The sequence below is a fragment of the Pseudoalteromonas translucida KMM 520 genome, assembly GCF_001465295.1.
GTDB classification, from domain to species: domain Bacteria; phylum Pseudomonadota; class Gammaproteobacteria; order Enterobacterales; family Alteromonadaceae; genus Pseudoalteromonas; species Pseudoalteromonas translucida.
Genome location: NZ_CP011034.1, coordinates 3169694 through 3390388, shown reverse-complemented (window position 1 = coordinate 3390388; position 220695 = coordinate 3169694). Strand labels below are relative to the sequence as shown.

Annotated in this window: 198 protein-coding genes, 4 tRNA genes, 3 rRNA genes and 3 pseudogenes (1 of these 208 running past the window's edge); 130 read left to right on the top strand and 78 right to left on the bottom strand. The window is 40.9% G+C overall.

The window, feature by feature from the left end; all coding sequences use genetic code 11:
• Nucleotides 1-358 precede the first annotated feature (358 nt).
• The 27 genes from rpmH (at nt 359) to cobU (ending at nt 28842) form a co-directional block, all read left to right on the top strand.
• Nucleotides 359-493 (top strand): 50S ribosomal protein L34, encoded by a 135-nt coding sequence (rpmH, locus tag PTRA_RS15645; protein WP_004335215.1) that lies wholly within the window; start codon nt 359-361, stop codon nt 491-493.
• Between the two features lie 7 nt (nt 494-500).
• A complete protein-coding gene (gene rnpA / locus PTRA_RS15640) occupies nt 501-923 on the top strand; it encodes a ribonuclease P protein component (protein ID WP_058374467.1) in 423 nt (140 codons plus the stop codon).
• A 128-nt stretch (nt 924-1051) separates the two neighbouring features.
• Nucleotides 1052-1327 carry a membrane protein insertion efficiency factor YidD gene (gene yidD, locus PTRA_RS15635; protein ID WP_058374466.1) on the top strand — a complete coding sequence of 92 codons (276 nt, stop codon included), beginning with the start codon at nt 1052-1054 and terminating at the stop codon, nt 1325-1327.
• Nucleotides 1328-1335: 8 nt separating this feature from the next.
• Nucleotides 1336-2970 (top strand): membrane protein insertase YidC, encoded by a 1635-nt coding sequence (gene yidC / locus PTRA_RS15630; RefSeq protein ID WP_058374465.1) that lies wholly within the window; start codon nt 1336-1338, stop codon nt 2968-2970.
• A 135-nt stretch (nt 2971-3105) separates the two neighbouring features.
• Complete coding sequence (gene mnmE / locus PTRA_RS15625) at nt 3106-4470, top strand: tRNA uridine-5-carboxymethylaminomethyl(34) synthesis GTPase MnmE (protein WP_058374464.1); 1365 nt, start codon at nt 3106-3108, stop codon at nt 4468-4470.
• Between the two features lie 1048 nt (nt 4471-5518).
• A complete protein-coding gene (gene mioC / locus PTRA_RS15620) occupies nt 5519-5968 on the top strand; it encodes an FMN-binding protein MioC (RefSeq protein WP_058374463.1) in 450 nt (149 codons plus the stop codon).
• A 426-nt stretch (nt 5969-6394) separates the two neighbouring features.
• The gene (mnmG, locus tag PTRA_RS15615; RefSeq protein ID WP_058374462.1) at nt 6395-8284 is read left to right on the top strand and encodes a tRNA uridine-5-carboxymethylaminomethyl(34) synthesis enzyme MnmG; all 1890 of its coding nucleotides are present in this window, start codon (nt 6395-6397) and stop codon (nt 8282-8284) included.
• 15 nt (nt 8285-8299) lie between these two features.
• Nucleotides 8300-8920, top strand: a complete 621-nt coding sequence (gene rsmG, locus PTRA_RS15610; RefSeq protein WP_058374461.1) for a 16S rRNA (guanine(527)-N(7))-methyltransferase RsmG — start codon at nt 8300-8302, stop codon at nt 8918-8920.
• 14 nt (nt 8921-8934) lie between these two features.
• Nucleotides 8935-9720, top strand: a complete 786-nt coding sequence (locus PTRA_RS15605) for a ParA family protein (protein ID WP_058374460.1) — start codon at nt 8935-8937, stop codon at nt 9718-9720.
• Between the two features lie 20 nt (nt 9721-9740).
• Nucleotides 9741-10667, top strand: coding sequence for a ParB/RepB/Spo0J family partition protein (locus PTRA_RS15600; RefSeq protein ID WP_058374459.1), 927 nt, complete (start codon nt 9741-9743; stop codon nt 10665-10667).
• 142 nt (nt 10668-10809) lie between these two features.
• Complete coding sequence (locus tag PTRA_RS15595; RefSeq protein WP_011329633.1) at nt 10810-11190, top strand: ATP synthase subunit I; 381 nt, start codon at nt 10810-10812, stop codon at nt 11188-11190.
• 14 nt (nt 11191-11204) lie between these two features.
• Nucleotides 11205-12062 (top strand): F0F1 ATP synthase subunit A, encoded by an 858-nt coding sequence (gene atpB, locus PTRA_RS15590; protein WP_011329632.1) that lies wholly within the window; start codon nt 11205-11207, stop codon nt 12060-12062.
• A 59-nt stretch (nt 12063-12121) separates the two neighbouring features.
• Complete coding sequence (atpE, locus tag PTRA_RS15585) at nt 12122-12355, top strand: F0F1 ATP synthase subunit C (RefSeq protein WP_011329631.1); 234 nt, start codon at nt 12122-12124, stop codon at nt 12353-12355.
• A gap of 41 nt (nt 12356-12396) precedes the next feature.
• Nucleotides 12397-12867 carry a F0F1 ATP synthase subunit B gene (gene atpF, locus PTRA_RS15580; RefSeq protein WP_011329630.1) on the top strand — a complete coding sequence of 157 codons (471 nt, stop codon included), beginning with the start codon at nt 12397-12399 and terminating at the stop codon, nt 12865-12867.
• Between the two features lie 16 nt (nt 12868-12883).
• A complete protein-coding gene (gene atpH / locus PTRA_RS15575) occupies nt 12884-13417 on the top strand; it encodes a F0F1 ATP synthase subunit delta (RefSeq protein ID WP_058374458.1) in 534 nt (177 codons plus the stop codon).
• 14 nt (nt 13418-13431) lie between these two features.
• Nucleotides 13432-14973 (top strand): F0F1 ATP synthase subunit alpha, encoded by a 1542-nt coding sequence (atpA, locus tag PTRA_RS15570; RefSeq protein WP_058374457.1) that lies wholly within the window; start codon nt 13432-13434, stop codon nt 14971-14973.
• Between the two features lie 60 nt (nt 14974-15033).
• Nucleotides 15034-15894, top strand: a complete 861-nt coding sequence (atpG, locus tag PTRA_RS15565) for a F0F1 ATP synthase subunit gamma (RefSeq protein WP_011329627.1) — start codon at nt 15034-15036, stop codon at nt 15892-15894.
• A gap of 33 nt (nt 15895-15927) precedes the next feature.
• Nucleotides 15928-17313 (top strand): F0F1 ATP synthase subunit beta, encoded by a 1386-nt coding sequence (atpD, locus tag PTRA_RS15560; RefSeq protein WP_011329626.1) that lies wholly within the window; start codon nt 15928-15930, stop codon nt 17311-17313.
• Nucleotides 17314-17327: 14 nt separating this feature from the next.
• The gene (locus PTRA_RS15555; protein WP_011329625.1) at nt 17328-17750 is read left to right on the top strand and encodes a F0F1 ATP synthase subunit epsilon; all 423 of its coding nucleotides are present in this window, start codon (nt 17328-17330) and stop codon (nt 17748-17750) included.
• Nucleotides 17751-18047: 297 nt separating this feature from the next.
• Nucleotides 18048-19406, top strand: coding sequence for a bifunctional UDP-N-acetylglucosamine diphosphorylase/glucosamine-1-phosphate N-acetyltransferase GlmU (glmU, locus tag PTRA_RS15550; protein ID WP_058374456.1), 1359 nt, complete (start codon nt 18048-18050; stop codon nt 19404-19406).
• A gap of 802 nt (nt 19407-20208) precedes the next feature.
• Nucleotides 20209-21744: ribosomal RNA gene (locus tag PTRA_RS15545) — 16S ribosomal RNA — on the top strand.
• Nucleotides 21745-22042: 298 nt separating this feature from the next.
• Nucleotides 22043-24931: ribosomal RNA gene (locus tag PTRA_RS15540) — 23S ribosomal RNA — on the top strand.
• Nucleotides 24932-25078: 147 nt separating this feature from the next.
• Nucleotides 25079-25193, top strand: a 5S ribosomal RNA gene (gene rrf / locus PTRA_RS15535).
• Together the 16S, 23S and 5S rRNA genes form the textbook arrangement of a ribosomal RNA operon.
• A gap of 524 nt (nt 25194-25717) precedes the next feature.
• Nucleotides 25718-26338, top strand: a complete 621-nt coding sequence (locus PTRA_RS15530; protein WP_237113464.1) for a histidine phosphatase family protein — start codon at nt 25718-25720, stop codon at nt 26336-26338.
• A gap of 92 nt (nt 26339-26430) precedes the next feature.
• Complete coding sequence (gene cobT, locus PTRA_RS15525; RefSeq protein ID WP_058374454.1) at nt 26431-27492, top strand: nicotinate-nucleotide--dimethylbenzimidazole phosphoribosyltransferase; 1062 nt, start codon at nt 26431-26433, stop codon at nt 27490-27492.
• 1 nt (nt 27493) lies between these two features.
• The gene (locus tag PTRA_RS15520) at nt 27494-28318 is read left to right on the top strand and encodes an adenosylcobinamide-GDP ribazoletransferase (protein ID WP_058374453.1); all 825 of its coding nucleotides are present in this window, start codon (nt 27494-27496) and stop codon (nt 28316-28318) included.
• Nucleotides 28315-28842, top strand: coding sequence for a bifunctional adenosylcobinamide kinase/adenosylcobinamide-phosphate guanylyltransferase (cobU, locus tag PTRA_RS15515; RefSeq protein ID WP_058374452.1), 528 nt, complete (start codon nt 28315-28317; stop codon nt 28840-28842). The genes PTRA_RS15520 and cobU overlap by 4 nt, the downstream gene beginning before the upstream one ends.
• 87 nt (nt 28843-28929) lie before the next feature.
• Here the strand turns inward: cobU and PTRA_RS15510 are convergent, their stop codons facing one another.
• On the bottom strand, nt 28930-29457 hold the full coding sequence (locus PTRA_RS15510) for a sugar O-acetyltransferase (RefSeq protein ID WP_058374451.1): 528 nt from the start codon (nt 29455-29457) through the stop codon (nt 28930-28932).
• Between the two features lie 158 nt (nt 29458-29615).
• On the opposite strand from PTRA_RS15510, the gene PTRA_RS15505 reads away from it, so the two are divergent.
• The 4 genes from PTRA_RS15505 (at nt 29616) to PTRA_RS15490 (ending at nt 35059) form a co-directional block, all read left to right on the top strand.
• Nucleotides 29616-30380, top strand: coding sequence for a DeoR/GlpR family DNA-binding transcription regulator (locus PTRA_RS15505; RefSeq protein WP_058374450.1), 765 nt, complete (start codon nt 29616-29618; stop codon nt 30378-30380).
• A 59-nt stretch (nt 30381-30439) separates the two neighbouring features.
• Entirely contained in the window at nt 30440-32260 is a 1821-nt protein-coding gene (gene glmS, locus PTRA_RS15500; protein ID WP_058374449.1) for a glutamine--fructose-6-phosphate transaminase (isomerizing), read from the top strand.
• Between the two features lie 188 nt (nt 32261-32448).
• Complete coding sequence (locus tag PTRA_RS15495) at nt 32449-33528, top strand: Fic family protein (protein ID WP_058374448.1); 1080 nt, start codon at nt 32449-32451, stop codon at nt 33526-33528.
• 226 nt (nt 33529-33754) lie between these two features.
• Nucleotides 33755-35059: a DEAD/DEAH box helicase gene (locus PTRA_RS15490; protein ID WP_058374447.1), complete on the top strand. Its 1305-nt coding sequence runs from the start codon at nt 33755-33757 to the stop codon at nt 35057-35059.
• An 83-nt stretch (nt 35060-35142) separates the two neighbouring features.
• Here the strand turns inward: PTRA_RS15490 and PTRA_RS15485 are convergent, their stop codons facing one another.
• The 4 genes from PTRA_RS15485 to PTRA_RS15470 all read right to left on the bottom strand — a co-directional run bounded on the left by PTRA_RS15485 (nt 35143) and on the right by PTRA_RS15470 (nt 38673).
• Nucleotides 35143-35388 (bottom strand): DUF3297 family protein, encoded by a 246-nt coding sequence (locus tag PTRA_RS15485; protein WP_172459242.1) that lies wholly within the window; start codon nt 35386-35388, stop codon nt 35143-35145.
• A 157-nt stretch (nt 35389-35545) separates the two neighbouring features.
• Nucleotides 35546-37795 carry a ribonuclease R gene (gene rnr / locus PTRA_RS15480; RefSeq protein ID WP_058374446.1) on the bottom strand — a complete coding sequence of 750 codons (2250 nt, stop codon included), beginning with the start codon at nt 37793-37795 and terminating at the stop codon, nt 35546-35548.
• Nucleotides 37796-38066: 271 nt separating this feature from the next.
• Nucleotides 38067-38276 (bottom strand): cold-shock protein, encoded by a 210-nt coding sequence (locus PTRA_RS15475; RefSeq protein ID WP_011329604.1) that lies wholly within the window; start codon nt 38274-38276, stop codon nt 38067-38069.
• Nucleotides 38277-38463: 187 nt separating this feature from the next.
• Nucleotides 38464-38673, bottom strand: coding sequence for a cold-shock protein (locus PTRA_RS15470; RefSeq protein ID WP_011329603.1), 210 nt, complete (start codon nt 38671-38673; stop codon nt 38464-38466).
• A 439-nt stretch (nt 38674-39112) separates the two neighbouring features.
• Here PTRA_RS15470 and PTRA_RS15465 point away from each other — a divergent pair, with 439 nt between their 5' ends.
• The 3 genes from PTRA_RS15465 to PTRA_RS15455 all read left to right on the top strand — a co-directional run bounded on the left by PTRA_RS15465 (nt 39113) and on the right by PTRA_RS15455 (nt 43353).
• Nucleotides 39113-40702 (top strand): alkaline phosphatase, encoded by a 1590-nt coding sequence (locus tag PTRA_RS15465; protein WP_058374445.1) that lies wholly within the window; start codon nt 39113-39115, stop codon nt 40700-40702.
• A gap of 11 nt (nt 40703-40713) precedes the next feature.
• The gene (locus tag PTRA_RS15460) at nt 40714-42507 is read left to right on the top strand and encodes an alkaline phosphatase (protein ID WP_058374624.1); all 1794 of its coding nucleotides are present in this window, start codon (nt 40714-40716) and stop codon (nt 42505-42507) included.
• Nucleotides 42508-42639: 132 nt separating this feature from the next.
• Complete coding sequence (locus tag PTRA_RS15455) at nt 42640-43353, top strand: hypothetical protein (RefSeq protein ID WP_058374444.1); 714 nt, start codon at nt 42640-42642, stop codon at nt 43351-43353.
• Here PTRA_RS15455 and PTRA_RS15450 read toward each other — a convergent pair.
• From PTRA_RS15450 to PTRA_RS15425, 6 genes are all read right to left on the bottom strand, one after another.
• The gene (locus PTRA_RS15450; protein WP_058374443.1) at nt 43328-45220 is read right to left on the bottom strand and encodes a monovalent cation:proton antiporter-2 (CPA2) family protein; all 1893 of its coding nucleotides are present in this window, start codon (nt 45218-45220) and stop codon (nt 43328-43330) included. The genes PTRA_RS15455 and PTRA_RS15450 overlap by 26 nt on opposite strands.
• 223 nt (nt 45221-45443) lie before the next feature.
• The gene (locus PTRA_RS15445) at nt 45444-47975 is read right to left on the bottom strand and encodes a TonB-dependent receptor plug domain-containing protein (RefSeq protein ID WP_058374442.1); all 2532 of its coding nucleotides are present in this window, start codon (nt 47973-47975) and stop codon (nt 45444-45446) included.
• Between the two features lie 340 nt (nt 47976-48315).
• Nucleotides 48316-48699 (bottom strand): hypothetical protein, encoded by a 384-nt coding sequence (locus tag PTRA_RS15440; protein WP_058374441.1) that lies wholly within the window; start codon nt 48697-48699, stop codon nt 48316-48318.
• 26 nt (nt 48700-48725) lie between these two features.
• Nucleotides 48726-49121: a YbaN family protein gene (locus tag PTRA_RS15435; protein ID WP_058374440.1), complete on the bottom strand. Its 396-nt coding sequence runs from the start codon at nt 49119-49121 to the stop codon at nt 48726-48728.
• Between the two features lie 185 nt (nt 49122-49306).
• Nucleotides 49307-50626: a porin gene (locus PTRA_RS15430; RefSeq protein WP_058374439.1), complete on the bottom strand. Its 1320-nt coding sequence runs from the start codon at nt 50624-50626 to the stop codon at nt 49307-49309.
• A 61-nt stretch (nt 50627-50687) separates the two neighbouring features.
• Complete coding sequence (locus tag PTRA_RS15425; protein WP_058374438.1) at nt 50688-51167, bottom strand: MarR family winged helix-turn-helix transcriptional regulator; 480 nt, start codon at nt 51165-51167, stop codon at nt 50688-50690.
• 451 nt (nt 51168-51618) lie between these two features.
• On the opposite strand from PTRA_RS15425, the gene PTRA_RS15420 reads away from it, so the two are divergent.
• The 4 genes from PTRA_RS15420 to PTRA_RS15405 all read left to right on the top strand — a co-directional run bounded on the left by PTRA_RS15420 (nt 51619) and on the right by PTRA_RS15405 (nt 57527).
• Nucleotides 51619-52473 (top strand): D-hexose-6-phosphate mutarotase, encoded by an 855-nt coding sequence (locus tag PTRA_RS15420; protein WP_058374437.1) that lies wholly within the window; start codon nt 51619-51621, stop codon nt 52471-52473.
• Between the two features lie 42 nt (nt 52474-52515).
• The gene (locus PTRA_RS15415; RefSeq protein ID WP_083497547.1) at nt 52516-53049 is read left to right on the top strand and encodes a PH domain-containing protein; all 534 of its coding nucleotides are present in this window, start codon (nt 52516-52518) and stop codon (nt 53047-53049) included.
• Nucleotides 53042-54577 carry a PH domain-containing protein gene (locus PTRA_RS15410; RefSeq protein WP_058374435.1) on the top strand — a complete coding sequence of 512 codons (1536 nt, stop codon included), beginning with the start codon at nt 53042-53044 and terminating at the stop codon, nt 54575-54577. The genes PTRA_RS15415 and PTRA_RS15410 overlap by 8 nt, the downstream gene beginning before the upstream one ends.
• A 118-nt stretch (nt 54578-54695) precedes the next feature.
• The gene (locus PTRA_RS15405; RefSeq protein WP_058374434.1) at nt 54696-57527 is read left to right on the top strand and encodes a TolB family protein; all 2832 of its coding nucleotides are present in this window, start codon (nt 54696-54698) and stop codon (nt 57525-57527) included.
• A 75-nt stretch (nt 57528-57602) separates the two neighbouring features.
• On the opposite strand, the gene PTRA_RS15400 is transcribed toward PTRA_RS15405, so the two are convergent.
• Entirely contained in the window at nt 57603-58778 is a 1176-nt protein-coding gene (locus PTRA_RS15400; protein ID WP_058374433.1) for a tetratricopeptide repeat protein, read from the bottom strand.
• A gap of 86 nt (nt 58779-58864) precedes the next feature.
• Nucleotides 58865-59998: a PepSY-associated TM helix domain-containing protein gene (locus PTRA_RS15395; protein ID WP_058374432.1), complete on the bottom strand. Its 1134-nt coding sequence runs from the start codon at nt 59996-59998 to the stop codon at nt 58865-58867.
• 282 nt (nt 59999-60280) lie between these two features.
• Between PTRA_RS15395 and PTRA_RS15390 the strand changes: the two genes are divergently transcribed.
• The 6 genes from PTRA_RS15390 to PTRA_RS15365 all read left to right on the top strand — a co-directional run bounded on the left by PTRA_RS15390 (nt 60281) and on the right by PTRA_RS15365 (nt 69528).
• Nucleotides 60281-60895: a PQ-loop domain-containing transporter gene (locus PTRA_RS15390; RefSeq protein ID WP_058374431.1), complete on the top strand. Its 615-nt coding sequence runs from the start codon at nt 60281-60283 to the stop codon at nt 60893-60895.
• 73 nt (nt 60896-60968) lie between these two features.
• On the top strand, nt 60969-61757 hold the full coding sequence (locus PTRA_RS15385; protein WP_058374430.1) for a PhzF family phenazine biosynthesis protein: 789 nt from the start codon (nt 60969-60971) through the stop codon (nt 61755-61757).
• A gap of 347 nt (nt 61758-62104) precedes the next feature.
• The gene (locus PTRA_RS15380; protein WP_058374429.1) at nt 62105-63289 is read left to right on the top strand and encodes an efflux RND transporter periplasmic adaptor subunit; all 1185 of its coding nucleotides are present in this window, start codon (nt 62105-62107) and stop codon (nt 63287-63289) included.
• Nucleotides 63290-63300: 11 nt separating this feature from the next.
• Nucleotides 63301-66426 carry an efflux RND transporter permease subunit gene (locus tag PTRA_RS15375; RefSeq protein ID WP_058374428.1) on the top strand — a complete coding sequence of 1042 codons (3126 nt, stop codon included), beginning with the start codon at nt 63301-63303 and terminating at the stop codon, nt 66424-66426.
• A gap of 265 nt (nt 66427-66691) precedes the next feature.
• Nucleotides 66692-67258, top strand: a complete 567-nt coding sequence (locus PTRA_RS15370; RefSeq protein WP_058374623.1) for a hypothetical protein — start codon at nt 66692-66694, stop codon at nt 67256-67258.
• Between the two features lie 191 nt (nt 67259-67449).
• Nucleotides 67450-69528, top strand: coding sequence for a S9 family peptidase (locus PTRA_RS15365; protein ID WP_058374427.1), 2079 nt, complete (start codon nt 67450-67452; stop codon nt 69526-69528).
• 105 nt (nt 69529-69633) lie between these two features.
• Here the strand turns inward: PTRA_RS15365 and PTRA_RS15360 are convergent, their stop codons facing one another.
• On the bottom strand, nt 69634-70107 hold the full coding sequence (locus tag PTRA_RS15360; protein WP_058374426.1) for a Dps family protein: 474 nt from the start codon (nt 70105-70107) through the stop codon (nt 69634-69636).
• A gap of 340 nt (nt 70108-70447) precedes the next feature.
• Between PTRA_RS15360 and PTRA_RS15355 the strand changes: the two genes are divergently transcribed.
• The gene (locus PTRA_RS15355; RefSeq protein WP_099046607.1) at nt 70448-70657 is read left to right on the top strand and encodes a hypothetical protein; all 210 of its coding nucleotides are present in this window, start codon (nt 70448-70450) and stop codon (nt 70655-70657) included.
• Here PTRA_RS15355 and PTRA_RS15350 read toward each other — a convergent pair.
• Both PTRA_RS15350 and PTRA_RS15345 read right to left on the bottom strand, forming a co-directional pair.
• A complete protein-coding gene (locus tag PTRA_RS15350; protein WP_058374424.1) occupies nt 70654-71259 on the bottom strand; it encodes a PGAP1-like alpha/beta domain-containing protein in 606 nt (201 codons plus the stop codon). The two genes, PTRA_RS15355 and PTRA_RS15350, sit on opposite strands and share 4 nt — an antisense overlap.
• A gap of 21 nt (nt 71260-71280) precedes the next feature.
• A complete protein-coding gene (locus PTRA_RS15345; protein ID WP_058374423.1) occupies nt 71281-71817 on the bottom strand; it encodes a YaeQ family protein in 537 nt (178 codons plus the stop codon).
• Nucleotides 71818-72306: 489 nt separating this feature from the next.
• On the opposite strand from PTRA_RS15345, the gene ylqF reads away from it, so the two are divergent.
• Nucleotides 72307-73260 carry a ribosome biogenesis GTPase YlqF gene (gene ylqF, locus PTRA_RS15340; protein ID WP_011329575.1) on the top strand — a complete coding sequence of 318 codons (954 nt, stop codon included), beginning with the start codon at nt 72307-72309 and terminating at the stop codon, nt 73258-73260.
• 537 nt (nt 73261-73797) lie between these two features.
• Nucleotides 73798-77253: a PAS domain-containing hybrid sensor histidine kinase/response regulator gene (locus PTRA_RS15335; RefSeq protein ID WP_058374422.1), complete on the top strand. Its 3456-nt coding sequence runs from the start codon at nt 73798-73800 to the stop codon at nt 77251-77253.
• 24 nt (nt 77254-77277) lie between these two features.
• On the opposite strand, the gene PTRA_RS15330 is transcribed toward PTRA_RS15335, so the two are convergent.
• Nucleotides 77278-77940, bottom strand: a complete 663-nt coding sequence (locus PTRA_RS15330; RefSeq protein WP_058374421.1) for a response regulator transcription factor — start codon at nt 77938-77940, stop codon at nt 77278-77280.
• Nucleotides 77941-78041: 101 nt separating this feature from the next.
• Nucleotides 78042-80333: a TonB-dependent receptor gene (locus PTRA_RS15325; RefSeq protein WP_058374420.1), complete on the bottom strand. Its 2292-nt coding sequence runs from the start codon at nt 80331-80333 to the stop codon at nt 78042-78044.
• Nucleotides 80334-80687: 354 nt separating this feature from the next.
• Here PTRA_RS15325 and PTRA_RS15320 point away from each other — a divergent pair.
• The 14 genes and pseudogenes from PTRA_RS15320 to fusA form a co-directional block, all read left to right on the top strand.
• Nucleotides 80688-81392, top strand: a pseudogene (locus tag PTRA_RS15320) (GntP family permease); the annotation flags it as partial.
• Between the two features lie 80 nt (nt 81393-81472).
• Nucleotides 81473-82804: an IS4 family transposase gene (locus tag PTRA_RS15315; RefSeq protein ID WP_058372694.1), complete on the top strand. Its 1332-nt coding sequence runs from the start codon at nt 81473-81475 to the stop codon at nt 82802-82804.
• A 1-nt stretch (nt 82805) separates the two neighbouring features.
• Nucleotides 82806-83426 (top strand): annotated as a pseudogene (locus PTRA_RS15310) (GntP family permease); the annotation flags it as partial.
• Between the two features lie 9 nt (nt 83427-83435).
• Complete coding sequence (locus tag PTRA_RS19045; protein ID WP_058374419.1) at nt 83436-84620, top strand: E22 family MetX-like putative esterase; 1185 nt, start codon at nt 83436-83438, stop codon at nt 84618-84620.
• A gap of 9 nt (nt 84621-84629) precedes the next feature.
• Nucleotides 84630-85391, top strand: coding sequence for a 3-hydroxybutyrate dehydrogenase (locus PTRA_RS19040; protein WP_058374418.1), 762 nt, complete (start codon nt 84630-84632; stop codon nt 85389-85391).
• Nucleotides 85392-85400: 9 nt separating this feature from the next.
• Nucleotides 85401-86108 (top strand): CoA transferase subunit A, encoded by a 708-nt coding sequence (locus PTRA_RS15295; RefSeq protein ID WP_011329568.1) that lies wholly within the window; start codon nt 85401-85403, stop codon nt 86106-86108.
• An 11-nt stretch (nt 86109-86119) separates the two neighbouring features.
• Nucleotides 86120-86776, top strand: coding sequence for a CoA transferase subunit B (locus PTRA_RS15290; RefSeq protein ID WP_058374417.1), 657 nt, complete (start codon nt 86120-86122; stop codon nt 86774-86776).
• 312 nt (nt 86777-87088) lie between these two features.
• Nucleotides 87089-88330, top strand: coding sequence for an OprO/OprP family phosphate-selective porin (locus PTRA_RS15285; protein WP_058374416.1), 1242 nt, complete (start codon nt 87089-87091; stop codon nt 88328-88330).
• 11 nt (nt 88331-88341) lie between these two features.
• On the top strand, nt 88342-89322 hold the full coding sequence (locus PTRA_RS15280; RefSeq protein ID WP_058374415.1) for a Bug family tripartite tricarboxylate transporter substrate binding protein: 981 nt from the start codon (nt 88342-88344) through the stop codon (nt 89320-89322).
• A 12-nt stretch (nt 89323-89334) separates the two neighbouring features.
• Nucleotides 89335-89802: a tripartite tricarboxylate transporter TctB family protein gene (locus PTRA_RS15275; RefSeq protein ID WP_058374414.1), complete on the top strand. Its 468-nt coding sequence runs from the start codon at nt 89335-89337 to the stop codon at nt 89800-89802.
• Nucleotides 89803-89805: 3 nt separating this feature from the next.
• Nucleotides 89806-91338, top strand: a complete 1533-nt coding sequence (locus PTRA_RS15270) for a tripartite tricarboxylate transporter permease (RefSeq protein ID WP_058374413.1) — start codon at nt 89806-89808, stop codon at nt 91336-91338.
• A 12-nt stretch (nt 91339-91350) separates the two neighbouring features.
• A complete protein-coding gene (locus tag PTRA_RS15265) occupies nt 91351-92973 on the top strand; it encodes an ATP-binding protein (protein WP_058374412.1) in 1623 nt (540 codons plus the stop codon).
• A gap of 15 nt (nt 92974-92988) precedes the next feature.
• Nucleotides 92989-93714: a response regulator gene (locus PTRA_RS15260; RefSeq protein WP_058374411.1), complete on the top strand. Its 726-nt coding sequence runs from the start codon at nt 92989-92991 to the stop codon at nt 93712-93714.
• Between the two features lie 199 nt (nt 93715-93913).
• The gene (gene fusA, locus PTRA_RS15255) at nt 93914-95998 is read left to right on the top strand and encodes an elongation factor G (protein ID WP_058374410.1); all 2085 of its coding nucleotides are present in this window, start codon (nt 93914-93916) and stop codon (nt 95996-95998) included.
• Nucleotides 95999-96375: 377 nt separating this feature from the next.
• Here the strand turns inward: fusA and mdoH are convergent, their stop codons facing one another.
• The 13 genes from mdoH to PTRA_RS15190 all read right to left on the bottom strand — a co-directional run bounded on the left by mdoH (nt 96376) and on the right by PTRA_RS15190 (nt 110054).
• The gene (gene mdoH / locus PTRA_RS15250; RefSeq protein ID WP_058374409.1) at nt 96376-98337 is read right to left on the bottom strand and encodes a glucans biosynthesis glucosyltransferase MdoH; all 1962 of its coding nucleotides are present in this window, start codon (nt 98335-98337) and stop codon (nt 96376-96378) included.
• On the bottom strand, nt 98309-99916 hold the full coding sequence (locus tag PTRA_RS15245; protein WP_058374408.1) for a glucan biosynthesis protein G: 1608 nt from the start codon (nt 99914-99916) through the stop codon (nt 98309-98311). The genes mdoH and PTRA_RS15245 overlap by 29 nt, the downstream gene beginning before the upstream one ends.
• A gap of 383 nt (nt 99917-100299) precedes the next feature.
• Entirely contained in the window at nt 100300-101310 is a 1011-nt protein-coding gene (gene hemB, locus PTRA_RS15240; RefSeq protein ID WP_058374407.1) for a porphobilinogen synthase, read from the bottom strand.
• A 2-nt stretch (nt 101311-101312) separates the two neighbouring features.
• Entirely contained in the window at nt 101313-103178 is a 1866-nt protein-coding gene (locus PTRA_RS15235; protein WP_058374406.1) for a sensor domain-containing diguanylate cyclase, read from the bottom strand.
• Nucleotides 103178-103963 carry a TatD family hydrolase gene (locus PTRA_RS15230; RefSeq protein WP_058374405.1) on the bottom strand — a complete coding sequence of 262 codons (786 nt, stop codon included), beginning with the start codon at nt 103961-103963 and terminating at the stop codon, nt 103178-103180. Before PTRA_RS15230 ends, PTRA_RS15235 begins: the two co-directional genes overlap by 1 nt.
• Nucleotides 103963-104460, bottom strand: coding sequence for a hypothetical protein (locus PTRA_RS15225; RefSeq protein WP_011329557.1), 498 nt, complete (start codon nt 104458-104460; stop codon nt 103963-103965). The genes PTRA_RS15230 and PTRA_RS15225 overlap by 1 nt, the downstream gene beginning before the upstream one ends.
• Before the next feature lies 1 nt (nt 104461).
• Nucleotides 104462-105202 (bottom strand): twin-arginine translocase subunit TatC, encoded by a 741-nt coding sequence (gene tatC / locus PTRA_RS15220; protein WP_011329556.1) that lies wholly within the window; start codon nt 105200-105202, stop codon nt 104462-104464.
• 48 nt (nt 105203-105250) lie between these two features.
• Nucleotides 105251-105583, bottom strand: a complete 333-nt coding sequence (tatB, locus tag PTRA_RS15215; RefSeq protein WP_058374404.1) for a Sec-independent protein translocase protein TatB — start codon at nt 105581-105583, stop codon at nt 105251-105253.
• A gap of 5 nt (nt 105584-105588) precedes the next feature.
• On the bottom strand, nt 105589-105852 hold the full coding sequence (gene tatA, locus PTRA_RS15210; RefSeq protein ID WP_058374403.1) for a Sec-independent protein translocase subunit TatA: 264 nt from the start codon (nt 105850-105852) through the stop codon (nt 105589-105591).
• An 80-nt stretch (nt 105853-105932) separates the two neighbouring features.
• The gene (ubiB, locus tag PTRA_RS15205; RefSeq protein WP_058374402.1) at nt 105933-107534 is read right to left on the bottom strand and encodes a ubiquinone biosynthesis regulatory protein kinase UbiB; all 1602 of its coding nucleotides are present in this window, start codon (nt 107532-107534) and stop codon (nt 105933-105935) included.
• A 9-nt stretch (nt 107535-107543) separates the two neighbouring features.
• Nucleotides 107544-108221 carry a ubiquinone biosynthesis accessory factor UbiJ gene (locus PTRA_RS15200; protein WP_058374401.1) on the bottom strand — a complete coding sequence of 226 codons (678 nt, stop codon included), beginning with the start codon at nt 108219-108221 and terminating at the stop codon, nt 107544-107546.
• An 11-nt stretch (nt 108222-108232) separates the two neighbouring features.
• Nucleotides 108233-108988, bottom strand: coding sequence for a bifunctional demethylmenaquinone methyltransferase/2-methoxy-6-polyprenyl-1,4-benzoquinol methylase UbiE (ubiE, locus tag PTRA_RS15195; RefSeq protein ID WP_011329553.1), 756 nt, complete (start codon nt 108986-108988; stop codon nt 108233-108235).
• 82 nt (nt 108989-109070) lie between these two features.
• The gene (locus PTRA_RS15190) at nt 109071-110054 is read right to left on the bottom strand and encodes a GGDEF domain-containing protein (protein WP_058374400.1); all 984 of its coding nucleotides are present in this window, start codon (nt 110052-110054) and stop codon (nt 109071-109073) included.
• 354 nt (nt 110055-110408) lie between these two features.
• On the opposite strand from PTRA_RS15190, the gene PTRA_RS15185 reads away from it, so the two are divergent.
• The gene (locus PTRA_RS15185; RefSeq protein ID WP_058374399.1) at nt 110409-112190 is read left to right on the top strand and encodes a DUF885 domain-containing protein; all 1782 of its coding nucleotides are present in this window, start codon (nt 110409-110411) and stop codon (nt 112188-112190) included.
• A 142-nt stretch (nt 112191-112332) separates the two neighbouring features.
• A complete protein-coding gene (locus tag PTRA_RS15180) occupies nt 112333-113814 on the top strand; it encodes an FMN-binding glutamate synthase family protein (protein ID WP_011329550.1) in 1482 nt (493 codons plus the stop codon).
• 132 nt (nt 113815-113946) lie between these two features.
• On the opposite strand, the gene PTRA_RS15175 is transcribed toward PTRA_RS15180, so the two are convergent.
• Nucleotides 113947-114579, bottom strand: a complete 633-nt coding sequence (locus PTRA_RS15175; protein ID WP_058374398.1) for a methylthioribulose 1-phosphate dehydratase — start codon at nt 114577-114579, stop codon at nt 113947-113949.
• A gap of 216 nt (nt 114580-114795) precedes the next feature.
• On the opposite strand from PTRA_RS15175, the gene PTRA_RS15170 reads away from it, so the two are divergent.
• Both PTRA_RS15170 and PTRA_RS15165 read left to right on the top strand, forming a co-directional pair.
• Nucleotides 114796-115569: an amidohydrolase gene (locus tag PTRA_RS15170; protein WP_058374397.1), complete on the top strand. Its 774-nt coding sequence runs from the start codon at nt 114796-114798 to the stop codon at nt 115567-115569.
• A 69-nt stretch (nt 115570-115638) separates the two neighbouring features.
• Entirely contained in the window at nt 115639-117066 is a 1428-nt protein-coding gene (locus tag PTRA_RS15165; protein WP_058374396.1) for a mannose-1-phosphate guanylyltransferase/mannose-6-phosphate isomerase, read from the top strand.
• Nucleotides 117067-117073: 7 nt separating this feature from the next.
• Here the strand turns inward: PTRA_RS15165 and PTRA_RS15160 are convergent, their stop codons facing one another.
• The 3 genes from PTRA_RS15160 to PTRA_RS15150 all read right to left on the bottom strand — a co-directional run bounded on the left by PTRA_RS15160 (nt 117074) and on the right by PTRA_RS15150 (nt 120683).
• Nucleotides 117074-119230: an ATP-binding protein gene (locus tag PTRA_RS15160; protein ID WP_058374395.1), complete on the bottom strand. Its 2157-nt coding sequence runs from the start codon at nt 119228-119230 to the stop codon at nt 117074-117076.
• A 211-nt stretch (nt 119231-119441) separates the two neighbouring features.
• Nucleotides 119442-120098: a helix-turn-helix transcriptional regulator gene (locus PTRA_RS15155; protein ID WP_058374394.1), complete on the bottom strand. Its 657-nt coding sequence runs from the start codon at nt 120096-120098 to the stop codon at nt 119442-119444.
• Nucleotides 120099-120311: 213 nt separating this feature from the next.
• A complete protein-coding gene (locus tag PTRA_RS15150) occupies nt 120312-120683 on the bottom strand; it encodes a histidine triad nucleotide-binding protein (protein WP_011329544.1) in 372 nt (123 codons plus the stop codon).
• Between the two features lie 93 nt (nt 120684-120776).
• Here PTRA_RS15150 and PTRA_RS15145 point away from each other — a divergent pair, with 93 nt between their 5' ends.
• Nucleotides 120777-121379 (top strand): DUF2057 family protein, encoded by a 603-nt coding sequence (locus tag PTRA_RS15145; protein WP_058374393.1) that lies wholly within the window; start codon nt 120777-120779, stop codon nt 121377-121379.
• Between the two features lie 86 nt (nt 121380-121465).
• Here the strand turns inward: PTRA_RS15145 and PTRA_RS15140 are convergent, their stop codons facing one another.
• Nucleotides 121466-123307 (bottom strand): M1 family metallopeptidase, encoded by a 1842-nt coding sequence (locus PTRA_RS15140; RefSeq protein ID WP_058374392.1) that lies wholly within the window; start codon nt 123305-123307, stop codon nt 121466-121468.
• 143 nt (nt 123308-123450) lie between these two features.
• Between PTRA_RS15140 and murB the strand changes: the two genes are divergently transcribed.
• The 8 genes from murB (at nt 123451) to tuf (ending at nt 128008) form a co-directional block, all read left to right on the top strand.
• A complete protein-coding gene (gene murB, locus PTRA_RS15135) occupies nt 123451-124461 on the top strand; it encodes a UDP-N-acetylmuramate dehydrogenase (protein ID WP_058374391.1) in 1011 nt (336 codons plus the stop codon).
• Nucleotides 124458-125450 (top strand): bifunctional biotin--[acetyl-CoA-carboxylase] ligase/biotin operon repressor BirA, encoded by a 993-nt coding sequence (gene birA / locus PTRA_RS15130; RefSeq protein ID WP_058374390.1) that lies wholly within the window; start codon nt 124458-124460, stop codon nt 125448-125450. Before murB ends, birA begins: the two co-directional genes overlap by 4 nt.
• Nucleotides 125447-126154 (top strand): pantothenate kinase, encoded by a 708-nt coding sequence (locus PTRA_RS15125; protein ID WP_058374389.1) that lies wholly within the window; start codon nt 125447-125449, stop codon nt 126152-126154. The genes birA and PTRA_RS15125 overlap by 4 nt, the downstream gene beginning before the upstream one ends.
• Before the next feature lie 117 nt (nt 126155-126271).
• Nucleotides 126272-126347, top strand: a tRNA-Thr gene (locus PTRA_RS15120).
• A 40-nt stretch (nt 126348-126387) separates the two neighbouring features.
• Nucleotides 126388-126473: transfer RNA gene (locus PTRA_RS15115), tRNA-Tyr, on the top strand.
• A 52-nt stretch (nt 126474-126525) separates the two neighbouring features.
• Nucleotides 126526-126600 (top strand) — tRNA-Gly (locus tag PTRA_RS15110).
• A gap of 12 nt (nt 126601-126612) precedes the next feature.
• Nucleotides 126613-126688: transfer RNA gene (locus PTRA_RS15105), tRNA-Thr, on the top strand.
• A 135-nt stretch (nt 126689-126823) separates the two neighbouring features.
• The gene (gene tuf, locus PTRA_RS15100; protein WP_058372367.1) at nt 126824-128008 is read left to right on the top strand and encodes an elongation factor Tu; all 1185 of its coding nucleotides are present in this window, start codon (nt 126824-126826) and stop codon (nt 128006-128008) included.
• A gap of 280 nt (nt 128009-128288) precedes the next feature.
• Here the strand turns inward: tuf and PTRA_RS15095 are convergent, their stop codons facing one another.
• The 5 genes from PTRA_RS15095 to PTRA_RS15075 form a co-directional block, all read right to left on the bottom strand.
• Nucleotides 128289-129485 carry a dipeptidase gene (locus PTRA_RS15095; protein WP_058374388.1) on the bottom strand — a complete coding sequence of 399 codons (1197 nt, stop codon included), beginning with the start codon at nt 129483-129485 and terminating at the stop codon, nt 128289-128291.
• A gap of 75 nt (nt 129486-129560) precedes the next feature.
• Nucleotides 129561-129815, bottom strand: a complete 255-nt coding sequence (locus tag PTRA_RS15090) for a YheU family protein (protein WP_011329536.1) — start codon at nt 129813-129815, stop codon at nt 129561-129563.
• Nucleotides 129812-130804 (bottom strand): hydrolase, encoded by a 993-nt coding sequence (locus tag PTRA_RS15085; protein ID WP_058374387.1) that lies wholly within the window; start codon nt 130802-130804, stop codon nt 129812-129814. The genes PTRA_RS15090 and PTRA_RS15085 overlap by 4 nt, the downstream gene beginning before the upstream one ends.
• A gap of 622 nt (nt 130805-131426) precedes the next feature.
• Nucleotides 131427-131852, bottom strand: coding sequence for a TIGR02444 family protein (locus PTRA_RS15080; protein ID WP_058374386.1), 426 nt, complete (start codon nt 131850-131852; stop codon nt 131427-131429).
• On the bottom strand, nt 131836-133758 hold the full coding sequence (locus PTRA_RS15075) for an ATP-binding cassette domain-containing protein (RefSeq protein WP_058374385.1): 1923 nt from the start codon (nt 133756-133758) through the stop codon (nt 131836-131838). Before PTRA_RS15075 ends, PTRA_RS15080 begins: the two co-directional genes overlap by 17 nt.
• 132 nt (nt 133759-133890) lie before the next feature.
• On the opposite strand from PTRA_RS15075, the gene PTRA_RS15070 reads away from it, so the two are divergent.
• A complete protein-coding gene (locus PTRA_RS15070) occupies nt 133891-134094 on the top strand; it encodes a YheV family putative zinc ribbon protein (RefSeq protein WP_041454614.1) in 204 nt (67 codons plus the stop codon).
• 23 nt (nt 134095-134117) lie between these two features.
• On the opposite strand, the gene PTRA_RS15065 is transcribed toward PTRA_RS15070, so the two are convergent.
• Both PTRA_RS15065 and PTRA_RS15060 read right to left on the bottom strand, forming a co-directional pair.
• A complete protein-coding gene (locus PTRA_RS15065) occupies nt 134118-134333 on the bottom strand; it encodes a SlyX family protein (RefSeq protein ID WP_011329530.1) in 216 nt (71 codons plus the stop codon).
• Nucleotides 134320-135318 carry a WD40 repeat domain-containing protein gene (locus PTRA_RS15060; protein WP_058374384.1) on the bottom strand — a complete coding sequence of 333 codons (999 nt, stop codon included), beginning with the start codon at nt 135316-135318 and terminating at the stop codon, nt 134320-134322. Before PTRA_RS15060 ends, PTRA_RS15065 begins: the two co-directional genes overlap by 14 nt.
• 214 nt (nt 135319-135532) lie before the next feature.
• Between PTRA_RS15060 and fkpA the strand changes: the two genes are divergently transcribed.
• Nucleotides 135533-136285: an FKBP-type peptidyl-prolyl cis-trans isomerase gene (gene fkpA / locus PTRA_RS15055; RefSeq protein ID WP_058374383.1), complete on the top strand. Its 753-nt coding sequence runs from the start codon at nt 135533-135535 to the stop codon at nt 136283-136285.
• Between the two features lie 75 nt (nt 136286-136360).
• Here the strand turns inward: fkpA and PTRA_RS15050 are convergent, their stop codons facing one another.
• On the bottom strand, nt 136361-136831 hold the full coding sequence (locus PTRA_RS15050) for an Rsd/AlgQ family anti-sigma factor (protein WP_058374382.1): 471 nt from the start codon (nt 136829-136831) through the stop codon (nt 136361-136363).
• A 527-nt stretch (nt 136832-137358) separates the two neighbouring features.
• On the opposite strand from PTRA_RS15050, the gene hemE reads away from it, so the two are divergent.
• Nucleotides 137359-138423: a uroporphyrinogen decarboxylase gene (hemE, locus tag PTRA_RS15045; RefSeq protein WP_058374381.1), complete on the top strand. Its 1065-nt coding sequence runs from the start codon at nt 137359-137361 to the stop codon at nt 138421-138423.
• A gap of 181 nt (nt 138424-138604) precedes the next feature.
• Here the strand turns inward: hemE and sthA are convergent, their stop codons facing one another.
• Nucleotides 138605-140035, bottom strand: a complete 1431-nt coding sequence (gene sthA, locus PTRA_RS15040; RefSeq protein WP_208855511.1) for a Si-specific NAD(P)(+) transhydrogenase — start codon at nt 140033-140035, stop codon at nt 138605-138607.
• A gap of 13 nt (nt 140036-140048) precedes the next feature.
• The gene (locus PTRA_RS15035; protein ID WP_058374380.1) at nt 140049-141182 is read right to left on the bottom strand and encodes an acyl-CoA desaturase; all 1134 of its coding nucleotides are present in this window, start codon (nt 141180-141182) and stop codon (nt 140049-140051) included.
• A gap of 126 nt (nt 141183-141308) precedes the next feature.
• Here PTRA_RS15035 and fabR point away from each other — a divergent pair, with 126 nt between their 5' ends.
• From fabR to leuD, 5 genes are all read left to right on the top strand, one after another.
• A complete protein-coding gene (gene fabR / locus PTRA_RS15030) occupies nt 141309-141929 on the top strand; it encodes an HTH-type transcriptional repressor FabR (protein WP_058374379.1) in 621 nt (206 codons plus the stop codon).
• Between the two features lie 395 nt (nt 141930-142324).
• The gene (leuA, locus tag PTRA_RS15025) at nt 142325-143878 is read left to right on the top strand and encodes a 2-isopropylmalate synthase (protein WP_011329522.1); all 1554 of its coding nucleotides are present in this window, start codon (nt 142325-142327) and stop codon (nt 143876-143878) included.
• Nucleotides 143875-144951, top strand: a complete 1077-nt coding sequence (gene leuB, locus PTRA_RS15020; protein ID WP_058374378.1) for a 3-isopropylmalate dehydrogenase — start codon at nt 143875-143877, stop codon at nt 144949-144951. The genes leuA and leuB overlap by 4 nt, the downstream gene beginning before the upstream one ends.
• 67 nt (nt 144952-145018) lie before the next feature.
• Nucleotides 145019-146419 (top strand): 3-isopropylmalate dehydratase large subunit, encoded by a 1401-nt coding sequence (gene leuC / locus PTRA_RS15015; RefSeq protein ID WP_058374377.1) that lies wholly within the window; start codon nt 145019-145021, stop codon nt 146417-146419.
• Entirely contained in the window at nt 146419-147018 is a 600-nt protein-coding gene (leuD, locus tag PTRA_RS15010; protein WP_011329519.1) for a 3-isopropylmalate dehydratase small subunit, read from the top strand. Before leuC ends, leuD begins: the two co-directional genes overlap by 1 nt.
• Before the next feature lie 160 nt (nt 147019-147178).
• Here leuD and PTRA_RS15005 read toward each other — a convergent pair whose 3' ends face one another.
• Nucleotides 147179-147409: a hypothetical protein gene (locus PTRA_RS15005; RefSeq protein ID WP_237113463.1), complete on the bottom strand. Its 231-nt coding sequence runs from the start codon at nt 147407-147409 to the stop codon at nt 147179-147181.
• A gap of 216 nt (nt 147410-147625) precedes the next feature.
• On the opposite strand from PTRA_RS15005, the gene PTRA_RS15000 reads away from it, so the two are divergent.
• A complete protein-coding gene (locus tag PTRA_RS15000; protein WP_058374376.1) occupies nt 147626-148219 on the top strand; it encodes a hypothetical protein in 594 nt (197 codons plus the stop codon).
• Nucleotides 148220-148221: 2 nt separating this feature from the next.
• Here PTRA_RS15000 and PTRA_RS14995 read toward each other — a convergent pair whose 3' ends face one another.
• Complete coding sequence (locus PTRA_RS14995; protein ID WP_058374375.1) at nt 148222-148578, bottom strand: hypothetical protein; 357 nt, start codon at nt 148576-148578, stop codon at nt 148222-148224.
• Nucleotides 148579-148678: 100 nt separating this feature from the next.
• Between PTRA_RS14995 and PTRA_RS14990 the strand changes: the two genes are divergently transcribed.
• A complete protein-coding gene (locus PTRA_RS14990) occupies nt 148679-149119 on the top strand; it encodes a tellurite resistance TerB family protein (protein ID WP_058374374.1) in 441 nt (146 codons plus the stop codon).
• A gap of 12 nt (nt 149120-149131) precedes the next feature.
• Here PTRA_RS14990 and PTRA_RS14985 read toward each other — a convergent pair whose 3' ends face one another.
• Entirely contained in the window at nt 149132-149698 is a 567-nt protein-coding gene (locus tag PTRA_RS14985; RefSeq protein ID WP_058374373.1) for an NADPH-dependent FMN reductase, read from the bottom strand.
• Between the two features lie 354 nt (nt 149699-150052).
• Between PTRA_RS14985 and PTRA_RS14980 the strand changes: the two genes are divergently transcribed.
• Together PTRA_RS14980 and PTRA_RS14975 are read left to right on the top strand one after the other, a co-directional pair.
• Entirely contained in the window at nt 150053-150949 is an 897-nt protein-coding gene (locus tag PTRA_RS14980; protein WP_058374372.1) for a LysR family transcriptional regulator, read from the top strand.
• On the top strand, nt 150949-151179 hold the full coding sequence (locus PTRA_RS14975; RefSeq protein WP_058374371.1) for a hypothetical protein: 231 nt from the start codon (nt 150949-150951) through the stop codon (nt 151177-151179). Before PTRA_RS14980 ends, PTRA_RS14975 begins: the two co-directional genes overlap by 1 nt.
• 5 nt (nt 151180-151184) lie before the next feature.
• Here the strand turns inward: PTRA_RS14975 and norR are convergent, their stop codons facing one another.
• Complete coding sequence (gene norR, locus PTRA_RS14970; RefSeq protein ID WP_058374370.1) at nt 151185-152771, bottom strand: nitric oxide reductase transcriptional regulator NorR; 1587 nt, start codon at nt 152769-152771, stop codon at nt 151185-151187.
• A 159-nt stretch (nt 152772-152930) separates the two neighbouring features.
• Here norR and PTRA_RS14965 point away from each other — a divergent pair, with 159 nt between their 5' ends.
• The 3 genes from PTRA_RS14965 to hmpA are packed head-to-tail and all read left to right on the top strand — an operon-like array spanning nt 152931 to nt 155664.
• Nucleotides 152931-153200, top strand: coding sequence for a hypothetical protein (locus tag PTRA_RS14965; RefSeq protein WP_058374369.1), 270 nt, complete (start codon nt 152931-152933; stop codon nt 153198-153200).
• Nucleotides 153200-154432: an NnrS family protein gene (locus PTRA_RS14960; protein ID WP_058374368.1), complete on the top strand. Its 1233-nt coding sequence runs from the start codon at nt 153200-153202 to the stop codon at nt 154430-154432. The genes PTRA_RS14965 and PTRA_RS14960 overlap by 1 nt, the downstream gene beginning before the upstream one ends.
• 50 nt (nt 154433-154482) lie before the next feature.
• Complete coding sequence (gene hmpA / locus PTRA_RS14955; protein WP_058374367.1) at nt 154483-155664, top strand: NO-inducible flavohemoprotein; 1182 nt, start codon at nt 154483-154485, stop codon at nt 155662-155664.
• 106 nt (nt 155665-155770) lie between these two features.
• Here hmpA and PTRA_RS14950 read toward each other — a convergent pair whose 3' ends face one another.
• Nucleotides 155771-156424 (bottom strand): endonuclease, encoded by a 654-nt coding sequence (locus PTRA_RS14950; protein WP_058374621.1) that lies wholly within the window; start codon nt 156422-156424, stop codon nt 155771-155773.
• 382 nt (nt 156425-156806) lie between these two features.
• Between PTRA_RS14950 and PTRA_RS14945 the strand changes: the two genes are divergently transcribed.
• The 3 genes from PTRA_RS14945 to PTRA_RS14935 all read left to right on the top strand — a co-directional run bounded on the left by PTRA_RS14945 (nt 156807) and on the right by PTRA_RS14935 (nt 158725).
• Nucleotides 156807-157772, top strand: coding sequence for a DnaJ C-terminal domain-containing protein (locus PTRA_RS14945; protein WP_058374366.1), 966 nt, complete (start codon nt 156807-156809; stop codon nt 157770-157772).
• Complete coding sequence (locus PTRA_RS14940) at nt 157772-158092, top strand: chaperone modulator CbpM (RefSeq protein ID WP_058374365.1); 321 nt, start codon at nt 157772-157774, stop codon at nt 158090-158092. Before PTRA_RS14945 ends, PTRA_RS14940 begins: the two co-directional genes overlap by 1 nt.
• A 252-nt stretch (nt 158093-158344) precedes the next feature.
• On the top strand, nt 158345-158725 hold the full coding sequence (locus tag PTRA_RS14935; protein ID WP_011329504.1) for a hypothetical protein: 381 nt from the start codon (nt 158345-158347) through the stop codon (nt 158723-158725).
• 2 nt (nt 158726-158727) lie between these two features.
• Here the strand turns inward: PTRA_RS14935 and PTRA_RS14930 are convergent, their stop codons facing one another.
• On the bottom strand, nt 158728-159171 hold the full coding sequence (locus tag PTRA_RS14930; protein ID WP_011329503.1) for a PaaI family thioesterase: 444 nt from the start codon (nt 159169-159171) through the stop codon (nt 158728-158730).
• A 98-nt stretch (nt 159172-159269) separates the two neighbouring features.
• Entirely contained in the window at nt 159270-159722 is a 453-nt protein-coding gene (locus PTRA_RS14925; RefSeq protein WP_058374364.1) for an SRPBCC family protein, read from the bottom strand.
• Between the two features lie 286 nt (nt 159723-160008).
• Here PTRA_RS14925 and lexA point away from each other — a divergent pair, with 286 nt between their 5' ends.
• From lexA to PTRA_RS14900, 5 genes are all read left to right on the top strand, one after another.
• Nucleotides 160009-160626, top strand: coding sequence for a transcriptional repressor LexA (gene lexA, locus PTRA_RS14920; RefSeq protein ID WP_058374363.1), 618 nt, complete (start codon nt 160009-160011; stop codon nt 160624-160626).
• A gap of 474 nt (nt 160627-161100) precedes the next feature.
• Nucleotides 161101-162243: a cytochrome c oxidase subunit II gene (coxB, locus tag PTRA_RS14915; RefSeq protein WP_058374362.1), complete on the top strand. Its 1143-nt coding sequence runs from the start codon at nt 161101-161103 to the stop codon at nt 162241-162243.
• The gene (gene ctaD / locus PTRA_RS14910; RefSeq protein WP_058374361.1) at nt 162243-163835 is read left to right on the top strand and encodes a cytochrome c oxidase subunit I; all 1593 of its coding nucleotides are present in this window, start codon (nt 162243-162245) and stop codon (nt 163833-163835) included. The genes coxB and ctaD overlap by 1 nt, the downstream gene beginning before the upstream one ends.
• Entirely contained in the window at nt 163835-164365 is a 531-nt protein-coding gene (locus tag PTRA_RS14905) for a cytochrome c oxidase assembly protein (protein WP_058374360.1), read from the top strand. Before ctaD ends, PTRA_RS14905 begins: the two co-directional genes overlap by 1 nt.
• 30 nt (nt 164366-164395) lie before the next feature.
• Nucleotides 164396-165271: a cytochrome c oxidase subunit 3 gene (locus tag PTRA_RS14900; RefSeq protein WP_058374359.1), complete on the top strand. Its 876-nt coding sequence runs from the start codon at nt 164396-164398 to the stop codon at nt 165269-165271.
• Here PTRA_RS14900 and PTRA_RS14895 read toward each other — a convergent pair.
• Nucleotides 165249-165479, bottom strand: a complete 231-nt coding sequence (locus PTRA_RS14895; protein WP_058374358.1) for a DUF2909 family protein — start codon at nt 165477-165479, stop codon at nt 165249-165251. The two genes, PTRA_RS14900 and PTRA_RS14895, sit on opposite strands and share 23 nt — an antisense overlap.
• A 17-nt stretch (nt 165480-165496) precedes the next feature.
• On the opposite strand from PTRA_RS14895, the gene PTRA_RS14890 reads away from it, so the two are divergent.
• Genes PTRA_RS14890 through PTRA_RS14870 form a run of 5 tightly spaced genes read left to right on the top strand, consistent with a single transcriptional unit; the run spans nt 165497 to nt 169308 of the window.
• Nucleotides 165497-166237 (top strand): SURF1 family protein, encoded by a 741-nt coding sequence (locus PTRA_RS14890; RefSeq protein ID WP_058374357.1) that lies wholly within the window; start codon nt 165497-165499, stop codon nt 166235-166237.
• Entirely contained in the window at nt 166227-166721 is a 495-nt protein-coding gene (locus PTRA_RS14885) for a hypothetical protein (RefSeq protein ID WP_058374356.1), read from the top strand. Before PTRA_RS14890 ends, PTRA_RS14885 begins: the two co-directional genes overlap by 11 nt.
• Before the next feature lie 13 nt (nt 166722-166734).
• Nucleotides 166735-167724, top strand: a complete 990-nt coding sequence (locus PTRA_RS14880; protein WP_058374355.1) for a COX15/CtaA family protein — start codon at nt 166735-166737, stop codon at nt 167722-167724.
• A gap of 40 nt (nt 167725-167764) precedes the next feature.
• Nucleotides 167765-168694, top strand: a complete 930-nt coding sequence (gene cyoE, locus PTRA_RS14875) for a heme o synthase (RefSeq protein WP_058374354.1) — start codon at nt 167765-167767, stop codon at nt 168692-168694.
• On the top strand, nt 168691-169308 hold the full coding sequence (locus tag PTRA_RS14870; protein ID WP_058374353.1) for an SCO family protein: 618 nt from the start codon (nt 168691-168693) through the stop codon (nt 169306-169308). Before cyoE ends, PTRA_RS14870 begins: the two co-directional genes overlap by 4 nt.
• Nucleotides 169309-169567: 259 nt before the next feature.
• On the opposite strand, the gene PTRA_RS14865 is transcribed toward PTRA_RS14870, so the two are convergent.
• Entirely contained in the window at nt 169568-170593 is a 1026-nt protein-coding gene (locus tag PTRA_RS14865; protein ID WP_058374352.1) for a polysaccharide deacetylase family protein, read from the bottom strand.
• Between the two features lie 42 nt (nt 170594-170635).
• Between PTRA_RS14865 and PTRA_RS14860 the strand changes: the two genes are divergently transcribed.
• Nucleotides 170636-171907, top strand: a complete 1272-nt coding sequence (locus PTRA_RS14860; protein WP_058374620.1) for an MATE family efflux transporter — start codon at nt 170636-170638, stop codon at nt 171905-171907.
• Nucleotides 171908-171921: 14 nt separating this feature from the next.
• Here PTRA_RS14860 and PTRA_RS14855 read toward each other — a convergent pair whose 3' ends face one another.
• Together PTRA_RS14855 and nfuA are read right to left on the bottom strand one after the other, a co-directional pair.
• Nucleotides 171922-172191, bottom strand: coding sequence for a hypothetical protein (locus PTRA_RS14855; RefSeq protein WP_011329489.1), 270 nt, complete (start codon nt 172189-172191; stop codon nt 171922-171924).
• Nucleotides 172192-172203: 12 nt separating this feature from the next.
• Nucleotides 172204-172779, bottom strand: a complete 576-nt coding sequence (gene nfuA / locus PTRA_RS14850) for a Fe-S biogenesis protein NfuA (RefSeq protein ID WP_011329488.1) — start codon at nt 172777-172779, stop codon at nt 172204-172206.
• Nucleotides 172780-172958: 179 nt separating this feature from the next.
• Between nfuA and PTRA_RS14845 the strand changes: the two genes are divergently transcribed.
• Entirely contained in the window at nt 172959-175490 is a 2532-nt protein-coding gene (locus PTRA_RS14845) for a M14 metallopeptidase family protein (protein WP_058374619.1), read from the top strand.
• Nucleotides 175491-175501: 11 nt separating this feature from the next.
• Here the strand turns inward: PTRA_RS14845 and PTRA_RS14840 are convergent, their stop codons facing one another.
• On the bottom strand, nt 175502-176179 hold the full coding sequence (locus PTRA_RS14840; protein ID WP_058374351.1) for a ComF family protein: 678 nt from the start codon (nt 176177-176179) through the stop codon (nt 175502-175504).
• Between the two features lie 74 nt (nt 176180-176253).
• On the opposite strand from PTRA_RS14840, the gene bioH reads away from it, so the two are divergent.
• The 3 genes from bioH to PTRA_RS14825 all read left to right on the top strand — a co-directional run bounded on the left by bioH (nt 176254) and on the right by PTRA_RS14825 (nt 178262).
• Nucleotides 176254-176991: a pimeloyl-ACP methyl ester esterase BioH gene (gene bioH / locus PTRA_RS14835; protein ID WP_058374350.1), complete on the top strand. Its 738-nt coding sequence runs from the start codon at nt 176254-176256 to the stop codon at nt 176989-176991.
• Nucleotides 176992-177081: 90 nt separating this feature from the next.
• Nucleotides 177082-177390 carry a hypothetical protein gene (locus tag PTRA_RS14830; protein ID WP_011329484.1) on the top strand — a complete coding sequence of 103 codons (309 nt, stop codon included), beginning with the start codon at nt 177082-177084 and terminating at the stop codon, nt 177388-177390.
• Between the two features lie 5 nt (nt 177391-177395).
• Nucleotides 177396-178262, top strand: a complete 867-nt coding sequence (locus PTRA_RS14825) for a putative metalloprotease CJM1_0395 family protein (RefSeq protein WP_058374349.1) — start codon at nt 177396-177398, stop codon at nt 178260-178262.
• Between the two features lie 336 nt (nt 178263-178598).
• On the opposite strand, the gene PTRA_RS14820 is transcribed toward PTRA_RS14825, so the two are convergent.
• From PTRA_RS14820 to greB, 4 genes are all read right to left on the bottom strand, one after another.
• Complete coding sequence (locus PTRA_RS14820) at nt 178599-180923, bottom strand: Tex family protein (RefSeq protein WP_058374348.1); 2325 nt, start codon at nt 180921-180923, stop codon at nt 178599-178601.
• Between the two features lie 169 nt (nt 180924-181092).
• Nucleotides 181093-181674 (bottom strand): CBS domain-containing protein, encoded by a 582-nt coding sequence (locus PTRA_RS14815; RefSeq protein WP_058374347.1) that lies wholly within the window; start codon nt 181672-181674, stop codon nt 181093-181095.
• Nucleotides 181675-181724: 50 nt separating this feature from the next.
• Nucleotides 181725-182036, bottom strand: a complete 312-nt coding sequence (locus PTRA_RS14810; RefSeq protein WP_011329480.1) for a hypothetical protein — start codon at nt 182034-182036, stop codon at nt 181725-181727.
• A gap of 118 nt (nt 182037-182154) precedes the next feature.
• Nucleotides 182155-182634, bottom strand: coding sequence for a transcription elongation factor GreB (greB, locus tag PTRA_RS14805; protein WP_058374618.1), 480 nt, complete (start codon nt 182632-182634; stop codon nt 182155-182157).
• A gap of 193 nt (nt 182635-182827) precedes the next feature.
• Here greB and ompR point away from each other — a divergent pair, with 193 nt between their 5' ends.
• A complete protein-coding gene (gene ompR / locus PTRA_RS14800) occupies nt 182828-183547 on the top strand; it encodes an osmolarity response regulator transcription factor OmpR (RefSeq protein WP_058374346.1) in 720 nt (239 codons plus the stop codon).
• A 5-nt stretch (nt 183548-183552) separates the two neighbouring features.
• A complete protein-coding gene (gene envZ / locus PTRA_RS14795; RefSeq protein WP_058374345.1) occupies nt 183553-184854 on the top strand; it encodes a two-component system sensor histidine kinase EnvZ in 1302 nt (433 codons plus the stop codon).
• 72 nt (nt 184855-184926) lie between these two features.
• Here the strand turns inward: envZ and PTRA_RS14790 are convergent, their stop codons facing one another.
• The 3 genes and pseudogenes from PTRA_RS14790 to speE all read right to left on the bottom strand — a co-directional run bounded on the left by PTRA_RS14790 (nt 184927) and on the right by speE (nt 189422).
• Nucleotides 184927-186969 (bottom strand): glycoside hydrolase family 97 protein, encoded by a 2043-nt coding sequence (locus PTRA_RS14790; protein WP_058374344.1) that lies wholly within the window; start codon nt 186967-186969, stop codon nt 184927-184929.
• Between the two features lie 159 nt (nt 186970-187128).
• Nucleotides 187129-188426 (bottom strand): annotated as a pseudogene (locus PTRA_RS14785) (IS4 family transposase).
• A 132-nt stretch (nt 188427-188558) separates the two neighbouring features.
• The gene (gene speE / locus PTRA_RS14780) at nt 188559-189422 is read right to left on the bottom strand and encodes a polyamine aminopropyltransferase (protein WP_058374343.1); all 864 of its coding nucleotides are present in this window, start codon (nt 189420-189422) and stop codon (nt 188559-188561) included.
• A 200-nt stretch (nt 189423-189622) separates the two neighbouring features.
• Between speE and speA the strand changes: the two genes are divergently transcribed.
• From speA to PTRA_RS14765, 3 genes are all read left to right on the top strand, one after another.
• Nucleotides 189623-191503: a biosynthetic arginine decarboxylase gene (gene speA / locus PTRA_RS14775; RefSeq protein ID WP_058374342.1), complete on the top strand. Its 1881-nt coding sequence runs from the start codon at nt 189623-189625 to the stop codon at nt 191501-191503.
• A gap of 73 nt (nt 191504-191576) precedes the next feature.
• Nucleotides 191577-192449: an acyltransferase gene (locus PTRA_RS14770; RefSeq protein WP_011329473.1), complete on the top strand. Its 873-nt coding sequence runs from the start codon at nt 191577-191579 to the stop codon at nt 192447-192449.
• A 224-nt stretch (nt 192450-192673) separates the two neighbouring features.
• Complete coding sequence (locus tag PTRA_RS14765; RefSeq protein ID WP_058374341.1) at nt 192674-193927, top strand: mechanosensitive ion channel family protein; 1254 nt, start codon at nt 192674-192676, stop codon at nt 193925-193927.
• Here the strand turns inward: PTRA_RS14765 and chrA are convergent.
• The gene (gene chrA / locus PTRA_RS14760; protein ID WP_058374340.1) at nt 193893-195044 is read right to left on the bottom strand and encodes a chromate efflux transporter; all 1152 of its coding nucleotides are present in this window, start codon (nt 195042-195044) and stop codon (nt 193893-193895) included. The genes PTRA_RS14765 and chrA overlap by 35 nt on opposite strands.
• Nucleotides 195045-195230: 186 nt before the next feature.
• Here chrA and PTRA_RS14755 point away from each other — a divergent pair, with 186 nt between their 5' ends.
• Nucleotides 195231-195860, top strand: a complete 630-nt coding sequence (locus PTRA_RS14755) for a YiaD family glycine zipper/OmpA-like lipoprotein (RefSeq protein ID WP_011329470.1) — start codon at nt 195231-195233, stop codon at nt 195858-195860.
• A 13-nt stretch (nt 195861-195873) separates the two neighbouring features.
• Here PTRA_RS14755 and PTRA_RS14750 read toward each other — a convergent pair whose 3' ends face one another.
• Nucleotides 195874-197649: an ABC transporter transmembrane domain-containing protein gene (locus PTRA_RS14750; RefSeq protein WP_058374339.1), complete on the bottom strand. Its 1776-nt coding sequence runs from the start codon at nt 197647-197649 to the stop codon at nt 195874-195876.
• A 114-nt stretch (nt 197650-197763) separates the two neighbouring features.
• Between PTRA_RS14750 and PTRA_RS14745 the strand changes: the two genes are divergently transcribed.
• Together PTRA_RS14745 and PTRA_RS14740 are read left to right on the top strand one after the other, a co-directional pair.
• A complete protein-coding gene (locus tag PTRA_RS14745; RefSeq protein WP_041454610.1) occupies nt 197764-197949 on the top strand; it encodes a DUF4177 domain-containing protein in 186 nt (61 codons plus the stop codon).
• 10 nt (nt 197950-197959) lie between these two features.
• A complete protein-coding gene (locus PTRA_RS14740; protein ID WP_058374338.1) occupies nt 197960-198577 on the top strand; it encodes a LysE family translocator in 618 nt (205 codons plus the stop codon).
• Nucleotides 198578-198685: 108 nt separating this feature from the next.
• Here PTRA_RS14740 and PTRA_RS14735 read toward each other — a convergent pair whose 3' ends face one another.
• The 3 genes from PTRA_RS14735 to PTRA_RS14725 all read right to left on the bottom strand — a co-directional run bounded on the left by PTRA_RS14735 (nt 198686) and on the right by PTRA_RS14725 (nt 200410).
• Nucleotides 198686-199423, bottom strand: a complete 738-nt coding sequence (locus PTRA_RS14735; RefSeq protein WP_237113462.1) for a MipA/OmpV family protein — start codon at nt 199421-199423, stop codon at nt 198686-198688.
• 450 nt (nt 199424-199873) lie between these two features.
• A complete protein-coding gene (locus PTRA_RS14730; RefSeq protein ID WP_011329465.1) occupies nt 199874-200218 on the bottom strand; it encodes a rhodanese-like domain-containing protein in 345 nt (114 codons plus the stop codon).
• Between the two features lie 3 nt (nt 200219-200221).
• Nucleotides 200222-200410: a YgaP family membrane protein gene (locus tag PTRA_RS14725; RefSeq protein ID WP_058374336.1), complete on the bottom strand. Its 189-nt coding sequence runs from the start codon at nt 200408-200410 to the stop codon at nt 200222-200224.
• A gap of 129 nt (nt 200411-200539) precedes the next feature.
• On the opposite strand from PTRA_RS14725, the gene PTRA_RS14720 reads away from it, so the two are divergent.
• From PTRA_RS14720 to PTRA_RS14710, 3 genes are read left to right on the top strand one after another with little or no spacing between them, the layout of a single operon-like run.
• Entirely contained in the window at nt 200540-200842 is a 303-nt protein-coding gene (locus PTRA_RS14720; RefSeq protein ID WP_011329463.1) for an ArsR/SmtB family transcription factor, read from the top strand.
• Nucleotides 200843-200846: 4 nt separating this feature from the next.
• Complete coding sequence (locus tag PTRA_RS14715; protein ID WP_058374335.1) at nt 200847-204131, top strand: efflux RND transporter permease subunit; 3285 nt, start codon at nt 200847-200849, stop codon at nt 204129-204131.
• Entirely contained in the window at nt 204121-205206 is a 1086-nt protein-coding gene (locus PTRA_RS14710; protein WP_058374334.1) for an efflux RND transporter periplasmic adaptor subunit, read from the top strand. The genes PTRA_RS14715 and PTRA_RS14710 overlap by 11 nt, the downstream gene beginning before the upstream one ends.
• 43 nt (nt 205207-205249) lie before the next feature.
• On the opposite strand, the gene PTRA_RS14705 is transcribed toward PTRA_RS14710, so the two are convergent.
• From PTRA_RS14705 to PTRA_RS14670, 8 genes are all read right to left on the bottom strand, one after another.
• On the bottom strand, nt 205250-205657 hold the full coding sequence (locus PTRA_RS14705; protein WP_237113461.1) for a YfeK family protein: 408 nt from the start codon (nt 205655-205657) through the stop codon (nt 205250-205252).
• A gap of 1 nt (nt 205658) precedes the next feature.
• Complete coding sequence (locus PTRA_RS14700; protein ID WP_058374333.1) at nt 205659-206513, bottom strand: endonuclease/exonuclease/phosphatase family protein; 855 nt, start codon at nt 206511-206513, stop codon at nt 205659-205661.
• Between the two features lie 202 nt (nt 206514-206715).
• A complete protein-coding gene (locus PTRA_RS14695) occupies nt 206716-207954 on the bottom strand; it encodes an ABC transporter permease (protein ID WP_011329457.1) in 1239 nt (412 codons plus the stop codon).
• Nucleotides 207947-208654, bottom strand: coding sequence for an ABC transporter ATP-binding protein (locus PTRA_RS14690; protein WP_058374332.1), 708 nt, complete (start codon nt 208652-208654; stop codon nt 207947-207949). The genes PTRA_RS14695 and PTRA_RS14690 overlap by 8 nt, the downstream gene beginning before the upstream one ends.
• Entirely contained in the window at nt 208654-209817 is a 1164-nt protein-coding gene (locus tag PTRA_RS14685) for an efflux RND transporter periplasmic adaptor subunit (protein WP_058374331.1), read from the bottom strand. Before PTRA_RS14685 ends, PTRA_RS14690 begins: the two co-directional genes overlap by 1 nt.
• Nucleotides 209818-209871: 54 nt before the next feature.
• On the bottom strand, nt 209872-210585 hold the full coding sequence (locus tag PTRA_RS14680) for a YIP1 family protein (protein ID WP_058374330.1): 714 nt from the start codon (nt 210583-210585) through the stop codon (nt 209872-209874).
• A gap of 187 nt (nt 210586-210772) precedes the next feature.
• Complete coding sequence (locus tag PTRA_RS14675) at nt 210773-211450, bottom strand: TorF family putative porin (protein WP_058374329.1); 678 nt, start codon at nt 211448-211450, stop codon at nt 210773-210775.
• 265 nt (nt 211451-211715) lie between these two features.
• Nucleotides 211716-212879 (bottom strand): hypothetical protein, encoded by a 1164-nt coding sequence (locus PTRA_RS14670; protein WP_058374328.1) that lies wholly within the window; start codon nt 212877-212879, stop codon nt 211716-211718.
• A 424-nt stretch (nt 212880-213303) separates the two neighbouring features.
• On the opposite strand from PTRA_RS14670, the gene PTRA_RS14665 reads away from it, so the two are divergent.
• From PTRA_RS14665 to secY, 12 genes are all read left to right on the top strand, one after another.
• A complete protein-coding gene (locus PTRA_RS14665) occupies nt 213304-215253 on the top strand; it encodes an AsmA family protein (RefSeq protein WP_058374327.1) in 1950 nt (649 codons plus the stop codon).
• Nucleotides 215254-215525: 272 nt separating this feature from the next.
• Nucleotides 215526-215894 (top strand): 50S ribosomal protein L14, encoded by a 369-nt coding sequence (gene rplN / locus PTRA_RS14660; RefSeq protein WP_011329449.1) that lies wholly within the window; start codon nt 215526-215528, stop codon nt 215892-215894.
• A gap of 10 nt (nt 215895-215904) precedes the next feature.
• On the top strand, nt 215905-216219 hold the full coding sequence (gene rplX, locus PTRA_RS14655; protein ID WP_011329448.1) for a 50S ribosomal protein L24: 315 nt from the start codon (nt 215905-215907) through the stop codon (nt 216217-216219).
• A gap of 16 nt (nt 216220-216235) precedes the next feature.
• Complete coding sequence (gene rplE / locus PTRA_RS14650) at nt 216236-216775, top strand: 50S ribosomal protein L5 (protein ID WP_011329447.1); 540 nt, start codon at nt 216236-216238, stop codon at nt 216773-216775.
• 10 nt (nt 216776-216785) lie between these two features.
• A complete protein-coding gene (gene rpsN / locus PTRA_RS14645; RefSeq protein ID WP_011329446.1) occupies nt 216786-217091 on the top strand; it encodes a 30S ribosomal protein S14 in 306 nt (101 codons plus the stop codon).
• A gap of 21 nt (nt 217092-217112) precedes the next feature.
• A complete protein-coding gene (gene rpsH / locus PTRA_RS14640) occupies nt 217113-217505 on the top strand; it encodes a 30S ribosomal protein S8 (RefSeq protein WP_011329445.1) in 393 nt (130 codons plus the stop codon).
• Between the two features lie 13 nt (nt 217506-217518).
• The gene (rplF, locus tag PTRA_RS14635) at nt 217519-218052 is read left to right on the top strand and encodes a 50S ribosomal protein L6 (protein WP_011329444.1); all 534 of its coding nucleotides are present in this window, start codon (nt 217519-217521) and stop codon (nt 218050-218052) included.
• 9 nt (nt 218053-218061) lie between these two features.
• Nucleotides 218062-218412 (top strand): 50S ribosomal protein L18, encoded by a 351-nt coding sequence (gene rplR, locus PTRA_RS14630; RefSeq protein ID WP_011329443.1) that lies wholly within the window; start codon nt 218062-218064, stop codon nt 218410-218412.
• Between the two features lie 9 nt (nt 218413-218421).
• Nucleotides 218422-218928 (top strand): 30S ribosomal protein S5, encoded by a 507-nt coding sequence (gene rpsE / locus PTRA_RS14625; protein WP_058374326.1) that lies wholly within the window; start codon nt 218422-218424, stop codon nt 218926-218928.
• A 2-nt stretch (nt 218929-218930) separates the two neighbouring features.
• Complete coding sequence (gene rpmD, locus PTRA_RS14620; RefSeq protein WP_011329441.1) at nt 218931-219113, top strand: 50S ribosomal protein L30; 183 nt, start codon at nt 218931-218933, stop codon at nt 219111-219113.
• A gap of 4 nt (nt 219114-219117) precedes the next feature.
• Nucleotides 219118-219552 (top strand): 50S ribosomal protein L15, encoded by a 435-nt coding sequence (rplO, locus tag PTRA_RS14615; protein ID WP_011329440.1) that lies wholly within the window; start codon nt 219118-219120, stop codon nt 219550-219552.
• A gap of 10 nt (nt 219553-219562) precedes the next feature.
• On the top strand, nt 219563-220695 hold the 5' portion of the coding sequence (secY, locus tag PTRA_RS14610) for a preprotein translocase subunit SecY (protein ID WP_058374325.1). 196 nt of this gene lie beyond the right edge of the window; only the first 1133 of its 1329 coding nucleotides appear in the window; the start codon lies at nt 219563-219565; its stop codon lies off the right edge, out of view.

Here is a 220695-nt window from a genome sequence, read left to right as displayed (position 1 = left end):
TATCACGGTATAAAACACTTAACACAATGATTTAATACAAGTTTAATTTTAAAGCCTGAGCATAGATCATAACAAAATTAGCTCTGGATCGCGAAACAAATCTGCGATCTAATTTAGTTTTCCCCTGCTTTTATTCACTTTTTATACAGGGGCTGTGGAAAACTTCTTATTAATGATGATCCTAATAGATCACTCTTTATGATCTACATTAAATAACTGGTATACTCCAAGGGTAGTGCGTAATTATGATTGACTTTAATACACTTCATCTATAATATCTCGCGCTCGCAATGGCACCTGTGCCAGGATCGCGACCTGCATAGGATGTTTTAACTTTAACCGATCGGAAGAGATTGTTATGAAAAGAACTTTTCAACCAAGCGTTTTAAAACGCAAACGTGCTCACGGTTTCCGTGCTCGCATGGCAACTGTAAATGGCCGTAAAGTATTAGCTCGTCGCCGCGCTAAAGGCCGTAAAGTTCTTTCTGCTTAATTTATAAGTGGAAGACTTTAACTTTGGCAGGGAGTTACGTCTGTTAACTCCCTCGCATTACTCTCGCATATTTAATGAACCCGCTCGGGCTGCAACTCCTTTCTTTACTCTTTTAGCTAAACCTAATGACCAAGATCAACCTCGGTTAGGACTTACTGTTGCTAAAAAACGAGTTAAAAAGGCATGCCAACGTAACCGTATTAAACGTTTAGCTCGCGAATGCTTTCGTTTAAATAAACACAGCATCGACAATATAGATATTGTGCTTATGGTTAAAAGTGGTATTGATGAGCAGTCTAATGAAGAATTAACCAAACAACTGACCAAGTTGTGGCGTAAAATTAATGAGCGCTGCAAACCGGGTGCGCCCAAACCACCACCTTTTAAAAAGCGCCCTAATAAATCAGTTAAATCAAATAAACAGACCTAATAGCAATAGAATTACAGGGTTAATTAAGGTATCTTTAGCTCACCTTTTAATCATGCATTTAAAATCTCATATTGAGTCTTTAAATACATGGTATCTATTTACTAAACTTACGTAGGAGCATATATATCATGAGGTTACTTAAACCACTTGTTGCTTTTCCAACGTATTGTTTAGTTTTATTTATCCGCGGTTATCAAAAGTGGATTAGCCCGCTATTAGGTCCGCATTGTCGTTTTAATCCAACGTGCTCTAGTTACGCGATTCAAGCAATTAATTTGCATGGATCAGTAAAAGGCAGTTGGTTAGCAGTTAAACGCATATTAAAATGCCATCCTTTACATTCAGGTGGGAACGACCCCGTTCCTGAAAAATTAACCCATATTAACCACCAACACGAGAAATAAGAGCTGTTATGGAATCGCAACGCACGTTTTTATTCATTGGCCTGATGCTGGTGTCGTTTTTATTATTTCAAGAATGGAATACTGATTACAACACGCCAAAAGCCGATCCGAGTGCCACCACACAAACATTAAACCCAACATCATCAGAATCAGAAGATTATGTACCAACTTCATCTGACTCTGAGTTACCTGCTTCAGCAACTTTAGCAAAACGCTCTGTAATTGAAATTACAACAGATGTTTTCAAAGTTAAAATTGATACCCGAGGCGGTGATATAGTTGAAACTTACTTACTTCAATATGAAGAAACTAAAGGCAGTGAAACACCTTATATGCTGCTTGGTGAGTTTGATGGTAAGCAATACTTTTCACAAAGTGGTTTAATTGGCTTAAATGGTCCTGATGCTTCTGCACAAGGTCGCCCAACTTACCACGTAGAGCAAAAGTCATACACTTTAACGGGTGATGAACTTAGAGTGCCGCTACAGTTTACTGATAGTAATGGTGTTAACTTTACAAAAACCTATGTATTCAAAAAAGGTCAATATGATGTTGCTTTAGAATACACAATCAACAATACCACTAGCACGCCACTTCAAGTACAGCTTTACACACAAGTTAAGCGCACTGTACAAGAAAAAGGCAGCATGGTTGATCAAAACTATTTAGGTGCAGCATACGGTACTGATGATGACCCGTACGAAAAGTACAGTTTTTCAGATATGGCTGACAAAAATCTAAATAAAATTACACTTGGTGGCTATGTTGCGTTTATTCAACATTACTTTGTAAGTGCTTGGGTTCCAATGCAGGATCAGTCAAATACACTTTATAGTTTAATTACTAAGAGTAATGCTGCCATCATTGGTGTTAAAGACGAAGCGGTTAATATTCAAGCTGGTAGTGAGCAAACACTTACTGCTACTTATTATATGGGCCCGAAAGAGTCTGATGTACTTGAAGCTATTCACCCTGATTTAGATTTAACCGTAGATTACGGTTGGTTATGGTTTATTTCACAGCCTTTATTTGTATTGTTAAAATGGTTACACAGTATTTTAGGTAACTGGGGTGTGGCGATTATTGCCATTACTATTATCGTTAAATCGTTAATGTACCCACTGACTAAAGCGCAATATACCTCAATGGCTAAAATGCGTGCCCTTCAGCCTAAAATGGCAGCGCTTAAAGAAAAATTTGGTGACGATCGTCAAAAGTTCGGCCAAGCCACAATGGAAATGTACAAAAAAGAAAAAGTGAACCCTATGGGTGGCTGTTTCCCTATTTTGCTACAAATGCCTATTTTCTTAGCCTTGTTCTACGTGTTCTTAGAATCAACAGAACTTCGCCACGCTGAATTTATTTTTTGGCTAACTGACCTTTCTGCGAAAGACCCATACTACGTGTTACCAATATTATTTGGTGCCAGTATGTTTATTACGCAAAAACTGCAACCTATGACGGTTACCGATCCAATGCAGCAAAAAATGATGACCTTTATGCCGGTTATCTTCTCTGTATTCTTCTTATGGTTCCCATCTGGTTTAGTTCTTTACTGGTTAGTGTCTAACCTTATTTCTATTGTCCAGATGTTAATCATCTACCGTGGCATGGAAAAGAAAGGAATTAAAGTAAGAGGCTAATTAAGCTCCTACTTATATAAAGGCGACTTAGGTCGCCTTTTTTATTGCCTGTTTTTCAACACAGCTATTCGCTACAAATAAATCCATAGGTTACAATACCGCCATAAAGTTACTCATTGTTGGCAAATTAATAGCATGTTCAATCAAGACACAATTGCAGCACAAGCAACAGCCCCCGGACGTGGTGGTGTTGGTATTATTCGCGTTTCAGGCAGCCTTGCTAAAAGCGTTGCTGAAAAAGTGGTAGGAAAAATACCTAAAGTTCGGTACGCCGATTATGTGCCATTTAAAAGCCTTGCTGGCGAGCAACTTGATCAAGGTATTGCCATTTACTTTGCCGGCCCTAACTCATTTACTGGTGAAGATGTACTTGAACTACAAGGCCACGGTGGCCCAGTAGTACTGGACATGTTACTTAAAGAAATTAGCAAAATTGACGGTGTTCGTTTAGCAAAGCCAGGTGAGTTTTCTGAGCGTGCATTTATGAACGACAAGCTTGATTTAACTCAAGCAGAAGCCATTGCCGATTTAATTAATGCAACCTCAGAGCAAGCAGCTAAAAGCGCCCTACAATCGCTACAGGGTGAATTTTCAAAGCACATAGAAACCCTAGTAGAAAAAGTAATTCACTTGCGTATGTACGTAGAAGCCGCAATTGATTTTCCAGATGAAGAAATTGATTTTTTATCTGACGGTAAAGTTTCTGGCGATTTAGATGCCATTATTGCCCAGCTCAATACAGTAACCGATCAAGCTAAGCAAGGCAGCATAATGCGCGAAGGTATGCGGGTTGTTATTGCCGGTCGCCCTAATGCGGGTAAATCAAGCTTATTAAATGCCCTTGCTGGGCGTGAAGCCGCTATTGTAACCGAAATTGCCGGCACTACACGTGACGTACTACGTGAACATATACATATAGACGGCATGCCACTGCATATTATTGACACAGCAGGCCTGCGTGAAAGCCCTGATTTAGTAGAACAAATAGGTATTGAGCGCGCATGGGATGAAATAAACCAAGCCGACCGAGTGCTGTTTATGCTTGATGGCACCGACACTGTTGATACTGATCCCCATAAAATTTGGCCAGAATTTATGGCTAAATTACCCGTTGGATTAGGGGTTACAGTGATCAGAAATAAAGCCGATTTATCGGGCGATATTGTTGGTATGGAGCAAAACCAGCAATACCCGGTCATCAGTTTAAGTGCTAAAAATGCCGATGGTATTGAGCTGGTTCGCGAGCATTTAAAAGCCTGTATTGGTTTTGATGGCGCAACAGAAGGTGGCTTTATGGCACGTCGTCGCCACCTCGATGCGCTTGAGCATGCAGCGCACCATTTAGATACAGGTAAAGCTCAGTTAGAAATGCATATAGCGGGCGAAATACTCGCCGAAGAATTACGTTTAACCCAGCAATATCTAAACGAAATTACCGGCGAATTTACCTCAGATGACCTACTTGGAAAAATATTTAGTTCATTCTGTATCGGCAAATAAGTTGTCAAATATATTTTAAAGAGCCCTAGAGGCTCTTTTTTATTGTCAATAATCCCCTGCTTTCACTACCTATTTCTTCTCTAAGAACAGCTGTTTTTGCACTAATATTAATGCCTAGTAAGTAGCTGGCTGGTCTTAATTCATCAAATTAATGCCGTTTTAACTAAAAATAACGCCTCTTTAATAGCTATAAAATGGCTAATTTATAGCATTAATTTAGTCTGGCTTTTACAAAATAGACTGTAATTTAGCTGCTATTTTAACTGCTGTGGATCAATTTTACGGTGGCTATTATGGCAATACTCCCTATTAAAACAGGCTTAATTAAGCTTAAGAGCAGCAATATATGTTTATAATTCATTCAATACAGCAGCCTGTTTTAGGCTTTTATTGACTCTAAATTACGCATATTAATAAAATCGAGTAGAGCAACACAACCTCAAGTAAGCGTAAATTATATTTTTGGTCGGCCAAGTTAGCTAAAATTAATGATGATCTGCGCTGAGAAAATAAATAATGTCAGATCAGTTATCCACAATTAGCCTTTATTACCTTTTATAGAGACTTAAATTCTCGCATTTAACCAAGTAAATATCCCAGATCCGCCACTAAAACTAACTATTTGCTGTTAATTAGCTAATTTAATAAAAAGATCAGCTTTATTTGATCTAATTTAAATTTATTTTATGATCTAAATAGCACTTATCAACAGGCATTCTATCCACATTATGATCAGGGTATATATTATTACTTAATAAGGTCAATTTAAGCATTTTCATATTCTTTAAATCAATAACTTAGCGATCAATCATAAATAATAAAGCGGCTTTAAACAGAGCTTTCCCCACTGTTATCAACAACTTGATCAGAAGATTACATTTAAAGATTATTTGTTAAACCCTATTTAATCAACAACTTAAAACATCACAAGTAAGTGAGGCTAAATTTACAGCTAAAATAGTTATACAAAAAAGCACTCTTAACTTTACTGTTATACAAACTCAGTTATTATAAGCGGCAATTAAAAGCCATGTGATCACAAAAATTAATGAGTGCAGTAAATATTATTATTGGCAGCCAAATGGGATCCGCTGAATATGTTGCAGAGCAATTAGGTGATCAACTTAATGCTCAAGGTATTAGTACGCAACTACATGAACAGCCTGCATTTAACGATATAGATCAGCAAAATACTATTTGGTTAATATGTACATCTACTTATGGCGCAGGAGATTACCCTGAAAACTTAATTGGCTTTATTGACGATTTAACACAAGCTGATGATTTATCTGATATAAAATACTCAGTTATTGGTTTAGGCGATACCAGCTACGATACTTATAACCTTGCTGGGCGCAATATAGATGAGCTATTAGCACAAAAAGGCGCAATTAGAGTAGCCGAACGCTTAGAGCTTAATATTCTTGATGAAGCGCTACCAGAGGATACTGCATTGGCCTGGCTTGACTCTTGGCTAGCTAAAACAGGCTTAAATTAATAGATCAAGCTAAAAAATGAAATTAAAGTTACCCACAATTTGCTAATAATTTAATAGTTTTTGTGGATAACCACTGATTAAACTGCGTTTATAGCTATGCTTATCCATTGGATAAGATCCGGTTGATATTGCCCTGTGCATAAAGTGCCTTTTTGATCAGAGCTTATTCGCTGGATGATCCGATCATGTTCACACCTTTAGATCTGATCTAATCATATGTTTTAAATAAAGATCTAAACCTTATCAACAGAAAAGTGCTTCAGTAGTAGTAATAGTAATAAAAGATCTCTTTAAAAGATCCTTTATATTATTAGAGATCACACACTTAGATCTTGACCGCTGTTAATCATTTATCTTCTGCTAAATTCTAGGTAGAATACGCTCCCTTTTGAAGTTTACTGGTTTGATTTAAGTAGGATCCCATTAATGATTTTTCACGAAAATTTTGACGTTATCGTAGTAGGTGGTGGACATGCTGGCACTGAAGCCGCATTGGCAGCCGCACGTATGGGGATGAATACCCTGCTGCTAACTCACAATATGGATACACTTGGTCAAATGTCATGTAACCCAGCAATTGGTGGCATTGGCAAAGGTCACTTAGTTAAAGAAATTGACGCACTAGGTGGGGCAATGGCACAGGCCATTGACAAAGGCGGGATCCAATTTCGCACACTTAATTCTTCAAAAGGCCCAGCCGTTCGTGCAACCCGAGCACAGGCTGATCGCGCTTTGTACAAAGCGGCAATTCAAACAACATTGCAAAACCAAGATAACTTAAAGATTTTTCAACAATCGTGTGATGATCTTATTGTTGAAAACGATCGTGTTACTGGTGTGGTTACCCAAATGGGTTTACGTTTTAGTGCTCCAAGTGTTGTGCTAACCGTAGGTACTTTTTTAGGTGGCCAAATACATATAGGTTTAGAAAACTTTAAAGGTGGTCGTGCAGGCGATCCTCCTTCAATTGCATTAGCTGATCGTTTACGTGAATTACCTTTTAGAGTGGATCGTTTAAAAACAGGTACTCCACCACGCATTGATGCACGTACTGTTGATTTTAGTAAAATGCAAGAACAAGCAGGTGATACGCCTATACCGGTATTTTCATTTATGGGTAAACCAAGTGATCACCCACAACAAATACCGTGTTACATCACCTTTACTAATGAAAAGACCCATGATGTTATTCGTAAAAACTTACATCGCTCGCCAATGTATGGTGGTGTGATTGAAGGCATAGGCCCGCGCTACTGCCCTTCTATTGAAGATAAAATTGTTCGTTTTGCTGATAAAGACAAACATCAAATTTTTGTTGAGCCAGAAGGTTTAACATCATATGAATTATACCCTAATGGTATTTCGACCAGTTTACCGTTTGATGTGCAAATTGAAATTGTGCAATCTATTACTGGCTTTGAAAACGCCCATATTTGTCGTCCTGGTTATGCTATTGAATATGACTTTTTTGATCCTCGCGATTTAAAGCAATCATTAGAAACTAAATTTATTGAAGGCTTATTTTTTGCGGGCCAAATAAATGGTACCACCGGTTATGAAGAAGCGGGTGCGCAAGGCTTAATTGCAGGTATGAATGCTGCTTTAAAAGTTCAGGGTAAAGAGTCTTGGACTCCACGTCGTGACGAAGCTTATGTGGGTGTACTTATTGACGACTTAACTACTTTAGGAACGAAAGAACCTTACCGTATGTTTACTAGCCGTGCTGAGTATCGTTTATTATTACGTGAAGATAATGCCGATATTCGTTTAACTGAAAAAGGCCGCGAATTAGGCTTAGTGAATGACGAGCGTTGGCAGGCATATAACGAAAAAATGGAAGTGATCGCAAAAGAGAAACAGCGTATTAAAGATACTTGGATCCACAAAGATCATACAATGATAGATCAAGTTAATGCATTGCTAAAAACGCCATTAACGCGTGAAGCTAGTTTAGAGGAATTATTACGTCGTCCTGAAATTCGTTATAACGATCTAATGGCAATTGACGGCTTAGGATCTGAATTTACTAATCAAGCCGCGCTTGAACAAGTTGAGATCCATACAAAGTACGCAGGTTATATTGTGCGCCAGCAAGATGAGATCAATAAACAGTTACGGCATGAGCAAACAATTTTACCAAAAGAGTTTGATTATAAAACCGTATCGGGTTTATCAAATGAGGTTGTTGCTAAGCTGATTGATGCTCGTCCAGACACTATTGGACAAGCTTCGCGTATTTCTGGTATCACCCCAGCGGCGATTTCGTTATTATTGGTGTATCTGAAGAAGCAAGGCTTGTTACGCAAATCTGCATAACGGCGAGGGTACCTAGTGTTACAGCAACAATTAACTACATTGTTAGCGCAAACTGATATTGCGCTAACCGAAAAACAACAGCAACAGCTGGTTCGTTACGTTGAGTTATTAACTAAGTGGAACAAAGCTTATAATTTAACCTCAGTACGCTTACCTGAAGAAATGATGGTTAAGCACATAATGGACAGCTTAGTTGTTGCACCTCATTTACCCGGTCATCATTATATTGATGTAGGAACTGGCCCTGGCTTACCTGGTATTGTATTAGCGATTGCATTACCTAACACCCATTTTGTGTTACTTGATAGTTTAGGTAAACGTGTACGTTTTTTAATGCATGTTAAACATGAGCTAGGACTTGATAACGTCACTCCAGTGCAGTCAAGAGTTGAAGAATATCAGCCAAGTGTTAAATTAGATGGTGTACTCAGTCGCGCATTTGCTTCATTGCAAGATATGGTTGACTGGTGTGGACACTTAATTGATCATTCAGGAAAATTTATTGCCCTTAAAGGTGTGTTTCCTAGCGAAGAGCTAGAGTCATTACCAACTGGCGTTAAGTTTGAGCAAAAAATTGCATTAGAAGTACCTAATTTAGATGCACAACGACATTTAATTATTCTTTCTAAAGACTAGGGATCAGAGACACAGTGGCAAAAGTCATCGCATTAGCAAATCAAAAAGGTGGTGTAGGTAAAACTACAACCGCTGTTAACCTCGCTGCATCTATGGCTGCAACAAAACGAAAAGTGTTGTTAATTGATCTCGATCCGCAAGGTAATGCCACTATGGGGAGTGGCGTAGATAAGTATGGCGACGTGCCAACTATTTACGATTTGCTGATAGAAAACAAGCCAATTGAAGAGGTTATAATTAAAGAAACCTCTGGTGAATATCATATGATTGCTGCAAACGGTGATGTAACCGCTGCAGAAGTAAAATTAATGGAATTATTTGCCCGTGAAGTGCGTTTGCGTAATGCGCTGGAAAAAATTAAAGATCAATATGAATTCATTTTTATTGACTGCCCCCCTTCTTTAAATATGTTAACCGTAAATGCCATGGCTGCAGCCGACTCTATTTTAGTCCCTATGCAATGTGAATATTATGCGTTAGAAGGTTTAACCGCATTAATGGACACCATTACGCAACTTGCCAAGTTAGTTAATCCTAAGCTACAAATTGAAGGCATACTTCGTACTATGTACGATCCGCGTAATCGATTAGCTAATGATGTATCAGAACAATTAAAACAACATTTTGGCGATAAAGTTTACCGCACAGTGATCCCGCGTAATGTTCGCTTAGCCGAAGCACCAAGTTTTGGTGCACCAGCGATGTATTATGACCGGGCATCAAGTGGTGCTAAAGCATATTTAGCACTGGCTGGTGAAATGTTACGCAGAAAAGAAAAAACAACGCCAGTTGTCGCCTAACTTTGAGGTAAAAAAATAATATGTCTGCTAAAAAAAGAGGTTTAGGCCGAGGACTCGATGCGCTGTTAAGTTCATCAAAACCTGCACCAACAAGTAGCAATGAGCAAAATTCGTCAAATACAACTGACATTATGCACAATGTAACGCAATCTCAACAAAGCGAATTACAAAAATTACCGATCGAATTTTTACACTCGGGTAAATATCAACCGCGTAAAGATATGTCGGAAGAAGCATTAGAAGAGTTAGCCAGTTCAATTCGCGCGCAAGGCATTATTCAGCCAATTGTAGTACGCCCTATTGCACACAATAGCTATGAAATTATTGCCGGTGAACGTCGTTGGCGTGCAGCGCAAATAGCTAAGCTTGATACCGTACCTTGTATTATTAAAGATGTACCCGATGAAGCTGCGGTTGCTATTGCTTTAATAGAAAATATTCAGCGTGAAGATTTAAATGCCATGGAAGAAGCGGTTGCTTTAAACCGTTTACTAAATGAGTTTGAATTAACGCATCAACAAGTAGCCGATGCCGTTGGTAAATCTCGTACTACAGTGACTAATTTATTGCGTCTAAATAATTTAAATAATGACGTAAAAACATTGTTAGAACACGGCGATATTGAAATGGGCCACGCTCGTTGTTTATTAGCGCTTGAGGGAGATACGCAATCTGATGCGGCGCGTTTAGCTGTGGCTAAAGCACTTACAGTGCGAGAAACCGAAAAGCTTGTACGTTCAATTTTAGAGCCTGTAGCCGCTAAAGAAGCAACAGAAAAAGATCCAGATGTTAAACAGTTAGAGCAACAACTCGCTGAAAACATAGGTGCCAAAGTTGAAATAAACTATAACAAAAAAGGCAAAGGTAAGTTGGTTATTTCTTACACTAACCTTGATGAATTAGATGGCATTTTAAACCGTATCAACCAAGACTATTCCCAGCATTAATAAATAACATGTCTAAAATGAGACAATTGTCGTTATTTTACACCACAATACAGCTACTCAAGTTGCAAAACTGGCAGGATTAAGTATAATTTCGCCAGTTTTCATACCCTGACAATTAGAACGCCATTAAGGTTAACTAAACGTGACGAATAAGTTAGCAAGGCCGTATAGGCTTGCCGCATTGAAATTAATTCTTCTGCAGGGAGTAGTAGCGTTAGTTACTACAGTAATTATTTTTTTAGGTTGGGGAATAAACGCCGGGCTATCAGCATTTGCTGGAGGCACTGTAGCAGTACTCCCCCACTTAGTATTTGCCCTCTACGCATTCAGATATATGGGTGCGAGTAAAGCAAATCAAGCGTATGCCTCGTTAAAACGCGGCAACGGACTAAAATTTATGCTAACAATCATATTGTTCGCGCTAATACTAAAGCTTTACCCGGTAGTGTTACTGCCTTTTTTTAGTGCTTATGTGTTGGTGTTGTTTACTGGATTGTTTGCACCCGTTTTTTTTAAACATTAACTTTGGGATATAACATGGCTGCAGAAGAAGTTACTCTATCTAGCCATATTCAGCACCACTTGACCAATGCGAAGATGTGTTCGACCGATGCCGGTTTAGCCTTCAATAAAGCATGTGCGGATAGTGGATTCTGGACATGGCATGTGGATACCCTCGCATGGTCTATCGGATTAGGTCTAATATTTTTATGGATCTTCCGTAGTGCCGCAAAAAAATCAACACTTGGTGTACCAGGGAAATTTCAGTGTTTTATTGAAATTATCGTTGAGTTCGTTGGCGACAACGTACGCGATACCTTCCACGGTAAAAGCAAGCTTATTGCACCATTAGCCCTAACGATATTCGTTTGGGTGTTCTTAATGAACTTAATGGACTTAATCCCGGTTGACTTTTTACCCTCATTTGCAGGTTTCGTTGGTGAAACGGCATTCGGTATGGACTCACACGACGTGTACATGAAAATTGTACCGACTACCGATATTAATATGACCTCTGCACTTGCGCTAGGCGTATTTATTTTAATGGTTGGTTTTGCAATAAAAATCAAAGGCATTGGCGGCTTTATTAAAGAACTAACGCTTCACCCGTTTAGCTCTAATAACGTGTTTGTGCAAATTTTATTGATTCCTTTCAACTTGTTACTTGAGCTTATCGCATTGGTTTCTAAGCCATTTTCGTTAGCACTACGTTTATTTGGTAACTTGTATGCAGGTGAATTGATTTTCATCTTGATTGGCGCAATTGGTTTTATGCAGTTACCACTGCACTTTGTATGGGCAGTATTCCATATCTTAGTTATTACACTGCAAGCATTCTTATTTATGATGCTGACCATTGTTTACCTAAGCATGGCAAGTTCAGATAATCACTAATTTATAATCTTTACCTTTAATATTTAACTTTAATTACAATTGAAACTTTGGAGAAAAAAATGGAACTAGTATTAGGTCTTAAGTACATCGCAGTAGCTTTACTAATTGGCTTCGGTGCAATCGGTACAGCAGTTGGTTTTGGTAACATGGGCGGTAAATTCCTTGAAGCATGTGCGCGTCAACCTGAGCTTGCACCTTCGCTACAAGTTAAAATGTTTATCCTTGCTGGTCTAATCGATGCTGTAGCAATGATTGGTGTTGGTATCGCTATGGTATTGTTGTTCGTACTTTAATTTTATTTTTTGAACAGCTTACTATTTAAGGAGGAGCGGTTGTGAATTTAAACGCCACTCTTATCGGTGAATTGATTGCGTTTACGGTGTTCGTACTTTTTTGTATGAAGTTCGTATGGCCACCACTAAACGGTGCAATTGAAGCTCGCCAGAAAAAAATCGAAGATGGTTTAGCTGCCTCTGATAGAGCCGAAAAAGACTTAGAACTAGCGCAAAAGAAAGCTGCAGAACAGCTTAAAGATGCCAAAGTTCAAGCGGCTGATATCATAGACCAAGCTAAAAAGCGTGCTGTGCTAATTGTTGACGAAGAGACAGTTCGTGGTCAACAAGAGCGTGAAAAAATCATTGCTCAAGGGCACTCTGAAATTGAATCAGAGCGTAACCGTGTGACAGAAGAGCTACGTAAGCAAGTAGCAACTCTGGCAGTGGTTGGCGCACAGAGAATTTTAGAGCGTGAAATTAATCAAGCTGCACATAGTGACATCGTTGAAAAACTTGTCGCTGAGCTGTAACTAGGAGGGTATGAGCATGTCTGAATTGACTACTATCGCTCGCCCATACGCTAAAGCGGCTTTTGAACTTGCCGTTGAAAAAGGCACTATTGAAAGTTGGAACGAGATGTTATTTTTTGCTGGCCACGTTGCTAGCGATGAAAAAGCATCTGCGCTTCTAGCGGGTATGCCTACTGCTACTACACAAGCTGAATTATTTATTCAAATTTGTGCTGAGCAGCTCAACGAACAAGGTCAGAACCTAGTTAAGGTGATGGCTGAAAATGGACGTTTGATCGCACTACCAGCAGTTGCACAGTTATTTGCTAAATTTAAAGCAGAATACGATAAAGAAATCGACGTTGATGTGATTTCGGCAACCCCTCTTGTTGCAGCGCAACAAGAGTCATTGGTAGCGGCACTTGAAAAACGTTTCGCACGCAAAGTTAAGCTGAATTGTAGTGAAGACGCAGCAGTAGTTGGAGGCCTTATTATTAAGGCGGGTGACACTGTAATCGACGGCTCTATTCGCGGTAAATTAAACCGCTTAGCCACAACACTACAATCGTAATTGGGAAAAAGAGCATGCAACTTAATTCCACTGAAATTTCAGATCTGATCAAACAACGTATTGAGCAGTTCGAAGTTGTAAGTGAAGCTCGTAACGAAGGTACTATTGTATCTGTTACAGACGGTATCATCCGCATCCACGGTCTAGCTGACTGTATGCAAGGTGAGATGATTGAGCTTCCAGGCAACCGTTATGCTATCGCACTAAACCTTGAGCGCGACTCAATTGGTGCAGTAGTAATGGGTCCGTACGCGGATCTTACTGAAGGCGTAAAAGTATATACAACTGGTCGTATTTTAGAAGTGCCTGTTGGTCCAGGTCTACTTGGTCGTGTTGTTAACACACTAGGTGCTCCGATCGATGGTAAAGGCGCGCTAGATAATGACGGGTTTGAACCTGTAGAAAAAATTGCACCAGGTGTAATCGAGCGTAAATCTGTAGATGAGCCAGTGCAAACTGGTTATAAATCTATCGATGCGATGATTCCAGTTGGTCGTGGTCAACGTGAACTTATCATCGGTGATCGCCAAACAGGTAAAACTGCACTAGCAATCGATGCAATCATCAATCAAAAAGGCACAGGCGTTAAGTGTGTGTACGTTGCGATTGGTCAAAAAGCATCTACTATTGCTAACGTAGTTCGCAAATTAGAAGAGCACGGTGCATTAGCAAATACTATCGTAGTTGTTGCATCTGCTTCTGAATCAGCGGCACTTCAGTACTTAGCACCGTTCGCGGGCTGTACTATGGGTGAATACTTCCGTGACCGCGGTGAAAACGCTTTAATCGTATATGATGATTTGTCTAAGCAAGCAGTTGCTTATCGTCAAATTTCATTACTACTTAAGCGCCCGCCAGGTCGTGAAGCATACCCAGGTGACGTATTCTATCTTCACTCTCGTCTTTTAGAACGTGCTTCGCGTGTAAACGCTGAATACGTTGAAAAGTTCACTAATGGTGAAGTGAAAGGTACAACTGGTTCATTGACGGCATTGCCAATCATTGAAACTCAAGGCGGCGACGTTTCTGCGTTCGTACCGACTAACGTTATCTCTATCACCGATGGTCAAATCTTCTTAGAAACTGACCTATTCAACTCAGGTATCCGTCCAGCAGTAAACGCTGGTATTTCGGTATCGCGTGTTGGTGGTGCTGCACAAACTAAAATCGTTAAGAAACTAGGTGGCGGTATTCGTCTAGCCCTAGCTCAGTACCGTGAATTAGCTGCGTTCTCGCAGTTCGCGTCTGACCTTGATGATGCAACTCGTGCTCAACTTGAGCATGGTGAGCGTGTAACAGAGCTAATGAAGCAGAAACAGTACGCGCCAATGTCTGTTGCTGAAATGTCTTTGTCGTTATTTGCTGCTGAAAAAGGCTACCTTCAAGATATCGAGATCGCTAAGATCATGGATTTTGAAGCGGCTTTACTTTCGTATGCAAATAGCACATACGCAGAGCTTGTGGCTCAAATCAATGAAACTGGTAACTACAACGCCGAGATCGAAGCGCAACTTAAAGAACTTCTAACGAAGTTCAAGTCTACGCAAACTTGGTAATATAGTTATTAATGGTGCGCTTTAGGAAACTAAAGCACACCTTGATTCGGAGAGAGAGTCATGGCCAGCGGAAAAGAGATTAAAAGCAAGATCGGTAGTATTAAAAATACTCAAAAGATCACTAGCGCAATGGAAATGGTTGCTGCGTCTAAAATGAAAAGGGCGCAAGAACGCGTTGCTACAAGCCGTCCATACGCTGCAAAATTACGCACAGTGATTGGTCGTGTTGCTCAAGCAAATCTTGATTTTACCCACCCTTTTTTAGAAGAGCGTGAAGTAAAACGAGTTGGTTATATTGTTATCTCTACAGACCGTGGTCTGTGTGGCGGTTTAAACTCAAATGAGTTTAAAAAAGTTGCACTAGATATTAAAGCATGGAAAGAAAAAGGTGTAAGCGCAGAGTTTGCAACTTTAGGCAGTAAAGCTGCTGGTTTCTTCCAACGCTTTGGTGGTCAAGTCCTTGCTAAAAAAGCAGGCTTAGGAGATAAACCTTCAATTCAGGATATAATTGGTCCTGTAAAAGTAATGCTTGATGCATTCTCTGAAGGTAAAATTGACCGTTTATTCTTGGTATACAACAAGTTTGTAAATACCATGAAGCAAGAGCCAACAGTAGATCAGTTACTCCCTTTGCCAAAAGCTGAAGAAGAAGTATCTGCCCACACATGGGATTACTTGTATGAGCCAAACCCAGACGCTATTTTAGAAGCGTTGTTAGTACGGTTTGTTGAGTCTCAAGTATACCAAGGTGTAGTTGAAAATGCTGCATCTGAGCAGGCTGCCCGCATGGTTGCAATGAAAGCTGCAACAGATAATGCCGGCGACCTTATGGATGAGTTACAGCTTATTTATAACAAAGCTCGCCAAGCAGCAATCACACAAGAAATTAGTGAGATTTGTTCTGGTTCAGCAGCAGTTTAATGCTTCAGGCAAAGATTAACGAGAGGAATAGACATGAGTTTAGGTAAGGTCGTCCAAATTATCGGTGCCGTTGTGGATATTGAATTTCCACAAAACAACGTGCCAGCCGTATATGACGCGCTAAGAGTAACAGATGGCGATTTAACTGGGTTGACTCTAGAAGTTCAACAACAGTTAGGTGGCGGTGTGGTACGTACTATCGCTATGGGTACTACAGACGGTTTACGTCGTGGTGCTTCGGTAATGAATACAGGTGAGTCGATTCAAGTTCCAGTTGGTAAAGCAACACTTGGTCGTATCATGAACGTACTTGGTGAGCCAATCGATGAAGCTGGCCCAATCGGCGAAGAAGACCGTATGTCTATTCACCGTGCAGCGCCTACTTACGAAGAGCAATCAAGTTCAGTTGAGCTTTTAGAAACGGGTATCAAGGTTATCGACCTTGTATGTCCATTCGCTAAAGGTGGTAAAGTTGGTTTATTCGGTGGTGCCGGTGTTGGTAAAACCGTAAACATGATGGAACTTATCCGTAACATCGCAATCGAGCACAGCGGCTACTCAGTATTCGCCGGTGTTGGTGAGCGTACACGTGAAGGTAACGATTTCTACCATGAGATGAACGATTCAAACGTACTTGATAAAGTATCGCTTGTATACGGTCAGATGAACGAGCCTCCAGGTAACCGTTTACGCGTAGCGTTAACAGGTCTTACTATGGCTGAAAAGTTCCGTGATGAAGGTCGCGATGTACTTTTCTTCGTAGATAACATCTACCGTTACACACTTGCTGGTACAGAAGTATCTGCACTTCTTGGTCGTATGCCATCAGCGGTAGGTTACCAGCCTACACTTGCTGAAGAAATGGGTGTATTACAAGAGCGTATCGCTTCTACTAAGACAGGTTCAATCACTTCAATCCAAGCGGTATACGTACCTGCGGATGATTTAACGGATCCATCTCCAGCAACTACCTTTGCTCACTTAGACGCAACAGTAGTACTTTCGCGTGATATCGCGTCACTTGGTATCTACCCAGCGGTAGACCCACTTGATTCATCTTCACGTCAACTTGACCCACAAGTAATTGGTCAAGAGCACTACGATACAGCACGTGGCGTTCAAACAGTTCTTCAGCGTTATAAAGAACTTAAAGACATCATTGCAATCCTAGGTATGGACGAGCTTTCTGACGAAGATAAGCAACTTGTATCTCGTGCACGTAAAATCCAACGTTTCCTATCTCAGCCATTCTTCGTGGCAGAGGTGTTTACAGGCGCGTCTGGTAAATACGTATCACTAAAAGATACAATTTCTGGCTTTAAAGGCATCTTAAACGGTGAATTTGATGATATGCCAGAGCAAGCGTTCTACATGGTTGGCTCTATCGAAGAAGCTCAAGAAAAAGCCAAAAGCATGTAACTTAGGAGGGGAGTATGGCAGCTATGACTGTACATCTTGATGTAGTAAGCGCAGAGCAGAGTTTGTTCTCTGGCCGTGTTGAATCGATTCAAGTTACTGGTAGTGAAGGTGAGTTAGGCGTTAATGCTGGTCACGCTCCACTACTTACTGCCCTTAAACCTGGTATGGTACGTTTAGTTAAGCAATTTGGTGAAGAAGAGTTCATCTACATTGCTGGCGGTACATTAGAAGTGCAACCTAATCTAGTGACTGTTCTTGCTGATACAGCTGTTCGTGGTGAAGACCTTGACGAGCAAGCTGCAGAAGCCGCTAAGCGTGACGCTGAAGCTCAAATGGCGAAAGGTGCATCTGCTGAACTTGATTATAATCAAGCCGCAGTGCAACTAGCTGAAGCAATTGCTCAGCTACGCATTATTCAGCAATTACGTAAAAAGTAAGCCTATCTGGTTTTTAAAAGCCCACATAACGTGGGCTTTTTTGTGCCTGTAATATAAATCAGCAATGCTATAAAAATTATAAATTTACTTTTTGTGCTCACTATTTATCCCTTGTTACTTATATCCATCACTAATCCCCGTTACAATAACGCCATTGAAGTGTCTGAGTGTTTCAGCCAAGATTCAGTAGTCAGTAATTAAGCTACTGAGTATTTGCACATGATGTGATTTACATAATCTACTGTGCACCAGTACGCGCTTATTTAGCTAAAACAACGAAAAAAGGAAATTGTTTTAATGTCTCTAACAACGGTTATTCTTGCAGCGGGTAAAGGTACTCGCATGCGCTCAGCGCTACCTAAAGTTCTTCATAAAGTGGCTGGCAAACCTATGGTGCAGCACGTTATTGATAACGCAAAAGCACTAGGTGCAACTACCACTAACTTAGTTTACGGTCACGGTGGCGAATTATTACAACAACAACTGGCCAACAACAACGTAAATTGGGTACTCCAAGCTGAGCAGTTAGGTACGGGTCATGCAGTAGCGCAAGCCAACTCACATGTTAATGACGATGATACAGTGCTGATTTTATACGGTGACGTGCCTTTAACTAAGCAATCAACACTTGAACGTTTATTAGCTGCGACACCTAAACATGGTTTAGCGGTATTAACCGTAAATTTAGCTGATCCAAATGGTTACGGACGTATGCTGCGTGTTGATGGCAAGTTAGTGGGTATTGTTGAGCAAAAAGATGCCAGCCCAGAGCAATTACTTATTAGCGAAGTAAATACCGGTATTATGGCCGTTAATGGTCGATTGCTAAAAAGCTGGTTAGGCAACTTATCTAACAATAATGCGCAAGGCGAATATTACCTAACCGACATAGTGGCAATGGCACATAGCGAAGGTGTTGAAATTACATCAGCTCAGCCAGATCACCCAATGGAAGTAGAGGGCGCTAATAACCGCGTACAACTAGCTGGCCTTGAACGTGCGTACCAAGCATGGCAAGCACAAGAATTAATGCTTAATGGTGCAACACTTGCCGATCCTGCCCGTATAGATGTTCGCGGAACAGTTACCACCGGTGAAGATGTACTAATAGATATAAACGTGATTTTTGAAGGCAAAGTGACTATAGGTCATAACGTTGAAATTGGACCAAACTGTGTGCTTAAAAACTGCAGCATTGGCGATAACGTTATAATCAAAGCTAATACACTTATAGAAGATGCAACAGTTGCAGCTAAATGTACGCTTGGTCCCTATGCCCGCCTTCGCCCAGGTGCCATTATGGAAGAAGACTCACATGTTGGTAACTTCGTCGAAATGAAAAAAACCCGTTTAGGTAAAGGCTCTAAAGCTAATCACTTAAGTTATCTAGGTGATGCGGAAATTGGCGAAAAGGTTAATATTGGCGCGGGTACTATTACCTGTAACTATGATGGCGTTAATAAAGCAAAAACCATTATTGGCAACAATGCCTTTATTGGTTCTAACTCATCGCTTGTTGCACCCGTAAATATTGGTGCAATGGCAACAATTGGTGCAGGCTCTGTTATTACGAATACAGTCGCAGATGAGCAACTAGCTATTGCTCGAGGCAAGCAGCGTAATTTAGATGGCTGGAAACGCCCAGTTAAAAAATAACGACTTATATTTAGTTAAAAAGTATAAGTAGATAGAAGCGAGTTATTAACTCGCTTTTTTATTGTCTGAATAATATGAGCTCCCTACTCTACATCAGATATTTAACTGAGTATTTTGCTAAACCTTGAGAGGCATAAAGTTTTATTTAAAGTTACCCAGTAAAGCACTACAACTAAGCCGCATTTAATTATTTAAACATAACATTTAAACTAAATAACCTACCTTCTACCTAGCGTAACTATAACTTCCCTATTACTGCCATTTATTTGGTGCTTTTTTAAGCTTAAACTTCATTGCAAGCCTTTGTTTGTATGCCTTTTATACAATATTAATTTAATTGTCATAAAGCGGAAATAAAGTGTTGACCCTCACTCGTTTATCCCTATAATGCGACCCCACTGAGAAGGGAAACGCCGAAGCATAGCAAGGCACGAACTACTTAGAGAGTTAAATAAAACTTCGGTTTTAAATCTTCCAAAAAGAAAGTTTAAAACAAAGTGTTGACTCGAAAAATAAAGGATGTATTATACGCATCCCTTGAGGAGCTAAAGCGACTCAAAACGTTCTTTAACAATATAAAGCAATCATCTGTGTGGGCACTCGTACAGATTGAGTTCTAACAGCCAAACTGCTTACTCTTTATGGGTAATTAGCGAGGCAAACAAATTAGAGTCTCAATTGAAAACTGAGTGACCAACAGAAGTAACTTATTTATAAGTTGCTTCGGCACAGTCAATTCAATATCGAAAGATATTAAAATAAATTCAGAATTCATTGAGCTGTCGAAAGACATAAAACTTTTTAATTGAAGAGTTTGATCATGGCTCAGATTGAACGCTGGCGGCAGGCCTAACACATGCAAGTCGAGCGGTAACAGAGAGAAGCTTGCTTCTTTGCTGACGAGCGGCGGACGGGTGAGTAATGCTTGGGAACATGCCTTGAGGTGGGGGACAACAGTTGGAAACGACTGCTAATACCGCATAATGTCTACGGACCAAAGGGGGCTTCGGCTCTCGCCTTTAGATTGGCCCAAGTGGGATTAGCTAGTTGGTGAGGTAATGGCTCACCAAGGCGACGATCCCTAGCTGGTTTGAGAGGATGATCAGCCACACTGGGACTGAGACACGGCCCAGACTCCTACGGGAGGCAGCAGTGGGGAATATTGCACAATGGGCGCAAGCCTGATGCAGCCATGCCGCGTGTGTGAAGAAGGCCTTCGGGTTGTAAAGCACTTTCAGTCAGGAGGAAAGCGTGGTGGTTAATACCCATCATGTGTGACGTTACTGACAGAAGAAGCACCGGCTAACTCCGTGCCAGCAGCCGCGGTAATACGGAGGGTGCGAGCGTTAATCGGAATTACTGGGCGTAAAGCGTACGCAGGCGGTTTGTTAAGCGAGATGTGAAAGCCCCGGGCTCAACCTGGGAACTGCATTTCGAACTGGCAAACTAGAGTGTGATAGAGGGTGGTAGAATTTCAGGTGTAGCGGTGAAATGCGTAGAGATCTGAAGGAATACCGATGGCGAAGGCAGCCACCTGGGTCAACACTGACGCTCATGTACGAAAGCGTGGGGAGCAAACGGGATTAGATACCCCGGTAGTCCACGCCGTAAACGATGTCTACTAGAAGCTCGGAGCCTCGGTTCTGTTTTTCAAAGCTAACGCATTAAGTAGACCGCCTGGGGAGTACGGCCGCAAGGTTAAAACTCAAATGAATTGACGGGGGCCCGCACAAGCGGTGGAGCATGTGGTTTAATTCGATGCAACGCGAAGAACCTTACCTACACTTGACATACAGAGAACTTACCAGAGATGGTTTGGTGCCTTCGGGAACTCTGATACAGGTGCTGCATGGCTGTCGTCAGCTCGTGTTGTGAGATGTTGGGTTAAGTCCCGCAACGAGCGCAACCCCTATCCTTAGTTGCTAGCAGGTAATGCTGAGAACTCTAAGGAGACTGCCGGTGATAAACCGGAGGAAGGTGGGGACGACGTCAAGTCATCATGGCCCTTACGTGTAGGGCTACACACGTGCTACAATGGCGCATACAGAGTGCTGCGAACCTGCGAAGGTAAGCGAATCACTTAAAGTGCGTCGTAGTCCGGATTGGAGTCTGCAACTCGACTCCATGAAGTCGGAATCGCTAGTAATCGCGTATCAGAATGACGCGGTGAATACGTTCCCGGGCCTTGTACACACCGCCCGTCACACCATGGGAGTGGGTTGCTCCAGAAGTAGATAGTCTAACCCTCGGGAGGACGTTTACCACGGAGTGATTCATGACTGGGGTGAAGTCGTAACAAGGTAGCCCTAGGGGAACCTGGGGCTGGATCACCTCCTTATACGATTTAGAACTTATTTGTTCGTAGTGTCCACACAGATGATTGTTAATTAGTGCTTGTTCTTCGGAATAACTAATTAATATGCTCTTTAAAAATTTGGAAAAGCTGATAATAAAATTCTGATAGATACATTGTATTTATCAAGAGTTTTCAAAAGTAAAAAAAGAATGGTAGCAGTACCATTCAGTGCCATTTAGTTAACTCTTATGAGTTGATTGATTGGTATCTACTTTAGTATTCAATATTGACTTCTGGCGAAGTTAAACTGTCACACAACAAAGACCCGTTTGGGTTGTATGGTTAAGTGACTAAGCGTACACGGTGGATGCCTTGGCAGTTGGAGGCGATGAAGGACGTATTAACTTGCGATAAGCCTAGTCAAGCTAGTAAAAAGCACTTGAGACTAGGATTTCCGAATGGGGAAACCCACCTGCTTGCAGGTATCGTTAACTGAATACATAGGTTAACGAAGCGAACGCGGAGAACTGAAACATCTAAGTACCCGTAGGAAAAGAAATCAACCGAGATTCCGAAAGTAGCGGCGAGCGAAATCGGAACAGCCCTTAAGCTTATTATGTGTTAATGGAAGGCTGCTGGAAAGCGCCACGATACAGGGTGATAGTCCCGTACATGAAAAGACATTTTAAGTGAAATCGAGTAGGTCGGAGCACGTGAAACTTTGACTGAATATAGGTGGACCATCATCTAAGGCTAAATACTCCCAACTGACCGATAGTGAACCAGTACCGTGAGGGAAAGGCGAAAAGAACCCCTGTGAGGGGAGTGAAATAGAACCTGAAACCGTGTACGTACAAGCAGTAGGAGCCCACGTGTTGGGTGACTGCGTACCTTTTGTATAATGGGTCAGCGACTTATATTTTGTAGCGAGGTTAACCGATTAGGGTAGCCGTAGGGAAACCGAGTCTTAACTGGGCGAATAGTTGCAAGGTATAGACCCGAAACCCGGTGATCTAGCCATGAGCAGGTTGAAGGTTGAGTAACATCAACTGGAGGACCGAACCCACTAACGTTGAAAAGTTAGGGGATGACTTGTGGTTAGGAGTGAAAGGCTAATCAAACCGGGAGATAGCTGGTTCTCCCCGAAATCTATTTAGGTAGAGCCTCGGACGAATACTTACGGGGGTAGAGCACTGTTAAGGCTAGGGGGTCATCCCGACTTACCAACCCTTTGCAAACTCCGAATACCGTAAAGTAATATCCGGGAGACACACGGCGGGTGCTAACGTCCGTCGTGAAGAGGGAAACAACCCAGACCGCCAGCTAAGGTCCCAAAGTCATAGTTAAGTGGGAAACGATGTGGAAAGGCCCAGACAGCCAGGAGGTTGGCTTAGAAGCAGCCATCCTTTAAAGAAAGCGTAATAGCTCACTGGTCGAGTCGGTCTGCGCGGAAGATGTAACGGGGCTAAACTATGCACCGAAGCTGCGGATTCATCTTAGGATGAGTGGTAGGGGAGCGTTCTGTAAGCCGTTGAAGGTGTACCGGGAGGTATGCTGGAGGTATCAGAAGTGCGAATGCTGACATGAGTAACGATAATGGGAGTGAAAAACTCCCACGCCGGAAGACCAAGGGTTCCTATCCCATGTTAATCAGGGTAGGGTAAGTCGACCCCTAAGGCGAGGCCGAAAGGCGTAGTCGATGGGAAACAGATTAATATTTCTGTACTCGATATAATTGCGATGGGGGGACGGAGCAGGCTAAGCAAGCATGGCGTTGGTAGTCCATGTGAAAGTGAGTAGGGCGTTTGTTTAGGTAAATCCGGACGAACATTAAACCTGAGACACGAGACGAGTCACTAAGGTGATGAAGTTGCTGATGCCATACTTCCAGGAAAAGCCTCTAAGCTTCAGATTATATGGAATCGTACCCCAAACCGACACAGGTGGTCAGGTAGAGAATACTAAGGCGCTTGAGAGAACTCGGGTGAAGGAACTAGGCAAAATCGTACCGTAACTTCGGGAGAAGGTACGCTCCTATCTGTGATGAGACTTGCTCTCTAAGCGGACGGGAGCCGCAGTGACCAGGTGGCTGGGACTGTTTATTAAAAACACAGCACTGTGCAAAATCGCAAGATGACGTATACGGTGTGACACCTGCCCGGTGCCGGAAGGTTAATTGATGGGGTTATCCTTAGGGAGAAGCTCTTGATCGAAGCCCCGGTAAACGGCGGCCGTAACTATAACGGTCCTAAGGTAGCGAAATTCCTTGTCGGGTAAGTTCCGACCTGCACGAATGGTGTAACCATGGCCACGCTGTCTCCACCCGAGACTCAGTGAAATTGAAATCGCAGTGAAGATGCTGTGTACCCGCGGCTAGACGGAAAGACCCCGTGAACCTTTACTACAGCTTGGCACTGAACATTGAACCTACATGTGTAGGATAGGTGGGAGACTTTGAAGATGAGACGCTAGTTTTGTTGGAGTCAACCTTGAAATACCACCCTTGTAGTTTTGATGTTCTAACGTTGGCCCCTGAATCGGGGTTACGGACAGTGCCTGGTGGGTAGTTTGACTGGGGCGGTCTCCTCCTAAAGAGTAACGGAGGAGCACGAAGGTTGGCTAAGTACGGTCGGACATCGTACGGTTAGTGTAATGGTAGAAGCCAGCTTAACTGCGAGACAGACACGTCGAGCAGGTACGAAAGTAGGTCATAGTGATCCGGTGGTTCTGAATGGAAGGGCCATCGCTCAACGGATAAAAGGTACTCCGGGGATAACAGGCTGATACCGCCCAAGAGTTCATATCGACGGCGGTGTTTGGCACCTCGATGTCGGCTCATCACATCCTGGGGCTGAAGTCGGTCCCAAGGGTATGGCTGTTCGCCATTTAAAGTGGTACGCGAGCTGGGTTTAGAACGTCGTGAGACAGTTCGGTCCCTATCTGCCGTGGGCGTTTGAGAATTGAGAGGGGTTGCTCCTAGTACGAGAGGACCGGAGTGAACGAACCGCTGGTGTTCGGGTTGTCATGCCAATGGCATTGCCCGGTAGCTACGTTCGGAACTGATAAGCGCTGAAAGCATCTAAGCGCGAAGCAGGCCTCGAGATGATTTCTCACTAGAGCTATAAGCTCTCTGAAGGGCCGTTGGAGACTACAACGTTGATAGGCAAGATGTGGAAGTGCTGTGAGGCATTAAGCTAACTTGTACTAATTACCCGTGAGGCTTAACCATACAACGCCAAACGCGTTTTATGCGACAGTTCAAGCAAGAAGTTAATATTGCTAAAGTAGATATTACTGAAGAACGACTTAAAAAATATTATCAGATATTTTCCAAATTCAGTTAATTTGTAGTGATACGAATTAACGCCCTAATTTGCTTGGTAACAATAGCGTTTTGGACCCACCTGACCCCATGCCGAACTCAGTAGTGAAACGAAACAGCGCCGATGATAGTGTAGCATTTGCTATGTGAAAGTAGGACATTGCCAGGCTCCAAATTGTAGAAAGCCCGAATCTAACGATTCGGGCTTTTTTACGTCTGGGATTTAATAAATAGCCAAAAGCCCATGCGAACTCAGTAGTGGCTGCTCCTGCACATCCTGTGCTCTACGGCATTTGTATTCCTCTATATCAAACAAAACAGCTCGAAGGCGAGCCCCGACCGATGATAGTGTAGCATTTGCTATGTGACTTTCTACCGCTGTGGGCACTACGACATTACCAAACTCCAAATTGTAGAAAGCCCGACTAGAAATAGTCGGGCTTTTTTACGTCTGCAGAAAAGTGAAATTCGTATGATTAATGTACACTCATCTAACACCTAACACCTAACACGTAGGTCGGGCGAGCGCAGTGACTCCCGACGCTCAAATTATAAAAATATCACCACTGGCCAATGAGTGTGTCGGTTTTTTTACGTCTTCAGCAAAGTAAAATTCAAATCATTAATAAGTAAAACTCAAAGATAAAAAAATACTATGCTGATAAACTCAAAGTACATTTATTTTAGACTTGTATGAGCATGACAGCATTTTCTAGCCGAGTTTATTTACTGCGTCACGGTGAGCTTACGACTAAAGATGTTTTAGCGGGGCATACTGATTTTATATTGAGTGAAAAAGGGGTTGAGCAGTTAAATATCGCCTGTGGCAGCTTAGCAAATATTGATTTAGTTACCTCGTCGCCTTTAAAGCGCTGTAGTGAGTTTGCTCGGCAATTTTGTGATTTTAATAAAATACCACTGAATATAACCGACGATATTAAAGAGTTTAACTTTGGTGATTGGGATGGCCAAAGCTATGATGAACTGTGGCAGCATACGAATACACCGACAATTGGTGACTTTTGGCAAAGCCCTTGGCTCGTAACGCCACCTAACGGTGAAAGCATGGCTCATTTTTATCAGCGCATAACAACATGGTGGCAGCAATTATTTGCTAATACTATTTGCCAAGGTACTCGCTCACAACTTGTAATTACGCATGCAGGAGTAATAAAGCAATTACTCGCTATTATTTGTCAGATGCCAAAACAGTTAAATTATCAAAATATATTTACTGTGGGTTATGGCAAGGTTATTTGTATCGATATATTTTTTGATGAAAATGGCCAAGCTTGGCCTAAAATTATCTTTTAAAAACGCCCAATCCTCTTTTATCAACAACGATATCAGTTGTGGGATTTAGCCGTTATCTTTTTACTTTTTTTTAAAACGTGAGCTGTTACACAATGTTTAAAATAGCCCCTTTGAATAATCAATTTGATCACCTTATCCACAATAAAATAAATAATAAAACTAAACCCATAGGGGCATTAGGTCAGCTTGAACTGATTGCATTACAGTTAGTAAAAATACTATCTCAAACGATAGAGAGTGACGTTGAATTTACTGCATTTAAAGCTGAGATTTGTAACCCTACTTTAGTTGTTTTTGCCGGAGATCATGGGATTGCAGCGCAAGGAGTATCAATTGCACCAAGTGAAGTAACAGCACAAATGGTCGCTAACTTTGTCGCTGGCGGCGCTGCTATAAATATATTTTGTCAGCAACTTGGCTGGCAACTTGAGGTTGTTGATTGCGGCATATTAGAAAAAAGCCCTGCCAGTAAGGTACATGATTGCCGACTTGGTAATATAACCGCCCCGCTTAACTTACACATGGCCATGAGCACTGCGCAAGTAGAGCAAGGGTTTAGTAATGCTAAGTCACTTGTTTTACAGCTTAAACAACAAGGCTGTAATACATTGGCTATGGGGGAGATGGGAATTGGCAATACCACGAGTGCAGCAGCTATTATGGCAGCAATATTAAACTTACCAGCGACTCAATGTGTGGGTAAAGGCACTGGCGTGAGCGAAGAATTAATTGCGCGTAAAGTCAATGTTGTTGAGCAAGCATTACAACTGCATAAAGCACAATTAGCTGATCCAATATCGCTGCTTGCTGCAGTGGGCGGCTTTGAAATTGTGCATATTACCGGTGCAATGCTAGCGGCGGCAGAGCAAGGTATGGCCATTATTGTTGATGGCTTTATTTGTAGTGCTGCGGCTATGGTTGCGATAAAAATTAATCCTATAGTAAAAGAGTATTTAATTTTTGCTCATTGTTCTAATGAGCAAGGCCATCAACAAATGTTAAGCAAGCTTGAAGTTAAGCCATTGCTTCAATTAGATTTACGTTTAGGCGAAGGCACTGGCGCAGCATTGAGCTTACCTTTGCTACAAGCCGCTCTTGGCTTTTATAACCACATGGCAAGCTTTGCAGATGCCGGTGTTGAGCAGGTTGTATAATATGAGTGACAGCTCACTTTTAGATACCCCAAATAATAAATTACAAACCAAGGTCACGCAGTGGCAGTTAGTATTATTAGCGATTAGCTTTTTAACCCGCATTCCGGTTGCTTTGCGTTTTAATGTTACTAACACCCACCTTAATCAAGCCAGTCGCTATTTTGCATTAGTAGGTTTGTTACTTGGTGGGTTATTGGCACTTAGTTACTGTGTTTTTCAGCTGTTGTTACCGCCGTCTTTAAGTGTGTTATTAATGATGGCCTTTGGCTTGCTATTAACTGGCGCGTTTCATGAAGATGGCTGGGCTGATGTATGGGATGGCTTTGGCGGCGGTTGGCAGGTAGAGCAAAAGCTAACTATCATGAAAGACAGCCGTTTGGGTACTTATGGAGCTGCGGCATTATTTATAATATTACTGATTAAGTTTCAGAGCCTGGTTTTACTTAGTACTTCGCTCACAGCCATTATAACTGCGATATTGCTGGGTCAGTGTTTAAGTCGGGTAATAGCAAGCAGTTTAATTGTAAGTATGGATTACGTGAGTGAGGATGCCACCTCAAAAGTTAAGCCTATCGCTATGCATTTGTCGTTTAACAGCTTAGCTATTTTAACGCTCACTGCAGTAATTTTATTACTGAGTTTAATTTGTTTAAATATTATTGTATGGCAAACAGCGGTGATTATTATTGCCGTGTTGCTCATTTTACGCAGTGTATTAGTACGCTGGTTTAAGCGCCAACTAGGTGGTTATACTGGAGATTGTTTAGGCGCGGCGCAGCAGTTATCTGAGGTGGTTATTTATTTAACCTTAGTGGGCTTATTATGAGCAACAGCCATGTACTAGTTTTAGGTGGAGCCCGCAGTGGTAAAAGTCGTTTTGCTGAACAGTTAGCAATGAAGAGTAATAAATCAGTGATTTATCTGGCCACTGCACAGCCTAATGACGATGAAATGCAAGCACGTATAACGCGCCATCAAAAAGACCGCCCAGCAAACTGGCAATTAGTTGAAGAGCCCATAGCGCTTGCCAAACTACTTAAAGCCCATAGTAAAGCTGATAACTGCATATTGGTAGATTGTTTAACGCTATGGCTTACAAACTGTTTATGCCATAGCGACAAGCATTGCTGGCAAACGCAAAAAGCTGAGTTATTAGCTCAACTTAAGAGCTTACCTGGGCAAGTTATTTTTGTAAGTAACGAAGTGGGGCACGGTATAGTTCCGCTTGGTGAATTAAGTCGTACATTTGTAGACGAATCTGGCTGGTTACATCAAGCATTAGCTGCGCAGGTTTCCCAAGTTGAGTTTATTATGGCGGGTTTAGCGCTTACATTAAAAAATAAACAATAAACCCTTCCCTTAGAAATACACTGCTTAGTTATATATTGTACGACCTACAGAGTAGGCTTTGTAGGTTGTGTTTAACGCACTACTGCTTCAAATATCTTTAACTTTAACAGCAGGATTTCCAATCACCACGGTGTTGGCTGCCACATTTTTTGTTACTATCGAGCCCGCTCCAATAACGGCATTATCGCCAATAGTTATTCCAGCTAAAATAATTACGCCTGCACCAACCCATACATTATTACCTATACTAATTGGCTGGCTAAAGTTTTCTTTACTTAATCTTTGCTGCGGATCTAGCGCGTGAGATACAGCTAGCAATTGTACATTAGGGCCTATTAAACAGTCGTTCCCAATACTTATGGCCGACTCAGGTAGCGGAGAATCTAAAATGGTGCAGTTAATATTTATAAAGGTACGATCACCAATAATAAGTGTACTACCATAATCGCAGTGAAACCCTGCTTCAATAATTACCTCTTCACCACAATCAAAAAATAAGCTTTTAATACGCTTTAAATTGCCCTTACTGGGGCTTTTATTAAATAAACGGCAGGTATCGCCGGCGAGCTTACGCTGAGTTAAATATTCTTTACTGATACTATTAAATAATTGCATATACTTTACTTTATTCGGCTATTACCCCTAGCTTACCGTATTTTAAGTTTTATTATAATTTGATTAAATTGCTTTATTTTTGCTCGTTCACTTGCCATTTAACTAGTTTCGTTTAAAATTGCGCATCTTTCGAAACGAAACTTAATTGTATATCACTTATGACCAAACGAAACACCCAGCAACGACGTCACAATATATTGGCTCAGGTTAATGAGCTTGGTGAAGTGGTCGTGGAAAAATTAGCTGAGCAGTTTCAAACCTCAGAAGTGACCATTCGAAAAGATTTAACTGCGCTTGAAAAGAGTGGCTTATTACTGCGCCGTTATGGCGGTGCTATTGCATTACCAAAAGAAATCGTTAGTGACGAAATAGATTCAAAACGTAAAGTGGCAATAGCCAAAGCGGCAGCCGCACTGATCAAAGATCATAACCGTATTATTATTGATAGCGGGCGAACTACAGCAGCAATGATCCCAGAGCTTGCAAGTAAACAAGGCTTAGTTGTAATGACGAATGCTATTAAAGTTGCTAATCGCTTGCTAGCGCTCGAAAACGAGCCAACATTATTGATGACCGGTGGGACATGGGATCCGCATTCAGAATCATTTCAGGGGCAAGTGGCTGAAAGCGTACTATGCTCTTACGACTTTGATCAGCTATTTATTGGTGCCGACGGCATAGACGTAAAGCGCGGTACTACTACCTTTAACGAACTAGTTGGCTTAAGCCAAGTAATGGCAAAAGCAGCACGTGAAGTTATAGTGATGGTTGAATCAGATAAAGTTGGCCGAAAAATCCCGAATTTAGAATTACCGTGGCAAATAGTAACCACCTTAATAACCGACAATGGCTTAGCAGACGATAAACGCAAAGCAATTGAGGAATGTGGTGTAAAACTAATTTGTGCAGAGATTATGGAATAGCCCGTTAACTTGAATTCAGGTTATAAGCGGGCAAATATTAAAAAATCAATGGAGACACTATGTGTGGAATAGTTGGGGCAGTTGCAGAACGTCCAGTAAATAAAATTTTAGTTGAAGGCCTTAAACGCCTAGAATACCGTGGTTACGATTCAGCAGGCGTAGCACTGCTTGATGGCAACACCCTTAAAACTGTAAAAGCAGTTGGTAAAGTAGTAAACCTAGAGTCGGCACTTGAGCAATCAGGTGTTAGCGGCCATACAGGTATTGCACACACTCGCTGGGCTACTCACGGTAGTGTAACTGAAGCCAATGCACACCCACATGTGTCAAGCGGCCAACTAGCACTAGTACACAATGGTATTATTGAAAATCACGTAAGCTTGCGCGCCGCATTAAAAGGCGACGGTTACGAATTTTTATCAGACACCGACACAGAAGTTATGGTGCACTTAATTCACCAGCTTCGTCAGCAGCACAAAACCTTGCTCGCATCAGTACAAGCTGCCGTTAAGCAATTTGAAGGCGCATTTGGTACCGTTGTATTTGATAAAGACAACAGCAACGAAATTATTGTAGCGCGCTCAGGCAGCCCACTTGTTATAGGTTTAGGGCTTGGCGAAAACTTTATTGCCTCTGATCAATTGGCACTACTACCGGTTACTCGCAGCTTTATATTTTTAGAAGAAGGCGACGTAGCACGTATTACACGTGACACAGTAGAAATTTTTGATGCCGATGGCAACGCTGTAGAGCGTGAAGTGGTTGAATCAAACATTACGCAAGATGCATCAGGTAAAGGCGACTACCGTCACTACATGCTAAAAGAAATTTACGAGCAGCCACTTGCTGTACGTAATACCCTTGAAGGGCGTTTAAACAACGATCGCGTAGCAATTGACGCTTTTGGCGACAGTGCACAACAAATATTTAAAGATGTAAAACACGTACAAATTATTGCCTGTGGTACGTCTTACCATTCGGGTATGGTTGCACGTTACTGGCTTGAGCAATTTGCAGGCGTAAGCTGTAATGTAGAAATTGCCTCAGAATTTCGCTACCGCCAGTCGTTTGTACACGAAAAAAGCCTCCTAGTAACTATTTCACAATCAGGTGAAACTGCCGATACACTTGCTGCACTGCGTTTAGCAAAGCAACAAGGTTACATGGCTTCAATGACCATTTGTAACGTACCTGGCTCATCGCTTGTACGCGAATCAGACCTTGCCTTTATGACCAAAGCCGGCGCCGAAATTGGCGTAGCATCTACTAAAGCGTTTACTACGCAATTAGTTGGTTTGTTAATGCTTACTGCGTCTATAGCACAAGAAAAAGGCCTTGATCAAAGCGCAATTGTTAATGCAATTAAAGTACTTCCTGCAAAATTAGAAGAAACTTTACAGCTTGCAGATAGCATTGCCGAGTTAGCAGAAGAGTTTGCCGATAAGCAACATTCACTATTTTTAGGCCGTGGTTCGCAATACCCAATTGCAATGGAAGGCGCGCTTAAGCTTAAAGAAATTTCGTACATTCACGCAGAAGCCTACGCTGCAGGCGAGCTTAAACATGGTCCACTGGCACTAATTGACGCCGACATGCCAATTATTGTGGTTGCCCCCAATAACGAATTGCTCGAAAAGCTTAAATCGAACGTAGAAGAAGTACGGGCGCGTGGCGGTATTATTTACGTATTCGCAGATAAAGATTCTCACTTTGAATCAGACACCACCATGCGTGTTATCAACGTAAATCACACTGACGATATTATTGCGCCAATTGTTTATACTTTACCATTACAGCTACTGTCGTACTACGTAGCGGTAATTAAAGGCACAGACGTTGACCAACCACGTAACTTAGCAAAATCGGTTACTGTTGAATAATTAGCTTTTAATTTTAAAGTAGAAAGCAAAAAACGGCTACAGCAACATGTAGCCGTTTTTTTATGTGTAATTAGAAATATATGTATAATAAAATAGAAAATCTATACATAACTAAGGCTTCATGTATAATTTTTGCAATTATTTATACATATAAAAAATTTATACCTACAAAAAGGCGTTATTTATACATGTCAGCAAGTGTTAAACAGCTTCCACTAAATAATATTGAAAAGTGGGAAACCCGCGCAGTACTAAAAAAAACAGCTGAAGCTCACCGTTATCTTGCCGAACTAAAAGGCGTTGCGGCCAGTATTCCAAATGAAGCCATTTTAATAAATACCCTGTCGCTACAAGAGGCAAAAGACAGCTCAGAGGTAGAGAATATTGTCACCACACATGACGAGCTTTACAAAGCGAGCTTATTTGAAGAAGCTATTACCAATCCAGCCACGAAGGAAGTGCAAGACTATGCCTTTGCTTTAAAGCAAGGCTTTAATACGGCACGCAAAAATAAGTTACTGCGCTTAAGTGACATCTTGTTAATACAAAAAAACCTAGAGCATAATAATGCAGGACTGCGAAAACTCCCAGGTACAGATTTAAAAAATGCCAGTACAGGCGAGATCGTTTATACACCACCACAACACGCTGAAGAAATAGCAAAATTAATGGCTAACCTCATCACCTACATCAATGACGATTCACTGTGTGACGCTGATCCACTGGTTAAAATGGCTATTATTCACCACCAGTTTGAAAGTATTCATCCATTTTATGATGGCAATGGACGGACTGGGCGTATAATAAATATTTTGTATTTAGTGACCAAAGAGCTACTTAACTTGCCTGTATTATATTTAAGTCGCTTTATTATTCACCATAAAGCCGACTACTACAGTAATTTGCAAGCAGTAAGAGAAACAGGAAACTGGGAAGCTTGGCTATTATTTATGCTCGACGGTATCATTGATACCGCACAAAATACCATCTCACTCATTACTCAAATGAAAAGTACTATGGCTGAAGTGAAACACGGTATACGTGAAAAACTACCTAAAATATATAGCCAAGATTTGCTCAATAATTTATTTAATCACCCTTACACCAAAATAGAATTTATAGTGGAAGAGCTAGGCGTATCCCGTATTACTGCTACTAAGTATTTAGAGCAGTTGGTTGAGCATGGTTTTTTAACTAAACAAAAAATTGGTCGTGCTAACTATTATATTAACGATCCGTTGTATAAATTACTTATAGCCCATAGCTAGTACATGTACGTAGCGGTAATTAAAGGCACAGACGTTGACCAACCACGTAACCTGGCTAAATCGGTTACTGTTGAATAACAATAAGTTAGTGTTATAAGATAAAAAAGACGCGAAAGCGTCTTTTTTTGCCAGTAACTAAATGCGATTTAAACTACTAACCCCTACTTAATAAGCGTTAAATACGCTAAAATTGTATGCTAATTTTTAGCAATGAGCCCACACTTTTATGACCTCAGCCACAAGCCCTAGCACTTTTAACGAACTTGGCCTTATTCCAGAGCTATTAGCTCGTTTAACCGATTTGGAATATACCCAGCCTACGCCAATTCAAGCTAAGGCTATACCTAGTGTGCTTGCGGGCAGTGATTTAATTGCTGGGGCAAATACGGGCTCTGGTAAAACAGCAACGTTTGCGCTGCCAATGCTACAAAAAATGTTCCTTGAGCAAGGTAGTAAAAGCACAGCGAGCAAAGGTAACTTTGTTACAGGGCTTATTTTAGTACCTACTCGTGAGCTTGCTACGCAAGTAGCCGATAGCGTTAAATCGTATTCTGCTAACTTTAATGGTGCAATTAAAACGGTTGCTGTGTTTGGTGGTGTATCGGTTAATACACAAATGCAGGCTCTTCGTGGTGGCACTGATATTATAGTAGCAACACCAGGTCGCTTACTCGATTTAATCTCAAGCAATGCTATTAAGCTAGATAAACTAAGTACACTCGTGCTTGATGAAGCCGACCGTATGCTAAGCCTTGGCTTTACCGAAGAGCTTGCTGAGTTATTAGCGTTAATGCCTGCTAAAAAACAAACTATGTTATTTTCAGCCACTTTCCCAGAGCAAGTTAAGCTATTAACACAAGATTTATTAAACGACCCTGTTGAAATACAAGTTCAAAGCAAAGACGAAAGCACGTTAGTACAGCGTGTGTTTAGCGTTAATAAAGGCGAGAAAACTACTGTTTTAGCGCATTTAATTAAAACCCATAAATGGCGCCAAGCACTTATTTTTGTTAATGCTAAAAAAGATTGTGAACACTTAGCGCAAAAGCTTGAAAAACGTGGTGTTAACGCGCAAGTGTTTCATGGCGATAAAGGCCAAAGTGAACGTACCCGGGTAATCGAAAAGTTTAAAGCAGGCGAAATTGAAGTGCTAATAGCAACTGATATTGCAGCACGTGGTTTAGATATTGAAAAGCTGCCAGTGGTAATAAACTTTAACCTGCCACGCAGCCCTGCTGATTATATGCACCGTATTGGCCGCAGCGGCCGTGCAGGTGAAGTGGGTTTAGCGCTTTCATTAGTTGATTATGAAGATTTGCATCACTTTAAAATAATTGAGAAGAAAAATAAACTACGTCTTGAGCGCGAGCAAGTGGCAGGCTTTGCAGTGAACCAAGCGAATATTGATGCTGCACAGGCGCTTAAAAACGAAAAGCCAATGGCAAAACCCGAAGGCACAGGCAAGAAAAAGAACAAAAAAGCAGATCTTGAAGACGATGTTTGGGCTGGTTGGCGAGGTAAATCTAAGTAACCGGAGTTCAAGTTAAGTAATTAGAGTAAACATTGATCTAAAAAGCCGACGTTACGTCGGCTTCTTTGTACTGCATCAGTGTTTTATTTATAAAATACGTCTACAGTACCTTTTACTTTTATAAGTAATGGTTGGCCACGACGATCTAGCGCTTTAGGTGCGGCAACTTTGATCCAGCTTTCGCTGATGCAGTATTCTTCAACGTCAAAACGCTCTTTGCCGTTCAGAGTTACACCAATTTCATGTTCGAATACTTCTTCTACATAAAACTTGCTGCGTGGATTAATCGAAAGTTGGTCTGGTAACTCTGGTTTATTTGTATCAGTCATAATTGTGATCTGCATTGAATAGATAGTGCGCTATTGTAGGCAATACAGGTGTTATGCTCAAGCACGACAACAATAAATGCTAATAAAGTTAGCTATTAAACTTCACAGTTAAGCGCGGCGGTTTAAATTAATAACTAACAGTGCAGCTTGTCTGCAATTAATGAAACGTTAAACTAGCCAGTGAAAAGCTCATTTTGCGTTGGCGTAAGTCAATACTTTTTAAGGTCACGTTCACACGCTCACCAATAGTAAATTTTTGCTTGCTGTTGCTCCACTGTTGTTTGGCAGCATTAAATACAAATTCACCTTGGCTGAAGCTACTCACCGCTACTAAACCCTCAACGCCTGTGCAGTCGAGCTCAACAAAAAAGCCAGCGCTTGATACACCACTAATAGTGGCGGTAAATGTATCGCCAAGGTATTTTTCCATGTAGCTACATTTTAAGGCGCTTTCTACTTCACGGCCAATATCGTTGGCTTTGCGCGATTGCGCTGAGCAATGTAAGCTTAATGTTTCTATACTTTCAAGGTTATAAGGGTATGCCTTTTTAGCTAATTTGCTAACGTTAGACGTTTTATTAGCAAACACATTTAAGAAGCTTATCGCCCGCTGTAAACCATTTTGCTGCTTAGCCTGAATTTTGGCGCGAATTGCACGATGGGTTACTAAATCTGCATAACGACGAATTGGCGAGGTAAAATGTGCATAGGCTTCGTATGCTAAACCAAAGTGACCTTGGTTATTAGCCGAGTATTCGGCTTGCGATTGTGAGCGCAGTAATAAAGTACGGATCACGCTGGCATCGCTGCGCTGACTAATGTTATTTAGTAGTTTATTATAATCGGCTGGCGTTGGCTTATCACCGCCGCCAAGCTGCAGTCCTTTTTCGGCTAGGAGTGCCCGTAGCGTTTGTAGCTTTTTCTGTTGTGGCCCTGCATGTACTCTAAATAATCCGGGGATTTGGTGTTTATCTAAAAATTGTGCGGTACACACGTTAGCACACAGCATGAATTCTTCAATCATGCGGTGTGCGTCATTGCGCTCTATTGGCTCAATGCTGGTAATTTTTTGATTTTTATTCAGATTAAGCTTGAGCTCTTGCGTATCAAAATCAATAGCGCCGCGAAGTTTGCGCGCTGCGCTTAAATCTAAATAAAGATAATGCAAATTTTTAATCAGTGGTGACACATCAGCATTCAACTCGGCTAATTGTTTAGCTGGGCTAGAATGGGGTTTAGCAATTACAGCATGTGCTTGTGTGTAGGTTAGCCTTGCATGTGAGTGGATCAGCCCCTCTGTAAAATTAGCTTGAGTCACTTGGCCATCTTGGTTAATGGTCATATCACACACTAATACCAGGCGATCTTCATTTGGGTTTAACGAACATAGGCCATTTGATAATGCTTCTGGCAGCATAGGAACAACTTGCCCCGGGCAATAAATAGAGGTGGCACGTTGCTGCGCTTCTATATCTAACACATCATTGGGTTTTACATAATGCGATACATCGGCAATAGCGACCAGTAAACGCCAGTTTCCTTGCTCTGTTCTTTCGCAGTATACGGCGTCGTCAAAATCTTTTGCGTCTTCGCCATCAATAGTAACAAATGGAAACAAGCGGTAATCTACACGCGCTAATTTATCTTGCTCGGTTACTTTATTACCAAGTGAACTTGCTTGTACTAGTAAATCCTTGCTCCAGCTATCTGCAACACCATGGCGACGCAGCGCAAGCTTTGTTTCCATACCTGCAGAGTGAGGAAGACCAAGTACCTCGGTTATTTGCACTTGAGTTGCATGGCGAAAAGTAGGGTACTGGGTAATTTTAGTATTTACATACTGGCCCACACTGGTGTTTGCTAATTGGCACTGCGCTACTTGCACTTTTTGTGGGCATTTTGTGTTATCGGCTACGAGTACGTAGTCTTTGCCTTGGCGTTTTAATATACCGGCTAAATGGGTGGTTTTACGCTCAATAATTTTTATTAATTTATTGTTTGAACGTTTATGACTAGCAGCCTCTTGTAGTATTTGTACTATATCGCCTTCAAATACGTGGGCTAACTGGTTTTTAGCGATAAATAAATCTTTTTCGCTGGCGCTATAATTAACGAAACCAAAGCCATCTGCATGCAGGGTAATTACACCGCTCACAAGTAAGGTTTGATCAATAACTTGGTAACCTTTGTGTTGGCTAAACATAAGTTGGCCGTCGCGTTCCATGGCGCGTAAACGTCTTCTGAGCGCTTCTTTTTGCTCAGCGTTTTTTAGCTCTAAGGCATGCGCGATTTGTTCACGGTTAAGGTTTTTTTTCATTTTGCCAAAAAGGCTTAAAATAAATTCACGACCCGGGATCGGGTTGTCATAAATTGGTGATGATAATTGTGCGGTTGGGTTCAAATTCATAAAACTCTCTTAAATTCGCCCAGCGCTTTTACTGTGTATCTACAAACTAGGAATATAAAAGACTTAAGATTGATAAAGATAAGGTGGAATAAAGCATAAGGCGAGACTGACTCGGACAGTGAGTCGAAAATAAATTAAGCTGCATAGTACATACTCAATTTTAAATATTTAGTAATACCAATTACTTAATATAAGTGGTAAAAAATTAGCTCACAGACAAATTAATTATATGTGAGCTGTTAATACACTAAAGCGTATTATTTAACAGTGTTTATATACAAACAATGTTTTCGGCTTGTGGGCCTTTTTGACCTTGAGTAACAGTAAACTGTACACGTTGGCCTTCAGCTAAAGTTTTGAAACCGTCGCTAACAATAGCACTAAAATGTGCAAAAACGTCTGCGCCAGATTCTTGCTCGATAAAGCCAAAACCTTTTGCTTCGTTAAACCATTTTACTGAACCAGTAGTTGTATTAGACATAATATGTATCCTAAAAAATTAATATAAGTGTGCCTGAAAAGAGGCGATTGAGCCGGAAAAAATAGTTAACTTGAGGATAACGCGTAGGATTATTACTAAAACAACGGGGTACTAACAAATAAAACAGAACTTCTTTCAAACTAGTATTCTAAATGGGTTATTGCTAACCCATTAAATTGTTATGCAATTAGATGCAAACAATGTTTTCGGCTTGTGGGCCTTTTTGACCTTGAGTAACAGTAAACTGTACACGTTGGCCTTCAGCTAAAGTTTTGAAACCGTCGCCTGAAATTGCACTGAAATGTGCAAAAACGTCTGCGCCAGATTCTTGCTCGATAAAGCCAAAACCTTTTGCTTCGTTAAAAAATTTTACTGTACCAGTTGTAGTATTAGACATAATAGTATCCTAAGAATTAATAAAAGTGTGCCTTAAAATAGGCAATTTAACAGGGAGAAAACAAGCATATAACTGAGGATAACGCGCAGGATTATTACTAATAACAACGTGGTACTTACAAATAAGCTGGGTTTTCAATCAACCCGATGCAGGCATGTTAGAGTAAGTTAAAACATGTAGCAAGCCTTATATAATTAAAAGTTATATAAAATGGTATAATTATTTCATATCCTTTTGTAAATTAAGGGTTTTATTTTTTCACTTTGTTTTGTGTTTTTAATGCGTTTTGATTTTATAGTAATTACATTCATAAATTTAGTCATTTAACTTTCATAAAAATTACCTTTATTAGTCATATCTGTTTTTTATAGTGCAGCGGTTGATCTTTTTGTGGTCACACATTTTTTAAAAAATAATCACTAAATAATGGGAATTATGGATGAAAATTAAAAAAGTTGCTGCGGCAATAGCGCTAACATTTGCGTTTAACGCAGCGAGTTATGCCGATGTACTACCGCAAAGCCAAAAAGACAGCAGTTGGTATAGCGCTGCGCAAACAAAACTAACAACAAAAACCACCCAAGCGCAGAGTGTTAAAGCCACCAAAGCAAAAAATATAATTTTATTTGTTGGTGATGGTATGGGGGTATCAACACTAACCGCCGCACGTATTTTACAAGGACAACGTAATAACCAATCGGGGGAGGAGGGTTATTTAAGCTTTGAGACATTTCCGTATTCTGCACAAGTTAAAACCTATAACGTAGATGCACAAACTCCCGACTCTGCGGGCACTATGACCGCGATGATCTCGGGTGTGAAAACCGATGTTGGTGTAATTGGTGTTAACGAAAATATAGAGCGTGGGGTGTGTTCAACAGTTGCGGGCAACGAGTTACTAACAGCAACAGAGCTAGCAGAAATTAAAGGCCTAGCAACTGGGGTTATTTCAACAGCGCGAATTACCCATGCAACGCCTGCAGCAACGTATGCTAAATCGGCCGATCGTAACTGGGAAGATATTTCTGATATGCCAGAGGATGCAATTGCAGCTGGTTGTGAAGATATTGCCTCACAACTAATTAACTTTGAAAAAAATCTTGAAGCGCGTTTTGTTGGTACTGATATAGATGGCCTTGATGTTGTTATGGGCGGCGGGCGTAGACATTTTTTACCCAAAGATGCAGCAGCTAATTCAACAGACGCAGTAAGCGCAATAGAAGGGGATCGTACCGATAATCGTAATTTAATTAGTGAATGGCAAGCGCAATACCCTACTGCAACTTATGTTATGGACCAAACCGGCTTTGATAATATTGCCGATGACGCTACTAAAGTATTTGGCTTATTTAACGAATCTCACATGCAATACGAAGCAGACCGCGCAAACGATATTGCCGGCGAGCCTTCACTTACCGATATGACCACTAAAGCAATTGAAGTGCTGGGCAAAAACGACAAAGGCTTTTTCTTAACCGTTGAATCGGGTCGTATTGATCACGCGCACCATGCGGGCAATGCTTATAATGCACTTAACGACACAATAGAGTTAGCCAAAGCGGTACAAGCTGCGGTTGATAACACCAATCCAGAAGAAACCCTCATTTTAGTCACAGCCGATCACAGCCATGTATTTACTATTGCGGGCTACCCCAAACGTGGCAATCCAATTTTAGGTCAAGTTGTGGCCGTGGGCGAAAGAGCCCCCAGTCTAGCTGCCGATAACAAGCCTTACACCACAGTTGGTTACGCAAATGGTTTAGGGTTTAGAAACTTAGGCGATGAAACAGATGCCGATGCAAGCTATGCAAGTGCTGCTGTGGCAGGGCGCGTTGAATTACAAGGGATTGATACAACAACCCCTGGTTTTCATCAAGAAACAACAGTGCCATTGGCTTCGGAAACACACGCAGGTGAAGACATTTCATTGCATGCAAAAGGCCCCGGTGCTCAGCTTGCACAGGGCGTAATTGAGCAAAATGTAGTGTTTCATATAATTAATCAAGCTCTTGAACTAACTCAGCAATAATGGCGGCTAACATGAAAAAATTAACGGTACTTTCTTTAGCAGTAACTCTTGCACTAACGGGTTGCTCAAGTGACAGCGATAAAAACCAAAATAGTATATTAACTGTTAATAACGTAATTGCTGTCGGGTCCGAGCAATGTGTTAACGGTGGAGTAGCAACACAAACAGGCGAAGATACCAATGGTAATGGAATATTAGAAAGCAGTGAGGCTACATCAAATAACTTAGTATGCAATGCACCAGCTACGTCGCTTAGCAGCGAGCAGTTAGCATCGCTTACTAGTAATACTTGGTTTAGCGATGCACAAACTAAGTTAGCAACAACAAAAACAGCAAATGCCAGCATAGTGACTGAATCGGGTAAGGCTAAAAATGTTATTTTATTTGTTGGCGATGGTATGGGAATTTCGACAATAACTGCAGCGCGTATTTTAGCCGGGCAGCTAGAGGACAAAATGGGTGAGGAGCATCAATTAAGCTTTGAAACTATGCCGTATTCAGGTTTTGTAAAAACCTATAACGTAGATGCACAAACGCCCGACTCGGCAGGTACTATGACGGCAATGGCCTCTGGGGTTAAAACCGATGTGGGGGTTATTGGTATTGATGAAGCGGTTGAGCGTGGTAATTGTGTATCAGGCAAAGGGCATGAGCTAGTTACCTCACTAGGGCTTGCTGAAATTGCGGGTAAAGCGACCGGTATTATTTCAACTGCCCGCATTACTCATGCAACCCCTGCAGCTATGTACGCTAAATCGGCCGATCGTAACTGGGAAGATATTTCTGATATGCCTGCGAGCGAGTCAGCTAATTGTGAAGATATTGCATCGCAACTGGTTAACTTTGAAGCCAACCTCAAAGCGCGCTTTAATGGTGTTGATGTAGATGGTATTGATGTTGTTATGGGAGGCGGTCGTCGTCACTTTTTACCAAAAGACGCTGCGTTTAATTCAGCCGATGCAGTAAGTGCAGTTGAAGGGGATCGAACAGATAATCGTAATTTAATTAGTGAATGGAAAACGCAATATCCAAATGGTACTTACGTAATGGATCAAACCGGTTTTGATGCAATTAGCGATGATGCTACTAAAGTATTTGGGCTGTTTAACGAATCCCACATGCAATACGAAGCTGACCGTAAAAATGATATTGCTGGCGAGCCTTCGCTTTCGCAAATGACCGAAAAAGCCATAAATGTACTGGGCAAAAACGATAAAGGTTTTTTCTTAACCGTTGAGTCGGGTCGTATTGATCACGCGCACCATGCGGGTAATGCATATAACGCTTTAAACGACACCATTGAATTGGCAAAAGCAGTACAAGCTGCGGTTGATAACACCAATCCAGAGGAAACGCTTATTGTTGTAACAGCCGATCACAGCCATGTATTTACCATTGCGGGTTACCCTAAACGCGGTAATCCTATTTTAGGTAAAGTGGTGGGCGTAGGTGAAACAACGCCAAGCCTAGCGGCCGATGATATGCCATATACAACGCTTGGTTACACCAATGGTGGTGGTTTTAAAAACCTTGGCAGTGAAACTAATGCCGATGCAAATAATGGCTCTGGCCCAGTAACAGGGCGGGTTGATTTAACCAATATTGATACAACAACCCCTGGTTTTCATCAAGAAGCGCTAGTACCAATGAGCTCAGAAACACACGCTGGTGAAGATGTTGGCGTATATGCTATGGGCCCTGGCGCGCACTTAGTTACAGGCACTAATGAGCAAAGCTTTTTATTTCATGTAATGGACTTTGCCGCAGATTTAGTTAAAACAGCAAACGATAAAGTAGCGCAGTAATGAGTTTATAAATTGTGTACAAAACAACTCGTACTCTGTGCGGGTTGTTTTTATATTATATTTGTCATAAAACAGCCATTATTTTTAGCTATGTTAAAAGCATAAGTTAGAGCCATTAAAAAAGAGTACCCAATGAAAAAAGCATTATTAATGATGACCGTACTATTCAGTAGCAGCGCTTTTTCCCTGCAATGCAATGTTAACCCAGCGCTATTAAAAGCAACTTACACAGTAACCAACAATAAAAATAACGAGCCAACAACTCAAGCACTAACCCTGTGGCGAAACCAGCAACAAGTAGCACATCAAAACGAAATAACGACCGAACTGTGGCAGCATTTAACTAATAAGCAAATACGGCCAATTCGCTATTTTAATGCTCAGCAGCGAGGTATTGAATACCAACCGTCAGAAGTGCGCGGGGTACAAAGTTGGAGTGCTAAAAACCAGCTGGTGGATGCGCATTTAATAGAAAAAATGACGTTAGTAAACACCCAAGGCACAGGTTGTGAAGAAGTAAAAAACTATGTGTTAAACGAAGCCGAAACTGAGTATAAACTGGCTTTATTTACACAGTTAAAGTTAGTTAAAACGCTTAGAGTTAGCAATAAAAAAAGCCAAGTAAGCACCTTACTTAGCCTTAATAATGTAAGCAGTAATGAGCAAGTGATAGTTGCTCAGTTTGCTAAATGGGATAACTTTCAAACTACCGACTATGCCGATATAGGCGACAACGAAAACGATCCCTTTTTAGCTAAAATGATTAACCTTGGTTTTATTGAGCATAGCGCCACTGGCTTTTATAACCAGCAGGGACAAGCTATCCAAGGTGAGCATCATCATTAGATTTTTTGGGCTTGGCAGCGTCTTCTGTTAAGCCCGCTATATAGTCGTTGTTGTCGCAGGTATTTAAATCTTCTTGTGCTTGTTTGTCTTGTTGTAGTACTTGTTTTAAATCTTCCATGCGCTGGCGTACCGCTACACCGTAGCTAATATCGTCGCCCCATAATTTTGCTAACTGTAATACACTGGCGCGGTCGTGATCTCTAAATAGCCTACCAGCTCGCTCGGCATCGGGTTTATTGTTACCTAATAACTCGAGCGCTTTAACCGCAAGGCTAATGGCAGAATCAACCGTTTCACGATTAAAGGCATCTACTTTTAAACTAAGTAATTGATAAGCATGGCGACGGTCGATAGCACGTGCAACAATTTTTAACTGCGGGTAGTTTTTTTGCGCAAGCTTAATAATTTCTAATGTTTTATCGGGGTTATCTATAGCCACTACCAGCATTTGCGCTGTTTTTGCGCCTGCGGCTTCAAGTAGCTCCTGACGCCCAGCATCACCATAAAATACCGTTTTACCAAAGCGGCGTAATAATTCAATTTGTGTAGGGCTATGATCAAGTACTGTTATTTCGTAGCCCTGGGCATGCAGTAAACGCCCCATTACTTGGCCAAAGCGACCGTAGCCGGCAATAATGACATGCTTAGCGCTACTAATGTGCTCGGGTTTATCAAATTCAGGTTTTACGCTGCTATCGCGTTTTTGCAGTTGTTCGTAAAACATTAATAATAAAGGGGCTATTAACATAGAAATAGCCACCACTAAGGTTGTTAACGCGGTTTGTTCGGGCGTTAAAATGCTTAGCGTACTGGTTACACTTAACAATACAAAAGCAAATTCGCCTCCTTGTGCCAAAGCCAGTGTAAATAATAGTTGCTGTTTTTTATTTATTTTAAAGGTAAAAGCCAGCGCAAATAAAATACAGGCCTTAATTACTATTAATAAAACAACTAAGCTAATTACAGTACTAAATTGATTAAAAAACAGTTCAAAGTTAATCGACGCGCCCACGGTAATAAAAAACAGCCCTAATAGCAGGCCTTTAAAGGGCTCTATGTCGGCCTCTAACTCGTGCCTAAATTCGCTTTCGGCAAGTACTACGCCAGCTAAAAAGGTACCCAGCGCAGGTGATAAGTCAATACTTTGCATAACCAATGCAATGGCAACCACTAAAAAAAGCGCAAAAATGGTAAATATTTCACGTATATGTGTTTGGGCTATGTATCTAAAAATAGGGGCCGATATATATTTACCGCAAACAATAATGGCGGCAATAACAGCAACCGATGCACCTACTTGTTGCCAAACCGGCCAGTTGGCAATAATTGAATCACTAATCTCGGCGCTGCCGCTCAGTGGTGCAAATGCGAGTAAGGGTAATAACGCTAAAATAGGAATAATGGCGATATCTTGAAATAGCAATACAGAAAAAGCATTTTGCCCAGCTTCTTGTTTTAGCCAGCCTTTTTCTTCTAGGCTTTGCAGCACAATAGCGGTAGAGGAAAGCGCCAACATTAAACCAATGGCAAGGGCTGTTTGCCAATGCATGGCAAACAGCCAATAACAAGATGCAAAAATAACGGCTGCGGTTAACACTACCTGCAAACCACCTAACCCCAAAATAGAGTGGCGTAATGTCCATAAACGTGACGGTTGCAGCTCTAAACCAACTAAAAATAGCATCATTACTACGCCAAATTCGGCAAAGTGCATTACATCGGTTTGATCGCCAACCATAGCTAAGGCGTAAGGGCCAATAAGTATGCCAGCGATTAAATAACCTAGCACCGATCCGAGCCCTACTCGTTTGGCAATAGGCACAGCTACAATTGCTGCCGCTAAGTAAATTAAAGCTATTTTTAACACGTGTTTTTCCTAGGTGAGTTTTTAAACCCAAGTGGTTTGCGTATAAATAGAATGACTGACACGCTTATAAAATACAATAATTTAAGTGGCTAAAAATGCTGTTTTTTAAAGTTTTACAGCCTTCAAAGTATTATTAACGTTGGCATATCCTAGCTCTGCTTTAGTTAAAAAAAGGATGCGTAATGCATCCTTTATCACTTTCAACTTTTAGCTAGCACTTTTATTAAAAGCGGTAAGTAATATTACCGTATAAAAAGCGGCCATCTAAACTGTATGGCACGTAGGGGGTGTACGGGAATATTTGTCCAAAGTTAGAGTGACCAATGTTATCTACAGTTGCTTGTGGGTACTGATCAAACAGGTTGTTAGCGCCTACGGCAAATTTCCATTCGTCGTTAGGGCTATAAGCCACTTCAAGATCGGTTATCCATTTTGCATCTAGGTATTCATCTCGGTCGCTGCTTGTAGAAATATCAGCAACTTCGCCATAGCGCGTAGCACGCAGTGTTGTTTGCCATTGGTTAAAGTTCCAAACGGCCGATAAGTTTAGTTTGCTATCTGGTGTGCCTTCTTCAAAACGGCCCACTTCACGCCGAGCAAATACAACATAGTCATCACCTAACGAATTGAGTTCTTCAGGGTTGTCGTCTATATGGGTGACTTCAGTGTCGTTAAAGTTAACCGCTGCGTTTAAGCGCACATCGCCTAGATTATCTAGCTCAAGCAAATACGTTGCAACTATGTCTACACCTTGCGTGCGTGAGTCTATTGCATTGGTAAAGTAGCGTACGCTTTCGGTGTTTAGCTCACCAGCGTTTGCTAAAATTTGCGCTACTGCTGCACCCGCTAAATTTTCAGAGAGTACAATCCGGTCATCAATATCAATACGATATGCATCAACCGTTAGGCTAAAGTTGCCCTGTGTATAGACAAAGCCAGCGGTTAAGTTTACAGAGTCTTCAGCGTCTAATTTTTTAGCGCCTAATGCTTGTGCTGCTGGTGAGTCACTTGGAAATAAACCTACTTCAAACGCTTGGTTGTTTTCAAGTATGGTTGATATTTGACGATACGAGCTTTGGGCTAGCGATGGCGCGCGAAAGCCGGTACTTGCTGCACCACGTAACGATAAGTTATCAGTAATACTGTAACGCGTTGCTATTTTTGAGGTAAATGTGTTGCCAAAGTCGCTGTAATCTTCATAACGGCTGGCTAAAACTACATTCCACTTTTCTGTTAGGTAGGTATCAAACTCAACAAAAAGCGCTACGTTGTGGCGGCTTTCATCGGTAACGCTTTGCGGACCAAAACCAGATAGTACCTGTGCACCACCTGCTGCAATTGGCTTGCCGTTACTATCAAGCGCGGTAATATAAGAAGCCTCTTCGCCTTGTTCTATTTTGTAGCTTTCGTGGCGGTATTCAGCACCTATAGTAAAAAACACGTCATCTGGTAAACCTAAATCAAATGCTGTGCTGGCATCTCCATTAACAATAAATTGGTCATAAACCAATGCGCCGTTATCAAATTCGGTTTGGCTGGTGGCACCTAAAGATGTATTTAAGCTATTTACTACGCCTAATGCAAAGTCGTTACGACCGTAGTTGGTACTTACATCCCATGTCCAGTCGCCTGTTTCACCTTGCAAGCCCAGAGCGAGAGAGTAATCTTCTACGTCGGTTTCAATTTGTGGTAAAAAGCCATTAGGGTAAACGTCTAAAATGTTATTTTTATCTACAGCTCGGCGATAAAATCCGCCTGAGTTGCCTTCACGCTTAGAGTAGCTACCAAAAGAGTATAAGTTTAAGCCGTTATCAAAGTCGTAGCCCATATTGTAAAACAGTGCATAGTCTTCAAGCTCTGCTTTACCAAAGCGGTGATTGTAACGATCGATAGTAAATTCACGTGGATCTAGGCTACCATCACCAAGGCGGCTATATTGCTCGCGAGGGTCAAAACCAGAGCGTTGGGTAGAGTCGTTATCACGATATTCAATAGATACGTTTACAAAACCGTTATCGGCTAACGAAAAACCAGAGTTAGCGCTAATAGTACGCGTTGCACCATCGCTCATTTTACGGTCGTCGCCAGTATTAAATGCTAAGTTACCGTTTGCATCTGCGTACGCGCTTTCAAGCTGAGGTACTCCGGCCATTTGAGTATCATATTGTCCGTAAGTTACGCTTACACTGCCGCCCTGCGCTGCATCTTTAAGAATTATATTAATAACCCCTGCAATGGCATCTGAGCCGTATTGCGCTGCAGCACCGTCGCGTAATACTTCTACGCGCTTAATTGCCGAGGTTGGGATCATATTTAAATCAACAGCAGTTGAACCACGTCCAACTACGCCAGCTAAGTTTAATAGCGCACCTGAATGACGACGCTTACCATTAATAAGCACTAGGGTGTGATCGGGAGCTAAACCACGCAAAACTGCAGGTTTAGCATGGTCTGTACCATCACCCATTGTTGCGCTTGGGTAGTTAAAGCTCGGCACTTGGTTTGCAAGTACTTGGCTGATTTCAAGCTGGCCTGTGCTGGCCATATCGCTACTGGTAATAATATCAACAGGTACTGAACTTTCAGCAATACTGCGTAAACTGCGACGAGTACCCGTTACTGAAATTACTTCGATATTTTCTTGTGCTTGATTACCTTGCTCTGCGGCTACAGCTACTGAATAAGGCGTGCTCAATGCAGTAGTAACGGCCAAGCTAAGTGCTAATTTTTTCGCTGAAAAGCGCTGTATGGTCATGTTGCTCCCCCAAGGGCTGCTATTGTTGAGTCTAAAAGCGCCGCATCTTAAAGAAGCTGATAGGATAGTGCAAAGATCAAAAAAAACTAAGTTATGCTAAAGTTGAGGCTGGTGTTTACTTTGCGCTGAACGTACTGATTTAAATAGGTATGCTTGTGTTGAGTAGTTGCAGCTTCAGGATGTATTGAGGTGTTTTTTAATAAAATTAATGTAGCTGATATAAGTAAAGAGGCCAAGTAAATTACTTGGCCTCTTTATTGTTTTTTAATGCTTGAATTCAATTATTAAATATCACTCTGGCGCAACGTCTAATGTAGTAAATAACGAGTAACGCCGTTATCTATGCCTTTTCAGTCGACTCTTCGCTCACGCTTGCTTCAATTAAGTATAAACCCGGGTGCTGCCACATTGTGCTAAAAAAGCCGTTTTTATCATCTTTATAGAAGGTCATTAAACGTGGTTCACGTTTCATTGCAATATGGTAAGTCCCTTCGCTGGTTAATTTAACTGCCGCAGAGTTTTTACGCTGTAAAAAGTAAGCGCGAATATTATCACTAATAGGTTTGCCATCAGGGCCGATAGCCATTAGTAAATTATCGTCGTATTGTGCGTCTTCCTCAGCTGGGCGGTATGCTTTGTTGGGAGCAAAAATTTCATTAGAAATACTCGCGTCAATCATTACATAATGTGCTTTATCGCCAGATAACGAAGTATGCGAAGGCACTAACTATTATCCAAAGTTCAGGTTATTCAACTTTTTGGTACGGACGAGGGCCTTAAAATTAAATAAATCATTACGGCTACTTCAATTATAGCAACTAAAAGAATAACCCAAACAGCAGGAGATGAAGCCAGTAAAAATATAAAACCCACCAGCATGCCAAGGGCAGCGCAATATTTGGCTTTAACAGGCATTACTTTATGTGCTTGCCACTGTTGCAGCGTAGTGCCGTATCGTGGGTGATTTAAAAGCCAATGCTCAAGTGCAGGAGATGAGCGGGTAAAGCAGGCCAGAGCTAAAATAAAAAAGATGGTGGTGGGCATAACCGGCAGTACTATACCTATAATTCCAAGCACCACTAGCATTAAGCCAAGCACTTTAAACCATACCTTTTTGTAATATATATAGGTTGTTTTTATATCCACTTAGGTGAGTTTTATTAAATTATAGTTAGTTTGATTATAGAGTAATTAATGCCGCAATTTAAGCGCAATTGCAGTTACTTAATACGTGGGCAATAAAAGGGGTAAATAAAATTAGCGCAGCAAAAAGGGCAAACAATGTTGCCCTTTATAAGTAACTAATTAACTAGCTAATTAACTTACTTGGCTTAAAAGTAATAACCAAGGTTAATATTAAAGCGGCTTTCTGTTTCGCCGTTACCCGCGATAGAACCGCCTACAAATGGCTGATTACGCGCATGTACATAATCGATGTAAGTAAATAGTCCTCCGGCGGCAACCGATACACCCGTTACGTTCATCCAGGTATTTGCGCTGTTGTCTGATTTATTGTAAATAATACCGTAGTCGTTATAAAACTGTAGGTTGCTTACCGGTCCCCATTGTACTGGTACGCTATATGCTACGTTAAAGGTACTGGTAGTAGCATCGGCGGCAATTGAATCATAAAACCCGTATGCGCCTACAGCCATGCGATCTATATTATCAACATTGTAGTTATACTCACCGTGTTGTAGTTGAATATTCCAGTTATTAATATGGCTATTTAAGTGCAGTGCCCAAGCATTGTAATCACCCGCACGATCGGTCCCATCATGTAAGCCACCCGCAAGTGCTGAAATACCTACTTCAGTGGTTATGCCTTCGCCGTGTTCAAAATGATAGGCAAAACGACCGGTAAAGGTGTTGTATTCGCCAAGCTGTTTTGCAGGCTCTGCGTAAATACCTTCACCGACAGGGCGGCTTCCAACAATATCGTACGAATAACGATGGCTACGATCTTCTACATAACCGTCAACACCACCAAGTTCATCATTTTTGAAAAAGCCAAGGTCTAGCTGCCAGTTATCGCTAACTTTACGTTTAAACATAATACCTAGATCGTGATCATCCTCTAGGCCAATATAATAGTTAGTACTAAAAAAGTAATTATGTGAGTTATACGGGTCGTTACCAAATGGTACTTTAGTAATACCTGCTTGCACTTGCCACTCATCATTAAGTTGATAACCAGCCCACGCTGATTTTATAACGGTCATGTAATCAAAAAAGCGAATTTCACCGCCTAAAAGTACACCACCAACTTCACCTGAGAGGTTTAAACGAAAAATATCAAAATCAAAGTCACCAAGGCGGTCTTCATTACCTTCACTATACGAGGTAACACTGTAGTTAGTACGAATAGCACCACCTACGGTTATACCAGCAGATTCTTTTTCTTCAGCTTTAGTGGCAGCAACCACAGTTGTTTGTTCCGCTTTTTTACTTATTTGAGCAACTTGTTGTTCGTGTTGCTCATTAATTTTCTGTTGTTTGGTTTTTTCAGCAGCTAATTGCTGCTCTAGCATCTGCATTTGCTGTTTAAGTTGCTTAAGCTGAGTTTGAAGCGTGTCTAGATCTGCGGCGAATACATTGCTCGACGCACCAGCTAGCATGAGGGCAAGTGTTAATTTCGAAAGTTTAGTCATAAATTGCTGCTCAGATTTTGATTGAAAATTTAAGATGTAAAGCACATCCCGTGTAAATTTATTATTTAGGAGCTTGAGTAAGCGCCCCCACTTCTAACAGAGGCGATGCATCAAGTTTATCTGCATCCATCATTGCGGCAATGCGCTGCATTGACGACAGTAATAGGCTCTGCTCCCACTCGGCAAGTGCCGAAAACTTAGCAATAAAATGCTCTTGTAGTGGTTGCGGTGCTTTATCAAGTAACTCCTTTCCTTTATCGGTGAGGTATAAACTCACTCGACGCTTATCCATTTGGCTACGTACCCGAGTTACTAAGTCTCTACCTTCTATCCTATCAAGAATATTAGTAACGGTTGCCGGGCTTAAATTTACATTTTGAGCTATACGGCTTGCTGTTATCCCATCTGTCTGGGAAACCTCTTGCATTATAAGTAGTTGTGGCCCAGTTAAGCCTGAAGTTTTATTCAGTTGCTTAGAGTGTAAATCGATCGCACGAATCACTTTACGTAAAGAAACCAATAACTCGTTATGTTTTTGCATTTAGCTAATCTCGTTAAAAGGGCGCAATGGTTTGCCATAATCGCGAAATGTTACACATCAAGTAAATTGAATTCAAATGATATATTGCATTTTAGCCTGCTTTTTGTGGTTTTTATTAGTTTGAGCAGTAATTAAAATTTGTGTTTTTTAATTTTTAATCTATGTCTGTAGTGTTTTATTCGCTAATGGCTGTAGTATACCTTTAAGCCTATAGAGTATAGATAATGAGTTTTTTTTATCAATTTATAAGTATTGCTAATTTGCTGAAGATGGCATTTATAAATAAGTATTAGTACAAAGTAATTATTTATAAATATCTCGCAGGTATTATCGAGTGAAAATAAAGCGATCGATATTTAAATTATTTCGCTTATTATGTAGATGATTTATAAGCTTACTTGACTATTTAGGTGCACATTTAACACTAAGTGCCAGCATTATAGGAAATAATATGAAGTTATCACCTTCCGTTAGTATTTGTCATACTGACACCGGTTTAGAATTTATTAATATAAATAGCAGCCATTGCGATGCAAAAATATTTTTGCAAGGCGGGCAAATTACCGAATTTACCCCAAAAGGTAAGCAGCCACTGTTATGGGTATCTCAAGAAGAAACATTTCAAGAAAATGCCAGTATTCGCGGCGGTATTCCAATTTGTTGGCCTTGGTTTGGAGCACACGATAACAATGGTTTTCCGGCGCATGGCTTTGCTCGAACGAGTTTGTGGCAGGCCGATGAAGTGCATGAAACCGAATACGAAGTTATTGTTAGCCTTAAATTACCCATGAAACTAGTTAATCTTGATTATTGGCCGCATCAGTCAAGCTTACGAGTTGAGTTTGTACTAAACGAGCAGTTACAAGTGCGCTTAACAACCACTAATTTAAGCAATACACCGTTTAGCTTTTCGCAAGCGCTGCATACTTATTTTCCAACATCAGATATTAACAATACCAGCGTTGATGGTTTGCAAGGTGCGCAATATACTGAATTTGGCGAAGCCCCAGTAATGCAAAGTGGTGTAGTTAGTTTTGCCCGCGAAACCGACATGGTTTATACCCAAGCAGCGCCAGTGCAAACCATTAATACCCCAGAGGGCATTATTAGTGTGGGCCGAGAAAATTCCAGCTCTTGCGTATTGTGGAATCCATGGATAGAAAAATCAAAGCGTTTATCTAACTTCGCTAATACAGAATATAACAGCATGCTTTGCCTTGAAGCAGCCAACGTATTAAATGATGCCGTTACGCTCGCGCCAAAACAAAGCCATACCTTGATTACCATCATTAAATGGCTGAGTTGAGCCTTGTATTTATAAGTAAGAGTGAGTTTAAGCAATAATATGGTGTTTAATAATCAACAAATAACCAACTTACCACAACATAGTAATATTGAGTTTAAGCCGTTGGGGGCTAACGCTTTGCTGCATGTGCAACTTAATTGGCTGGCGTTTTATATTCCTTTAATTATCGGCTTAGTGGTGGCGTGTTACTTAAATGCCGCTTTTGCTAATCTAGCGCAAACGTATTTGTTGATTGGCATGCCAATAATTATCATATTATCAATACTTTATAATGTAGTGAGTATAAAGCTGCAAGGGGTAGCAATGCGTACCCACGATATCGCGTTTAAAAAGGGAATTATTTGGCAGCAAATTGTTATTTTACCGCTGGCGCGAGTACAGCATATTGAAGTGCACCGCGGGCCAATTGAGCGCAAACTCGGCTTAGCGAGTTTAAAGCTATATAGCGCTGGTGGCATGAGCGCCGACCTGCAAATTAGCGGCTTAACTCACGACGATTGTAAAAATATGCGCCAGTTTGTACAAAACTACCGCAACGACGACAACATCGCACAAGCAACCCCTGCAGATGAGTAACGCTGGTAGCGCAAGTAATTTACATTGGCAAGCTGTATCGCCTTGGGCGTTAGTGTATTTTGTTGTCCATTTTACGGTGCGAATTATAAGAGATGGCATCTTTAATTTGCTACCTATTACTATTGTGTTTGTAACTCAAGTTGAAAACAAACTATTTTGGGGGCAAATTGCCGGAGCAGTCGCGCTTGTTGCTTTGCTTATTTACTCTTTTTTATATTATAAAAGCTTTCGTTTTTGTATTTCTGAAGAGCACGAAATATTACTTAAAAAAGGCGTATTTAAAAAAGAGCGTTTAACCCTTAAATTTGCTCGCGTACAAAACGTAAATATTGCTGAGCCGTTTTATTTTACCCCTATTAACTTAGTAAATTGTATTTTTGATGCCGCTGGTAGCGTAGCGCAAGAAGTGGTACTGCCGGGAATAACCAAAGAACACGCACAACAAATGCGTAAACAAATTTTTGCATACAAAGCCCAGCAGCAAGATACAGTAACTGACAATGTAGATCACCAATTAGCGGCACAAAGCAGTCTATTTATTAGCAACAAAGAAATTGCTAAGTTTGGTTTAATATCAAACATGGCTATTTTAGCCTTTGCAGCTATTGCGCCATTTATAAATGTTGTTATCGACTTTTTAGAACAAAAGCTGATTGCTAAAATGGAGGGCTTTTACCAGCAAGAGCTAGGTATAATGGCCAATGCTGCCATGTTTGCGGTGATCACCTTAATTGTTTTGTTGGTTATTATTGCGGTGTTGTTGTCGGTTGGCATGTCGTTGATTCGGTTTTATAACTACGAGCTGTATTTTAAAGGACAAAAATTTAAACGCATTGCCGGTTTATTAGAGCGCCATCAGTTATCTATGAGCTTAGATAAGGTGCAATCAATTGTTATAAAACAAAACTTAGTTGCCCGACTATTAAAACGCTTTACCGTTGAATGTTTGCAAGCGAGTAGTGGCGGTATGGTAGCAGGCGTTGCTGCTAAAAATAATAAACAAACCTTGCTCTTACCGGTATTAAACGCGGCACAAGTAAACAGTGTTTGCCAATGGATTTATCCTTGGTTTAATAGCAAAAACCTCGCATTTACAGGCGCAGAGCGCGCACTACTATATAAAAACTTGGTGTTTTATGCGCTTTTACCGAGCATATTAGTATTCATTTTTTGCTTAGTAGCTGAATTTAATATGTGGCTTAGTTTAGGTGTGTTTGTTGCGTTTGCAGGTTTAGTTACCTTGTCATATCAGCGTTATGGCTATTACTTACATGAAGATAATGGCCGGTATTATATGGTGGTGCGCAAAGGCTTGATTGGCGTACATTATCGGGTGTTTGAGCTGTATAAAACACAAAGTGCCCGTAGTATAAGTACCTACTTAATGCGTCGCTCAGGGTTAAAAAGTGTGTGTATACAACTCGCCTCAGGTTACGCTTTTATGCCCTATATAAAGCAGCAAGATGCTGACTTTATAATTGATTTTATACTTATGCAGGTTGAATCTGATCCCCGTAGTTGGATGTAGCTTCACTAAAAGCATGTGTAATTTATAGTTGCACATGTTTTATTACACTTTATTACTGCCAACTAAAAGCAATTAGTAATAACCTAGATGCAGTTAAGGAATCATCTAAGGGATTATAATGAAAAAAACACTTATGGCTGCGGCTTTATTACTTACCGCGCCGAGTTATGGTAACGACTGGCAAACCATTCATACCGAGCACTTTAATGTGCATTACAGTATTGAGCATACCGACTTTGCTAAATCGACTGCTGTAGAGCTTGAAATAGTACGTACTAAAGTGCTTGAGCAACAAAACCGCGCCCTTGATAAAATTGTAGATGTAGTGGTGTTTGATCCCTTAAATGCAGCCAATGGTTTTGCGCTACCTACTTCAAATAACCCCATAATGGCACTTTTTACCACGCCGCCACAATCAGATACTGTTATATCAAATACCTCAGGCTGGCAGCAGTTATTGGTATTGCACGAGTACATTCACTTAGTGCATTTAGCGCAGCCAACGCGTAATAACTGGCAGCAAAAAATACGCAGTCTATGGGATCTATACGATTTAACTTACAGCGATACCCCTCGTTGGGTTGCCGAAGGTTATGCCACGTTAATTGAATCTAAAATGACCGGTCGTGGGCGCTTATTTGATAACTACTCAGAAGCAATATTAGTAGAGTTTGCCCAGCAAGGAGCGTTGCCCAGCTACTCACAGCTAAATAGTACCGAAGGTGGCTTTATGGCCAGCTCTATGGCGTATTTAATTGGTAGCCGTTTTTTAAATTGGTTAGAGAAAAACTATACAGAGCAAACGCTCGATAGCGTTTGGACGCGCATGCAAGCGGTTAAAACACGTAATTTTGATCAAGCATTTAGTGGTGTGTTTGGGCAAAGTGCCGCTAAACTGTACCGCCGCTTTGTAGCTGAATACACTTATAAAGCTATGGCCAAAGAGCAATTAGAACCTAAGCTTAATAGTGAGCTGTGGCTACAGCTTGGTTTGTATGCAAGTAACCCCGCGCTTGCAAAAGATGGCAGTAAGCTGGCAATTGTAGAGCGTGATAAAAACGATAACACTAAGCTTATTGTGTACAGCACAGAGCAAAACACTAAAGCCGAAAACAGCTTTAATAAAGCACAAAAAGAGTTATTAGAAAATGATTCCCTAGATATTGCTGACACTGCACCTGCTGTTTTTAAGCGTGAACAAAAACAAGTGCTTAACCAAATTAATCGAGCAGGCATAGCTAACCCACAATGGATTAACAATACCACGCTTTACTTTAGTGCTTTTAGTACTGAGGACTCGGGTAGTTATAATCGTGTTTCTGATGTTTTTAACTACAACACTGAAACTGGCAATACAGAGCAGCTTACCGAGCTTGCAGGTATTCGCCGTTTTAGCGTAACCAGCGATGGTGAAACCTTATATGCTGAGCAAGTAAGAGGTGGTTACTCAGAATTAGTGAAAGTAGATTTAACCACTAAAATCGTCACTGAGTTATTTAATAAAAGTTTAAAAACGGCGTATGACTATCCAATATTAAACCCTGATGAAACTAAATTAGCTTACTTATCAGCGTCTTTAAACGAAAACTGGCAATTATATATACAAAATATTGATGGTGAGCACCGTCAATCAGTGGCTATGCCAAACGGGTATCAATATTTAAGCCAACCAAGTTTTAGTCAAAATGGAGAGTCGCTTTACTTCATTGCTGGCTTAAATAGCGCTACCGATATTTATAGTTATCATATTGCAAGTAAAACACTCACTAAACTAACTCAGGGGCAAGAAGCGGTTGCACATCCTATTGAAATAGCTGATGGCTCATTACTTTATTTCTCGATTAGCGCAGATGGACCCAATGTAAAACAGCTACCTAAAGCACACCAAGGGAATGTGGTTAGTGATATTGCAACCACTAAACATGCGCCACTGCTTATGGTTAATCAACACACACTTCCAAAAGCTAACATTTACACTAACCAAGTAGGCACCCAAAGTAGCTACAATGCACTTGAGCAACAAGCCACTTTTGCACTAGGCGCGCAGTATTATTCGGCTGCAACCAGTTTGTTGAATTTAGGGATTAAAAGTAGCGATTTATTAAAACAGCTCGACTTACAGGCAGGGTATAGCGCCGACTTGCACAATGGCGCTTTGCATGGTGGTTTTGTGCAGGCAAAATACAGTGCATTACCAGTAAAGTTTAAACTCAGCGTGTTTGATTATAATTTAAATACAGCACGCCAATATCAATCCTTAAATCAAACAGGCTTAAGCGCCGATATTGCTGCGCGCGGTGGTTTTGCTGCAATAAGTTACCCCCTTAAATTTGGCCAGTTAAACTTAACGCCAGAGCTTGCTTATAATTACACTGACTACAAGCAAAATCATAAAAACTGGACGCGCTTAGGCGTTACTCAAAGCTGGCAATATGACCGCCAAGATTTTGTAATAGGCCAAAGTATTTATGCGAGCTGGTACGATGGCAGCAACAAAAGTAATAATTGGCAAGGTTACGATTTAGCCGCCAAAATTTTTGGTAAAGCGTTTGGTATTCCTCTTTATGCAAGCCTTGAGCAAAAGCAACGTGATGATGGCAGCCTTGCATTAGGTGGCTTTAGTTCAAACCTGATTAATCAGCAACAAAGTAGCGAATTTGTACTTTCATCCGAGCTGCCTTTTTACAGTGCAACTGCAAAGCGCTATCAAGGTTATGGCGCTGGTTTTAGCTTTAAAGAGGGGTTACCTTGGCTTTATTACAAGCAACACCAACTCGATAGCATGGTATATGCACAAAGTTACGGCTTAAAATATCAAGGTGATTTTAACTTTGGGGTGGGGCCTGCTGGTGTAAACGATTTAACGTTTAATTTGGGCTTATCGCGCGTAGAAGGCGATAGCTTTGCAGATGAAATGCGCGCGTGGTTAAGTTTTTATTATTCGCTTTAACATTTTATAAAAGCAAAGGTAAAAATAATTAATAACGGGGTTTGAGCGGCGACTTAGGTGCCGCAAAACCCACACTTACTTTGTCATACTTAACGACAGTAACTTAGCTTGATACACATTAAGCTTTTGTTTGTCGCGTTCAAGTTCGATGGCTTTTTCAAGCAAGCTTTGTGTTTGTTGAGTTTTACCTTGCTGAAAGCGTATTTTAGCCAACTCTAAATAAAGATCGGCTATATACGGTGCTTTTACTATTGCTTGCTCAACATGCTTGTTAGCGCTATAAATATTTCCTGTTTGTAACTCGTTTTTAGCCAGTACTAATAACTCATAAGGATCTTTTTCTATATTTATTAGTTGTAAAGATAACTGCTGCGCAAGCTGAGTATCACCAAGCTTTTGAGCTAATAATTGATAGTTACTAATTAAATTAATGCTCGCATAATTGTTATTTAATGCTGCTTGATAAATATTCTTCGCACTTTGTAAGTCGCCAGCATGGCGGTGTAAGATGCCTGCTAAGTTAAATAGCTCAGGATCTTTAGGGGTGTAGTTATTAGCTTGCAAAATAAGAGAATATGCCATGTTTAATTGTTTTTTTGCTAATGCGCTAGCGGCTAAATTGCTATAAAACTTAGCGAGTAAGTCATTATGGTTAGCGCTACCAGAGTAAACACTGTCTCGAGTTGGGAAGTAGTCTATTAACGTACCTGCGCGGGTTGTTATTGCGCTTATTGAATTTATGTTTTTAGCGGTATCTACTTCTTTAGGGGCATAAACCATAGTTCTAAAATGGTTAGCTACATACACTAAGTTACTTTCTTTTGCATAAACAGGCTCGCTGGTCATTTCCTGAAAGCTCGTATCTAAACCAAGAATGCGAGCATAGCTTTGGGTAAGCACCGCTAGGCTAATACAGTTTCCTTGCGCTCGATTAACCGCTTGTGTGGAAGTGAGTGTATCGCCGTGATATGTAAAGTTAGTTAGTTGGTTTTCAAGGTAATTATAAACAACTCTATCGGTACGAACCCCAGATAATAACTGTTTTTTGGCATACGCTAAAAACTGCTCTGTCTCGACTTCAGACAGCTCAAAAATAGCTTGTTCAGATAAAGTGGGTTGTTGGCTAAATAAAGCATGATTAATTACTTGTGTAAGCGGTATAGTTTGCAGTATTTGCTTTTGATTGTTAGTACCGGTGCAGCCAGCTACTAATGAAAAAACAGTAATTACCACTAGCGGATAAAGTTTCATAAACTCACTCCATTGATACGAAAGTAAGCAGCTTAAATTGAGCTAATTACTATTATACCTAACATTATAATGAGTTTGTTTTTTAATCAAGAGTTTGCTGCGCGACGTTTATTTAAACGGTTTTGTCGTGATTGCTTTTTACGTACACGGCGGGTAAACCATAAATAAAAGCCAGTAGCTGCAAGCCATACAGGGCTTAAGCCAATAATAGCCCACAGCACCTTACTTACAAACCCTGCAAAGTAGCCAAAGTGGAGTTTTCTAAAGCTATCAATTACTTGCCAGCCAATTCCTACTTCCCGAATATCCCAGTTAGCCATGTGTTCGCCAGTTAGTTTACTGTAAGTAATAGTATTGGCGTATTCACTAGCCAGCGGATTGGTTGTGCTTACTTCACCAAATAAGGTAATGTTTTCGTCTGGCTCTAATGGCAAAACTAAAAAAGTACCGTTAAAAGTAGAGATTTGTTTTTTGCTGTCATCAAGTATTTGCTGCAACGAAATGTCGTGACTGTATAAGGGGTTGGTTAGTACATAATGCGCTTCTTGTGCGTGCTCTATCGCTTCGTGATACCACACTGCCCAGTTAAAGTAGCCGCCAGTAATGGCTAAAATAATAATAATGGGTGAGCCTATTACGCCGGCCATTTTATGAATGTCGCTAAGTACTATTTGTAATGTTGCACGCCAGCGCACGCTAAATAAGCGTCGCCAAAATTTGCGATAAATAATCAGGCCGCTAATACCCAATACGAGTAAAAACACCGCAAAAAAGAACCCTAATACAGTGCCTGTTTGCCCTGGTAAGTTTTTAAAGTCGTTAAGTAAAAAAGTGTAATGCAGCTCTAAAAACCAATCGGTGAAATAATGGCTGGTGCCCACAGGCTCGGACAAAATATCACCAGTGTATTGGTTTAAATGTAACTTAGCCCATTGCTCTGTACCGCGCTTTATTAAGTAAACCCGATCAGCAGTATCATCGTTAAATATTTCCCAGCTAGCTACTATATAATTAGGATAAGTACGCTCTGCTTTTGCAATTAACTTATCAATAGGCAGTCGTTCAGGGAGTGCCTTTACCACAAAGTGGCTATTTGGCATTAGCAGGCCATCTATTTCGCTCTTAAATACTAAAACACTCCCTGTAATACTAATAACAATAAGCGGGATGATAGCAATAAGGGCAACCCAGCTATGAATTTTAAACAGTGTTTTTCGCATATATAAAGCAATAGAAATAAATTGTATTGCGCATGATAACAATTATCAATTTCAATTCAAGTTTTGCAGGTGGTTATGCTAAAAACAACAAAATCGTGAACTTAAGCTAACGATTTTTGTATAGCTAAGTTGCCAGTTGCTAAATAAATATTTTCAATTTAGTTGAGTAAAATCTAGTCGCCACTACAATGCAGCCATAAGATAAAGTCCTTCTAAAACATATGTTTATTATATGTTTCTATTTTAATTCCTATTAACACTTACGTAACGAGCGAGGTTGCTTTGGCACATTTTCTGCCTGTATTGTCTTCATTTATTTTAGTCATTAGTTTTTTACCACTGCTAAATAAAATTCGTAAAAATCGCAGCGTGTCGGGTTTATCGCTGTTGATGATGACCTTTGGTGTTGCACAAAGTACGTACTTTATTGCCTTTAATCTGTATTTTGAGCGTTTTTATATGGCGCTGCCATTTGTAGTAACAGGCATATTAAGTGGTTCTATTTTATACTATTTTGCGCGTTATAATGCTGAGCGAAAAGAGCGTATTCAGTTACTGTGTATGTTGGCTTTTTCGCTTATGCCATTTACGTTATTAGCTAACCCAGCACTCGATACAGCTAGGGTACTAACGTGGTTAACCTTTGTTGGTTTGGTAATGAGCTCGGTGCGTGTAATGCCACAAACGTATAAAACTATTCGCAGTGGTGATATTAGTAATTTAAGTGCACGTTATTTTAGCTTGCAGTTTATAGCGGGTATTTGTGGTTTATTTGCCGAGTTTGCTATGGCTACGCAAAGTATTGCGCATATTTTAACGTTTGTAATGATTTTACTCACCAACGCTGCGCAGCTTGGTTGCATTCAATATTATAAAATGCGCCCTAATACGGTATAACGTTTAAAATAGTAGTGATAATTTAATTTAACTGTGGCAGGTTTAAGCTATTCGTAATTATAAAGTTTAAACCATGCAATTAACTATTCATCAAATAGATGCGTTTACTAATGAGTTATTTAAAGGCAATTATGCCGCAGTGATCCCCCTAGATACGTGGTTAAGCGACGATTTAATGCTAAAAATTGGCGCAGAAAACAACGTGTCCGAAACCGCTTTTACTTGCCAGCAAAGCGATGGCAGCTTTGCTATTCGCTGGTTCTCACCTTTGATGGAAATTGACTTTTGTGGCCATGCCACACTGGCAGCTGCTTATGTGCTTTGTGAGCAGCATAATTTATCGCAAGTGCGTTTTTATGCTGCTGCCGTGGGCGAGTTAGTCGTTAATAAAAATAGCGATGGTAGCTTTGCCATGACCTTTCCAAAACAAGCACCGGTTGTTGTATTAAATGCCCCTTCAGCACTGCTAAATGGTTTATCAAAAGCGCCCACAAAAGTGCTAAAAAACCGCCAAGCTTATTTTGCTATTTACGATAATGAGCAAGATGTAACTCAGCTTAAAACCGATTCGCAGTTACTGGAAACATTATTTCCGCTCGATGTTGTTGCCAGCGCGCCTGGAGATAAATACGATTTTGTGTCTCGCTACTTTTGGCCCGCCAGTGGTGGCGATGAAGACTTTGTTACGGGTTCTATTCATACCGGCCTTGCCCCTTATTGGGCGCAGCAATTAACTAAAACAAGGTTACGTGCTTATCAGGCTTCGAGCCGCGGAGGGCAGTTACTATGCGATGTTGGTGATACATATGTAACGATCACAGGGCATGCGGTAAGGTATTTAACCGGCACTATTTTTATTTAGCAAAGCGCTACATACTTTCTAAATTGTGTATAAATCAATTATGCTATTACTCTTGCGCTGCGAATAAAACGCTTTTATTTAAAAAATATAATTTTTGAAAGTTAGCACAGGCGACGCAGCCGCCACTACATACTTATTACTCCAAACCGCATCTCTACTATTTGTTTTTGTTTAAAGTTGTTGATTTATAAACTTAAAAATTACAGCTTTAATTTCTCTGTAGTATTACTTGTTGTTCTTTTTATCAATTGAAAGCTATTTTAGAAATAGTTACTTACAAATGCATCGTTAATATTTGGTTAAGCTCTGTTATTATGTTGTTAGTGAGTTTTTGAGGTAATTAAGTTATGCAAACAAGAATACTTAAATGGGTTTTTCCTTTTGTTGCACTTGCCATTGGCATAGTGAGCTTTATGGGAATTAACGCTATTGCAGAAGAATCAGCAGAAAAAAAACCAGTAGATACACGTCCTACCGTTACAGTAGAAAGTGCTTTGGCAAATAATCATCAGGTTATTATTAATAGTTACGGTGAAGTAAAGCCGCTTGAAAATACCCAATTGTCGGCGCAGGTGTCGGGTGAGGTATTAAGTTGGCACCCTAACTTTATTGCCGGTGGTGTAGTTGGCCGTGGCGAAACCCTATTTACTATTGAAAAAGATAATTACCAAGCAGCCGTTTTAATGGCTGAGGCTGAGCTTGCACGCGCACAAGCAGGCTTAATTGAAGAGCAAGCACAAGCACAAGTAGCAGCAGACGAAGCAACCCGCTTTCCTGGTAAGGCCCGTACAGATTTATTTTTACGTAAACCACAAGTGTTGAGTGCACAAGCGGCGGTTAAATCGGCGCAAGCTGCTTTAAAACGTGCGCAACGTGACTTAGACAATTGCGAAATTACTGCGCCATACGATGCGCTCGTTATTAGTCGTAATATTGGTGTTGGTCAGTTTGTATCTATGGGTTCGCAAGTGGCCGAAATTAATAATATAGAAACCGCAGAGGTGATCATTCCTATTGCCGGTTTTGATAGCATTTTTTTACCAGAGCGTATTAAAGGTATTACTGCAACAGTGATTCAAAAAGGACTAAATAGCTTTACTCGTGAAGCAGTAATAGACCGCGATTTAGGTATTGTAGATAGTGCTACCCGCATGAGTAGTTTAGTGGTGCGAATTGACGACCCTTACGGTTTAAAAAGCAAACAACCAGCAATTAAATTTGGCAGCTACGTACAGGTAAGTTTTGCAGGCGCTATGCTTAGTAACATTTACCGTTTACCGCAAGCATTAGTGAATAATCAAACGGTATGGATAGTAAATGATCAGCAACAACTTGAGCCGCGCAAAGTAACGGTTATTAGAGAAGAAGGTGAGTTTTTTTATATTAACAGCGGTTTAAATGCAGACGATAAACTCGTTGTTACCTTGCCAGAGTATCCGCAAAAGGGCATGGAAGTAAAAGTGGCTGGTACTAATACTAACAGCGCAACTGAAAGCTCAGAGACAAGCAACTCTAATACTCAGCAGTTGTAAGGCAGCAAAATATGAATGAACCAATAGAGCAAAAACAAACGGGTATTATTTCCTACTTTGCAAAAAATTCGGTAGCTGCCAATTTAATGATGTTTTTTATCATTGTAATGGGGATTATTAGTTACTTTACTATTCAACGCCAAATGTTTCCTAATGTAGAAATTAACTACATTAATATTGAAGCTAACTATCCTGGTGCGTCGCCACAAGAAATAGAAGAAAGCATTCTCATAAAAATTGAGGAGTCGCTTAAGGATGTAACCGAAATTAAAAAAGGCGTGTACCGTGCGTTTCGTAATGGTGGCCGTGCTAGCTTAGAAATAAATACCGATGTTAAACTTACCGACGTGCTCGATAAAGTAAAACTTCGCGTAGATGGTATAGCAACGTTCCCTGGCGGTATGGAGCCGGTAACAATTAGCCAAGTAGAGTTTAGGCAAGACGTAATAGGCATGACCTTAGTAGCCGACCTGCCGCTAAGCGAGCTTAAGCCAATTGCTAACCAAATAGAGAGTGAGTTATTACAGCTTTCTAATGTGTCGTTAGTTGTTAACGATGTGCCACTTGATGAAATAGCCATTGAAATTGAACCCGATACACTGCGCCAATATAACTTAACCTTAAGCGATGTAATGAATGCAGTACGCAGATATTCAGCTAACTTTTCGGCAGGGCAGCTAAAAACTGACTCGGGAGTTATTTCGGTACGCGTAGAAAATCAATTTTATAGCGGCGAAGAGTTTCGCAAAATACCGGTAAAAATTGGCGAGTATGGCGCAAAAGTGTTGTTGCAAGATATTGCCATAATTAAAGATCAATTTACCGAAGGTGAGCGCTACTTTAAGTTTAATGGGCAAAATGCGGTGTATCTTTCGGTTAAAGCAACCCAAGAGCAAAACATGATCCCGGTTGCCGAGTCGGTTAAAGCATTTATAGAGCAAAAAAATAATCAGCTGCCACCCAGTATACGGTTAGAGCCATTAATGGATATGACTTATTATCTAAATGCTCGCCTCGATATGATGAAAGCCAACTTGTTTCAGGGCGCTATTTTAGTGGCAATTATGTTGTCGTTATTTTTGCGTTTTAAACTGGCGCTGTGGGTAATGCTAGGGCTGCCAGTGTGCTTTTTAGGTGCAATGATGATGATGCCGGTATTTGGTATTAGCATTAATATTATTTCGTTATTTGCGTTTATTATGGTGCTAGGAATAGTGGTGGACGACGCCATAGTCATAGGAGAGAGCGCCTACACCGAAATAGAAAAAAGTGGCGGTGGTGTTGAAAGCGTGGTGCGCGGTGCTAAGCGTGTTGCAACGCCCGCGACCTTTGGCGTATTAACCACAATTGCTGTGTTTGCACCATTTACCTTATCGAGCGGCCCAGAAAGCGCGTTTTTTTACGGTATAGCGGTAGTGGTAATGCTGTGCTTAGTATTTAGTTTGGTTGAATCAAAACTAATTTTACCGGCGCATATTGCTCATACGCACTTTGCACCTATTAAAAAAGGCAGTTGGCGCGATCGCTTTAATACCCGCTTTTTTGGCTTTGTAAATGGCCCGTATAAACGCTTTATTGTGCGCTGCGTAGAATGGCGCTGGACGGTGATGTTTGCATTTATAGCAATGCTTATTCTTAGCGTTGGGTTAATTACCTCAAACAAAGTACGTACTGTACCCACCCCTAAAGTACCGCACGACTTTCCACAAATACGTGTAGAAATGAATGATAATGTCTCTGACATACAAACCATTGCAGCTATTCGCGATATTGAAGCTATGGTGCTGCAAGTTGATGAAGCAACCGAGCGTGAATTTGGTAAAAAAATGATACGCGATATCTTGGTATTTAACCAAGGTAGAACAGAGTCGCAGTTATTAGCGCCATTAGTTGATGAAGACTTACGTCCGTATAACGCCTTTGAGTTATCGCGTCGTTGGCGTGAAGCTATGCCAACCATAGCTGGCGTTAAGTCGTTAACTATTCAAGACGATGCTGGCGGCGGTGGTGCCAATGGTAATGGTGAGTTTGGCTATTTATTGTATGGCTCAGACATAGACACGCTAAATAATGCAGGGCGTCGTTTTATTCAATTACTACAGCAACAAAAAGGCTTGTTCGATATTAGCTCGACCATTGACCCTGCTAGTAAAGAAGTGCAAATGAGCTTAAAACCGGTTGCCTACGACTTAGGGTTAGATCTTTCGAGTGTTGCCAACCAAGTAGGTGCTAGCTTTTATGGTGGTGAAGCGCAGCGCGTGATCAGAAACGGCGAAGAAGTACGTGTAATGGTTCGTTACCCTAAGCTTACCCGCGAAGCATTTTCATCACTTAAGCATGCAGTGATCACCACACCAAAAGGGCGTGAGGTATTACTCGGTGATGTAGTTGAGCTAACCGAAACACCAGGCATTAGTTATATTCGCCGTGAAGGAGGCTATCGTACAGTTTATGTATATGGCAACATTGACGAAGAACAAATAGAGCCAGGTGAAGTAGTTAAACAAGTTAAAGAAAACTTATTGCCGCAGCTTAAAGATGAGTTCCCTACAGTTAAATCTGAGCTAGGTGGTGCAATAGAGGAGCAACAAGCGCAAGCAAGTGAGCAAATGATGTTTTTTATTGGCGGCATGATCCTCGTTTATATTTTACTGGCTGTGCCATTAAAAAGTTACTCGCAACCGCTTATTGTTATGTCGGTTATTCCGTTTAGCTTAACGGGTGCTATTTGGGGGCATTATTGGTTTGGTTTAGATATTAGTTTAATGTCGGGCTTTGGTTTAATAGCCGCTGCAGGGGTAGTAATAAACGACTCCCTAGTTATGACCGATTATGTAAACCAAGTACGCCGTAACGGCGTAAGTATTAAAGATGCCGTTATTGAGGCAGGCTGTGCACGCTTTAGAGCTATATTGCTCACCTCAATTACTACCTTTGCAGGGGTATTACCCATTATGTTTGAAACCAGCCTACAAGCTAAATTTGTTACCCCAATGGCAGTAGCGCTGGGCTTTGCTGTCATGTTTGCTACTTTAATAACACTGATATTAGTACCGTGTTTATATATTATTTTAACGGATATAGGCGCGTTATTTAAACGCCCGTTTAGTAAAAAAACCACTAAAGCTACAATTTAAAATAGCATTGTAAGTAAGCAGCAAAGCAAAAAGCCAACCGTAATCAGGTTGGCTTTTTGTTTTGTATAGAGCTTAAGTATTAGATTTAAATCTTGGTTACATTCTTTTGTTTGATTGTTGCAAGCTTGCGAATTATAATCTGCACCTTATTAATAAACTGAGCTAATCTTTAGTTTACATTTGTTTGTTTATTGCTCTAACCATCTTGGCTGTGTATTTGTATATTACCAATGCAAGGTTTGGATTTTAAGGTGTTGCTGTGTTTATGCATACGTCATTGGTCTGTGGAAAATGGACACCAATAGGTTGCTTAAATCAGGATGTCCAATTATCTATTGGCGATTCTGTGGTAGTAACCTTTTATGACATGCAAGGAGAGCTAGTCGATTTATCATTTAGTTATGAAGTGACGGTATCTGAGCAGGGAGAGCCTAATACGTGGCCGCGGCTAATAGCAGAATATATTAATGTGCATATTCCCTTAGTTAGCGCAGGGCGTATGACTGATACAGGGCTAGTAGTTGCTTATCGTTATAATCAAATATTTGCACTAGAATCAAGCGGTATTTGTAAAGCGGATGTTAGTGTTAATTGTTTGGCTAAACGCAATGTGTCGGTGATAGAAAATAGCGAAGAATACGATTGTGTTTATCCCGCTGGTGGCGATAATTATAATGCAGGCATAAAAGTATTGCAGCCCAAAACAGGGCATATTTATCAGTGTAAAGCATGGCCATTTAGTGAGTATTGCCGTGTTAATGGTGAGCAAAGTGCCATGTTTGAACCCGGAGTGGGTAAAAGCTGGGCTATGGCTTGGCAGCAAATAAAGTAAACAGTCAGTATATAGTTTTGAATTGGAATTATTTCCCCAAGGTGCTCTCTTCCCAAGGTATAAAGACAACAATAAAAATTGCAGAAATTTTAGTAATTGTACTTATACCGTTTAGCCCGCTCAGCAATGAGTGGGCTTTTTTATTTTTATGGTAAACTGGCAAATATTGTTATTTTTTAATCGGTTTATTTGTGTCTACTTCTGATTTTTCTTTGGCCTTGCTGCCAAGCTCCCCTATTGCTGAAAAGCAAGCCTATACCCTTAACACACACGATAAAACACGTATCGACAATTACTATTGGATGCGTGATGACGAACGTCAAAATAAAGATGTATTAGCGCATTTACATGCTGAAAACAGCTATTGTGAAGCACAATTAGCGCCAATGAAGCCATTACAAAACATCCTTTTTGAAGAGCTAAAAGGCCGTATTGTAAAAGACGACAACACAGTGCCGGTTAAAGATGGCAAATACTGGTATCACTCTGAAGTGCGTGGCGATGACGAATATTCTCGTCATTATCGCAGTAGTGATATGAGTACTAGCGATAAGCAAATTTTATTAGATGTAAATAAGCTAGCCGCCGGATTTGAGTTTTTTGAGCTAGGCGAAGTAGCACTGAGCCCGTGTGAGCAATTAATGGCGTACTCAGAAGATACTGAAGGGCGTCGTATTTATACCGTGCACTTTAAAAATATAACCACTGACGAAATGCTCACCGATAAGTTAGAAAATACCGAAGGCCAAGTGGTTTGGGCTAACGACAGTAAAACGGTTTTTTACGTTAAAAAAGATCTAAAAACATTATTAGGTTACCAAGTATATAGGCACGTGCTGGGTACAGAGCAAAGCCAAGATGTAATGGTGTACGAAGAGCAAGACAGCAGCTTTTTTATGGGGCTGGGCAAAAGTCGCGACGAAAGCCTTATTATTATTGATTTAGCCAGCACCGAAACTAACGACACTTGGGTGCTTGATGCTGACCAGCCAAACGGCGAGTTCAACGCATTAATGCCACGCGAAGAAGGCCATGAATTTGACGTTGATAAGCTTGGCGATACTTTTTACATAGTGACTAATTGGCAAGCCAAAAACTTTCGCTTAATGACCGCAACCAGTAAAACCATTGCCGACAAAACCCAGTGGCAGCAGCACACCGCTCATCGCGATGATGTACTGCTTGAAGGTGTTGAGTTATTTAACGACTTTTTAGTATTAAGTGAGCGCGAGCAAGGGCAAGCCCGTTTTGTGGTTGTTAATAAACAAGGTGAGCGCATGACATTAGCGTTTGAAGATCCTTGCTACTACGCCGCCATAGCAATGAATCCAGAGCCAGAATCACGCAGTGCCCGCATTTACTACTCAAGCTTAACTACGCCCGGCTCGTTATACGATGTTGATTTAACTACAGGTGAAAAAACCTTACTAAAACAACAGCAAATATTAGGGGACTTTAACGCCGACAATTATCAGTCAGAGCGCCTAATGGTAACTGCGCGCGATGGCGTGAAAGTACCTGTATCTGTTGTTTACCGTAAAGAGAGCTTTAAAAAGGACGGTACTAATCCGTTGTTTCAATATGGCTATGGTGCTTATGGCTACACTATTGATCCTAGTTTTTCGAGTACATCATTAAGCTTACTCGATCGCGGCTTTGTGTATGTTATTGCGCATGTGCGCGGCTCAGAAATGTTAGGCAGGCAGTGGTACGAGCAAGGAAAAAAACAACATAAACAAAACAGCTTTAACGACTTTATAGACGTTACTAAAGCGCTGGTTGAGCAAGGTTACGGCGATAAAAATAAAGTATTTGCATCGGGTGGCAGTGCAGGTGGTTTATTAATGGGAGCCGTGGTAAACCAAGCACCTGAGCTTTATTGTGGCGTTGGTTGTCATGTGCCATTTTTAGATGTGCTAACCACTATGTTAGATGAAAGTATTCCGCTTACCACCAACGAATACGACGAGTGGGGTAATCCCAACGATGCGCAATTTTACGATGTAATTGCTGCCTACTCGCCGTACGATAATATTTGCGCGCAAGAGTATCCGCATATGCTAATAACCACAGGGCTGCACGACTCACAGGTACAATATTGGGAACCGATGAAGTGGGTAGCTAAAATGCGCGAGCTAAAAACCGATAATAATATTTTAGTATTTAAAACCGATATGGATGCCGGACACGGTGGCGCATCTGGGCGTTTTAAAAGCTTAGAAGAAAGAGCGCTCGAAATGGCCTTTTTTATCGCCTTATTAAATAATTAGGCAATAATTAAAAAGTGCATAAATAAAAACATCGCCACTGTAAAGTAGGCGATGTTTTTTATTTTAGAGCTGCTTAAATACAGCGGTTAATGCATTTAAATTTTATTAATCTAAATAAGCTTTTAACATCCAAACAAGTTTTTCTTGCTCTGAAATATAATCACTCATTAGTGACGCAGTACCTTCGTCGTCTGCATCGGCTGCTTGGCTTAAAATTTCGCGCTGCATTTTAATTAATACGCTGTAACCTGCAAGTAAGTTCTCTACTGCAGCTACACCGTCGCTAATACCTTTAGCTTCTTTAATTTTACTTACTTCTAGGTAATCTGAAAACGCATGCAGTGGTGCGCCATCTAGCGTTAAAATACGCTCAGCAACTTCATCTACTTTTAAAAGCAATAAGTTATAGATTTCTTCAAACTTAATGTGTAGTTCAAAAAAATTACGGCCTTTAATATTCCAATGAAACCCACGTGCGTTCATGTACTGAATTTGATAGCTGCTCAGTAGCGAGTTTAATGACTCAATAATGTCTTCACTTTTTGCGCTGTTTAAACCAATAGCATTTACCTGTGACATAGCTTGTTCCTTAAATAACCGTTAATAACGTTAACTGCTAATGAGTATTACCCATCACCAGCAGTTAGTAAAATAATTTAAATAGATGGGATTAATAGCTTAAATAAATCGTGTATTTACATTACTTATAAAAATAATAAATAGATCATTAATAGTAATGGGTCGGATTAATTAAAATACCACCCCTGGAGGGAAAATATATCTTCAACACTACAAATCATGATCCAAAACAAGCTTTAAACAGGTTAAATGCGCCGCTGTAGCATTAGTTGATTTAGGTCAAAAATCACTCTACTTGGTAATGCATAATAAAGAGGTAGCAATTATTAGGAGAAATAAAGTGAGCACAAAAACAGTTAAACAACATAAAGCTGAATTAATCGTAACGGGTATCGCCGTGGTAGTGTTTTTAATTGGCGTAATCGCGCATTTAGCCAGTGCCAGCTTTGCTAACTTTGATACTTTTGGTTATATAGCCGCACCTATACCACTAGTATTAGGCATTATATTTTTGATTAGTTATAAAATTGCAGCAGCGGCAGAAGATTAATCGTCTTTGTTTAAGCGCTCTAAAATATAATCGAGTACTTGGCGAGAGTAAATCATACTGGTATGGCTTAAATGAAACACTTTATGTTCGGCCATACCTTTGAGCTTGGTTTCATCAAGTAATACAGTGCCATCAGAGCAACTGCCTTTAACAATAAGCGGCATAAGCCCTATGGGTAAATCACCAGCAATACTGTAAAGTTTGGCTTTAAAAGGCCAATTACCGTTTTTAGAAAGTAAAAACTCTACGCTATTTTTTAAAAAAGATTCAAACCCTTTTTGCTGCATTTTTTGCGCAATATGGCTGCCTTTATGTGGGGTGCCTAAAGTAATTACTTTTTCAACATGTTGGCTTGCAGGCGAGTTCGCCTCAAGATACGCACGAGCAACAAGCCCGCCCATAGAATGGCAAACAAAAGCCGAAGGCTGATCGCCTATAAATTCATCTATTTGCGCAAAAATAGCATCGCGATTAGGAGTAAGCGTATTGTAAGTGAGGTTTAACACTTTTACGCCAGAACTTTTTAAGCGAGAGCACAACGGGCGCATCACAAAGCCAGACATATATAAGCCGTGTAAAACAATAACCTGCTTAACCTTCATACGCCCCTCACCTTGGTGTTATCACATTAACTGCTGTGGTTTTATTTCAATATTGGTCGTGTCGGTATTAACCCACATTTCGCCATCTTGAATAGTAATAGCAAGCTTTATATTACGATCAACCAAATTGGCCAAAGCTTGAGTAACACCATAATCTAAACTAAATATACTAAGGTTTTTAAAATCACGTAATTTAGGCTGCTGTTTTTGCCACCAAATAGCTTGGTTGTTTTCGCCATAAGTGTAAAGCACCACTTTTTTAGCTTTATTACAGGCTTTTTTAAGGCGCTTTTCGTCAGGTAAGCCCAGCTCTATCCACAGCTCTATTTCTTCACTGTAGTTTTTATGCCACAGCTCGGGCTCATCGTCAGAACTTAACCCTTTGGTAAATTCTAAACCATCACAGCTATTGAGTGCAAAAGCGAGTAAGCGGATCATCAAACGTTGTTCGGTTTCTGAAGGATGCTGAGCCAAGGTTAAATTAAAATCTTGGTAAACGTGACGGTCCATATCGCTAAGCGACAACTGCACTTTCATAATGGTGGATTTAAGAGCCATAACTACTTATTTGAAAAATTTTCGCCAGTATAGCGCAATTAAATGAATTGCCTGTGAAAATAGCAAGAAATTTACAATAGTGTTTAACCGCTGCCATATCAATTTACTGAGTAAGATTAATAATTGTTAGTTATGTTTTATAGAGGTTAATTGGGCTTTATTCATGGGATTGAATTTTTTGTTTTTAGTTTGTATTGGGCATGAGGTTATTTTATTAGTTGTATGCCTTATAGCCTGAAAAATAAAGAGAATTTATTTAATGTAACCACATACTTTTTATCCGAGCGTAAACAAGATACTTTTCTATCAAAGCTTTAGCGCGATAACGTGATTAAAGTTTCAACGGCTAGTTTATTTTAAGAAGAATTAAATCCTCTTTGTGTAGTAAACTGACACTATTAGCCAAGTACAAAAAGTGTAATTGTACTCTTTAGTACCCCACACAGTACCCATGGCGTTATGGGTTAGAATAAAAGGTTTGCAAATCAAATGAGTAGAGCAGGAATACAGTGGTTCCCTGGGCACATGAATAAAGCCCGTAACGAAATTAAAGAAATAATGCCGCAAATGGATGTGATTATTGAGGTGCTTGATGCGCGCATTCCTTATAGTAGCGAAAACCCGATGGTGGCGACGCTGCGTGAAGGTAAACCGGTAATTAAAATTTTGAATAAAGCCGATTTAGCTGATCCCAAAATGACTCAAATATGGAAAGATTACTTTGAGCAAGAAAACGGCGTAAAGGCAATTGCTTTTGGTAACGATAAAGCGGCTGAAGTACACCGTATTAATGAGCTGTGTAAAAAGTTAGTGCCACACAAGGTGGGTGCGGATAAGCAAATTAAAGCCATGATTATGGGTATTCCTAACGTGGGTAAATCTACGTTAATTAATGTGTTAGCAGGGCGTATAGTTGCTAAAACAGGTAACGAGCCTGCGGTAACTAAAGCGCAGCAACGTATTAAGCTTGAAGACGGCATTATGCTTTACGATACGCCGGGTATGCTATGGCCAAAAGTTGAAAATGAAAACTCGGGTTACCGCTTAGGCGCAACTGGCGCAATACGCGATACAGCACTTGAGTATGAAGAAGTGGCGAGCTACACAGCTGAGTATTTAATAAAGGCGTACCCTGAGCTATTAAAAACACGCTACAAAATAGATGAACTACCAGAGAGTGACTGGGAGTTTGTTGAATTAGCGGGTAAAAAGCGTGGTTGTATTCGTGGTGGTAACCAAATAGACACTTACAAAATGTCGGAAATTTTAATTAACGAACTACGCGATGGCATTATTGGCCGCATTACTATGGAAACCCCACAAATGCGTGAGGAAGAAGAGATTATGGTTGCTGGTTTACGTGCGGCTGCGGCGGCTAAAAAGCAAGCCAAAGAAGACGAAAAGTTACAACGCCGAGCGCGAGCGCGTAAAAATCGTCGTTAATATTTAACCTGAACTCAGGATAATAAATCTATCTCTGGCTAGAGAAAATAAATTTAAATATCACCATGATTCAATACGTTCGTAAATCTCTTAACCAGAGTTCAGGTTATTTAGCGTTATAAGTAATCGAAGTTTGTTAAATTACAGACATAAAAAAAGCCCGTAAGGGCTTTTTTAGTTTCATATCTACCGTCACCGATATGAGCAATGTAGCAAGTAAAATAGTAGGGCGGTTACTCGTTATCAACATCAAGGGGCGTTGTGTTGAATTTACAAGTAACCATAGCAGTTAACGTGCGCTACACGAGGGTCGAGAAACAAATCAGTTTATTTCGTAACAAGTTAGGATGTACCCCCTTCTTGTTGATAGTGATTATCAGTTAGATTTGAGCGTGTGTCAACACCCAAATGCAAATAGTTCTTATTTATTTTGTCGTGCATGTTTTGAATTGTTAGCACTAAAGTGGGTGCTGCTTTTTTCTGCAAAAACACATATGCTAGTTAAATAATTATAAAAATAATTAAAAGAATAAAACTATGTTTTCTATTTGGTCGATTAGCTTAATTGCCGTGGTGTATTTAGGCATATTGTTTGCTGTTGCAGGGTGGGCCGATAAGCGTAAGGTTTTACCTTTTAAAGGCTTAACTTATGGTTTGTCGTTAGGGGTTTATTGTACCTCGTGGGCTTTTTTTGGCACTACCGCACAGGCTGCAAGTAATGGCTGGTGGCTCGCCCCTACTTATGCGGGCACTATTATATTATTTATTTTTGGTTGGCAGCTATATTGCCGCATTGCGCATATTTGTCGGCAACAAAAACTTACCTCAATGGCCGACTTTATAGCCACTCGGTATGGACAATCATCGAGTTTGTCGGGTTTGGTGTCGCTTATTTCGGTGATTGCAATTGTGCCGTATATTTCTTTGCAGCTTAGTGCGACGGCGCAAAGTATTAACCTGCTTACCGACCGAGCACCCACGCAAAGTAATGCGGTGTGGGCCGACAGTACTTTTTATATCACCTTACTTTTAGCTTTATTTGCTATTTTATTTGGTGCTAGGCGGTTACGGCCAAGCGAGCATAACCCAGGGCTTATCGCCAGTATTGCGTTTGAGTCGGTGGTAAAGTTACTGGCATTTATTACAGTGGGTTTATATGTTTGCTTTGCATTATTTGATAACCCAGTCGCCTTATACGAAAAAGCCTATGAGCTTAAACTACCCACCCAAGTTACCGCTACGCAAAGCCCTGTTTATGTATATGTTGCGCACACCTTACTAGGGCTATTAGCCACGTTATGTTTGCCGCGTCAGTTTCATATGAGCTTTATTGAAAATAATAACGACAATGAACTGGCTAAAGCGCGGTGGATATTTCCACTTTATTTGCTACTAATTAATTTATTTATTTTGCCTATAGCTTACGCCGGCTTGGTTTATTTTAATGGCAACGATATTGGCCACGATTCTTTTGTATTAGCATTGCCTATGGCGGCAAATAATACGCTGGTAACGTTATTGGCATTTTTAGGTGGGTTTTCGGCAGCAACCAGTATGGTGATTGTATCGTCGATTGTATTATCGGTAATGATCACTAATGATTTTATTAATCAGTTTATTTTACGTCGCTCGCAGCTTACCTCAAGTAGCCGTGGTTTAGATAAAAACAATTTATTACATGCGCGTAAAATTGTTATTGTGCTCATTTTACTACTTAGTTACTTTACTCACCGAGTACTTGGAGAAACCAGCACTTTAGCCACAGTGGGCTTAATGTCGTTTACTTTAGTGGCGCAGTTTGCACCTGCCATGATAATTGGTTTGTGGTGGCGACATGCCTCTTGCAGAGGCGCGCAACTGGGTATTTTAACCGGCTTTGTTATTTGGGGTTATACCTTACTATTACCAAACTTGGCCAGTGGCCTGGGTAGCCAAAGTAGCTGGCTAACAGAAGGACCATGGCAAATAGCTTGGCTGGCACCTACCGATTTATTGTCGCTTGGTTTGGAGAGTATTAGCCAAGCGTTATTGCTATCTTTAGGTGCAAATTGCTTAGTGTATTTATTAATGCCCTTTTTTAGTCAAGCTACTCTTGCTGAGCGATTACAAAGTAATAAATTTATTGCACAACCCCATGATTCACGCCTAGACACTACATTGCATCCGTTGAGTTACCATGACCTAGGGGCTTTATTGCAGCGTTTTGCTGAAAAAGAGGCCAGCCAATCGTTAGTTAATCATTATTTTCCTGATGATAAAAGCCAATGGAAAAGCCCAGCTAAAGCCGAATTAGAGTTATTGGTAGAGCGTGAAATGTCGGCAGTAATAGGCGGTGCATCGGCACGGCTTATTTTAGACGTAGCTAAAAATGAGCAGCGCCAACCATTAGAACAAGTGGCCGAATTTGTAGATGAAGCCAGCCAAGTACTTAAATTTAACCGCGATCTTTTACAATCCACAATTGAAAACATTCAACAAGGTATAAGTGTGGTAGATAGTGAATTGCGTTTAGTGGCGTGGAATAAAGGCTATAAACGTATGTTTACTTACCCAGACGATGCTTTATATATTGGCCGGCCAGTAGCCGATATTATTCGCTTTAATGCGCTGCGAGGATTATTTAATAGCGGTAATATTGCCATTGAAATAGATAAGCGCTTAGCGTATTTAAAGCAAGGCAGTGCTTATAAGTTTCAGCGTTCGCACAGCGATGGCCGAGTGTTCGAAATGCAAGGCAACCCACTGCCCGGTGGTGGTTTTGTAACTACTTATACCGATATTACCGAGTTTGTAAAACAACAAAAAGCACTAACGCAAGCCAATGTAAGCCTAGAGGAAAAAGTAGCAACTCGTACCGCAGCATTAACGCAAGCTAACCAAGAGTTATCGCAGGCAAAGCAAGTAGCCGAGCAAGCTACTGTGAGCAAAACCCGCTTTTTTGCGGCGGCCAGCCATGACTTATTGCAGCCATTTAATGCCGCTAGCTTGTTTTGTTCTTTAATGAACGAAAAAGCACAAAGCTCTGAGCTAAAAGCGCTAGCACTCAATATTAAAAACTCATTGGGCAGTGCAGAAGAGCTGCTTAGCAGTATTTTAGAATTAACCAAGTTAGATTCTGGCTCATTTAAAGTGCAGGCCAGCGAGTTTGATGTAAGTAGTTTAATTGAGCCGCTACGCAACGATTATTCGGCATTAGCAGCAGAAAAAGGCCTTAAATTTATTGTAAAGCAATGCGATGTACGCATCCATACAGATAAAGCACTGTTGCGGCGGGTATTACGTAATTTACTTAGTAATGCCATACGCTATACCGAGCACGGCGAAGTACGCTTAAAAGTGTTATTGGAAGATGACAGCCATGTGTCGTTTGTTATTGAAGATACCGGTGTGGGGATTGCCGCAAGCGATCAGCAAAGTATTTATCAAGAGTTTAAACAGCTGGGCGAAAAGCCCAACGCCGAAGGCCTAGGGTTAGGACTGTCGATCACTAAGCGTATTTGCGACTTACTGCATATACCTTTGGTTATGGGTTCTGAGCTAGGTAAAGGAACGCAATTTACACTCACCATGGCATGCACAGTAAGTAAAGCGGTACAGCCTACTCAGCGGGTAATGCTTAACCCCGATACCGAATTAGGCCGCTTGCGTATTTGGCTGCTTGATAACGATAAAAATGTGCTTGATGCACTTAAGCAACTACTGCAAAACTGGGGCTGCGAAATAGCTACGGCAACTAATTTAGCTGAGCTTGAGCAATTAAAAGCAAGCGCTGCATTGCCACAACTACTTATAATTGATTATCAGCTCGATGATGGTGTAACCGGACTTGAGGTGCTTAATAAGGCGCAGCTTACTAATTTGCCGGTAATTGTAAATACAGCAAATCATGATGAAAGCATACGTGAGCAAGTGCTTGATGCTGGTTATCCGCTATTGTATAAACCGCTAAAAGCACCGGCATTAAAGCGTATGATTAAGCGACTAACCAAGTAAGTTTACGGGTGTGGTGTTTGTAGGCTAGTTTACTTCTAACTTACCGACTTGCGATAGCTGGTTAAATAAAATGCCAGCTTGGGTGCGGTTATAAACGTTGAGTTTACGTAAAATAGCAGAAACATGCTGCTTAATAGTGGTTTCTTGAATCGACATTTCAAAAGCTATTTGCTTATTCAGTAAACCGTCGGCAATCATGGCAAGTACGCGGTATTGTTGCGGGGTAAGCTTTTCGAGATTTAGGGCAAAGCTGCTTTGCTCGTCATTAACAACTACGTCGGTTAAATCAATATCTGCGGGCAGCCAAGTGTCGCCATTGAGTACATGGCCAATAGCTTCGCCTATTATATCGAGCGATGATGATTTAGGAATATAACCTGCGGCACCTAAGCTCATAGCTTGTTTTATAATGCTGGGAGTTTCGTTGGCAGAAACCATAATTACTAGAATGTCGGGGTAACGATTACGTAGTTGCGATAGCGCTTGTAGGCCATTAGCACCGGGAATGGTTAAATCTAAAAATATAAGTTCTATTTCTGGGTGTATTTTGAGTAAGGCAAACAGTCCGTCTATGTCGCTGGTTTCTTGTATATGTTCTTCAGGAACGCAGGTTGCGGCTGCTTGGCGTAATGCACTTCTAAACAACGGGTGGTCGTCGGCAATTATGGTATTCACAGCAAAAGACATTCCAAATATTCTCCAATACATTTAGTTATAAGTGATTTTGCACAGTGAAACAAGGTTTGTCTGTTGGGGATAACACAGACAAACCTTTCACATAAGAAAAACTAGAAGCGGTAGCCAACAGTTAACGACACAGTACGTGGGTCGCCAAAGTAGCCAATTAAGGTATTATCACCGCCTAAACCAGGCTGGTATTTGCTTACATTCGTTGGATCGCTCGGATCGGGTGCTACAAACTGGTAACCGCCAATCATGTATTCTTCATTGGTAAGGTTTTTACCATATACACCTGCGGTCCAATGGCCGTCGGCGCTGTACCAAGTAACGCCTAGGTTAAGCAGTCCGTACGCGTCTTGGGTTAGTAGGCTGTCTTCTTCAAATAAGGCGTAATCACCACGGTGGTAGTAATTACCATTAACTACAAAGTCGCCCATATCTGTGTACATGCGGTACGTAGCGCCTAAGTTAAAGGTTAAGTCTGGCGTGTTTGATACGCTAAAGCGATCAGATTTATCAAAGGCTGCGCCGGTATTTGGGTCAAAATCAATTACGTTATCAAAGCTACTGTCTATATAACCAATTGAGGCATTAAAGCTTAGTGACTCAGTGGCAACATAGTTAAGCTCTATTTCTACGCCGTCTGATGTTGATTCACCAATATTACCTAAACGTTGGTTTAAATCAGATCCGCTGTCTCCTGGGAGTACCGAAATATACTGGCGGTCTTTATGATCAAGGGTAAACAAGGTAATGTTTGCGCGTAAGTTATTATTCCATTCGCTTTTCATACCAAATTCAAATGAATCAACAACTTCTGGCTTTGCTGCTGGTTCAGGCGTGGTGGCTCTTGGGTTAAATGTACCCGATTTAAAGCCTTGGGCGTAACTGGCAAAAAACATAATGTCGTTACTGTATTGGTACTCAACGCCCGCTCTTGGGGTAAAGCGCGACCAATCTTCGCTATCGTCTAAAACGGTAGGTACTAGTTGTCCTTCTGGGCGAACATAACCAGGGATCCAGCCCGACTCAGGGTAAACAGTGTCGAATATGAGGCCATTATTTACAATCGCTTCTTTGCTGTCTTTGGTATAACGCGCGCCTAGGGTCATTGACCATTTGTTATCAAAGTCGTAAGAGCCTTGAATATAGGCAGCCTTACTTGTTGAGTTACTACAACCACTTACTTCACGAGTTAAGCCTGGTAAGTTTAAAGATTTACCAAATTCTTCGAGTATGGCTTCAAACTGACCACACGACTCGCCATCGTAGTAATACAAGCCCGATACTAATTTATAGTTATCGCCTTGATGATTTAGTTGTATTTCGTGAGTGGTTTGCTCATCTTCATATATAGCGGGTACATCAAAAATACGCTTAGAGGTGTTATCAAAGTCGATATTGGTTGGCGAGTAACCATCTCGGCTGGCGCCAACATATTTAATGCTTGTGCTGTCACTCATATCCCAACGTGCGGTAAAGCTATAACCTTCAAGCTCTACTTCGTTCCAGGTAGGTAAGCTGGTGTAAGAGTCGTATACGCTGTCGGGTACCGGAGCGTCAGTGAGTATGCTAGGTAGTAAACGATAGCCGCCTTTAGAGTTGGAGGTGTCTTTAGTTTTATCCCAAGCAAGTTTAAAAAATAAGTCATCTGTTGGCGTGTACTCTAGGGTAACGCGGGCTGCGGTTACGTCTTTGTTGTAGTTTTCACGATCTTGATTGGTTAAATCTGAGGTTAAAAACTCACCAAAACCATCGCGGTTTAAAGTAGCAAAACCAAAGCCAACATAGAGCTTTTCATCAATAAGCGGTAGTTGCCCGGTAACTTTTAAATCTTTTTGACCATAACTACCTACCGTGCCTTTAATGTTAAGGGTTGCATCGCCATCCATTTCTTTGGTGACGTATTTAATTGCGCCGCCAATAGTGTTTTTACCGTATAGCGTGCCTTGCGGGCCGCGTAATACTTCAATTTGTTGCACGTCGAGCAAGTCAAGTACCGCGCCTTGTGGACGCGCTATGTATACGTCATCTATATAAATACCTACACCGGCTTCATATCCCCATAGTGGGTCTTGTTGGCCTACACCCCTAATAAATGCAGTAATAGTTGAGTTAGTGCCACGGCTAGATTGCAGTGTAGTGTTAGGCGAGAATTGCTGTACTTCGGTCATTACACTAATACCGTTTTCAGCCAGTTCTTGTGCGCCAATAGAGGTTACGGCTACCGGTACTTCTTGTAGGTTTTCTACTGTTTTACGCGCCGTTACTTCAATGCGCTCTAGTTCGCCTTTGTTAACTTGGTTAGTTTGTTGTTCTGCTGCATAACTATTTGCACCGATCAGCGCCAATGACACAGCGAGTGTAACGGGTGCGACTTTTTTATTGAGCTTTATCATGTTGATTACCTTTTATTGTTGTGATTAATGCCAACGGAATAAATACCAGCTATTTATTTGCCTATACCTAAGTGCCGTTGTTTAAGCCTTGCCATCGCTAACTACTAAGATTGCTGCAGACCTTTACTCATTGCTCATGTCACCTGTTAACTACTTTAGAAGATTGTTACAAAAAATGAATTAGTACCATAGTGCTATACCCAGGTTAAACCCATACATAACAGTACCTGCAAGCCTAAATTTAACTATGTAGTACCATAGTGCTATGTATTTAATTACAAATAAGCAACAATATAATTAACATTACTGCGATGTCACCTCATCTTTGTAATAACAATAACTTTAGGAAAGCTTATGCTGAGCATGATAGGGCTAGTAGGTGGTTTAATACTGCTGATTATTTTAACTTTGCGCGGGGTAAATTTATTTATTGCCGCACCGCTATGCGCGTTACTTGTAGCACTGAGTAGCGACATGGCAATTTTTCCTGTCACGGCTGATATTAATTTTATTAATGCTTATATGGATGGTTTTGCTAGCTTTTTAAGTGCATGGTTTTTTATGTTCTTGCTGGGATCACTATTTGGTAAGTTTATGGAAGACACCGGCGCTGCCGATAGCGTGGCCAGTTATATCGTTGGCAAGCTAGGTATGAAACATGCTGTTTTAGCAATAGTGATAGCGTGTGCGGTATTAACCTATGGTGGTGTTAGTTTATTTGTAGTGGCTTTTTCGGTGTATCCGATGGCGCTTAGCTTATTTAAAGACGCAAACCTGCCACGGCGCTTTATTCCGGCTACGCTGGCTTTTGGCTCGGTTACTTTTACTATGACCTCGGCAGGCTCGCCCGAAATTCAAAATTGGATCCCAATAAAGTATTTAGGCACCTCCCCCTATGCCGCATGGGAAGTAAGCCTAGTGGTGGCTATTTTCATGGCGACATTTGGCTATTATTGGCTCAATAAAATGATAAAAAAAGCGCTTGCCAATGGTGAGCATTTTGAAGAGCGTGATGACGACCCAAGTGTGATTGATCGCAAAAGGCCACACCCTATTACTTAATGCAGATCGTTTAAGCTAATTGAACGATCTTTCAGAGGCTTCATAATAGGCTACAACAAAAGTTGTGGCCTATTTTTATGTCTGAATTTATTAAAGAATTACACCTTACTACTGAGTTTTGCCAAGTTCGTGATATTGATTCGTTCACTAAGCACATTCCCCTTGAGTGGATTGAAGAAGCTGTTACCCAAACAGGAAGAGCATCAGTACGCAAACGACGCTTCCCCGCCGAGCAAGCCGCTTGGCTTGTGTTAGGAATTGGTTTATTAAGAAACCGCTCAATATCTGAAGTCTGTGACAAACTAGAGCTCGCTTTTCCTGACGCTAAAGGAGAGCTTCCACCATTGGCGACCAGCAGTATTATAAAAGGGAAAGAAAAGCTAGGCGCTGCGCCTATGAAGCACCTTTTTAAACATACAGCAACGCAGTGGGAGCAGTCGCAAACGTTTGATGACGTCTGTGGTTTAAAGCTACTAAGCGTTGACGGTACACAATTTAAAACCCAAGATACCCCGAGTAACCGTCACTTTGGATATGCTCAATCGACAACTAACTTTCCCTCAGTACTTGCTGTGACCTTGATGTCGACAAGAACGCATTTAATATCCGATGCAGCGTTTGGCCCTATCACTCAAAGTGAAATTCATTATGCTCAACAGCTTGTTGGCTCAGCACCTGAACATTCATTGACCCTATTTGATAGAGGTTTCTTTTCGGCTGAACTATTCACGAGCTGGCAAGGTGTTAGCGAAAATCATCATTGGCTTACGCCCATTAAAAGCAAAATGCGCTATGAAATAACGGGATCATTTAGTGAGTATGACCACTTAATAACAATGCCTATTTCGCCACAAGCTAAAAAATCAGCCCCTTACCTAGGTGATACATGGCAAGCAAGACTTATTCAAATTCCAACACCTAAAGGTGAAATAAAAGGGTTCATCACCTCATGCGTCTGTCCAGAAAAATACCCGCTAAAAGCGCTACTCGGTGTTTATTGGCAAAGGTGGGAAATAGAGCGAGGATATGGTGAGCTCAAGCAATATCAATTATCTAGTAAACCAGCGCTACGGAGCCTGAAACAGGAAGGTATTTATCAAGAACTATGGGGTATTCTGACGTCATACAATATCGTGAGGCTTGAAATGGCAGAGATGGCTAAAGCCCATAAAGTGGAGCCATTACGCATCAGTTTCATAAACGCATTATACCTGATACAAGACGAGTTTTTATGGTGCTCAGGTCGAAGCCCCGGGACAATCCCTAAAAAGCTGAAAGAACTACGTGAAAACGGGAAACGGCTAATATTACCGGAGAAAAGAAAGCGAAAAGCTTATCCGCGAGCGGTGCTCGCAAAGACACAAAAATATCCGGTTAGGTATAAACGAAAAAACACCACTCGTTCTTAAACGAGTGGTGTTACACCCTATTACTGGGCTTATTCCGCTATTAGTGGTGCTGGTATTGTCATTTACTTTACATGATACATTACAACAAACCGCGCTTATTATTGCCTTACTAGGTGGCGTGCTGAGTATTATGGTAATTAACTTTAAGTACTTTCATGATCTGGCTGGTGCTGTAAATGTAGGAACAACCGGGGCATTAGTGGCAATAGGAAATACAGCTGCGGTGGTTGGGTTTGGTGCTGTTGCCAAAGTATCGCCAGCATTTACTGCTGCGGTTGAAGTAATGACCCATATGCCAGGTAATGAACTAGTCGGCGCGGCCGTAGCGGTAAGTGTAATAGCGGGGCTAACGGGTTCTGCCTCAGGAGGGCAAGTTATTGCATTACCACTGGTTGCTCCAGGATATATAGATATGGGGGTTAACCCAGAGCAACTACACCGCGTGGTGGCTATTAGTTCAGGTGCGCTAGATACCTTGCCGCATAATGGGTATGTAGTTACTTTGATCCGCGCTATTTGTAAAGAAACACATCAACGAGCTTATTGGTCTATGGCTGCGTTAACAACCGTAGTACCGCTAATTGGAGTTGCATTAGCAATTAGCTTATTTATTTTCTTTTAAGGGATAACGATGAAAACTAAATTTATAATGGGTGTACTGCTGTTAATAGTAAGCACAGTTGCTTATAGCAATGATAAAGCCGCACCTATGTTGGTTGAAAAACAACATTTTACCACTAAAAATTTTACTACCGTGTCGGGAGTCACGCTTAGCCAAGTAGACGTAGGCTGGGAGAGCTACGGTAAATTAAATAAAGCCAAAGATAACGTAGTTTTAATTACGCATTATTTTTCCGGCACGTCGCATGCGGCTGGTAAATATAAAGCCGATGATGCCTTGGCGGGTTATTGGGATGCGTTAATTGGCCCAGGTAAAGCAATCGACACTAATAAATACTATGTAATTAGCTCAGACACTTTAGTTAATGCCAATTGGCACGATCCTAATGTAATTACGACTGGCCCTGCATCAACTAATCCGGCAACAGGTAAACCGTATGGCCTTGATTTTCCGGTAGTGACAATTACTGATTTTGTTGAAGTGCAAAAACGCTTACTCGATAGTTTAGGTATTAATAAGCTGCATGCCGTAATAGGTGCCTCAATGGGGTCGTTTCAGGCATTGGAGTGGGCGGTACGTTACCCAGAGCAAGTAGAGCGCTTAGTGCATGTAATTGGTGCGGCAACCATGGATGCATGGACTGTATCGGCACTAGAAAAATGGGCCATGCCAATTCGTTTAGATAAAAACTGGCAGCAAGGTAATTACTATAATAAAGAACGCCCACTTGCAGGGCTTACCGCTACGCTACTAAACATTACCCAAGATGCTATGCATCCGCTTATTTATAACGCTAGTTTCCCTAATTTTGAGGTGCTAGATGACGGCGCACTGCAAGATATTCGTACCTTACCAAAAGTAAATCAGGTTTTAGAGGCTAGAGCATTAGCGAAAGCTAAGCTACAAGATGCAAACCATGTGTTGTATTTAGTGCGAGCATCGCAGTTATTTACCGCAGGTAGAGCAGCTAATTTAACTGACGCCCTAAAAAAGGTGCAGGCAAAAACCTTATTGCTACCTGCCACTAACGATTTATTACTACGCCCCGAAAATGTCCGCAAAATGCACTCAATAATGGATGAACTAGGTAAAGAGGTTACTATTTCTGAAATTGCGGGTGGTTGGGGGCATTTAGATGGGCTGTTTTCGATTGCGCCTAAAGCGCAGCAAATTAGTGAGTTTTTAGCCAACTAGGAGGCCTGCATGAGCAAAACAATTTTAATAACCGGTGCAGCCAGCGGTATTGGCTTATATATAGCACAGCAATTAGCAGCAGCGGGTCATCATATTATAGTAACCGACCTAAATGCAGCGCACGCAACTGCAGCGGCAGAGCGTATTGTTACTAATGGCGGAAAAGCCCAAGGTTATGCCTTAAATGTGGCCGACAGCGAGGCAATTACCGCTTTTTTTAAGCAGTTACCGCAAGCTGTTGATGTACTTATAAATAATGCCGGCATTCAGCACGTAGCAAAGCTTGAAGAATTTCCGGCTGACAAATGGCAATTTTTGCAGCAAGTAATGCTAGTTGGGCCCGCAATGATGACCCAAGCGGTATTGCCTAAAATGCGCGAACAAAATTTTGGCAGAATTATTAATATTGGTTCTATTCATGCCATTGTGGCCTCTAAATATAAGTCGGCTTATGTGGCCGCCAAACATGGCTTAATTGGCTTTAGTAAAACTATAGCGCTTGAAACCGGGGATGCCAATATAACCATTAATACCGTGTGCCCTGCGTATGTAAAAACACCGCTGGTAGAGCAGCAAATTGCCGCACAAGCCAAAGAACATGGCTTATCTGAGCAACAAGTAATCGACACTATTATGCTAGCACCCATGCCTAAAAAAGCCTTTATTGGTTTAGATGAAATACACCATGCGGTAACCTTTTTAATGGCTGATGCGGCGCGAAACATTACCGCACAAGCTATAGCAATAGATGGCGGCTGGACCGCACAATAGGAGCTAACAATGGCAGGATTCGATAAAGTAGTAAGCAGTTACAGCGAAGCAATGGCAGGGCTTGAGGATGGCATGACAGTGATTGCCGGTGGTTTTGGCTTGTGCGGTATACCGGAGGGACTTATTGGCCAAATTAAACGCCAAGGTATTCGCAATTTAACTGTGGTGTCTAATAACTGTGGCGTAGATGGCTTTGGTTTAGGCGTGTTACTAGAGGATAAACAAATACGCAAAATGGTGGCCTCGTATGTGGGCGAAAATGCCTTATTTGAACAGCAACTACTTAGTGGCGAGCTAGATGTAGAGCTTACCCCACAAGGTACACTGGCTGAAAAAATGCGCGCTGGTGGCGCGGGTATTCCTGCTTTTTATACCGCCACTGGAGTAGGTACGCCAGTGGCTGAGGGCAAAGAAACACGTAATATTAATGGGCGAGATTACTTGTTAGAGCACAGTATTACCGGTGACTTTGCCATCGTAAAAGCGTGGAAAGCGGATCGCTTTGGTAATTGTATTTATCGCCATACCGCGATGAACTTTAATCCTATGGCCGCCACCGCAGGTAAAATAACCGTACTCGAAGTAGAAGAAATTGTAGAGCCTGGGGAGTTAGAGCCAAGCCAAATACACACTCCTGGTATTTATATCGACCGGGTTATAAAGGGGGTGTTTGAAAAACGCATAGAAAAAGTGACCACCCAAGCAGCAAAGCAATAAGGAGCAAACTAATGGCATTAACACGTGAACAAATCGCCAAGCGAGTCGCGATGGAATTACAAGATGGCTATTACGTTAATTTAGGCATTGGGATCCCTACCTTAGTAGCTAACTATGTCCCCGATAATATTGCAGTAATGCTGCAATCAGAAAATGGCCTGCTGGGTATGGGGCAGTATCCTACTCCCGATGCGCTCGATGCTGATATGATAAACGCCGGTAAAGAAACCGTTACTGCCGCCACTGGCGCAGCCATTTTTAATTCAGCCGAAAGCTTTGCGATGATCCGCGGCGGTCATGTTGACTTAACCGTATTGGGTGCCTTTGAGGTTGACCAAAACGGCAATATTGCTAGCTGGATGATCCCCAATAAGTTAATAAAAGGTATGGGCGGTGCAATGGATTTAGTGGCCGGTGCAAAAAACATTATTTGCACCATGACCCACGCTAACAAGCATGGTGAGTCAAAATTACTCAGTGAGTGCAGCTTACCGCTCACCGGCGTGGGGTGTATTAATAAAGTAATTACCGACTTGGCCTTACTGGAAATTAAAGATGGTGCATTTCATTTGTTAGAGCGCGCCCCCGGAGTGAGCGTAGAAGAAATTCAAGCGAAAACACAGGGGCGTTTAATTATCCCTAAAAACACACCCGAAATGACATTTTAATAATAGCTTACTGTCGTTATTAATTAAGCCCGCATTGTTGCGGGTTTTTTTATAACTTAAAAAGCTACCAATTTATTTATTATAAAACCACTTTAAATATAAAGGCTTTATAAATCAAAGAGTAGTGCGCGGTTAGTTTTATCCTTTTTGCGCATGGTTTTTATGCACAAAAAGCGCGTAAAGATCATCAATGCACCTTACCGTCTAAATATTTAGTTAATTTCACGTTAACAATAAGCTGCGCTTTAGATAGCAGTTTGTAGTCGCTTATCTACCTGACAATAAATACACCAACACAGCGTGGAGACAACAATGAAAGCAAGTAACACACAACTCGCTTTGGCAGTAGCTGCCGCATTAGCGAGCACATCAGTTTTAGCTGATAACGATACCGATAAATTACAACAGCAATTAGATGCATTACAAAAAGAAGTCAGTGCATTAAAAAAATCGAGTGGTTTTAATTTAGAGTTTGGTGGACGCGTACAGCTTGACTACAACTATTTTGATGGCGCTTACAATGCAGATAATGGCGGCTCTGGCGGCAGTGATTTTTTTCCGCGACGTATTCGTACTTACGTTGCTAGCGAGCATGGTAATTGGGATCACAAGTTATTACTCGAATTTGGCGAAGGCACAGCTGAAATTGTTATGGCACGTGTACGTTATGCGTTTGATAACGGGCTTAAAATTAAAGCAGGTAAAATTCGCGAAGATATATCGCTTAATGCATTAACCAGCTCAAAACATATCAACACTATTGAGCGTAGTAGTTTAGCAAATACCTTCTCGCCATTTTTTCGGTGGGGTGCATCGGCTTACCAATACTTTAAAGATTCGGGATTTCGCTACGCAGTGGGTGTTTATAAAAATGATGCCTTTGGCGCAACGGGTAATGATGAAAACGACAAGCTAACTTTGGCTGCAACAGGGCGCGTAACGTGGTCAAGTGCTGCACCGGGTGATGTGATTCATTTAGGGGCGTGGCATTCATATCGTGATATGGGCGGCAATGAATTAGGTGCGCGTTTTGCTCGTGGAGAAGTTCGCGAAGCTAATACTAGGCTTGTTGATTATGCCGCTGGTGGCGTAACCGCAGCACTTGATAGCTTATCGCAAAGCGGACTTGAATTTGCTTACCAAGCAGATTCTTTAACCCTTGAAGCTGAATATGCAAGCCGCTCGTTAAACGCAGTTAATAGCGCAGACTTGCTAGATAGCGAGCGCTTTGATGGTTTTCATGTATCGGCAAGTTACTTTTTAGGTGGCGAGCAGCGCCAATACAAAGCAAGTTCAGCATTATTTGTACAACCTAAAAACATTAAAAATGCATGGGAGTTAGTTGCGCGTGTTTCACAAATGGATGCAACTAGCAGCTTACAAGGGACGCAAGCAACTACTTATACATTAGGCACATCTTATTACATCAGTAGCGATATTAAGTTTATGGGCAACCTTATTTACAGTGATGTGACAGGCCCTGGTACCACAGCTTTGGTAGGCGATGAAGACTCTGGTATGGGCTTTAGTGCGCGTATGCAGTATTTATTTTAAGGAATCATATAATGAAATTATTTAAGTCATTTAAATCACTAAAAACCACAGTACTTGCAGCATCGCTGGTACTTAGCAGCCCATTTGTAATGGCCGATATTCACTTTTTAGTACCTGGCGGCCCTGGTGGTGGTTGGGATACAACAGCACGTGGTGTAGGCGAAGGTTTAGTTAAGTCAGGTATTGAAGATAATGCGTCTTTTCAAAATATGTCGGGTGGCGGCGGCGGTCGTGCTATTGCTTACTTAATTGAGTCGGGCACTAAAAAGGGCGATATTTTAATGGTTAACTCAACGCCTATCGTATTGCGTGCATTAACTGGTCGCATTCCTTATAGCTACCGCGATTTAACTCCTGTTGCCAGCATGATTGCCGATTATGGCGCATTTGTGGTGTGTAACGATTCGCCATTTAAAACGTGGCAAGATGTTGTTAAATCAATCAAAGAAGATCCAAGCTCAGTAAAGGTAGCAGGCGGTTCTGCGCGTGGCAGTATGGATCATTTAGTTGCAGCGCAAGCAGTTAAAGCGGCGGGTATTGATGGTCGACGTTTACGTTATATTCCTTACGACGCCGGTGGTAAAGCAAAAGCTGGATTACTATCAGGCGAAGTTAACTTACTTTCTACCGGCTTAAGTGAAGCACTAGAAGTAGCTAATGGTGGTCAAGCACGCATTTTAGCGGTTACCTCAGGTGAGCCGTTACCCGATTACCCAGAAATACCTACCCTTAAATCACTTGGTTACGATATGGAATTTGTAAACTGGCGTGGTTTTTTTGCAGCGCCCAACTTACCCGCGGAAAAATTGGCAGAGTACACCAAAAAACTGCGCAAATTACAAAGTACTCCTGAGTGGGAAGTTGTCCGTGCACGTAACGGTTGGTTAAATTTATTCCAAGAAAAAGAGCAGTTTATTAAGTCATTAGAAGCGCAAGAAGCGCAGCTTAAAGTAGTGATGGAAGAGCTTGGCTTTATCCGTACATTGCAATAATCGAGGTTTAAAATGATGAATCGCGAATTACTAGGGCCAAGTTTATTCTTGGCGCTATTTACCCTGTACGCCGTTGTTGCATGGCAAATTCCACTTTTACCGTTTGAAGAATACGAAACGGTTACTTCTGCAACTCTACCTAAAGTATATGCCGCGTTTGGTATTGTGGTGTGTTTACTTGCTATTGCTACAACATTACTTAAACCAAGCGAAAAAGAAGCTACCGATGACAACCTCGAAAAATCACATGTACTGCGTACTATTAGCTTATTAGTGCTAATGGTGATTTATAGCGCCATGTTAGAGCCGGTTGGGTTTTTAATTTCGACCAGTGCATTTTTGTTAGCAGGCTTTTTTGTAATGGGTGAAAGGCGCAAAGGTATTTTATTATTTGCATCGATTCCGGTTGCTGTGGTGTTTTGGTTTTTAATGACTCAAGTGCTAGGTATTTACTTAGTTCCGGGCGATTTGTGGAGTTAAATTATGTTTGATGGAATTATGCTTGGTTTGTCGACCGTGCTCGACTTTAATAATTTAATGTATGTGATTGCTGGCTGCCTAGTGGGCACTTTTATTGGTATGTTACCGGGTTTAGGGCCAATTACTGCGATTGCATTAATGATCCCGATTACTTATAGCATAGGTGCCGACTCGGGCATGATTTTAATGGCGGGTGTTTATTATGGTGCCATTTTTGGTGGTTCTACTTCATCTATTTTAATTAACGCACCAGGGGTTGCGGGTACGGTGGCATCCTCCTTTGATGGCTACCCACTGGCAAAACAAGGCCATGCAGGTAAAGCATTGGCAATTGCTGCCTACTCCTCCTTTATAGGGGGCACTATCGGCGCTATATTGTTAATGGTTGCCGCACCTTTATTAGCTAAAGTATCGCTGAGTTTTCAATCACCAGATTATGTAGTGCTGATGTTTTTAGGCTTAACCGCAATTGCAGCGTTTTCTAATAAAGGACAATTTTTAAAAGCGATGATGATGACGGTATTTGGACTAATGCTTGCTACTGTTGGCATCGATCCTTCATCGGGCACCGACCGATTTACTTTTGGCCAAGCGGACTTACTTGATGGTATTAGCTTTTTATTAGTGGCTATGGCAACCTTTGCATTAGCAGAAGCGTTAGTTAACGTAGTAAAACCAGAGAAAAAAGGCGTCAAAAATATTAACGATTCAGATACGCCGCAAATAGGTTCAACTAAGTTAACTAAAAGCGAGATTAAAGAAATAGCGCCAGTGATTGGTCGCTCGTCTATTTTGGGCTTTATTGTCGGTGTGTTACCGGGCGCAGGCGCAACTATTGCAAGCTTTATGGCTTATGCAACCGAGCGCAACTTAGCACCCAAAGGCTTAAAAGAAAAATTTGGTAAAGGCTCATTACGTGGTTTAGCTGCACCCGAATCGGCTAATAATGCGGCATGTACTGGCTCATTTGTACCTTTGTTAACGCTAGGTATTCCGGGCTCAGGTACTACGGCTATTATGCTAGGGGCATTAATTGCCTATGGTATACAACCAGGGCCAATGCTTATGCAAGAAAACCCCAGTGTTTTTTGGTCTGTTATTGTTAGTATGTACTTTGGTAATATAGTGCTGCTTATTTTAAACTTACCGCTTATTCCTTACTTTGCAAAAGTATTAGCTATGCCCAAATCGGTACTCACAGTAATGATTTTGTTCTTTAGCTTAATTGGTGTGTATTTGGTGTCTTTTAATACCTTTGACTTATTTATGATGGTGGGATTTGCCTTAGTGGCGTTGGTATTACGATTGTTAGCTTTTCCTATGGCACCTTTACTACTCGGTTTTATTTTGGGTGATATGATTGAACGTAATTTCCGTCGTTCTATGATGATTTCTGATGGTTCATTAAGTTTTTTATGGGATCGCCCACTTACATTGAGCATATTTGTTATTTCAATTTTAGTGCTTTTATTTCCATTAAAAGATTACTTAATGCAGCGCCGTGCAGATAAAGCTGCGCTTCAAGAGCAGGCTTAACAGAGTCAAAAAATGAAAAACACCAACAAGCTAAGCCCATTGCAACATATGGTTAAAAAACCTAAACGCCTAGAAACTCGGCTAATTATTTGGGTAACTGGTTTATGTGTATTACAAGCATTGTTGTTTGGCGCGTTGGTGTATCAGCTTACGGCGCAAAGCTTACATAGTCACATTGGCGACAAAGCATTGGCCGTTGCCAGCAGTATAGCCTCACGCGTGGATGTTATAAAAGCACTGAAAAATCCAAAAGATTTATTGGCTATTAACGAGGAAGTAGAAGAAATAAGGCAACTTACTGGAGCCGACTTTATTGTTATTGGCGATGAAAATGCATTGCGTATTGTGCATCCTGATGAAAAGAAGATTGGTAAGCGTATGGTGGGTGGCGATAGCCAAGCTGCATTAAAGGGTGAGCGCTATATTTCGCTTGCTCGTGGCAGTTTAGGAGAGTCAATTCGCGGTAAGGTGCCTGTTTATTCGAATAATAACCAAATAATAGGCTTGGTATCGGTCGGTTTTTTAGTGCAGTCAATCGACCCTCTTATACGTTCTCGCAGTATTGAGATTTTAATTTGGGGCTTAGTGGTGGTGGGCTTAAGTATTGTGGTGGCTATTTATATTGGTCAGCGGGTGCGAAATGCCATTTTTGGTTTACAGCCAGATGAGATTGCGCGGTTGTTTTCAGAACAAAATGCTATTTTAAATACGGTGCGTAATGGCATAATTGCGCTCGACCCCGAGGGGAATGTACGTAAGTTGAATCAACGTGCTTGCGAAATTTTAGATAAACCTCTTGCTTATACTCACCAAACCCTCACGCTTGCTGATTTACTTCCTGAGCATGCTGAATTTTTGCTGCGTAACCAGTCACGCGAAATAGTAGGGTTTGAGCTATTTGCCGCCGATAAACGAATAATATTATCGCGCTTTGCTTTGCAGGTACAAGGCCAAGCAGATGGTATTTTACTTAGTATGCGCCCCTCTGATGAACTCGAATATTTAAGCCAACAACTTACTAAAGTACAGGCGTTTGCGGAGCTGTTAAGAGTGCAAACTCATGACTACTCAAATAAGCTCAATTTAATTGGGGCGTTAGTGCAAATGGGCAAAAATGAGCAAGCGATTGAAATTATAGGTCAAGAAAGCCAAGGGTCGCAGGCGCAAATACATAACTTGTTAGAGCGAATACAAGATCCTGTGCTTGCAGGTTTGTTAGTTGGTAAATACCATAAAGCAAGAGAGTTAAATGTGGTGTTAACGCTTAACCCCGATAGCTTGCTTGGTGAAATAACTCGCAAAGATATTTTAGAGCGGGTGGTATCTATTTTAGGTAACCTAATCGACAACGCGATTGATGCGGCCATTCGAGCATCAGATACTCGTGCTGCTAAAGTACGGGTAACGGTTGATGAAACCAGCAAAACGCTACTTTTTGATGTAGAAGATAGCGGTTTTGGTTTAGGACCTGATCATAATGTGATATTTACCCCACAATACAGCTCTAAGTCGGGTGCGGAACATGGAATTGGTTTGTATTTAGTTAAAACTAATTTAGATTCGTGCGGTGGGAGTTTAGAAATAGGTGAATCAGATCTACTGGGTGCGCGCCTCAGTGTTTATATCCCCAAATAATAAGAGTAATAAAACATGACGTACTCAGTAGTGATAGTTGAAGATGAAGTAGAGGTTGCGCAGTTATTAGCACAATATTTACTGCTACCTAATGGTGTTGCAGGAAACCACACACCCAAGCAAAGTCTCAGGCAAGGGCAGTATCAGGTAGTGGGCATTGCCGGTAACTTAGCTACGGCAAAGGCTTTGTTGCAGGCAGTTAATCCAGATTTAGTGTTACTTGATATTCATTTGCCCGACGGTAACGGCTTAGACTTATTGAGTGATTTGCGCCGCTTAAACATAAAAAGCGAAGTGATGTTGCTCACAGCGGCAAAAGAAGTGGAAATACTCGAAAAAGCAATGCAGTTAGGCGCCAGTGACTTTTTAGTAAAACCACTCATGTTAAATAGGTTAGATCAAGCTCTGGCACGTTTTGAAGCTCGCCAACAATGTTTTTCGGCTGCTGTTGAGGTGACGCAGTCTATGGTTGATACCCTATTTGGTTCAAAAGAGCGCGTTAGTACCACAACACGCTTACCCAAAGGAGTCGACTCGCTTACCTTAAAAAAAATAATAACTGCATTTAATGAACATAAAGAAACAGCATTTACAGCTCAGCAAATGGGCGATTTAGTGGGTGTGAGCCGATCGACTGCTCGCCGATATCTAGAATACATGCTTGAAGCAGAGCAGGTTAGAGCTGATCAAAGCTATGGTAGTATTGGTCGTCCAGAGCGTTGCTATAAAATATGCCAATAAAATAAAGAGTACAGAGTAAGGTAAAGCTTCATTAGGTAAATTGATCCCTCGCTTGCACTACAAAAAATAGCCATTTCAAACCATGCATCATTTTTTTTATATAATTGACTGCATTTTAAGCGACTTCTATGGTGATGTTCGCTTTAAGTGATGTTATACTCTGGCCGAATAATTTTTCGACTTTATTAAGAGTAAACTAATGGCAGATTTATCGAAGTACAGAAACATTGGTATTTTCGCGCACGTTGATGCGGGTAAAACTACCACCACTGAGCGTATACTAAAGCTTACTGGTCAAATCCACAAAAGTGGTGACACGCACGATGGCACATCAGTTACAGATTTCATGGACCAAGAAGCTGAGCGCGGTATTACTATTCAGTCTGCGGCTGTAAGCTGTTTCTGGAAAGATCACCGTTTTAACGTTATCGATACTCCTGGACACGTTGACTTCACTGTTGAAGTTTACCGTTCACTTAAAGTATTAGATGGCGGCATCGGTGTATTCTGTGGCTCTGGTGGTGTTGAACCACAATCAGAAACTAACTGGCGTTATGCGAATGAGTCAGGTGTAGCACGTGTTATTTTCGTGAATAAATTAGACCGTATGGGTGCTGATTTCTTCCGTGTAACTAATCAAGTACAAAAAGTACTTGGTGCAACTCCATTAATCATGACTTTACCAATCGGTATTGAAGATGATTTTGTTGGTGTTGTTGACGTTTTAACCAAGCAAGCATATGTTTGGGATGCGACTGGCCTTCCAGAGAACTACACAATTGAAGACGTTCCTGCAGACATGGTTGACCAAGTTGAGGAATACCATGAGTTACTTATCGAAACTGCTGTTGAGCAAGACGATGAGCTACTAGAAACGTACATGGAAGGTGTAATTCCTTCAATTGAAGATGTGAAGCGTTGTATCCGTAAAGGTACTCGTGACCTTGCTTTCTTCCCAACATACTGTGGCTCAGCATACAAAAACAAAGGTATGCAGCTTATTCTTGACGCAGTTGTTGATTACTTACCGGCACCTACAGAAGTTGATCCTCAACCTCTTATGGACGAAGAAGGTAATGAAAACGGCGAATTCGCTATCGTATCTACAGACCTACCATTTAAAGCGTTAGCATTCAAAATAATGGATGACCGTTTTGGTGCGTTAACATTCGTACGTATTTACTCAGGTAAACTAAACAAGGGTGACACTATCCTTAATGCGTTTACTGGTAAAACTGAACGTGTTGGCCGTATGGTTGAGATGCAAGCAGATGACCGTAACGAATTAACTAGCGCACAAGCTGGTGACATCATTGCTATCGTAGGCATGAAAAACGTGCAAACTGGTCACACATTATGTGATCCTAAGCACCCAGTAACACTTGAGCCAATGGTATTCCCAACTCCAGTAATCTCGATTGCTGTACAGCCTAAAGATAAAGGCGGTAATGAGAAAATGGGTGTTGCTATCGGTAAAATGGTTGCAGAAGATCCATCTTTCCAAGTTGAGACAGATGAAGATTCAGGCGAAACTATTCTTAAAGGAATGGGCGAGCTTCACTTAGATATCAAAGTAGATATCCTTAGACGTACTTACGGTGTAGACCTTATTGTTGGTCAACCGCAGGTTGCTTACCGTGAAACTATCACTAAAGAAATTGAAGATAGCTACACGCATAAGAAACAGTCTGGTGGTTCTGGTCAGTTCGGTAAAATTGATTACCGTATTAAGCCAGGCGAAGTTGCTTCTGGTTTCACGTTTAAATCATCTGTTGTTGGTGGTAACGTACCTAAAGAATTCTGGCCTGCAGTTGAGAAAGGCTTTAAGTCAATGATGGGCACTGGTGTTTTAGCTGGCTTCCCAGTACTTGACGTTGAAGTTGAACTTTTTGATGGTGGCTTCCACGCAGTGGATTCATCAGCAATTGCGTTCGAAATCGCTGCTAAAGGTGCTTTCCGTCAATCTATCCCTAAAGCGGGTGCACAACTTCTTGAGCCAATCATGAAAGTTGACGTGTTCACGCCGGAAGATCATGTAGGTGACGTAATCGGTGACCTTAACCGTCGTCGTGGTATGATGAAAGACCAAGAGCCTGGTTTAACTGGCGTTCGCATTAAAGTAGACGTACCGTTATCAGAAATGTTCGGTTACATCGGTTCATTACGTACAATGACATCAGGTCGTGGTCAGTTCTCTATGGAGTTCTCACATTACGCACCATGTCCTAATAACGTTGCTGAAGCTGTAATCGCTGCAGAAAAAGAGAAAAAAGCTGCTAAGTAATTAGCACCTTAACTCTTTAAAGAAACCCGCACATGTTGCGGGTTTTTTATTGCCTATAATAAAATTGATATATTAGGGTGTGTTTACCTTTCGAGGTTAAATTTGCAGCGGTGTATTTGCTTTTGAGGCCAGGTAATAACGACGCATAAATGCCCAGCACGCCCAATGAGTTATTAATTTAGCTGTGCGCGTATGCAAGTGTGAGGAGTATTGCGATGATGCGCTATACACCATGATGGCTACTACTGTTGAGTTGTTTACCTTTGCCTATAAACGCTACTAATTTAATACAATTAATAAAGAAGATATAAACAGCTAATTACCGACAATAAAAAAGGAGCTATAAATAGCTCCTTTTTTTATTTTAAAGTGTGGCGCTAGCTAAGCTTTTTAATTAGCTTTTCTTTTAGCGCTTTCATCTTTGGCGTGCGTGACTTATTAAAGCTTTGTATTGGCATGGTAACCAAATGCTCTTTTGGCAATGCGGGTATAGTTAAAGGGTATTGCCCTGCGGTGGGTACCGAAATCTCTTTAAGGTGCACTTTAAGTGCTTCTAGCATGGTATCGTTATCTACTTCACTAGGGCAGATAAATATACCTAGCTTTCTAAGTTTAACACCCAGTTTTATACTACTTGAATAACGCACTATAGGTGCAGCTAGTACTAAGCCTAGTAATATAGGTGAGAGCCACCAAAAAAATACCGGCGTGAAGAAATATGCTGTGCTACCCCAAGCAATAGCGACCAAAGTAGAAAATAACGTATAACTAAACGCTTCTTTCCATGGCACCATGCGGCCTTCTCGTGGTTGAGCATCCCATTTAACTTTTTTGCCTAAAAATACACAAACAACAAAGTAAGCATGAAACACCATCATTAACGGAGCCATGACAATCGCAAAAACCGTTTCGATAATTGCGCCTAATGTAAGTTTAATAGCACCACCGAAGCGGTTTTTTCTGTGCACCAAGGTTACAATTATACCCATTAGTTTTGGTAGCAATAAAATAACAATAGTAAGATAGAGCAGAGCATCAATTAAATCGGTTTTAGCTATTTGCCAAGTAGGGAACAATTGATAAGCGCGGTTAAAATAAACGTCGCTATTTAAAGCACGTGTTACGGCATCAACCGTACTTAACGCGAGCATAAGTAACCATATTAATGACGAAATATAAGCGGTAGCGCCAAGTAAAAAGTGAAATTTGCTCATCAGCTTTAACTTTGGTGACGTAAGCAATCCAATATGTTGAATATTACCCTGCACCCAGCGTCTGTCGCGCACGGCATAATCTAAAATATTACTTGGAACTTCTTCATAGCTGCCTTCAATATCAGCAAGTAGTAATACTTCCCAATTTGCACTGTGTAGTAATGATGCTTCTACAAAATCATGGCTGAGTATTTCACCACCAAAAGGGGCATTGCCTTTAAGTGTGGGTAAACCACAGCAGTCAATAAATGCGCTTACTCTAATTATGGCATTATGGCCCCAGTAGTTTGCTTTATCGGTTTGCCAAAATGCCGACCCTGTTGCCAGCATAGGGCTATAAAGTACCGAAGCAAACTGTAAAAAACGACCAAAAAAGGTATCTTGACGTACCGGAATAGGAATAGTTTGAATAAGTCCTACTTGCGGGTTGTTAATCATGCTGGCGGTTAGCTCTAGCATGCACTTACCTGTCATAACGCTGTCGGCATCAAGCACAATCATATGATCGTACTGGCTTCCCCAGCGCTCAAAAAAGTCGGTTAAATTACCTACTTTACGGTGTTTATTATCTTCGCGGCGACGATAAAACAATTGCTTTGATGTCTCGCCTAGGCGCTCACACAAAGCATGCCAAGCACTTAGTTCATTTTTAGCTATTGTTGGATCTTGCGTATCACTGAGTAAATAAAAATCAAAGTTGGCTAATTCCCCAGTCTCTTTTAATGACTGTAAGCTCACTTCAAAGCCTGCAATAACGCGATGTGTATCTTCGTTATATATAGGCATTACTATCGCAGTTTTTTGCTGAGAAAATGCCTGGCTCTCAAGCTTTATCGGTTTTATGCGCCTAAGAGTAAGCGGATCAATACGCAGTAATTGCAGTACAAACCCTATAGTGCCACTACAAAATGCGGTAACAATCCATGCAAAGGTAATTGAAAATAATGCCAGCAAAGCATACTCAAGTGGCGTCATACCATTTGAGTTTAAAATTTCAAACATAATAGAGATGCCGTACGCAGATATACCAATTGCGGCAATGGCAAATAACCAAATACGAAGTGCCTTAAAGGGCATAGATATTTTGGTGGTTTGTTTACTTGATGTCATTTGGATACCAAACATAACTCCATACCTCGCTAATTTCTTTATCATGCAGCTTTAACGATAAGCGCATATCTACAGGTTTGCCGTTTTGTGGAGCTATTTTAAATGCAACTCGCCAGCCTAATGAATTTGGTAACTTTTGCACAGTTACATCTCTTACTTCACCTGTTGTTAATTGGATGTCGGCATTTAAATTTAACTTTTCTGAAAGCTTATTTATATCAGGCCCAGCAAAATCAACCGTAAATTGGCGATGGCTTTTAGGTGGTGGGTTATCTTCCCCCGGCAATGCTGCGCTACCAATGCGAGTGCGAACTGCGCGTGCCTTATCATGCTGATTTAAGTAAGCATTAAAGGTGGTCATTTTATAGCTTAGCTTTAACGAATCGCCTGCTTTAAATGGTTTTTCAGGCACCCAGTAGCTCACTATGTTGTCGTTTGTTTCTGTATCTGTCGGTATTTCTACCAGCTCAACTCGGCCATTTCCCCACTCGCCTTCTGGCTCTATCCACAGGCTAGGGCGGTTGTGGTAATGCGCTTCAATATCAAAGTAATTATTAAATTCACGATCACGTTGCGCTAAGCCAAATCCCTTAGGGTTCTCGTATGAAAAAGAGGTTACGCTAAGTTGCGACGGGTTATTAAGCGGACGCCAAATCCAGTTGTTATCCTGAGATTGGGTTAACAGTCCGTCTGAGTCATGTACTTCTGGGCGGTAATCGTCAAAAAACTTAGTGCTGTTTTCGCCGTGATAAAACATGCTTGTTAGCGGTGCTACGCCTAATTTTTTCACGTCTTTACGGGCAAAAATTTGCATATCTACTTTAACGCTGGTGTTGGTAGTAGGGTCAATACTAAACTTATAAGCGCCGGCAACCGATGGGCTATCAAGCAGTGCAAAAATGATAATGTTGGTTTGTTCTGGCTGTGGTTTTACTAACCAAAACTCTTTAAACACAGGAAATTCTTCGCCAGACGCTTCTGCGGTATCAATTGCTAACCCTCGAGCCGATAGACCATACACTTGATTAGGCCCAACAACTCTAAAATAAGAAGCACCTTGAAACACCATTACTTCATCTTTGTACTCAGTGGTATTAATTGGGTAATGCAACCTAAACCCAGCATGGCCTAATTGTTTATTGGCAATACTCTTGGCTATTTCGTCTTTTAAAGGTGCTGCAGTACCATCGTACTGATAAAAGTCAGTACTAAACGGTAAACGGCTAAGTTTAGAATCACTATCAACTGTATTAATTGTTACTGGTGTTTTATATAAAAAGCCGGGGTGAAACAGCTGAAGCTCGTAAAGACCTTCGTCTTTCCACATTGATTTGTCTTGTTTAAAACGAATAGAGCGATAATCTTGATACTCAATATTATTTAGCGCATCTAGCTCGATGTTTTTAGGGGCAATATACTCCTCACTCGCTAATTTTTGAGCGCGGGCGCTGATCACATCAAATAAATTGTCTTGCGGGATGGCAACGTCAAGCGTGGCTGAAAATGCTTGCTGAGCTGAAAAAACAAGAAATAAGCTAAGTAATGGTACTGAGGCTTTTTTCCATGTTGATATTAGGTGAATTGGTGCTTTCATTTTCGTTCCTTTATAAAAACATGACTTATTTTTACAGTTAAGATTGGTATCGATTTATTAATTTGTTTCATTGGTACTTTTAATAATAAATATGTAACTAAGGCTCAAGTATGGTTAGTTGTTTACAGTCTAAATACGAGAGTGAGTAGATTTAGTACGGATAGTACACAAAGTTTACTGAAGCTTGTCTGAATTACATTTGTATATATTAGGTTTAACGGATACAAAAATTAATCCCAATTAAATAAAGCAAAGAGGAGGGCTAATACTGGTTATATAGGTAGCAGTTTCGTTGAGTTATAGCAGCGGAAAAATGATGTAACACTATTTAAATTTGTAATTAAAGATAAAGTAAGGCGGGCTTGTTACCCGCCTTGTAAGGCTTACTTTTTAGCTAAGTATTGTGCGGCTTGCTTAGCAAAATAGGTAAGAATACCGTCGGCGCCAGCACGTTTAAATGCCAGTAGTGACTCCATAATAGTGGCCTCTTCAGCTAACCAGCCGTTATCAATTGCAGCTTTGTGCATCGCGTATTCACCACTTACTTGATAAGCGAAGGTTGGAACGCCAAATTCATCTTTAACTCGGCGTACAACATCTAAATATGGCATGCCAGGTTTTACCATTACCATGTCGGCGCCTTCTTGCAAATCAAGCGCGACCTCGCGAATGGCTTCGTCAGAATTAGCTGGATCCATTTGATAGGTTTTTTTATCAGCACCCTTTAAGTTACCGGCAGAACCTACCGCGTCTCTAAATGGGCCATAATAGCTTGAGGCGTATTTAGCTGAGTAAGCCATAATGCGAGTGTGAATGTAGCCATCGGCTTCAAGTGCCTCGCGAATAGCGGCTATTCTGCCATCCATCATATCAGAAGGGGCAATAACGTCAGCACCTGCTCGGGCGTGCGACAGTGCTTGCTTAACCAGTATGTCAGTTGTGATGTCGTTAATTACATAGCCACTTTCATCAATAATACCGTCTTGTCCGTGGGTGGTAAACGGGTCTAGCGCGGCATCAGTAATTACACCTAACTCAGGGAACGCTTCTTTTAATGCACGTACAGTGCGTTGTGCTAAACCATCATCGTTATACGCTTCTTCAGCATGTAATGACTTTTTGTCGGCCGGTGTTACCGGAAAAATAGCAATGGCGGGGACACCTAGCTCAACCAGTTCTTTGGCTTCTATAAGTAGTAAGTCAATTGATAAGCGCTCGATACCGGGCATTGATTCAATTTCTTCACGACGGTTTTTACCTTCGAGTACAAATACCGGATAAATAAGATCATTAACGCTAAGCTGGTTTTCAGCCATAAGGCGGCGTGAAAAATCATCGCGGCGCATTCTGCGCATGCGAGTATATGGGAAAAGATCTAGACCAGATTGGGCCATATTTATACGCTCCTACTTTGGGATTGCGGGATTGGAAAATTAATTACTTGGTTACGACCATGCTGCTTGGCAAAATAAAGTGCTTTGTCGGCACGTTCGGTAAAAATTTCAGGGTTATTTATATCTTCAGCAACGCTAGTATACACTCCCGCGCTGATTGTAAATGAAATAGTAGTGCCAGCCACATGCACATTATTAGTAGCAATAGCGTGGCGAATTTTTTCAGCAATGGCTATCGCGCCATCATTTTGGGTATTGGGCAATAGCACCACAAATTCTTCGCCGCCGTAACGTGCTACTTCATCAAGCGGGCGTTGTAATTGCTTTTTAATAGTATCAGCAGCAGTACGAATAACCTGATCGCCAGTTAGGTGGCCATAGGTATCGTTTATTACCTTAAATGTGTCTATATCAAGCATAATAACACTTAATGGGGTTTGTTCGCGACGCGAACGGCGCAACTCCATCACTAATTTTTTATCAAAAAAGCGTCGGTTTTTAATGCCAGTTAAGGGATCTTCCATGTTCAGCTGTTCAAGCTCACGGTTTTTTTCTTCTAGTTCTCTTAGTGTTACTTGTAACTCAAAAGTACGCTCATCTACTTGTGTTTCGAGTTCTTGACGCACGCTTTCTTGTAAAGATAGCCGCTCATGTAATAAGGCGTCTTGGGCAGCACTTTTGGCTATTAAGGTTTGTTGAGTAGTTACTTGTTCATCGCGCTGTAAAATAAAGAGTTTCATCACCGCATATCCTAGGGAGAAAGCGCAGCTAAGAGAGCAAATAAACACAAAGGCCAGCCTACTGTTTGTAAATATATAAAGCCCTGAAACAGTAATAATAAAATAAACTATTGCGGCTAAAAAGCTGCATAAAGCTAGCAAAAGTGCTTTATTGGGTTCTGATGGGTTTTGGCGAATGCAAAGTGAGGTTGTTACAACATAGGAGCCTAAAACAATGGGAGTGGTAATAAGGCAAAATAAGGTGACAACAAGTGTAGGAAAAAGCCAAATAAACGCAATAAGCAGTGCATATATAGCTATTATAATTTTTTGCACTTTAAACCATGTAACGGTTTTAGGCTGACATACCTGTTGCTGTAGAGGTAAAAAAAGCACCGTTATCAGCATCAGCAACATGGGGATCATAAGTTGTACTGTGGCCGCAGAACGTGTGTGCATGAAACTAAAACCACAAATAAAATATAATAAGATGCTGAGCATTAATGTTATAGCGCCCGTGTAAGCAAAGTATTGCTTACGCGAAAAAGCATACAAAATAAGACAGCTAATCGCTAAAGAAAAAACAAAGCCAATTAACAATCCGTAAAGCAAATTAAGCTTACTTTTATATGTAAAAAGCGCATCGGCCTGCCATAAGGTTAAAGGCACGCGTAACCCTGAGCTATTGCTCACTTTAACAATAACAGTGGTATTACTGTGGGCAGGAAGCGTTAATTTTACCAGCAAAGGTTCGTTTTTTATTTGTTGCTGTGGCAGTAAAGGGGGGGCATTAATATTTATTGAGGAGGATCGTCGCTTATCGAGTAAGTGATATACAAGTACTTCATTTAATAACGGGTTATCTATAGAGAGTATTGGCGTTACACGTGTATTGAGCGTGTTTTTAATTGTAAATTGGATCCAAATAGGGCGTTGTTCAACGCCTAAATTAAGAGGTTTGTTGGTTAACGTTTGCCACTGTTTAAGATCGCTCTGCTGGGCGGTTGTTATAGATGTAGGCGCAAAAGAATAATAAATAGAGTTTATTTTTTCAGATGTAAACTGATCATCTATCTCTATAGTATTAGCGGCTGCTAAACCAGCAAAAAGGATAGTTAATAGACTTAATAACACCCCAATAGCTTTCATTACTTAGCTTTTAAACCAAAAACATGATAAAAATTTAGAGTAGTTTGTTGCGCTATTGCCTCAGGAGTAAGGTTATATAATTGGGCAATTGTTTCGCACACATAAGTTAATAAGGCAGGCTCATTACGGCGAGATTTAGGCTTTGGGCTAACGGTGCGCGGAATCAAAAAAGGCGCATCAGTTTCTATTAATAGTTTATTAAGAGGGATACTGGGGATTAATTGTTGTAGCTCTTTTCCTCGGCGTTCATCGCAAACCCAGCCGGTAATGCCTATATAAAGCCCTAACGCTAAGTAGTTTTTTAATGCCTGAGCGTTACCTGTAAAGCAATGTAATACGCCGCGTACATTAAATTCTTTTAAAATGCTTATCATGTCTTCGCGGGCATCACGCTCATGCAAATATACAGGTAAGTTTAGCTGTTCTGCTAGGGCAAGCTGGCGCCTAAGTACGCTTCGTTGTACATCGCGAGGTGAAAAGTCGCGATTATAATCAAGGCCGCACTCTCCAATGGCTATAACTTGCTTATGGCTTGCAAGTTGAGTGAGTTGCGCCTCAAGCTCATCAGTAGCCGATTTAGCATCGTGAGGATGTACGCCTGCTGTAGAAAATTGATGATGCTTTATAGCCAGCTCAAGCGACTGTTCACTGGCTGCCACATCGCAGCCTATAATCAGCATATGCTTAACTCCCGCAGCTTTAGCGCGGGCAATAATGTCTTGATGCTGTCCATCAAACTGATGGTTAGTTAAATTAACCCCAGCATCAATTAAGCTGTATGGCATTATTGAGTACGTTTAACGCGTATAGAGCGGTTTTGACCTTCTTTTTTTAATAAAAAAGAATTAAATACACCACGACTAATAACCACGTTGTCATCTTCTTTTAGCGTTATGCCATCAGATCCAATTTGACGCCATTGTTGGCCGTTTTCTAGAGTAATAATTAACTCACCATAAGCCGCTTCTTTAATGGCTGATACAGTTGAGCTAATAGAGCTGTCATTTTCTTTCGCAATATTTTTATGCTCTAAACCAAACTCTTCTGCTTGTGTTACCGCTACAGCAACAGGTGCGGTGGCTTCTGTATTTGTTGGTGAGAGTGTTTTATTTACAGTAGGCTTGCTCAGCGGTTTACCGGCAACCGTATTATCGTAACAAAGCAGACGATTAAAGTCGTTTTCAATAAAGCTACATGCTTGCAGTGCTTGCTCGTTAATAGCAGTGGCTGCAAAAGTCGGTGCGCTTAACAAAACTAATAGTGAGAGTAGTTTTTTGTTCATATTATTCCTCAGATTCTTGTTGTGGTTTAGCGGTATAAAATTTAGCTAAAATTAGGCCTAGCTCAAACAAAATAAGCATAGGTAGCGCTAATAAAGTTTGTGACAATACATCGGGCGGTGTTAAAAACATCGCCACTACAAAAACACCCACTACAATATAGGGACGTTTTTCTTTTAAACTTTGCGTTGTTGTAGCGCCGCTCCAGCACAGCAGCATAATGGCTACTGGAATTTCGAAAGCGACACCAAAGGCAAAAAATAGTTTTAGTACAAACCCTAAGTAGCTACTTATATCCGGTGCTAAGGTGAGCATTGCAGGGCCAGCACTGGTAAAAAAGCCTAAAATAATAGGCAGTACTACAAAGTAGCAAAAGGCAATACCACCATAAAACAAAAAGATGCTTGAGGCGAGTATTGGCATTAACATACGTTTTTCGTGTTTATACAACCCCGGAGCTATAAAACCCCAAACCTGGTGTAATATCCACGGAATAGAGGCAAATAATGCGACAAATAATGTTAGTTTAAAAGGAGCAAAAAATGGCGCTGTGACATCAGTTGCTATCATGGTTGCAGTGCTTGGCAAATGTGAAATTAATGGCGCTGCAACAAATGTATAAATGTCGTTTGCAAAATACACTATTGCAATAAAAATAACTAAAATGCTTAATAGTGATTTAATCAGCCGGTCGCGTAATTCAATTAAATGCGCGACAAACCCCGATTTTACTTCCTCAGCCATTATTATTTATACCATTTAGTAAGTTGACCACAAAGTGAGAAATTAATTTCACTTTGTATCATCAATATTTTGCTTATTAGAGGGATCGATTTGAGTTTTTTTATAACTGTGGGTCACAGACTGAGCAGCCTGTTGTAGTTCAGTTAGTGAACTTTGTAGTTCAGGGCTTAAATCGGTTAAGTTTTGTTGCTCCGCTTTTTTAAGGTTTTCGTGTAATTCGTGCACACGTAACTCTTCGCTCACTTCAGCTTTCACTGAGTTAGCAAGCGACTTTGCAGTTTTTATCCAGCGGCTTACCGTTCTAATTGCTACAGGTAAACGCTCTGGACCAAGCACCACTAAACCAACAATTAAAACAACAATTAGCTCCCACATCCCCATGCTAATTAAACCTTGTTATTGTCTTTGTTTTTTTCTGTATCGGCAGAATCAAGCGGTGCACTCTCTTCTGATTTTTGAATCTGCTCTGGCTGTTCTTTATCTGTGCTTTGCTTACCTGTATTTTGTTCGTCAGACATTGCTTTTTTAAAGCCTTTAACTGCGCCCCCTAAATCACCACCAATACCGCGTAATTTTTTAGTGCCAAACAAAAGTACAATAATTGCTAATACAATCAATAACTGCCAAAGACTAATACCGCCAAATCCCATGTTTATCTCCCGTTTTCATAATTATAAAGTGTATATTTTAAATACTAATTATACGCCTAAAAACGTAAATAGCACCTAGTTTATGTACTATGCCACGCTGCTATAAAACCAATAATAGCGCTACTTATAGCGATACTTGCGGCAATTAAATCGTGTTGTAAATAAAATAATGCAGCAATAACCATAGCCACACTGCTAAACAAACCTAAAACCAAAGGTTTATGAGATCCCTTCGGAGCCTGTACTTGAATTTGTGGTGGGCGTTTTAAGCTTTGATAAATTAGATCGGGCAGCTCTGGCATTTTTTCGGCCCAAAAGGGTAATTGTGCATACATTTGCTTTATAACCGATAGCGGGCCAACTTGTTGCTTAACCCAATCTTCTAAAAAGGGCTTTGCGGTTTTCCATAAATCTAATTGTGGATAAAGCTGGCGGCCTAAACCTTCAACATACAATAAGGTTTTTTGCAGTAATACTAATTGTGGTTGTACCTGCATATTAAAGCGCCTTGCAGTATTAAATAAATTAACCAATACATGACCAAACGAAATTTCAGCTAAAGGCTTATTAAATATAGGCTCGCAGACAGTGCGAATAGCAAATTCAAACTCTTCAATACTGGTATCTGGCGGTACCCAACCCGAGTCCACATGCAACTGTGCAACTTGGCGATAATCGCGATTAAAAAAGGCAATAAAGTTTTCCGCTAAATAGCGTTTATCTTCTTTATTTAAGGTGCCTACAATACCGCAATCTATACCAATATATTTAGGGTTTTCGGGGTGCTCACGAGAAACAAAAATATTACCTGGGTGCATATCAGCATGAAAAAAGCTGTCTCTGAACACTTGGGTAAAAAACACTTCAACGCCACGCTCAGCCAGTAGTTTCATATTGGTGTTTTGCGCTAATAAAGCATCAGTATCTGATACCGCAATACCATAAATACGTTCCATTACTAATATATTATGGCGGCTGTAATCGCTATAAACGGTAGGAATGTAAAGCGAGTCTGAGTCTTCAAAATTACGTTTAAGTTGAATGCCGTTTGCACCTTCGCGCATTAAATCAAGCTCATCAAGCAGGGTCTTTTTGTACTCTTTTACTACTTCAACAGGACGCAGACGTTTTGATTCGTGATGTACTTTTGCTAGCACCTTAGCGAGCTTTTCCATTAAGGCTAAGTCGGCATTAATTTGTTGATTAATATTAGGGCGAATTACTTTAATAACTACATCTTGCTCTATACCATTTGTGTCAACTAACGTTGCGGTATGTACTTGGGCTATGGATGCCGACGCCAGTGGTGTTTGTGAGAACTCACTAAAACGCTCGCTTATGTCATTAATTTCGAGAGCTTTTTCTATTATTTTTTGTGCAAGCTCGCCAGAAAAAGGTTCAACCTGATCTTGCAAAAATGCCAGCTCTAATGCAATTTCGTGCGGCAGTAAATCACGACGCGTAGAGAGCATTTGACCAAACTTAACCCATACTGGGCCAAGCTGTTGTAGTGCTAATCGTAATCGCAGCCCTGCGGGCTTATCTTTATGCTGATTACGCAGCCAAAATAAACTACCTCGGGCTATTTTCGCAAACCAAGGAATTTTATGTTTTGGCACTAACTCATCTAACCCGTAGCTAAGCAGTGTTTTAGTGATGTAATACAGTCGTGCAGTTGACACAAAAAATCCTTAGCGGGTAGTCAAAGTGGTTAGTAAGGCATTAATACGCTGTTCTATAGCAGCAACTTGGCCTTTAAGCTCACGGTTTTGTTGTTTAAATTGTTTAAGCTCTAACGGATGGATGGCAATTGCCAATTCATCTTGGCATAAGCTTGTTAGTGTGCGGCTTAACTGCGCTTTTGCTTTATTGCCGTGTTGCTGGAGCGTTTTGAGGTGTAAATATAATTGCTGTGCGGGAGCATCACCAAGGTGCGATGAAAGCTGCTCAGGCCAATCAATATCTAGTGTTGAAAAGGCATTGCTATAGGTTTGAGCTATGTTTAAATCACCTTGCAAATCAAGTTTATCTTGGCGAATAAGCTGGGTAAGCATGGCTGGGTTTTTTAGCGCAAGCAGGGTGTTAAGGTCGGCGCTGATCATGCAATCGGCGTCTGTATCACTGGTTGCGCTATATAAATGAAGTTGCTTGTCGCTAAATACTAGCAGCAGCTTCAACTGAGAGCCCCTAACATCAACGACTAAGCGCTGATGCTTAACTGCTGCCAGCTTTCCCGATAGGCTTGTATCGAGTTTAAGTGCTTGATTAAGTATTCGCTCCACGAGCGAAAGTACTAAGTTGGGTAACATAAAAAAATCAGTTGAGGGAGCCTCTGTAGAATTTTTTTCGGTTGCTTGCTCAAGCGCCATAATTATTTACCTTAGTATTTAAAGCCACGATGCAGCGCAACAATACCACCGGTTAAGTTTTGATAAGTGGTTTGCTCAAAGCCTGCATCAGACATCATGCTTTTAAGCGTGTCTTGATCTGGGTGCATACGAATCGACTCAGCTAAATACTTGTACGATTCGCTGTCGTTTGCTACTAACTTACCCATAGTTGGTAATAAGTTAAATGAATAAAAGTCGTATGCTTTACTAAGTATTTCATGCTCTGGCTTTGAAAACTCTAATACCAGTAAGCGCCCGCCTGGTTTTAAAATGCGGTACATTGAGCGTAATGCTTTGTCTTTGTCGGTTACATTACGTAAACCAAATGCAATAGTGATCAGATCAAAGCTATTATCAGGGAATGGCAAGGCTTCAGCGTTCATTTGTACGTAGTCAATATTGCCAACTAAGCCTAAATTATGGAGTTTTTCGCGGCCTACTTTTAACATAGATGAGTTAATATCACCCAGTATAACCTGACCGGTTTCTCCGACTAATTGGCTAAATTTTGCAGTTAAATCGCCCGTACCACCGGCTAAATCTAAAACATGGTGACCTTTACGAACGCCAGAGCTGGCTATTGTTTGACGTTTCCATAAACGATGCACCCCAAAAGACATTAAGTCATTCATTACGTCGTATTTTGCCGCAACTGAATGAAATACGTCTGCAACCATTGAGGCTTTATCGTTTTCGGCTACCGTTTTATAGCCAAAATGCGTGGTCTTTTGTGGTGTTTCGCTCATCATTAATCTCTATCGTGGTAATAAAGACTAGTGTACTTGATTGTGCCCTGAAGGTGCAATTTGAATATGATTTATCAGCTAATTAATGCTCAGCAGTAAAGCTATTTTGCCCTAAAGAGCGTGCTTTAAATGCCGCATTAGAAGCACTTTTAGTTAATTGCTCAAAGTTAGCTTGTTGTTGCTGTGCAATCCCCAAAGAGAGTTTAATTGCTGGTAATTCTAGCGCGCTTTTTGAGCTAATAAAGCGCAGCTTTGCAACGCCAGCGCGTACTTTTTCAGCAATTAAATTAGTTGTTTCACAATCTACGTCGGTAAGTAATACAGTAAATTGATCTTTTGCGGTACGCCCCGCTAGGCCGCTTTGAAACACATATTTTTGTACTTGTTTAGCCACTTTGCTTAAAATTGCTTCTGCAATTACATCGCCAAAGTTATCAATAAAGTGATCTAAATTGTCTATCTGAATAGCAATAGCACAAACCGGTTTATGTTGATTTGCCCATATTTGTACTTGTTTGGTTAAATAATGGCGTTTATACAAGCCAGTTTGACTATCAATAATATGTTGTTTACGCAGGGTATTAAGCTGCTTTTTAGTTTTTTCGTGGAGTTGTTTAGCATTACTTAATTGTTGTTTAAACTGTTTGTGTTGAGTTAACAGTGTTGCTGTTTGCTGATCTAACCTTGCAAGTGCGATCCGGCTATTTTTAATATTATTTTCATCAAGCGAATGCATACACTCGCTAATATGGCCGGCAAAATTAATAATTTGTTTTTCAGTGTGTTGTGCGTTTTTAGACAGCGAGTTAATTACCCCATTAACATTCTCTATCATCGACACTTCAGTGGCATGCCCTTGATTTAAATGCTCAAAGTAGAGTTGCTCGGTAAATAAACTGTCAATAAGAGTGTTACTTGCAATAGCGCGCTCAATGGCGCTATTAAGGTCGTTGTTTACTTGGCTAATATAAGTATAAACGACCTGATAATTAAGTGGTGTAGGTGGCAAAAAATGGCGCTCTAAAAATACACACACTTTTGTCATTTTATCTTGTGCTACAGCCATGGAGTCATGGAACATCATTTGCAAATACCAACTAAATACATATGCGTATTAATTTATAAACTCATCCAGTGAAGCGTTTCGCATCCAAGCACTTGTACCATAATCATTATATTGGTTATTTAAAAGTAAAAACGACAGTTAGTTATCTAAATTTTTACTTTAGCAACATAATGGCTGCTTTTATCGTCAATTACTTCTCGTTTCATTAAAAGCTATGTTTTATTGCTGATTATTAAATACCAACCGGCTTATATCAGTCGTATTAGTTTTTGTGTGCTTGGTCGTATTTATCTTGCTATTTATTTAACCTGCGATAGGTTTACAAAATCTATTTAATTGTGAAGCTATATAATAATGAATCAACTTTTATCTCGACCATTACGCCACTCGCTAGTGGGAATTACTTTTTTATGTACCTTAAGTGCATGCCAAACAACCTCACTTAATGCCGATAAGCAATTTACTCAAGTTGCCGAAAATATTGTGCAAAATAGACAAGATGCCAGCCCTTATAGTAATAATCCTCAGGGGGTAGATGGCTACTTACTACCTAATTTAACTGCTGAGTATTTAGCGCAAGAATATAAAAAAAATACCCAACTACTTGCCGATTTAGATACAGTAAGCATGGATAAGTTAAGTGATGAAAATCGGATTAACTTTAGTATTTTGCGTGCTCAAGTACAAAATAGCGTGGATGAATATGTATTTAATGCCCATTACATGCCGCTTACATCTGAATATGGGTTTCACTCAAGCTTGTCGTTTATGGTTAAAAGCTCACAATATAAAACGTTGCAAGATTATAAAAATTATTTAGCGCGATTAGCTCAGGTACCACGTTTTTTTGAGCAAAATATTTATTGGATGAAACAAGGTTTAGCAATAGGGTTAACGCAGCCTAAAGCTGTACTTAAAGGTTATGAAGATTCAATTAGTGTTTATATAGTTGATGATGTAACACAGTCTGAATTTTATCAGCCATTTTTAACGAATACTGCAGGCTTAACTAGCAGCGAATTTTATGAGCTGCAACTCCAAGCTAAAACAATCATTAAAGAACAAGTAATAGCAGCTTATAAAGATTACCTCACCTTTTTTACTGAAGAGTATCAAGCAGGTGCTCGAGACAGTATTGGTATTTCGGCAACGCCTAATGGGGCTGCTTTTTATGCTAATCGCGCCAAGCATTACACCACTACCGATATGACCCCAAAAGAAATTCATGAGTTGGGCCTAAAAGAAGTGGCGCGTATTCGTAGCGAAATGGAGCAGGTAATAAAAGAAGTCGGTTTTAAAGGCACGTTTGCCGAATTTATCCACTTTTTACGTACTGATCCGCAGTTTTACGCAACTACCCCAGAGCAGTTACTAAAAGAAGCAGCTTATATTGCTAAAAAAATGGATGCGCAACTGCCTACTTTATTTCATACCTTGCCTCGCAAACCTTATGGCGTAGTGGCTGTTCCAGCCAATATTGCTCCTAAATATACTACTGGGCGTTATTCTGGTTCGAGCCGTGACGACCAAGCCGGTTATTACTGGGTAAATACTTATGCGCTAGATAAGCGACCTCTTTATGCGCTAGAGGCGTTAACATTGCATGAAGCTGTACCAGGGCATCATTTACAAATATCACTTAATGCTGAGCTAGAAAATTTGCCGAGTTATCGCCGCGATGCTTATTTATCAGCATTTGGTGAGGGGTGGGGGCTTTATTCTGAGTACTTAGGAATAGAAGCTGGATTTTATCAAGATCCATACAGCCGTTTTGGACGTTTAACCTATGAAATGTGGCGCGCTGCACGTTTAGTTGTTGATACGGGAATGCATATGTATGGCTGGAGCCGTGAACGCGCGATGAATTTTATGGGCGATAACACTGCTTTGTCGTTGCACAACGTTAAAACTGAAACAGATCGTTATATTTCATGGCCTGCGCAGGCGTTATCGTATAAAATTGGAGAATTAACTATTAAGCGCTTACGTAAAGAAGCGGAGCAGGCCCTTGGCCAAAAATTTGATGTGCGAGAGTTCCATCATCAAGTGCTACGCCATGGCTCAGTACCGTTATCTGTACTTGAGCAGCAAATTCGTTTGTATATTAAAAACGAACTCGCTAAACAGGATATTTAATTAATCCGCATCAATCGTAATGGCTTATATTAGGGTTATAAATTAATAAAATGCGCATATCATCTATAATAAGTGATATGCGCATTTGTCTATTGAAGCCATTTTCATTTATTGGCGAAAAAGTACTGCAGAGGGGTTTTGAGTGAACAATTTTATAGTTCTAAGTATTAATGTATTTGCGAGCCTTTTTATTGTTGTATTAGGGTTTATTGTTTTGTCGGTTATTATTTTTTACTTTAGAGATATAACCCAAACAAAGCATGCAATTAGGCGCAACTATCCGGTAATTGGTCGGTTTCGATATTTTTTTGAGCGCCAAGGCGAATTTTTCCGCCAGTACTTTTTCGCACTAGATAGAGAAGAAATGCCGTTTAATCGTGCTGAACGTAGTTGGGTATATCGCGCTGCAAAAGATGTTGATCATACTGCTGCGTTTGGCTCGACTCAAAGCCTTGAGGTAACCGGTACAGTGATGTTTATGAACTGCGCATTCCCTACTTTAGATGAAGAAGCGCTCGATCCTAGTAATGTGACATTAGGGCCTTACTGTAAAACACCTTATACCACTAATTCAATATTTAATATTTCAGGTATGAGTTTTGGTGCTTTGTCAAAACCTGCTGTACGTGCTTTATCTAAAGGAGCTAAGCTTGCTGGCTGTTGGTATAATACCGGTGAAGGCGGTTTAAGCCCGTATCATTTAGAAGGCGGGGGAGATATTGTATTTCAAATTGGTACTGCTAAATATGGCGTGCGCGACGATAATGGCAATTTAAGCACTGCTAAATTAAAAGAAATAGCAGCTCACGAACAAGTAAAAATGTTTGAAATAAAGCTAAGCCAAGGCGCAAAACCGGGTAAAGGCGGTATGTTACCAGGGCGAAAAGTTAACGCTGAAATTGCAAAAATACGCGGCATTCCCGAAGGGCAAGATTCAATTAGCCCTAATGGTCATCTTGAAATTAAAAAGCCGTCAGATATTCTTGATATGTTGGCAACCGTACGTAACGCTACCGGTAAACCTACAGGCTTTAAAGCGGTTATTGGTGAGTACACTTGGCTGGAAACTCTTTTCGCTGAAATAAATCATCGTGGTATTGAGTCAGCGCCCGACTTTATTACTATTGATAGTGCGGACGGTGGCACAGGCGCCGCACCACAGTCATTATTAGATTCAGTGGGCTTACCACTGCGAGAAAGCTTACCATTAGTCATTAACCTGTTAGAAAAACATGGGCTCAGAGAGCGAGTAAAGGTTATTGCCTCAGGTAAGTTAATCGTACCCTCTAAAGTTGCATGGGCATTAGCATTGGGGGCTGATTTTGTTGTATCTGCTCGCGGCCATATGTTTGCACTAGGGTGTATTCAAGCAATGCAATGTAATAAAGACACTTGCCCTACAGGGATCACCACGCACGACAAACGCCTGCAACGTGGCTTAAATGTGGCAGACAAAGCGCAGCGTGTGGCAAACTATAATAAGTATGTGCACTATGGCGCGGGCTTAATCGCGCACTCGTGCGGCGTATCTAGTGCGCGTGAGTTAAAACGCGAACATGTACGTATAGTTCAAGAAAGCGGTCTTTCAGAGCCATTAGATAAAATTTACGAAAATTATAAATAATACATTGAGCATTAAATATGTGAGTGCTTAAACGCACTAAACTAAGCTGCTTTTTATGCACTCAATATTTATTAGGTCGTTAATTAAGGCCCATTGTTATGCAATATAATGATGGGCCTTAATTTTAGTTAGTTATTTATTATTACTTGCTTGAATCCCGGTAATTTTTAAACGCTCTAATTCACAGCTAAATAAAAACTCCAGCACTTCTAAATGACGACGAACTTCGTCAATATTTCGCCCAACAGCATACAAACCATGGCCACGTATAAGCACTCCGTGTTCAATAGGTGTGTGTAAATGATGATCGCTTACCAATAAACTTAAATGGTCTATGTCTTGGTCGTTATTAAAAATAGGAATGCTTAGGGTTTCTAAATGCGAGGTAAAACCGGTTAAAGCTTTTTGCATTTCGTAGCCAGTTAAATCGAGTTTATGACTTTTTGTTATTTGCGAAAGCACGGTAGCCGCAACAGAATGCGTGTGCAGTACACATTGCGCTTCGGGAATTAGCTGATACAAGCTCAAGTGCAGTTGTGTTTCGGCTGAGCGTTTTTTTGTTCCTGCCAAAGGCTTGCCTTGTAGATCTAGCTGTAAAAAGTGCTCATTAGTCAACTTACCTTTATCTTGGCCACTTGCTGTTATTACAAACCCCGAATCAGTTCTTGCTGAAAAATTCCCACCGGTTGCGGGTATCCACTCTTTTTGGCTAACCCACTTCCCAGCTTCAATAAGTTGCGAAATAGCGGTATTGTTGTTTTGCATATATTCCTCACAAACGAGCATCAGTTAATTGTATTTAGACGGCTAAACTTCTATCTTAAGTGATGGTAGCACCGCTTTGCGTGCAAAACCACAATTAAGGATATAGAGTGTTAATAACTAAGCTACCAGCATAAGGTATGTTTTATCAAACTCTAATAACAATTAAGTTGGTTTAGCTAAAAACACTAAAAACTTAAAAGAGGGCGGCACAAAACTATGTCAACGTTAACACTTACATTATTGCAAAGCTCACTACACTGGCTCGATAAAGATACTAATTTAGCTATGTTTAATAAGCAGTTAGATGCAGTGACTCAGCAGCCTGATTTAATTTTACTGCCCGAAACCTTCGCCACAGGATTTGCAATAAACTTAGATTGCGCTGAGCCTGAAAACGGCAAAGTACTTACCTGGTTAAAGGCGCAAGCGCATAAACATAACGCAGTAATTGCAGGCTCAGTATTTGTTACTCAAGGCAGCAAAAAGGCCAATCGGTTTTATTGGGTGCAGCCCAATGGAGAGGTGGACTTTTACGATAAGCGTCATTTGTTTTGTTTAGGCAACGAAGGTGATTTTGTAGTAGCGGGACAAGCGCGCAAAGTGTTTACTATTAATGGCTTTAAGCTATTACCACAAGTGTGCTACGACCTGCGTTTTCCGGTATTTCAGCGCAATAACAACGATTACGATGTAATGATTAATATTGCTAATTGGCCCGCAGTGCGTCGCCATGTTTGGGATACATTATTAATGGCGCGAGCGATGGAAAATGTATGCTATGTGGTTGGGGTAAATCGCATTGGTGATGATGCCAATGGTGTTGCGCATAATGGCGGCACAGCGGTATATGACTTTAAAGGTGATACTTTAGTAAAAGCTACAGATAATAGCCAAGCGTTAATAACCATTACGTTGCACAAAGCACCACTAAATGACTTTAAGGCTAAATTTCCGGCGCATTTAGATGCGGATGCTTTTAACTTAGTATAAAGCAGCTTAAATTAGCCAGCGGCTAATTAAGTGTTAAAATAGCCGCTGATATTTATTGGCGGCAGCACTATGAACAATTCTTTAATCACTCCAGTTATTTTAGCGGGCGGCATTGGCTCTCGTTTATGGCCGTTGTCGCGCCAAGCAATGCCAAAACAGTTTTTACCCTTGCTCGATGCTGAACCTACTGGGCAGTCGTTATTGCAAAATACCCTAACACGGGTAACCGGTAAGGTATTCAATCGAGCTATTTTAGTGTGTAACGAACAGCACCGATTTATTGCCGCTGAGCAAGCCGCTAGTGCAAACCCGCGCGCATTACTTTTAGAGCCCACAGGTAAAAATACTGCCCCAGCAATTGCTTTAGCTGCACATTATGCGCTACAAAATGGCATAACAGGGCCACTGTTAGTAATGCCAGCGGATCATCATATAAATAATTTTAACTTACTCACCGAGCAGTTACACGGCGCGGCAATATTGGCTGAGCAAGGTAAATTAGTTACCTTTTCGATTACGCCTACCGAGCCACACACAGGCTACGGATATATAAAACAAGGTGGCGCTATTACCGATAGTGACTGCTTTGAGGTGGCCGAATTTAAAGAAAAACCCAGCTTAACCACCGCAACAAGCTACCTGTTAGATGGAAGTTATAGTTGGAATAGCGGTATGTTTTTGTTTACTGCTGCAGCGTATTTACAAGAGTTGGCTCGATTTGCACCTAAAATTGCCAATTGTGTGGCTAACGCCGCCAATTTTAGTCAGGATTTAGGCTTTACACGGCCCAGTGAAAAAGCGCTCGAAGCTTGCCCGAGTGACTCCATAGATTATGCTATTTTAGAGCGCAGTGACAACGTAGTTGTCATGCCTGTTGCCTTAAACTGGAGTGATGTAGGCGGTTTTTCATCACTTGCTAAGTTGCTAAAAAAAGATCCGCAAGGCAATAACGTAAATACTAATTATGTAGCGCAAAACAGTAAAAATAATTTAATAATAAGCGAAACCGATCATACTATTGCCACCTTAGGGGTAAGTAATTTAGCTGTTATTCATACCCACGATGCCACACTTATTGCTAATCAAAATGAGCTTGATGCACTGCCGTTATTACTCAAAAAAGTAGCGCTTACGCAAACTGACAAGTTAACCCACCATCAAGTTGTTTATCGGCCGTGGGGAAATTATCGTACCTTGGTAGAAAGTAGTGGGTTTAAGGTTAAAAAAATAACCGTAAACAGCGGCGCTAAGCTCTCTACGCAACGCCATCAGTATCGTGCCGAGCATTGGGTAGTCGTATCTGGGGTTGCCGATGTATGCATTGATAAGCAAGCACTAACACTCAGTGCAGATCAGTCCTGTTATATTGCCGCTAAGCAAATTCATAGTTTGGCTAATAATAAAAATGTGCCGTTAATAGTAATTGAGGTACAAACAGGCACTGTTTTAGATGAAAGTGACATTGAACGGTTTGATGATAAATATGGCAGAAACTAACAACGCTTTACTGTAACCCTTTACGTACACACCTTAAATACTCTTCTAAACTTTGCTGCCAAAGGTCGAGTGCTTCATTGATGGCATTTTTTAGTGGTTTTTTATCAAGCATACGACGCTCTATTTTTTTCAGCGCTAAACCATAACGGTTAAAGCCTAGCTGTAGTGCGGTATTGGCTTGGCGATGTAATAATTTAATGCATTGCTCGGGTTGTTGCTCTACAAGCGCTTGGCAGCGATTTAGTTTACTACGGGTAGAGAGCACAAACTCGTTATAAATAGACGACACTTCATCAATACTAAAAGAGCTGGTAAGCGTTTCGCTAGCGCTTGCATCATATAAAGTATCAACCAAATCTACGGCTACGGAAGCCGTTTTAGTTGACTGTGAATCGCTTAATGCTTGGCGCAGCTTTTGGTGTTTTATAGGTTTACCTACAATGTCTTTTATACCCAGCTCTAAGTACTCTTTTACCTCACTAGGGCTTAAGCTTGCAGTAAAGGCTAGTACAGGAGTACGCTGGTTTTTATGCTCAATTTTAGCCAGTGTTTTTAGTACTTGTTGGCCGGTCAAATCAGGTAGATTCATATCGAGCAGTACGACATCAAAATGGTGCGTCTGCATTAATTCAATTGCAGTTTTACCGTCTTTTGCTAATTTAATTTTATGTTCGTCGTCGGCCATAAATTCTACAGCTATTTTTTGATTTAAATCTAAATCTTCTACTAATAACACCTTTAAACCGGTTAAATAATCTTTACTTTGATGACGCTGTGCTACTAGGCTGAGCTCGCCCAGCGCACACGTAATATTAAAGCTAAACACGCTGCCGCTTCCTAGGCTACTGGCTATTTCTAACTTGCTATGCAGTTTTTCGAGTAAGCGGCTAGTTATTGCTAAACCAAGGCCAGTACCGCCTTTTTCTTTTCCGGCGCTACTTTGCACATAGGGTTCGGTTAGGTAGGCTATTTCGTCATTTTCGATACCGGGGCCTGAGTCTTTTACGCTTATTTTAATGGTGTGCTCAAGCTGTTTTTCAGTGATTAGATCAATTTGAATTTTAACGCTACCTTGGTCGGTAAACTTAATTGCGTTACCCACAAGGTTAATAATAATTTGTCTAAGTTTTTGTTGATCGCAGTAGTAACAGGCTTGATCGGGTATATTGCAAAGTAGCTCAAACTTAAGTTGCTTTTGCTCTGCCAGAGGGCTTAGTAATAAGCATAAATTTTGTATCCAAGTTTTAAACTCAATATCTTCTTCGTAAAGAGCTTCGTCGCTTTGATCAAGGCTGGCATAGTCGAGTACTTTATCAACCAGTAAATTAAGGGATTCGGCAGAGTTAATAATTGCCTCGCAATAGGCTTTATTGCGAGCATCACTTGTTTGGTTCATAACTAACTGAGCACTGCCTAAAATGCCGTTTAAAGGGGTGCGAATTTCGTGGCTGATGGTTGATAAAAACAACCCACGTATTTCTAGATCTTTACGGGCTTTTTTAGTGAGTTTGTTAAGGTGCTGCTCTCTGCGCTCATTACACAACAGTGCCATGCCTGCGGCATAAAACATAGGTGCTATAACCCCGTTTAAAAAAAGCAACGAGCTAAACCAAGGGCTTAATAGGGTGTCATGCTGCTCAATTTTTTGCATAAATATCGAGCGGGCAATAAAGCTTACGGCAACTAAGGTTAAAATTATAATATAAACAATGCTGCCGTTGGGGTAGGGCTTGCGTGCATATTTTATAAATATAAACAGTAAAAATGCAGCTTCAGCTATATGCTGTATATCAGATATAAACAGCCTATCTTGAATAGATGGCGACAAAAAGCTGTAATAACCCAGCATTACGCTGCTAAAAGCAGTAAATGCACACACAAGTTTAAAGCCAATACCGCGATAATCTAAAAACTGGCTAATAGCAAGGCAATGCACAATTGAGGCCGCAAACATCAATATATTGGCAATGCTAATAGCGACAAGCTCAGGGACTCGCCCGATCAGAGTAAAACCAATAATAACGCCGAGTAACAAAACAGGATAAAAAATATAAAGCAAAGTGCCTGGAGTGTGTTTATTGGTGCGCCAGGTTAAAAAGTTTAGCAGGGTCATTACAACCATAACGGCGATACTGGCAAAATAAAGGGTAAAAGAGTCGAGCATTAAGGCACCAATAGCGTGTTATTAGGTTAAAAATATAACAATAATTACTTAACCGGAAATAGCTCAATATATTGTTTAACACATTGAGCTATATTGAGATTAAACGTATATTTTATTCGCTGGGGAGCGACTTATTATTTAAAATTTAAGCTTGCCCAGATACAAAAACAGACACGTATGTGCCTGTTTTGTGTTTAAACTAAAGTTTAAATTAACGTATTTCGTCTGGAATATGCTGCTGTGCCCACGATAGTAGCTCAATACGGTTACGACATTTTGTTTTTCTAAATGCGCTGTATAAATGAGTTTTAACTGTGTGTGGGCTAATGCTTAGCTCTTCAGCAATTTCTTTATTTTTTGAGCCATTACTCATTAATGCAATAATGGCTTTTTCGCGCTTGGTAAGTTTAACTGGCTCAATATCGCCTTCGGTAAGCTTATGCAGTGCATCTTTATTAAACTGCAACATACGATTTAATGCATTACACATTATATCTCTGCGATACCAAAGTTGATCTTCAAGTAGTAAGCGAATACCTTTCATCAATACATCGGCGTTATCTGTGGTGTAAAATACACCACGAATTCCGCTAAGTAAGGCGCGATTAGCAAGCTCTGGGTTTTCATCCAAATTAAATAATACGATATCGCATTTAACTCGTAAATTAACCAGTTGCTCTTTTAATTTTCCCCACGCATCTTTGCTCGATGTTTCGATAAACAAAAGTCGTGTTCCCACAGGCACATCTAAAATATTGGTGCCTGTGGTTACGCTAATACCTTGCGTTTTTAACAAAGGTTCTAAAACGTTAATACCAATAGTGTTAATGGGCTCTTCATCTAATAACAAAAAGGCTGAACTGCTCATATTATTTTTACTCTTTTATAAAGCTTATGATTAAGTTTACCACGACCTCCACACCTTTTGTATTAGAAAGTCGCGTTGTAACGCAAAAAGCAAGTACGATATTATGATTATTTAAACATAAAATGTTGCAAATAAGTAATTATTTATTGGTTGCGATTACAAAATAAAACACCCTAAAAAGCTTATAACTAATTGTATAAAATAAATAGCAGTTTATAGCGCCACTTTTTTGGTGTTTTGATAAGGAGGCCAGCCCATCTCTTTACCTGCAAGCATATGTAAATGAATATGATATACGGTTTGGCCGCCATGCTCATTGCAATTCATAACTACTCGGTAGCCATCGTCAGCAAAGTTTAGTTGCTTGGCTAATTTTGCCGCTACTACATATAAATTACCCACTAAATGCGAGTTTTCAGGGGTTACATCGTTAATAGTAGCAATTGCCTTTTTGGGGATAATAAGCGCGTGAAATGGCGCCTGAGGGTTTATATCTTTAAAGGCGAGAGTATGCTCATCTTCATAAATAATATCAGCTGGGATCTCACGATTAATTATTTTAGTAAAAATAGTCTCTTGGCTCATTATACGGCCCCTCAATAAGTATGATTAAAGTAAGCTCCACTAATGACAAACTTTACAAGCAGTGTCAAACTGAAATCAAATAAAGGAGAAAATATGCGTAAATCAATATTATTAGGTAGTGCCGCAGCGCTATTGTTTAGTGTGTCGAGCATGGCAGAAAACATTCACTTTCCAGAAGAGTTTGTCCCTCTGCAAGTTGGTGAACGTATTATTGAAAGTTCGATATTTAGCCGCGTTGACGACATAGAGCTAGCACCGGGTAGTTATAAATTAAAGCTTAAATACACTGACTTGTATGACCTAGGTTACGACGATCATGAAGTGGTAGAGTCTGAACCATTTTGGGTAAATGTAACTATTGAGGCGGGTAAAGATTATATTTTAGAGTTTAATCGTGCCAAAAATGCGGTTGCGGCTAAAGTATTTGCGCAGTCGCCACAAGTAAGCTTAAAAGCAAAGGGAAGTGCACTGGCTGCGCCATTAAGTGTAATTTCTAATGCTCAACTCACAAATGCTGTACCAGTACAGCAAGTTAGTAATGCAACTGCGATGGCAACCAGCGCCAGCGAAGCAATTAAACCAGTTGCACCTATTAATGGTAAAGGCATGCCTAGCGCAGCAGCAATGCTCGACTTTTGGTGGCAACAAGCAACTCCAGCTCAGCAACAAGCCTTTTTAGAAAAAGTAACCAAGTAGTTTTTTATGCAATTAAAAAGGGCCGAATGTTGGCCCTTTTTGTATTTTAAACACTCGCTTATTAAGCTCGTTATTATTTGAATAATTTATTCAAATAATGCGTCTATAGTGCCATGTGCTAGTGGGTGATAACCCGGGCGTGCTTTTAAGTACACGCTTTGTGCCCAGTCTTTTTTGCCGTTATCAATAAGTGACTTATAAAGCGGGACAATTAGCTTGCGACGACCAATACTGGTTAAGTGCTTATCAAGCGCTGGGTAAATTGGCTGGTAGCCATTACCTACCGCTAGCATAAACCAAGCAAATGCACGCTCAGCGTTAGTTGATTGCGTTAAGTTATACGCAGTATCAAGCTCGCTCATATGTGCTTGGCTTAAATCGCGCGGTAAGTTATTTAAAAAGTGTAACCATTCATGCACCGACCAATTAGCTGTAGGTAATTGCGCTGCTGTGATATCGCCATTTAGCCAAGTAGCTGTTGCTGTGTCTACTTTATCAAAAGCATCTGATGTTGGGTTAGGTGTATCGCTTGGTAAACCTGGCGCAAAAATCCATTCATTTACTTTATCCATGCTCACAATACCTGGGTACTTATCAATTAAGTTAGCTTTTAGGTAAGTAACAAATTGTGCAGTGGTTAAAGATTTAAAGGCAAATTCGTTAAAGTAAGTTTTTACAAAGGCGTCAAACTTATCGCGGCCATATTTTTCTTCTAGGTAAATTAAGAATAATTGTCCTTTAGTATAAGGTACAGAACTAAACGCATCATCAGGATCGCGGCCATTAAGCTTTAGGTTAAGGCGCGTGTCTGGTGCATCAAGCGTTTTAATTTGAGCGCGAATACCAGCTGCATCAAGGGCTTGTTCCATTACTGCGCGGTCGCGACCAAATACTTCTTCCATAATGCGGTTTTCAACGTACGAGGTAAAACCTTCGTTTAACCATAAATCTTCCCAGGTTGCATTGGTAACTAAGTTACCAGACCAAGAATGAGCAAGCTCATGGGCAATTAGATTTACTAAGCTTTTGTCGCCTGCAACCACGGTTGGGGTAATAAACGAAAGGCGTGGGTTTTCCATGCCACCAAACGGAAAACTTGGCGGTAGCATAAGCAAATCGTAACGACCCCATGCATAATCGCCGTAAAGTGCGTTAGTTTTATCGATCATCGCTTGGGTGTCGTTAAATTCGGCAACTGAAGCATCTAAAATAGTTGGCTCAGCAAAAATACCGGTTTGATGCGACATTGCTTTAAATTCTAAATTACCTGCGCCAATAGCAATTAAGTAAGGCGAAATAGCTTGTGGCATATCAAAAATGTAGTCGCCATCTTTATAAAGCGCGTCTTTATTGTCGGCACTCATTACCGCACGTATATCTTTAGGAGTATGAATGCGCGCCGAGTACGTTACTCGCATTGCTGGCGTGTCTTGTACTGGGATCCAGCTACGTGCATGAATTGCTTGCGACTGGCTGTACATAAACGGGTGTGTTTTGCTGGCTGTTTGCTCTGGTGTTAACCATTGTAGGCCAGACGCTTCAGGGCGGCTATTATAGTAAATACGTACTTTTGGCGCTTGGCTTTTAAAAGTAATGGTTAATTTTGAGCCTTTAACATCATCGCGTGTTGCTAAACTAAATTTAGCTTTATGCCATGTGCCGTTTTGCGCTTGATACATTACTTTATCAATATCTAAATCGCGAGTATCGAGCACTAGAGTTTTGCTGTTGTTATTTTGCCATTCTAGGGTGTGCTCAACAAAACCTTCTAATTGCTTGTCGGCAAAGTCGACATCTAAATCAAGGTTTAAATGCGTAGTAATAACGTCATTGAGGTTAGCATACGAGTTTTGATCAATAGCATTGGCCATTGCTTGTGAGCACATACCAGCCATAGCTAAGCTTAAAAAAAGAGGTGTGATTTTCATAATTACCCTGAACACAAATAAATAAGTGTTGGTTTTATATCATGATTGGCGAGGCGGGTTGAGCAATTTTTACATTCAGATGCGCTATTTGCGACAATGCGTTAAACTAACGCGATTAGTTACCGGTATATTTAGAGAGCTTTGTGGCGCACTCATTACAAACGTTACATACATTTGCATTAACCAGCCAATGCCAACAATTTGTTGAAATTAATAACTTAGAGCAGCTTAAAACGCAAAGCTTTAAGCCCCCATTTTGCCTACTAGGCGAGGGCAGCAATACGGTGTTTTTAAATGACTACACCGGTACTGTTATTAAAATGGCAACTCAAGGTGTACAAATAAAAGAGCGTGCGAACGATTACTTAATTAGCGTGGCGGCTGGCGAAAACTGGCATCAACTAGTCAGTGAGCTATTGGCTAAAAACATTCCAGGGCTTGAAAACCTAGCGCTTATTCCCGGTACTGTGGGTGCTGCGCCGGTGCAAAATATTGGTGCCTACGGGGTTGAGCTGGCTAAATTTGTAGAGTCGGTTGAGTATTTTGATATAGCGAACAAAATCTTTAATACTTTAAGTAATGCGCAATGTGAGTTTGGCTATCGCGATTCTATTTTTAAGCACGCGTTAAAAAATAAAGCGGTGATCACTGCTGTGCATTTAGCCTTGCCTAAAAAGTGGCAACCGGTATTAAGTTACGGGCCGCTGCAACAACTTGCAGCCGTTACGCCACAAGCGGTATTTGAGCAAGTAATAGCAACACGTAACAGCAAATTACCCAATCCTTATACCTTACCTAATGCAGGTAGTTTTTTTAAGAATCCCATTATTACTAATCAATGTTTAGCTACCTTATTAACTACCTTTGCAGATTTACCGCATTATAAACACGGTGCAAAGCACCATAAAGTGGCTGCGGGTTGGCTAATAGAGCAAGCGGGTTTAAAAGGCCACCGCATTGCAGGTATTGAGGTACATAAACAGCAAGCCCTAGTGCTAGTAAATTACGGCCAAAGCCAAGGAAGCGATTTAATTGCGATGATTAAACATATTCAACACAGCGTATTTTCTCGTTACAACATTATGCTAGAGCACGAAGTACGCTTAATTAATAACAATAGTGAATGCCATATTACAGCGGAGCCAACGCCATGAAAGCACCCGATGGAAATAAACTCGCCATTTTAAATGCCCTTAATCAAGGTGGTTTTATTTCTGGGCAGGTATTAGGCGAGCAACTGGGTATTAGCCGCGCTGCTATTAGTAAGCATATTAAAAGCTTACAAGAAATGGGCTTAGATATTTTTAAGGTAACCGGTAAAGGTTATAGCTTAAATAGCCAAGTAGGGCTGTTAAACCAAGCGCAAATACAACAGCACTATCAAGCGTTAGGTGCAACTACCGCCAAAGTAGAAGTACACCCCATAATAGACTCCACTAATAGTGAGCTAATGCGCCGCATACAAGCAAAAACTGAGCTTGAATCGGGCACGGTTATTGTGGCCGAAATGCAGCAATTGGGGCGTGGGCGACGGGGCCGGGTTTGGCAGTCGCCATTTGGAGCCAACTTATATTATAGTTATTTTTGGCGCTTAGATGATGGCATACAGGCGGCTATGGGCGTATCTATAGTGGTTGGCTTAGCTGTATATGATGCTATTAAAGCGCTTTACAACATAGAAGTAGAGCTAAAGTGGCCTAACGACATTTACCTCAATAAACAAAAGCTCGCGGGCGTATTAGTTGAGCTTGACGCGCAACCGCAGGGTCCTTGTCAGTTAGTTATAGGCATAGGTATTAACTTACAAATGCCAGAGAGTTTTAGTCAGCATATTGATCAAGCATGGACCGATTTAAGTCAACATACGCAGCAGCTTAATAAAAATCAGTTGGTTGCCTCGCTTACTTATCATTTAGAGCAGCGTTTAGAGCAATATAGTGAAAGCGGTTTACAGAGCATGCATCAGCAATGGAATGCTTTAAATGCATTTGCTGGTGAATGTGTAGAGCTAAATACCGGGCATCGTAGTTGGCGCGGAATATGTGAGGGAATAGACCCACAAGGCGGAATCCGTATTCGCCAAGATGGTGAAGTAAAAAGCTATTACGGCGGCGAAATTTCGCTCAGAAAGGCGCAACTATGAAATTACTCATAGATGTAGGTAATACCTCACTTAAAGCTAAACTGTGGCAAAGCGAGCAAGTTCAAGCATGTGATTTAAATAACTTACCTTGGCATGCAATTACACACGTTATTTATGCTTGCGTAGGGCGTAGTGAGCTACTTAACACCATTTTAGCGCAAGCCGCCTTTAATAGTATTAGCTGCTTTGAAGCTAAAGTAACTAAAACGCTAGGCGGGCTCACCTGTGCTTACGAGCACTTTAATAATTTAGGTATAGATAGATGGCTGGCACTTATTGCAAGCTTTACCTTGTATCCAAATAAGGCCTGCATAGTTGTTGATGCCGGTACTGCTACCACAATTGATGTACTCAATTGTGACGGGCAGCACTTAGGTGGCTGGATTTTACCTGGCCTAGATTTAATGACCCGCTCGTTAACGCAAAATACCCAGCGCGTTTTTGACGATGAAAATACGCCATTTACTAATCAGCTGGGAAAAAACACCCCAAATGGTTTAAAAAATGGTGCCTTGGTTGCAACCATAGGGGCAATTAACCAAGCTAAACCTTATTTAAATGATAAAAATACGCAAATTATTTTTGCCGGTGGTTATGGTGCGTTATTACAACAGCAATTCAAAGCGAGTATTTTTGATCCTATGTTGGTTATTAAAGGCTTAAATTATTGGTATGAATTAGATGAAAACAGCAATAAATTATAAAAAATCCGGTTTTTGCCTGAATTGTGAGCATTTAGACAATAAATTCTCATTTATTTTGATTTTATAGTTGCATCCCAATAAAGCTTACTCTAATATCTCGCCCCGTACTAAAGCAGTGCCGACTTAGCTCAGCTGGTAGAGCAACTGACTTGTAATCAGTAGGTCAACCGTTCGACTCGGTTAGTCGGCACCACTTTCCTTTTACCGAAAGTGCATTAGTAAAGAATTATCGTGGAGGGGTTCCCGAGCGGCCAAAGGGATCAGACTGTAAATCTGACGGCTCAGCCTTCGCTGGTTCGAAATCCAGCTCCCTCCACCACTTTCCACTTTATTCTTGACGGTTAGAGGTATTTTAAGAACAGGTTCCTAACGCGGGCATCGTATAATGGCTATTACCTCAGCCTTCCAAGCTGATGATGCGGGTTCGATTCCCGCTGCCCGCTCCAGTTTATGGTGATGCTGATATAGCTCAGTTGGTAGAGCGCACCCTTGGTAAGGGTGAGGTCGGCAGTTCGACTCTGCCTATCAGCACCAGTTTTAAGAACCTCCTTAAGCGCTTCCTTTATCTGTCAGAAAAAACTATTTGAAATTTGAAAAAATCAACTTAATCTACCTATGGTGGATTATTTTCATATGTAATATAGATACACAAAACTGATAGGTTCCGTCATGGCAAAAGCAAAGTTTGAACGCGTAAAACCGCATGTTAACGTAGGTACAATTGGCCACGTTGACCACGGTAAAACTACATTAACTGCAGCAATCACTAACGTACTTGCAAAAGTATACGGCGGTGTTGCTAAAGATTTCGCATCAATCGACAACGCTCCAGAAGAGCGCGAGCGCGGTATCACAATTTCAACGTCTCACGTTGAATACGATACGCCTACTCGTCACTACGCACACGTAGATTGTCCTGGTCACGCCGATTATGTTAAAAACATGATCACTGGTGCTGCTCAAATGGACGGTGCTATTTTAGTAGTAGCTGCGACTGATGGTCCTATGCCACAAACACGTGAGCACATCCTGCTTTCTCGCCAAGTTGGCGTTCCTTACATCATCGTGTTCATGAACAAATGTGACATGGTTGATGACGAAGAGCTACTTGAGCTAGTAGAAATGGAAGTTCGTGAACTTCTTTCAGAATACGACTTCCCAGGTGATGACTTACCACTAATTCAAGGTTCAGCACTTAAAGCGCTTGAAGGCGAGAAAGAGTGGGAAGATAAGATCATTGAGCTTGCAAATGCACTTGATTCTTACATTCCAGAGCCAGAGCGTGACATCGATAAAGCATTCATCATGCCTATCGAAGACGTTTTCTCAATCCAAGGCCGTGGTACTGTTGTAACTGGTCGTGTTGAAGCTGGTATTATCCGCATCAACGACGAGATTGAAATTGTTGGTATCCGTGATACAACTAAGTCAATCTGTACTGGTGTTGAAATGTTCCGTAAACTGCTTGACGAAGGTCGTGCTGGTGAGAACATTGGTGCACTTTTACGTGGTACTAAGCGTGAAGACGTTGAACGTGGTCAAGTACTAGCTAAGCCTGGTTCAATCAAGCCACACACTACTTTTGAATCAGAAGTATACGTACTTTCAAAAGATGAAGGTGGTCGTCATACTCCATTCTTCAAAGGTTACCGTCCACAGTTCTACTTCCGTACAACTGACGTAACTGGTGACGTACAGTTACCAGAAGGCGTAGAAATGGTAATGCCTGGTGATAACGTTAAGATGACAGTAACTCTAATCGCGCCAATCGCGATGGACGAAGGTCTTCGTTTCGCTATCCGTGAAGGTGGTCGTACTGTAGGCGCTGGCGTTGTTGCAAACATCGTAGCGTAATAATTAACGTTTAAGTTAATTATTAGAAAAAGGTCACTTAAGTGGCCTTTTTTAATGCCTGAAATAAAGTACAGGTTTCAGGTGCGAGGTATCAGGTTTTAGGTAAAAAAGCACTCGGGGTTAATTTTAATATTCTCGTTTGGATGGAGTTTTTACGCAACCCTGAGGATAAAAAACGCGACTATTGGCCGCGTTATATATTGAAGTTAGTGTTCGCTATGCTTTTCTAACCTGATACCTGATACCTGATACCTGATACCTGATACCTGATATCTAGAGCCTAATGCTTTTTCGCATACGCTTCGGCTTGTTTCCAAACGCGTAGTGTATTGCCGCTTAAAATCTTTTTAATATCGGTATCACTATAGCCCCTATCCATTAAACCTTGTACTAGGTTAGGATAGCTAGACACGTCTTTTAAGCCAATCGGCAGCGAATCGCCAACACCATCATAATCAGAACCAATACCTACATAATCAATACCAATTAGCGCAACTACGTGATCAATATGATCAAGTACTTGTTCAAGGCTGGCAAATGGGTAGGGGTTTTTAGCGCGATATGCAGCATCAAAATCATTACTTAATTTGGTGCCTTCTTTTTTAGCAGACTCTTTTGTACTTTTTAGCTGCTTGCCCCAACTACCGGCTTTAGCGGTAACAAAGCTTGAGCCAAAGTTAATTTGAATAACCCCGCCATTTTTTTTCAGCGCCAGTAGCATGTCGTCATTCATATTACGCTCAAAACCGGGTGTGTATTTGCGTAGCGATGAATGCGAGGCAATAACGGGTGTTTTAGAGAGTTCTATTACCTGATAAAACGCATCATCAGAAATGTGCGAAACGTCGATTAACATGCCAATATTGTTCATTTCAGTAACTAGCTTTTTACCAAAAGGGCTTAAGCCTTTCCATTTACGGCGAATGTCGTATGACGAGTCTGAAATATGGTTGCTTTGCGAATGAGCAAGGGTGATATAACGCACACCACGGTCGAAAAAGTGCTGCAGGTTTTTCATATCCCCTTCAATAGGTGAGCCATTTTCCATGCCCATAGCAATCGAAAGCTTACCTTGCTTAAACTGCTCTTCTATATCGGCAGTTGAGCTGGCAATTGCAAATTTGTCGGGCGCACGTTGTGCAATTGCTTCCATGCTATCAATAAGTAAATTAGCAAGTTGATAGCTTTTACCTTTGCCTTCAAATTCTAGGTGGGCAGGAATATAAATCGACATAAATGGGGCATTTAAACCGCCTTGTATAGCGCGAGGGTAGTCAAAGTCACCATCGTCGGTGGCTTTGGTAACGTCGGCCCATTTGTCGTGTAGACGGTAAGGTACATCAATATGGGTATCAATTAAAATTGTGTCTTTTGCCAGCTTAATTGCTTTATCTGATGCGGTTATTGTTGTTGCTGCATTGGCTTGGCTGGTTAATGCTAGTGATATGGCTACCACTAGAGTGCTGAGTTTTATCATTTTATGGCTCTTTGGGTAAAAAGCCATTGTGTACTTTCAATACAAAAGTTACAAGTGCTACAAAGTTAACTGTATCTAATCAAACGATTGTGCCTGGTGCTCTTCACTTTGCAGCGCTTTAAATTCACCTTTGGAAATGATAGTTACCGACTCATGTAGTTCTGAAAAAAACACCATAGCTTCGCCACTTTTTAGCTGCAGCTTTACTTGGTTAACTTTAGATTCGATGCTGGCTTCTACTTCGCCATAATCAGTACCTTCGCGCAGTACATAGCTTTCTATTAGGTTGTATAAGGTGTCTTTATCAAGTTGCTCGTAAGGAATGATCATACTGACTCTTTGTTGGTTTTATCTAATACATATTGGCCAAAATAACGTGGCACCGCTTGCTCTAACCAAAATACCGGTTTAAATGGATTTTTACCGCTAATAAAACCCACATGTCCGCCTTTTTCAGAGATGCGCAGCGTAACATGCTCACTTACATCTTGCCTACTTGGTACAGCCTTTATAGAGAGCATAGGGTCGTCTTTGGCATGAATAATTAATGTTGGCACCGCTATATGTTTTAAATACGGCATAGCACTGGCTTGGCGGTAATAATCATGTGCATTTTCAAAGCCGTGTAAAGGTGCGGTAAGTTGATTATCGAATTCGAGCAAATCGTCAATTTTCATTAATTGTTCAGGCGTTAAAGATATTTTTTTTTCGATTTGCGGCAATTTACGCTGCATTGATTTTTTCATGCGATCGAGTAAATATTTTTGATAAATTTTACCTAAGCTTTTGCGAATAACATCCGATGATGCCGACAAATCATAAGGTGCCGAGACCAGGGCTGCTGCACTTAATGGGCATTGCTGTTGTTGTTCGCCTAAATATTTAGCGAGTACATTACCACCTAGCGAAAAGCCTACCGCAACTAAAGGTCGATTAGGATATAACTGCTTTAAGTGGTTTATAAAAAAGCTTAAGTCGGCGGTATCTCCACTGTGATAAGCACGTGGTAAGCGATTTACTTCGGTGGAGCAGTTTCTAAAATGCATAAGCACTACTGCAAAACCTTGCTTTTTTAAGGCTTTCATCATGCCTTTGGCATAAAAGCTATTTATATTGCCTTCAAGTCCATGTAGTACCACAGCAAGGGGAGCCGTTTCGTTATGCGGTAGCGACCAAGCAAGCTCGATAAAATCACCATCGGGAGTATCAAGTTGCTCTAATTGGTAGCGAGTATGATGAAATGGGCGGAAAAAACGCGGCATTATGGTCTGAACGTGACGATTGGTCATCCACCATGCGGGTTTGAACTTATGGATCATGTTTGTACTACACACTTTACGATAAACGAGGCGCTAGTGTAGCAAATTTTTCGGCTAGGAAAATAAAAAGCGCCTAATCAGTAAACTGATAGGCGCTTTGTGCGTCGTGCTTAATTTTGGTCAGGAACTTCTGCTTCTTGTACTTTCTTAATAAAGTAGTATACAAAGAAAAGGCACAAGCTAATAACGATCCCCAGAAAACCAAACGATAAGAACAGTACTGGGTCGGTAAAAAAATCTCTGAAGAATACGTCCATAACTTGCCTCCTAATGTCTATGGGTTAATCATAAGCTGGGTTTAGGAATACAGTTATGATCAAGATCAAGTTATTTACCTAAGTGAAATAATGAGCGATATGAAGTTGATTTGGATCATGTTTTGAGAGGAAGGTACTAGGTTTAACAGATGGGTAAAAGGGAGTAGGTGAAAACAGCTTTGACCACTGAGAATATAAAGACTAAAGAAGTGTAATCCTCCCTCTAAAAGCGCAGCGCCTCTTAACCTCTTTGTGAGTAAATCGCTTAAAGACTTTTTGCACAAAGAGAAAAGAATGAGCAGCAAAAGAGGGCAGGACTCATAAGTATTGAAATATGCGCGAGCAGCTTTTTCTGGTGCTTGTACCTAAAAGCTGATCTTTAAATATAATTCAATATTATTTGGCTCGGCACACTCTACCAATTCACATTCATTTACTGCATTTATTAGCATTTGCTGTTGCTGCTTTTCAAGCTTGAGCTCAGCGCTAAGCAGCTCTTTGCGTATGTTTGCATAGTCAGTAATAGCTTGTTGGTGTACTTTTAAATAACTGCGTGCTGCACGTAGTTGCTGCATCACGTTATTATCGAGCTCATTAACAACTTGTGTTAATACTCCAAGCTGCTGACTATTTACAACTAAGTTTAGTGAATCTAAATACAGGAGTAATAAACACAAGTTAACATTTTTGCCTTGCTGGTTTTGTAATTCCAGCAAGGTTTGTTGTTGCACAGGCTTTGCGTACAAAGTGCAGGCAAATTGCCAAAAATGATCGCTATTGAGCAAGTTCATCGGCGAACGCTTGCTCTTTTTGTTCCATTTCGTCTAGTGCCATAAGGAGCTCTTCTTCAATGTCGTTAAGCTTAGGTGTAAGCGTGGCTTGCTTGGCTAGCAACTCTTTTAGCTTGGCTTTATTGTCATCAGAATATAGCTCGTTATCACCTAACGCTACTTCAACCTCATTGAGCTCTGCGGCGTATTTGTCGAGTTGTTTTTCAAGCTTTTCAATTTGCTTTTTAAGCGGTTGCGTGGCTTTTCTAAACTCGGCTTCAAGGCGTTTTTGCTCTTTACGGTTAACACCTGAATTAGTTTTTACTTCGTCACTTTGCTCTGTTTTAGTCGCTTCTTTATTGGCGTTAAGCAGCCATTGGTAATACGCGTCTAGGTCGTAACCAAATTGAGTTACCTTGCCGTCATCTACTAAGTAAAACTCATCGGCGGTGTTTTTAAGCATATGGCGGTCGTGCGATACGGTAACCATAGCGCCTTCAAAGCCTTGCAGTGCCATAACAAGTGCATGGCGCATTTCTAAATCAAGGTGGTTGGTTGGCTCATCGAGTAGTAATAAATTTGGCTTTTGATATACCAACATGGCAAGTACTAAACGTGCTTTTTCGCCCCCCGAAAAGGGTGCTACTGGCTCAAGGGCTTTATCACCAATAAAGGCAAAGCCGCCTAAAAAATCACGCAGTGATTGTTCAGTAGCCTTTGGGTTTAGTCGTTGTATATGTGTTATTGCATTGGCTTTTAAATCGAGAGACTCAAGCTGATGCTGCGCAAAATAACCAATATTTAGCCCATGATGCTGAATAACTTTTCCAGCTTGAGGTTCTAAATCACCCGAAAGCAGTTTAATTAGCGTTGACTTACCCGCGCCATTACGACCAAGCAAAGCAATGCGGCTGCCTGGTACTAAGTTTAATTCTATATTATTTAAAATGGTGACATCACCATAACCCGCTTTGGCTTTATCTATTGTCATTAGTGGGTTTGGTAATGCTTTTGGCTCGGCAAACTCAAAGTTAAATGGTGAGTCGGCATGTGCTGGCGCTAATTTTTCCATGCGTTCAAGCGCTTTCACGCGGCTTTGTGCTTGCTTGGCTTTACTAGCTTTAGCTTTAAAGCGAGTTATAAACTGTTCTAGATGAGCAATTTGCTCTTGTTGCTTATCAAACATGGCTTGCTGCTGTAGCATGCGCTCGGCTTTTTGACGCTCAAACTGCGAGTAGTTGCCTTTGTACACGTTGATAAGTTGTTTATCTATATGCCAAATTTGATCAACTACGGCATCTAAAAACTCACGGTCATGCGATATCAGCACTAAAGTGCCAGTATAAGCACGTAAAAAACGTTCAAGCCAATATACTGCGTCTAAATCAAGATGGTTAGTGGGCTCATCAAGTAATAACAAGTCGGCATCGCGAATAAGCGCTTGGGCTAAATTTAAGCGCATGCGCCAGCCACCCGAAAACGAACTTACCGGGTTTTCTATTAGGTTATTAGCAAAGCCTAAACCATGTAATAGCTCACCGGCGGTTGATTCAATGCTATAGCCTTTAATGTTTTCAAGCTGAATATGTATTTTAGCTTGCGCGTCGCCATCGTTAGCTTGCTCGGCTTCACGCAGTGCAATACGCATGGCGTAATACTGCGGATGACCCTGTAGTACATAGTCTATTGCGCTTATTTCAAGTGCGGGAGTTTCTTGTTTTACTGACGCTATAGACCAGTCTTTAGGTATAGTAAAGTTACCGCCATCGAGCTGTAGCTCTGCTTTTAAGAGACTAAATAGGGTTGATTTACCACAACCATTAGCGCCTACTAGGCCTACTTTATGCTCTGGAAATAACGTAGCAGATGCATTTTTTAATAAAGCTTTACCGCCACGAAGAAGTTCTATTTCTGAGATTTGGATCATAAATGCGTTACTTTACTGTGCCCTAATTGAATTGCCAATATGATAACACGGATCGTATTGGGCATATCAACCGTATCAACGCATCACGTAATACGATAAAATAACATTAGGTCAAACTGTGGGAAAAACCTCGTGAAACAAAAAAAGCGATTTATAGCTGGGGCAACATGTCCTGAATGTAAAGCCATGGATAGGTTAATGCTTTACAAAGAGCATGATGTAGAAAAAGTAGAATGTGTAGAGTGTGGCCATAAAATGGCACAGCCAGAGCAGGCTGTGCAGGCGTCAACACGCCAGTTTGAACAAGTTATAGGCGTGTTTAAACCAGGAGATTAAATCCTTTGCTGCATAGCTGCATATTAATAATGCGGCGGCGGTGGCTCAGGTTCGTTTGACATCATCGATGATGATGACTGCGATTCTTTAATTTTTTCAGCCAGTAGCTCTGTTTGGCGCTTCATTTTTGCCAACAGCTGCTGGTGAACCTTTATTTCGTCATTTAAAATATCAATTGTTTCGTCTTGAAAAGCCACTTTGGCCTCAAGTTCCATTAAGCGATGTTCAATTGTGTTCATTATTCTCTCGTATAATAAATCGCTCTGCGATACCGCTGGAGCTTTCGGTTAATAACGACCTGCCGTTATCTGTAAATGTTACATCGAGCACCACGGCCGATTTAGGCTTACTGCCTTCGCGTGGCGTCACTTGCCAAGTTTGAATTTTTTCACCGCTTGGTATTTGCCATAAATCAACGCGTTTATTAGGCGACCCCGTTGCTAGCAAATCACCTTGATCGTTAAAGCGTACCGCCGTGAAAATTTTCTGACGCGCAATATACTTCAGTTTACTTACAAGATCACCTGTAGTCAGCTTCCATACATTTGCTTGTGCCATACTGTCGGCCGTAAATGCATAGCGACCTTGTGGGTCAAGCGTCACTTGAGTAACACGAGTGGGGTGGTTAAAGCGATGAATCACTTGCCCGGTGCGAGTATCCCAAAAGTAAGCAACGTAATCGTTTGAACCACTTAAAGCATAGCGCCCGTTAGGGGCAAGATCGACGGTGTTTACTTTTTCTTGATGGCCTAAAAACTCAATACGGCGGCCAGTTTCAAGGTTAATAAACACCACAACGCCATCGCTGCGCCCGTATAGTACGCTACGGCCTTGATTGCTTATAGCAATATCGCGAATACTGGATTTTTGTATTTTGTAATAACCTTTATTTACGCCGGTGGCAATATCCCATACCGCAAAGGTGGTTTTTTCGGCGGTAACAGCCACACTGTTGTCAAAAGCGATAGCAACGGCATAAACTAGGCTATCTTGGGCTTGTTGCTGAAACCATTGGTATTTAAGTGCTTGCTGTTGATTATCCCACAGCGCGACCCCATGGTTAATGGAGGAGACTAAGCTGTATTTACCATCATGTGATAGCGCCGATGAAAACGCGCCTTGTGCAGCATGTTCATAACTGGCAACAGCTTGTTGTTTTTCATCACTACAGGCGATGGCCGATAAACAGCAAGACACGATAAAAAAAGTACGAAATAACGGCATATTACAAGCATTTCCTCTTAACTCTTAGTGATTGAGAGGTTAGACTAGGTCTCGTTGAAGGCCTAGGTTGTTTGTCTAATCACTGGATATGTTTTTAGTTTAGCTAACAACGTAAATTTTAGTTATTAAACAAGCAGCCTATCATGTAGGTCGTTAATCTTTAACTAGTAATAATACAATAAATGGCAACTGCAAAGTGTGTCGGAGATTTAAAATGAAAAAGACGATTAAATTGTCATTGATTGCAGCGTCAGTTTTAGCGCTTACAGCATGTAATCAAGAAGCAAAAAAAGAGCAAGCTGAAGTTAAACTAGACACTGTAGCGCAGCAACAAGCATACGGTATTGGCGCATCGGTAGGTAACTTTTTAAATAAAGACTTAGCCGATAAAAAAGAAATTGGTATTGAACTAGACCAAGCGCTGTTAATTCGTGGTTTTGAAGATGCACTTGCTGGTAATGCAAAAATTGACGAAGAAAAAATTCGCGAAGTATTAACTGAGTTAGATACATCAGTGCGTACTAAGCAAGAAGCACAAGCAAAAGTAGAGTCTGAAAAAAGCAAAGAAGCGGGTGTTAAATACCTAGCTGATAACGCTAAAAAAGAAGGCGTTATTGTTACTGAGTCTGGCTTACAGTACGAAGTGATTACTCAAGGTGATGGCGAAAAACCAGCCGCAACAGATGTAGTTAAAGTACATTATAAAGGCACACTTTTAGATGGTACTGAATTTGATAGTTCATATTCACGTAACGAGCCAACAACTTTCCCTCTTAACCGTGTAATTACTGGTTGGACTGAAGGTTTACAACTTATGTCTGTTGGTTCTAAATATAAATTTACAATTCCTTCTGAGCTAGCTTATGGCGATCGTGATTTAGGTAAAATTCCTGCTAATTCAACGCTTGTATTTGAAGTTGAATTATTAGAGATTCAAAGCGATGCAGATGCTGCAGCAGCAGAGTAAATAATAATTTAGCCTACATATACAAAAAGGGACTTTAAGTCCCTTTTTTAATGCGATTAACTAACTTTGCGTTTGTTAATCGGTGTGATTAGCAAATAAGTTATCAATAAGTTCATCTTCTAGCGCAAAGCGTGCTTCTAGTGCTTCACCAAGAACAGATAGGTCATTGTCAAAGCCAACGAGTAAATCTTCTTTATCAACTTCAGCGTATTTATCGTTAAAATCTAGCGCAATGTCGGTGGTATCTGTTATTTTTGGGTAAATAGCATTTGCTAGTAATTGGCTTTCTGGGCCTTTACTTTCGCAAGCCTTAGCAATGTCATCATATACTTCAAAGTGACCGGCAGATAAATAATCCATTAAAACTTGGCAAAACGTTTCAATTTGCTGTGGTTCAGGCAGGGCATGATCTTTTTTATCAGAAGGTGAAAACCCGGCTAGCTTACAATAAAGCACAATGAGGCGTTGTCGCTCGTTTAGCCATTTATCAATTACAGTATGGCTACCCCCCCACTTTTGTTGAGCATTTTCTACACGCGTCAGCATAATCGTTCTCCTAAGCTGGGTTGGTTTTTTAGTTAAAAGTAAAAATTGTTTATACCTCAAGATATAGTTAATTGGTGTGTATATCAACTAGTAAAATAGATGATCTAGAAGCAGTTTATTTTATTTGTAGGGAATTGATAATTTATTGCAGGCAAGAAAAAACCACCTGTTACGGTGGCTTAATTTTTTTCTATGGCTTGTTGTAACAAGCTTTCTTATTTTTATGAGAAGATTTTTGTTATTGTTATTTTAAATAATTTTATTTTTATTGTTTTAAGATTTTTATTATTGTTTTTGTTAACGCGGGATAAACAATACCAAGGATTTAAGTATGTTGCAAACATATTAATTAAAAGTTTTAAATGTTGCTGCTATTTGCTTGTTTAATAGTCAAAAACAGCTAAAAACTAAAAACATCTTGATCTACCTCCTGTTGCTGTCAATTTAATCGCTTAGCGATAGAGAGGTAATGAATATGGTGGTACAATCTTGCTCAATTTCTATAAGCATTAGGATTATTTTACGCTATGAGCGAATTAAAAAACGACCGTTATTTACGTGCACTTGCAAAACAACCTGTTGATGTAACTCCAGTATGGATGATGCGCCAAGCAGGACGCTATTTACCAGAATACCGTGCTACACGTGCACAAGCGGGCGATTTTATGAGCCTGTGTAGAAATGCTGAGCTTGCTTGCGAAGTAACACTACAGCCATTACGCCGCTACCCGTTAGATGCCGCTATTTTATTTAGTGATATTTTAACCATTCCAGATGCTATGGGCTTAGGTCTGTACTTTGAAACGGGTGAAGGTCCAAAGTTCGAGCGTCCAATTTCATCGCTTGCCGATGTTAAAAAAATTCCTAAGCTAGATCCAAACGACGATCTTGGTTATGTAATGAATGCGGTTAGTACTATTCGTCGTGAACTAAAAGGCGAAGTACCATTAATTGGTTTTTCGGGTTCACCGTGGACGTTAGCTACTTATATGGTTGAAGGCGGCAGCAGCAAAGTATTTGGCAAAATTAAGAAAATGGCATTTGCAGAGCCGCAAACGCTACATTTATTACTCGATAAACTAGCTGATTCGGTTATCGATTACTTAAATGCGCAAATTAAAGCCGGTGCACAATCGTTAATGGTGTTTGACTCATGGGGCGGTGTATTAAGCCCGCGTGATTACAATGAGTTTTCACTGCAGTATATGCATAAAATTGTTGATGGTTTAATTCGTGAATACGATGGCCGTAGAGTACCAGTTACTTTGTTCACTAAAAATGGTGGCCAATGGATTGAAGCAATTGCAGCAACTGGTTGTGATGCTATCGGCCTTGATTGGACCATTAATATTAGCGATGCTAAGCGCCGTGTAGGCGACAAAGTAGCATTACAAGGTAATATGGACCCGTCAATGCTGCACGGTACGCCAGAGCGTATTCGTCAAGAAGTAGCGACTATATTAGAGGACTTTGGCACAGGTAATGGCCATGTATTTAACCTTGGCCATGGTATTACACCAGATGTAGACCCTGAAAACGCAGGTGTGTTTATTAATGCTGTGCATGAGTTCAGTGCTAAATATCATAAGTAATTAATACCAAATAAAGTACTGAGTGTTTAGTGCGTTATTTTACTGCATACTAAATAACAAAAAGCCCGCTTACTATTTTTAGTAAGCGGGCTTTTTAATAAGGCGTGTTTGGCGCTTATGCGTCGTTATTGCCTATTTATAAAATAACCGCATTACATAGGTTATTCCTAGCTTAAAAGCTTTATTTAAATAAGCGATTTAACCCATTTAACGCCGCAACTCGGTAGGCTTCAGCCATGGTTGGGTAGTTAAAAGTGGTATTTACAAAGTATTCAATATTATTGCCGCCATTTTTTTGCTCCATTATGGCTTGACCAATGTGGACAATTTCTGAGGCGCGCTCACCAAAGCAATGTACACCCAGTACTTCTTTGGTTTCTGTATGAAATAATATTTTTAAAGTACCCACTTCGGTACCCGCAATTTGCGCCCGTGCAAGGTGTTTAAATTGCGCACGGCCTACTTCATACGGAACTTTAGCTGCGGTAAGTTGCTGCTCGGTTTTACCTACTGAGCTCATTTCAGGAATAGTATAAATACCCGCTGGAATATCAATAATCAGCTTTTCATCACAGTTGCCACAAGAAATTGCATCAGCTGCAATACGGCCTTGGTCAAATGCGGCACTTGCTAGGCTTGGGTAACCAATCACATCGCCTACAGCGTATACGTTGTCAATTTCGGTTTGATAGGTTTCGTTTACTTTTAACTGACCACGGCTATCAGGTTTTAAGCCAATTGCTTCAAGGTTAAGCTTGTCGGTATTACCGGTGCGGCCGTTAGCAAACAAAATACAGTCAGCTTTTACGCGTTTACCCGATTTTAAATGCATAATTACACAGTCATCACGGGTTTCAATATGATCAAACTCTTCGTTATGACGAATTACAATACCGCTATTCCAAAAGTGATAACTCAGCGCGTCAGATACTTCTGTGTCCATAAAGGCAAGTAGACGGTCGCGAGTGTTAACTAGATCAACTTTGGCACCTAAGCCTTTAAAAATAGAGGCATACTCACAACCAATTACACCCGCACCATAAATAAGTACGCGATGTGGATCGTGGGTTAACCCTAAAATAGTATCGCTGTCGTAAATACGAGAATGGGTAAAGTCTACTTCTGGCGGACGGTATGGGCGCGAACCTGTAGCAATAACAATAGTTTTGGCCGTTAAACGCTCAGTTGAACCATCTTGGCGAGTTACTTCAACTGTATGTTTATCAATAAAACGTGCGTCGCCTTGAAACATTTGAATACGGTTACGGTCGTAAAAGCTGCTACGTAAATTAGACTGCTTAGAAATAACCGAGCTGGCATGGCGTAAAATGTCAGGGAAAGTGAGCCGAGCAAGTCGATCACCGGTATTAAATAAAGGGTTTGTTTTATATTCTATATAACGGCTAACCGAGTGACGTAGAGCTTTAGAAGGAATGGTTCCCCAATGTACACAGCCCCCACCTACGGCTTCGTGGCGTTCAATAACAGCCACTTTTTTGTTATTTTTTGAAAGGTTCATAGCGGTACCTTCACCGCCAGGACCCGTGCCAATAATTATTGCATCATATTGGTATGTCACGGGTGTTTTTTTCTTTTCTGGTTGTTTGGCCACAGCCACTCCTATATTAACTAAAAGAGGCTTTTAATAACCTCGCATTAAGTGCTAGCCATGCCTGTTTTTGGTTTTCCCAGGCGGCTTCCAGCTCATGGTATTGTGCCATTAATGCTGAACGTTCACACTGCTTTGCCATGTTATTTTTTTTAACTTCTAACACTTGTTTTTGTAGTGAACAATAATTTTGCAGTTTTTTCAGCAGTAAATCATATTCTTGTTGTAGTAATGTAAGCCTATCTTGTGCCAAAGGCAATTTTGCAAGACGAACTTGTGTTTTGCTCATTAAAGTTTCGGCTTTGGCTTTTTCAATACGCTCAACCGGTGTGCGCTTTAGTTTACTGGCTAAACCAAGGGCAGCTAACGAGCGAATAACCCATTTAGTGGGGTCATAATGAAACCACCTAATGCCGTTACGGTAATCACTGGCAAAAATATGGTGAAAGTTATGATACCCCTCGCCATATGTAAATAGGGCTAAAAAGCCGTTGTCGCGGGCGGTATTTTTTTCAGTGTACGGACGAGAGCCCCAAATATGGGCTACCGAATTAATAAAAAAGGTAAAGTGCTGACTAAGTACCAAGCGCAGTAAACCGGCAAGTAATAACATGCCCCATACATCGCCAACTAGTAACCCTAGCGTAAGAGGTAGGCCTACATTCATTAAAAGAGCTAATTTTAAATAATGTTTATGTTGCCACATTACAATTTTATTGCGTTGTAAATCGCGACAGTTACTGTAATCGCCGTAGCTATCAGCTTGATAGTCACGTAACATCCAGCCAATATGGCTATACCAAAAACCATTGGTTGCGGCATAAGGGTCTTTTATTGGGTCGTCAACTTGGCCGTGATGTACACGGTGGTCGCTGCTCCAATGTAGTGCACTGTTTTGCAGTGCAAATGCACCGCCTAAGGCAAACACAAACTCAACCGCCGGATGGGCGTTATAGGTTTTATGCGCCCATAATCTGTGGTAACCGGCAGTAATTGATAAGCCCGCATAAAACATGCAGCCGACAAAGGCAATCCAGTGGGCACTAGAAAATCCGTAGTTAATACCATACCAAGGCACAAGCGTTATCGCGGCCAAAAAAGTAAGGCTAAAAAATAGGACGTTGGTCCAAATAAGTGGTGGTTTGTTCATAATTCTCTATCTCAGCGTACAACTGTAAGCTAAAATAATATTTCAAACTCTTGGCGTCAAGTATTAGACTGAGTAATTAAACTATTTTAATTAAAATTTGCTATAAATTCATTCAGGGAGCTGTTGATGTCGGGTGTTAGAGCGCAACAGAAACAAAAAACACGACAAGCGTTAATTGAGGCGGCATTTAATCAGTTGAGTGCCGATCATAGCTTTTCAAACTTAAGTTTACGCGAAGTTGCGCGTGAAGCCGGTATTGCACCAACTTCTTTCTATCGACATTTTAAAGATATGAACGAACTCGGTTTAACCATGGTTGATGAAGCAGGTTTAACTCTGCGTCAACTTATGCGCCAAGCGCGTCGGCGTATTGCCAGCGGTGGTAGCGTAATAAATACCTCGGTGGTGACCTTTATGGAGTTTATTGACAACTCGAGTAATCAATTTAGGTTATTACTGCGCGAACGCTCTGGTACTTCAAAAGCATTTAGAGCGGCGGTAGCGCGTGAAGTTAAACACTTTATTTTAGAGTTAGCTCACTACCTAGAAAGCGAAACAAAATGTGATGCTATTCATGCGTACATTCAATCTGAAGCCATGGTAACACTGGTATTTAATGCGGGAGCAGAAGCGCTTGATTTAGAGGGCTTACAACGCGATGAATTAGTAGAGCGTGTTATTTGGCAATTACGCTACATTACTCGTGGTGCAGCGCATTATGTGCGAGAAACAAATAAAGAGATTTAAACAGAGTAAAAAGTTAATCTAAGCACTGTACTTTACAGTGCTTAGTAATTTAAGCACTTTGCGGTGCTTTTTTGTTAAAAAACCTCACCAAACCTTCTGTTGTTGCATAATTATTTCTGTTTGAAGCGATATCAAATACAAGAATTGGAATTTTTATGCTTGCACCTTGTGCATGGTAATGTTAAAAATAAGCCTCACTCGACACAAATAAGAAAGCAAGATGCATATTATTCGTTTAATTACACTAAAACTGAACCTCTTACTGCTATGGCAAGTGAGCGGGGATTAGTGTGTTTGCATTGAGCTAAACATAAAAAAACCCCGCACTTGCGGGGTTTTTTTTATCTCGCGGCAGGGTAAGTTAATTATAAATAGCATTGGAATGAGAGGCTGTTATGCAAGACCAAGATAAAGTATGGATTTTTGATACCACATTACGTGATGGTGAGCAGGCGCTTAAAGCAAGCCTTACCGAAGATGATAAAATTCAGCTAGCGCACACCATTAGTCGCTTAAATGTAGATGTAATGGAAGTGGGCTTTCCGGTATCGAGCCCAGCAGATTTTCGCTCCGTACAGCGTATTGCTACTGAGGTTAAAGGGCCAATTATTTGCGGCTTAGCGCGCTCAGTTGCTAAAGACATTGAAGCATGTGGCGAAGCACTTCGCAACGCGCAGCAAAGTCGAATTCATACTTTTATTGCTACCAGCCCTTTGCACCTTGAGCACAAGTTACGCATGAGCTTAGACGATGCCACTGCTATGGCAGTTAAATCAATTAAATTAGCACGTAACTATACCGATGATGTGGAGTTTTCGTGTGAGGACGCCGGACGTACACCGCATTGGGATTTATGCCGCATTGTAGAGCAGGCAATTAAAGCCGGTGCTTCTACTATTAATTTACCCGATACGGTTGGCTTTGTAACGCCGGACGAATATGCAGGCATGATCCGCCATTTAATGAACAATGTGCCAAATATTGATAAAGCACGCTTAAGTGTGCATTGCCATAACGATTTAGGCTTAGCCGTTGCCAACTCTATTGCTGCTGTGCAAGCGGGTGCTCGCCAAATTGAGTGTACTATTAACGGCATCGGCGAACGTGCGGGTAACTGCTCACTTGAAGAAGTGGCCATGATCATGAAAATGCGTAAAGACCACTTAAACGTGTATACCGATATTAAAAGTGAAGAAATTTATCGCGCATCTCGCCAAGTCGCTAAAATTTGTAATATGCCAGTACAGCCTAATAAAGCCATTGTGGGCGAAAACGCCTTTGCACATAGTTCAGGTATACATCAAGACGGCGTATTAAAAGCGCAAAACACCTACGAAATTATGTCGCCAGAAAGTGTGGGTGTACCGAGCAACCAATTAAATATGACCTCACGCTCTGGGCGCCACGTTATTGAACATCGCTTAGAAGAATTAGGCTATCAAAAGTCTGATTACGATATGGATAGTCTATACGAAAGTTTTATAGCCTTGGCTGATCAAAAAGGTACTGTATACGATTACGACCTTGAAGCGATGATTTACTTTAATCAAATTAACGACAAAGACGAAAAGTACCAATTAGAGTTTGTTAACTCTGTATCTAACTCACAATCGGTAGCCAGCTCTACAATTGGCATGTTGATAGATGGCGAAGCTAAACAAGAAGCAGCAACGGGGAATGGCCCAGTTGAAGCCTCTTTTGCTGCTATTGAGCGCTTAACCGGAATGAGCGTAGAAATGATTGAATATAACTTAGAAGCCACAGGCCAAGGTGCAAGTTCACTTGGCCAGGTAAACATTATTGCTAAATTTAACGGCCGCCCTTATCACGGTGCGGGCATAGCAGCAGATGTGGTAGAAGCGTCGGTACGCGCTATGGTTCGTGTTTATAACTTAATTTATCGTGCACAAAAAGTGTCTGATTTAAAACAACAAAGGAAAGCAGGATGAGTAAAACAAACTACAGTGTAGCCGTATTAGCGGGTGATGGTATTGGCCCAGAAATAATGGCAGCAGCAGAGCAAGTACTGGATGCAGTGAGCAATAAGTTTGGTTTTACTCTAAACCGCGAGCATCATGCAATTGGTGGGGCAGCCATCGATAAGCATGGAGAAGCATTACCACAAAGTACAGTTACAGCCTGTGAAAATGCTGATGCTATTTTATTTGGTGCTGTTGGTGGTCCAAAGTGGGAGCACTTACCACCGGATGAGCAACCTGAGCGCGGATCACTGTTACCACTGCGCAAACACTTTGGCTTATTTTGTAATTTACGCCCAGCACAATTATTACCAGCACTAAGCACAGCATCGCCATTACGCGCTGATATTAGCGAGCAAGGCTTTGACATTTTGTGTGTACGTGAGCTAACCGGTGGCATTTATTTTGGTGAAAAAGGGCGCAGCGGCGAAGGCGAAAATGAATCAGCATTCGATACGCAAAGATACTCACGTAAAGAAATAGAGCGTATTGCACGTTTTGCCTTTGAAGCCGCAAAACTGCGTAGTAGCCATGTTACTTCGGTTGATAAAGCCAACGTTTTAGCCTCAAGCGTACTATGGCGCGAAGTTGTTACCGAAGTAAGTAAAGACTACCCAGAAGTAAAACTTGATTATATTTACGTAGATAACGCAGCAATGCAGCTTGTAAAACAGCCAAGCCAGTTTGATGTATTACTGTGCGATAACTTATTTGGCGATATTTTGTCTGATGAGTGCGCGATGATCACCGGCTCTATGGGGTTATTACCATCGGCCAGCTTGAACCAGTCGGGCTTTGGCTTATACGAGCCTGCCGGTGGCTCAGCCCCCGATATTGCAGGTAAAGGCGTGGCAAATCCGATCGCACAAATTTTAAGTGCCGCACTAATGCTGCGTTACTCATTGGGCCAAGACGAAGCAGCACGCACTATTGAAAAAGCAGTAGCTGAAGCCGTTGCAGCGGGCGTAGGTACGCCAGATATATTTCCAAACGCTGGCTATACCACCAATGATGTTGCTGCAGCGATTGTTGCGCGCATTTAACTGAAAACACATTTTAATGCCGCAGCTCCGTTAGGCTGCGGCTCAAAACAGATTAGGGGATTAACAAGTGGCCCAAACGTTATACGACAAAATTTGGCAAGCACATACAGTTGCCAGCATCAACGAGCAAACCGACTTACTTTATATTGACCGTCATTTAGTACACGAAGTTACATCACCACAAGCCTTTGCTGGTTTGCGTGAAAAAAACCGCACTGTACGCTGCCCAGAAAAAACCTTTGCCACTATGGATCATAATGTATCGACCAAAAGTCGCTCATTGGATGCCGCAAGCGAAGTGTCGAAAAATCAATTAATGGCGCTAGATGCAAACTGCAAAGAGTTTGGCATTGTGCTTTACGATTTAAACTCAATTAACCAAGGCATAGTGCATGTTATGGGGCCAGAGCAGGGCATAACTTTGCCCGGCACTACCATAGTCTGTGGTGACAGCCATACGTCGACTCATGGTGCATTTGGTGCGCTTGCTCACGGTATTGGCACCTCAGAGGTTGAACACGTATTAGCAACGCAAACACTGCAACAAAAAAAGGCTAAGTCGTTAAAAATTCAAATAAATGGCCGTTTGCGTCCCACAGTTACTGCAAAAGACTTAATTATGGCGGTTATTGGTAAGCTAGGTACAGCGGGTGGCACTGGCTACGTTGCAGAATTTTGTGGTGAAGGGATAGAAGCGTTGTCGATGGAAGCACGTATGACGCTGTGTAATATGAGTATAGAAATGGGTGCTAAAGCCGGTTTAATTGCTTCTGACCAAATCACTTATGATTACCTAAAAGGTCGCCCATTTGCTCCTAAAGGCGCTGATTTTGACGCAGCTGTTAAGTATTGGGAAACATTAAAAACAGATGACGGTGCGCAGTTTGATCATGTTGTTGAGCTAGAGGCCAGCAGCATTCAGCCACAAATTACTTGGGGCACTAGTCCAGAGCAAGTGATTGGCGTAGACGAGTGTATTCCGGATCCAGATAAAGAGCCTGACCTAATTAAAGCCGATGCGATTCGCAGCGCATTAAAATACATGGGCCTAAAAGCGGGCGAAAAGTTATCAAGTGCAAAAGTAGATACCGTATTTATTGGCTCGTGCACCAATAGCCGTATTGAAGATTTACGTGCAGCAGCAAAAATAGTTGAAGGCAAAAAAGTAGTTGCCGGTATTGAAGCGTTAATTGTACCGGGCTCTGGTTTAGTTAAAAAACAAGCCGAAGACGAAGGTTTAGCAGATATTTTTAAAGCAGCTGGCTTTGAGTGGCGTGAGCCGGGTTGTTCAATGTGTTTAGCAATGAACGACGACCGCTTAGGTGCAGGTAAACGCTGTGCATCCACCTCAAATCGTAACTTTGAAGGACGCCAAGGCCGTGGTGGGCGCACTCATTTGGTTAGCCCTGCAATGGCCGCTGCGGCAGCTATACATGGTCACTTTGTTGATATTAGAGGAGAAGCCTAATGAGCATTTATTTTAGTGGCTTAATGGCCCCATTGGATAAAAACAACGTGGATACGGATCAAATTATTCCAAAACAGTTTTTAACCTCAACCAGCCGCGAAGGCTTTGATGCCGCATTATTTTATGATTGGCGCTATTTAGAAAATGACGAGCCAAACCCTGATTTTATTTTAAACCGCCCTTGCTACCAAGGCGCACAAATATTACTAACGCGCGACAACTTTGGTTGTGGATCGTCACGCGAACACGCGCCATGGGCACTAAAGCAATATGGTTTTGAAGTGATTTTGGCTGAAAGCTTTGCTGATATTTTCTTTAATAACTGTGGCAATAATCAAATGCTCGCTATTGCACTGCCTGGCGATACGCTAGAGCAATTATTTGTGTTAAGTGAGCAACATGACGATATTCATATCGATATCGATCTTGAAAATCAAACATTGACTAGCACTAAATTTGCCCCCATTAGTTTTGATATTCGCAAAGACGTAAAAGAGCGTCTATTAAGCGGCCTAGACTTTATTGGCGTAACCGAAACGCTAAACCCACAAATAGACGCATTTGAGCAGCAACTTGCTGCAGAGCGCCCTTGGCAGTAAATAGCTGAAATAAATTAAAATACATCTGATTATTTAGCGCAGCATAGGCTGCGCTTTTTTATTTTAGCGGCAACACATTAATTATTTTATCAATTGGTTCAAAACAAAAATGCAGCAGCAAAACTAGTGGCAGTAATGGCTACCACTATTAATAGATTTATCATTTTAAAGGTTTGAAAACGGTTACTTTCGAGTCATCTATGGTCGCAAAAAAGCCATTTTCAAATGATGCAGCAAGATTGGCGTGTGCTGTTCCATCTAAAGAATTTTGGGTAAGCTTTTGCCATTCATTTGGGTAGTGCTGAGCAAGGTATTTACCTAGGGAAAGGTCATAACAATTTTGCAAAATCAATAGTAATATGATGATTATTAAACCTATATAATTTGTCATTTGTCATTTGGCTCTGCGCTCCATGCTCGTTATTAATTTTACAGATGACTGTATTTAATTATTATATTTTTTTTGCAATAATTTTTATTTTAAAATTATCAGCGAGTTGCAAGTATCGTTTATTGGTTGCTCCTGCACTTTGGTGGTTCATCGTGATTACTTCCTTTAAGTGAGTTAAAGGGCTATGGTACTAAAAACTATTATAAGGAATATGTGATGAAATTATTAACTGCAGCCACTTTATTACTGGCTTCATCAACTGTTGTAGCAAGCCCTGCGCCTTTGGTGTCTATTGCCAGCCACGATGCGTTTTTTAGTAATATTGCTGCACATTGCGGTAAAGCTTATGAAGGCAAGGTAAGTGTTGATAACGCCGCGGGACCAAGCTCGTTTGCGGGTAAAAAATTAGTAATGCATGTACGTAAATGTACCGACAGTGAGCTGCAAGTGCCATTTCATGTGGGTGATGATGCATCGCGCACTTGGATCATTACTAAAACGGGCAGTGGCTTAAGCTTAAAGCACGACCATCGCCATAAAAATGGTTCTAACGATGTCTCAACTATGTATGGCGGGCATACAAATGATGCTGGCTTTGCACAAATGCAGTCGTTTCCTGCCGATCAATACTCAAAAGAATTATTTGTTGCACAAGGGATAGCGCAGTCGGTAGGTAATACTTGGCAAATGTATATTTATCCTGAGGTATTTACTTATCGTTTAATTCGCCAAGGCCGCGAATTTAAAGTGGATTTTGATTTAACTAAACCCATCACTCCGCCAGCAGCCCCTTGGGGATACACAGACTAAAATTACTCATCTTCGCACTGTAGTAAAACGCTTAATGCTGGTTGGTAAGCTCTAGGGTTAGTAGGCATACTTTCGTACTCTTGCACGCCATCCAGCACTTTAAGCATAAATATTTTATTAAGGCACAAGCGATTAGCATGGCGTAGTAAAAATACACTCTGATTTGCAAAGTGTTTGTAATCGTCTGACTGGATCTCTATTTTATAGTTATTATCGTCGAGTTTTGTTTGGTAATAATGTACTTTATTATCAAAGTCGTAGAGTTTTTCTGTTTTTGCTTGTTTGGCAAAAGCTGTGCCTACGCTTGCACAAACTAGCAAAGCACCGCCAATAACTAAGCTAATGTTTAATCCTTGCATAAATAATTCCTTTAATTTGCGAACTTTATACCCATTAATACTATCAGTATTAAGCGCTATTTATTTATATTAAGTTTAACACCCAATAAGGGAAAGTGTGATGTTCAAACAAATAAAACAACTTTTTTCTGTATTCGATGAGCAACAGCCAAGTATGCAAGAGCATGATTTAAAAACAGCGGTTGCTGCATTATTAATTGAGGTAATGCGCGCAGATGCTAAGTTAGATGATAATGAACAACATACTCTAACAACTACCTTAAAACGCTATTTTGCATTAAACGATGCAGACGTAAACGAGCTGCTAAATAATGCAAACAGTAGCGTGGATAGCGCGACAGATTATTTTCAGTTTTCAAAACAAATTAACCAACATTGTAGTGCGGCGCAGCGCATTGAAATAATAGAGTTGTTATGGCGCTTGGCCTATGCCGATGGTGAGATTGATCCGCAAGAAGAGTACGTAATACGTAAAGTGGCAGGCTTGTTATATGTAACTCATGTAGATTTTATCGCCGCAAAAATTGCGGCGACAAAATAGAGTGTTAGCTAGTTAGCTAAGCTTGCTGGCAACGGTTACTAATTGTTGCGCTAATGCCGACACTTGTTCTGCTGTATTTGGGTTATTAATTAGGCCGTTTTCATCGAGTACAGTATGCACAGCCGGTACCGCTAGCTGATCGGCAAGTACTAATGAGCCAATACCACTTAAAATATCACGTACGTGGTTTAAGCCACGTAGACCACCTAATCCACCAGGCGATGCAGCAAATAACGCCACAACTTTATTACGAAAAGCAGGTACCGCACCTTGCTCTGTGCGAGAAGCCCAGTCGATTGCATTTTTAAGCGCGGCAGTAATAGAGCCATTGTACTCAGGGCTGGCTAATAAAATACCATCTGCAGCACGTAATTTCTCTTTTAACAACTGCACATCGGCAGGTGTACCTTGCGCTTCAATATCTTGATTAAAAAGTGGGATATTTAAATCGGCAAGTTTAATTATTTCTACTTCTGCACCACTTTCTAATGCAAAGCGTGCTGCTTCATTGATCAGTTGTTGATTAAAGCTGTCTTTACGTAAACTACCTGCTAAAGCAATAATTTTTGGTGCTGTCATGGTTTATCCTGCTAATGTGTTAGTAAATCTCTTAACCAAAGTTCGGGCTAATGTAACCTGAGCTCCGGATAATAAACTTATCTCAAGCAGCTATTTTCAGCGCTAACTGCGTTGAATTTACTTGCAATAGGCCAGCTATTGACGCGTAAACTCGCCTTGTTTTCACTGAAAACCTCTGGCTAGAGAAAATAAAATTAAATATAACTATGATTCAATACGTTAGTAAATCTCTTAACCAGAGTTCAGGTTAATGTAGATAATATGGGGCTACTTTAACAAAAAATGACTTGAAGAAAACCCGAATAAACGCAACATTTATGTGCGTATATGCACATAAGTTTGAGGTGGCACAGTATGGCGGTTAAGTTTGAAGATTGGCAAGATGTTAAAGTGGCTTTTGAGGTTGCACGTTTAGGTACCTTAACTGCGGCGGCAGAGGCACTTAATGTGCACCATAGTACAGTGCTTAGGCGAATTAATAATCTTGAAAAAAACTTAAACACACGTTTGTTTCATCGCCATGCTCGTGGCTATAAAGCAACAGAAACAGGCGCAAAGTTGTTTAATACCGCACAAGTGATCGATAATTCGCTTGAGCAGTTACATAATGATATTGCGGCCGCCGATAGCACACTGCGCGGCAGTTTACTGTTAACTACGGTTAGTGGCTTTATGGATGTGCTTGGCGATGTGTGCGAGCAATTTCAGGCGCTACATCCACAAGTGCAACTTGAGATGATTTTAGAACAAAAGCGTTTACGGCTCGATCACGGTCAGGCGCACATTGCCGTACGTGTAGGGCCAAGGCCCGATGAAGGCGACTATATTGCACAGCATTTGGCTCAGCTTAACTCGGGTTTATATGCTAATCAGCGATATATTAATAAATACGGTATGCCTAAATCACTGAGTGATTTACAGCAGCATAACTTTATTTCTGGCGTGGCGGGCTTTAATGCGCGGGTGCCGTATTTTGAATGGGTAGATCAGCATATTGCAGCGCCGCAAATAAAACTACGTGTGTCAGAAACCTCAGAAGCTACTCGCGCTGTAATAAAAGGCTTAGGAATTGGTGGGTTACAGCACAATGTTGCGGCTCAATACGCTAATTTAGTACCCATTTTATCTAATGAATTAATCTGGTGTACTGATATATGGCTAGTAACGCATCATTTAGTGCATCGTACCGCAAAAGTGCAGGCATTTAGCCAGCTGTTAAAAACCTATTTTCAAACATATAAAGTAAGCTAATGTGGCATTATAAAAACTTAGGTGATGCTATGTTTGCAGATGCAGAGCTGGCTAAAATAAAACAGCTAGCAATGGCTACCAACGCACCACTTTACGTTAAATATTACGCAAAAAGTGGGCTGCATTGTGAAGTGTTGCTGTATTTTTCGCCGTACTATCAATCGCTTGCTAACCTGCTGGGGGCTACTTGTTGCAAAGCCCCTAATTTAGACGAACTGACGATTTTATAGCTATTTTATAGCGACTTTTTGACTGAAATACCTAAGCGCTTAGCCAAGCGAACTAAGTTTGCACGATCTACTTTTAAGGTGCGTGCTGCACTTGCCCAGTTATAATTATGTAGCTCAAGCTGCTGACTAATTAAATGATGGGTAAAGGTATCGGTTGCTTGCTTAAGTGATAAATTTTGCTCTGCTATGTTGGTGCTACTGCCAGTGGTGGTGTTTGTGGTATTAGCAGGTAATGGTAACTGTGTTGTATTACCAGCGCTAAGGTTTAGCTCACAGTGCTCGGGCTTTATGGTAATAATGGCTTGTTGCCATTGGCTTTGTTTGGCCTTTAGTGCTGCGCGGCTAATTACATGCTCAAGCTCTCGTACGTTACCCGGCCACTGATATTGGGTTAACAATAATTGTGCATCGACACTTAACTTAAGTTGTTTTATTGCTAATTTTCGGGCGGTTTGCTCAACAAAAAAACCAGCTAATAAAACCACATCGTTTTCACGCTGGCGTAACGGCGCTACCGTTAGCGGGTAAACACTTAATCTATGATATAAATCGGCTCTAAAGCGTCCTTCGGCTACTTCTTTTTTTAAATTACGATTAGTAGCAGCAATAACCCGCACATCAACATATTTCACTTCGTCTTCGCCTACTGTTTGTATTTCGCCACTTTGTAATACCCGTAGCAATTTACTTTGTAGTACCAGTGGTAGCTCGCCTATTTCGTCTAAAAATAAAGTACCACCGTGCGCTAGCTGAAACTTACCTTGGCGCGCATGATCTGCCCCAGTAAAAGCGCCTTTAGCATGGCCAAAAAACTCACTTTCGGCGAGGTTTTCAGCAAGCGAAGCACAGTTTAAATGAATAAGTGGCTGCTCACTGCGTTTAGAGTGTAAATGAATATTACGTGCAACCAGCTCTTTGCCTACGCCGGTTTCGCCTAAAATTAACACACTAAAATTAGAGGCGGCGACAAGTTTTATATCATTTTTAAGTGCTTGTATTGCTGAGCTTTGACCAATAATTTCGCCGCCATCACGGGTGAGTGCTTCGCGGTTAAGCTCTTGCACTAAGGCGCTGGAATGCTGGGCATGTAATTTGTAATGAGCCAGCTGTAATGCCGTTTTAAAATGTGCGCTGCATAGCGTCTGTAAGGTGCTAAGCGTTTGCGCACTAATAGCGTTAAAGGCATTGGCATTTAGGCTGTCAAACGTAATCACACCTAATAACTGTTGTTGATCGAATAAGGGTAAGCCTAAGCAGGCGTGTACCGGAATGTCGCCAGTTTTTGCTAGCAGCAAGCCGTCGTACGGATCGGGCAATGGGCAGTCATGGGCAAATTGCAGTGGTTGCTGAGTATTACAAATAGCTTCTAAGCGCGGGTGCTCATTAAGCTTAAAACGCCGCCCCAGGCTATCTGGCATTAAGCCTTTAATAGCAAGTGGCTTGAGCTGCTCACCTTGTAGCTCAAGCAGTGCGCTGGCATCACTGGTAATCACTGTTTCAAGGACAGTCAATAATTGCTCAAAACAGTTTTTATCTAATGTGCTTTGAGCCAGCTTTACCGCTACAGCAGTGAGGTTAATTGCGCTACTCATGTCAAAATGACTCATGTGTGTTTTTAAATTTGATTTATGGTAGGTCATAAAGACACAAAAAGCAAAGGTGAATAAGTTAGTTTATTGAAATGTATATGTTTATTTTATTGGCACGATATGTGTAATAGATAGTTAAGCGCATTAGTTGTTGAGGCCGTTATGGACACATTGGTTATACATAATCCAAGCTACAAAATTGAGACAGCTTGTTTACTGAAAAAACTATTGCGAGTGGCAAACTCATTATTAGCAGCTAGTTGTGCATTACTAATAACCAGTATTTTAATTAGCTACCCTTTTGCCGATTACTTTTCTATACCGGTGCAAATTTCGGCACATATTAGCACTATTGTTATTGCTGCTATTTTAAAAATTAGCTATGTGCTGCGTTGTATAGCACTGCATGGCATGGGGAAGGAAGTTCGTTAATGCGACCTATTAATTTATCTCAGCCGGTACCGGCTAATATTCGCTTTTACCAAATAACGCAGTGGCCAGTATGGATGCTGCCATTTAGACCCTATTTTTTAGCCGCAGGCTTGTTGGCCTTTAGTTCAATAGGCTACTGGTTACTAATTTTAACGGGTAGTGCAACTTGGCAGTTAACAATTCCCGCTACATTATGGCATGCCCACGAAATGTTATTTGGTTTTGCAGGTGTTGTTGCGGTGGGTTTTTTACTTACCGCCGCGCAAACTTGGACTGGAGTACCTAGCATTAGTGGCAAAAAATTAATGCTATTAACGCTGCTATGGCTTGGGGCGCGAGGTGCATTTTTTGTGTATTTGCCTGCTTTTGCACAGTTTAATTTATATGCGGTGTTAGTGTTACAGCTCGCATGGTGGCTAGGTGTTATTGCAGCATTAGCTAATATGTTATTAACCGCTAAAAGCAAAAATAACTATCAATTTTTAGTGCTGTTAGCGGCGCTGTGTACGTTAAATATTGTTTACTTGGCCATGCTGATTGAACAAAAAATGCAGTTTTCGCTCGCCATTGTTGATACAGCAGTATTACTGATGACCTTATTAATTGGCATAGTAGCAGGGCGTGTATTGCCATTTTTTACCAGTAAAGGCCTTGGTTTAACAGCGCAGGTACGTACAGCTAACGTTGACTCAGTATTACTGTATATGAGCGTTTTTAGTATTGCGGTATTTTTTCTTAGTCAGTTGTTTTTTAACCAGCTAAACCCAGGTTGGGCACTTGCTGTTGTTGCTGTGCTGCATTTAATCCGCAGTTTTTATTGGTGGGATAAAAACGTACTTAAAGTTCCTTTGTTATGGTCTTTGCATTTTTCGTACTTGGCACTCGGTGTTGGTTTAATGCTGGTAGCCGTGAGCTTTTACAGCAGTGTTATTTTATTTAAAGATGCATTGCACCTCATTACCATTAGTACCATTGGGATGATGATTTTAGCCATGATGACACGCGTATCTCATGGTCATACCGGGCGCTCTTTGACTATTCCACATTATATGGCGGTTGCTTTTGCTTTAGTGTTAGTGGCTGGGATTACTCGCTCTTTACTGCCTTTTGTTATTGGGCCACACCTAGCTTGGCAGCTAAGTGCTGGGCTGTGGCTAATCGCCTTTTTATTATTTTTAATTCACTGCACACCTATTTTAACACAGCGTCGTGTTGATGGGCGTCGTGGTTAACCTATACCTATTTTATTAATTGGGTATTATTCACACGTAGGAAAACCTAGATGTTATCTGATAAAACTATTGAAATTGTTAAAAGTACTGTTCCTTTATTAGCTGAGGCAGGTACGGTTGTTACTGATCATTTTTACAAGCGTTTATTTAGCCATAACCCTGAGCTTAAAAATATTTTTAATATGAGCAACCAAGATACCGGCCGTCAACAATTTGCATTATTTAACGCATTGGCTGCTTATGCACAAAACATTGATAATTTAGAGGTGTTAAAAGCGGCACTTGGGCGTATTAACCATAAACATACTAGTTTAAATATTTTGCCGGAGCACTACCCAATTGTTGGTGCACATTTAATTGGCACGCTGAAAGAGCTTATTCCTGAGCAGTTCACGCCAGATGTTGAATATGCTTGGCGTGAAGCGTATGGCGTACTTGCTGATATTTGTATAACTGAGGAAGCTGCTTTATACGAGCACAGCAAAAATAACTTAGGCGGTTGGGCAGGCACACGTCAGTTTGCAATAACTAATAAGCAGGCTGAGTCAGAGCTGGTAACTAGCTTTACGCTTACACCAATTGATGGCGAGGCAGTAATTGCCCATAAACCGGGTCAATATTTAGGTATTAAAGTTAAGCCAGAGGCTAGTGAATATGAAGAGATCCGCCAGTATTCTATTTCGCAAAAAAGTAATGGTAAAAACTACCGTATTAGCGTTAAAAAAGAGTTATTACCAAACCCTGGCATGGTGTCTAACCATTTACACTCACTAGAGCAAGGCGCAATAGTAGAGCTATATCCGCCAGCAGGGGATTTCTTTTTACGTAATAACACCCATCCTGCAGTGCTTATTTCAGCGGGTGTTGGGCAAACGCCAATGATGGCAATGTTAGAGACGCTATTAAGCGATACAGGTAATCAAAATATTATGTACTTGCATGCTTGCGAAAATGCTCAGCAGCACTCATTTGCTAATTATTTAAATGAACTAAGCACTGTTTACCCGCGCTTACAAACCATGACTTGGTTTAACCAAGGCGATGCAGGAGCAGATTTTACCGGTTTTATGGATTTACACGCAGTACAAACGCAATTGCCACTGAGCAACGGCGACTTTTACTTGTGTGGACCGGTTAATTTTATGGCTTTTGTGAAAAAACAACTGCTAGAATTAGGCGTTAATAACGAGAATATTCATTACGAAATTTTCGGCCCGCATCAAGACCTATAATGTTTATAGCATAAAACTCAATTAAAAAAGCGCGCTATTGGGCATTACGGCAATAGCGCGCTTTTTTGTGCCGTTAAATATTTAACTGGCTCCTAATACCTTTAAATTAAAGCTTTTTGGTATTGGTTTGCGCGGCATACGCTTGTTGTTGCCAAGCATTAAATAACTGCTGTTGTTTATTTGATATTTTTAGGCCGTAAGTTTTTTGCATATAGGCGTAGGCGTCGGCTATTTGTTTACGGGCATAAAAGGGAGGCTCTATTACTCGTTGTTTAAAGTTAACTTTAACTTCACAGCGGCCATATTGGGTGGCGCTTTCACTAAGCATTCCAAAGCGGTAATTAGAACGATCGGCGTTAATTTCACCAATAGCAGGGGCTAAGTTGTTTATATCGGCTTCCATCTTTCTAAACTTAGCACTTACTTTACGGCAGTTTTTACGCCCGCCATCTTGCCAGCATTGTAATTGGTGGCCAAATTCCCAGGCAGGCACAATATGCTCCCATTCTATGCGCAAAGCGCGTGCATTTACGTTACCTGAGCGGGTATGTGTATTGCGTGGCACATAACCACAGTTAGTGGGATCGGGAACTAGTTTTTTACCCTGTTTTTTTATATCGCAGCCACAGTAAATACTTTTTGCGTTATTAGGCAGGGTTTTAATTAGGTGTCTTTTAGCGGTTGAAAACCGAGTGAATTCTTCAGCCGACAGCGAAAAACATACAAAAAAAGCCAACAAGGCTAAAATAAATCGAGTCATATCCATCACATACGTGAACTACAGGAGCGGCTAGTTTAATGACTTGAAGCTAAAAGATAAAGTTTACTTAAAGCCATATTTACCATTCTTTAGTATTTAACCTGAGCTCAGGATAAGAGATTTACTAACGTATTGAATCATAGTTATATTTAGTTTTATTTTCTCTAGCCAGAGATTTTCAGTGAAACCAAGGCGAATTTACGCGTCAATAGCTGGCCTATTGCAAGAAAATTCAACGCAGTTAGCGCTGAAAATAAGCTGCTTGAGATAAGTTTATTAAACCGGAGCTCAGGTTATCTACTTTAAATTGTTGTTTAAATAAACAAAAACGGTTGCTTAAAGAGTATGATGAAAGCTCATAAGTTTGTGATTTGGATTGCGAATGAAGTTTGTAGATTATTATGCCGTGCTCGGAATATCGCCCGATGCAGACGATAAAGCGGTTAAGGTAGCTTATAAAAAGCTAGCTAGAAAATATCATCCAGATGTAAGTAAAGAACCTCAAGCAGAGGACAGATTTAAAGAGATAGGTGAAGCTTACGAAGTCATTCACAACAAAGAAGAACGCGCTAAATACGATGTATTACGTCGTAATCAACAAAACCGTGCTCAGCAGCAAGCAAATTATGGCAGTAACTATGGATCGTCACAAAACCATTATCAGCAAGGTGATCCCCAAACCGATCAGGAGTTTTCTGATTTTGTAAATTCAATGTTTGGCGGCGCAGGTGGGTTTAATCATGGCGGTCAGAGTAGAGCTGGTGGCGCTCGTGCGCAAAAAGGACAAGATGTGGAAATAGAATTCCCAGTATTTCTTGAAGAAACGTTAGTCGATACCGTTAAACCTATTGAGTTTATGCTGCCGCAGCGAGACAGTAGTGGCCGTGTATCTGAAGTTAAAAAATCGCTTAAAGTTAAAATTCCTGCAGGCTCGGTTAATGGCGAACGTATTCGCTTAAAAGGGCAAGGTGGATTAGGTTCGGCAAATGGCCCGAACGGCGATTTGTATCTACAAATTCGCTTAGTGCCTCATCCATTATTTGATGTTGATGGGCATAACCTAAATATAGTGGTGCCTCTTGCACCATGGGAAGCTGCTTTGGGCACTAAAATAAATTTACCTACATTAGCCGGAAAAATCCAACTAACCATTCCAGCTAATAGTCAATCGGGTCAACGTTTACGCATTAAAGGTAAAGGGTTAATGAGTAAAAAAGCCAAGGGTGACTTATTTGCAGTGATTAAAATTGTTAATCCAGCATCGAGTGATGATGTTAGCAAAAAGCTGTGGCAAGAGCTGGCCGAAAAAGCCCATTTTGACCCGCGTAGCAATTGGAGCAAGTCATAATGAAAATTATCGTGGCACCACAAGACAATTTACTTACTAGCCAAGAGCTGTGTGTGAGTAGTGATATTAGCGAAGCCATATTGTATGAGCTAGTTGAGCACAGCATTGCTATTCCTATTGAGGGCGAGCGCGTTACAGAATGGCAATTTACGGTATCAACAGTGACCTTAGTTAAAAAGGCTGCACGTATTCAGCATGACTTGTCGTTAGATTGGTCTGCTATTGCTTTGGTTTTACAATTATTGGATGAACGGGATGAGTTGATTGCTGAAAACCAAATGTTAAAGCAGCACTTAAGTCGGTTTAAACATTTAGAATAAAAAGTAGTGGTTAAACTTTAAAGGTGAGTAGCTAGCTATTTTTATGGAGCTAGCTCAGCACTTTTATAATAGTGAGCTTTTGGTGCTTAAATATTTTTTGATTCGTGAAATAAGAGTAAGTAAAGCGTCAATAAATGCGTAAAAATAGCCGGCTATTTATATAAAAAGGTGAATATTGCAGAGTTGATTTGGTATAACCGTAAAACTGCGTTAAAGTTTACAGCGAACTAATTAGAGGATAAACAGCAGACAATGTCGGAAATTCAATTTTTAAATGTAGACCTAGAGCTTGAGTCAAAGCAAGATATTAGCGTGCTTGTAGCTGACCTAAAAAAAATCGCCACTATTTTACATTATGATAAAGACGAATACCGTCAGTTAGCGCGTATAGAAGTAACAGGCGAAATATCCTCACCGGATAAAGCAATTAACCACTTATGTGAGCTAGTAGAGTCATGCTCGCGCGCTGCACTTAAGCAATGGTTGAGTTGTTCGCGCCGTACCTTTGATATTGGTTTTGAGTCGGGCACTTCGCCAAAATGTTTTAACCAAGCGCTGCACGCCGATACTTTATTACGTATATCGGCAATTGGTGCAGGCATGGAAATTACTATTTACCCGCTAGAAAAATAGCGTTAGCCTTTGCGCTCTACTACAGCTGCGGTCATTTTTGATACGCAGCAAAGCTCGCCGCGACTATTCGTTATTTTTATTTCCCATACTGAGCTACGCTTGCCAATATGAAACGCTTTTGCGGTGGCGGTTAAGGTGCCATTACGCGAGGCTTTTAAATGGCTAGCACTGATCTCTTGCCCTACACAATAAAATTTAGTGAAGTCGACCACAAAGTTAGCCGCGTAGCTGGCAACACTTTCGGCTAAAACCACGTTTGCTCCGCCATGCACCATGCCTATGGGGTTATGATGCGCAGGAATTGCCGGCATAGTGGCAACTAAGTAATCATCACCAATTTCAGTTATTTCAATCCCCATGGTTTTCATCAGTGTACCTTGGCCATTTATGCCTTGGTCTAACTGCTTACAAAACGCTAAAGTAATAGGTTGATGCCAAATACTCATTGTTACTCCTTTAAAGATTGAAAACGATAACCAATAATACGATTTTTCATGGCGATATGATAGCCAAGTTAGTGCAGCTACTACATTGTAATGCAGCGCTACTTTTTGCTTTCTACATAGTGCTTAATTTCATCGAGATCTTTTTTTAGCATTTTACGCATCGAATTTTTAAGAAAAACCCCCATCACTGCAGACATCATTTTTACCCAAATAGACTCAGAGCTATCAGAAAAAGTCATGGTTAAACAGGTGCCAGGTTCGGCGGCGGTAAGTGACAGCTTAGTGGTATAAACTGCCCCGCAATTTTCTGCGCGAGTGCAATAATATTCATTAGTAACAGCTTCTGTGATCCACATGGTTTCTGAGGCCGCTTTACCAAACATTTTTCGCGTTTCTAACCATTTTAGGCCCACTAACCCCTGTGGAGGCTTTTCGATTATTTTCAAATCAATAATGCCAGACAGCATATTGGTACTGTTTTCGATGTCAGTTATTGCTGCCCATACTTTACGTTTAGGGCCGTTGATAATTACCGCTACAGTGATATTCATAACACTCTCCGTTGATTCACATTGATGAGGCTAACGCCCGTTATAAAAACGATAGTTAACTAATTTTTTAATAACAGCAATAACCTAGTAATCATGTAATTACAATTAATGTAACGTAAAACTAACACTGCCGAGATCTGCTTAATTTTATCTGTAATTTACTTGGTTATTTTAAGCTTAGACCAATGCCACCTTTGGCAGCAAAGGCGGGGAGTAATTTAAATTTGCGATTTTCAGATAACTGTATATACTCACAGTTAAATGTACTGTATGGAAAACCAGTTGTATGCGACCATTAACTAACCGCCAAGCGCAAATACTCGAACTTATTAAAGTGTTTATTAAAGACACTGGTATGCCTCCTACACGCGCAGAAATTGCACAAACATTAGGCTTTAAAAGTGCTAATGCCGCAGAAGAGCATTTAAAAGCGCTGGCTAAAAAAGGCGCTATTAAAATGAAGCCAGGCGCTAGCCGTGGTATTCAACTTATTGAAGAAGATGAACCAGAACAACTTGGTTTACCATTAATTGGCCGCGTAGCTGCCGGTGAACCTATTTTGGCGCAACAACATGTTGAGAGCCATTGTAAAATTGACCCGCTAATGTTTAAACCGCCTGCCGATTTTTTATTGCGTGTAAATGGTATGAGCATGCGAGATATTGGTATTATGGATGGTGATTTACTGGCTGTTCATCGCACTCAAGTTGCCGAAAATGGCCAAGTTATTGTTGCCCGCGTTGATGACGATGTAACGGTAAAGCGCTTAGAAAAAGCAGGTCGAAAAGTATTACTGCATGCTGAAAATAAAGAATTTTCGTCGATAGAAGTGGATCTTGAAAACGAATCTTTTAATATTGAAGGCTTAGCCGTTGGGGTTATTCGCAACGCTGACTGGATGTAACAATTAAGTTGTTATAGCTATGCAAAATAGCGGTATAATTTAATAGCTCAGATGATTAACGCGCACTTTTTAGTGCGCTTTTTTTTGCCATTTTTTTGTGAAAACTCCGCTGCAATGACAAAATTATATTAAGTTTATGTTTTTTATCATTTAAGTATTTAATACTCGTTTTTGCTGTCTTTTTATTTGTAACCCTTGCTGTTGCTCACTTCCTGCTTAGAAAAAAATTAAATAACCCTCATATTTACGCTAATCCTCTAATATTATTTGATTATTTTTCAAACTAAAACTTGCTAGTTGTTCAATTATTAACTAATTGTTAATGGGCTGGACTAACAATAACTCACAGCTTTTAGTTTTGAGAACACATATTTATATATCCGGCAGCAATACAAAAATAAAAAATAACAAATTGGCATTTAAAGCTTATGTCTTTTTGTTTTGCACTCGCAACAGTATTAAAGGAGCTGTCACATGGGTAAATTGAGCTCTACCTTGTGGCTTATATTGTTTGTTTTTCCGCAGCTAGCATTGGCAAATAGCCAATATAATATGCGCAAAGGCGTAACCGATATAAGTAATAATGTTTATCAACTACACATGACCATATTTTTAATATGCTGTGTAATAGGCGTGATTGTATTTGCCGTTATGTTTTGGGCACTTATTCATCATCGTAAATCTAAAGGAGCAGTTGCTGCTCAATTTCACGAAAGTACCAAAGTAGAAATACTCTGGACAGCAATTCCATTTGTTATTTTAATAGCAATGGCAGTCCCCGCAACTAAAACATTAATAGCGATGGAAGATGCCAGTAAAGCGGATATCACTATTAAAGTAACTGGTTCACAGTGGAAATGGCATTACGAATATATGGGGGAAGATGTTGAGTTTTACTCAATACTTGCCACACCGCAAAATGAAATTGCCAACCTAGCCGATAAAAACCCCAACTATTTACTTGAGGTAGATAAGCCTCTGGTATTACCGATTAATAAAAAAGTACGCTTTTTAATGACCTCCGACGATGTTATTCATTCTTGGTGGGTGCCCGATTTTGCTATTAAAAAAGATGCAAACCCGGGGTTTATTAACGAAACGTGGACCAACATAAACGAAGTCGGTATTTATCGCGGTCAGTGTGCTGAGCTATGCGGTAAAGATCATGGCTTTATGCCTGTGGTAGTAGAGGCTAAGTCAGAGGCCGATTTTAAAGTTTGGCTAGCAGATGCTAAACAAGCAAAGCAAAAAGCTGCAGCAGCAGATGCCGCATTACTTGATCAAACACTCCCTAAAGAAGAGTTAATGACTTTGGGTGAGCAAGTGTATATGGCCAATTGTGCTGCATGTCATCAGCCCACAGGACTAGGTTTACCAGGTGTTTTTCCTGCGCTTAAAGGCAGCCCGATAGTGCTTGGCGACATAAAAGATCACATTGACATTGTTATTCACGGACGCCCCGGCACAGCCATGCAAGCCTTTGCTAAACAGCTCTCTATAAAGCAATTAGCAGCGGTAATTACTTATAAGCGTAATGCATGGGGTAATGATACCGGTGATGTAATTCAACCAAGTGAAATACAGGCAGCACTTGATGCCGACGGGGAGGCGAACTAATGAGTAGCATAGTAGAACAACCTGACATTAATGAAGCTCACCACGCTCATCATCCTGCTAAAGGCTTTAAGCGTTGGTTATATACCACTAATCATAAAGATATAGGCAGCTTGTACTTAATTTTCTCGCTGACTATGTTTTTTATTGGTGGAGCTATGGCTATGGTGATCCGCGCTGAGTTATTTCAGCCAGGATTACAATTAGTCGATCCTCACTTTTTTAATCAAATGACCACAGTGCATGGGTTGATTATGGTATTTGGTGCTGTTATGCCGGCATTTACTGGCTTGGCTAACTGGATGGTGCCATTAATGATTGGCGCGCCTGATATGGCCTTACCGCGAATGAATAACTGGAGTTTTTGGATTTTACCATTCGCGTTTTTAATTTTATTATCATCGCTATTAATGCCCGGTGGTGGTCCTGCGTTTGGTTGGACTTTTTATGCGCCGCTGTCCACAACCTACAGTAATGACAATACCGCCATGTTTGTATTTGCTGTGCATATTATGGGTATTAGCTCCATTATGGGGGCAATTAATGTAATTGTAACCATAGTTAACTTACGTGCCCCAGGCATGACCTGGATGAAGGTCCCTATGTTTGTATGGACTTGGCTGATAACGGCATTTTTATTGATTGCGGTTATGCCCGTGCTCGCAGGTGCGGTGACTATGGTGCTCACCGATAAATACTTTGCAACCAGCTTTTTTGATGCAGCGGGTGGCGGTGATCCGGTGATGTTTCAGCACATATTTTGGTTTTTTGGCCACCCCGAAGTATACATAATGATTTTGCCTGCTTTTGGCATTATTTCTACTATAGTTCCGACCTTTTCGCGTAAAAAACTCTTTGGTTATTCCTCCATGGTATATGCCACGTCGTCAATTGCGCTGTTGAGTTTTACGGTGTGGGCGCATCATATGTTTACTACCGGAATGCCAGTGGCTGGCGAGCTGTTTTTTATGTACGCGACTATGCTGATATCGGTGCCCACTGGAGTAAAAATATTTAATTGGGTAGCCACTATGTGGCGCGGATCAATTACGTTTGAAGTACCCATGCTGTTTAGTATTGCCTTTATTGTGTTGTTTACCTTAGGTGGTTTTTCGGGCTTGATGCTGGCCATTACACCGGCTGATTTTCAGTACCATGATACCTACTTTGTAGTGGCACATTTTCATTATGTACTGGTAACGGGGGCGGTATTTTCGATTATGGCAGGCGCGTATTATTGGCTGCCTAAGTGGACTGGCAATATGTATAACATAGCGCTGGCTAAATGGCATTTTTGGTTATCGCTGGTAAGCGTAAATGTATTGTTTTTTCCTATGCACTTTGTAGGGCTTGCAGGCATGCCACGCCGTATTCCCGACTATGCGCTACAGTTTGCCGACTTTAACGCCATTATTAGTATTGGCGGCTTTGCCTTTGGATTATCGCAGTTGTTGTTTGTAGCTGTAGTGATTAAATGCGCACGTGGCGGCGACAAGGTTCCTGCAAAAGTGTGGGAAGGCGCAGAAGGGCTGGAGTGGGAGGTAGATTCACCTGCTCCGTACCATACATTTTCAACACCACCGGAAATTAAATAATGATACATGCACCGCTACTTAAGCGCTTAGTTGTTATTTGCTTAGCCATGTTTGCATTTGCATTTGCGTTAGTGCCTTTGTATGACGTGTTTTGTGATATTACCGGCATTAACGGTAAGCCATCATTAGAGCAAGCAAAGCAAAGCACGCAAGTAGTACAAAATCGCGAAATAAGTGTGAGCTTTACCACGCACGCACAAAGCGGTGCACCCTTTGCTGTGAAGTCTAAAGAGTACAGTGTTGCGGTAAAGCCAGGTGCTATGCGTGAGGTAATGTTTAGCGCCAAAAATAATAGTGACCAAGATAAAGTAATGCAGGCAGTGCCTTCGGTATCACCCGGTAGAGCAGCAAAATACTTACATAAAATAGCGTGTTTTTGTTTTGATCAACAGCCATTAAAAGCAGGTGAAGAACTAGAGTTTACGCTGCTTTTTTATGTTGATACCGCACTACCAAGCGACATTGAAGAGTTAACTTTATCTTATACGGTATTTGATATTAGTGAGCGGCTAGCAGCCAATAACAACTAGCCTAACTAGTGACAACCAGGAGCAAATAAAATGAAGCAAGAATATGAGCATTATTATGTACCAGATCAAAGCCCATGGCCGATTGTTGGCGCAGTAGCATTATTTTTTATTGCAGTAGGTGCAGCTCTAACCGTAATGAGTGCCGGTAAAGAAGGTGGCAGTGGCATTTATATTTTGTACGCAGGGATAGCAGTACTGCTGTATATGTTGTTTAGCTGGTTTAAAAACGTGATTGATGAGGCCGGAAAAGGCTTATATTCGGCGCAAATGGATCGCTCTTTTCGACAAGGCATGAGCTGGTTTATTTTTTCTGAAGTAATGTTTTTTATGGCATTTTTTGGCGCACTTTTTTACGCCCGTATGCTTTCTGTGCCTTGGCTTGGGGGTGCCGATAACAATGCCATGACTAACGAAGTGCTTTGGCCTACATTTGAAGCTGTGTGGCCATTAATTATCACGCCAGGGGGCGATACTACCCAAGCAATGGGATGGCAAGGCCTACCGTTGATTAACACCTTAATTTTACTGACCTCATCAGTTACTTTGCATTTTGCCCATGTGGCAATAGAAAGTGATAAACGCGGCCAGTTAAAAGTGTTTTTAGGGCTGACTATTTTACTGGGGGCCGTTTTTTTAGGCCTACAAGTAGAAGAATATATTCATGCTTATAACGATTTAAACTTAACATTAGATGCCGGTATTTATGGCAGCACGTTCTTTTTACTTACGGGTTTTCATGGCATGCATGTGACCTTAGGCACCATTATTTTATTGGTAGTATTTTTACGAATTGTAAAAGGACACTTTACTAAAGATAAGCACTTTGCTTTTCAAGCAGCGGCTTGGTACTGGCATTTTGTTGATGTAGTTTGGTTATGCTTATTTATATTTGTGTATGTGCTGTAAATATTAAAGGGGCGTTATTGCCGCTAATAAAGCCAAGTTTTAGTGCGGCAATAACAACTATTAATACCACCACAGAAAATAATACACGACGACCTAAAAAGTGAGACATAGGCCGTCCTTGGGTTTTTCCAGAGACCATAATAAATAAAGCGCGAAACAAGTTAAAAAGTATAAATAATAACAACAATACAATAATAATTTTAATCATCACTAGGTTGACCCTTTATGCAGTTAATTAGATGGCGTGAACAAAAGTTTAGCTCAATAATCACCATTTGTATGGTAGTGATTGTAGTTTTGGTGTGTGTGCGCTTAGGGTTTTGGCAATTAGAACGTGCGACACACAAACAACAGCAGTTAGCTTCTATTGCAACGCTGCAAACGCACGGTGTAATGAGCTGGCAACAAATGCTTAAACTACCTAGTAACTGGAATAAAACAGGGTTGTTAGTTGAGTTAACAGGGCATTTTATTAACGATGAATATTGGCTTTTAGACAACCAAGTTTATAACGGGCAGGTGGGCTATGACTTACTGGCACTGTTAAAGCCAAATAACGAAACACATGCTATTTTGGTTAATTTAGGCTGGATAAAAGCCCCCCCATCGCGCGATACACTACCTAAAGTAACCCTACCTAAACACCCTTTTACGCTTACTGCTCAAATAAAAGAAAATAACCTCACTGCTTTTAGTCTCGAGAGTAAAACCAATAACCTTGATTTACCAAAGCGAGTGCAAACAATTGAATTAAATAAGCTGAGCGAACAAAGCCAGCAGTTATTAGTTAATTTTATGGCGTATCGCCAAGGTAGCGGCGATGCAATAGGTATACCTCACTACACCGCTGTTGTTATGAGCCCACAAAAACACCACGCTTATGCGGTGCAATGGTTTTTAATTGCGCTGGCGTGCGTTTTAGTGGCTATTTTTGCAAGTAAAAAAAGGACACATAATGAAAAATAACCCCCTTTTACTGTTTGTTATTTGCTGCGCTATTCCGCTGATTTTAGCGTACAGCGCGCTTAAATTAGATTGGTTACCTACCGCCATTACTAACAATGGTGAGTTTTTACAGCAACAGGTTAAATATGAAAATTGGCCGCAGGACAATCATAAGCAATGGACTATTGCCCTAAATTACTCCAGTGGATGTACTACGCCTTGTAGTGAGCAATTAGCCGCACTAAATAATTTATACATAGCGCTAGGTAAAAACCAGAATAAAGTAGATGTAGCCGTGATAGGCGAAGTAAAAGCTGCAAACTCACCTTGGAAAAGTATAGATGCGCAACCAAACTTACAACCGGCTAGTTTGTATTTAATCGACCATATGGGACTTGTAGTGCTTGAGTATCCATTTAAAACACAGCCACAGGAAAATAGATTAGTACAAAAAGGGCTATTAAAAGATCTAAAAAAATTACTGAGTTATTCTCGTTCGAGCTAAGTAGGAAGATGCCATGTATAAAAATTATAAAAACTGGGTATTAGTGACGGGCTTATTGGCTTTGATAGTAGTGGCGTTGGGTGCTTATACGCGCTTAAGTGATGCCGGGTTGGGCTGCCCAGATTGGCCAGGGTGTTATGGCTTTTTAACTGTACCTAAACATGAAGCCGATATAGCGCAAGCAGCACAAAGTTATCCCGATATGATGTTTGAAACAGCTAAAGCATGGAAAGAAATGATTCATCGCTACTTTGCCGGTACGCTAGGTTTGCTCATATTAGCGTTATTTGTATATGCTTTTTTAAAACGTCAATCGCCAACAACGCCAGTTAAATTACCATTACTACTGTTATTGTTAGTGATATTTCAGGCTGCATTAGGTATGTGGACGGTTACGATGAATTTACAGCCGTTAATAGTGATGGGCCACTTACTTGGTGGCTTTAGTATTTTAGCGCTGATCACTTTATTGTATTTACGATTAAACGCCAAGCCAATAATGGGGGGAGATGCAGGTGCAAGACGCTGCTTTGGTTTAAGCCTAGTGGCGCTTAGTGTGCTCATTATACAAATAGCGTTAGGAGGTTGGTTGGCTGCAAATTACGCTGCTCCGCATTGTAATGGCTTGCCTTTATGTAGTAATGCCCAGCCATTTTCGCTTAGTAGTGTGTTTCAGCTTCCGCTTGAGCATGGTAACTACGAGTTTGGTGTTCTGTCGCAGCAAGCACGTATGTCGATTCATTTATTACACCGTATTTGGGCATTAGTTACTTGCATCGTATTGGCATTAATTATGTGGCGAATATACAGCCGTGCCTACTCGCAAAAAATAAAAAGCTGCGCCGTTAGCGTGTTAGTTGTCTTATTTTGCCAAATTGCTTTAGGCCTTGCAGTGGTGCATTGGCACATTCCGTTAGGTATGGCACTGGCACATAACCTAATGGCTGCCATACTGTTATTAACTTTAATTAGATTATGCTATTACCTAAAAGCACGAACTTAAAAGCACGAACCTAAAATTACAAATAGAAAGGAGCGTTGTTATGGCACTTACAATAGACAAAAAAGCAATACAACCAATCAATACACTACCGCTAATTACACGTAGTTATAATTTACTACAAGATTATTTAGCCATTAGTAAATTTAAAGTAGTTGCTATGTTGGTACTGACCGCGTGGGTTGGTTTGGCACTAGCACCCGATGTAGGCAGAGGCATGGGTGTGCAGTTTATAAGCTTACTTGGCATAGGATTCCTTTCAGCAGCAGCAGCGGTAATTAACCATGTTGTTGATAGTGAAATAGACAGCAAAATGGCGCGTACTCGTCATCGCCCAGTGGCTAAAGGCCGCTTAAGTAAGGCGCATGCACTGAGTTTTGCAGCAATAATAGGTGTGGCAGGTTTTATTATGCTAATGCTATGGGCAAATACCCTTACCGCCATATTAACCTTATTTGCGCTAGTAGGTTATGCCTTTGTGTATACCTCTTTTTTAAAGCGCGCTACGCCACAAAATATTGTTATTGGTGGCCTTGCTGGCGCTATGCCACCCTTATTGGGTTGGGTGTCTGAAACAGGGCAAATGGCGGCTGCACCTTGGCTATTAGTAATGATTATTTTTACGTGGACCCCTCCGCACTTTTGGGCATTAGCTATAGCCCGTAAAAGCGATTACGCTCGGGCTAAAATTCCTATGTTACCGGTTACGCATGGTATCGATTTTTCTAAAACCTGTGTGGTTGCTTACTCTGTGCTGCTGGCAATTGTGTGTATATTTCCTTATTTGATAGGAATGTCGGGGTTAATTTATTTAATTGGCGCATCTGGATTAAATGCGGTTTTTATTTATAAAGCGATTAAATTAAAACTAGCCGCTAACGACGACACTGCTATGGATTTATTTCGCTTTTCAATTATTCATTTAATGGTACTCTTCATCATATTATTTATAGATAAATGGCTACTTTTATGAAGCAATTATGGCTAGGGTTAGTTGTTGTTTTAACACTGCTTTTATCGGCGTGCTTAGATGGAAATGCACCGCCAGACGTTAATGCATTAGTGTACGAAAATGCTAAACCTTTAGCCGACTTTAGTTTAGATGATCAACATGGCGAATTGGTTACTAAGCAGCAGTTTTTAGGGCAATGGAATTTAGTGTTTTTAGGTTACACCAGCTGCCCCGATATTTGCCCGTTAACACTGGCTAAACTAAATGCAGTGTATAAAAATTTGCGTAGTGATTACCCCGTGCAAATTTGGTTCGTATCGGTAGATCCCAAGCGAGATACCCCAGCAAAACGCAAAGACTATATTGATTACTTTAATCCCGATTTTTTAGCGGTTTCGGGGGAGCACAAACAGCTTTTTCCTATGGTGAGAGGGTTAGGCTTAATTTATGCTATTAGTGATAGTAGCGAGTCAGAGTATGCAGTTGATCATAGTGCTTCAGTGGCTATGGTTGATGGCAATGGGGCGGTAAGAGCTATATTTAAACCTGAATTTAAACAAGGTAGCGTGCCGTTAATAAATTCCAAAGAGTTAACTCAAGAATTTAAACAAATAGCTGATTATTATAAAAACTAGTTATTTAAACAGTAAATTTAAAAGGAGCCCTAGGCTCCTTTTTTACTGCCGTAATTTAAGCTATTTAACCTGAACTCTGGTTAAGAGATTTACTAACGTATTGAATTATAGTTATATTTAACTTTATTTTCTCTAGCCAGAGATTTTCAGTGAAAATAAGGCGAGTTTACGCGTCAATAGCTGGCCTATTGCAAGTAAATTCAACGCAGTTAGCGCTGAAAATAGCTGCTTGAGATAGGTTTATTATCCGGAGCTCAGGTTATTTAATAACCCAAGGCTGCGAAAACCAAAAATAGCTACCAGCATTGTTAATTGCAGGGGCGGTACAATTAAAGCGCGAACGGCCTTTATTGAGCGCTTTAGGTGAGGTGACTTCTACTGTGTTTTTATTTATCCAGGTTAAATTAGCCTGGCCAACACTCGATACATAACAAGCAAACTGACTTTTATGAAAATCCCCCATAGTAAACTCAATAGTGAGTTTGGGTGGGTTTTTCGCCGTTACACTGTCTTCATAAGTGAGCGCGGTTATATTAAATGCGCGAGAATTTAATTTAGTGATCAGCGTATCTAATTTACTATAAAAGCCCGAAGCCGGAAAACGCGGTAAGCGACTAAAGTTAGAGTCTTTATTTACAGCGCCAGAATGCTGACCTATACCAATAAAGCCAAGCTCGGTTACTAGGGCTTGTAATTTATTGTTAAACTCACCATACGGATAAGCTAAATATTTATAATCGTGGCCAATTTCTGTTTTTATACGCTGTTGTGAATGTAGGATGTCTTGTTTAATGCGGGCTTGCCATTGCGCTTCGCTTTCGTTTGCAAGCATATGGTGTAAATAATCGTGTTGGCCACTATGGTTGGCAATAAGCGCGCCTTTTTTTGCTAATTCTTTGAGTTTATCCCACCCCATTACATAGCCTTTACCTTCGTCTATAAGCTTAGGATTGACAAAAATTGTGTACGGATAGCCAAATTTTTCTAAAATGGGCGCTGCTTGGTCGTAATTATTGTTGTAACCATCATCGAAAGTAATAGCGACGGTTTTATCTGGTAAAGTGTGTTTTTGCTGCAATGCAGTTATTAATTCATCTAAAGGAACAACATTAAAGTTATGCTCTTTTAAATAACTTAAGTGCTCAGTAAAAGTACTCGCGCTAACACTGGTTACCGCCGGAAGGGTTTCACTGACGTGATGATACTGTAAAATAACGGCTGCTTGAGCGCGCAGTGAAATACTAATAAGGATAAATAATACTAAATGAAACAATTTCTTATACATAATAAAGCACACCATAAAAGCTTGTTGTTGTTAGCGGGTCCGATGATATTATCAAATATTACCGTCCCACTGTTAGGAATTGTTGATACTGCAGTAATTGGCCACTTAGGGAGCGCTCATTATTTAGCCGGTATTGCGCTGGGCTCTGCGGTTATATCAATATTATTTTGGCTCGCAGGCTTTTTAAGAATGAGCACCACAGGGTTAGTGGCACAAGCTTATGGGCAAAACGATTTAACCCAATTAGCGGCGTTATTAAAACGCAGCTTAGTGCTTTCTTGCTTAGTTGCCGTATTGCTTATCGCCTTATCGCCTTTAATAAAACACGCTATTGCATTTTTATCGGCGGCCAATAGCGACGTGCTTACGCAAGCGTACCAGTATTTTAGTATTCGTATTTTTAGTGCGCCCGCAGCCTTATGTAATTTAGTACTATTAGGTTGGATGCTGGGTATGCATTATGGCCGTGGGCCGTTTTATTTATTATTAGTGACTAATATTACCAATATAGTGCTCGACATTTATTTTGTTGTATACCTAGATTGGGCGGTAGCAGGCGCTGCATGGGCGTCACTTATTGCCGATTACACCGCGTTAGTTTTTGCCGTGGTGTTAGTTATTAAATTAGCTAAAAAACGCGGCATAAAACTAAGCGTACCAGGTTGGTTTAGCATTACAAAAATGGCAAACCTACTAAGCTTAAACGGTGATATTTTTATTCGCTCATTTATTTTACAGCTCTGCTTTAGCTTTATGACCTTTTACGGCGCACGAATTGGCGAAACCACGCTAGCAGCAAATGCAGTATTACTTAACTTTTTAATGTTGGTAAGCTTTGCACTCGACGGCATTGCTTATGCCAGTGAGGCAAAAGTAGGGCATGCTAAAGGCCAGCAAAGTGTAAAAAATATTGAGCTTTGGGTAAAAATAAGTGTGTTTTGGGGCGCGCTGTTTGCCTTAGCATACAGTTTATTTTTTGCTATATTTGGCCGCTATATTATTACGCTATTAACTAATGTACCAGAAGTGATCACCACGGCTACGCTGTACTTGCCTTGGGTTATAGCCTTGCCATTATTGGCAATGAGTTGCTTTTTATTTGACGGTGTATTTGTTGGGCTTACCCGGGCAAAAGCTATGCGCAATAGTATGCTGCTCTCAGCAAGTGTTGGTTTTTTTGGTGTGTTTGCTGTGTTTCATCAGTGGGAGAATAATGGTTTATGGTTAGCAATGAGCTGCTTTATGCTAATGCGAGGAGTAACATTAATAGTGAAGTACCAAAGGTTAAAGGCAAGTAATCAGTTATTAGATTAAGGAAGTTTGGTGGCTTATTTCCATAGGTCGGGATCGTGGTTTTTAGGCTCAATATTTTTAAGTACTTGTGAAAAGCGATTAGCAAAAATACCGCTGTAGCCCCAAGCAGCAAAAAACAAAGCTGGCACTAAAATAACAACGCCAATAATTTGCAAGCTGTAGTGACTGTAATAGCCTAAAAAAATAAATATCACGGCTAGCACAAACAGTGCTACGCCGCGAAAAAAGCGCTTTAAGCTAAGCTTAGGGTTGCTCCCTAAGCTATATATAAGCGACTTTAGCATTAAAAATGCTTATTAATAGTAAGAATGATCGCCCGCTTGGTGCTCAGTAATATCGGCAACACCGGTGATCTCTTCAAACTTTTCGATCATCTCTTTTTCAATGCCTTCTTTTAACGTGACATCGATCATAGAACAACCATTACAACCACCGCCAAACTGTAATACAGCAATACCTGCAGCGGTAATTTCCACTAAGCTTACTTGGCCACCGTGGTTAGCAAGTTGTGGATTTACTTCGGTTTCTAGCATGTGTTGTACGCGTTCGTTTAACGATGCATCACCGCTAATTTTACGCGCTTTAGCATTTGGTGCTTTTAGTGTTAACTGAGTACCCATTTTGTCGGTAACAAAATCAATTTCAGCGTCTTCTAAAAAGGGTGCACTTTCTGCATCTACAACGCCGTCAAAACCATTAAAGTTTAGGCGAATATCGCTGTCTTCTACAGCGTCTTCTGGACAATAAGAAACACCACATTCCGCTTGTGATGTACCAGGGTTTACAACAAAAACACGAATGTTGGTTTGTTGTGCTTGATCTGCTAATAGTTTAGCAAAATGCGCTTGTGCTGTTTCGGAAATTGAAATCATAAGACCGTCTATACTTGACTAAATTACTCGGATACTGCATATCATACCCCGCTCATCGTGTTGCGGCTAGTGTTGAGCGTAAAAAGTTGGCATCTATTTTAAGCAATGCTAGCGTGCAAACAACAAACATTTTATGAGTAAATTATATGCGTATAATAATAAAAATAACATTAATGATAATGGTGGCAATACTGAGTTTTTCAACTCAAGCTAAACCATTGTCTTACTATTTTGCAGAGGATGTTGAGTTTGATCCAAGTATACCCACTCCAGAGCAAGTGCTTGGTTATCAAGTAGGTGAGTGGCATGTAAGGCACGATCAGTTGGTGCGTTATATGGAAATACTAGCGCAAAAAAGTGATCGAATTAATTTTGAAGTAATAGGGCGCACGCACGAACAACGCCCATTAGTGATGCTGACTATTACCGCCGCCAATAAATTAAAAAATATAGAGCAAATTCGCCAAGCCCATTTAGCGCGTTTAACGCCTAGCAACACGCAATCATCAGCGCAGCCTGGTGTTGTATGGATGGGTTACAGCGTACATGGCAATGAGTCGTCGGGCAGTAACTCTGCATTGCTGGTGGCGTATTACTTAGCCGCAGCGCAAGGTAATGAAATAAATGAGTTATTAAATAATACCGTTATTTTGCTCGACCCTTCACTTAATCCCGATGGTCTAGCTCGTTTTGCTAATTGGGCTAATAGTAATCGTGGTATGAACTTATCGTCAGACCCCGTTACCCGAGAGCATGTGGAAAGCTGGCCAAGTAGCCGTACTAATCACTACTGGTTTGACTTAAACCGCGACTGGTTATTACTACAGCACCCAGAATCGCGTGCGCGTATTGCAAAGTTTCATCAGTGGAAACCAAATATTTTAACCGACTTTCATGAAATGGGGCCAAATAGTAGTTACTTTTTTCAGCCCGGTATTCCATCGCGCAAACACCCGATTACGCCTGATGAAAATGTCAGCTTAACCAAAGCAATTGCAAATTATCATGCCAAAACATTAGACGAAAATAATGCGTTATACTTCACCGAAGAAAGCTTTGATGACTTTTATTACGGTAAAGGCTCAACTTACCCAGACGTAAATGGTGGCGTAGGCATTTTATTTGAGCAAGCCAGTTCGCGCGGGCATATTCAAGAAACCGTAAATGGGCCTCTCAGCTTTGCTTTTACTATTAAAAACCAGCTGCTTACTAGTTTATCAACATTTAAAGCCGCGATAGACAACCGCCAAGCCTTACTCGATTACCAAGCTAAGTTTTATAACCAGGCGATTGATTTAGCAGCCGACGAAAGCTTTCAAGGTTATGTAGTTGCAGGTGCAGCCGATAACACCCGAGTTAATGACTTTTTAAGCTTACTGCAGCAGCACCAAATTAACGCTTACCCTTTAACAAAAGAGCTAAAAGCAGGTGGTGAAACTTATTCTACCAATAGCTATTTTGTGCCTTTAGCACAACCACAATACCGTTTAGTTAAAGCTATTTTTAGCGAACAAAAAAACTTTGCCGATAACACTTTTTACGATGTATCTGGCTGGACACTAGCGCATGCGTTTAATTTACCCTTTGCTAAAGTAACCAGTAGTTGGGGATTAAAAGTTGCTGATAACGCATGGCAACAAGCTGCTACACCGCGCTTTGCACAACTTAATAAAGGGTATGCATTTGGCTTTTCGTGGGATGATACCTTAGCGCCAAAAATGCTCAATAGTTTACTGCAGCAAGGAGTAAAAGCCCGTGTTGCATTAAATTCATTAACGGCTAAGTCAGTAAACAGCGAAGAAGTAAATTTTGCTGCGGGGAGTATTATTATTCCTGCAGGGTTACAAACAAATAGTGATTGGATAGCACAGCTTAATCAGGCGCAAAATGAGTTTGGCATTGCCATTAAGCCAATAACGTCAGGATTAACCAGTAAAGGTGCCGATTTAGGGTCACGCTCAATGGCGGTGCTTAGCGCTCCCAAAGTGCTGCTGTTAGGCGGTAAAGGGGTAAACCAATATGAAGCTGGAGAAGTGTGGTACTACCTAGACCGCTTTGTGGGTGTTGCTCCAACCATTGTTGAGCTAGAGCGTTTGGGTTCAATTGAGCTAAGTAATTACAGCCATATTGTGTTGGCTCATGGTAACTACAGTGGTTTATCTGACGCTGATAAAGTGGCCATAAAAGGTTGGGTTAGAAAAGGCGGCGTTATTTGGGGTCACAAAGGCGGTGCTAAATTTTTGGCAGATCAGCAGCTATTAAAAGCCAGCTACTTGTCTCGCAAAGAAGTAGCCAGTGCGTTTAAAACCGACGGTTTAAACTATGCCGATAAAGAGCACTTAGCTGGGCGTCAGCGTATTGCAGGCGCTATTTTTAATACCCATGTAGATTTAACTCATCCACTTACCTTTTCACTACCACGTAATACGCTACCTGTATTTAAAAATAGCACTTGGTTGCTGGAGAGCTCTGAGGCACCGTTTGTTAATGTGCTTACCTATACTGAGCAGCCATTACTTGCGGGCTTTACCGATGCTGTAAATGTTACTCAAGTTGCAGGCGCAGCAGGCTTAATTGCGCACTCTTACGGGCGTGGAGCAGTAATTGGTATGACCGACGATCCGGTGTTTAGAGGTTATTGGTACGGTACGAGTAGATTACTTAGTAACGCATTGTTTTTTGGCCATACGTTTCGGGTAAGTGGCGACTAACTATTAAAATTTTAAATAGGCGTTAAGCAAGTAGTAAAAGCCCACACTTGTTTAGCGCCTGCTTGTTTTAAAGCCTGGGTGGCTGCATTAAGAGTAGCGCCTGTGGTCATAATGTCATCAACAATTGCCACCGTTTTACCGCTCATATCTGCAGTACATATAAATGCGTCTTTTAAATTTTTAACCCGCTTAGCTTTAGTTAGCTTAGATTGCGCGTGCGTTTTTTTATTACGTAGTAGCGAATCACTAAGTAAATTAAAAGATGATAAACACGGTTGCCATACTTGTGTTACTTGATTAAAACCGCGCTGAAAAAATCGACTTTTATGCAGCGGTAATATAATAAAGGTATCGGGTAGCGGGTAATCAGGAGTAAAAAAAGTACTCAATTGTTTAGTAATAACTTGTTGTAATGCATTTTTATAATGTATTTGGTTATTAAACTTAAGTTGCTTTAGCCATTGCTCAAAAGGGGGCTGGTAAAACGCACAGGCAAATAACTTATCAAATTCGCAGTTAGGAAACATTTCAATAATATCAGGGCGATATAGCAAGTTTTTTTGCTCGCTTAAATCAAATAATGGTAAGTCTTCTAAGCAATACTCACACAAGCCCAGCGCGGCTGGGACAGGGCTTTGGCAAAGTACGCAATGCGACTCAAACAGCCAATTAATAAATGCGTGCTTCATCGGGTAAATATACTCATTACAATCGCCTAGTTAAACGCTATTATAAACTTCAGTTTGGTTAAGGTTTGGCAAATATGCAAAATGAATTAGTGTTACTACATGGTTGGGGTATGAACAAAGGTGTATGGCAATTAGTACAGCCAGAGCTAGCATTTATTCATAATAACAACGTACGCAGTATTGATTTACCTGGTTACGGTAATAGTAAAATATGCCCAAACCCTTATACCTTACACAGCGCTGCAGCACTTTTAAGTGAGCAATTAAAACCACACTCTATTTTAATGGGTTGGTCTTTAGGTGGGTTATTTGCACTATATATTGCGAAACATTGGCCCGAAAAAGTAGCTAAAGTGATACTTGTTGCCGCTAGTCCGTTTTTTGCAGAGCAAGCGCCGTGGCCGGGTATAAAAGCACAGGTTTTAACGCAATTTAAAGAGCAGCTTGTTAATCATGGTGAAAAAACCATAGAGCGATTTTTAGCTATTCAGGCAATGGGCAGCGAATCGGCTCGTGATGATGTAAAGCAACTTAAACAACTACTAAATCAATATAAAGCTCCTAAAAAAGAGGCTTTGGCTGCGGGTTTAGATATTTTACAAAATGAAGATTTACGAGCGCTATTTACTCATTGTCCTGTGCCAATAAGCGCTATATTTGGCCGTTTAGATGCACTTGTTCCTTATAGAGCAATTGCCCAAATGGCAGCACTTAATACTGAGTTTGAGTATGAAGTATTAGATAAAGCGTCGCATGCTCCTTTTATTTCTCATAAAAATGAATTTATATCTGCCGTTAAATCAATGCTTTAAAATAGAGCGACGAATAGCGCAGGTTAAAGCTTTATTTTGTGCATTAGTTGAGCGATAATTAAACAATATTTATTTTAATGGAGGTTTAATATGCCAATAGGATCTGCATTTAATAGTGGCCTAGAAGGGTTTAACCGAGCTAGCCAAGGAATTGAAAGAGCCAGCGCAGAAATTAACCGTGCCAGTATTGAACAACAAGACGATGCGCAACTAGCACAGCAGCGCCAACTTACGGCTGCTCGCTCAGAAGAAGCGGTTACTGCGCCAGTAGCAAAACCTGCCCGTATTGATGAAGCTTTGGTAAACTTAAAAGTTGAAGAGTTTAACGCTAAAGCGAATACGCAATCGATTCAAACTGCCGATGATGTGCTCGGTACCTTAATTGATATAAACGTTTAAATATTATGAATATTGTCACGCCATTCCCGTCTATTAATATAAACACCGCAAATGTTTATACCGAAACTGCACGGCGTGATAATCAGCTTCGAGAAGTTATTCCCCCGCCAGCATCAAGTACGGCTAGCAGCACCGAAAATAAAGCCCAAAGTGATGCCGAAAAAGCTAAATTACCGGGTAACAGTGACCCAGCTACTTACGACGCGAAAGGAAAACTGGCCGGTGAAAAGTCTGTTGAGGCACGTGACGAAAGTTCAGGTAATTCAGACAATGCTGAGCAAGAAAACGAGCAAGAAAAAAACCAAGCGACAGAACAAGAAGCAGCAAAAGAAGAGCAGCAGTTAGCGCAACAAGAACTACAAATTAAAGAGCTTAAAGCGCGTGATACCGAAGTACGTGTGCACGAACAAGCACATGCAGCAGTGGGTGGGCAACATGCGGGCTCGCCTAGTTATGAGTATCAGCGTGGCCCAGATGGTACTAATTACGCTGTGGGTGGCGAAGTGCAAATAGATGTGGGGGCTATAAGTGGCGATCCACAAGCAACCATAGAAAAAATGCAAACAGTACGTGCAGCAGCACTTGCCCCAGCTCAACCATCGGGCGCAGATAGAGCAATTGCTGCCGATGCTACGCAAAAAATAGCCACCGCACAGGCTGAACTTGCAAGCCCAAAAAGTAATGAAGACGAAAAAACAACAAGTAAAGCACCCGCTTCACTTTCAAGTAATGATAGCAGTGAAGAAAAAACAGCAAAAAGTGCAGAGCAAGCTCGCGATACACAAGTTGAGGCACGCGCTGGGCGCATTGCTAACTTTTATCAAATGGCGACATCGCCCGCAAGCAACAGCGGTTTTTCAGCGCAAATATAGTTAACCTGAACTCTGGTTAAGAGATTTACTAACGTATTGAATTATAGTTATATTTAACTTTATTTTCTCTAGCCAGAGATTTTCAGTGAAAATAAGGCGAGTTTACGCGTCAATAGCTGGCCTATTGCAAGTAAATTCAACGCAGTTAGCGCTGAAAATAGCTGCTTGAGATAGGTTTATTATCCAGAGATCAGGTTAGTTATGTAGCTTAAGCAATACTGAGCTTAAAGCTCTTATCAAAATATCAAAATATCAAAATATCAAAATATCAAAATAAAAAAACCGCTAACGCGGTTTTTTTATTTTTAGCTAGATTTATTCTGAGCTATATAAGTATTATTTTTTCAGTTTAGCGTTAGCAAATGCATCGGCAAACGCATTACCCATTAGCGCATTACCATTATCACGCTTTGGCTTAGCAGCTCTTGGCTGTGAGCTGTTGTTAGCACGTGGCTTTTGCGCAGCAGGAGCTGCAGGCTTATTACTGGTATCAATGTCGTCATCTAGACGCATGGTAAAGCTAATGCGTTTACGTGCTGCATCAACTTCAACTACTTTAACTTTTACAATATCACCGGCTTTAACAACTTCACGCGGATCAGAGATAAACTTATTAGTAATTGATGAAATATGTACTAAACCATCTTGATGTACACCTACATCAACAAAAGCACCAAAATTAGCGACGTTAGATACAACACCTTCTAAAATCATCCCTGGTTTTAGATCGCTTATTTTTTCTACGCCGGCTTTAAATTCAGCAGTTTTAAACTCAGGGCGAGGATCGCGTCCGGGCTTATCAAGCTCGCTAATAATATCGGTAACCGTAGGTAAACCAAATTTATCGTCAATGTAGTCGTTAGCGGCTAACTTATTTAAAAAGTCGCTGTTACCCATTAAGCTATTTACATCAATGCTATTGTGCTCACAAATGCGTTTAACAACAGGGTAAGCCTCTGGGTGAACAGATGAGTTATCTAGCGGATCGCTGCCGTTGTTAATACGTAAAAACCCAGCGGCTTGTTCAAATGCTTTTGGCCCTAAACGTTCTACTTTTTTAAGCTCACTGCGTTTTGCAAACGAACCATTAGCGTCGCGGTAGTTAACAATATTTTGCGCTAAAGTTTTGTTTAAACCAGAAACGCGGGTTAGTAATGGCACCGAGGCCATATTTAAATCTACGCCTACAGAGTTTACACAGTCTTCTACTACTGAGATCAGGCTTTGCCCTAATTGGCTTTGCGATACATCGTGCTGGTATTGACCTACACCTATGGCTTTAGGCTCAATTTTAACCAGCTCAGCTAGAGGGTCTTGTAAACGACGGGCAATAGAAACCGCGCCTCTTAGAGAAACGTCTAAATTAGGAAATTCATTAGCAGCAAGTTCAGAGGCAGAATAGACCGATGCACCCGCTTCGCTAACCATAATTTTATTTAGTTTAAGCTCGGGATTAGCTTTCATTAGTTCAGCAATTAACTTATCAGACTCGCGAGACGCAGTGCCATTACCAATCGCAATAAGCTCAACCTTATGTTGACGACAAAGTAGCTCTAAGGTGCGTACAGACTTTTCCCAGTGATTTTGTGGCGCATGTGGGAAAATAGTTTGTGTGGTTAAAAGTTTGCCAGTGCTATCTACAATCGCAATTTTACAACCGGTACGTAAACCAGGATCGAGTCCTAGAGTAGTACGCGGGCCAGCCGGTGCGGCCATGAGTAGATCTTTTAAGTTTTTAGCAAATACATCAATTGCACCGGTTTCGGCTTTTTCGCGCATAGCCGCTAAAAATTCATTTTCTAAGTGTAAGCCTAGTTTAATTTTCCACGCCCACTGCACCACAGTTAATAGCCAACTGCTAGCTGCTTGGTTTTTAATATCTAAGCGATAATGGTCAGCTATCATTTGAGCACAAAGTTGCGCTGAATTTTCTGAGCTTGGCTCAGGATTAATATTAAGCTGTAAAATGCCTTCATTACGGGCTCTAAGCATGGCAAGCGCACGGTGCGAAGGTACTTTTTTAAGAGCTTCTTGATGCTCAAAGTAGTCACGATATTTAGCGCCAGCTTGTTCTTGGCCTTTAATTAAGCTGCTTTCAATAACCCCATTTTGACTAATGTAGCTTCTGAACTTAGCGAGTAACTTGGCGTCTTCGGCAAAACGCTCCATTAAAATAAACTTGGCACCTTCAAGGGCTGATTTTGTATCAGCTATGCCTTTATCTGCACTCACAAACTGCTCAGCTTGCTGCTCTGGATCTAGGTTCGCATCATTAAATAGTGCATTGGCAAGCGGCTCTAATCCCGCCTCTATTGCTATTTGCCCTTTGGTACGACGCTTTGCTTTATAAGGCAGGTATAAATCTTCAAGCTCAGTTTTACTTTGTGCAGCATTAATATCAGCACTTAGTGCTGCAGTTAGTTTTTTTTGTGACTCTATAGTTGATAAAATAAAGCTACGACGCTCTTCAAGCTCTCGTAAATACGACAACCTTTGCTCTAACAACCGCAGTTGCGTGTCGTCTAGTCCGCCGGTTACTTCTTTTCTGTAACGGGCAATAAAAGGAACTGTTGCACCTTCATCAAGTAACTTTGTTGCTGCAACAACTTGTTGCTGTTGTGCGTTTAACTCACTGGCTAAACGTGCAGAGATATCGCTCATGCAAAAACCTTATAAAACAAAAATAAGACCAGTTAAATTAACTTAACTGGCGGGTCAATTGCTTGAATAATATCACAGGGGGGGGTAATAAAAAGGTCTTAAAGCAAGCTATTTTGCTTGCTTTAAGATGTAACAATTAAAGCGATAACTTTAATTGTTGTAAAGCGCTTTAATGGGGGTGATCTACGCTCTCTAGTACTTCACTAAATGAGTTAGCAATAGGGGTTATATGTACAGGTATTTGCAGTGTTTTGGCAATTTCGCGAGCTGAAATTAAGCCACATATCTCATTATTAGCAGTAGTCACTAATAAAAACATAGCGCCATGGTGCTCCATTGTTTGTAGTGCATCGCCAATACATGCGTAGCTTAAGCTTTGCATGCTTACACCGAGTAAATTAGTTAATGGGATCATTAAATGATGTAAGTTAACTTCGCTGCGCGGCAAACCTATACGCTGGGCTATTATCATTGTTTTTGAGCTTTGCAAGTCTGCACTCGAAACAATGCCTATTAGCTTATGCTGCTCGTCGGTGACTAAAATAAAGTTTGAAGGTTGTACACTAAGTTGTTTTAGCGCTTGCTCAATGGTTGTTTCAAATGATGCACGCACTGGTATTTTATTCGTAAAGTTATTAATCATTTTAATAGCTGGAGAGGTTAAATCAATAAGCGGTTGTTCAACAGCAAATGTGTTAGCAATAACGCCATGAGAAATATCTTGAATACGAAGTTCTTTAAAGTTAGACATATTAGTCACCTTATTTAGTTATAAAATTTAATAGTTTGAAAAGTAGGTTATTAAATTAAATAGCTAGGCGGGCCTCGCTGATGCGCGCAGCTAAAAGGTTTGTCTAAAATAGTACTTTGATAATAAGAGTAGGGTGCTTTAGGGAGTGGTTGCAGTACCCTAAGGCTAATAACATAGGCATGAGAATCAAAGTCTATGTCGGGATTTGTTTGATCAGGAGTGTCACAAGCAATAAAATGAGGTGTAACTATACTTGAGTCTAGTTGTGTGTTTTTAGGACTGGCATGCAAAGTCAAACTTACACTCATGAAGAGTGCAAACAATACGGCATTACTTAATATGCGCGATACTATGTTTGACATAAATACGACCTTAATTAACGAGTCTCAAATTAAAATTGTATAACTTGAGTTAATTCAGTTATAGCTCATTGCATTAATTTACACAATAAAAAGTTAATATGATCTGAATCAAAGCAACTTAACTATTTTTTTGATAATTAATGCTGTTTACGTACCACTGTTTTTTGCCTTGAGGGGTAATAACGTCAAACTCGTCATCCACTTGTTTTTTTAACAATGCCCGCGCCATTGGCGAATCAATAGAAATATAATCTTTACGCTCATAAATTTCATCGGGACCAACAATTTTAAACTTTTTAATCTCGCCTTGCTCATTTTCAATTTCAACCCAAGCACCAAAAAATACTTTGCCATCTTGCACTGGCGAATAATCAATGATTTTTAAGTCGGGTATGCGCTTGCGTAAGTAGCGCACACGGCGGTCTATTTGACGTAGAAGCCGCTTGTTATATTGATAATCTGCATTTTCAGATCTATCTCCTAGGCTGGCCGCCCAGCTCACTATTTTGGTGATTTCAGGGCGTTTTACATTCCATAAATAGGTATGTTCTTGTTGTAATTGTAAATAGCCTTCGCGGGTAATTAAGTTTGTTTTCACGCCATGTTCTTTTTTAATACTCATACTGGGCAAGGTATTAAAATAACGCAAACTTGTCGAGTGTATTATTAATAAAACACGCGCACAAATGAGTTTGAAATGTTCAGTAACAATCTAAGCGGCTAATAAATTGTTGCTTATAGGGTTTTTCATTTATATTAATGGGTAATAGATTATAAAAATAAGAAACACAATGGGACACGAAACGACAAAAGTATTGGTTGTAGATGATGATATGCGTTTACGCAGCTTACTGGAGCGCTATTTAGTAGAGCAAGGCTTTATTGTAAGAACAGCGGGTAATTCAGAGCAAATGGATCGGCTTATCGAGCGTGAAAACTTTCATTTAATGGTGCTCGATTTAATGCTGCCGGGTGAAGATGGTTTGTCTATTTGTCGTCGTTTACGCCAAAAAGAAAACGACATTCCAATTGTTATGCTTACCGCTAAAGGTGATGAGGTTGACCGTATTATTGGTCTTGAGCTTGGTGCTGACGACTATATTCCAAAACCATTTAATCCACGAGAGCTGCTAGCGCGAATAAAAGCTATTTTACGACGCCGCGCCAAAGAAGTGCCGGGCGCACCTGCTGCAGAAGAAAACTTAATTGAATTTGGGCGATTTTCGCTTAATTTAGCCACTCGCGAAATGAGTGAAGGCGATAAAACAATTTCCTTAACCAGTGGCGAATTTGCAGTGCTCAAAGCGCTGGTCTTGCATCCGCGTGAGCCGCTGAGCCGTGATAAATTGATGAACCTAGCGCGTGGGCGAGATTACAGCGCACTGGAGCGCAGTATTGATGTGCAAGTGTCGCGACTTCGCCGCATGATTGAGGTAGATGCCGCCAGCCCACGTTATATTCAAACCGTTTGGGGCTTAGGGTATGTATTTGTTCCCGATGGTGAAAAGTAATTTATATGGGACTATTTCCGCGTAGCGCATTTGGGCAAACCGTTTTTTTAGTGGCGGCTTTGCTGTTAATAAATCAAATAGTATCTTACGTAACAGTGAGCTTATACGTAGTAAAACCTACCATTGAACAAGTTAATTTAATGCTGGCTAAGCAAATTAAAACCGTATTTATTGACTGGGAAGATGGTGTTGAAATAACCAATGAAGTATCGGATAAGTTTTTTGAAATTACCGGTATTGAAGTAATGACTCAGCGTGAAGCAATGCACAGTGGTTTAGGGCAAAGTCGCGAATATTCGGTATTATCGCGTAGTATGTCTGAGCAGCTAAATGGCTCAGCAAGGGTGCGTATTAGCCAAACCGATCCACTCATATACTGGGTAGAAGCTCCGCAAGCATTAGGTTATTGGGTAAAAGTGCCGCTTAGTGGGTTTAAAGAAAATAACCTCGAGTTTTTAACCTTTTACTTATCAAGTATTGGTTTTTTAAGTGTATTAGGTGGTTGGTTATTTGCTAGGCACTTAAATAGGCCACTAAAAGCACTGCAACAAGCGGCAGTAAAGGTGGGTAAGGGCGATTTTAGTACTAAGTTAGCCGAACAAGGATCGAGTGAGGTTATTGCTGTAACACGGGCATTTAATCAAATGTCGCGGGGTATTGCTGCACTTGAAAACGATCGGCGGCTGCTAATGGCAGGGGTGTCTCATGATTTACGCACTCCACTAACCCGCATTCGTTTAGCCACCGAGATGATGGCAGATGAAGATGATTATTTGCGTGAAGGCATTATTTACGATATTGAAGATATGAACGGCATTATCGATCAGTTCATTGAATATTTACGCCATCACAAACGTGAAGAGCTAAGCTGTGAGGACATTAACGCGTTAGTAGCAGAGGTAGTGCACACTGAGCTTAAGCACCAGCGAGTAATTACCTTTAAAGGTAATCCTAGTATTGGCAATATACCTATTAGTGCAGTGGCAATTAAGCGTGTAATAACCAATATGATTGAAAATGCGCTGCGTTACTCCGAAGGTGATATTGAAGTGCTCTGCTATTTTAATAGCAACAAAAAGTATGTTGTTATTGCGGTAAACGATAGTGGCCCGGGTATACCTGAGGGCGAACTGGAGTCGGTATTTGAGCCGTTTAAGCAAGGTGATACAGCACGTGGTAGCGAGGGTAGCGGTTTAGGGCTGGCTATTATTAAACGCATTATAGATATGCATGACGGTAAAGTTAAATTATCTAATCGGCCTGAGGGCGGGTTAAGTGCACAAATTTACTTACCAATTAAAGTATAATACCAACCCACTTTACTGCAGCGGGTTGGTATTAAGTTGTGCTGACTAAAATTATAAATACGCAGTAAGCGATTAAAGTGCTTTAAAACGAATAGCGGTACCGCCACTGGTGGCCAGCTTAAGTGTTAGTTTATCGCTTGCAGTAACAAGGCGTTTTTCGATAGTTAAATCGTACGGATTATTTTTCCACTCGGCATTTTTACCATCTTTATAAATGTGTGCCTCAAACTGTTTGCCGTTATCTAAAAAGTCTAAACTAATTTCAATAGTACGCGCTTGCTCGTCAGTCACTGCGCCTAAATACCAGTCGTTGCCGGTGTATTTGTCGCGCTTTCGCTCTTTTCGTGCAAATACAATAAAGTCGCCTACTGCACCATCAAGGGCAATGCTTTGTTGCCAGTCGGTCGGTACGTCTTGAATAAATTGAAATGCATCGGGTTTAGCTAAATAATTTTTAGGTAGATCGGCCGCCATTTGGATCGGGCTATACAATACAACATACAATGCCAGTTGTTTAGCCTGCGTAGTTTGCGGGCGATTAGTATTAGCGCCTAAACCGTTAAAACTTAAATCAAAAATACCAGGAGTAAAATCCATAGGCCCAGCAAGCATACGGGTAAATGCCAGCATAGCAATGTGTTCGGGTGGATTAGGAGGTGTGCCCCACGCGTTAAACTCTTGTCCACGAGCGCCTTCTCGAGTGATCCAGTTTGGATAAGTACGGCGCAGTCCGGTATCTTTAATCGGCTCGTGGGTGTTAATACTTATTTTATGTTTAGCGGCTAGCTTAACGTTATGTAAGTACTCGTTAACCATAAATTGGCTGTCGTGCCATTCATGGCGAGCTATACCGTTTTCGTCAATGCGCTTAATGTTTCCGCCATCGGCTACGTAACCGGTTTTAACTTGGCTAACGTTAGATTTTTCATACAATGCAAAGGCATCTGCCATTTGCTTGCGATAGTTACTGACGTTGCCGGATGTTTCGTGATGGCCAATGAGTTGCACGCCTGTTTGCTTAGAATATTTTGTTAGCGCTGCTATATCAAAATCATCGTAGGGCTGAGTAAAGCTAAACACATCACCATTAAAAAACCAGTCGCCATCCCAGCCTGTGTTCCAGCCTTCAACTAATACGCCATCAAAACCATATTTGGCGGCAAAGTCCATGTAGTATTTGGTATTTTGTGTGGTAGCCCCGTGCTTGTCGCCGCTGCCCCAAGTGTGTGTATTTATATGCATACCCCACCAAATACCTATGTATTTACCAGGTTTTACCCACGACACGTCACCGAGTTTATTTGGCTCATTTAGATTTAAAATAATATCTGAGTTAACTAAATCAACGGCTTTTTCGCCAATTTGAATAGTGCGCCATGGAGTATTAAACGCGCCCTGTTTTTTAACTGCAACACCGCTCGACCATGGCGTTAAATCGGCTTGAAAAACTCCAGGGCGGCGTTGATTAAGTACCATGGCGGCGTAATCAACTAGGGCGGCTTCATGAATACTAATATGCACACCATCTTGGTTTTTAAAGGTAAACGGCGTGTGTACCAATGCGGCATCGTTTAATGGGGTGGTATTATATACATATTCATAGCGATTCCAGCCGCGGGCAGGGATCCACCAAGCTGTAGCTGTGTGGCTGTTATTAACAGCAAACTCGGTAAGCTCTTTGGTTATTTCAATATTGTTAAGGCCTGCTTGTTTTGGTACTTCGTATCTAAAACCCACGCCACTATCAAACGCTTTAAAACGCACGCTATAAGTGCCACCTTGAGGTTGTGGCTTAGCAAAGGTTACAGTTACCTCGTTATGCTGATCTACAACCGTTTGTCGCTCGCCCCAAGGTTGTTGCCACTGAGTGTTGGTACTTTGTTGTTGAACTTTGGTTATTTTAAAGCTGTTACTAAACGGTGCATGTTGTTTAAATTCAAACCCGAGAGCAGAATTATTAATGACGGTTTTATTTTTAAAATTAATAGAATAACTTGGTGTACTCTGCTCGTCTGAGATGATTATTTTTATATTACCGTCAGGCGATTGTACAGTAGCTGTTTGAGCAACCGTAATACTTGAAAAAGCCATGAGTAGCAGTGCCAATGTGCGCATAATAGTTCCTTGGGTTAGCGACGTGTTTGGCTATCAAGCATAAAGCGAGAGGGTGGCGAATACGACAGGTTGCATACGTATTCAGGGTGATAAAAAGTGAGCAATGAGGTTGCTTGTACGCTAAGCAATAAAAAAGGGCTCTGTTGAGCCTAATGCCAGTCAGTTAACACTGACTGGCTTTTTTTTATACGGATATTTAGATGGTTTCTTTTTCACACATCGTGGAAAGCTGCGCTCATGACGCCTTGTCGGTAACTGAAATAGCGTCAGCGTTTCTAATAAATGCTCATAGTGTTTTGGTAAATTTCCCGGACTTGTCAGTGGGATAGTTAACAGAAATACGTTGATATGCCTTGAACAATGAGAAAAACTCAGTTGATTTGGCCATACTTCCAGTAACTCTGCCGCCTCACGCATGGCTATTCTTATAATATTGTAGGCAATTAGTAACCCCCACAATTCTTGCCTTATCATATCCGGCCTTTTTGAGCGTAGGATATAGTTTGAGTGCAGCATCGTTTGTTTTATTTCTCGATATCCTATTTCTATTTCCCAGCGATGCATGTACAAATCAGCTATTTCTTTTGATGGGTAACGCATTACATCAAGCATTGATGTAAGAATCTGATACTGCTTATTATTATGCGTGTAGGTAAGCAGCCGAGCTTCTATAAACTCTGGCAAGTCAGTAAACTTTTTTCGCGCTTGTGGCGATGTTTTAAGACGCACTAACTGGTCATTTTTACTCATTTTCTTTATGGTATCATCCAGTGTCTTTCAGTCCCTGCTTGATGCCAACGATGCAAAAGCCCTAATGAATAATAACCGCGATCAAATAAGGTTAATGAGTTATCCGGTGTGCCTTCAATGAGTTCTTCAGCGAGTGTCATCTCCCCTTGATGCTGCCCGTTAAAAGCACAATTAATGAGTTGATGACTCGTTAGCTCCATGTGGCATACCATCCGAATTTGCGGATAGGTATTTTCACCATACTGGGTTGAGCCACATCCAAATACGTCTTTATTCTCTGGCGTATCATGTGTACGAAAGACAACCCCATCAACAGCTAATAGATTTAAGCCACAAAATGTATCAAAGTGGGCATGATTATAATGCCGTGACGCCATCATCTTGAAGACCTGCTCGACAGCACCTTCACCTAAGCGTTGTCTCGCTTGAACCATGGCACTAGGGGCAACTAGTTTCCCTTTACCTGGTAAGGCGATGTCCATTTTAGAGGCTATATCCCAAACAGATTCATGACGAAATAAACTCATACCAATCACAGACCAAACGACAGCGTCGAGTGGTAAACGACGTTTACGAACGGTGGCGACCCCCGATTTTTCAAAAGCTTGGTTAAGTAATTCGGGATCTAATATGCCAGATAAGTTATCAAGCGCTGTAAATTCCTCGGCAGATGAGAAAGTGGTCGAAAGAGCTGTTTGAATATCCATAAAAAATCCGTAATTAGCGAAACTAATTACGGATTATTCACGATCATTTAGATCGGTCAACCGATCAATTAACCTTAACTGATCGGCATTACTCTGTTGAGCCCTTAATTTAGTATTGCTTAGATTGCGAGGTTATTTTTTATCAAAAGCGCGTTGCATAAAGTTTGGCGTAGCTAATGCACCGTGATGAATGCCGTTGTTGTAGTATTCGCTGTTCTTTGCAATATCGGCTGCTGCATCTTCTCTAAAACCATTAAAGGCTGCAGATTTACGCGCTAAAGTTACTGACCATAAACCACTTGGGTATATAGGTTGCGGGAATGGCAGTGTTTGTAAGTCGTTAAAACCTACCGTTAGCATAGCGTCGCGCATTTCAACTAATAACGGCATATGCATAAGCGGTGATTCGCTTTGTTGTACTAAAATACCTCCAGGGCGAAGTGCGTTTAAGCAGCTAGTGTAAAATGCATGATTAAATAAGCCTTCACCTGGGCCTACTGGGTCGGTGCCATCAACAATAACAACATCGATTGATTCGCTTGCGGCTTCGCGCATGTATTTAATGCCGTCGTCAAACATAACCGTTGCACGAGGATCGTTGTTAGATTCACATAGCTCTGGGAAGTATTTTAACGACATTTGCGTTACTACTTCGTCTATATCTATTTGCGTAACGCTCTCTACGCCAGGGTGTTTTAACACTTCGCGCAAGGTACCACAGTCGCCGCCGCCAATAATAACTACATTTTTAGGTGCTGGGTGCGCTAAAAGTGCAGGGTGGCTGATCATCTCATGATAAAAAAAGTTTTCGCGGCTACTTACCATAGTGCAACCGTCGATGATCATTAAATTACCAAAGTCGGTGGTTTCGAACATTTCTACTTTTTGAAAAGGAGACTGTTTTTCATCTAACTTTTTGTTAATACGTAATGAAAATGCGCTGCCATCGCGGTCGCTAATTTCAGTAAACCACTTACTTTGATCTAAATTTGCCATAGTTACTATTACACTTTTTTAAGTTGAGGATGAAAAAGGGGGCAATTTTGCCAGTGCTTGACGTTTTGCTCAATGACATTTTAACTGATTTAACCAATAAAGTTAGTTAGGAATGAGGGAAAGTTCAATTTTTGTTAGCCTAGAGGATAGCGACGTATTAAAATGCGTCATTGTATTTAATTGATTAAAGAAGAGTTGCCATGACTTGGGGTTTAGAAACAGCACGTGCCACTTATAATGTTGCACATTGGAGTGAAGGCTATTTTGATATTAACGCACAAGGCGAGTTGGTGGCCTACCCAGATGGCGACCAAGCAAAAACCGCAATTTCTTTAACGCAATTAACCGAACAATTTAAACAACAGGGTTTAACCTTACCAGTATTGGTGCGCTTTACTGATATTTTACAAAATAGGGTAGATACACTTACCAATGCCTTTACTCAAGCACGAGCAAATCGTGAATATCAGGGCGAATATACCTGCGTTTACCCAATCAAAGTAAATCAACAGCGCTCTGTAGTGAGTAAACTTTTAGCTCACCCTAGCGGGCTGGTTGGCCTTGAAGCTGGCTCTAAACCAGAGCTAATGGCTATTTTAGGGGTGGCAAAAGAGCCCATTACTATTGTGTGTAATGGCTATAAAGACAGTGAGTTTTTACGCTTAGCCTGTATAGGTCAGGCTATGGGTCACAAAGTTAAAATAGTGGTAGAAAAGCTCTCGGAGCTAACCACTTTACTGGAAGAAATTGATAATTTAGGCATTGAACCGGCTATTGGTATTCGTATTCGCCTAAACTCAGTGGGCAAAGGTAAATGGCAAAACACCGGTGGCGAAAAAGGTAAGTTTGGTTTAACAGCAGGGCAAGTGCTTAGTGCTGTTGAAGTGCTAAGAAAGCATAATAAATTGCACTTAATGCAAATGGTGCATTTTCATATTGGCTCTCAAATTGCCAATATTCGCGATATTCACCGTGCTTTGCGTGAATGTGCGCGCCACTTTGCTGAGCTTACTCAGTTAGGTGTACCACTTAATACCGTTGATGTAGGCGGTGGGTTAGGAGTTGATTACGAAGGTTCGGGTTCACGTAGTGCGTGTTCAATGAACTATACCGTTGCAGAATATGCCCGTAACGTAGTAAATGCGTTTTCTGAAGTGTGCGACCAACATCAATTAACTCATCCGGCCATTATTACTGAATCAGGGCGTGCGTTAACCGCGCACCACGCGGTATTAATTACCGATGTAATTGACGTTGAAAAAGCACCTAACCACTTGAGCCCAGAGGCGCCTGCGCAAAACAGTACACTAGTATTAGATGAAATGTGGCAATGTTTACAGCGTTTAAGCCCGCGTATGGCGCTGGAAATTTACCACGATGCAATGCACTTATTTAGCGAAGCACACGATCAGTACGTACACGGTTTAGTGAGCATGCTAGAGTGGGCGAAAATAGAGCAACTTTACTTTACTATTTTACATCGGGTGCGCTCATCTTTGAGCAATAATGTGCGTGCGCATCGCGAAGTACTCGATGATTTAAACGAAAAGCTAGCCGATAAATTATTTGTTAACTTTTCACTATTTCAATCGCTGCCAGATATATGGGGAATTGGTCAACTATTCCCAGTAATGCCTATTGAAAACCTCACTCAACCGCTTACTCAGCGCGCTATTATTCAAGATATAACGTGTGATTCTGATGGGCAAATTCGCGAATATGTAGAAGGTGCAGGTATAGAAACAAGCTTACCTATACCTGAATATATACAAGGGCAGCAGTATCATATTGCAATGTTTATGGTTGGCGCTTATCAAGAAATTTTAGGTGACTTACATAACCTATTTGGCGACACCGACTCAGTGCATGTGGAGCTTAACGATGACGGTTATGTACTTACTAACGCCATTAAAGGTGACAGCGTTAAGGATGTATTAAAGTGTGTTGACTATGATAGCGCCATTTTAGCCGACAACTTTGCTGAGCAAATTAATAAGCTCGATGTGTCTGAGCCATGTAAAGCAGGCTATTTAGCAGAGCTTAATGCGGGACTAGAAGGCTATACCTATTTTGAGGATTAACCTCAGCCATTATTAATTAAGTATAAAAAGCGCAGTAATTAGCTGCTGCGCGCTATTTAAAGGAATAGAAACAATGTCAGTTATCCGCAGTGTATTTAGTATTTTGTTGTACTTTATAAATACTCTTATTTGGTTTGTGCCAATTTTTATTTGTGGTGTTATTAAGCTTATACCAATTAAGCCGCTACAAAAGTTAATGAGTTGGGCTGCCAAGCAATTTGCCACTATTTGGGTTACTTTTAACAGCTTAAATCAAAAATTATTTACGCCAACTAAAATTAACGTTACTGGGCTTGAAGATATAAAACTAAAAGATTGGTATTTAGTTATAGCTAATCATCAAAGCTGGGTTGATATTTTAGTATTGCAACGCGTATTAAATCGCAAAATACCCTTTTTAAATTTCTTTTTGAAAAAAGAGCTTATTTACGTGCCTATATTAGGTTTGTGCTGGTGGGCGCTCGATTTTCCATTCATGACTCGTACGAGTAAAAGTCAGCTTAAAAAGAACCCTAAATTACGCGGTAAAGATTTAGAAACCACGCGTAAGGCCTGCGAAAAATTTAAAGAAATGCCAGTAAGTGTGGTTAATTTTGTAGAAGGTACGCGTTATACAAAGCAAAAACATGCTCGCCAAAATAGTCCTTTTCCACATTTGTTAAAACCCAAAGCAGGAGGCGTTGCCTTTGTAATGCAAGCCATGGGAGAGCAAATTACTAAAGTAGTTAATGTGACTATTCATTATCCTGAGGGCATTCCGACCTTTATGGATTTTGCCAGCGGTAAAGTAAAAAATATAAACGTACATGTTGAAGTAAGGCCGGTCAGTGACGAGCTAATTGGTGACTACACTAACGATCCCGACTTTAGAGTGCGCTTTCAAAGTGAGCTCAATCGGTTATGGAAAGAAAAAAACCAAACATTAATAAATCTTGAGCAAAAATAAGCGCATAAAAATATGAGCCTACAGTTACGCTAAAAACATTTACCTAATCACTGTCACTGCAGATTAAATTAGGTATTGTTTTTAATCACTCTGCTTGGCTCTGTTAATTTCACAGCGGGTATTACCCGCTGTAGTCAATATAATTGGTTATGCTGCAATGGCGCTTTTTACTCTAGCTAGCACTGTAATTTTAAACCTAACTCCCGCAAGGAAATAAAAATACCATGACCGATATCCACTTACAGAAGTTAATAGCGCCTTGGTTTGAAAAAGTGCCCGACGCTTTTTTTCTAAGCACTATTACTGCCGTCGCCATTGGTATATTTTCATTATTATTTGTGTACTTATTTACTCGCCGCTTAATGTTTCCTGCGATCCAAAAAATTGTTACTAAAATCTCACCTGAACGCATTGGCTTACTTGCACCTATGCTCAATAAGCTCAATAAGCGCATAGCTTGCTTACTTTGCTGTGCGTTGTTTTTAGCCACATTTGATAGTGTGTACCCGGTGAATGAGATTGCAGAGGAAATTTTAAAAACCTTAGGCCAAGCGCTGCTCATTATTTATGCGGGCTTTATTTTTAGTAGCATAGTGAGTATTGCGGGCGCTATTTATAATCAATTAGATTTTGCCCGCGAAGTACCCATTCAGGGATTAATTCAGGTTGTTAAATTAATTACCTTTATTGTCAGTGTTATTTTAATTGTTAGTATAGTGCTGGAAAAATCACCTACTTATATTCTCTCGGGGTTTGGTGCCATTGCCGCCGTCACTTTATTAGTATTTAAAGACACCATATTAGGATTTGTCGCAAGCATTCAAATTGCAGCCAATAGACTCGTTACGTATGGCGACTGGATCCAGGTAGATAATTATGGGGCCGATGGAGAAGTAATTGATTTAGGGTTAAACACAGTAAGAGTGCGTAACTGGGATAACACTGTAACTACTATTCCTACTTACATGTTAGTAGCTGGTTCATTTAAAAACTGGCGCAGTATGCAAGAGTCTGCCGGTAGGCGCATGAAGCGCTCGCTTAATATTGATATGAATAGTATTTTTTTAGTTGAAGATGATTTTCGCCAGCAAATAGAAGCGGCTATACCTTTGGCCGACTACATTCGTACGTCTTCACTGCCTGATCCTGTGTCTAATTTAGGTTTGTTTCGCCGTTATGCCGAAGGTTACCTAAAGCAACATAAAAAAATCAATACCTCGCTGACCTTGTTAGTACGTGAGTTACAGCCGACAAACCACGGCTTACCAATTGAGTTTTATTGCTTTAGTAGCGATAAACGCTGGATATCGTATGAGCATTTACAAGCCGAAATAATGGATCATTTATTGGCTGTGTTACCTATTTTTGGCCTGCGTCCGTATCAAAGTGTGAGTGGCCAATTTAGCCCACCCACAGCCGTGCCTACGAGCGAAAAACCTAAAATTAAAGTGCCCAATAATACTGAGCCAACCCCGTAGTAATAAAGAGTATTAACAGCCACCAAATAGGTGGCTTTTTTAATCTTAGCCAAGCGAGTGCCACAATAACTAGCGCAACTTGCCAAAGGTTGTGCACCGCCGATGTCCAAATAGGTGAATACAGCGCCGCGGCTAAAAAACCCACTACAGAGGCGTTAAGTGCGGCAATAACACTGGCAAAGCGAGGCTTGCTTGCTAAGTTTAACCAGCTTTTTTGAAACGCCAGTATGAGTAAAAATCCGGGCATAAATATAAGTACCGTGGCTATGATAGCGCCTAATAAAGGTTGTTCGGTACTTAGTTGTGCACCTAAGTAAGTCGCAATGGTAAACATAGGCCCAGGCACAGCTTGCGCGCTTGCATAGGCGCTCAAAAACTGATCGCTGCTTAGTGCAGGTACGCTTGCTTGCAATACAGGTAATACTACATGGCCACCACCAAACACCATGGCACCTGCTTGATAAAAGGGGGCAAACAAAGCTAATTCAGTAGTCAAAGGAATGAAGCTGAGCGCTAGCAGCAGTGTAAATAATCCTAAGGCGAGCCAATTTATATTACTTTTTGACTTACTTTGCTGTGCGGGTTCAGGATTTAATTTTAATAATGGCCATATTGCACCCACAGCAGCCGCGGTAATTAAAATAGCTATTTGTGTGCCCAGCAGAGGAAAAAGTATTAAGGCTAACGTGCTTAGTACGGCTAATAGCTTTAGGGCTGCACTAGTGCAAAAGCTCTTTGCCATACCTAATGTGGCATCGGCGACAATAACCACAGCAAACAGTTTTAACCCAGCAATAATGGCAAAATAAACAGCATCAAACTGATGCGCACTTATAGCCAATAGCAACATAATTAAAAACGACGGTAGGGTAAAACCAATAAAGGCAGCAATGCCACCAAGTACACCCGCGCGTTCTACCCCAATAGCAAAACTAACTTGGCTAGAGCCTGGCCCGGGCAATGCTTGGCTTAAGCTTATAAGCTGTGCATAACGGGTGTTAGTGAGCCAATTTAGGGTATCGACAAAATGGCGCTTAAAATAGCCTAAGTGAGCAGCAGGGCCACCAAAACTCATGCAGCCAAGTAAAAAAAACTGTCTAAAAATAGCAATTAACATTACGCCCCAATCCTCGTTATAAATTATAAAATTATCATCCAGTAGTATGACATATTTATGAAATCAGCTATTGATAGAATTTTTGTTGTTATACAGCATAAAACGCTAATTTTAATAGATTCTTCATGGCTTGTTCATTCATATATTTGCATAATAGCGCAAAATACTAAATGGATAGGACATAACATGACTTTAACTAAATCACTTTTAAGCGTAACGGTAGTGGCTGTATTACTTAGCGGTTGTGAAATGAATAACACAGGTAAAGGAGCGGCAATTGGCGCTGCAGCTGGTGGTGTATTAGGTAAGGCTACTGGTAATCATAAAGATAAGCGTATCTTTATTGGTGCTGCAATTGGTGCATTAGCTGGTGCTGCAGTAGGCGATTACATGGACAAACAAGAAACCGCTTTTCGTGACGAATTAGCTGGTTCTGGTGTTGAAGTGGTACGTGAAGGCGATAACTTACGTTTAGTTATGCCGTCAAATATTACCTTTGCAACCGATCAGTCGTATATTTCGTCGGGCTTTCACAATACGCTAAGTGCGATTGCTAAAGTGATGAACAAATACGAAAAAACTTATTTAAGCGTAGAAGGTCATACCGATAGCACAGGTAAAGATAGCTACAATATGAGCCTTTCACAGCAACGCGCTCAAAGTGTTAAAAATTATTTAGTTAATCAGCAAATTATGGCTGAGCGAATTAGCACTACAGGTTATGGTGAAACACGTCCAATTTCATCTAACGATAGCGCAAATGGCCGTGCACAAAATCGCCGTGTAGAAATTCAAATAGTACCTAATACGCAATAAGCACATAAAAAATCTAGTCTTTATTGAACTGTAGTTCACATAAGCGCTGGTATAACGGGGAGCTTTGCAGTAATTGCTGATGGCTCCCTGTTGCTATTATTTCCCCGTGTTCCATTACCACAATCATATCTGCATGTTTTACCGTTGCCAGCCTATGGGCAATTATTAACGTTGTTCGGTTTTGCATTAAGTGCTCAAGCGCGGCTTGTACATGGTGCTCGCTTTGTGCATCCAGTGCGCTGGTGGCTTCATCAAGCAATAGTATTTCAGGGTCTTTCAAAATTGCTCGCGCGAGTACAATGCGTTGCTTTTGACCGCCCGATAGCCTCACTCCTTGTTCCCCTAAAAAGCTGTTATAGCCTTGTGGTAGCTGTTGAATAAACTCATCGGCATGGGCATGTTTAGCTGCCGCATAAACTTGCTCGTCGGTAGCATTTGGATTGCCATAGCGAATGTTATGCATTACATCTGAGCTAAACAAAATGGGGTTTTGTGCCACCATGCCCATTTTATTACGCAGCGTATTGAGTGATAAAATTTTAATATTTACATCACGAAACTTAATAGCACCGCTGGCTGGATCGTAAAAGCGTTGTAGTAATTCAAATAAGGTGGTTTTACCTGCACCAGAAGGACCCACAATTGCCACTGTTTGCCCTTGCTGTATGTTTAAACTCACATTATTAAGTGCGCTTACATCGGGGCGAGAAGGGTAATTAAAGCTAATGCTTTCAAGTGTAATGGCAGAGTGGCTAGTGCTACTTAGGAGCTTTTCGTCTTGTGGGGAAATAGGGTTTTCAATTTCGCTTTTTACGGCGAGTAATTCTAGTAGCCTTGCAGCAGCGCCTGCTGCGCGCTGCAGCTCACCATAAACCTCTGCCACAGTTGCAACCGACATGGCCACCATAATAGCGTAAAACACAAAGGCACCTAGCTCACCTCCGGTCATAGTGCCGGCTAGTACATCGCTGCCGCCAACCCATAACATAGCGCTGATGGCACTAAAGGTTAAAAATATAACGGCGGCAATTAAAAGCGAGCGTTGTTTTATACGGCTTTTAGCGACGTTAAAGGCTTTTTCGACCTCCAGAGCAAAAGCTTGCTGCTCTCGCTGTTCGTGGCTATAGCTTTGCACTACTTTAATATTTTGAATGATCTCACCGGCGTAAGTACTTATATCGGCAATAGCACTTTGGCTGCTACTGGCTAACTTTCTTACTTTGCGGCCAAATACCATCATGGGCACCAGTACTAAAGGCACACAAGCAACTACCACTAAGGTGAGTTTTAAATTGGTAAATAGCAGCATGGCTAAACCACCCACTAGCATTAGTGCACTGCGTAGCGCCATTGAAAAAGAAGAGCCAATAATAGATTGCAGTAAAGTGGTGTCGGTGGTTAACCGCGACATTAACTCACCGCTGCGGTTTTCTTCAAAATAACTTGGGTGCAAAGTAACAATACGGTTAAACACCGCTTTACGAATATCGTTACTGACACGTTCACCAATCCACGACATTAAATAAAAACGACTAAAGGTGCCCACCGCTAATAAACTAATTAAGCCTATAAGTACCAGTACTGCTTGTTGCAACTGTGCTTGAGATCCTGCTATAAAACCATGGTCAATAACAAATTTAACGCCTTGGCCTAATGATAAATTAACCCCCGCCGTCACTAAAAGAGCAATAAGGGCGGCAATAACCATCAGTTTATACGGTTTAATAAACGCAAAAACAGGTAATAAACTACTAAACGCGGCTTTTTCTGCTGCAGGGGCTTGAGACATAGTGGGTTCTTTTTAATGATTGAGCTTTATATATGGCGTCTGTAAACTAAAATTCAATAGTGCTAAAAATAATCAGCAAGGATAAGTGATGACAAATAAAACGGATAATAAACAATGCAAAAAATAGTGGAATTTAAAAAGCGTGGATTTTTTAGCCACGCTATAGATTTAGATGCATTGAATGAGCGTATTTACCAATTAAATCAAGATGGATGGCGAGTTATTAGCGTAACAACAGCAACGGGCTTTCAAGGGCAAATAACGGCTTATGCCTTATTAATAGAAAATAATGAATTATAAAGGGTGATTAATGGTTTTATCTGTTTGGCTAAGTTTAGCGTTAGTTTGCATAATGGGCGCAATGTCGCCTGGTCCTAGCTTGGCTGTGGTATTAAAGCATACGTTAAGCGGTGGGATGAAAAACGGTATGCTTGCGGCATTGAGCCATGGCGTAGGAGTAGGATTGTATGCAGCTGCATCTTTACTCGGTTTAGGTGCCTTAATGGTGCAGTTTCCTAATGTTTATCAATTATTAGTCTATTTAGGAGCAGCATATTTAGCTTATTTGGGAATTAAAATACTACTGGCTAAACCTAGTAATAATGAGCTACAAGTGCAAAAGAGTGAAGTAAGTGCATTAAAGGCGCTACAAGATGGCTTTGCAATTGCATTTTTAAACCCCAAACTCGCTATCTTCTTTTTAGCCTTATTTTCGCAATTTATTGACCCGCAAAATCTTACTCTCAGCATTGGTCTTATTATGTGCTTAACGGTGTTTGTAATTGATACCGGCTGGTATTTACTGGTGGCACTGTTAACTGAGGTTTCTAAAAATCGCTTTGGTTTTACTAAACAAAACCCATGGCTAGATAAAGTGTTAGGTGCGGTATTTATTGTTTTAGCTATAAAAGTAGTAGTGAGTGTTTAACTATTGCTGCTATTTATGGCCATATAAATACCTATAAACAGAGTTAACAATGGTGTTGAGTGAGCGTTAAAAACCGAGCACAACGAGGTGCTCGGTAAAGGTTGTTAATTAAAAGTGATAAGTGATAGACATCATTGCAGTAGTGAGATTATCGGTGTCTATAATAGGTGAATCTTCAATATCAGCATCTAGCTGGTTAAATTTAACTAGCGCGTTTACGTTCCAGTTTTTATTAAGTTGGTAACTTGCTAACAAGCCAATATTATAGTTAACCGTAGAGCTAAGCTCGTATGCATCAAAAGTGCTAGATTCGCCCTCTGCCACACCGTAATAATAGTTTGATAACTGGCTACTATTAATTTCAACCCCAACGAAAGGCGCTAACATTAGCTCTTTAGTTAACTTAACCGGGTAGCTATAGTCGGTTTTAAACTTAGCGCCATCACCGTGGCCTAATACATCATGAGATATACTTGCGCTAACGCGGCCAAAACTGGCAGCGTAACTTACCTTTGTACCCGCGTAGAGTGACATTTTACGCTCATTTAATGCTTTAATGGCAACATTATCAGAATCCGTAGAGTCAAAAAATTGTCCAGGCTCAAGAATAACTGACCAATTTAAACCTTCATCACCAAGCAATTTATAATCAAGCATGTAGCCTTTAAGGGTTAATCGTTCACCTGTATAGTTGACCATAGGTAAACCGAGTGTTTTGCTATCGGTATCTGCATATGGCGACTCTACAGAAATCACCCCGCCTGCAACCGACCAACGCGACTCAGCATGAGCAGCAGATGCTGTAAAAATTAATGTAGTTACTAACACTCGTAAACTGTTTGTCATGTACGTATTCATAATTACCCTAACTATTTAAGTTATAAATTGATTTGTGATCTAAGGTAAATATTGTATAGCTAATAGCCCAAAAATGGTTGTAAGTTAATGTATAAAAGTTTGTATCGATGTAAATGCAATAAAGGATTAGGTAACCTTTGTATAGGTTGAGCTTTAAAATTGCGGAGTAGTCGGGGGTATTGGGGTTGTTACTTATTTTAGTGAACGCCAGAGAATTACGCGAAGTAATCTTAACTCAAAAAGATAGCCCTCACAGCGCAGCAAGTAACTATAGCCTAAAGCAATCAAGCATAAAGCTATAGCTAATTTGGGTATCACCTACAGCGTAAAAAACATTGAGAAAATGCTAGGGTCTAATTTATTTCAATTTTATTTTTGACATTAATAGGGAGTCCATATAAGACCCTAGTCACGCTGCTGGGTGAAAAAGCACTAAATTTAAAAAACGCTACAAATCTCTTCGGCATTACAAGTAATCACGGTCACGTTTTCGTAGCCAACGCGAGTGAGTGCTTCGGCGCCAAGAGTAGCGCGGGCTGCACTGGCACAGTGTAAATAAATTGGCCGTGTAGCGTCTTTTTCAATTTCCATTAATTTCATTTCGAGTAAACCACGAGGGATATTTATCGCGCCAACAGCCGCTTTATTTGCATGCTCTGCTGGTTCGCGTACATCGATAAGTAACCCTTTATTGCCCTCAAGCTCTTGTTTTGCTTGTTGTGCACCAATACGGCGCTGATTAGGGATAATTGTTTTTAATAAGTCGGGAATGGATGTAAGCATTTGTTATTCCTTAACGCCAAGTTTGCGTAATAGTGTGATCATTGGGCACCAGCAGGTAAAAGCTGATTGCATTAGGTTTAGTGCTATAAATACAGTAAACCATATCCAGCGTGGGTCATGAAAGCTTTGTAATAAAACAGAGGTAATAATCATGATGCCAGCAATTAAGCGCAGTGCATTATTAAGCTTCATTATAGTTGGTCATTTTAGTGAGTATGTATAGCTACTATATTAGGTTTTTATATATTAGCAAGATCTAATGTTAGACATGGCTGTGCTAGCAATCTATACTTACCAACAAATTAAGTATAAGAGCACAGTATGAATATTGACTTTACCGCTATGGCTGCCAATGTAGAAAAGGCAGAAAAATTATTAAAAATTTTAGCCAATAAAAATCGCTTAATGATTTTATGCTCCTTACAAGACACCGAAATGAACGTGTCGCAGTTAAATGAAGCCGTACCTCTTGCACAGTCCGCACTTTCTCAGCATTTAGCAGCACTGCGTAAAGCAAATATAGTGGCTACTCGACGCGAAAGCCAAACAATTTATTATCGTGTTATTGATAAAGATGCGGTAACACTGCTGGCAACTTTGTATGGGTTATTTTGTAAGGAATAACGCAATGAACGCTATAGATAACGCTGTAAAAAGCAGTTTAAGTGGCCGCGTACCAATTATTATTTTTGTGTTGTCGGTACTGTGTGGGTTATTTGCTTTGCAGCAAACGCCGCGAGAGGAAGAGCCACAAATAGTGGTACCTATGCTCGACATTTATGTGTCGGCCCCTAATGTAGAAGCTCCTGAAGTTGCAAGGTTAGTCACTGAGCCATTAGAAAAGTTACTGGCGCAACTTAGCGGTGTAAAACATATATATTCAACTACGCAAAGTAGTCGTGCTGTGGTTACTTTGCGCTTTGAGGTAGGGCACGATCGCGAACAAGCCATTCTCGATACCTACGCCAAGCTGTATAGCTATCAACACACCATGACTCCTATTATTAAAAGCTGGCAAATACGCCCAGTAGAAGTAAATGACGTGCCTATTGTTATGCTTGGGCTATATAGCAAAGATCCTAAGCTTTATAGTGATTATGAATTAACCCGCTTTGCTAACGAAATAGCCAATAATTTACAACGAATTGAACACACTAGCGAAGTACAAGTAATTGCTGGGCGTAACCGCGCCATTACCGTTAATTTAAATGCCACCGCTTTGGCTGCACACCAAACCACATTAAGTGATGTTTATTATGCGCTTAGTGTATCTAATCAACTCACCGAGGTGGGTAGCGTGGTAAATGCCCAGCAGCAAATAATTTTGCAAGCGGGTGATGTATTAAGAACTAAAACAGCGATAGAGCAACTAGTCGTTAATGTTGTTAATGGTAAAAGTGTTTATTTAACCGACGTAGCTCAGGTTAGTGATGGCCCCGCTGAGGCACAAAACTATCAATGGCTAGCGCAGTCAAATGAGCAACAGCATTACCCTATGGTAACGCTGAGTATTGCCAAGCAAGCAGGCAGCAACGCTGTTGCGGTGGCAAGCGATGTACATGCCATGATGGCAGAGCTAAAAACCACGTTACTACCAGCAGAAATAACGTACTCAGTACTGCGAGATTACGGCCAAACCGCCGACGAAAAAGTAAATAATTTAGCCTCAAGCTTAGTGTTTGCAGTATTTACTGTGGTTATATTTGTGGGCGTATTTTTAGGTTGGCGCCCGGCAATAGTAGTTGGACTTGCTGTACCCATTTGTTATGGCATTACGCTCTCGCTTGATTTTGCCTTTGGTTACACAATTAACCGCGTAACCTTATTTGCGTTAATTTTATCTTTAGGGTTACTGGTTGACGATCCGATCACAGGTATAGATAACATCAGCCGTTTTATAAATAAAAAGGGTGATAAAAAACAGCAAATCGTGAATGCGATGAGTGAAATTCGCACCGCACTATTAATGTCGACCCTGACTATTATGGTGGCATTTATTCCACTGGCTTTTATTACTGGAATGATGGGGCCTTACATGGCGCCCATGGCATTTAACGTACCTGTGAGTGTGATGGTATCAACATTGGTGGCGTTTTTTGTAACCCCGTGGCTTGCCATGAAATTACTAAAACCTAATAGTGCAGAGCCCAATCAAGCAAATAACAAAACGAGCCTTTACGAGCGTTTACTAACACCGTTACTGGCCTCAAAACCACGTGCTAAATGGGTACTGTGGATCACGCTTGCGTTATTTATTATTAGCGCCATGTTACCTGTGATGCGATTAGTACCGCTGAAGTTATTACCGTTTGATAATAAAAATGAACTACAAGTACTAATTGATATGCCAGAGGGCACTAATTTAGAGCAAACAGCTGCTTTTACCCGACAAGTGCAAACGCTCACATGGCAATTAACCGAGGTAAGTGAAATAGCCGCTTATGTAGGCCAGCCTTCAAGTATGGACTTTAATGGTATGGTACGTGGTTATTACCGACGTGAAGCACCAAACTTAGCTGAACTAAGAGTGCTACTACTAGATAAAACAGCACGAGAGCATCAATCTCATGCGGTGGTAATGCGTTTGCGTCAACAGTTAGCACCATTAGTAAATAATGGCATAGTGATTAAAGTAGTTGAAGTGCCGCCAGGGCCGCCGGTGTTAAGTACCTTGGTGGCAGAAGTTTATCGAGATACATTTGTTGATAGGCAAACGCATTATTTAGCCGCAGAGCAAGTTGTAACGCGCTTAAAACAAGAGCCTCATGTGGTAGAGGTTGATACTTCAATGGTTACAGCAGCCCCTTTGCAGCGTTTTATTACTGATAAAACGAAAGCGGCGCATAGTGCTATATCTACCGAAAATATCACGCAAACACTTAGCATAGCGTCACAAGGGAAAACGGTTGGGCAGCTTTATGTCAGCAATGACACTCAGCCTGTGCCAATAAAACTGCAGTTATCTTATAGCGAACGCAATCAATTTGCGCAGTTGCTGGCATTACAACTAAGGGGCGACAGAGACATAGCTAAAAATGCGAGTAAATTTGGCTTAAGCAGTGCGCCGCGCCCTTTAGTTGCGCTTTCTGAGCTTGGTGAATTTACTCAATTAAATGTAGCGCACACTATTATGCGCAAAGATCAGCGCGAAGTTATTTATGTTATGGCAGAGCTAAACGGTAGAACTCCCGCAGCAATAATTGCCGATGTAACTGCTGATTTAAATACATCAACAGACAACTTTGTAAAAACGCCTTGGTTAGCACGGCACTTTTTTAATAATGGTGGCACCGCACCTTGGCAATTACCGCCAGGCACGCAAGTAACATTTAGCGGTGAAGGTGAGTGGCGTATTACCATAGATGTATTTAGAGATATGGGGATTGCCTTTGCATTTGCACTTAGCGCCATTTTTATTATTTTACGCCTACAAACACGCTCAATAAGCTTGTCGCTTATTATTATGTCGGCAATACCACTCACTGTTATTGGTATTATGCCTGGTTTTTGGCTACTTAATCAGTTTGGTGAACGCAGTATTGCATCGGCTCCCGAGCCGGTTCTATTTACCGCCACCGCGATGATAGGCATGATTGCCTTGGCGGGGATTGTGGTACGTAATTCACTTATTTTAGTTGAGTTTATTAACCAAGCACGCGCCCAAGGCATGGCAATAAAAGCAGCGTTAATTGCAGCAGGAACAGTGCGCATGCGCCCCGTATTACTAACCGCAGGCACCACATTATTAGGTAACTTAGTGATAACACTAGATCCGGTCTTTAGTGGCTTAGCAATTGCGATTATTTTTGGCATTGTGGCATCAACGTTGTTTTCGTTATTTGTAGTGCCGCTTGTTTATTACTTAGTATTTGCAAACACAGAAACCACCGCGGGAGAAACGCATGCAAGGTAAATCAAAACTAGTTGGCTCGTTACTCGCTTTATTAGTGGTAATAGGCGCCGTATTGTATATGGCGGGCAGTTTTACAAACAAGCAAGTCGCTGGTTTAAAAATGGCCAATGCTAACAATTACCACGGTAAGCGGGAAACTGTTTTGCTGCAAAAAATATCCCGTAGCGAATGGGTGCCAGGCAGTATTATTGCGAAACAAAATACCCAAATTTCATCGCGAGTTATGGCACAAGTTGAGCGTTTAAGTGTACGCGCAGGCGATAAAGTAACCCAAGGTGATTTACTCATTACCTTACAACAAGATGACTTTAAAGCGCAATTAGCACAAAGTGAGGCGCAAATTAATGCTATTCAAGCCGCATTAACACAAGCGACAAAGCAACTTAAGCGAATTGAAAGTGTGTATGCGCAAGGCTTAGTGTCGTTAAGCGAGTTAGATAATGCGAAGGCAAATTTTGATAGTTTATCGGCTAATTTAATTGCCGCTAAGCAGCAGCAAACACAAGCTAAAGTTGCGCTGAGTTACACCCGTATTACTGCGCCTATTTCGGGGGTTGTAGTAGAGCGGTTAGTAGAACCGGGTGATACAGCTACGCCGGGGCAGGCTTTATTAGGATTATATAACCCGCAGCAGCTACAAGTTGAGTTTAATGTGCGAGAAACGCAAGCGGTTAAATTGCAGTTAGGGCAAAGTTTAACCATAAAGCTGCCTGCACTTAATTTAACCTTGCCAGCCACAGTGGCCGAAATAGTTCCGGTTGCCGATAGCGCCTCACGTAGTTTATTAATTCGCTTAGATTTTGACTCTACTGTAGGGGTAATGCCCGGCTTGTATGCGCAATTAGAGTTAGTATTACCCGATGAACAAGGAATATTGGTAGATAGTAACTGGATACATGAGTTTGGCCAATTAACTATGCTGTATGTGATTAATAGTGACAATGAGCAAATAGAACGCCGGTTTGTACGCTTAGGTGAAATAATTGGCGCAAAGCAGCATATAGTTACTGGGCTTACCCCCGGCGATATTTTAGCGGTAGATTACTTACCTAACTTAGAGCATACAGCTAAGTAGTGTTTAGCTTGTTATTATTGATAGCTTTAGAGAGCCGTATTTACTACGGCTTTTTTGTGTTTCTAAATCGTATTAGTTCATTGGTTAGCCAGCTATTTGCGGTTAACTTAGCACCATTGCTTAAAATTACCGTGTAGGCTTTACCACTCCATGAACTTTTACTGGCTAGATTATTAATGAAGTCGTCGGCTGTTTTTGCATAACGTTTAGCTTTACGGTATTTCATGGCTAAATGCTCAGCGGCTTCTTTGCTAGTATGCTCATCGCCATTGCGGATAAAAGTGGCGTTGCTGTTGCTAATAAAGGTAATTAAATGCTGCACTTCTTGATCGGGTTCTCGATTGGGTTCTTGATTAGGTAATTGGTTGGAGTGTGCAGCTTGGCTTATTTGGCTAAAAAAAGTGAATAATATGGCCAGTAGCCAAGCAGAATAAATACTAGGTTTTTTCATGTTATACATCATCAATTTTTAAAGTGGCTAAAATAGGGTTGTGATCAGAACTGTTATATTCGCTTACTAAAGTATCAGAAATAACAACACCGCGAGCCCACACCTGATCCAGTGCTAAGCCAAATGCTTTTGTACGCTTGTCATCTACGTATATAGCTTCTTTAAGGCCCAGTTTAGTAAGCGCGTCATTAACTAGCTTTTGGCGTGCATCGTTCCATGCGTTTAAATCGCCCGCAAAAAGAATTGGCCCTTTGTGTTGTTGCATTATTTTTATACTGGCTTGTAACTGTTGCGCGTAGGCTTTAGTACCAAACGTAAAGTTAATGCCGTGCAAATTAACGCTCAATAAGCGCTGTTGGTTAGCCATTGCATATTCAACAATGTTAGTTGCTTTTGGGCTTCGTAACCATGGCTCTTTATGAATAAAGGTACAATGTACAGTTGCAGGCCAGCGGCTAAGCGTCATTACACCAGATTGTATATTGCCACTTTTATAACCGGGCGAAAAACGCCAAAAAGGTTTAAGGCTAGTAAGGCGGGTATCTACAATGGCCTCTTGTAATAAAACAATGTCAGCACTTTGATTAAGGTGAGTTAAGTCTTTATACAGGCCTTGATTTTGTGCCTTATAAATATTCCATGAGAGTAACCTAGCTTGTTGAGGAACAATAAACTTACGGCTGTATGTTTTTTGCCTACTTGCCTGTAGCTGCTGATTACAACGCAGGGGAGTATATGCGGTTTCGGTTATACCTTGCGCTTCATCTGATGGGTTTAGTTGTGCTAGCGCCAAGCTAGAGTTTAGAGTTAAAAAAGAGCATGCAGCAACAATGCAACGTATTAGCTTTTTGTGCATTTAATACCTTATTTAAAATTAGCAGTGAGTAATATCAATAGCTATAGTGTGTACTTTGGGTGGTTTAAGCGTTAAAAGTTCATTTTTAAGTGGTGTTTAAGTAGGGTAATACTTTGTGCTTGAAGTTTAAAGGGAGTTTTAATCACTGCGCTAATTATGTAGCTAGGCTTACATCCTTGTAAGCCTAGCTACAATGCTGTTGTTACTCGTAACGCAGTGCATCTATAGGGTTGAGCCTGGCGGCTTTAATGGCTGGGGCTAAACCAAACACTATGCCAATTAATGAAGTAAAACCAAACGACAACATTACCGCCCATGCCGGAATATACGCATCGGGCATGCTAGGAACCATAAACGAAATAAGCCCCGCTGCGCCATAACCAATGGCAAGCCCAATTAACCCGCCAAATAGCGATAACACCACAGCCTCAACTAAAAATTGCAACATTATAAAGCCGGGTGTAGCGCCTAGTGCTTTAAGGGTGCCAATCACGCGGGTGCGCTCAGTTACCGACACTAACATAATATTCATTACACCTATGCCACCAACTAATAAACTAATACCAACAATACCTGCGGTTATGGCAGTAGCACTACCGGTAAATTTATCTACTTGGGCGCGGGCTTTTTCGGCGGTTTCAAATTCAAAGTCATTGTCGTCGCCGTCTTTAAGTTTATGTAGCTGGCGCAGTATACGAGTGATTTTTGCTAGTACCTGCTCTTCGTTAGCGTTGTCTTCAAGCCTAAACATAATTTGTACATTACTTTGCGTATTACCTCCCTCTAACGCACTCATAGTGCTAATAGGAATATTAATATAATCGTCTTGATCAAAGCCCAAAAAGCTACCTTGTTTTTCGGCTACACCAATAATTCTAAACCATTCACCCCCTAGCTTTATGTATTCGCCTACCGGATTGCTAGGTAAGTTTAATTTTTCGATAATTGACGGTCCAATAAAAGCTACGCGGCGGCGTTTTTCGTCGTCTTCAGCGCGAATAAAACGTCCTAGATCGGGGTAGGTGCGGTATGCTTTTTGATAGTCTTGCTCAGTACCCATAACCCGCGATGAATGACTTTTATTACCATATTCAGCCCCGCCCGAAAAACGCCAAGTAAACATGAGTGCGGTGAGTGTTTCTGCTTCTTTTACCCGTGCTTTTAAGGTTAAAAAATCGTCGTAGCTAAGTTTGGCATTTTTACCAACCATTTCTAGCTCAATACTGGTATACGCCTTAATAGTAGTTACGTCGGGCGACATATCAGCGAACTGATCGTTTATTTGCTTGGTAAATCCTTGCATTACAGCAACCACAGTTACTACTGCGGCCACACCAATAATAATACCTAAACAGGTGAGGGCAGAGCGCATTGCATTTGCTTTAATTGCCGAAAATGCGGCTTTAGTGCCTTCCATAGTGGCCAGTGCAAGTTTAAACATGCTGCCTTGCTCCTTGGTTTTTAGTCACGTCACTCACTACTTTACCATCAACTAAGCGAATTACCCGCTGGCAGTGGTCGGCAATTTCTTGCTCATGCGTAACCAAAATAATGGTATGTCCTTCGTTATGCAGCTCATCAAATAAGGCCATAATTTCGCGGGTGGTTTTACTGTCTAAGTTACCGGTTGGCTCATCACCTAATAATATATGCGGTTTAGTGACTAAAGCACGAGCAATAGCAACTCGTTGACGTTGCCCACCCGACAGCTGGCTTGATAAGTGATTTACTTTGTCGGCTAAGCCCACGCGCTTTAGTGCTTCAAGTGCTTGCTGTTTACGTTGTTTGCTGGGAGTAAAGCGGTAAACTAAGGGCTGCATTACATTTTCTAGCGCCGATGCGCGTGGTAATAAGTTAAAGCTTTGAAATATAAATCCGACGCTTTCGTTACGTTGATGCGCAAGCTCGGTTTCGGTCATACTTTTTACTAACTTATCTTTTAAATAATACTCGCCGCTGGTGGGGGTATCTAAGCAGCCTAACAAGTTCATTAGGGTAGACTTGCCCGATCCCGAAGGGCCAATGATAGCTACATATTCATTGGGCATAATGCTAATGTTTACATCATCAAGTGCTTTAAATATCTCAGCGCCCATTTTGTATTGTTTATTAATATGCTCAAGCTTGATCACCCCAGTCATTAGTTGTTTTCCTTCGCGGCGGCTTTTACTTTTACTGTGTCGCCTTCTTTTAAAGTACTAATAGGGCGAGCTGGGCCAATAACTATTTTGTCACCTTCATTGAGCCCCTCGGTAATTGCTTGCTCAATATCTGACGATATACCAACAGTTACGGTTACTTTACTAACGCTGTTGTCGTTATTTAGACGCCAAACAAAGGTGTTGTCGTCTTGTTTTTGAATTGCTTCTATTGGTAACTTTAAACCATTTTCGGCAATGCTGGTGGCAATTTCTGCTCTACAGCTCATTCCGGCATATAGTTGACGATCGGTAGCATCGAGTAATACTTTTACTTTAAATGATAACCCTTGTGAGCCAGGCTGGTTTTTAGCCGAGGTACCTATGTTTATTACTGTGCCAGTAAAAGGATTATTAGGATAAGCGGCGGCATAAATATTCGCTTTTTGATGGAGCTTAATACTGGCTATGTCGGTTTCATCAACTCGCAACTCAGCTAAAATAGCGCTAGGGTCGGCAACTAGCATTAAATCAGAGCCTATTATATTGGTCGTTCCGGCAATAACCGTTTCGCCTTCTTTAATATTAACCGAAGCTAATAGGCCACTCATAGGCGCTTTAAAAACACTTTTATTTAGCCGATCTTGAGCAATTTGCAACGACGCATGGGCTTGGTTAAACGACTCTTTACGAGATTCAATATCTATTTTGGCTAAATCGCGGGCACTTGCTAGGTTTTCATAGGCTTCTTCATTGCCCAAACCGACATCGTAAAGCTCTTTTTGTCTTTTTAGTTGGCGTTCAAAGTTAACTAAGCGAATTTGGCTGTGCTTAATTTCTATTTCAGTGGCACGTAGTAGTGCTTTATTACGGGTTACTTCAGATTCAAATGCAGTGGTATCAAGGCGCATTAAAATATCGCCTTGTTTTACACTTTGGCCTTCTTCGACAAATACTTTATCTACTCGGCCGGTCACTTCAGAGCGTAATTGCACTTGTGTATTAAAAACTAAATTACCAGACGCCATAATTGAGTCGGCAATATTGCCGAGTTCAACATGGGCGATATTTACCTCGGGCTGTTTTTTATCACCAGAAATTTGTTTTGATACAATTAACGCTATAAAAGCGGCAATAGCGAGTGTGATGATAATAGCTTTTTTCATTTTATCGGTCCGTGAGTGAAAATGTGTAGAGGCTAACTTACCTCTGTATAATAATTAAAGTGCGGCAATAATCGCCCAAACACCAAAAATAATAATACTTGGTAAGGCTGCAAACAGCAGTGCTTTATTAGTTGAGAAATTAGTCCAGCATTTTAGCCCAACCATGCCCAGCGCAATGCTCCAAATAGTGAACAGATTAATTGATTCTAGTAAGGTATAAAAAGTATGTGTGGCATCAAGCCCAACAATGAGCTGATTGATAGAAGCGTAACTAAACACCGCTTGTTGCGAAATTTGATCTGTATTGGCCATTAATACTAAGGCGATAGTGCCAAGGCTTGAAATAACCGCAGGCATCATAGTCCACAATGAAAAGCCATACCAAGCACCGTAACTATGCTGTGAGTTAGGATCGAGTTTAGCAATCAACATATAATAAAGTGCGACTAAAGCATTCATTATTACTATGCCAATAATACCGCCGATCATGCCAAACCATATTTGATTTGGGGCATTTTGTTCAATCGCTTGGCGAATCATTTTTTGCTCGCCAATAGTGGCATCAACACTTGCAACGGTTACTTGCTCATTAATTAAAAACTGTATATCAACACTATTATAAAAAACAAACATACTCGCGGCGGTGGCAACTGCAATACAAATAAGGGCCAACCATGACCAGCCTTTTGCTTGCTCTATGCCACTAAACGCTTTGCTTGGGCTGATATAAATATCGATTAGTGCGCTTAGCGCGTTAGGTGACTTCATTATTATTCCTTAATAACCTAATTTTGGGGGGAATTACTGGCTATAGCATAAGGCAAAATGAGGATAAGGTGATTATTTTATTGTAACGGTTTGTTAACGTGGTTTGTTTAGTGGCCAGGTTATTTATACTGCTAAAACTAAAAAAGAGCCTTTCGGCTCTTGGGTTGCAGCAATTACAGTGTAATTTTTAAAGTGTAAAGTCTACTGAATAAATAATATAGGCTTTTACGTCAGAGCCATCTATATCGGTATCAGATAAACCAAAAGTGAAACCATCTTTAGATACTGCTATGCCATAATCAATAATATTGTCATCACCAATAAAATCACCAGAGTAATGACCTAAATGAAATGCTATTTCGGTGCCGTTACTGCCAACAGCAAAAGCATAATCTGCCGTTAGGTAAAGTGAGTCAGCAAAGTCTGTACCATCACCACTCGCTGCAGAGGTTGCTAATACGGCAGCGCCAAAGGTGAAACCTTTTACACTAATACTGCCGTAAATTTCAGAAAAGTCAGCATCAGCCATTGAAGCCGCATCAGGGTATGCATAATAAATGTAGCCAATATCGTAGCTCACGTTTTCATTTATTGCGCCACCAAAGCCTGTATACAAGTCTAATTCATAGGTCATCTCATCGGCCCAAGAGGCATTTGATGCCCACGCACCGGCATAAAAACCAGACTCGTTGGTGTAGTCAATGCCTCCTGAAATGGCGGCATCACCACCGGTTTGCTCTTGTCCGCGCCATAAGTAGTTTGATGTTGCTGCCACATTAGCGGTTACTTCAGCATAGGCTGTTGTTGATGCGACACTAACTAAAGAGAGTGCTGCTATTGTTATGACTTTTTGTAGTTTTAGCATGTTTTAGTTCCTGTTAGATGACTGCACGCGAAAGCTTTAGGGCTTACAGCTTGGCAGCATTTTATTATTTAACAGAAAAGAAGATTGCACGGGATATGCCAGCTTCACTTTATGGCAGTGAATATGGTTTTAGTTGTTTTAAAACAATGGTTTATAATTATTGGAGGGAGAGGTGCAGAGATAAGGTTTTAAGGGGTTTTACATTTGTGGTGCATAAATTAACCTAGCTGCACCAAATCGGCGCTGCTAGGTTAGTTATTAATAATTAACCAAAAATAGTACGCATTAAGCTAATTGTTTCGTTAACTCCACGACCTTTTTGTACTTCATTAATAATAGAATCACGTTTGCTACGAATATGCTCAGGAATATCGTCAGCTGCAAGTGCGCGGTCTACTAAAATTTCTGCAGACTCTTTACCTCTACGCTTAGTTTTACCTGTACCTGAAGTACTACGCTTTGGTTTGCTTAGCAGCTTGATGTAATTAGAGCTATCGGCTGTTGTGGTGTCGGCATAGTAAAAAAAGCACGGAATAAGCGCTTTAATGCTTACCAGCTGCTCTTCTAATTCGTTGTCTGCTTTAGCCATTTTAAACCAAGACAGAGTTTGAATTTTTTGTACTATGTCTTGCCAGTAACGCTCAAAGTCAGTGTTTTTTAGTTTGCTAACACCTAGTGCGCCACATAAAGCATCTAATCTATTATTGCTAATAGGAGTAAATACGTCAGGACGGCGCATCGCTAATAAGCGAGTTGCTGGAGCGAGCGTTGGCTTTTCGTTACCATCGCTAAAAGCTTTTAAGTAAGCTGCAACAAATTGTTGGTACTCATAATGAGTAATATTACCTTCCAACGGAATATTGCTAAGTGCATCATCAAACGCATCAGGCATATCGGCCAGTAGTTGATGAAACGCTTTAGCGCTTTTAGTTGATGCAAACCATTCAACATCAAAGTTATAAGTGCTTGGATCAAGCGATGCCATGTGCTTACCACTAAACGCAAGTAAGTCTTCTGGGATCATATCTTTAAGTGATTGCGGGCGAATGCTTGCAATGTAGCTAGTTAAGCGAAGTTGCTCATCAAGTGCAATAAGATCTTTGTGCTGCTCAATAAATGTAGTTACTACAGGCCAAGGCGCTACACGTAACGTTTTAACTTGTAAAAAGCTAATAGCAGAAATAAGTTGGTCGTGCAGTTTTTTTAGTACCGGTAACTGTTGCGGCTCTAGCAAGTCGTAATTCATACGCTCTTTGCTTGCGTTAAGCAGTTCATAGCACCAAAGTAAAAAATCATCTGGGTGGTTTTCTACTTTCACGGCCATTAGATTTAGGCTGAGTTCTGAGGATTGCTTCAGAATGTTTTGATATATTTGGTTTTCTTGCTCGCCTAGCGACATTTGTGACGGTGAAATTAGCAGTTTTTTCATGCCTTGTAGAACCTCGAGTTAGATGCATTTTTTAGCTGGTCTATTTTAGCGCAAATCTTGCAATAACAACAGAGGCATATACAAGCCTTAAGAATACAACAGTTAAAGTGCTCATAATTATTAATTTATTAAAACAATAAAATAGTTAACTTAAGTGGTGAAAACTCAGTTCGATTAGATTGTTTGAAAATCATACGGTGGTGTGCTTTTTGTATATTACTTGTTGAAAAGTAATGATTTATTGTTTTTTATAAAGCGGGTATGTGTTGTTTGTTAATATTTAAATAGTGTTGATATTATTAGCGCGTAGATTCATCATTAAAAAATAAATTAGTTGAAAGTTATTTTTTTTAGTACTGACAATGATTTTAGCGATAACTCTCGCTATGATATGAGTATTATTTGCACATTTGAAAGGACGATCATGAAAACCTTATTTAAAATTATAGGTGTAATACTGCTGTTATGTATTGCGCTTATTGTTGCAGCACCCTTTTTAATTCCTACTGATGCTATTTTTAATAAAGTCTCTGAGCAGGTGGAACAAACCACAGGACGTACATTAACTATTAAAGGCGATAAAACGCTGAGCGTGTTTCCTGCATTAAAATTAGAACTTAACGACGTACATTTTGCGAACATGAAATCGGGCTCGCGCGCCGATATGGCAAGTATGCAGCAACTTGCAGTACATATCCCTTGGCTATCGCTATTAGATGGGGAGTTTAAACTCGATAAGTTTGTTATTAACGAGCCTGATATTTTATTAGAGACAGATAAAAACGGTAAAGCTAACTGGCAGCTATTTGATGCGGTAGCTGAGCAGCCTAAAGAGCAAACAGGATCAGCGGAAGCGATAAAATTACCTGAGAACTTTGACATTGAGCTAGGAGAGGTTGCTATTTATGGTGGTACCTTTACTTATTTAGATGGTAAAACCGGGGTTAAACAGCAAATAAGTGATTTAGAACTGGCTATTTTACTTCCATCACTGCGTAAAACATTAGAAGTAAAAGGCGCAATAACTTACATGCAAGAGCGTTTTGAACTTGATGTAAAGCTAGATACGCCCGCAAAAGCGATTGAAGGCGCTACTTTTAATGTTCAACAAAGTTTAGATTCACGTTTAGTTGATTTAACTTTTGAAGGAACTATTGCCAAACAAGGCCAAGATATAAAAGGTCAGTTAGCGCTAAGTGGGGACTCAGTAAAAAATATAGCCAAATGGCAAGGTGTAGAGTTAGACGCTAAAGAAAATGCATTTAACGCCTTTAGTGTAAATGGCAAAATGCATTTAGCGGGTGAGAAATTTAAGCTTGAAGAGCTTATTGCCACATTAGATGCACTGCAAATAAAAGGTAAGAGCGAGCTAAACTTAGGTAACCGCTTAGCAGTAAATGCTGACATTGACTTAGGTATGCTTGACTTAAACCCATACTTACCAGAAGCCGTAGCTAAAAAAGAGCAGCCAACTACAGACGAAACCAAACCAGCAGAGCCCATTGTATGGGACGACACTAAAATAGACTTAAGTGCCTTAAATGCACTTGATGCTAATGTAGTAATACGCTCAAGTGGTTTAAAAGCTAATGATATTAAACTCGGTGCAAACCAATTTACAGTAACATTAAAAAATAGTGTCGCTAAATTAAGCTTAGATAACTTTGCAGCCTATGACGGAACAGGCAAAGGGGCAATTAATATAAATGCCCAGCAAACACCTTATAAAATAACCACTAATTTTGATTTAGCCGGTATTGATGCACAACCGTTATTAACCGATGCCGCAGGGTTTGATAAGTTAATGGGGAATGGCTCATTAGGTTGGAACTTAACCACAACTGGGCAAAGCCAAAAAGAGTTTGTTAACGCACTCAATGGTGAGCTAGGGTTTGAGTTTGCTAATGGCGCAGTAAAAGGTGCAAATATAGCTGAAATGATTCGCAAAGGTAAAGAATTGCTTAAAGGTAATGTAGGGGCAGTATCAGAAGGGCTAGATACTGGCTTTGATAAGTCACAGCAAACCGACTTCTCAGCATTAACGGGCAGCTTTAAGTTTACTAATGGGGTGGGCCATAATAACGACCTGTCGTTAATCAGCCCACTGATCCGTATTTCAGGCGAAGGTGATGTAGATTTACCGAATACTATTATTAATTACCGACTAGTAACCGGTATAGTGGATTCTATTGAGGGGCAGGGTACAACCGATGATAGTACCGGCTTTAAAATACCACTGCGCATTAAAGGGCCATTCCATGATGTAGGCATTAAGCTTGATTTTGGTAATGCGCTTAAAGAAGAAGCAAAAGAAAAGCTCAAAGAAAAAGCAAAAGACAAACTTAAAGATAAATTGAAAGGTTTGTTTGGCTAAAACCCTGATAAATAATCTACAAGGCACTAAGATAGTGCCTTGTTTGTTTTGTAACCACATGTAAAATAGCTAGATAGCCGTAATTACTCAATATTAATTAGCTTTCCCTCATAATTAATTAAAAAATAACCTACCGCTCCCCCCGTAATGCTGGTACAATTGCCCGCCCTTAAGAGACAACTAGCTTGTTTTTTGAGTGGATTTCAATCGAAATGTCTTGATTCTAAACGAATTTAAGACAAGTTGTAATTACTACACCGGAGGTCATTAACATGATCCAAATGCAAACTCAGCTGGAAGTTGCTGATAACAGCGGCGCTCGCAAAGTGCAGTGTATAAAAGTCCTTGGTGGTTCTCACCGTCGCTATGCAGCGATTGGCGACATCATTAAAGTTTCTGTTAAAGAAGCTATTCCTCGCGGTAAAGTGAAGAAAGGTGATGTTAAAAACGCGGTAGTTGTGCGCACCAAAAAAGGCGTTCGTCGTCCAGACGGTTCTTTGATCCGTTTCGATAGCAATGCAGCTGTTATCTTAAATGATAACTTGCAGCCTATTGGTACTCGTATCTTCGGCCCTGTGACTCGTGAACTTCGTAATGATAAGTTCATGAAAATCGTTTCACTAGCCCCAGAAGTACTGTAAGGAGTCTATCATGGCAGCAAAAATCCGTCGTGATGACGAAGTAATCGTTCTAGCAGGTAAAGACAAAGGTAAGCGCGGCAAAGTGCTTTCAGTTGTTACTGAATCTGGAAGATTATTTGTCGAAGGCATAAACTTGATCAAAAAACACCAAAAGCCGGTTCCACAATTGAACCAACCTGGCGGTATTGTTGAGAAAGAAGCGTCTATCGACGTATCAAACGTTGCGATCTACAACTCGGAAACGAGTAAAGCAGATCGTGTAGGTTTCAAGATTGAAGATGGTAAGAAATTACGTATCTTTAAATCTACTGGTAAAACTATTTAATAGTTGGAGTAGAATGATGGCGAAACTGCATGAAGTATATAAAGACAAAGTAGTTGCTGAACTTCAAGAGAAGTTTGGTTTCAGCTCTGTCATGCAAGTCCCTCTGATCGAAAAGATCACATTGAATATGGGCGTGGGCGAAGCCCTAGCTGACAAGAAAATTCTAGATAACGCTGTTGCGGATCTAGCTGCAATCTCTGGTCAGAAACCTTTAATCACTAAAGCACGCAAATCTGTTGCTGGCTTCAAAGTGCGTGAAGGTTACCCGATAGGTTGTAAAGTAACCCTACGTGGCGAACGTATGTGGGACTTTTTTGAGCGTTTGGTATCAATCGCTATCCCACGTATTCGCGACTTCCGTGGCGTAAGTGCTAAGTCTTTTGATGGACGTGGTAACTACAGCATGGGCGTACGTGAACAAATCATCTTCCCAGAAATCGATTACGATAAAGTAGACCGTGTACGCGGTATGGATATTACTATCACTACTTCTGCGAAATCTGATGAGGAAGGCCGTGCGTTGTTAGAAGCGTTTAACTTCCCATTCAAGAAATAAGGGTAGGGTTATGGCAAAGAATTCTATGAAAGCGCGCGAAGCAAAGCGCACAAAACTAGTTGCTCAGTTCGCTGAAAAGCGCACAGCACTAAAAGCTATCATCAGTGATGTTAATACATCTGAAGATGATCGTTGGGACGCGGTACTTAAGCTACAAGCTTTACCACGTGATTCTAGCCCTGTACGTCAGCGTAATCGTTGTAACATTACGGGCCGCCCACATGGTTTCCTTCGCAAATTCGGCATGAGCCGTATTAAAGTTCGCGAAGCAGCTATGCGCGGTGAAATTCCTGGCCTTAAAAAAGCTAGCTGGTAAAAGAATCACGGGAGTAAGACTATGAGCTTGCAAGATCCTATCGCGGATTTGTTTACACGAATCCGTAACGGTCAGTCAGCGAAGAAAGTATCTGTAACGATGCCTAATTCAAAACTGAAAGTAGCAGTAGCTAAAGTATTAAAAAATGAAGGTTACATCGCTGATTTCGCAATCAATGGCGACGTAAAACCTGAGCTTTCTATCGAATTGAAGTACTTCGAAGGCAAAGCTGTTATTGAAAATATCCAGCGTGTTAGCCGCCCTGGTTTACGTATCTATAAGAGACGTGACGAATTACCAAAGGTAATGGGTGGTCTAGGTATCGCTATCGTATCAACTTCTAAAGGCCTAATGACAGACCGCGCAGCACGTAGTGCAGGCGTTGGTGGTGAAATCATTGGTTTTGTAGCTTAATCGGAGGGGAACTATGTCTCGCATAGCAAAGGCACCAATTAGTGTTCCTGCCGGTGTAGAAGTTACATTAAAAGGCCAGGAAATCACAGTTAAAGGCAAAAACGGTGAATTAACTCGTACTATCAACAACGCTGTTGAAGTAAAAGTTGAAGAAAACGTTATTACAACTTTACCTCGTGAAGGCGTAACAGATGCATGGGCTCAAGCAGGTACTGCTCGCGCTCTAATCAACAATATGATTGTTGGTACGCATGAAGGTTACGAGAAGAAACTTCAGTTAGTAGGCGTTGGTTATCGTGCAGCAGCTAAGGGTAAAACATTAGATTTAACTCTTGGTTTCTCGCACCCAGTTCATTTCGCAGTTCCTGAAGGAATTACGATTGAAACTCCAAGCCAAACAGAAGTTCTAGTTAAGGGCGTAGATAAGCAGTTAGTTGGTCAAACAGCTGCTAACATTCGTGCATACCGTAAACCTGAGCCATATAAAGGCAAGGGTGTTCGTTATTCAGATGAGAATGTGCGCCGTAAAGAGGCTAAGAAGAAGTAAGGTAAGACGATGGATAAAAAAACAGCTCGTCTACGTCGTGCTAAACGCACTCGTAGAAATTATATTGAACAAGGCACAACGCGTCTTGTTATCCACCGCACGCCACGTCACATATACGCTCAAGTAGTTACTGCTGAGGGTACTGTACTGGCTGCTGCTTCTACTGTTGAAAAAGCTATTTGCGAAACAGTTAAAGGCACCGGCAACGTTGCAGCTGCGCAAGCAGTTGGTAAAGCGGTTGCTGAACGTGCGGCTGACAAAGGCATCGAAAAGATTGCTTTTGATCGTAGTGGCTTTAAATATCACGGCCGTGTGAAGGCGCTAGCTGATGCTGCGCGTGAAGCCGGTTTGCAATTCTAGGAGTAGACAATGGCTAACGTAGAAGCAAAGCAACAACAGCCTGATCTAGCTGAAAAGCTAATCGCGGTGAACCGTGTGTCTAAAGTAGTTAAAGGTGGTCGTATCTTTAGCTTTACAGCACTAACAGTAGTTGGTGATGGCGCAGGTAAAGTAGGTTTTGGTTATGGTAAAGCACGTGAAGTTCCAGCTGCTATTCAAAAAGCAATGGAAAAAGCACGTCGCAATATGATCAATGTAGACCTAAATGGCAACACATTACAGCATCCTGTTAAAGGACGTCATGCTGGCTCACAAGTGTTTATGAAACCAGCATCTGAAGGTACTGGTATCATCGCGGGTGGTGCAATGCGTGCGGTACTAGAAGTGACTGGTGTGCAGAACGTACTTTCTAAATGTTACGGTTCTACTAACCCAATCAACGTAGTGCGTGCAACAATCTCTGCTCTTGAGAATATGAATTCTCCACAGACGATTGCTGCTAAACGTGGTCTTCGCATAGACGAGATACTGGGGTAACCATGGCAAATCAAACTGTAAAAGTAACACAAGTAAAAAGCTCTATCGGTCGTTTACCGAAACATAAAGCTACATTACGCGGTCTTGGTTTACGTCGTATCAACCACACTGTTGAGTTAGAAGACACAGCATGTGTACGTGGTATGATAAACCAGGTTTCTTACATGGTTAAGGTAGAGGGTTAATTTCATGCATTTGAATACACTTTCACCTGCTGCAGGTTCAAAAACTGCTCCAAAACGTGTTGGTCGTGGTATCGGTTCTGGTCTTGGTAAGACTGGTGGTCGTGGTCACAAAGGTCAAAAATCACGTTCTGGCGGTAAAGTACGCGTTGGTTTCGAAGGCGGTCAAATGCCTATGCAACGTCGTCTACCTAAGTTCGGTTTCACTTCTCGCAAATCATTAGTATCTGCAGAAATAAACCTATACGAAATCGCTAAAGTAGAAGGCGATGTGGTAGACCTAAGCGCGTTACAAGCAGCTGGTCTAGTTAAAAAGAACGTTTTGTTCGTTAAAGTTGTTAAATCTGGCGAAGTTTCACGCGCTGTTACCGTTAAGGGCCTTAGAGCCACTAAAGGTGCACGCGAAGCTATCGAAGCTGCCGGAGGCAAGGTAGAAGACTAAGGAAGTACTAATGGCTAAACCAGGTCAAGATATGCAAAGTGCACAAGGTGGACTTTCGGAATTGAAGCGCCGATTACTCTTCGTATTAGGTGCTATCATTATATACCGTCTAGGTTCATTTGTGCCGATCCCTGGGATTGACGCCGCTGTACTTGCCGATTTCTTCGAGCAACAAAAGGGCACCATTGTTGAGATGTTCAACATGTTTAGCGGTGGTGCGCTTGAGCGAGCTTCAGTGTTAGCACTGGGTATTATGCCGTATATCTCGGCTTCGATTATTACGCAACTATTAACGCATATGTATCCTCCGTTTATAGAGCTTAAGAAAGAAGGTGAGCAAGGGCGTAAAAAAATTAGCCAGTACACACGCTATGGCACGCTTGTGCTTGCTACTATCCAATCAATCGGTATTGCCACAAGCTTACCGGGCATGATCGAAGGGTTAGTTGTTAACCCTGGTATGGGTTTCTATTTCACCGCAGTGGTGAGTTTAGTGACTGGTACTATGTTCCTTATGTGGTTGGGCGAACAAATAACAGAGCGTGGTATCGGTAACGGTATCTCTGTTTTAATATTTGTTGGTATTGTAGCTAACCTGCCGTCTGCTATTGGTTCGACAGCTGAAATGGCGCGCCAAGGTGATTTGAATGTTTTTGTACTGTTGATGGTTGCGGTAATCGTATTCGCTGTTACTTATCTTGTAGTGTTTTTTGAACGTGGCCAACGACGTATTGTTGTTAACTACGCTAAACGCCAACAAGGTCGTCAAGTATTTGCTGCCCAAAGCACGCATTTACCACTAAAAGTAAATATGGCGGGTGTTATTCCACCAATTTTCGCTAGCAGTATAATTCTGTTCCCTGGTACAATTGCCAGCTGGTTCGGCCAGGGTGAAGGTCCGGTCGCTGATGTGTTACAAGCTATAGCTACAACGTTGACCCCAGGTCAGCCATTGTATGCAATGGTTTTAGCAGCAGCTATCATCTTCTTCTGCTTTTTCTACACAGCGTTGGTGTTTAACCCACGTGAAACAGCAGATAACCTGAAGAAATCTGGCGCATTTATCCCAGGTATTCGTCCAGGTGAGCAGACATCTAAATACATTGATAAAGTGATGACACGCCTGACATTGGCAGGTGCTTT

Excerpts from the sequence above, each read along its gene's own strand:
- rpmH (WP_004335215.1), top strand. The coding sequence starts at position 359 with ATGAAAAGAACTTTTCAACCAAGCGTTTTAAAACGCAAACGTGCTCAC.
- yidD (WP_058374466.1), top strand. The coding sequence starts at position 1,052 with ATGAGGTTACTTAAACCACTTGTTGCTTTTCCAACGTATTGTTTAGTT.
- yidC (WP_058374465.1), top strand. The coding sequence starts at position 1,336 with ATGGAATCGCAACGCACGTTTTTATTCATTGGCCTGATGCTGGTGTCG.
- mnmE (WP_058374464.1), top strand. The coding sequence starts at position 3,106 with ATGTTCAATCAAGACACAATTGCAGCACAAGCAACAGCCCCCGGACGT.
- mioC (WP_058374463.1), top strand. The coding sequence starts at position 5,519 with ATGAGTGCAGTAAATATTATTATTGGCAGCCAAATGGGATCCGCTGAA.
- mnmG (WP_058374462.1), top strand. The coding sequence starts at position 6,395 with ATGATTTTTCACGAAAATTTTGACGTTATCGTAGTAGGTGGTGGACAT.
- PTRA_RS15600 (WP_058374459.1), top strand. The coding sequence starts at position 9,741 with ATGTCTGCTAAAAAAAGAGGTTTAGGCCGAGGACTCGATGCGCTGTTA.
- atpB (WP_011329632.1), top strand. The coding sequence starts at position 11,205 with ATGGCTGCAGAAGAAGTTACTCTATCTAGCCATATTCAGCACCACTTG.
- atpE (WP_011329631.1), top strand. The coding sequence starts at position 12,122 with ATGGAACTAGTATTAGGTCTTAAGTACATCGCAGTAGCTTTACTAATT.
- atpH (WP_058374458.1), top strand. The coding sequence starts at position 12,884 with ATGTCTGAATTGACTACTATCGCTCGCCCATACGCTAAAGCGGCTTTT.
- atpA (WP_058374457.1), top strand. The coding sequence starts at position 13,432 with ATGCAACTTAATTCCACTGAAATTTCAGATCTGATCAAACAACGTATT.
- atpG (WP_011329627.1), top strand. The coding sequence starts at position 15,034 with ATGGCCAGCGGAAAAGAGATTAAAAGCAAGATCGGTAGTATTAAAAAT.
- atpD (WP_011329626.1), top strand. The coding sequence starts at position 15,928 with ATGAGTTTAGGTAAGGTCGTCCAAATTATCGGTGCCGTTGTGGATATT.
- PTRA_RS15555 (WP_011329625.1), top strand. The coding sequence starts at position 17,328 with ATGGCAGCTATGACTGTACATCTTGATGTAGTAAGCGCAGAGCAGAGT.
- glmU (WP_058374456.1), top strand. The coding sequence starts at position 18,048 with ATGTCTCTAACAACGGTTATTCTTGCAGCGGGTAAAGGTACTCGCATG.
- PTRA_RS15530 (WP_237113464.1), top strand. The coding sequence starts at position 25,718 with ATGAGCATGACAGCATTTTCTAGCCGAGTTTATTTACTGCGTCACGGT.
- cobT (WP_058374454.1), top strand. The coding sequence starts at position 26,431 with ATGTTTAAAATAGCCCCTTTGAATAATCAATTTGATCACCTTATCCAC.
- PTRA_RS15520 (WP_058374453.1), top strand. The coding sequence starts at position 27,494 with ATGAGTGACAGCTCACTTTTAGATACCCCAAATAATAAATTACAAACC.
- cobU (WP_058374452.1), top strand. The coding sequence starts at position 28,315 with ATGAGCAACAGCCATGTACTAGTTTTAGGTGGAGCCCGCAGTGGTAAA.
- PTRA_RS15510 (WP_058374451.1), bottom strand. The coding sequence starts at position 29,457 with ATGCAATTATTTAATAGTATCAGTAAAGAATATTTAACTCAGCGTAAG.
- PTRA_RS15505 (WP_058374450.1), top strand. The coding sequence starts at position 29,616 with ATGACCAAACGAAACACCCAGCAACGACGTCACAATATATTGGCTCAG.
- glmS (WP_058374449.1), top strand. The coding sequence starts at position 30,440 with ATGTGTGGAATAGTTGGGGCAGTTGCAGAACGTCCAGTAAATAAAATT.
- PTRA_RS15495 (WP_058374448.1), top strand. The coding sequence starts at position 32,449 with ATGTCAGCAAGTGTTAAACAGCTTCCACTAAATAATATTGAAAAGTGG.
- PTRA_RS15490 (WP_058374447.1), top strand. The coding sequence starts at position 33,755 with ATGACCTCAGCCACAAGCCCTAGCACTTTTAACGAACTTGGCCTTATT.
- PTRA_RS15485 (WP_172459242.1), bottom strand. The coding sequence starts at position 35,388 with ATGACTGATACAAATAAACCAGAGTTACCAGACCAACTTTCGATTAAT.
- rnr (WP_058374446.1), bottom strand. The coding sequence starts at position 37,795 with ATGAATTTGAACCCAACCGCACAATTATCATCACCAATTTATGACAAC.
- PTRA_RS15475 (WP_011329604.1), bottom strand. The coding sequence starts at position 38,276 with ATGTCTAATACAACTACTGGTTCAGTAAAATGGTTTAACGAAGCAAAA.
- PTRA_RS15470 (WP_011329603.1), bottom strand. The coding sequence starts at position 38,673 with ATGTCTAATACTACAACTGGTACAGTAAAATTTTTTAACGAAGCAAAA.
- PTRA_RS15465 (WP_058374445.1), top strand. The coding sequence starts at position 39,113 with ATGAAAATTAAAAAAGTTGCTGCGGCAATAGCGCTAACATTTGCGTTT.
- PTRA_RS15460 (WP_058374624.1), top strand. The coding sequence starts at position 40,714 with ATGAAAAAATTAACGGTACTTTCTTTAGCAGTAACTCTTGCACTAACG.
- PTRA_RS15455 (WP_058374444.1), top strand. The coding sequence starts at position 42,640 with ATGAAAAAAGCATTATTAATGATGACCGTACTATTCAGTAGCAGCGCT.
- PTRA_RS15445 (WP_058374442.1), bottom strand. The coding sequence starts at position 47,975 with ATGACCATACAGCGCTTTTCAGCGAAAAAATTAGCACTTAGCTTGGCC.
- PTRA_RS15430 (WP_058374439.1), bottom strand. The coding sequence starts at position 50,626 with ATGACTAAACTTTCGAAATTAACACTTGCCCTCATGCTAGCTGGTGCG.
- PTRA_RS15425 (WP_058374438.1), bottom strand. The coding sequence starts at position 51,167 with ATGCAAAAACATAACGAGTTATTGGTTTCTTTACGTAAAGTGATTCGT.
- PTRA_RS15420 (WP_058374437.1), top strand. The coding sequence starts at position 51,619 with ATGAAGTTATCACCTTCCGTTAGTATTTGTCATACTGACACCGGTTTA.
- PTRA_RS15410 (WP_058374435.1), top strand. The coding sequence starts at position 53,042 with ATGAGTAACGCTGGTAGCGCAAGTAATTTACATTGGCAAGCTGTATCG.
- PTRA_RS15405 (WP_058374434.1), top strand. The coding sequence starts at position 54,696 with ATGAAAAAAACACTTATGGCTGCGGCTTTATTACTTACCGCGCCGAGT.
- PTRA_RS15400 (WP_058374433.1), bottom strand. The coding sequence starts at position 58,778 with ATGAAACTTTATCCGCTAGTGGTAATTACTGTTTTTTCATTAGTAGCT.
- PTRA_RS15395 (WP_058374432.1), bottom strand. The coding sequence starts at position 59,998 with ATGCGAAAAACACTGTTTAAAATTCATAGCTGGGTTGCCCTTATTGCT.
- PTRA_RS15385 (WP_058374430.1), top strand. The coding sequence starts at position 60,969 with ATGCAATTAACTATTCATCAAATAGATGCGTTTACTAATGAGTTATTT.
- PTRA_RS15380 (WP_058374429.1), top strand. The coding sequence starts at position 62,105 with ATGCAAACAAGAATACTTAAATGGGTTTTTCCTTTTGTTGCACTTGCC.
- PTRA_RS15375 (WP_058374428.1), top strand. The coding sequence starts at position 63,301 with ATGAATGAACCAATAGAGCAAAAACAAACGGGTATTATTTCCTACTTT.
- PTRA_RS15370 (WP_058374623.1), top strand. The coding sequence starts at position 66,692 with ATGCATACGTCATTGGTCTGTGGAAAATGGACACCAATAGGTTGCTTA.
- PTRA_RS15360 (WP_058374426.1), bottom strand. The coding sequence starts at position 70,107 with ATGTCACAGGTAAATGCTATTGGTTTAAACAGCGCAAAAAGTGAAGAC.
- PTRA_RS15350 (WP_058374424.1), bottom strand. The coding sequence starts at position 71,259 with ATGAAGGTTAAGCAGGTTATTGTTTTACACGGCTTATATATGTCTGGC.
- PTRA_RS15345 (WP_058374423.1), bottom strand. The coding sequence starts at position 71,817 with ATGGCTCTTAAATCCACCATTATGAAAGTGCAGTTGTCGCTTAGCGAT.
- ylqF (WP_011329575.1), top strand. The coding sequence starts at position 72,307 with ATGAGTAGAGCAGGAATACAGTGGTTCCCTGGGCACATGAATAAAGCC.
- PTRA_RS15335 (WP_058374422.1), top strand. The coding sequence starts at position 73,798 with ATGTTTTCTATTTGGTCGATTAGCTTAATTGCCGTGGTGTATTTAGGC.
- PTRA_RS15330 (WP_058374421.1), bottom strand. The coding sequence starts at position 77,940 with ATGTCTTTTGCTGTGAATACCATAATTGCCGACGACCACCCGTTGTTT.
- PTRA_RS15325 (WP_058374420.1), bottom strand. The coding sequence starts at position 80,333 with ATGATAAAGCTCAATAAAAAAGTCGCACCCGTTACACTCGCTGTGTCA.
- PTRA_RS15315 (WP_058372694.1), top strand. The coding sequence starts at position 81,473 with ATGTCTGAATTTATTAAAGAATTACACCTTACTACTGAGTTTTGCCAA.
- PTRA_RS19045 (WP_058374419.1), top strand. The coding sequence starts at position 83,436 with ATGAAAACTAAATTTATAATGGGTGTACTGCTGTTAATAGTAAGCACA.
- PTRA_RS19040 (WP_058374418.1), top strand. The coding sequence starts at position 84,630 with ATGAGCAAAACAATTTTAATAACCGGTGCAGCCAGCGGTATTGGCTTA.
- PTRA_RS15295 (WP_011329568.1), top strand. The coding sequence starts at position 85,401 with ATGGCAGGATTCGATAAAGTAGTAAGCAGTTACAGCGAAGCAATGGCA.
- PTRA_RS15290 (WP_058374417.1), top strand. The coding sequence starts at position 86,120 with ATGGCATTAACACGTGAACAAATCGCCAAGCGAGTCGCGATGGAATTA.
- PTRA_RS15285 (WP_058374416.1), top strand. The coding sequence starts at position 87,089 with ATGAAAGCAAGTAACACACAACTCGCTTTGGCAGTAGCTGCCGCATTA.
- PTRA_RS15280 (WP_058374415.1), top strand. The coding sequence starts at position 88,342 with ATGAAATTATTTAAGTCATTTAAATCACTAAAAACCACAGTACTTGCA.
- PTRA_RS15275 (WP_058374414.1), top strand. The coding sequence starts at position 89,335 with ATGATGAATCGCGAATTACTAGGGCCAAGTTTATTCTTGGCGCTATTT.
- PTRA_RS15270 (WP_058374413.1), top strand. The coding sequence starts at position 89,806 with ATGTTTGATGGAATTATGCTTGGTTTGTCGACCGTGCTCGACTTTAAT.
- PTRA_RS15265 (WP_058374412.1), top strand. The coding sequence starts at position 91,351 with ATGAAAAACACCAACAAGCTAAGCCCATTGCAACATATGGTTAAAAAA.
- PTRA_RS15260 (WP_058374411.1), top strand. The coding sequence starts at position 92,989 with ATGACGTACTCAGTAGTGATAGTTGAAGATGAAGTAGAGGTTGCGCAG.
- fusA (WP_058374410.1), top strand. The coding sequence starts at position 93,914 with ATGGCAGATTTATCGAAGTACAGAAACATTGGTATTTTCGCGCACGTT.
- mdoH (WP_058374409.1), bottom strand. The coding sequence starts at position 98,337 with ATGTTTGGTATCCAAATGACATCAAGTAAACAAACCACCAAAATATCT.
- PTRA_RS15245 (WP_058374408.1), bottom strand. The coding sequence starts at position 99,916 with ATGAAAGCACCAATTCACCTAATATCAACATGGAAAAAAGCCTCAGTA.
- hemB (WP_058374407.1), bottom strand. The coding sequence starts at position 101,310 with ATGGCCCAATCTGGTCTAGATCTTTTCCCATATACTCGCATGCGCAGA.
- PTRA_RS15235 (WP_058374406.1), bottom strand. The coding sequence starts at position 103,178 with ATGAAAGCTATTGGGGTGTTATTAAGTCTATTAACTATCCTTTTTGCT.
- PTRA_RS15230 (WP_058374405.1), bottom strand. The coding sequence starts at position 103,963 with ATGCCATACAGCTTAATTGATGCTGGGGTTAATTTAACTAACCATCAG.
- PTRA_RS15225 (WP_011329557.1), bottom strand. The coding sequence starts at position 104,460 with ATGAACAAAAAACTACTCTCACTATTAGTTTTGTTAAGCGCACCGACT.
- tatC (WP_011329556.1), bottom strand. The coding sequence starts at position 105,202 with ATGGCTGAGGAAGTAAAATCGGGGTTTGTCGCGCATTTAATTGAATTA.
- tatB (WP_058374404.1), bottom strand. The coding sequence starts at position 105,583 with ATGGGGATGTGGGAGCTAATTGTTGTTTTAATTGTTGGTTTAGTGGTG.
- tatA (WP_058374403.1), bottom strand. The coding sequence starts at position 105,852 with ATGGGATTTGGCGGTATTAGTCTTTGGCAGTTATTGATTGTATTAGCA.
- PTRA_RS15200 (WP_058374401.1), bottom strand. The coding sequence starts at position 108,221 with ATGGCGCTTGAGCAAGCAACCGAAAAAAATTCTACAGAGGCTCCCTCA.
- ubiE (WP_011329553.1), bottom strand. The coding sequence starts at position 108,988 with ATGAGCGAAACACCACAAAAGACCACGCATTTTGGCTATAAAACGGTA.
- PTRA_RS15190 (WP_058374400.1), bottom strand. The coding sequence starts at position 110,054 with ATGGCTGTAGCACAAGATAAAATGACAAAAGTGTGTGTATTTTTAGAG.
- PTRA_RS15185 (WP_058374399.1), top strand. The coding sequence starts at position 110,409 with ATGAATCAACTTTTATCTCGACCATTACGCCACTCGCTAGTGGGAATT.
- PTRA_RS15175 (WP_058374398.1), bottom strand. The coding sequence starts at position 114,579 with ATGCAAAACAACAATACCGCTATTTCGCAACTTATTGAAGCTGGGAAG.
- PTRA_RS15170 (WP_058374397.1), top strand. The coding sequence starts at position 114,796 with ATGTCAACGTTAACACTTACATTATTGCAAAGCTCACTACACTGGCTC.
- PTRA_RS15165 (WP_058374396.1), top strand. The coding sequence starts at position 115,639 with ATGAACAATTCTTTAATCACTCCAGTTATTTTAGCGGGCGGCATTGGC.
- PTRA_RS15160 (WP_058374395.1), bottom strand. The coding sequence starts at position 119,230 with ATGCTCGACTCTTTTACCCTTTATTTTGCCAGTATCGCCGTTATGGTT.
- PTRA_RS15155 (WP_058374394.1), bottom strand. The coding sequence starts at position 120,098 with ATGAGCAGTTCAGCCTTTTTGTTATTAGATGAAGAGCCCATTAACACT.
- PTRA_RS15150 (WP_011329544.1), bottom strand. The coding sequence starts at position 120,683 with ATGAGCCAAGAGACTATTTTTACTAAAATAATTAATCGTGAGATCCCA.
- PTRA_RS15145 (WP_058374393.1), top strand. The coding sequence starts at position 120,777 with ATGCGTAAATCAATATTATTAGGTAGTGCCGCAGCGCTATTGTTTAGT.
- PTRA_RS15140 (WP_058374392.1), bottom strand. The coding sequence starts at position 123,307 with ATGAAAATCACACCTCTTTTTTTAAGCTTAGCTATGGCTGGTATGTGC.
- birA (WP_058374390.1), top strand. The coding sequence starts at position 124,458 with ATGAAAGCACCCGATGGAAATAAACTCGCCATTTTAAATGCCCTTAAT.
- PTRA_RS15125 (WP_058374389.1), top strand. The coding sequence starts at position 125,447 with ATGAAATTACTCATAGATGTAGGTAATACCTCACTTAAAGCTAAACTG.
- tuf (WP_058372367.1), top strand. The coding sequence starts at position 126,824 with ATGGCAAAAGCAAAGTTTGAACGCGTAAAACCGCATGTTAACGTAGGT.
- PTRA_RS15095 (WP_058374388.1), bottom strand. The coding sequence starts at position 129,485 with ATGATAAAACTCAGCACTCTAGTGGTAGCCATATCACTAGCATTAACC.
- PTRA_RS15090 (WP_011329536.1), bottom strand. The coding sequence starts at position 129,815 with ATGATCATTCCTTACGAGCAACTTGATAAAGACACCTTATACAACCTA.
- PTRA_RS15085 (WP_058374387.1), bottom strand. The coding sequence starts at position 130,804 with ATGATCCATAAGTTCAAACCCGCATGGTGGATGACCAATCGTCACGTT.
- PTRA_RS15080 (WP_058374386.1), bottom strand. The coding sequence starts at position 131,852 with ATGAACTTGCTCAATAGCGATCATTTTTGGCAATTTGCCTGCACTTTG.
- PTRA_RS15075 (WP_058374385.1), bottom strand. The coding sequence starts at position 133,758 with ATGATCCAAATCTCAGAAATAGAACTTCTTCGTGGCGGTAAAGCTTTA.
- PTRA_RS15065 (WP_011329530.1), bottom strand. The coding sequence starts at position 134,333 with ATGAACACAATTGAACATCGCTTAATGGAACTTGAGGCCAAAGTGGCT.
- PTRA_RS15060 (WP_058374384.1), bottom strand. The coding sequence starts at position 135,318 with ATGCCGTTATTTCGTACTTTTTTTATCGTGTCTTGCTGTTTATCGGCC.
- fkpA (WP_058374383.1), top strand. The coding sequence starts at position 135,533 with ATGAAAAAGACGATTAAATTGTCATTGATTGCAGCGTCAGTTTTAGCG.
- PTRA_RS15050 (WP_058374382.1), bottom strand. The coding sequence starts at position 136,831 with ATGCTGACGCGTGTAGAAAATGCTCAACAAAAGTGGGGGGGTAGCCAT.
- hemE (WP_058374381.1), top strand. The coding sequence starts at position 137,359 with ATGAGCGAATTAAAAAACGACCGTTATTTACGTGCACTTGCAAAACAA.
- PTRA_RS15035 (WP_058374380.1), bottom strand. The coding sequence starts at position 141,182 with ATGAACAAACCACCACTTATTTGGACCAACGTCCTATTTTTTAGCCTT.
- fabR (WP_058374379.1), top strand. The coding sequence starts at position 141,309 with ATGTCGGGTGTTAGAGCGCAACAGAAACAAAAAACACGACAAGCGTTA.
- leuA (WP_011329522.1), top strand. The coding sequence starts at position 142,325 with ATGCAAGACCAAGATAAAGTATGGATTTTTGATACCACATTACGTGAT.
- leuB (WP_058374378.1), top strand. The coding sequence starts at position 143,875 with ATGAGTAAAACAAACTACAGTGTAGCCGTATTAGCGGGTGATGGTATT.
- leuD (WP_011329519.1), top strand. The coding sequence starts at position 146,419 with ATGAGCATTTATTTTAGTGGCTTAATGGCCCCATTGGATAAAAACAAC.
- PTRA_RS15005 (WP_237113463.1), bottom strand. The coding sequence starts at position 147,409 with ATGACAAATTATATAGGTTTAATAATCATCATATTACTATTGATTTTG.
- PTRA_RS15000 (WP_058374376.1), top strand. The coding sequence starts at position 147,626 with ATGAAATTATTAACTGCAGCCACTTTATTACTGGCTTCATCAACTGTT.
- PTRA_RS14995 (WP_058374375.1), bottom strand. The coding sequence starts at position 148,578 with ATGCAAGGATTAAACATTAGCTTAGTTATTGGCGGTGCTTTGCTAGTT.
- PTRA_RS14990 (WP_058374374.1), top strand. The coding sequence starts at position 148,679 with ATGTTCAAACAAATAAAACAACTTTTTTCTGTATTCGATGAGCAACAG.
- PTRA_RS14985 (WP_058374373.1), bottom strand. The coding sequence starts at position 149,698 with ATGACAGCACCAAAAATTATTGCTTTAGCAGGTAGTTTACGTAAAGAC.
- PTRA_RS14980 (WP_058374372.1), top strand. The coding sequence starts at position 150,053 with ATGGCGGTTAAGTTTGAAGATTGGCAAGATGTTAAAGTGGCTTTTGAG.
- PTRA_RS14975 (WP_058374371.1), top strand. The coding sequence starts at position 150,949 with ATGTGGCATTATAAAAACTTAGGTGATGCTATGTTTGCAGATGCAGAG.
- norR (WP_058374370.1), bottom strand. The coding sequence starts at position 152,771 with ATGAGTAGCGCAATTAACCTCACTGCTGTAGCGGTAAAGCTGGCTCAA.
- PTRA_RS14965 (WP_058374369.1), top strand. The coding sequence starts at position 152,931 with ATGGACACATTGGTTATACATAATCCAAGCTACAAAATTGAGACAGCT.
- PTRA_RS14960 (WP_058374368.1), top strand. The coding sequence starts at position 153,200 with ATGCGACCTATTAATTTATCTCAGCCGGTACCGGCTAATATTCGCTTT.
- hmpA (WP_058374367.1), top strand. The coding sequence starts at position 154,483 with ATGTTATCTGATAAAACTATTGAAATTGTTAAAAGTACTGTTCCTTTA.
- PTRA_RS14950 (WP_058374621.1), bottom strand. The coding sequence starts at position 156,424 with ATGACTCGATTTATTTTAGCCTTGTTGGCTTTTTTTGTATGTTTTTCG.
- PTRA_RS14945 (WP_058374366.1), top strand. The coding sequence starts at position 156,807 with ATGAAGTTTGTAGATTATTATGCCGTGCTCGGAATATCGCCCGATGCA.
- PTRA_RS14940 (WP_058374365.1), top strand. The coding sequence starts at position 157,772 with ATGAAAATTATCGTGGCACCACAAGACAATTTACTTACTAGCCAAGAG.
- PTRA_RS14935 (WP_011329504.1), top strand. The coding sequence starts at position 158,345 with ATGTCGGAAATTCAATTTTTAAATGTAGACCTAGAGCTTGAGTCAAAG.
- PTRA_RS14930 (WP_011329503.1), bottom strand. The coding sequence starts at position 159,171 with ATGAGTATTTGGCATCAACCTATTACTTTAGCGTTTTGTAAGCAGTTA.
- PTRA_RS14925 (WP_058374364.1), bottom strand. The coding sequence starts at position 159,722 with ATGAATATCACTGTAGCGGTAATTATCAACGGCCCTAAACGTAAAGTA.
- lexA (WP_058374363.1), top strand. The coding sequence starts at position 160,009 with ATGCGACCATTAACTAACCGCCAAGCGCAAATACTCGAACTTATTAAA.
- coxB (WP_058374362.1), top strand. The coding sequence starts at position 161,101 with ATGGGTAAATTGAGCTCTACCTTGTGGCTTATATTGTTTGTTTTTCCG.
- ctaD (WP_058374361.1), top strand. The coding sequence starts at position 162,243 with ATGAGTAGCATAGTAGAACAACCTGACATTAATGAAGCTCACCACGCT.
- PTRA_RS14905 (WP_058374360.1), top strand. The coding sequence starts at position 163,835 with ATGATACATGCACCGCTACTTAAGCGCTTAGTTGTTATTTGCTTAGCC.
- PTRA_RS14900 (WP_058374359.1), top strand. The coding sequence starts at position 164,396 with ATGAAGCAAGAATATGAGCATTATTATGTACCAGATCAAAGCCCATGG.
- PTRA_RS14895 (WP_058374358.1), bottom strand. The coding sequence starts at position 165,479 with ATGATTAAAATTATTATTGTATTGTTGTTATTATTTATACTTTTTAAC.
- PTRA_RS14890 (WP_058374357.1), top strand. The coding sequence starts at position 165,497 with ATGCAGTTAATTAGATGGCGTGAACAAAAGTTTAGCTCAATAATCACC.
- PTRA_RS14885 (WP_058374356.1), top strand. The coding sequence starts at position 166,227 with ATGAAAAATAACCCCCTTTTACTGTTTGTTATTTGCTGCGCTATTCCG.
- PTRA_RS14880 (WP_058374355.1), top strand. The coding sequence starts at position 166,735 with ATGTATAAAAATTATAAAAACTGGGTATTAGTGACGGGCTTATTGGCT.
- cyoE (WP_058374354.1), top strand. The coding sequence starts at position 167,765 with ATGGCACTTACAATAGACAAAAAAGCAATACAACCAATCAATACACTA.
- PTRA_RS14870 (WP_058374353.1), top strand. The coding sequence starts at position 168,691 with ATGAAGCAATTATGGCTAGGGTTAGTTGTTGTTTTAACACTGCTTTTA.
- PTRA_RS14865 (WP_058374352.1), bottom strand. The coding sequence starts at position 170,593 with ATGTATAAGAAATTGTTTCATTTAGTATTATTTATCCTTATTAGTATT.
- PTRA_RS14860 (WP_058374620.1), top strand. The coding sequence starts at position 170,636 with ATGATATTATCAAATATTACCGTCCCACTGTTAGGAATTGTTGATACT.
- PTRA_RS14855 (WP_011329489.1), bottom strand. The coding sequence starts at position 172,191 with ATGCTAAAGTCGCTTATATATAGCTTAGGGAGCAACCCTAAGCTTAGC.
- nfuA (WP_011329488.1), bottom strand. The coding sequence starts at position 172,779 with ATGATTTCAATTTCCGAAACAGCACAAGCGCATTTTGCTAAACTATTA.
- PTRA_RS14845 (WP_058374619.1), top strand. The coding sequence starts at position 172,959 with ATGGTGGCAATACTGAGTTTTTCAACTCAAGCTAAACCATTGTCTTAC.
- PTRA_RS14840 (WP_058374351.1), bottom strand. The coding sequence starts at position 176,179 with ATGAAGCACGCATTTATTAATTGGCTGTTTGAGTCGCATTGCGTACTT.
- bioH (WP_058374350.1), top strand. The coding sequence starts at position 176,254 with ATGCAAAATGAATTAGTGTTACTACATGGTTGGGGTATGAACAAAGGT.
- PTRA_RS14830 (WP_011329484.1), top strand. The coding sequence starts at position 177,082 with ATGCCAATAGGATCTGCATTTAATAGTGGCCTAGAAGGGTTTAACCGA.
- PTRA_RS14825 (WP_058374349.1), top strand. The coding sequence starts at position 177,396 with ATGAATATTGTCACGCCATTCCCGTCTATTAATATAAACACCGCAAAT.
- PTRA_RS14820 (WP_058374348.1), bottom strand. The coding sequence starts at position 180,923 with ATGAGCGATATCTCTGCACGTTTAGCCAGTGAGTTAAACGCACAACAG.
- PTRA_RS14815 (WP_058374347.1), bottom strand. The coding sequence starts at position 181,674 with ATGTCTAACTTTAAAGAACTTCGTATTCAAGATATTTCTCATGGCGTT.
- PTRA_RS14810 (WP_011329480.1), bottom strand. The coding sequence starts at position 182,036 with ATGTCAAACATAGTATCGCGCATATTAAGTAATGCCGTATTGTTTGCA.
- ompR (WP_058374346.1), top strand. The coding sequence starts at position 182,828 with ATGGGACACGAAACGACAAAAGTATTGGTTGTAGATGATGATATGCGT.
- envZ (WP_058374345.1), top strand. The coding sequence starts at position 183,553 with ATGGGACTATTTCCGCGTAGCGCATTTGGGCAAACCGTTTTTTTAGTG.
- PTRA_RS14790 (WP_058374344.1), bottom strand. The coding sequence starts at position 186,969 with ATGCGCACATTGGCACTGCTACTCATGGCTTTTTCAAGTATTACGGTT.
- speE (WP_058374343.1), bottom strand. The coding sequence starts at position 189,422 with ATGGCAAATTTAGATCAAAGTAAGTGGTTTACTGAAATTAGCGACCGC.
- speA (WP_058374342.1), top strand. The coding sequence starts at position 189,623 with ATGACTTGGGGTTTAGAAACAGCACGTGCCACTTATAATGTTGCACAT.
- PTRA_RS14770 (WP_011329473.1), top strand. The coding sequence starts at position 191,577 with ATGTCAGTTATCCGCAGTGTATTTAGTATTTTGTTGTACTTTATAAAT.
- PTRA_RS14765 (WP_058374341.1), top strand. The coding sequence starts at position 192,674 with ATGACCGATATCCACTTACAGAAGTTAATAGCGCCTTGGTTTGAAAAA.
- chrA (WP_058374340.1), bottom strand. The coding sequence starts at position 195,044 with ATGTTAATTGCTATTTTTAGACAGTTTTTTTTACTTGGCTGCATGAGT.
- PTRA_RS14755 (WP_011329470.1), top strand. The coding sequence starts at position 195,231 with ATGACTTTAACTAAATCACTTTTAAGCGTAACGGTAGTGGCTGTATTA.
- PTRA_RS14750 (WP_058374339.1), bottom strand. The coding sequence starts at position 197,649 with ATGTCTCAAGCCCCTGCAGCAGAAAAAGCCGCGTTTAGTAGTTTATTA.
- PTRA_RS14745 (WP_041454610.1), top strand. The coding sequence starts at position 197,764 with ATGCAAAAAATAGTGGAATTTAAAAAGCGTGGATTTTTTAGCCACGCT.
- PTRA_RS14740 (WP_058374338.1), top strand. The coding sequence starts at position 197,960 with ATGGTTTTATCTGTTTGGCTAAGTTTAGCGTTAGTTTGCATAATGGGC.
- PTRA_RS14735 (WP_237113462.1), bottom strand. The coding sequence starts at position 199,423 with ATGACAAACAGTTTACGAGTGTTAGTAACTACATTAATTTTTACAGCA.
- PTRA_RS14730 (WP_011329465.1), bottom strand. The coding sequence starts at position 200,218 with ATGCTTACATCCATTCCCGACTTATTAAAAACAATTATCCCTAATCAG.
- PTRA_RS14725 (WP_058374336.1), bottom strand. The coding sequence starts at position 200,410 with ATGAAGCTTAATAATGCACTGCGCTTAATTGCTGGCATCATGATTATT.
- PTRA_RS14720 (WP_011329463.1), top strand. The coding sequence starts at position 200,540 with ATGAATATTGACTTTACCGCTATGGCTGCCAATGTAGAAAAGGCAGAA.
- PTRA_RS14715 (WP_058374335.1), top strand. The coding sequence starts at position 200,847 with ATGAACGCTATAGATAACGCTGTAAAAAGCAGTTTAAGTGGCCGCGTA.
- PTRA_RS14710 (WP_058374334.1), top strand. The coding sequence starts at position 204,121 with ATGCAAGGTAAATCAAAACTAGTTGGCTCGTTACTCGCTTTATTAGTG.
- PTRA_RS14705 (WP_237113461.1), bottom strand. The coding sequence starts at position 205,657 with ATGAAAAAACCTAGTATTTATTCTGCTTGGCTACTGGCCATATTATTC.
- PTRA_RS14700 (WP_058374333.1), bottom strand. The coding sequence starts at position 206,513 with ATGCACAAAAAGCTAATACGTTGCATTGTTGCTGCATGCTCTTTTTTA.
- PTRA_RS14695 (WP_011329457.1), bottom strand. The coding sequence starts at position 207,954 with ATGTTTAAACTTGCACTGGCCACTATGGAAGGCACTAAAGCCGCATTT.
- PTRA_RS14690 (WP_058374332.1), bottom strand. The coding sequence starts at position 208,654 with ATGACTGGGGTGATCAAGCTTGAGCATATTAATAAACAATACAAAATG.
- PTRA_RS14685 (WP_058374331.1), bottom strand. The coding sequence starts at position 209,817 with ATGAAAAAAGCTATTATCATCACACTCGCTATTGCCGCTTTTATAGCG.
- PTRA_RS14680 (WP_058374330.1), bottom strand. The coding sequence starts at position 210,585 with ATGAAGTCACCTAACGCGCTAAGCGCACTAATCGATATTTATATCAGC.
- PTRA_RS14675 (WP_058374329.1), bottom strand. The coding sequence starts at position 211,450 with ATGCTAAAACTACAAAAAGTCATAACAATAGCAGCACTCTCTTTAGTT.
- PTRA_RS14670 (WP_058374328.1), bottom strand. The coding sequence starts at position 212,879 with ATGAAAAAACTGCTAATTTCACCGTCACAAATGTCGCTAGGCGAGCAA.
- PTRA_RS14665 (WP_058374327.1), top strand. The coding sequence starts at position 213,304 with ATGAAAACCTTATTTAAAATTATAGGTGTAATACTGCTGTTATGTATT.
- rplN (WP_011329449.1), top strand. The coding sequence starts at position 215,526 with ATGATCCAAATGCAAACTCAGCTGGAAGTTGCTGATAACAGCGGCGCT.
- rplX (WP_011329448.1), top strand. The coding sequence starts at position 215,905 with ATGGCAGCAAAAATCCGTCGTGATGACGAAGTAATCGTTCTAGCAGGT.
- rplE (WP_011329447.1), top strand. The coding sequence starts at position 216,236 with ATGGCGAAACTGCATGAAGTATATAAAGACAAAGTAGTTGCTGAACTT.
- rpsN (WP_011329446.1), top strand. The coding sequence starts at position 216,786 with ATGGCAAAGAATTCTATGAAAGCGCGCGAAGCAAAGCGCACAAAACTA.
- rpsH (WP_011329445.1), top strand. The coding sequence starts at position 217,113 with ATGAGCTTGCAAGATCCTATCGCGGATTTGTTTACACGAATCCGTAAC.
- rplF (WP_011329444.1), top strand. The coding sequence starts at position 217,519 with ATGTCTCGCATAGCAAAGGCACCAATTAGTGTTCCTGCCGGTGTAGAA.
- rplR (WP_011329443.1), top strand. The coding sequence starts at position 218,062 with ATGGATAAAAAAACAGCTCGTCTACGTCGTGCTAAACGCACTCGTAGA.
- rpsE (WP_058374326.1), top strand. The coding sequence starts at position 218,422 with ATGGCTAACGTAGAAGCAAAGCAACAACAGCCTGATCTAGCTGAAAAG.
- rpmD (WP_011329441.1), top strand. The coding sequence starts at position 218,931 with ATGGCAAATCAAACTGTAAAAGTAACACAAGTAAAAAGCTCTATCGGT.
- rplO (WP_011329440.1), top strand. The coding sequence starts at position 219,118 with ATGCATTTGAATACACTTTCACCTGCTGCAGGTTCAAAAACTGCTCCA.